The organism is Thermomonas sp., from assembly GCF_029945965.1.
Taxonomy (GTDB): Bacteria; Pseudomonadota; Gammaproteobacteria; order Xanthomonadales; family Xanthomonadaceae; genus Thermomonas.
Window position 1 is genome coordinate 170,427 of record NZ_JAQSDO010000006.1, and the last position, 229,181, is coordinate 399,607.

206 protein-coding genes, 4 tRNA genes, 3 pseudogenes and 1 riboswitch are annotated in these 229,181 nt (G+C 63.2%); of the genes and pseudogenes, 107 read left to right on the plus strand and 106 right to left on the minus strand.

The features are described 5' to 3' along the window. Positions 1–13 precede the first annotated feature (13 nt). The gene (locus PSV05_RS02080) at positions 14–1,042 is read right to left on the minus strand and encodes a polyprenyl synthetase family protein (RefSeq protein ID WP_300060729.1); all 1,029 of its coding nucleotides are present in this window, start codon (positions 1,040–1,042) and stop codon (positions 14–16) included. Positions 1,043–1,206: 164 nt separating this feature from the next. Between PSV05_RS02080 and ssb the strand changes: the two genes are divergently transcribed. The 5 genes from ssb to rfbD all read left to right on the plus strand — a co-directional run bounded on the left by ssb (position 1,207) and on the right by rfbD (position 5,269). Beyond that, entirely contained in the window at positions 1,207–1,710 is a 504-nt protein-coding gene (ssb, locus tag PSV05_RS02085; protein WP_300060732.1) for a single-stranded DNA-binding protein, read from the plus strand. A 26-nt stretch (positions 1,711–1,736) separates the two neighbouring features. Further along, positions 1,737–2,798 carry a dTDP-glucose 4,6-dehydratase gene (gene rfbB / locus PSV05_RS02090; RefSeq protein WP_300060735.1) on the plus strand — a complete coding sequence of 354 codons (1,062 nt, stop codon included), beginning with the start codon at positions 1,737–1,739 and terminating at the stop codon, positions 2,796–2,798. A 121-nt stretch (positions 2,799–2,919) separates the two neighbouring features. After that, positions 2,920–3,804 (plus strand): glucose-1-phosphate thymidylyltransferase RfbA, encoded by an 885-nt coding sequence (rfbA, locus tag PSV05_RS02095; RefSeq protein WP_300060738.1) that lies wholly within the window; start codon positions 2,920–2,922, stop codon positions 3,802–3,804. After that, on the plus strand, positions 3,801–4,361 hold the full coding sequence (gene rfbC / locus PSV05_RS02100; protein WP_300060740.1) for a dTDP-4-dehydrorhamnose 3,5-epimerase: 561 nt from the start codon (positions 3,801–3,803) through the stop codon (positions 4,359–4,361). Before rfbA ends, rfbC begins: the two co-directional genes overlap by 4 nt. Next, complete coding sequence (gene rfbD, locus PSV05_RS02105; RefSeq protein WP_300060743.1) at positions 4,358–5,269, plus strand: dTDP-4-dehydrorhamnose reductase; 912 nt, start codon at positions 4,358–4,360, stop codon at positions 5,267–5,269. The genes rfbC and rfbD overlap by 4 nt, the downstream gene beginning before the upstream one ends. A gap of 50 nt (positions 5,270–5,319) precedes the next feature. Here the strand turns inward: rfbD and PSV05_RS02110 are convergent, their stop codons facing one another. The 8 genes from PSV05_RS02110 to PSV05_RS02145 form a co-directional block, all read right to left on the minus strand. Continuing rightward, entirely contained in the window at positions 5,320–6,420 is a 1,101-nt protein-coding gene (locus PSV05_RS02110) for an acyltransferase (RefSeq protein ID WP_300060746.1), read from the minus strand. Continuing rightward, entirely contained in the window at positions 6,417–7,235 is an 819-nt protein-coding gene (locus tag PSV05_RS02115) for a M15 family metallopeptidase (RefSeq protein ID WP_300060748.1), read from the minus strand. Before PSV05_RS02115 ends, PSV05_RS02110 begins: the two co-directional genes overlap by 4 nt. A 29-nt stretch (positions 7,236–7,264) precedes the next feature. Further along, positions 7,265–7,840 carry a hypothetical protein gene (locus tag PSV05_RS02120; RefSeq protein WP_300060750.1) on the minus strand — a complete coding sequence of 192 codons (576 nt, stop codon included), beginning with the start codon at positions 7,838–7,840 and terminating at the stop codon, positions 7,265–7,267. A gap of 24 nt (positions 7,841–7,864) precedes the next feature. Next, a complete protein-coding gene (locus tag PSV05_RS02125) occupies positions 7,865–9,280 on the minus strand; it encodes an alpha/beta fold hydrolase (RefSeq protein WP_300060752.1) in 1,416 nt (471 codons plus the stop codon). A 23-nt stretch (positions 9,281–9,303) separates the two neighbouring features. Beyond that, positions 9,304–9,474, minus strand: a complete 171-nt coding sequence (locus tag PSV05_RS02130; protein ID WP_300060755.1) for a DUF4177 domain-containing protein — start codon at positions 9,472–9,474, stop codon at positions 9,304–9,306. Then, positions 9,471–9,653 (minus strand): Arc family DNA binding domain-containing protein, encoded by a 183-nt coding sequence (locus tag PSV05_RS02135; RefSeq protein ID WP_300060758.1) that lies wholly within the window; start codon positions 9,651–9,653, stop codon positions 9,471–9,473. Before PSV05_RS02135 ends, PSV05_RS02130 begins: the two co-directional genes overlap by 4 nt. Positions 9,654–9,746: 93 nt before the next feature. Next, complete coding sequence (locus PSV05_RS02140; RefSeq protein ID WP_300060760.1) at positions 9,747–10,610, minus strand: SPFH domain-containing protein; 864 nt, start codon at positions 10,608–10,610, stop codon at positions 9,747–9,749. Positions 10,611–10,778: 168 nt separating this feature from the next. Beyond that, positions 10,779–11,690, minus strand: coding sequence for a hypothetical protein (locus PSV05_RS02145; protein ID WP_300060762.1), 912 nt, complete (start codon positions 11,688–11,690; stop codon positions 10,779–10,781). A 155-nt stretch (positions 11,691–11,845) separates the two neighbouring features. Between PSV05_RS02145 and PSV05_RS02150 the strand changes: the two genes are divergently transcribed. Beyond that, positions 11,846–12,259 (plus strand): hypothetical protein, encoded by a 414-nt coding sequence (locus tag PSV05_RS02150; RefSeq protein WP_300060765.1) that lies wholly within the window; start codon positions 11,846–11,848, stop codon positions 12,257–12,259. 82 nt (positions 12,260–12,341) lie between these two features. Here PSV05_RS02150 and PSV05_RS02155 read toward each other — a convergent pair whose 3' ends face one another. Beyond that, positions 12,342–13,061: an arginyltransferase gene (locus PSV05_RS02155; RefSeq protein WP_300060768.1), complete on the minus strand. Its 720-nt coding sequence runs from the start codon at positions 13,059–13,061 to the stop codon at positions 12,342–12,344. A gap of 117 nt (positions 13,062–13,178) precedes the next feature. Between PSV05_RS02155 and PSV05_RS02160 the strand changes: the two genes are divergently transcribed. Further along, complete coding sequence (locus tag PSV05_RS02160; RefSeq protein WP_300060771.1) at positions 13,179–13,784, plus strand: hypothetical protein; 606 nt, start codon at positions 13,179–13,181, stop codon at positions 13,782–13,784. 91 nt (positions 13,785–13,875) lie between these two features. Here PSV05_RS02160 and PSV05_RS02165 read toward each other — a convergent pair whose 3' ends face one another. From PSV05_RS02165 to PSV05_RS02175, 3 genes are read right to left on the minus strand one after another with little or no spacing between them, the layout of a single operon-like run. Next, positions 13,876–14,706, minus strand: a complete 831-nt coding sequence (locus tag PSV05_RS02165; protein ID WP_300060774.1) for a hypothetical protein — start codon at positions 14,704–14,706, stop codon at positions 13,876–13,878. A gap of 2 nt (positions 14,707–14,708) precedes the next feature. Continuing rightward, complete coding sequence (gene tesB / locus PSV05_RS02170; RefSeq protein ID WP_300060777.1) at positions 14,709–15,629, minus strand: acyl-CoA thioesterase II; 921 nt, start codon at positions 15,627–15,629, stop codon at positions 14,709–14,711. Between the two features lie 7 nt (positions 15,630–15,636). Beyond that, positions 15,637–16,224, minus strand: coding sequence for an N-acetylmuramoyl-L-alanine amidase (locus tag PSV05_RS02175; RefSeq protein ID WP_300060780.1), 588 nt, complete (start codon positions 16,222–16,224; stop codon positions 15,637–15,639). A gap of 73 nt (positions 16,225–16,297) precedes the next feature. Here PSV05_RS02175 and PSV05_RS02180 point away from each other — a divergent pair, with 73 nt between their 5' ends. The 3 genes from PSV05_RS02180 to PSV05_RS02190 are packed head-to-tail and all read left to right on the plus strand — an operon-like array spanning position 16,298 to position 19,610. Further along, entirely contained in the window at positions 16,298–16,828 is a 531-nt protein-coding gene (locus PSV05_RS02180; protein WP_300061343.1) for a hypothetical protein, read from the plus strand. Continuing rightward, positions 16,825–18,960: a bifunctional 23S rRNA (guanine(2069)-N(7))-methyltransferase RlmK/23S rRNA (guanine(2445)-N(2))-methyltransferase RlmL gene (gene rlmKL / locus PSV05_RS02185; RefSeq protein ID WP_300060783.1), complete on the plus strand. Its 2,136-nt coding sequence runs from the start codon at positions 16,825–16,827 to the stop codon at positions 18,958–18,960. The genes PSV05_RS02180 and rlmKL overlap by 4 nt, the downstream gene beginning before the upstream one ends. A 29-nt stretch (positions 18,961–18,989) precedes the next feature. Then, a complete protein-coding gene (locus PSV05_RS02190; RefSeq protein WP_300060786.1) occupies positions 18,990–19,610 on the plus strand; it encodes a methyltransferase domain-containing protein in 621 nt (206 codons plus the stop codon). 69 nt (positions 19,611–19,679) lie between these two features. Here the strand turns inward: PSV05_RS02190 and PSV05_RS02195 are convergent, their stop codons facing one another. From PSV05_RS02195 to PSV05_RS02230, 8 genes are all read right to left on the minus strand, one after another. Then, positions 19,680–20,753 (minus strand): hypothetical protein, encoded by a 1,074-nt coding sequence (locus PSV05_RS02195; RefSeq protein WP_300060789.1) that lies wholly within the window; start codon positions 20,751–20,753, stop codon positions 19,680–19,682. A gap of 94 nt (positions 20,754–20,847) precedes the next feature. Further along, a complete protein-coding gene (locus PSV05_RS02200; RefSeq protein WP_300061345.1) occupies positions 20,848–21,462 on the minus strand; it encodes an HNH endonuclease in 615 nt (204 codons plus the stop codon). Between the two features lie 123 nt (positions 21,463–21,585). Next, positions 21,586–23,376, minus strand: a complete 1,791-nt coding sequence (locus PSV05_RS02205; RefSeq protein WP_300060792.1) for an acyl-CoA dehydrogenase C-terminal domain-containing protein — start codon at positions 23,374–23,376, stop codon at positions 21,586–21,588. A gap of 101 nt (positions 23,377–23,477) precedes the next feature. Further along, on the minus strand, positions 23,478–23,960 hold the full coding sequence (locus tag PSV05_RS02210) for a hypothetical protein (RefSeq protein ID WP_300060795.1): 483 nt from the start codon (positions 23,958–23,960) through the stop codon (positions 23,478–23,480). Between the two features lie 64 nt (positions 23,961–24,024). Beyond that, on the minus strand, positions 24,025–24,213 hold the full coding sequence (locus PSV05_RS02215; protein WP_300060798.1) for a hypothetical protein: 189 nt from the start codon (positions 24,211–24,213) through the stop codon (positions 24,025–24,027). 79 nt (positions 24,214–24,292) lie between these two features. Beyond that, a complete protein-coding gene (locus tag PSV05_RS02220) occupies positions 24,293–25,534 on the minus strand; it encodes an EAL domain-containing response regulator (protein WP_300060801.1) in 1,242 nt (413 codons plus the stop codon). Beyond that, entirely contained in the window at positions 25,512–28,148 is a 2,637-nt protein-coding gene (locus PSV05_RS02225) for a PAS domain-containing hybrid sensor histidine kinase/response regulator (RefSeq protein WP_300060804.1), read from the minus strand. Before PSV05_RS02225 ends, PSV05_RS02220 begins: the two co-directional genes overlap by 23 nt. A gap of 302 nt (positions 28,149–28,450) precedes the next feature. Continuing rightward, a tRNA-Phe gene (locus PSV05_RS02230) sits at positions 28,451–28,526 on the minus strand. A 117-nt stretch (positions 28,527–28,643) separates the two neighbouring features. On the opposite strand from PSV05_RS02230, the gene PSV05_RS02235 reads away from it, so the two are divergent. Beyond that, the gene (locus tag PSV05_RS02235; protein WP_300060808.1) at positions 28,644–29,093 is read left to right on the plus strand and encodes a DUF6491 family protein; all 450 of its coding nucleotides are present in this window, start codon (positions 28,644–28,646) and stop codon (positions 29,091–29,093) included. Here PSV05_RS02235 and PSV05_RS02240 read toward each other — a convergent pair. From PSV05_RS02240 to ftsY, 4 genes are read right to left on the minus strand one after another with little or no spacing between them, the layout of a single operon-like run. Beyond that, the gene (locus PSV05_RS02240) at positions 29,072–29,344 is read right to left on the minus strand and encodes an oxidative damage protection protein (RefSeq protein ID WP_300060811.1); all 273 of its coding nucleotides are present in this window, start codon (positions 29,342–29,344) and stop codon (positions 29,072–29,074) included. The two genes, PSV05_RS02235 and PSV05_RS02240, sit on opposite strands and share 22 nt — an antisense overlap. 5 nt (positions 29,345–29,349) lie before the next feature. Continuing rightward, a complete protein-coding gene (mutY, locus tag PSV05_RS02245; protein WP_300060813.1) occupies positions 29,350–30,420 on the minus strand; it encodes an A/G-specific adenine glycosylase in 1,071 nt (356 codons plus the stop codon). Next, complete coding sequence (locus tag PSV05_RS02250; RefSeq protein ID WP_300060816.1) at positions 30,417–31,718, minus strand: hypothetical protein; 1,302 nt, start codon at positions 31,716–31,718, stop codon at positions 30,417–30,419. Before PSV05_RS02250 ends, mutY begins: the two co-directional genes overlap by 4 nt. Next, on the minus strand, positions 31,715–32,935 hold the full coding sequence (ftsY, locus tag PSV05_RS02255) for a signal recognition particle-docking protein FtsY (RefSeq protein ID WP_300060819.1): 1,221 nt from the start codon (positions 32,933–32,935) through the stop codon (positions 31,715–31,717). The genes PSV05_RS02250 and ftsY overlap by 4 nt, the downstream gene beginning before the upstream one ends. Positions 32,936–33,075: 140 nt before the next feature. Here ftsY and rsmD point away from each other — a divergent pair, with 140 nt between their 5' ends. From rsmD to PSV05_RS02290, 7 genes are all read left to right on the plus strand, one after another. Continuing rightward, on the plus strand, positions 33,076–33,633 hold the full coding sequence (gene rsmD / locus PSV05_RS02260) for a 16S rRNA (guanine(966)-N(2))-methyltransferase RsmD (protein WP_300061348.1): 558 nt from the start codon (positions 33,076–33,078) through the stop codon (positions 33,631–33,633). Positions 33,634–33,680: 47 nt separating this feature from the next. Next, on the plus strand, positions 33,681–34,181 hold the full coding sequence (gene coaD / locus PSV05_RS02265; RefSeq protein ID WP_300060822.1) for a pantetheine-phosphate adenylyltransferase: 501 nt from the start codon (positions 33,681–33,683) through the stop codon (positions 34,179–34,181). A gap of 56 nt (positions 34,182–34,237) precedes the next feature. Then, positions 34,238–34,729 carry a hypothetical protein gene (locus tag PSV05_RS02270; RefSeq protein WP_300060825.1) on the plus strand — a complete coding sequence of 164 codons (492 nt, stop codon included), beginning with the start codon at positions 34,238–34,240 and terminating at the stop codon, positions 34,727–34,729. Positions 34,730–34,777: 48 nt separating this feature from the next. After that, positions 34,778–35,029 (plus strand): YfhL family 4Fe-4S dicluster ferredoxin, encoded by a 252-nt coding sequence (locus PSV05_RS02275; RefSeq protein ID WP_300060828.1) that lies wholly within the window; start codon positions 34,778–34,780, stop codon positions 35,027–35,029. 50 nt (positions 35,030–35,079) lie between these two features. Further along, entirely contained in the window at positions 35,080–36,774 is a 1,695-nt protein-coding gene (gene ggt / locus PSV05_RS02280; protein ID WP_300061351.1) for a gamma-glutamyltransferase, read from the plus strand. A gap of 24 nt (positions 36,775–36,798) precedes the next feature. Beyond that, positions 36,799–37,689 carry an MBL fold metallo-hydrolase gene (locus PSV05_RS02285; protein ID WP_300060831.1) on the plus strand — a complete coding sequence of 297 codons (891 nt, stop codon included), beginning with the start codon at positions 36,799–36,801 and terminating at the stop codon, positions 37,687–37,689. Between the two features lie 133 nt (positions 37,690–37,822). Then, entirely contained in the window at positions 37,823–38,209 is a 387-nt protein-coding gene (locus tag PSV05_RS02290) for an MAPEG family protein (protein WP_300060834.1), read from the plus strand. A gap of 15 nt (positions 38,210–38,224) precedes the next feature. On the opposite strand, the gene upp is transcribed toward PSV05_RS02290, so the two are convergent. Next, positions 38,225–38,857 carry a uracil phosphoribosyltransferase gene (gene upp, locus PSV05_RS02295; protein ID WP_300060837.1) on the minus strand — a complete coding sequence of 211 codons (633 nt, stop codon included), beginning with the start codon at positions 38,855–38,857 and terminating at the stop codon, positions 38,225–38,227. An 85-nt stretch (positions 38,858–38,942) separates the two neighbouring features. Then, positions 38,943–40,436, minus strand: a complete 1,494-nt coding sequence (locus tag PSV05_RS02300) for an aminotransferase class III-fold pyridoxal phosphate-dependent enzyme (protein ID WP_300060839.1) — start codon at positions 40,434–40,436, stop codon at positions 38,943–38,945. 169 nt (positions 40,437–40,605) lie between these two features. On the opposite strand from PSV05_RS02300, the gene PSV05_RS02305 reads away from it, so the two are divergent. From PSV05_RS02305 to secF, 6 genes are all read left to right on the plus strand, one after another. Then, a complete protein-coding gene (locus PSV05_RS02305) occupies positions 40,606–41,037 on the plus strand; it encodes an Lrp/AsnC family transcriptional regulator (RefSeq protein ID WP_300060843.1) in 432 nt (143 codons plus the stop codon). An 84-nt stretch (positions 41,038–41,121) separates the two neighbouring features. Further along, on the plus strand, positions 41,122–42,192 hold the full coding sequence (gene queA / locus PSV05_RS02310) for a tRNA preQ1(34) S-adenosylmethionine ribosyltransferase-isomerase QueA (RefSeq protein WP_300060846.1): 1,071 nt from the start codon (positions 41,122–41,124) through the stop codon (positions 42,190–42,192). Then, positions 42,189–43,322: a tRNA guanosine(34) transglycosylase Tgt gene (gene tgt, locus PSV05_RS02315; protein WP_300060848.1), complete on the plus strand. Its 1,134-nt coding sequence runs from the start codon at positions 42,189–42,191 to the stop codon at positions 43,320–43,322. The genes queA and tgt overlap by 4 nt, the downstream gene beginning before the upstream one ends. 69 nt (positions 43,323–43,391) lie before the next feature. Further along, positions 43,392–43,745 (plus strand): preprotein translocase subunit YajC, encoded by a 354-nt coding sequence (gene yajC, locus PSV05_RS02320; RefSeq protein WP_300060851.1) that lies wholly within the window; start codon positions 43,392–43,394, stop codon positions 43,743–43,745. A gap of 55 nt (positions 43,746–43,800) precedes the next feature. Next, positions 43,801–45,669, plus strand: a complete 1,869-nt coding sequence (gene secD, locus PSV05_RS02325) for a protein translocase subunit SecD (RefSeq protein ID WP_300060853.1) — start codon at positions 43,801–43,803, stop codon at positions 45,667–45,669. Between the two features lie 15 nt (positions 45,670–45,684). Continuing rightward, on the plus strand, positions 45,685–46,641 hold the full coding sequence (secF, locus tag PSV05_RS02330; RefSeq protein WP_300060857.1) for a protein translocase subunit SecF: 957 nt from the start codon (positions 45,685–45,687) through the stop codon (positions 46,639–46,641). A gap of 208 nt (positions 46,642–46,849) precedes the next feature. Here secF and PSV05_RS02335 read toward each other — a convergent pair whose 3' ends face one another. Next, entirely contained in the window at positions 46,850–47,668 is an 819-nt protein-coding gene (locus PSV05_RS02335) for an inositol monophosphatase family protein (protein WP_300060860.1), read from the minus strand. 96 nt (positions 47,669–47,764) lie between these two features. Here PSV05_RS02335 and PSV05_RS02340 point away from each other — a divergent pair, with 96 nt between their 5' ends. From PSV05_RS02340 to PSV05_RS02350, 3 genes are all read left to right on the plus strand, one after another. Beyond that, positions 47,765–48,556, plus strand: coding sequence for an RNA methyltransferase (locus tag PSV05_RS02340; RefSeq protein ID WP_300060864.1), 792 nt, complete (start codon positions 47,765–47,767; stop codon positions 48,554–48,556). 131 nt (positions 48,557–48,687) lie between these two features. Continuing rightward, positions 48,688–49,629, plus strand: a complete 942-nt coding sequence (locus PSV05_RS02345; protein ID WP_300060866.1) for a phosphate/phosphite/phosphonate ABC transporter substrate-binding protein — start codon at positions 48,688–48,690, stop codon at positions 49,627–49,629. Then, positions 49,626–51,764 carry an EAL domain-containing protein gene (locus PSV05_RS02350; RefSeq protein WP_300060870.1) on the plus strand — a complete coding sequence of 713 codons (2,139 nt, stop codon included), beginning with the start codon at positions 49,626–49,628 and terminating at the stop codon, positions 51,762–51,764. Before PSV05_RS02345 ends, PSV05_RS02350 begins: the two co-directional genes overlap by 4 nt. A 49-nt stretch (positions 51,765–51,813) precedes the next feature. On the opposite strand, the gene PSV05_RS02355 is transcribed toward PSV05_RS02350, so the two are convergent. Further along, positions 51,814–52,422 (minus strand): exopolysaccharide biosynthesis protein, encoded by a 609-nt coding sequence (locus PSV05_RS02355; RefSeq protein WP_300060873.1) that lies wholly within the window; start codon positions 52,420–52,422, stop codon positions 51,814–51,816. A 25-nt stretch (positions 52,423–52,447) separates the two neighbouring features. Further along, entirely contained in the window at positions 52,448–53,758 is a 1,311-nt protein-coding gene (locus PSV05_RS02360) for a hemolysin family protein (RefSeq protein ID WP_300060876.1), read from the minus strand. Positions 53,759–53,978: 220 nt separating this feature from the next. On the opposite strand from PSV05_RS02360, the gene PSV05_RS02365 reads away from it, so the two are divergent. Both PSV05_RS02365 and PSV05_RS02370 read left to right on the plus strand, forming a co-directional pair. Further along, a complete protein-coding gene (locus tag PSV05_RS02365; protein WP_300060880.1) occupies positions 53,979–54,605 on the plus strand; it encodes a DUF47 family protein in 627 nt (208 codons plus the stop codon). 12 nt (positions 54,606–54,617) lie between these two features. Continuing rightward, on the plus strand, positions 54,618–55,739 hold the full coding sequence (locus tag PSV05_RS02370; RefSeq protein WP_300060883.1) for an inorganic phosphate transporter: 1,122 nt from the start codon (positions 54,618–54,620) through the stop codon (positions 55,737–55,739). Positions 55,740–55,782: 43 nt separating this feature from the next. Here the strand turns inward: PSV05_RS02370 and PSV05_RS02375 are convergent, their stop codons facing one another. After that, positions 55,783–56,193, minus strand: coding sequence for a hypothetical protein (locus tag PSV05_RS02375; RefSeq protein WP_300060886.1), 411 nt, complete (start codon positions 56,191–56,193; stop codon positions 55,783–55,785). 46 nt (positions 56,194–56,239) lie between these two features. Here PSV05_RS02375 and PSV05_RS02380 point away from each other — a divergent pair, with 46 nt between their 5' ends. Together PSV05_RS02380 and PSV05_RS02385 are read left to right on the plus strand one after the other, a co-directional pair. Then, entirely contained in the window at positions 56,240–56,587 is a 348-nt protein-coding gene (locus PSV05_RS02380; RefSeq protein ID WP_300060889.1) for an MGMT family protein, read from the plus strand. Between the two features lie 60 nt (positions 56,588–56,647). Further along, complete coding sequence (locus PSV05_RS02385; RefSeq protein ID WP_300060892.1) at positions 56,648–57,310, plus strand: rhomboid family intramembrane serine protease; 663 nt, start codon at positions 56,648–56,650, stop codon at positions 57,308–57,310. Between the two features lie 148 nt (positions 57,311–57,458). Here the strand turns inward: PSV05_RS02385 and PSV05_RS02390 are convergent, their stop codons facing one another. After that, positions 57,459–59,471, minus strand: a complete 2,013-nt coding sequence (locus PSV05_RS02390) for a M13 family metallopeptidase (RefSeq protein WP_300060895.1) — start codon at positions 59,469–59,471, stop codon at positions 57,459–57,461. 100 nt (positions 59,472–59,571) lie between these two features. Continuing rightward, complete coding sequence (locus PSV05_RS02395) at positions 59,572–61,350, minus strand: oligopeptide:H+ symporter (RefSeq protein ID WP_300060898.1); 1,779 nt, start codon at positions 61,348–61,350, stop codon at positions 59,572–59,574. Positions 61,351–61,474: 124 nt separating this feature from the next. On the opposite strand from PSV05_RS02395, the gene PSV05_RS02400 reads away from it, so the two are divergent. From PSV05_RS02400 to PSV05_RS02410, 3 genes are all read left to right on the plus strand, one after another. Beyond that, positions 61,475–63,463, plus strand: coding sequence for an oligopeptide transporter, OPT family (locus PSV05_RS02400; protein WP_300060901.1), 1,989 nt, complete (start codon positions 61,475–61,477; stop codon positions 63,461–63,463). Between the two features lie 55 nt (positions 63,464–63,518). After that, positions 63,519–65,612: a S9 family peptidase gene (locus PSV05_RS02405; RefSeq protein WP_300060904.1), complete on the plus strand. Its 2,094-nt coding sequence runs from the start codon at positions 63,519–63,521 to the stop codon at positions 65,610–65,612. A 156-nt stretch (positions 65,613–65,768) separates the two neighbouring features. Then, the gene (locus PSV05_RS02410) at positions 65,769–67,016 is read left to right on the plus strand and encodes a DUF819 family protein (protein ID WP_300060907.1); all 1,248 of its coding nucleotides are present in this window, start codon (positions 65,769–65,771) and stop codon (positions 67,014–67,016) included. A 16-nt stretch (positions 67,017–67,032) separates the two neighbouring features. Here the strand turns inward: PSV05_RS02410 and corA are convergent, their stop codons facing one another. The 3 genes from corA to PSV05_RS02425 form a co-directional block, all read right to left on the minus strand. Then, positions 67,033–68,031 carry a magnesium/cobalt transporter CorA gene (gene corA, locus PSV05_RS02415; RefSeq protein WP_300060910.1) on the minus strand — a complete coding sequence of 333 codons (999 nt, stop codon included), beginning with the start codon at positions 68,029–68,031 and terminating at the stop codon, positions 67,033–67,035. A gap of 69 nt (positions 68,032–68,100) precedes the next feature. Further along, complete coding sequence (locus tag PSV05_RS02420) at positions 68,101–69,312, minus strand: DUF4105 domain-containing protein (protein ID WP_300060913.1); 1,212 nt, start codon at positions 69,310–69,312, stop codon at positions 68,101–68,103. Beyond that, the gene (locus PSV05_RS02425; RefSeq protein ID WP_300060916.1) at positions 69,299–70,180 is read right to left on the minus strand and encodes a transporter associated domain-containing protein; all 882 of its coding nucleotides are present in this window, start codon (positions 70,178–70,180) and stop codon (positions 69,299–69,301) included. Before PSV05_RS02425 ends, PSV05_RS02420 begins: the two co-directional genes overlap by 14 nt. Before the next feature lie 204 nt (positions 70,181–70,384). Between PSV05_RS02425 and PSV05_RS02430 the strand changes: the two genes are divergently transcribed. Further along, positions 70,385–72,076: a tetratricopeptide repeat protein gene (locus tag PSV05_RS02430; protein WP_300060918.1), complete on the plus strand. Its 1,692-nt coding sequence runs from the start codon at positions 70,385–70,387 to the stop codon at positions 72,074–72,076. A 17-nt stretch (positions 72,077–72,093) separates the two neighbouring features. Here the strand turns inward: PSV05_RS02430 and ybeY are convergent, their stop codons facing one another. The 4 genes from ybeY to miaB form a co-directional block, all read right to left on the minus strand. Next, complete coding sequence (gene ybeY, locus PSV05_RS02435) at positions 72,094–72,582, minus strand: rRNA maturation RNase YbeY (protein ID WP_300060921.1); 489 nt, start codon at positions 72,580–72,582, stop codon at positions 72,094–72,096. A gap of 9 nt (positions 72,583–72,591) precedes the next feature. Then, positions 72,592–73,578 (minus strand): PhoH family protein, encoded by a 987-nt coding sequence (locus PSV05_RS02440; RefSeq protein ID WP_300060924.1) that lies wholly within the window; start codon positions 73,576–73,578, stop codon positions 72,592–72,594. Positions 73,579–73,739: 161 nt separating this feature from the next. Continuing rightward, positions 73,740–74,312 carry a tyrosine-protein phosphatase gene (locus PSV05_RS02445; RefSeq protein ID WP_300060926.1) on the minus strand — a complete coding sequence of 191 codons (573 nt, stop codon included), beginning with the start codon at positions 74,310–74,312 and terminating at the stop codon, positions 73,740–73,742. Between the two features lies 1 nt (position 74,313). After that, entirely contained in the window at positions 74,314–75,726 is a 1,413-nt protein-coding gene (gene miaB, locus PSV05_RS02450; RefSeq protein ID WP_300060929.1) for a tRNA (N6-isopentenyl adenosine(37)-C2)-methylthiotransferase MiaB, read from the minus strand. 203 nt (positions 75,727–75,929) lie between these two features. On the opposite strand from miaB, the gene PSV05_RS02455 reads away from it, so the two are divergent. The 6 genes from PSV05_RS02455 to PSV05_RS02480 all read left to right on the plus strand — a co-directional run bounded on the left by PSV05_RS02455 (position 75,930) and on the right by PSV05_RS02480 (position 80,872). Then, on the plus strand, positions 75,930–76,859 hold the full coding sequence (locus PSV05_RS02455) for a lytic transglycosylase domain-containing protein (RefSeq protein ID WP_300060932.1): 930 nt from the start codon (positions 75,930–75,932) through the stop codon (positions 76,857–76,859). Positions 76,860–76,992: 133 nt separating this feature from the next. Beyond that, the gene (gene petA / locus PSV05_RS02460; protein WP_300060934.1) at positions 76,993–77,607 is read left to right on the plus strand and encodes a ubiquinol-cytochrome c reductase iron-sulfur subunit; all 615 of its coding nucleotides are present in this window, start codon (positions 76,993–76,995) and stop codon (positions 77,605–77,607) included. 3 nt (positions 77,608–77,610) lie between these two features. Beyond that, on the plus strand, positions 77,611–78,894 hold the full coding sequence (locus PSV05_RS02465; protein WP_300060936.1) for a cytochrome bc complex cytochrome b subunit: 1,284 nt from the start codon (positions 77,611–77,613) through the stop codon (positions 78,892–78,894). Beyond that, entirely contained in the window at positions 78,887–79,630 is a 744-nt protein-coding gene (locus PSV05_RS02470; RefSeq protein WP_300060938.1) for a cytochrome c1, read from the plus strand. The genes PSV05_RS02465 and PSV05_RS02470 overlap by 8 nt, the downstream gene beginning before the upstream one ends. Positions 79,631–79,738: 108 nt before the next feature. Beyond that, a complete protein-coding gene (locus PSV05_RS02475) occupies positions 79,739–80,374 on the plus strand; it encodes a glutathione S-transferase N-terminal domain-containing protein (protein ID WP_300060940.1) in 636 nt (211 codons plus the stop codon). Between the two features lie 12 nt (positions 80,375–80,386). After that, on the plus strand, positions 80,387–80,872 hold the full coding sequence (locus PSV05_RS02480; protein ID WP_300060942.1) for a ClpXP protease specificity-enhancing factor: 486 nt from the start codon (positions 80,387–80,389) through the stop codon (positions 80,870–80,872). Between the two features lie 95 nt (positions 80,873–80,967). On the opposite strand, the gene PSV05_RS02485 is transcribed toward PSV05_RS02480, so the two are convergent. Genes PSV05_RS02485 through PSV05_RS02495 form a run of 3 tightly spaced genes read right to left on the minus strand, consistent with a single transcriptional unit; the run spans position 80,968 to position 82,488 of the window. Continuing rightward, positions 80,968–81,306 (minus strand): DUF3301 domain-containing protein, encoded by a 339-nt coding sequence (locus PSV05_RS02485; RefSeq protein ID WP_300060944.1) that lies wholly within the window; start codon positions 81,304–81,306, stop codon positions 80,968–80,970. A gap of 43 nt (positions 81,307–81,349) precedes the next feature. Beyond that, positions 81,350–82,222, minus strand: coding sequence for a carboxylating nicotinate-nucleotide diphosphorylase (nadC, locus tag PSV05_RS02490; protein ID WP_300060946.1), 873 nt, complete (start codon positions 82,220–82,222; stop codon positions 81,350–81,352). Next, complete coding sequence (locus PSV05_RS02495) at positions 82,219–82,488, minus strand: Trm112 family protein (RefSeq protein ID WP_300060948.1); 270 nt, start codon at positions 82,486–82,488, stop codon at positions 82,219–82,221. The genes nadC and PSV05_RS02495 overlap by 4 nt, the downstream gene beginning before the upstream one ends. Positions 82,489–82,577: 89 nt before the next feature. On the opposite strand from PSV05_RS02495, the gene purE reads away from it, so the two are divergent. Both purE and PSV05_RS02505 read left to right on the plus strand, forming a co-directional pair. After that, positions 82,578–83,069, plus strand: a complete 492-nt coding sequence (gene purE / locus PSV05_RS02500; protein WP_300061354.1) for a 5-(carboxyamino)imidazole ribonucleotide mutase — start codon at positions 82,578–82,580, stop codon at positions 83,067–83,069. A gap of 12 nt (positions 83,070–83,081) precedes the next feature. Further along, positions 83,082–84,221, plus strand: a complete 1,140-nt coding sequence (locus tag PSV05_RS02505; RefSeq protein ID WP_300060950.1) for a 5-(carboxyamino)imidazole ribonucleotide synthase — start codon at positions 83,082–83,084, stop codon at positions 84,219–84,221. Between the two features lie 174 nt (positions 84,222–84,395). Here the strand turns inward: PSV05_RS02505 and sodB are convergent, their stop codons facing one another. Next, on the minus strand, positions 84,396–84,974 hold the full coding sequence (gene sodB / locus PSV05_RS02510; RefSeq protein WP_300060951.1) for a superoxide dismutase [Fe]: 579 nt from the start codon (positions 84,972–84,974) through the stop codon (positions 84,396–84,398). A gap of 159 nt (positions 84,975–85,133) precedes the next feature. Between sodB and grxD the strand changes: the two genes are divergently transcribed. The 5 genes from grxD (at position 85,134) to ppnN (ending at position 91,774) form a co-directional block, all read left to right on the plus strand. Continuing rightward, positions 85,134–85,451, plus strand: a complete 318-nt coding sequence (grxD, locus tag PSV05_RS02515) for a Grx4 family monothiol glutaredoxin (protein WP_300060953.1) — start codon at positions 85,134–85,136, stop codon at positions 85,449–85,451. Beyond that, the gene (locus tag PSV05_RS02520) at positions 85,448–86,209 is read left to right on the plus strand and encodes an SDR family NAD(P)-dependent oxidoreductase (RefSeq protein ID WP_300060955.1); all 762 of its coding nucleotides are present in this window, start codon (positions 85,448–85,450) and stop codon (positions 86,207–86,209) included. Before grxD ends, PSV05_RS02520 begins: the two co-directional genes overlap by 4 nt. Further along, positions 86,206–86,799, plus strand: a complete 594-nt coding sequence (locus PSV05_RS02525; RefSeq protein WP_300060957.1) for a MarC family protein — start codon at positions 86,206–86,208, stop codon at positions 86,797–86,799. Before PSV05_RS02520 ends, PSV05_RS02525 begins: the two co-directional genes overlap by 4 nt. Before the next feature lie 235 nt (positions 86,800–87,034). Further along, positions 87,035–90,256, plus strand: a complete 3,222-nt coding sequence (locus PSV05_RS02530) for a TonB-dependent receptor (RefSeq protein ID WP_300060959.1) — start codon at positions 87,035–87,037, stop codon at positions 90,254–90,256. Positions 90,257–90,367: 111 nt separating this feature from the next. Next, complete coding sequence (ppnN, locus tag PSV05_RS02535; protein WP_300060961.1) at positions 90,368–91,774, plus strand: nucleotide 5'-monophosphate nucleosidase PpnN; 1,407 nt, start codon at positions 90,368–90,370, stop codon at positions 91,772–91,774. Between the two features lie 3 nt (positions 91,775–91,777). On the opposite strand, the gene PSV05_RS02540 is transcribed toward ppnN, so the two are convergent. Beyond that, positions 91,778–92,818 carry a histidine kinase gene (locus PSV05_RS02540; protein ID WP_300060963.1) on the minus strand — a complete coding sequence of 347 codons (1,041 nt, stop codon included), beginning with the start codon at positions 92,816–92,818 and terminating at the stop codon, positions 91,778–91,780. Here PSV05_RS02540 and PSV05_RS02545 point away from each other — a divergent pair. The 6 genes from PSV05_RS02545 to PSV05_RS02570 are packed head-to-tail and all read left to right on the plus strand — an operon-like array spanning position 92,799 to position 99,609. After that, positions 92,799–93,509 carry a GspH/FimT family pseudopilin gene (locus tag PSV05_RS02545; protein WP_300060965.1) on the plus strand — a complete coding sequence of 237 codons (711 nt, stop codon included), beginning with the start codon at positions 92,799–92,801 and terminating at the stop codon, positions 93,507–93,509. The two genes, PSV05_RS02540 and PSV05_RS02545, sit on opposite strands and share 20 nt — an antisense overlap. Then, positions 93,506–93,985, plus strand: coding sequence for a type IV pilus modification protein PilV (gene pilV, locus PSV05_RS02550; protein ID WP_300060968.1), 480 nt, complete (start codon positions 93,506–93,508; stop codon positions 93,983–93,985). Before PSV05_RS02545 ends, pilV begins: the two co-directional genes overlap by 4 nt. A gap of 26 nt (positions 93,986–94,011) precedes the next feature. Next, complete coding sequence (locus PSV05_RS02555; protein ID WP_300060970.1) at positions 94,012–94,848, plus strand: prepilin-type N-terminal cleavage/methylation domain-containing protein; 837 nt, start codon at positions 94,012–94,014, stop codon at positions 94,846–94,848. Beyond that, positions 94,845–95,417 carry a PilX N-terminal domain-containing pilus assembly protein gene (locus tag PSV05_RS02560; RefSeq protein WP_300060973.1) on the plus strand — a complete coding sequence of 191 codons (573 nt, stop codon included), beginning with the start codon at positions 94,845–94,847 and terminating at the stop codon, positions 95,415–95,417. The genes PSV05_RS02555 and PSV05_RS02560 overlap by 4 nt, the downstream gene beginning before the upstream one ends. A 7-nt stretch (positions 95,418–95,424) precedes the next feature. Continuing rightward, the gene (locus PSV05_RS02565) at positions 95,425–99,162 is read left to right on the plus strand and encodes a PilC/PilY family type IV pilus protein (protein ID WP_300060977.1); all 3,738 of its coding nucleotides are present in this window, start codon (positions 95,425–95,427) and stop codon (positions 99,160–99,162) included. Between the two features lie 3 nt (positions 99,163–99,165). Then, positions 99,166–99,609 carry a type IV pilin protein gene (locus PSV05_RS02570; RefSeq protein WP_300060980.1) on the plus strand — a complete coding sequence of 148 codons (444 nt, stop codon included), beginning with the start codon at positions 99,166–99,168 and terminating at the stop codon, positions 99,607–99,609. 55 nt (positions 99,610–99,664) lie between these two features. Here PSV05_RS02570 and PSV05_RS02575 read toward each other — a convergent pair. Together PSV05_RS02575 and PSV05_RS02580 are read right to left on the minus strand one after the other, a co-directional pair. Next, positions 99,665–99,741 (minus strand) — tRNA-Asn (locus PSV05_RS02575). 66 nt (positions 99,742–99,807) lie between these two features. Continuing rightward, positions 99,808–100,335 carry a GspH/FimT family pseudopilin gene (locus tag PSV05_RS02580; protein WP_300060983.1) on the minus strand — a complete coding sequence of 176 codons (528 nt, stop codon included), beginning with the start codon at positions 100,333–100,335 and terminating at the stop codon, positions 99,808–99,810. Between the two features lie 184 nt (positions 100,336–100,519). On the opposite strand from PSV05_RS02580, the gene uvrB reads away from it, so the two are divergent. The 4 genes and pseudogenes from uvrB to PSV05_RS02595 all read left to right on the plus strand — a co-directional run bounded on the left by uvrB (position 100,520) and on the right by PSV05_RS02595 (position 103,429). Continuing rightward, positions 100,520–102,562: an excinuclease ABC subunit UvrB gene (uvrB, locus tag PSV05_RS02585; protein WP_300060986.1), complete on the plus strand. Its 2,043-nt coding sequence runs from the start codon at positions 100,520–100,522 to the stop codon at positions 102,560–102,562. Positions 102,563–102,645: 83 nt separating this feature from the next. Then, positions 102,646–102,879: pseudogene (locus PSV05_RS15060) on the plus strand (BON domain-containing protein); the annotation flags it as partial. Beyond that, the gene (locus PSV05_RS15065; protein WP_345782230.1) at positions 102,880–103,164 is read left to right on the plus strand and encodes a LysM peptidoglycan-binding domain-containing protein; all 285 of its coding nucleotides are present in this window, start codon (positions 102,880–102,882) and stop codon (positions 103,162–103,164) included. It begins immediately after the preceding pseudogene. A gap of 190 nt (positions 103,165–103,354) precedes the next feature. Beyond that, positions 103,355–103,429 (plus strand) — tRNA-Val (locus PSV05_RS02595). A 133-nt stretch (positions 103,430–103,562) separates the two neighbouring features. On the opposite strand, the pseudogene PSV05_RS02600 reads toward PSV05_RS02595, so the two are convergent. Then, a pseudogene (locus PSV05_RS02600) lies at positions 103,563–104,294 on the minus strand (hypothetical protein). Continuing rightward, positions 104,291–105,226: an aminotransferase class IV gene (locus PSV05_RS02605; RefSeq protein WP_300060992.1), complete on the minus strand. Its 936-nt coding sequence runs from the start codon at positions 105,224–105,226 to the stop codon at positions 104,291–104,293. The pseudogene PSV05_RS02600 and the gene PSV05_RS02605 overlap by 4 nt, the downstream one beginning before the upstream one ends. Before the next feature lie 250 nt (positions 105,227–105,476). On the opposite strand from PSV05_RS02605, the gene thrS reads away from it, so the two are divergent. From thrS to PSV05_RS02655, 10 genes are all read left to right on the plus strand, one after another. Beyond that, positions 105,477–107,384 (plus strand): threonine--tRNA ligase, encoded by a 1,908-nt coding sequence (thrS, locus tag PSV05_RS02610; RefSeq protein WP_300060995.1) that lies wholly within the window; start codon positions 105,477–105,479, stop codon positions 107,382–107,384. Between the two features lie 123 nt (positions 107,385–107,507). Continuing rightward, complete coding sequence (infC, locus tag PSV05_RS02615; protein ID WP_300061356.1) at positions 107,508–108,032, plus strand: translation initiation factor IF-3; 525 nt, start codon at positions 107,508–107,510, stop codon at positions 108,030–108,032. Positions 108,033–108,376: 344 nt separating this feature from the next. Next, a complete protein-coding gene (rpmI, locus tag PSV05_RS02620; protein ID WP_300060998.1) occupies positions 108,377–108,574 on the plus strand; it encodes a 50S ribosomal protein L35 in 198 nt (65 codons plus the stop codon). Between the two features lie 11 nt (positions 108,575–108,585). After that, positions 108,586–108,945, plus strand: coding sequence for a 50S ribosomal protein L20 (gene rplT / locus PSV05_RS02625; protein ID WP_300061001.1), 360 nt, complete (start codon positions 108,586–108,588; stop codon positions 108,943–108,945). A gap of 129 nt (positions 108,946–109,074) precedes the next feature. Next, complete coding sequence (gene pheS, locus PSV05_RS02630) at positions 109,075–110,085, plus strand: phenylalanine--tRNA ligase subunit alpha (RefSeq protein ID WP_300061004.1); 1,011 nt, start codon at positions 109,075–109,077, stop codon at positions 110,083–110,085. Positions 110,086–110,095: 10 nt separating this feature from the next. Then, the gene (pheT, locus tag PSV05_RS02635) at positions 110,096–112,513 is read left to right on the plus strand and encodes a phenylalanine--tRNA ligase subunit beta (RefSeq protein WP_300061007.1); all 2,418 of its coding nucleotides are present in this window, start codon (positions 110,096–110,098) and stop codon (positions 112,511–112,513) included. Positions 112,514–112,524: 11 nt separating this feature from the next. Beyond that, positions 112,525–112,827 carry an integration host factor subunit alpha gene (locus PSV05_RS02640; protein WP_300061010.1) on the plus strand — a complete coding sequence of 101 codons (303 nt, stop codon included), beginning with the start codon at positions 112,525–112,527 and terminating at the stop codon, positions 112,825–112,827. After that, positions 112,820–113,176: a MerR family transcriptional regulator gene (locus PSV05_RS02645; protein WP_300061012.1), complete on the plus strand. Its 357-nt coding sequence runs from the start codon at positions 112,820–112,822 to the stop codon at positions 113,174–113,176. The genes PSV05_RS02640 and PSV05_RS02645 overlap by 8 nt, the downstream gene beginning before the upstream one ends. Before the next feature lie 34 nt (positions 113,177–113,210). After that, positions 113,211–113,287: transfer RNA gene (locus PSV05_RS02650), tRNA-Pro, on the plus strand. 135 nt (positions 113,288–113,422) lie between these two features. Next, positions 113,423–114,469, plus strand: coding sequence for a TraB/GumN family protein (locus tag PSV05_RS02655; protein WP_300061015.1), 1,047 nt, complete (start codon positions 113,423–113,425; stop codon positions 114,467–114,469). 9 nt (positions 114,470–114,478) lie between these two features. On the opposite strand, the gene dxs is transcribed toward PSV05_RS02655, so the two are convergent. The 5 genes from dxs to PSV05_RS02680 all read right to left on the minus strand — a co-directional run bounded on the left by dxs (position 114,479) and on the right by PSV05_RS02680 (position 123,790). Further along, the gene (gene dxs, locus PSV05_RS02660) at positions 114,479–116,389 is read right to left on the minus strand and encodes a 1-deoxy-D-xylulose-5-phosphate synthase (RefSeq protein ID WP_300061018.1); all 1,911 of its coding nucleotides are present in this window, start codon (positions 116,387–116,389) and stop codon (positions 114,479–114,481) included. A gap of 158 nt (positions 116,390–116,547) precedes the next feature. Continuing rightward, positions 116,548–118,626 (minus strand): M13-type metalloendopeptidase, encoded by a 2,079-nt coding sequence (locus PSV05_RS02665; RefSeq protein ID WP_300061020.1) that lies wholly within the window; start codon positions 118,624–118,626, stop codon positions 116,548–116,550. Positions 118,627–118,834: 208 nt separating this feature from the next. Further along, positions 118,835–120,931 (minus strand): M13-type metalloendopeptidase, encoded by a 2,097-nt coding sequence (locus tag PSV05_RS02670; RefSeq protein ID WP_300061023.1) that lies wholly within the window; start codon positions 120,929–120,931, stop codon positions 118,835–118,837. A 37-nt stretch (positions 120,932–120,968) separates the two neighbouring features. After that, positions 120,969–122,381, minus strand: coding sequence for a pitrilysin family protein (locus PSV05_RS02675; RefSeq protein ID WP_300061026.1), 1,413 nt, complete (start codon positions 122,379–122,381; stop codon positions 120,969–120,971). After that, on the minus strand, positions 122,381–123,790 hold the full coding sequence (locus tag PSV05_RS02680) for a pitrilysin family protein (RefSeq protein WP_300061029.1): 1,410 nt from the start codon (positions 123,788–123,790) through the stop codon (positions 122,381–122,383). The genes PSV05_RS02675 and PSV05_RS02680 overlap by 1 nt, the downstream gene beginning before the upstream one ends. A 114-nt stretch (positions 123,791–123,904) precedes the next feature. On the opposite strand from PSV05_RS02680, the gene PSV05_RS02685 reads away from it, so the two are divergent. Continuing rightward, on the plus strand, positions 123,905–125,293 hold the full coding sequence (locus tag PSV05_RS02685) for an MBL fold metallo-hydrolase (protein ID WP_300061034.1): 1,389 nt from the start codon (positions 123,905–123,907) through the stop codon (positions 125,291–125,293). A 47-nt stretch (positions 125,294–125,340) separates the two neighbouring features. Here PSV05_RS02685 and PSV05_RS02690 read toward each other — a convergent pair whose 3' ends face one another. Further along, positions 125,341–125,691 (minus strand): hypothetical protein, encoded by a 351-nt coding sequence (locus tag PSV05_RS02690; RefSeq protein WP_300061037.1) that lies wholly within the window; start codon positions 125,689–125,691, stop codon positions 125,341–125,343. 316 nt (positions 125,692–126,007) lie between these two features. Between PSV05_RS02690 and PSV05_RS02695 the strand changes: the two genes are divergently transcribed. Continuing rightward, positions 126,008–127,330 (plus strand): DEAD/DEAH box helicase, encoded by a 1,323-nt coding sequence (locus tag PSV05_RS02695; RefSeq protein WP_300061040.1) that lies wholly within the window; start codon positions 126,008–126,010, stop codon positions 127,328–127,330. A 90-nt stretch (positions 127,331–127,420) separates the two neighbouring features. Here the strand turns inward: PSV05_RS02695 and PSV05_RS02700 are convergent, their stop codons facing one another. The 6 genes from PSV05_RS02700 to PSV05_RS02725 all read right to left on the minus strand — a co-directional run bounded on the left by PSV05_RS02700 (position 127,421) and on the right by PSV05_RS02725 (position 136,180). Then, positions 127,421–131,002 carry a M1 family aminopeptidase gene (locus tag PSV05_RS02700; RefSeq protein ID WP_300061043.1) on the minus strand — a complete coding sequence of 1,194 codons (3,582 nt, stop codon included), beginning with the start codon at positions 131,000–131,002 and terminating at the stop codon, positions 127,421–127,423. A 3-nt stretch (positions 131,003–131,005) separates the two neighbouring features. Then, positions 131,006–131,902, minus strand: coding sequence for an ABC transporter ATP-binding protein (locus PSV05_RS02705; protein WP_300061046.1), 897 nt, complete (start codon positions 131,900–131,902; stop codon positions 131,006–131,008). A gap of 118 nt (positions 131,903–132,020) precedes the next feature. After that, the gene (locus PSV05_RS02710; protein WP_300061049.1) at positions 132,021–132,749 is read right to left on the minus strand and encodes a DUF502 domain-containing protein; all 729 of its coding nucleotides are present in this window, start codon (positions 132,747–132,749) and stop codon (positions 132,021–132,023) included. Positions 132,750–132,791: 42 nt separating this feature from the next. Further along, a complete protein-coding gene (locus tag PSV05_RS02715) occupies positions 132,792–134,789 on the minus strand; it encodes a bifunctional serine/threonine-protein kinase/formylglycine-generating enzyme family protein (RefSeq protein WP_300061052.1) in 1,998 nt (665 codons plus the stop codon). A 59-nt stretch (positions 134,790–134,848) separates the two neighbouring features. Then, on the minus strand, positions 134,849–135,298 hold the full coding sequence (locus PSV05_RS02720; protein ID WP_300061055.1) for a DUF4442 domain-containing protein: 450 nt from the start codon (positions 135,296–135,298) through the stop codon (positions 134,849–134,851). 6 nt (positions 135,299–135,304) lie between these two features. Further along, a complete protein-coding gene (locus tag PSV05_RS02725; RefSeq protein WP_300061058.1) occupies positions 135,305–136,180 on the minus strand; it encodes a tetratricopeptide repeat protein in 876 nt (291 codons plus the stop codon). A gap of 192 nt (positions 136,181–136,372) precedes the next feature. Between PSV05_RS02725 and PSV05_RS02730 the strand changes: the two genes are divergently transcribed. From PSV05_RS02730 to PSV05_RS02740, 3 genes are read left to right on the plus strand one after another with little or no spacing between them, the layout of a single operon-like run. Beyond that, the gene (locus PSV05_RS02730; protein WP_300061060.1) at positions 136,373–136,840 is read left to right on the plus strand and encodes a hypothetical protein; all 468 of its coding nucleotides are present in this window, start codon (positions 136,373–136,375) and stop codon (positions 136,838–136,840) included. Further along, positions 136,837–137,055: a helix-turn-helix transcriptional regulator gene (locus tag PSV05_RS02735; protein WP_300061062.1), complete on the plus strand. Its 219-nt coding sequence runs from the start codon at positions 136,837–136,839 to the stop codon at positions 137,053–137,055. Before PSV05_RS02730 ends, PSV05_RS02735 begins: the two co-directional genes overlap by 4 nt. Further along, complete coding sequence (locus PSV05_RS02740; RefSeq protein WP_300061064.1) at positions 137,052–137,702, plus strand: DUF998 domain-containing protein; 651 nt, start codon at positions 137,052–137,054, stop codon at positions 137,700–137,702. The genes PSV05_RS02735 and PSV05_RS02740 overlap by 4 nt, the downstream gene beginning before the upstream one ends. On the opposite strand, the gene PSV05_RS02745 is transcribed toward PSV05_RS02740, so the two are convergent. Together PSV05_RS02745 and PSV05_RS02750 are read right to left on the minus strand one after the other, a co-directional pair. Next, positions 137,650–137,901 carry a SemiSWEET transporter gene (locus PSV05_RS02745; protein WP_300061067.1) on the minus strand — a complete coding sequence of 84 codons (252 nt, stop codon included), beginning with the start codon at positions 137,899–137,901 and terminating at the stop codon, positions 137,650–137,652. The two genes, PSV05_RS02740 and PSV05_RS02745, sit on opposite strands and share 53 nt — an antisense overlap. Then, positions 137,898–139,229 (minus strand): amidohydrolase family protein, encoded by a 1,332-nt coding sequence (locus tag PSV05_RS02750; RefSeq protein WP_300061070.1) that lies wholly within the window; start codon positions 139,227–139,229, stop codon positions 137,898–137,900. Before PSV05_RS02750 ends, PSV05_RS02745 begins: the two co-directional genes overlap by 4 nt. Before the next feature lie 112 nt (positions 139,230–139,341). Here PSV05_RS02750 and leuS point away from each other — a divergent pair, with 112 nt between their 5' ends. The 8 genes from leuS (at position 139,342) to PSV05_RS02790 (ending at position 149,751) form a co-directional block, all read left to right on the plus strand. Beyond that, the gene (gene leuS, locus PSV05_RS02755) at positions 139,342–142,080 is read left to right on the plus strand and encodes a leucine--tRNA ligase (protein ID WP_300061072.1); all 2,739 of its coding nucleotides are present in this window, start codon (positions 139,342–139,344) and stop codon (positions 142,078–142,080) included. A gap of 79 nt (positions 142,081–142,159) precedes the next feature. Then, positions 142,160–142,675, plus strand: a complete 516-nt coding sequence (gene lptE, locus PSV05_RS02760) for an LPS assembly lipoprotein LptE (protein ID WP_300061074.1) — start codon at positions 142,160–142,162, stop codon at positions 142,673–142,675. Positions 142,676–142,754: 79 nt separating this feature from the next. Next, positions 142,755–143,798: a DNA polymerase III subunit delta gene (gene holA, locus PSV05_RS02765; RefSeq protein ID WP_300061077.1), complete on the plus strand. Its 1,044-nt coding sequence runs from the start codon at positions 142,755–142,757 to the stop codon at positions 143,796–143,798. A 24-nt stretch (positions 143,799–143,822) separates the two neighbouring features. Next, positions 143,823–144,527, plus strand: a complete 705-nt coding sequence (gene nadD / locus PSV05_RS02770; RefSeq protein WP_300061080.1) for a nicotinate-nucleotide adenylyltransferase — start codon at positions 143,823–143,825, stop codon at positions 144,525–144,527. Beyond that, positions 144,524–144,919: a ribosome silencing factor gene (rsfS, locus tag PSV05_RS02775; protein WP_300061083.1), complete on the plus strand. Its 396-nt coding sequence runs from the start codon at positions 144,524–144,526 to the stop codon at positions 144,917–144,919. Before nadD ends, rsfS begins: the two co-directional genes overlap by 4 nt. Positions 144,920–145,069: 150 nt before the next feature. Continuing rightward, positions 145,070–145,540, plus strand: a complete 471-nt coding sequence (rlmH, locus tag PSV05_RS02780) for a 23S rRNA (pseudouridine(1915)-N(3))-methyltransferase RlmH (RefSeq protein ID WP_300061085.1) — start codon at positions 145,070–145,072, stop codon at positions 145,538–145,540. Between the two features lie 201 nt (positions 145,541–145,741). After that, complete coding sequence (locus PSV05_RS02785; RefSeq protein ID WP_300061088.1) at positions 145,742–149,377, plus strand: chemotaxis protein CheB; 3,636 nt, start codon at positions 145,742–145,744, stop codon at positions 149,375–149,377. Further along, positions 149,374–149,751, plus strand: a complete 378-nt coding sequence (locus tag PSV05_RS02790; protein ID WP_300061091.1) for a response regulator — start codon at positions 149,374–149,376, stop codon at positions 149,749–149,751. Before PSV05_RS02785 ends, PSV05_RS02790 begins: the two co-directional genes overlap by 4 nt. A 142-nt stretch (positions 149,752–149,893) precedes the next feature. Here the strand turns inward: PSV05_RS02790 and PSV05_RS02795 are convergent, their stop codons facing one another. Together PSV05_RS02795 and PSV05_RS02800 are read right to left on the minus strand one after the other, a co-directional pair. Beyond that, entirely contained in the window at positions 149,894–150,637 is a 744-nt protein-coding gene (locus PSV05_RS02795) for an energy transducer TonB (RefSeq protein WP_300061094.1), read from the minus strand. A gap of 242 nt (positions 150,638–150,879) precedes the next feature. After that, on the minus strand, positions 150,880–151,626 hold the full coding sequence (locus PSV05_RS02800) for an SIMPL domain-containing protein (RefSeq protein ID WP_300061097.1): 747 nt from the start codon (positions 151,624–151,626) through the stop codon (positions 150,880–150,882). A 170-nt stretch (positions 151,627–151,796) separates the two neighbouring features. Here PSV05_RS02800 and PSV05_RS02805 point away from each other — a divergent pair, with 170 nt between their 5' ends. From PSV05_RS02805 to tldD, 4 genes are all read left to right on the plus strand, one after another. Next, positions 151,797–152,366, plus strand: a complete 570-nt coding sequence (locus PSV05_RS02805; RefSeq protein WP_300061101.1) for a Maf family protein — start codon at positions 151,797–151,799, stop codon at positions 152,364–152,366. A 10-nt stretch (positions 152,367–152,376) separates the two neighbouring features. Beyond that, entirely contained in the window at positions 152,377–153,885 is a 1,509-nt protein-coding gene (gene rng, locus PSV05_RS02810; RefSeq protein ID WP_300061104.1) for a ribonuclease G, read from the plus strand. Between the two features lie 99 nt (positions 153,886–153,984). Beyond that, positions 153,985–157,845 carry a YhdP family protein gene (locus PSV05_RS02815; protein WP_300061107.1) on the plus strand — a complete coding sequence of 1,287 codons (3,861 nt, stop codon included), beginning with the start codon at positions 153,985–153,987 and terminating at the stop codon, positions 157,843–157,845. A gap of 52 nt (positions 157,846–157,897) precedes the next feature. Further along, complete coding sequence (gene tldD, locus PSV05_RS02820; protein WP_300061110.1) at positions 157,898–159,337, plus strand: metalloprotease TldD; 1,440 nt, start codon at positions 157,898–157,900, stop codon at positions 159,335–159,337. Positions 159,338–159,411: 74 nt separating this feature from the next. On the opposite strand, the gene yjgA is transcribed toward tldD, so the two are convergent. After that, complete coding sequence (gene yjgA, locus PSV05_RS02825; protein WP_300061113.1) at positions 159,412–159,957, minus strand: ribosome biogenesis factor YjgA; 546 nt, start codon at positions 159,955–159,957, stop codon at positions 159,412–159,414. A 23-nt stretch (positions 159,958–159,980) separates the two neighbouring features. Between yjgA and pmbA the strand changes: the two genes are divergently transcribed. The 5 genes from pmbA (at position 159,981) to PSV05_RS02850 (ending at position 165,121) form a co-directional block, all read left to right on the plus strand. Further along, positions 159,981–161,357 carry a metalloprotease PmbA gene (gene pmbA / locus PSV05_RS02830; protein ID WP_300061359.1) on the plus strand — a complete coding sequence of 459 codons (1,377 nt, stop codon included), beginning with the start codon at positions 159,981–159,983 and terminating at the stop codon, positions 161,355–161,357. Between the two features lie 75 nt (positions 161,358–161,432). Then, positions 161,433–162,872 (plus strand): DUF1800 domain-containing protein, encoded by a 1,440-nt coding sequence (locus tag PSV05_RS02835; RefSeq protein ID WP_300061115.1) that lies wholly within the window; start codon positions 161,433–161,435, stop codon positions 162,870–162,872. Positions 162,873–162,874: 2 nt separating this feature from the next. After that, positions 162,875–164,056, plus strand: a complete 1,182-nt coding sequence (locus tag PSV05_RS02840) for a DUF1501 domain-containing protein (RefSeq protein ID WP_300061118.1) — start codon at positions 162,875–162,877, stop codon at positions 164,054–164,056. A gap of 89 nt (positions 164,057–164,145) precedes the next feature. After that, a complete protein-coding gene (locus PSV05_RS02845) occupies positions 164,146–164,520 on the plus strand; it encodes a DUF4870 domain-containing protein (RefSeq protein WP_300061121.1) in 375 nt (124 codons plus the stop codon). Between the two features lie 136 nt (positions 164,521–164,656). Beyond that, the gene (locus tag PSV05_RS02850) at positions 164,657–165,121 is read left to right on the plus strand and encodes a DUF4870 domain-containing protein (protein ID WP_300061124.1); all 465 of its coding nucleotides are present in this window, start codon (positions 164,657–164,659) and stop codon (positions 165,119–165,121) included. Between the two features lie 132 nt (positions 165,122–165,253). On the opposite strand, the gene PSV05_RS02855 is transcribed toward PSV05_RS02850, so the two are convergent. From PSV05_RS02855 to lpxD, 12 genes are all read right to left on the minus strand, one after another. Continuing rightward, positions 165,254–166,657, minus strand: a complete 1,404-nt coding sequence (locus tag PSV05_RS02855; RefSeq protein ID WP_300061127.1) for a M48 family metalloprotease — start codon at positions 166,655–166,657, stop codon at positions 165,254–165,256. Position 166,658: 1 nt separating this feature from the next. Further along, a complete protein-coding gene (locus PSV05_RS02860; RefSeq protein WP_300061130.1) occupies positions 166,659–168,506 on the minus strand; it encodes a CHASE2 domain-containing protein in 1,848 nt (615 codons plus the stop codon). Between the two features lie 76 nt (positions 168,507–168,582). Continuing rightward, the gene (locus tag PSV05_RS02865) at positions 168,583–169,542 is read right to left on the minus strand and encodes a polyprenyl synthetase family protein (RefSeq protein WP_300061133.1); all 960 of its coding nucleotides are present in this window, start codon (positions 169,540–169,542) and stop codon (positions 168,583–168,585) included. Continuing rightward, positions 169,535–169,798, minus strand: a complete 264-nt coding sequence (locus PSV05_RS02870; RefSeq protein ID WP_300061136.1) for an exodeoxyribonuclease VII small subunit — start codon at positions 169,796–169,798, stop codon at positions 169,535–169,537. Before PSV05_RS02870 ends, PSV05_RS02865 begins: the two co-directional genes overlap by 8 nt. 9 nt (positions 169,799–169,807) lie before the next feature. Beyond that, complete coding sequence (gene tilS, locus PSV05_RS02875; protein ID WP_300061139.1) at positions 169,808–171,076, minus strand: tRNA lysidine(34) synthetase TilS; 1,269 nt, start codon at positions 171,074–171,076, stop codon at positions 169,808–169,810. A 5-nt stretch (positions 171,077–171,081) separates the two neighbouring features. Next, complete coding sequence (locus PSV05_RS02880; RefSeq protein WP_300061141.1) at positions 171,082–172,041, minus strand: acetyl-CoA carboxylase carboxyltransferase subunit alpha; 960 nt, start codon at positions 172,039–172,041, stop codon at positions 171,082–171,084. A gap of 75 nt (positions 172,042–172,116) precedes the next feature. After that, positions 172,117–175,698 (minus strand): DNA polymerase III subunit alpha, encoded by a 3,582-nt coding sequence (dnaE, locus tag PSV05_RS02885; protein ID WP_300061144.1) that lies wholly within the window; start codon positions 175,696–175,698, stop codon positions 172,117–172,119. Positions 175,699–175,816: 118 nt separating this feature from the next. After that, positions 175,817–176,392: a ribonuclease HII gene (gene rnhB / locus PSV05_RS02890; protein ID WP_300061147.1), complete on the minus strand. Its 576-nt coding sequence runs from the start codon at positions 176,390–176,392 to the stop codon at positions 175,817–175,819. Then, complete coding sequence (gene lpxB / locus PSV05_RS02895) at positions 176,389–177,531, minus strand: lipid-A-disaccharide synthase (RefSeq protein ID WP_300061150.1); 1,143 nt, start codon at positions 177,529–177,531, stop codon at positions 176,389–176,391. The genes rnhB and lpxB overlap by 4 nt, the downstream gene beginning before the upstream one ends. Further along, on the minus strand, positions 177,528–178,313 hold the full coding sequence (lpxA, locus tag PSV05_RS02900; protein WP_300061153.1) for an acyl-ACP--UDP-N-acetylglucosamine O-acyltransferase: 786 nt from the start codon (positions 178,311–178,313) through the stop codon (positions 177,528–177,530). Before lpxA ends, lpxB begins: the two co-directional genes overlap by 4 nt. Before the next feature lie 20 nt (positions 178,314–178,333). Then, positions 178,334–178,795, minus strand: coding sequence for a 3-hydroxyacyl-ACP dehydratase FabZ (gene fabZ, locus PSV05_RS02905; protein WP_300061155.1), 462 nt, complete (start codon positions 178,793–178,795; stop codon positions 178,334–178,336). Between the two features lie 5 nt (positions 178,796–178,800). Further along, positions 178,801–179,811 (minus strand): UDP-3-O-(3-hydroxymyristoyl)glucosamine N-acyltransferase, encoded by a 1,011-nt coding sequence (gene lpxD / locus PSV05_RS02910; RefSeq protein ID WP_300061158.1) that lies wholly within the window; start codon positions 179,809–179,811, stop codon positions 178,801–178,803. 402 nt (positions 179,812–180,213) lie between these two features. Here lpxD and PSV05_RS02915 point away from each other — a divergent pair, with 402 nt between their 5' ends. After that, positions 180,214–180,612, plus strand: coding sequence for a glutaredoxin family protein (locus PSV05_RS02915; RefSeq protein ID WP_300061161.1), 399 nt, complete (start codon positions 180,214–180,216; stop codon positions 180,610–180,612). 18 nt (positions 180,613–180,630) lie between these two features. Here PSV05_RS02915 and bamA read toward each other — a convergent pair whose 3' ends face one another. From bamA to rpsB, 13 genes are all read right to left on the minus strand, one after another. Then, entirely contained in the window at positions 180,631–183,099 is a 2,469-nt protein-coding gene (gene bamA, locus PSV05_RS02920; RefSeq protein ID WP_300061164.1) for an outer membrane protein assembly factor BamA, read from the minus strand. 82 nt (positions 183,100–183,181) lie between these two features. After that, positions 183,182–184,537 (minus strand): RIP metalloprotease RseP, encoded by a 1,356-nt coding sequence (gene rseP, locus PSV05_RS02925; protein ID WP_300061167.1) that lies wholly within the window; start codon positions 184,535–184,537, stop codon positions 183,182–183,184. Next, complete coding sequence (locus PSV05_RS02930) at positions 184,534–185,781, minus strand: 1-deoxy-D-xylulose-5-phosphate reductoisomerase (protein ID WP_300061170.1); 1,248 nt, start codon at positions 185,779–185,781, stop codon at positions 184,534–184,536. The genes rseP and PSV05_RS02930 overlap by 4 nt, the downstream gene beginning before the upstream one ends. Positions 185,782–185,784: 3 nt before the next feature. Next, positions 185,785–186,636 (minus strand): phosphatidate cytidylyltransferase, encoded by an 852-nt coding sequence (locus PSV05_RS02935; protein ID WP_300061173.1) that lies wholly within the window; start codon positions 186,634–186,636, stop codon positions 185,785–185,787. Continuing rightward, positions 186,633–187,394 (minus strand): polyprenyl diphosphate synthase, encoded by a 762-nt coding sequence (gene uppS, locus PSV05_RS02940; RefSeq protein ID WP_300061176.1) that lies wholly within the window; start codon positions 187,392–187,394, stop codon positions 186,633–186,635. Before uppS ends, PSV05_RS02935 begins: the two co-directional genes overlap by 4 nt. Before the next feature lie 40 nt (positions 187,395–187,434). Beyond that, on the minus strand, positions 187,435–187,992 hold the full coding sequence (gene frr, locus PSV05_RS02945) for a ribosome recycling factor (RefSeq protein WP_300061179.1): 558 nt from the start codon (positions 187,990–187,992) through the stop codon (positions 187,435–187,437). Positions 187,993–188,102: 110 nt separating this feature from the next. Further along, a complete protein-coding gene (locus PSV05_RS02950) occupies positions 188,103–189,041 on the minus strand; it encodes a cation diffusion facilitator family transporter (protein WP_300061181.1) in 939 nt (312 codons plus the stop codon). A 144-nt stretch (positions 189,042–189,185) separates the two neighbouring features. Beyond that, complete coding sequence (gene pyrH / locus PSV05_RS02955; protein ID WP_300061185.1) at positions 189,186–189,908, minus strand: UMP kinase; 723 nt, start codon at positions 189,906–189,908, stop codon at positions 189,186–189,188. A 72-nt stretch (positions 189,909–189,980) separates the two neighbouring features. Then, on the minus strand, positions 189,981–193,061 hold the full coding sequence (locus PSV05_RS02960) for an efflux RND transporter permease subunit (RefSeq protein ID WP_300061188.1): 3,081 nt from the start codon (positions 193,059–193,061) through the stop codon (positions 189,981–189,983). Between the two features lie 31 nt (positions 193,062–193,092). Further along, on the minus strand, positions 193,093–194,157 hold the full coding sequence (locus PSV05_RS02965) for an efflux RND transporter periplasmic adaptor subunit (RefSeq protein ID WP_300061191.1): 1,065 nt from the start codon (positions 194,155–194,157) through the stop codon (positions 193,093–193,095). Further along, entirely contained in the window at positions 194,154–195,605 is a 1,452-nt protein-coding gene (locus tag PSV05_RS02970; protein WP_300061194.1) for a TolC family protein, read from the minus strand. Before PSV05_RS02970 ends, PSV05_RS02965 begins: the two co-directional genes overlap by 4 nt. 124 nt (positions 195,606–195,729) lie before the next feature. Next, complete coding sequence (gene tsf, locus PSV05_RS02975) at positions 195,730–196,608, minus strand: translation elongation factor Ts (RefSeq protein ID WP_300061197.1); 879 nt, start codon at positions 196,606–196,608, stop codon at positions 195,730–195,732. A gap of 154 nt (positions 196,609–196,762) precedes the next feature. Further along, a complete protein-coding gene (gene rpsB / locus PSV05_RS02980) occupies positions 196,763–197,668 on the minus strand; it encodes a 30S ribosomal protein S2 (protein WP_300061199.1) in 906 nt (301 codons plus the stop codon). Between the two features lie 328 nt (positions 197,669–197,996). On the opposite strand from rpsB, the gene map reads away from it, so the two are divergent. The 5 genes from map to dapE all read left to right on the plus strand — a co-directional run bounded on the left by map (position 197,997) and on the right by dapE (position 203,969). Further along, positions 197,997–198,791, plus strand: a complete 795-nt coding sequence (map, locus tag PSV05_RS02985) for a type I methionyl aminopeptidase (RefSeq protein ID WP_300061202.1) — start codon at positions 197,997–197,999, stop codon at positions 198,789–198,791. Beyond that, a complete protein-coding gene (glnD, locus tag PSV05_RS02990; protein ID WP_300061205.1) occupies positions 198,788–201,406 on the plus strand; it encodes a [protein-PII] uridylyltransferase in 2,619 nt (872 codons plus the stop codon). The genes map and glnD overlap by 4 nt, the downstream gene beginning before the upstream one ends. Continuing rightward, complete coding sequence (dapD, locus tag PSV05_RS02995; protein ID WP_300061208.1) at positions 201,403–202,335, plus strand: 2,3,4,5-tetrahydropyridine-2,6-dicarboxylate N-succinyltransferase; 933 nt, start codon at positions 201,403–201,405, stop codon at positions 202,333–202,335. Before glnD ends, dapD begins: the two co-directional genes overlap by 4 nt. 144 nt (positions 202,336–202,479) lie before the next feature. Then, complete coding sequence (locus PSV05_RS03000; protein ID WP_300061211.1) at positions 202,480–202,842, plus strand: Spx/MgsR family RNA polymerase-binding regulatory protein; 363 nt, start codon at positions 202,480–202,482, stop codon at positions 202,840–202,842. After that, positions 202,839–203,969 (plus strand): succinyl-diaminopimelate desuccinylase, encoded by a 1,131-nt coding sequence (dapE, locus tag PSV05_RS03005; RefSeq protein WP_300061214.1) that lies wholly within the window; start codon positions 202,839–202,841, stop codon positions 203,967–203,969. Before PSV05_RS03000 ends, dapE begins: the two co-directional genes overlap by 4 nt. A 24-nt stretch (positions 203,970–203,993) precedes the next feature. Here dapE and PSV05_RS03010 read toward each other — a convergent pair whose 3' ends face one another. After that, positions 203,994–204,869, minus strand: a complete 876-nt coding sequence (locus PSV05_RS03010; RefSeq protein ID WP_300061217.1) for a universal stress protein — start codon at positions 204,867–204,869, stop codon at positions 203,994–203,996. A 21-nt stretch (positions 204,870–204,890) separates the two neighbouring features. Next, entirely contained in the window at positions 204,891–206,369 is a 1,479-nt protein-coding gene (locus PSV05_RS03015; RefSeq protein ID WP_300061219.1) for a SulP family inorganic anion transporter, read from the minus strand. 438 nt (positions 206,370–206,807) lie between these two features. Between PSV05_RS03015 and asnB the strand changes: the two genes are divergently transcribed. Then, a complete protein-coding gene (asnB, locus tag PSV05_RS03020; RefSeq protein WP_300061222.1) occupies positions 206,808–208,484 on the plus strand; it encodes an asparagine synthase B in 1,677 nt (558 codons plus the stop codon). 108 nt (positions 208,485–208,592) lie between these two features. On the opposite strand, the gene PSV05_RS03025 is transcribed toward asnB, so the two are convergent. Genes PSV05_RS03025 through ccoN form a run of 10 tightly spaced genes read right to left on the minus strand, consistent with a single transcriptional unit; the run spans position 208,593 to position 217,485 of the window. Next, positions 208,593–209,318, minus strand: coding sequence for a sulfite exporter TauE/SafE family protein (locus PSV05_RS03025; protein WP_300061225.1), 726 nt, complete (start codon positions 209,316–209,318; stop codon positions 208,593–208,595). Continuing rightward, positions 209,308–209,502, minus strand: coding sequence for a cbb3-type cytochrome oxidase assembly protein CcoS (gene ccoS / locus PSV05_RS03030; RefSeq protein ID WP_300061228.1), 195 nt, complete (start codon positions 209,500–209,502; stop codon positions 209,308–209,310). The genes PSV05_RS03025 and ccoS overlap by 11 nt, the downstream gene beginning before the upstream one ends. Beyond that, a complete protein-coding gene (locus tag PSV05_RS03035) occupies positions 209,502–211,946 on the minus strand; it encodes a heavy metal translocating P-type ATPase (RefSeq protein ID WP_300061231.1) in 2,445 nt (814 codons plus the stop codon). The genes ccoS and PSV05_RS03035 overlap by 1 nt, the downstream gene beginning before the upstream one ends. Then, entirely contained in the window at positions 211,943–212,455 is a 513-nt protein-coding gene (locus tag PSV05_RS03040) for a FixH family protein (protein ID WP_300061234.1), read from the minus strand. Before PSV05_RS03040 ends, PSV05_RS03035 begins: the two co-directional genes overlap by 4 nt. Beyond that, complete coding sequence (locus tag PSV05_RS03045) at positions 212,452–213,996, minus strand: 4Fe-4S dicluster domain-containing protein (protein WP_345782229.1); 1,545 nt, start codon at positions 213,994–213,996, stop codon at positions 212,452–212,454. The genes PSV05_RS03040 and PSV05_RS03045 overlap by 4 nt, the downstream gene beginning before the upstream one ends. Before the next feature lie 3 nt (positions 213,997–213,999). Next, positions 214,000–214,296, minus strand: a complete 297-nt coding sequence (locus tag PSV05_RS03050; protein ID WP_300061240.1) for a hypothetical protein — start codon at positions 214,294–214,296, stop codon at positions 214,000–214,002. Between the two features lie 10 nt (positions 214,297–214,306). Continuing rightward, entirely contained in the window at positions 214,307–215,248 is a 942-nt protein-coding gene (gene ccoP, locus PSV05_RS03055; RefSeq protein ID WP_300061243.1) for a cytochrome-c oxidase, cbb3-type subunit III, read from the minus strand. After that, entirely contained in the window at positions 215,245–215,409 is a 165-nt protein-coding gene (locus PSV05_RS03060; protein WP_300061246.1) for a cbb3-type cytochrome c oxidase subunit 3, read from the minus strand. Before PSV05_RS03060 ends, ccoP begins: the two co-directional genes overlap by 4 nt. A 1-nt stretch (position 215,410) precedes the next feature. Beyond that, a complete protein-coding gene (gene ccoO / locus PSV05_RS03065) occupies positions 215,411–216,037 on the minus strand; it encodes a cytochrome-c oxidase, cbb3-type subunit II (protein ID WP_300061249.1) in 627 nt (208 codons plus the stop codon). An 8-nt stretch (positions 216,038–216,045) separates the two neighbouring features. Further along, on the minus strand, positions 216,046–217,485 hold the full coding sequence (ccoN, locus tag PSV05_RS03070; protein WP_300061252.1) for a cytochrome-c oxidase, cbb3-type subunit I: 1,440 nt from the start codon (positions 217,483–217,485) through the stop codon (positions 216,046–216,048). A gap of 161 nt (positions 217,486–217,646) precedes the next feature. On the opposite strand from ccoN, the gene PSV05_RS03075 reads away from it, so the two are divergent. Continuing rightward, entirely contained in the window at positions 217,647–218,432 is a 786-nt protein-coding gene (locus PSV05_RS03075) for a helix-turn-helix domain-containing protein (RefSeq protein WP_300061255.1), read from the plus strand. A 7-nt stretch (positions 218,433–218,439) separates the two neighbouring features. Here the strand turns inward: PSV05_RS03075 and PSV05_RS03080 are convergent, their stop codons facing one another. Genes PSV05_RS03080 through nirK form a run of 3 tightly spaced genes read right to left on the minus strand, consistent with a single transcriptional unit; the run spans position 218,440 to position 221,366 of the window. Next, positions 218,440–219,054 (minus strand): SCO family protein, encoded by a 615-nt coding sequence (locus PSV05_RS03080; protein ID WP_300061257.1) that lies wholly within the window; start codon positions 219,052–219,054, stop codon positions 218,440–218,442. Next, complete coding sequence (locus tag PSV05_RS03085; protein WP_300061260.1) at positions 219,051–219,830, minus strand: formylglycine-generating enzyme family protein; 780 nt, start codon at positions 219,828–219,830, stop codon at positions 219,051–219,053. Before PSV05_RS03085 ends, PSV05_RS03080 begins: the two co-directional genes overlap by 4 nt. A 3-nt stretch (positions 219,831–219,833) precedes the next feature. Continuing rightward, positions 219,834–221,366: a copper-containing nitrite reductase gene (gene nirK / locus PSV05_RS03090; RefSeq protein ID WP_300061263.1), complete on the minus strand. Its 1,533-nt coding sequence runs from the start codon at positions 221,364–221,366 to the stop codon at positions 219,834–219,836. A 222-nt stretch (positions 221,367–221,588) separates the two neighbouring features. After that, a riboswitch (molybdenum cofactor riboswitch) is annotated at positions 221,589–221,743 on the plus strand. Here nirK and moaA point away from each other — a divergent pair. From moaA to PSV05_RS03135, 9 genes and pseudogenes are all read left to right on the plus strand, one after another. Further along, positions 221,735–222,715, plus strand: a complete 981-nt coding sequence (moaA, locus tag PSV05_RS03095; protein ID WP_300061266.1) for a GTP 3',8-cyclase MoaA — start codon at positions 221,735–221,737, stop codon at positions 222,713–222,715. Its footprint overlaps the riboswitch before it by 9 nt. A 48-nt stretch (positions 222,716–222,763) precedes the next feature. Then, complete coding sequence (locus tag PSV05_RS03100) at positions 222,764–223,855, plus strand: cysteine synthase family protein (protein WP_300061268.1); 1,092 nt, start codon at positions 222,764–222,766, stop codon at positions 223,853–223,855. A 20-nt stretch (positions 223,856–223,875) separates the two neighbouring features. Then, entirely contained in the window at positions 223,876–224,523 is a 648-nt protein-coding gene (locus PSV05_RS03105; protein WP_300061271.1) for an FmdE family protein, read from the plus strand. A 54-nt stretch (positions 224,524–224,577) separates the two neighbouring features. Further along, the gene (gene glp, locus PSV05_RS03110; protein ID WP_300061274.1) at positions 224,578–225,849 is read left to right on the plus strand and encodes a gephyrin-like molybdotransferase Glp; all 1,272 of its coding nucleotides are present in this window, start codon (positions 224,578–224,580) and stop codon (positions 225,847–225,849) included. Beyond that, positions 225,833–226,090, plus strand: a complete 258-nt coding sequence (locus tag PSV05_RS03115) for a MoaD/ThiS family protein (protein ID WP_300061277.1) — start codon at positions 225,833–225,835, stop codon at positions 226,088–226,090. Before glp ends, PSV05_RS03115 begins: the two co-directional genes overlap by 17 nt. A gap of 3 nt (positions 226,091–226,093) precedes the next feature. Then, positions 226,094–226,627 (plus strand): molybdenum cofactor biosynthesis protein MoaE, encoded by a 534-nt coding sequence (locus PSV05_RS03120; RefSeq protein ID WP_300061280.1) that lies wholly within the window; start codon positions 226,094–226,096, stop codon positions 226,625–226,627. Then, a complete protein-coding gene (locus PSV05_RS03125; protein WP_300061283.1) occupies positions 226,624–226,998 on the plus strand; it encodes a hypothetical protein in 375 nt (124 codons plus the stop codon). Before PSV05_RS03120 ends, PSV05_RS03125 begins: the two co-directional genes overlap by 4 nt. A gap of 179 nt (positions 226,999–227,177) precedes the next feature. Then, positions 227,178–228,587, plus strand: a complete 1,410-nt coding sequence (locus PSV05_RS03130; protein WP_300061286.1) for a NarK family nitrate/nitrite MFS transporter — start codon at positions 227,178–227,180, stop codon at positions 228,585–228,587. 78 nt (positions 228,588–228,665) lie between these two features. Then, positions 228,666–229,181: pseudogene (locus PSV05_RS03135) on the plus strand (molybdopterin-dependent oxidoreductase); the annotation flags it as partial.

The window sequence follows — 229,181 nt, forward strand, 5'->3', positions numbered from 1 at the left end:
GCTAACAGGTTACTCAGTGGTCGCGGCTGACTGCGTAACCCGCCAAGCCGCGCAAGGCGGCGACATGCTCGTTGTCGGGCAGTCCCGACAACGCGAATTCTGCATCGCTTGCGTGTTGCCGGGCGCAGGCGCGGCTGTAGTCCAGGCTGCCGCAAGACTCGATCGCGGCAAGTACCTGCGGCATCGCATCGGTATCGCCATGTTCGATGGCATTACGCAGCACGGCTTTCACTTCAGCATCGCTGTGCTGCATCGCATGGATCAGCGGCAAGGTGGCCTTGCCCTCGGCAAGGTCGTCACCGAGGTTCTTGCCCAGCGTCGCCGCATCGGAGGCGTAATCGAGCACATCGTCGGCGATCTGGAAGGCATAGCCCAGGTGCAGGCCATAGGTGTGCATGGCGTCGCAGGTGGTGGCATCGGCGCCGGCCAGTAGCGCGCCGAGCCGGGTCGCGGCGGCAAACAGCACCGCGGTCTTGCGTTCGATCACGCGCAGGTAGGCGGCTTCGTCGGTGTCCGGGTTGCGCACATGCAGCAATTGCAGGACTTCGCCCTCTGCAATCGTGTTGGTGGTATCGGCCAGGATCCGCATCACATCGAGCTGGTCCAGCTCCACCATCAGCTGGAAGCTGCGCGAGTACAGAAAGTCGCCAACCAGCACCGATGCGGCATTGCCCCACACCGCATTGGCGGTGCTGCGGCCGCGGCGCAGGTCGGATTCGTCGACCACGTCGTCGTGCAGCAGGGTCGCGGTATGGATGAACTCGACCACTGCCGCCAACTGGTGCGCATCCGGGCCGCGATGGCCAAGTGCACCGGCAGCGAGCAACAACAGCATTGGCCGCAGGCGCTTGCCACCCGCGCCAATGATGTACTCGGCGACCTGGTTGATCAGGACCACGTCCGAGGCCAGGCGCTGGCGGATCAGGGCGTCCATTGCGGCCATCTCGGGCGCGGTCAGGGCCTGGATCGCCGGCAAGTCCAATTGCCTGCCAAGTGACGGCCGGGGCTGGGGCCTGGGATGAGGAGCAGGGGTATCGGGCATGGGCAAGAGCTTTGAGGGACGCGGAATTATAGGCTGTGCACCATGTTCGACCGACATGCGGCAATTTCCCACCCAATCTCGGAGCGGATCCCGATGGTCGTGGCGCGGCAGCTATAATTCAATGCTGATCGTCCGCTCCGGACGGCAACAAGGCGAGGAATGACATGGCCCGCGGCGTGAACAAGGTGATCCTGGTCGGCAATCTGGGTAACGACCCGGAAGTGAAATACACCCAAGGCGGCATGGCGATCACCAAGGTCAGCCTGGCTACCACCTCGGTTCGCAAGGACAAGGAGGGCAACCAGCAGGAACAGACGCAATGGCACCGCGTCACCTTCTTCGGCAAGCTCGGCGAGATCGCCGGCGAGTACCTCAAGAAGGGCTCGCAGGTGTACGTCGAGGGTGAAATCCGCTACGACAAATTCACCGGCCAGGATGGCGTGGAGAAGTTCTTCACTGAGATCGTGGCCAACGAGATGCAGATGCTCGGTGGCCGTGCCGAAGGTGGTGGTGGCGGTGGTGGTGGGCAGCGCAGCGGTGGCGATTACCAGCGCGACAGTGGCGGCGATCGCCCGGCGCGCCCGGCACCCGCGCAGCGTCGCGATCCGGCGCCGCCCAAGCCGGCAAGCTTCGACGATGTGCCGTTCGACGACGACATTCCGTTCTGAACAGCACGCAGCAAGGAAGCAATCGCATGACGACTTGGCTGGTTACCGGCGGCGCCGGTTTTATCGGTGGCAACTTCGTGCTCGATGCGGTGCGCGGCGGCATCCGGGTGGTGAACCTGGATGCGCTGACCTATGCCGGCAACCGGGATACGCTGGCGGAGTTGGATGGTGATGCCAAGCATGTGTTCGTGCATGGCGACATCGGTGACGGCGATCTGGTCGCGCAGTTATTGGCCGAGCACCGCCCGGATGCGGTGGTGAACTTCGCCGCCGAGAGCCACGTTGATCGGTCCATCGACGGCCCGGCGGCATTCGTGCAGACCAATGTGGTTGGCACGCTTGCTTTGCTGGAAGCGGTGCGCGACCACTGGAAGTCGCTCGAAGGCAATGCCAGGCAGGCGTTCCGTTTCCTGCATGTGTCCACCGACGAGGTCTACGGCTCGCTGGGCGAGACCGGCAAGTTCCGCGAGGACACGCCATACGCGCCGAATTCGCCGTACTCGGCATCAAAGGCAGCCTCCGACCACCTGGTGCGTGCGTTCCACCACACCTACGGCTTGCCGGTGGTGACCACCAACTGCAGCAACAATTACGGTCCGTACCAGTTTCCGGAAAAACTCGTCCCATTGATCATCGCCCGCGCGCTGGCCGGCGAGCCACTGCCGATCTATGGCGATGGCAAGAACGTGCGTGACTGGTTGTATGTAGGCGACCACGTCGCGGCGATCCGCGCCGTGCTGGAACACGGTCGCGTCGGCGAGACCTACAACGTAGGCGGCGATGCAGAGATGCAAAATATCCAGGTCGTGCATGCGATCTGCGCGCTGCTCGACGCACGCCGTCCGCGTGATGACGGCCAGTCGCGCGCATCGCAGATCACCTATGTTGCCGATCGCCCGGGCCATGACCGCCGTTACGCGATCAACGCAAGCAAGCTGAAGTCCGAACTGGGCTGGGCGCCGGCACACAACTTCGAGCAGGGTATCGCCGACACCGTCGACTGGTACCTGGACAACCAGGATTGGGTCGGGCGCGTGCTGGATGGCAGTTACCGATTGGAACGCATTGGGCAAGGTGGCGCGTGCTAGCGGACGCCATCAAGGCGTCTGCTGCGCCGCCGAGCGCCCGGCCATGGAAGGCCGGGCAGGACAATCCACGTTCCATGTTGTCGCGCCAAGGATGGCTACGAATTATTGAGGAGTGGGGTCGATGAAACGTAAAGGCATTGTCCTCGCCGGCGGCTCCGGCACCCGGCTATATCCGATCACCAAGGCGATCAGCAAGCAGCTGCTGCCGGTGTACGACAAGCCAATGATCTATTACCCGCTCAGCGTGCTGATGCTGGCGGGGATCCGCGAGGTGTTGATCATCAACACACCGCACGAGCAGGCACTGTTCCAGCATCTGCTTGGCGATGGTTCGCAATGGGGGATGCAGATCGAGTACGCCGTGCAACCCAGCCCGGATGGACTGGCACAGGCGTTCATCATCGGTCGCGAGTTCCTGGCCGGTGGGCCGAGTTGCCTGGTACTGGGCGACAACATCTTCTATGGCCATGGACTGACCGAACTGTTGCAGCGCGCCGACGCGCGCGAAGACGGCGCCACGGTGTTCGGTTACTGGGTGCGTGACCCGGATCGCTACGGCGTGGCCGAGTTCGATGCGGTCGGCAAGGTCATCGGACTGGAAGAAAAGCCGGAAAAACCAAAGTCGAACTACGCGGTCACCGGCCTGTATTTCTACGATGGCCGCGCCTGCGATTTCGCTGCCTCGTTAGAGCCGTCACCGCGTGGCGAACTGGAAATCACCGACCTCAACCGCTGCTATCTGCAAGACGGTTCGATGCAGCTGGAAAAGATGGGTCGCGGCTATGCCTGGCTGGATACCGGCACCCATGAGTCGCTGGTCGAGGCCTCGACGTATATCGAGACCATCGAGAAGCGCCAGGGCCTGCGCGTGTGCTGCCCGGAAGAAATCGCCTGGTACAACGACTGGATCGACGCCGACCAGTTGCGCTCGCTTGCTCAGCCGCTGTCCAAGAGCGGCTACGGTCAGTACCTGCTGGGACTGCTCGAGCACGGTCGCGTCGGATGAAGGTCATTGCGACCAAACTGCCGGGCTGCGTGGTGATCGAGCCGGCGGTATTCGGCGACGAGCGCGGCTATTTCTATGAAAGCTGGAACGCGGTGCGTTTCGCCGAGCATGGCCTGCCCACCAGTTTCGTCCAGCACAACGTGTCGCGATCCCAACGCGGCGTATTGCGCGGCCTGCATTACCAATGGCCGGGCAATGCGCAAGGCAAGCTGGTCAGTGTGCTGGAAGGCGAGGTTTATGACGTGGCGGTGGATATCCGCCGCGATTCACCGACGTTCGGACAACATGCAGCAGCGATCCTGAGCGCTGACAACAAGCGGCATTTCTGGGTTCCGGAAGGCTTCGCCCACGGCTTCCTGACCCTGAGCGAGACTGCGTTGTTTACCTATCTGTGCACCGCGCCCTTCGACCGCGACAGTGACAACTCGCTGCGCTGGGACGATCCACAATTGGCTATCAATTGGCCGTTGGCTGAAGTGTCGTTGTCGGGCAAGGATGCGGTAGCGCCATTGTTGGCCGACGTGCCTGCCGAGTGCCTGCCAACTTACATCGCATGAGGGTCTTGCTGCTTGGCGGCAATGGCCAGGTCGGGCGCGAACTGCGGCGCAGCCTGCCTGCACTGGGTGAAGTGATCGTCGCCACGCGTGATGGTGAAGATGCCGATGTAGTTGCGGATTTCAACCGGCCGGAATCGCTCGCTGCGCTGATCGAAGCCATCGTGCCGGATGTTGTAGTCAATGCCGCGGCTTATACCGCTGTGGACAAGGCCGAAACCGACTCCGACGTTGCATTCCGCATCAATGCAGAAGCGCCAACGGCGATTGCGCAGGCGTGCAAAGCAGCGGATGCGCTGCTGGTGCATTTCTCGACCGACTATGTGTTCGATGGGCAGGCTTCGCGTGCGTACCTCGAAGATGATGTGACTGCGCCATTGGGTGTTTACGGTGCAAGCAAATTGGCAGGCGAACAGGCGATCCGCGACAGCGGCGCGCGCCACGCGATCCTGCGTACGGCTTGGGTATACGCGGCGCACGGCAAGAACTTCCTGCTGACCATGCTGCGACTGGCAGGCGAGCGTGATGAACTGCGCGTGGTCGCCGACCAGTTAGGCGCGCCTACGCCGGCCGCATGGATCGCCGATGCGACAAAGGATCTGTTGCGACGGGGCGTGGTGGAATCCGGCACCTGGCATCTGACTACGTGTGGCGAGACCAACTGGCACGCATTCGCCAGCGCGATCATCGACGATGCATATGAACTCGGGTTGCTGCAGCGCAAGCCAGTCGTGTTGCCGATCACCACCGCCGACTATCCGACGCCTGCGTGCCGGCCGGCATATTCGGTGCTGGATTCCGCGCGCCTGCAACGGGACTTCGGCATCGTGCCGCCGGGCTGGCGCGATGGGCTGAAGCAGACGCTTGCGGAGCTCGTGGAGCAAAGAGCAGCACAAAAGGGGTCAGAGTGAATTTCCTGCTGGCCAGAATCGGTTTCCGCGATTTTCCTGGTCAGGAAACTTCACTCTGACCCCTTTTGTGCGGCAGCGGCACGTTGAGCGACGTCAGCCTGCGCCGCAACCGGCGATGCCTGAGGGCCACGTGCGACCCAGCGTTTCTTCAGGCGCAATGCCGGGCGTTCGATCAGGAACCATGACAGCGCGGCGCAGGCAATCGCGATGGTGGTGGCGATGATGATGTTTCCGGCAACCGACTTGCCCCACGGCAGCATCCACGCCAGTTGCTGCGCGGGCCAGCCGTATAAATACAGCCCGTAGGAGAGGTCGGTGTGGCGGATCATCGGCAGCCTGACCTGTAGTGCGAGGTACAAGCTGCCGTAAGTCAGCAAGCCGAAGTAGGGCAGGTGCACCCATGGACCACCGCGCAGGACCGCGAATGCAGCGAGCAACGCCAGCACGATCCAGCCCGACAGGCGAATGCGGTCGCGGTTCACCCATAGCAGGCTGCCGGTGACGAAGAAGGCGGTGCATTCGGCGTATTTCTGGATGTGATCGGGCAGTGGTGCGTAGTGCCAGGCCAGCGTATAGCCGACCAACAGGGCGAGCGCACAGAGCACGGTGTAACGCTTCGGCGCGAGCAGCCCAAGCAGCCACGCGACCATCAACAGCAGGTAGAGCTTGGCTTCGATCGGCAGCGTCCACAGCGAACCGTTGACCACATCCAGTGGATGCGTGGCGAACACGCCAGGCAACTGAAAGCGGCTGACCAGCAGCGACGCATTGACCAGGAAATAATTCCACGTCGTGGCTTGTGACCAATAGCCGGTGGCAGTGGTCAGCAGTGGGCCAAGCATGAACGTGGTCAGCCCCACGCACGCGATCAGTGCCGGCAGGATTCGCAATCCGCGAGATATCAAATATCCACGCACGCTGTTGCGTTGCAGGCTGGCCGCAATCAGGAAGCCGCTGACCACGAAGAACATGTCCACGGCAATCGCGCCGGCGAAGCGGAACCCGGTCAGTCGGGCCAGCAGGTCCTGGCCGCTACTGCCGGTGATCGCCCAGGCATGTCCGTAAATCACCAGCCATGCCGCGACCAGACGCATCAGGTTGAAGTTGTTGCGTTGCGCGGCCCAGGCTTCGGCAATCGTGGGCGAACTCATGCGGGTTGGTAGCACCAGTGCCACGGCTCGTAAACGATGCCGTGCAGGTTGTCGCGCGGATAGCTCATGGCGAAGCCGTGGTCGCCGGCATTGGTCTGCAGCCATGCAAACGCGGCGGTCTGTTCGAAGCTTTCCTCCGCAGGAGGTTCATCTGGTGCGCCGATATCCAGTGCCAGGCCGCCATGGTGTTCGGAAAAACCGGGTGCGGCGTTGACCGCGAGAATCTCATCGATGTCCAGTCCACGTGCCAGCTTTCGTTCGAAGATGCCTAATTGGTAGTCGTGACTTCGATAGCCGGAAATTGCTTCCAGCACCACATCGTCGCGCAATGCCGCATCGCGAAGGTGCAGCCACGCGCGCGCTGCATCGAAGCGCAGCCACAGCGCACGCCGATAGCGGTCGAAGCCGGCAAACGCCAACCAATCCGGTTCTTCGACGATTCCAAGCCCGCTACGTCGTGCATATGCGGCCTCATCCAGGCCAAGCGCGTCCAGCCGCTCGTGCAGGCCATGCAGTTCCAGTGTGCCGATGTGCTCAAGGCCGAAGCGCGCGTGGTCGGGCAGCGCATCCAGTGCATCGAGCGCGGCGTCCAGTCCGGCTTCGCGTTGCAGGTTCGGGATCAACGGCAACAGGCCGATGTCGAGTTCGGCCGCGAGATAGGTTCCGTCACGCTTGCGGCGCAAGACGTGCCGCGCGCGCGATAACGCCCGGGCGTCGAGGTTGCTGCGCGCGCGCAGCAGAGTCGCCGGCCAGACTTCGATCTCGGCGGTGTTGACCAGCACGGTCTTCAGCGGCAGTGGTGGCAGTCGCGACATGTGGCCAGCTTAACGCAGCGCCGAATGGCTTATGCGCGTCCGGCGCGGCCATCCATTGCGGCGCGCAGCGCATCCAGCAGCGCCTGTGGCCGTTCCACGCTCAACAGCAGTTGATCCGTGCCGTTGTGCAGTGGCAGCCACAGCACGCGCTGGCGATCCGTGATCAGACAAAAGGCCTTGACCAGCTTGCCGCGCAGGCGGAAGTGGCCAGCGTGGAAACCGGGCAGCGACATGCCCATGGTCTTGACTGCGGGTCGCAGGTCCATGCGCTCGGCAAGGTCGACCAGTCGTGCGTGGTCGAGGTCGATGTCGGCAATTGGCGTGCGCTCGCGGAACAGCGCGGCGCGCACGTCCAGCACGTGCCCGACCAATGTCACCGAGCGCCGTTTCATTGCAAAAAACAGCAGCGCCAGTACGACCGGAATAATCCCCAGTGCCGGTGAAACCTGCGTCAACCTATCCAGTGGCGGATTGCCAGACCAGAGCATGAAGCCAAGAGCAGCCAGCGGGACTACACCGCCGATCAGCACCAGGAATGCGATGGCATAGGTGGGCGGGGGAGTCACGGTGAAATTGCGCGTTGCCGGGCTGCGGTTGGCTTGCATGTTGGTCCTTTCAGAGACTGTCGCTTAGTGCGCCTTGACCCACGTTGCGACATCGTCGATCAGTTGCGCGTCGACATGGCCGGGATTGGCATATTCGGCGATGCTGCCTTCGCCCTCGCCAGCGATGCCGAGGTGGTTGAGCTTGTCATACAGCTTGAATTCGACCTTGGGGTTGTCGTGGAAGCCGCCGCGCCAGCGCTGCCAGTCGGCATCGACCACCTGGATATCGCGCGCGCCCTGCAGCAGCAGCATCGGCAGGTCGACCGACTTGGCTTCGGCGACCGGATCGACCGTGTCGATGCTGCGCCAATAGCCGGCCGGCATGCCCATCACGGTTTTGGTGGTCGTATCCGTCGCGACGTCACGAGTAGTGGCAACTTGCTGGAGGAGGGCGTTGATCGCATCGCGCTCGGTGTCGCTGGTCTTGCCATCATCGAGTACGGCCAGGCGGCGGTTCTGTTCGATCAGGATGTCCAACAATGGCCGCGCCGGCGCGGCCATCAGCACCAGGCCGGCGACATGGCCTGACACCGCGGCGATGCGTGGCGCCATCAAGCCGCCCTGGCTATGTCCAAGCACGAATACCCGTGCCGGGTCGATGCCCTCAACCTTGCGCAGTGCATCCACGGCGAGCACCGCGTCATTGGTGGTTTCCTCGTCGACGCCGAACACGCCACTGGCGAAATCCTGCGGCCGCGCCTTGGTGCGCTTCTCGTAGCGCAGTACCGCAACGCCCTGCGCAGCGAGCCCACGCGCGATGTCCATGAACGGCTTGTTGGGGCCGATGCTCTCGTCGCGGTCGTGCGGGCCAGAACCATGCACCAGCACCACGGCCGGGACGAGCTTGTTGGAAGCTTGAGCAACTCCCTTCGGCATAGTCAACGTGCCGGGCAGGGCGCGCTCACCCTCACCGACGCTGAGGTCGGTCTCGGTGTAGGGCGCGTCCTCGGTCACTGCAGCGGCTGGTGGCGCTTCCTCGGGCTGGATCAGGAAGCCCGAGATCTTGGCTTCCGCATCGATCGCGATTTTCGCCACCAGCGCGGCCTTGGCGTAATGCAGCGGGATTTTCACCAGGGTCATTTCGCCCTGTTTCACGCTCGTTGCTTCCCCGCGACCTTGCGCTTCACCGGCCTGTGTCGGCAACGATTCCCACACCGCCTTCAGCTTCTCGGCCGGCACGGCTTGCGCCATCGTTGCGTTGAACATGGCCTCGGCCTGGGCATATTCGCCAGCATCCAGATGGTCGAGCAACTGGATCGCCAGCGTGCTTGCATCGGCAGCAGGCAATGGTGCTTCCTGCGCGCGGGTGGTGCCGGACAGCAACAGGCCTGCGCCGAGCAGCAACACGGCGAACGACGCCAGCAGCAGGCGGGTGAGGATGCGCGCCATGCCCGAGCCTTGCCCATGGCGACGTTCGATCAGATGGACGATATGCAACATGTTGGTTCTCCGCGAATGCCGTTTCAGGCATCTTTCTTGAGGTAGAGGTAGGCGTTCATGCCGACCTGGGTCACTGTCACCAGTTCCCAGCCCATTGCGCCCAACGGTCCAAGTATCTCTTCGATCTGCTTGGGCTTCAGGCCCAGCCAGTACGGCTTGATCTGAACCACTTTGTAGTTCCAGCGACTGCTCATTTCGATTCCTTGTGCGTGTCTTCAGCCTTGCCCTGCAGGCGCCCCGACTTGCGCAGGGCGTCGCGCAACACATACTCGATCTGTGCGTTGATGCTGCGAAGTTCATCGTCGGCCCAGCGCTGCGTCGCCGCCAGGACGTCGGCATTGATGCGCAGCGGATAGGCTTTCTTCTCAGCCATGTGGATTCACTTGCGCCGACGCCGGTGGGCGGCGATGGCGATGATGATGAATACGACAGCGACGGCGCCGAAAGTAGTCGTCATGGCCGCGGCTCAGTACAACGTGCCGGCATTGACGATCGGCTGGGTAGCACGATCGCTGCACAGGACCACCAGCAGGTTGCTGACCATGGCGGCCTTGCGCTCTTCGTCCAGTTGCACGACGCCGTTTTTCTTCAGTTCGTCCAGGGCCATTTCAACCATGCCAACCGCGCCGGCCACGATCCGCGTGCGTGCCGCAATAATTGCGTCGGCCTGCTGGCGCTGCAGCATCGCACCGGCGATTTCGGGGGCGTAAGCCAGGTGGCTGATGCGCGCATCGATCACCCGCACGCCGGCATCGGCCAGGCGCTCGCCCAGTTCATCGCGCAGGTGCTGCGAAACTTCCGCGGCATGGCTGCGCAGCGCGATCTGGCCGTCAACGTGTTGATCGTACGGATAGCTGGTGGCCATCGTGCGCAGCGCCGATTCCGACTGGATGTGCACGAAGCTCTCGTAGTCGTCGACGTTGTAGACGGCTTCGGCCGAATCCACGACCTGCCAGACGATCACCGCGGCGATCTCGATCGGGCTGCCTCCAAGTTCATTGACCTTGAGCTTTCCGCTTTCGAAGTTGCGCACGCGCTGGCTGATTTTCTTCTTGGCATAGAAGGGGTTGTTCCAGCGCAGGCCGTTGTCGTGCACGGTGCCGACGTACTTGCCGAACAGGGACAGCACCGCCGACTGGTTGGGTTCGACCATATACAGGCCGACCAGGCAGAAGCCGGAAGCCAGCGCCAGCAGTGCGCCGAACAGCACGAACAGGACGTCCTGGGCCTGCACGCCGATGATGATCAGGTAGACACCCACCAACATGCCGGCGAACAGGGCCAGCAGCATCGGGATGCCGGGAAGGGAGCGGATCGGGGTCTCTTTCATGATCGTTCTCGCGTCAGGGCCCAAACAGTGGGTGCGCGATAGTGATATCAAAATGATATCAATCTTTCAAGGGAATCCCGACGAACGGTTGTCCCGTTGGCGCAAATCGCGGCGAGGCACGACAGTTCGGTATCCACCGGAACTATTGCAATCCGCAATGACGCAGGCTCAACGCTCGGGGGTCAGGTAGAAGATCGGCGCGGGGTTGAACTCGCCGCTGGCGTACAGGCCGCCACCGCCCGCGCTCCAGGCCAGCGCTTCGGCCTGCGGGATCAAGGGCACGTCATGCGCTTCCGGATCGCGAGCGACGGCAGCGGCCCAGCCTTCACCAGCCTCGCGCCGGTAGAACAGCACGCTGCCATAGGTCAGTACCGCCAGCGTCTTGCCGTCGGGCGACACATCGGCTGCCGTGACCTGGCTGAACAGCTTGGCCATGCTCGGATCGCTGCGCTGCAGCTCCGGATCGGCAGCTGGAACCCCGCTCAGGCGACCAATCCGGCGCGGCTCGCGCCATTCGGTTCCGGGATTGGCCAGCGGCAGCATGAAAAGTTCAGGTGGTTTGCGCTTCTTGGATATCAGCAGGATCTTGCCAGCCGCAGCATCCACTGCCACGGCCTCGCAGTCACGCGGTCCGTCCGGCCAGCGCGCGTGGATCGTCCAGGCTGGACGCAGCGTGCCGTTGGCCAGGCTGGTCGGTTCCTCGAATACATACAGGGTGATGCTCTTGCGCATGCCGCCGTTGTCGCCGGTGTCGGCGACCAGCAGATAGTGCTTGCCGTCGAGGTTGAAGCTGGCCAGGTCTTCCCAGTCGATGTTCTTCGCGCCCTCGACGTCGAAATGCGCAAGCTCCTGGCCGCGCAGGGATATGGCATACAGCCGCGCGGGATTGCCGCTGTCGTTGATTGTCCACAGCACGTCCTCGTGTGCATGCGATGCGGCAAAGCCGCTGACTTCGTCCAGCTCCTTGCTGGTGATCAATCCGGCCAGGCGCGCGAAGGGCAGTGGCGCCGGCGCACACGCCGCCACGCACAGTGCCAGTGCGGCAAGGATCGACAGCCTCAGGGCGGGGCGGATCGGCATCCTTGAAGGATGGCATGGACGCACGACGCGGCACAGCCCCACGCAGATCGATCATCGGGCTCGGCTACACTCGAAACCAACAAGAAACCAGTGCCCTCGATGACGGTCGGAACATGTCGACGGTGGCCCTGCAACCAGGATGAAAAACCGAGCCCATGAACGATTTCGCCGGATACGCCGTGTTCTTTTTCCCGCCCGCACTCGAGGCGCTGGGTGAAGCGATCAAACCCTATTTGCAGGACGGCCCGGCCGGCATGCACGTGCCATGCCGCGAAATCGACACCGGCGGTGCGTTCATCGAGATGACACTGCAGGGCCACACCAGCGACGGTCACGAAATAGCGCTGGAACTGATGGTGCCCGGCGCGATGGTGCGGATGATCGTGTCCGCGCGCAGCGACGCCGAGTTCGGGTTCTACGACCGCAGCCGGGCAGCGCATGTGCTGGTAGAGCCGGGGCTTGTGCCTGCAGATGTTCCTGCGGAAGTGGCGACCCTACAGCCAGCTACATCGGAGCCCGCGGTCAAAACACCAGATGCAGCAGCGGCCGCAGAAAAGGGGCCAGAGTGAAGTTTCCTGACCAAGATCTGGAATGATCGAAGAAGACCAGCAGGAAATTTACTCTGGCCCCTTTTCTGGAACCACGTACTGGTCACGCCTGCAATCGCCGCCAGCTGCGGCCGTCGAAACCCTCCAGCGGCTGGAAGCGGCGCTTGTAGTCCATCTTGGCGTGGCCGGCGATCCAGTAGCCCAGGTACAGGTGGCTGCGGTGATCGCGCGCGGCCCATTCGAGTTGCTTGAGTACGCCCAGCGTGCCCAGTCCCCGGATTGATTCATCGGGGTCGTAGAAGGTGTAGACCGCCGAGAGCGCGCCTTCGACCAGGTCGGTGACCGCGACTGCCAGTAACCGGTGGCTGCCGTGTTCACGCAGTTCCAGGAAGCGGCCATCGTTCCAGGAGCCAATCAGGAATTGTTCGAATTCCGGTGCGCCATGGTCGTCCATGCCGCCGCCGGCGTGGCGTGCGGCCAGGTATTTGCGATACATCGCCAGGTGCTCGTCGGTGCGTATTGGCGCCACGATCCTGGCATCGACATCGGCATTGCGCGCCAGGCAGCGGCGCTGGCCGCGATCGGGTTTGAAGCTGGCGACCGGCACGCGCACCGCCACGCAGGCTTGGCAACCGGCGCAGGCAGGGCGGTAGATGATGTCGCCGGAGCGGCGGAAGCCCCAGTCCAATGCCATCGGGTACAGCGTTGGCAGGCGCGGGTCGCGCGGATCCAGCACCAGGTCGCGGGCCTCGCGATCACTCCAGTATCCGCAGGGATGGGTGCCGGTGCGGAACATGCGCAGGTTGTCGGCATCGGTGCCCATGTCATGAGGATAACGCCCTCGCCGTTCAGCCGCGCGATAGCCAGTGTGTCAACCGTCGTCGTGGTGCCGCGTTTTCAATGACATTCCGGTCGATGCCGGTTCGTGAGAGGAATACTGATGAACAGCTCCATGAAGAACAAGTCCATGAAGAAGATGCAGCTTCTGTCGGTGGCGGTCGCACTGGCACTGACCTCGGCGGCGGTCTATGCACAGGTCCAGCAGGCTGCCCCTGATCGCGCCAAGCCACACGTGCAACTGGACGCCAACAAAGATGGCGTGATCGATCGTGCCGAGGCTGCCAAGGCGCCGAAGCTGGCCGAGCGCTTCGACCAACTGGACACCAACAAGGATGGCAAGCTGAGCGCCGATGAGCGTCCGCAGATGGGTGGCAAGAAGCATCCCCATGGCGCGATGGGCGGCGGCCATGGGCGGATGATGGCGCTGGACACCGACAAGGATGGCCGCATCAGTCGCGCCGAGGCCGAAGCAGGCAAGGGCAAGCTGGCTGGGCGTTTCGACCAGATGGACGTCAACAAGGACGGTTACCTGGATCGTGCCGACATGCAGGCCAGGATGACCCAGCAGCGCGCCGAGTTCTTCAAGGGCGCCGATGCCAACCACGATGGCGCGCTGACCCGTGCCGAATTCGATGCGTTCAAGCCCGATGGCCGCGGGATGCGGCACGGTATGGATGATGCGAAGGTACCTGCTGCCAGGCCTTGATCCGCTTAAGTCACTGCAAGGCACAACGCCCGGAGAAATCCGGGCGTTGTCGTTTGGTGGCGTTCGCGCCGCTGTCAGTACTGCGAGACGTTCAACGTTTCGAAAGAATTTTCCAGCGGATGCCGTTGCGCTCGGCTTCGACTGTGCGTGGCTTGCCGCCACCGGATTCCACTTGCACATGGCCGCGGCCCAAGCCATCGGTCATGTAGTCATGCACCGCGACATTCCACGCTGCATCCTGCGGACAATCGCTGCTGGAAAAGGCTTCCGTCGCGTCGCCAAGTGCCAGCGATTCGATGAATTGCGGCGTGGGGTCGGCGCCATCGATCGCGATGCAGGCTTGGGCGGGTTTGGCCTTGGTGATTTCGTTTTCGATCAGCAACTTCGCCAGCGCGGTGGGAATGTCGGCGCGATAGACTTCCAGGTCTTCGGCCAGTTGCGGAATGATTGCGGGCGCGGCGTGTTTTGGTGCCGACGGCACCGCTGCCACTGCGCGTTTGCTGGCCGGTGTAGTGGCAGTAGGGGCTTCGAGCCGCGAGTACCAGATCAACGCGCTCACCACCACGATCAACACCAGCAAACCGATCCGCATGCGTGTCCGCGTGTTCGCCTTGCGCTTGGTCGAATCCCTGGCTTCGTGCATCGTCGACAAGGACAGGTAGCTGCTCTCACCGGCGCGTGTGCTCTCGAGCAGCCCGGCATCGCGCAAGAGCTGGCGTCCGCGCGGCTGGTCCTCGGCATTGAGGATCCAAACCGCCGGCAGCGGGCCGGACTGCCCGGCTTCGGAATAGCTGAAATTGCTGCGGCGGTTGCCGCGGTAGGAGCGGCCATCGGAGATCCGCACCTCGATGCCTTCGGCTCGCAGCAACTCGGCAACTGCCTCCACGTTCTCGAGTCTTGCGCTGCTGAATACCTGGCGCATGCTCAGCCCTTCGGATGCAGTGGGATGTCGGCCTTGTCGGCACCGACCACGCGGATCAGGCCTTCCTGTACGGTGCTGGCGACCAGCCGGCCATTGCGGTCGAAAATCTGTCCGCGCGCAAGCCCACGCCCACCCTGCGCACTGGGGCTGTCGATGGAATACAGCAACCATTCGTCGGCGCGGAATGCGCGGTGGAACCATAGTGCGTGGTCGAGCGAGGCCATCTGCACATCCGGCTGGTAATAGCTGATCCCGTGCGGGAAGGTCGCGGTGCCGAGCAGGTGGAAGTCGCTGGCATAAGCCAGCAACGCACGGTGTAGCTCGGCTGCATCGCCGACGCGCTCGGACAGGCGGAACCAGACTTGCTGGAACGGCGGACGCTTGGGCGGGTTCAGTTCATCGCGCGGATATACATGGCGGAATTCGAACGGTCCCTGCCGCGACAGCCAGCGCTGGACCTTGCTCGGCAGCTTCGCCATCTGTTCCGGCGACAGCGTCGGCGACGGTTCCAGGTCTTCGGGTTTCGGGACATCCGGCATCGACACCTGGTGCTCGGCGCCTTGCTCATGTTGCTGGAACGACGCGGCCAGGAAAAAGATCGGCTTGCCGTGCTGGATCGCTGTGACCCGGCGCACCGAGAAGCTGCCGCCATCGCGGGTGCGGTCGACGCTATAGACGATCGGTGCATCGATGTCGCCGGCGCGCAGGAAATAGCCATGCAGTGAATGCGCGTCGCGCGGCCCGCTGGCTGCGTCCATGGTCGCCTGCGCCGCCGACAATGCCTGCCCCAGTACTTGCCCACCGAACACGTACTTGGTGCCGATGTCGCGGCTCTGGCCGCGGAACAGGTTGTCTTCCAGGCGCTCCAGCGAGAGCAGTTCGACAAGCTCATTGAAAAACGATTCGGAGACGGGGGAATTCATCCGCCGATTATAGGTGCTGCGCTGCCGCAAGCCGCTGCAAAGTGGACTCGGCCAGTACCTGTGCCCACGGGAATCGGGGTCCCGGATCGCGCTTGCGGCGGACCTTCACTCGCGGGTCGTCGCTGGCTTCGACCTCGTCCAGATCAAGATCCTCGTGCCCGGCGATCAGGCTCAGGCTCGGAATCCGCGTGCACAGGTCACGCAGCAGGTTGATCAACGCATCGATCTGCGCGTCGGAGTAGGCCTCGTCCATGGCTTGATGGCGTGAATCCAGCCAATCCGGGTAACGGCCGGTGTTGACCAGTTCGATACCGACCGAACGCGGGTTGAAGCCGCGGGTGTGGTGGGCGACATGGCCGGGATCGACGTATTCGACGATGCCGCCATCGCGGTCGATGTAGTAGTGACCACTGTTGCCGGTGCCGCTGTCTGCGTACAGCACCCGCTCGCCGAACTCGCGTGCCATCGTCAGGTCAGGCAGCTCGGTGCAGTGGATGATGACCAGGTCGATGTCGCCCAGCGGACGTGCCGCAAGCGAGGCTGCATAGGGCAGGGGATCGATACGGACATCACTGCAATTTGGGGGCGGCGGCATGCGCCGATGCTAGCATTCACGCATGTCGACACTGCCTACCGGATTGCCACCTGCCCATTGCACTCGCGGCGCGATGAAGGGACATTGCATCCTCTCGCACGGCTTCGAAAGCGGGCCCGATGCGACCAAGGTCACCGCGCTCGCCGATGTGGCCGAGCGCCTGGGCTGGACCCACGAGCGCCCCGATTACAGCGACCTCGATGCGATGCACGAGGTGAGTGATCTCGGCGACGTGCCCACGCGCCTGCAACGATTGCTGCAAATCGCGCGGGATGCCGCTGCTCGTGGCCCACTCATACTGGCCGGGTCGAGCTTGGGCGCCTGGATATCAGCGCGGGTCTCGCTGCAGGTGCCGGTACGCGGTCTGTTCTTGATGGCGCCACCAGTCAGCATGGGCCCTGCACCAGGACTGGATGCAGGCAACGTGCCGACCTCGATCATCCATGGCTGGCATGACGAACTGATTCCGGCAGCGCAGGTCGTCGCTTGGGCTGCGGCGCGTGATGCGCAGCTGCTGCTGGTGAACGATTCGCATCGCCTGTCCGAGCATGTGCAGGCAAGTGCCGGCGCATTCGAACAACTACTAGTCTCGCTTTCAGCATGAAATTCTTCGCCAGTTGCGGCAAGGGCCTGGAATACCTGTTGGCCGATGAACTCGTGGCGCTCGGCTGTACGCGCGCGACCGCGACCATGGCCGGCGCGAATGCCGAAGGCGAGTTGATCGACGCCCAGCGCGCGGTGATGTGGTCGCGCCTGGCCAGTCGCGTGTTGTGGCCGCTTTGCGAATTCGAGTGTGCCGACGAACACGCCCTGTTCGCCGGCGCGATGCAGGTCGACTGGACGCAGCATGTCGGGCCAGGCCACACCATCGCAGTCGATTCGCATGTGTCCGGCGATGCGATCACCCACGCGCGCTACGCCGCGCAGCGGGTCAAGGATGCGGTGGTCGACACCTTGCGCGCGCAGACCGGCGCGCGCCCCGATGTCGATGTCGAGTCGCCGGACGTGCGCATCAACCTGGTAGTGCGCAAGGGCCGCGGCATTCTGTCGATCGACCTTGGCGGCGGGCCGCTGCATCGGCGTGGCTGGCGGCGTGCACAAGGCGAAGCACCGCTGAAGGAAAACCTGGCGGCGGCAGTGCTCCTGCGTGGTGGCTGGCCACAGTCCTATGCCGCAGGCGGCGACCTGCTGGATCCGATGTGCGGCAGCGGCACCTTGCTGATCGAAGGCGCATTGATGGCGGCCGACGTCGCGCCCGGCCTGCTGCGCAACGGCGAAAAACTGCCAACGCGCTGGCCCGGTTTCGACGTGGATGCCTGGAAAACCCTGCAGGTGGAGGCGATCGAGCGCGAAGCCCGCGGACGCGCCAGATTGCGCGCCTGCATCCACGGCAGCGACAGCGATCCGCATGCGATACGCGCCTCACGCGAGAACGCGCAGATTGCGGGCGTCGCCGATGCGATCCGGCTCGACGTGCGCGATATCGCCAGCCTGACAGTGCAGGAGAATTCCAAAGGCGTGGTCGTCTGCAATCCGCCATATGATGCGCGCCTGGCAGCCGATCCGGCGCTGTATCGCGCGCTGGGCGAATCCTTGAAACGTGCCACGCCGGGATGGACGGCAAGCCTGCTGTGCGGCGATTTTGAACTGGCGAGAGCGACTGGCATACGTGCGCAGAAGCGCTACCAGATGTTCAATGGGCCGATCGAATGCAGTCTGATCGTATGTGATCCCATTGCGGTGCCCGAACGTGGCGATGGTGGGCCGCGCGCATTGAGCGACGGCGCGCAGATGGTCGCCAACCGGCTGCGCAAGAACCTCAAGGGTTTGCGCGCCTGGCGCGAGCGCGAGGGCGTGACTTGTTTCCGCGCCTACGATTCTGATATCCCCGAATACGCCTGCGCGGTCGATGTCTACACGACAGAACCGGATGAGACCGTTTGGCTGCATGTGCAGGAATATGCGGCACCTGCGGACATTCCCGAGGTGACCACCCGCAAGCGTTTGAACGAATTGCTGGCGGCGGTACGCGAGGTGTTCGAGGTGCCGCGCGAGCGAGTCGCGCTGAAGACCCGCAGCACCGGCAAGGGTGGCAGCAAGTACGGCCAGTTCGTCCAGCGCGGCGAGTTGATCACTGTCCGCGAAGGCAGTGCGCAGCTGCAGGTCAACCTGTTCGACTACCTCGATACCGGCCTGTTCCTCGACCATCGCCCGCTGCGCGCGCGGATGGCGCTGGAAGCGCGCGGACGACGGTTCCTGAACCTGTTCTGCTACACCGGCGTCGCCAGTGTGCAGGCCGCGGTCAATGGCGCGCTGGAAACCACCAGTGTTGACCTGTCTGCGACCTACCTGGAATGGCTGGCCGACAACCTGCGCAGCAACGGGGTTGGCGGCACCCGCCACCGCATCAGCCAGTCAGATGCGGTGCGCTGGACGGAAGCTGATCGCGGCGAATACGACGTGGTGTTCTGCGACCCGCCGACCTTCTCCAATTCCAAGCGTGCCGATGACTTCGACGTGCAGCGCGACCATGTGCGCCTGCTACGCGCCGCGGTCGAGCGATTGGCTGGCGATGGCGTGCTGTATTTCTCCAACAATTTCCGCCGCTTCCGCCTGGACATCGAGGCACTTTCGGAGTTCGCCACGGTCGAAGACATCAGCGCCTCGACCATCCCGCCGGATTTTGCGCGCAACCCGCGCATCCATCGTGCGTGGCGGTTGACCCGGCGTCGTTAGCCGCGGGCTATTAAAACCAAAGGACACGCATGCGCAATCGCTCATCGGAAAGGTTGCGCTTCATCGGGCAATGGCTGAAAAACCCGCGGCAGACCGCGTCGGTCACGCCATCCAGCCCGGAACTGGCAGCAGCCATGCTGGTCGAATTGCCGGCCAATACGACGCGGGTGATCGAACTTGGCGGCGGTACCGGCGCGATCACCCATGCGCTGGTCGACCATGGCATCGCAGGCAAGCAATTGCTGGTGCTGGAATTGAACCAGGAATTGCATGCGCACCTGCACAAGAAATTTCCGCAAGAGGTGCTGGTGCTTGGCGATGCCGCGGAATTGCCGCGGCTGGCCACGGATGCCGGGTTCCTCGAAGAAGGCCTGGCGGATGCAGTGATATCAGGACTTGGCCTGCTAGCGATGGATCGCCGCTTGGTCGCACAGATCCTGGAAAGCGCGTTTGCGTGCCTACGCCCGGACGGGCGCTTCATTCAGTTCACATATGGGCCGAGGTCGCCGGTGCCCGAAAGCGTGTTGGGGGCATTGGGCTTGCACATGCGCCGCGGGGGATTCGTGCTTCGTAACGTGCCGCCGGCCACGGTCTGGGTGTGCCAACGCAGTCAGAGCAAGGCGATCATTCCCCGCAGGGTCAACCGCTGAACGGGCTTTGCGCTTCAGCAGGTTGTTGGAGCGAATCTGCAGGACCAGATCCCGGCGTGTTCTCGCTACTTAACGGCCGCGCATGCGTCCGAACAGGCCGCCGCTCGGCTTGGCAGGTGATTCCGGTTCGGGTGCAACCGGAATCACCAGCTCGGCATAGCCGGTGGCGAGGTTGGCATTGACGAAGTCGGCGATTTCCGCGCGATCCACCCCGCTTGCCGCGGCGATTTCATCCAAGGTGGAGGGGCCTTTCATCATCGCGGTCGCGATGCGGAAATGCTTGGGGAACTCGCGCTCGGTTTGCGGCCACTTGGTCAGGCGGTATTGGCCGTCCGGATCATTGCCCGGCAGCAGCTTGCCACCACCAACCAGCAAGCCACCCAGCCATTGCAGCCGCGCCAGCGGTTGTGCCTCGCCGAGTTTTGCGGCTTCGGCTTCCCATTTGGCGGCATCCGGCGTTTCAAAATCCTCGATCAGCAGAGTGCCTTCGAAACTGGCCGCCAATGGCTTCAACGTTGCCGGGCCGTGATAGATCTTGCTGCGTGGATCGATCAAGAGTACGGGTCCATCGTCACGTTGCAGCCGAACCCGGCGTTCCAGGCCATTGCCGCCTAGCCAGCTGGACAGGGGCCGATCCGGGGGCACCGGCATGCTCGGTGCAGGCGCAGGCGTATGTGTGAGTTCCGCGGCGGCCGCAGGCATCGAGACCATGCTGGGCGAATCGACCGGGCTGGCTTCGGTCTCGTCTTCCGGCAATGAGCGCGCGTCCGGCAGATGATCGCTTGGCGCCGGTGCAGGCGTGGAGGTGGCCGGCGCGGTGGTGGTCTGGGCTGGCGGCGCATCGCGAGCGATCTCGCTGAGCAGCACGGTGAAGTCGCTCGCATTGATCGGGCGCATCAATCGGTAGTCGGTCTGGCTCCTCTCCACCGAGGTCAGGCCGATGACCTTGCGGCCCGCGGCATGCAGCCGCAGCCAGCTCATCGGTCCGTACATGCTGTCCATGTCGACCACGACATAGTCGGCGTTGTCGTCCGCAACCAGGGTCCAATGGCTGCCAAGTTCCGCATTCGCAGCCTTGAATGCGGTCGTCACGTCGGCCTGGGTACTGCTGTCCATGCCGGTGGTACCAAGGGTCAAGGCCATGGTGGTGGTCCACTGCGGAAAGATTGCAGTGTTCCCAAGCCAGGCCGCTACGTCAACGCGCAATGCACGTCACTTCAGGACGTACCGGGCCAGATCAGGCCATGCGCGGACGCTTCTTCGGCAGTTGCGCCTTCAGGAAGGCCATCTGGTCGGCGAGGATGTTGCGGTTGGACAGGATCAGGTGCTCGACCCAGCTGGGCCGGTATGGCACCGCCAGCAGCGGCATCGAAGCCTGTTGCGGGGTACGGTTGCCCTTGCGCGAATTGCAGTGCAGGCAAGCAGAGACCACGTTTTCCCAGATGTCGCGGCCGCCTTTGGATACCGGCTGCACATGGTCGCGGGTTAGCGCGGCACGCTGGAAATCGCGACCGCAGTAAAGGCACAGCGACTGGTCGCGGGCGAACAGCGCCTGGTTGGTCAGCGTGGGCGTGGGGTCCAGTGCATGCGGACGCGCGTGTCCGCGGGCGGCGATGATCGGATGCAGTTGCATCATGCTGCGCGCGCCACTGAGCCGGTTGATGCCGCCATGGATCTCAAGGCAAGGGTCGCCCAGCGTCCAGGCGACCGCGCCGCGGGCGTACAGGCACGTTGCGTCCTGCCAGCTCATCCAGTTCAGCGCGCGGCCGTGCGCATCCAGCCCAAGCAGGCGCAGGCCGGGGAAATTGGCGGTTGAGCCGCTGGGGTGAAGGGTATCGACGGCGGGCAGCATGCCGTCCGCGTCAGTTGCTGCGGTTCGGGTGCCGGCATGGGCCGGGCGAATCGTCGCTCTGTCGGTCTCCATCGGGATCGAGCTTATACCCCACGGTGACGTTTTGGGTATAGCCGGCCTGCCTCAGTCGCCGAATGCCCCTGCATCCAGTGTCATCAGCGATGCTGCGCCGGCCTCGATTGCCGCCTTGTGCGCGAGCGTCCGCGGGAGCATGCGCGCGAAGTAGAAGCGCGCGGTGTCGCGCTTGGCATCCTTGAACGCCTGCGAACGACCCGAGGCATTGGCGGCGGCGACGCTGCGTGCCCACCAGTAGGCCAGCACCACGTAGCCGGAATAGAACATGTAGTCGGTGCTGGCCGCACCAAGCTCTTCGGGATTGCTGGCTGCGCGTTGCAGCGTCTCGATGGTGAGCTTGCCCCATTCGGTGCATTTGGCGCGCAGCGGTGCGATGAATTCGGCCAGCGCGCTATCGCCTTCATGCTGCTTGGCGAATGCCTCCACTTCGGCGATGAAAAGCTTCAGACCGGCACCCTGGGTGGCCGCGGTCTTGCGGCCGATCAGGTCCAGCGACTGGATCCCGGTGGTGCCTTCATAGAGCGTGGTGATACGCGCATCGCGCGCCAGCTGTTCGATCCCATGTTCGGTGATGTAGCCGTGCCCGCCGAAGCATTGCACCGCGTTATAGGTGTTCTCGATGCCCCATTCGGTCAGGCAGCCCTTGGAGATCGGGGTCAGGAAGCCGAGAAGTGTGTTGGCACGCTCGCGTTCGGCGGGATCCTGCGAGCGCTCGGCGATGTCGAGCTGCGAATAGGCGTGCAGGCTGAGCAGGCGGCCGCCTTCGATCAGCGCCTTCTGCGCCAGCAGCATCCGCCGCACGTCCGGCTGCACGATGATCGGATCGGCCGGTTTGTCGGGGTACTTGGGGCCGGACAGCGAACGCGACTGCAAGCGCTCGCGCGAATACTGCAGTGCGTTCTGGTAGGCGCGTTCGGACAGGCCGAGGCCCTGCACGCCGACGCCCAGGCGCGCCGAGTTCATCATCACGAACATCGCCTGCAGGCCCTTGTGTGGCTGGCCGACCAGATAGCCTTCTGCACCGTCGAAATTCATGACGCAGGTGGCGGACCCATGGATACCCATCTTGTGTTCGATCGCCCCGCAACGCACCAGGTTGCGCTCGCCGACCGTTCCGTCGCGGGCCACCTTGAACTTGGGCACCACGAACAGGGAAATGCCTTTTGCCCCAGGCGGTGCGTCCGGCAGCTTGGCCAGGACCAGATGGATGATGTTGGGCACCAGGTCGTGTTCGCCGGCGGTGATGAAGATCTTGGTGCCAGTGACCGAATAGCTGCCATCAGCCTGCGGTTCGGCGCGGGTCTTGAGCAGGCCCAGGTCGGTGCCGCAATGCGGCTCGGTCAGGCACATGGTGCCGGTCCAGGTGCCGGCCACCAGCGGTTTGAGGAACACGTCCTTCTGCCAGTCCTCGCCGTACTCCTCCAGCGCCACGACCGCGCCGTGCGACAGCATGGGAAAGTTGCCCCAAGCCAGGTTGGCAGCATCGACCAGTTCGGTCAGCACGCCGCCCAAGACAGTGGGCATGCCTTGGCCGCCATGTTCGGGCGCATTGGTCAGCCCGATCCAGCCGCCTTCCACGAACTGCTCGAACGCCTGCTTGAATCCGGGGGGAGCGGTGACATCGCCACTCGCCTTGTCGTACGTGCACCCGATCTGGTCGCCGATGGCATTGAGCGGGGCGAGGACGGTTTCGGAGAAGCGCGCGGCCTCGTCCAGCACTGCATCGACCAGTTCGCGGTTGACGTCGGCGAAACCCAGCCGGGCGAACAGGGGTTCGGCGTCCAGCACGTCGAACAATGCGAAGCGGATGTCTTCCAGCGGGGCCTTGTAGCTGCTCATGCGTGCTTCCGGTTGCGTGCGAGCCGCCTATCGGCCCGAGGAAGCGCTAGCATACTACGGCGTATGGTATTTGGCTGGGGTTGACTCGGGAGGGCGCAGCTTTAGCGCAGCACGCCAGGCAGGCCGGGCACCGGCATCAACGCGCTGTTGCGTTCGATCTTGTAGGTGTGCGACTTGCCGCCTTCGGGCGCTGAATCGACGGTGCCGCCCAAGGTGTAGTTGAGGCTGCGGCCATCAGCCAATGCGGTGGCGATGCGTGCGCGGCCATCTGCCGTGGGGATAATGGTCGTTGTGACCACGTCGGCCGATTCCGGCCCGATGCTGATCTGCGGCTGTGCCTGCACGCTGCCTGCGGCGCCGTTGTCGAAGGCGATCTGGATATTGGTCGCGTTGAAACGCATCGCCACGCTACTGAAGTTGTCCAGCCGCAGTTGCACGTCCCAGCGACCATCGGCGCGTACGGTCAATTGCTGGATGCTTGCTGCCGGTTCCGACACCCGGCGCACCGGGCCACTACCGCAACCGGAAAGCAAGAGGGCGACTGTGGCGATCCAGGCGGCAGTCCAGGAAACATGTCGACTCATGGCTGAATCCTCAAGCAGGGATGCCGAGCATAGCCCGCACGCCGGCGGTTTGCAGGAGCGTGAATCAATAGCCAGCCTCGACCTCGCTGACCGGCAGCTCGCGAATATGGGCATCCTTGGCGATGAAGAATGCCTCCGCACAACGGTAGGCTTCGCGCCCCATCGCAATGCGGGTTTCGTCGGTCGCGGTGGTGGGATCCTGGCGGCTGAGCAGCGCGGTATAAAGGGTCAGGGCGATGTCGTGGATGTCCATGGCGTATCCGGGTGTTTGGCAATGCGGGAGCGCGACGATACACCGGACCAACCCGCAACATAACCTGCTGTCCAAGCCCTCAGGCCCAAGCGCGCACCCATTCAGGGAATTCCACGGATTTCATCGGTTTGGCAACGAAGAAGCCCTGCGCGATATCGCAACCGCATTCGCGCAACAGGTTCCAGTCCTCGGCTGTTTCGGCACCCTCCGCCACAGAGGAAATGCCGAGTTTTCGCGCCATTTCCAAACTCGATTCGAGGATCTTGCGACTGGACGCCTGGCGTGTGGCGTGCTTGACGAACGATTGATCGATTTTCAGCTCGGTGAAGGGGATGCGGGTCAACTGCTGCATCGATGAATAACCGGTGCCGTAATCGTCGATCGACAGGCCGAAGCCCTTGATGCGCAAGCGGATCAGGTTTTCCAGCACCTGGCCGACACCGTTCATCGCTGCTGATTCGGTGATCTCCAGGATCATGTGCTTGGGGTCCAGGCCTTGGTGGGTCACTTGCCAGGTGATGGCATCTGCGATGGCAGGATCTTCCAGCATTTTCACGGACAGGTTGACTGACACATTCAGATCAAAGCCAGCGTCTCGCCAGCTGCGGCAGTCCCGCGCGCTTTTGGCCAGGATGATCCACGTCAGTTCGCTGATCTGGTTGGCGTCTTCAAGCAATGATATGAAGGCGTAGGGCAGGACGATCCCGAAGTGGGGATGACGCCAGCGAGCCAAGGCCTCCGCGCCCTTGACGCGATTCGTCATCAAATCGATCTTGGGCTGGTAGAAGGGCTCGAATTGATCCGCGTGCAACCCGGCCATGACCTCGTCAATGCTGAAGGTGGATGGGCCCTGCCCGGATTTATCCGCATTGGGCTTGGTCCGCCAATGCAGGCCAATCAACTGGGCAAAGCGTGCCGGGGTCGGTGGCTTCTCCACTGTTCCGAGCAAGTGCATGCCGTACGCTCCACACATCGTCTCCACTGTCTCCAGGAGGGATGTGTCCAGACCGCTGGTGATAATCAGCGAGGCGCGCACCTTGGCCTCGCCAAGCCGGCGGATGAAGGCCATGCCATCCATCCCGGGCATGTCGATGTCAGTGATGATCACGTCGAAGGCCTGATCGAGCTCGCGGAGCACCTCCAGTGCGGAGAACCCGTCGGCGGCTTCATAAATCAACCGCGCGCCCAGATTCTCAAGCATCTCCACTATCATGCTGCGCTGGAACTCGTGGTCTTCCACTACCAGGAAGCACAGGTCTTTGCCGGGGAGCGCGGCGCTCGCGTTCGGCGAGCGATTGTCATCCCAAGTCGAGGTTGGCATTCAATTGCTCCAGTTCCATGTGAAACGCATCCATAAGCCATGTGACCCTGGGGCCATCCTCTTCGCGGCCAGCTTGTTCGATCATGGCACATACCGATGCCAGCCCCTGCGCACCGATGAAACCACACGCCCCCTTGATTCGATGGGCCTTGTGCGTGACCGTTCCCATGTCGCCGCGTTCGATAGCTTCCAGCAAGTGCATTACATCTACATCGTTGACCTGCCGGAAGTGGGCACGCGCTCGTTGCGTGACGGGCAGCTCGTTCTTGACGTCCGGGTCCATTGTTTCGCGTGCGGGCTCCGTCGGGCGGCAGGTGTCCTCGATACCCTCGGGTGCCGGCTGCGGAGGTGAGCTGGCTTCGATTCCCGGACCGGACGACGGCAACCACCGGGTCAATTTCTCGGACATTACTATCAAACTGGTGGGCTTGGAGATGTAGTCATCCATGCCGGCATCCAGGCATTCCTGCATCACGCCAGGGATGATGTTGGCACTGCAGGCGATGATTGGAGTCCTCGGACCGGCGAGCCCGGCTTCGGCTTCCCGTATCCGGCGACTGAGGTCATAGCCGCTCATGGCGGGCATGTTGAGATCGGTCAACACGAGCGAGAACTTGCCGGTCCGCCATTGTTCAAGCGCCTCGGCACCACTTCCCACCTCTTGGGCCGCATGGCCCATGGCTTTGATCTGGCTGCGCATCACAATGCGGTTGATTGGATGGTCGTCTACCACCAGGATGAGCATGCCAGAGTCCGTGGTCTCAGCCTCGGCGGGAAGCGAAGCCCCCTTGGGAAGGGAAGCCTCTTCGGGAAGGGAAGCCTTTTCGGGCAACTGCTCCGGGGCGCCTCGCTGGTTTTCGCTGTTGTGTGGCACAAACGCGGGATTTGCGATGAAGGCCACGATATGCAGGGTCATGGTCGTGCCTACGCCGAGTTCGCTGGACATGCCGACCTGCCCGCCCATCAATTCGGCCAGCCGCCGGGAAATGGAAAGGCCCAGCCCGGTCCCACCATAACGGTTGGCTATGCTGTGCGCTTGTGCGAACTCTTGGAACAACATTCGCTGTTCGTCCTTGGAGATTCCGATGCCGCTGTCCACCACCTCGAAACGGAGGCATTCGAGCTCGCTATCGCGCCCTTCCGACAGCACACGCAGCTCGACGCCGCCCTTGGGAGTGAACTTGATTGCATTGCTGACGAAATTGCCGAGGATCTGCCGCAGCCGCAACGCGTCCAGTAGCAAAACAGGGCTGATATCCGGATCCACGTGCAGCCGGAAATCCAGGCCCAAATTTCTTGCGCTACCAGCATAGACCCGGCGCACGCTGTCCACGACATCCACCAGGCGTGTGGGTTCGGGGCGTATCTCGAGCTTGCCGGCCTCGACCTTCGAGAAGTCAAGAATGTCGTCAATGATCCGTTGCAGGGATTGACCCGACTCCCGCACAGCCTCGAGTTCCGTGCGGATTTCAGGATTGACCGGGGTCAGGCTGATCAGTTCGAGGAGCCCCAGCATGCCGTTAAGCGGTGTCCGTATCTCGTGACTCATGGTGGCAAGGAACGCGCTCTTGGCCAGGTTGGTCGCGTCTGCCGCTTCTTTCGCCAATGTGAGCTGCTGCTCGAGCGCCTTGCGGGCGGTGATGTCCTGGATCGTGCCGCGCATGCCGATCACGTTGCCAGAGCCATCGGTAACCGAGACCACGATCACGTGCAGCGCCACCACGCTGCCGTCGGGGAGGTGCGCTGTGGACTCGTACGTTTGGGGCTGTCCCGTTGCTTGAGCCAATTCGAAGGCATTGGCAATCAGTACGTCGCCCTCCGACACCATGTCAACTGTCTCGGTAAACATCGGAGCTCCAAGCCTCGGGTCGCGCCCAAGCAGCTGGTAGACCTGCGGTGACCAGGTCACCACACCAGTGGCCAGGTCGCACGTCCAGTCCCCCAGCTTAGCCACGCTTTGCGCGTCTTCCAGGCGCTGGGTCGCGTCCCGCAGCGCCTGTTCGGTGGACCTGATTTCGGTAATGTCGAACAGGTGCCCATTCCAGACCACGTCCTTGTTGGACCCGCGCACAGGTACCGCCAGCGTACGGACCCAGCGGACCTCGCCGTCCGGCTTGCGAATACGGAAATCCGCTTTCAGAGGCGATAGCGCCGTTCGCGAATGCGCAATGGCGGCATTCAGCTTCTTGCGGTCTTCAGGGACCACCAAGCGATGCGCCAAGTTTGCATCCTGCACCAACTGCTCGCGGGAGACGCCAAGGACATTCCCCACGTCGAAGGTCAGGAATTCATAGGTGCCGTTTCCGTCCTCTGGAAGCCTGAACACGTAGAAAGCGCCGGGCAGGCGATGTGCCATCGACTGCAACTGGTTCTCAGCGCGATGGCGGGCGCGGGTGTTGTGAACCACGACCCAGAGCAAGGCGGACAATACGCCACAGACGATAAAGCCAACGAGGATCAACAGTTGGTACCATCGGCCGGCAGCCATCGCTTCAGGATGGCCCATCAGCTCCAGCGCCTGAGTGACCTGCCAGCCAAGCAGTAACAGCGCCAGCGCCGCCAGCGCCACACTCGCCGCAATCACCATGTCAGCTTTTTTAGGGCGTATCGGCATACTTGATCGCCTCCAGCAATCACACCGTGCCAGCTGAAAATCTCCTTAGAGGGCGTTCCAAGCCCAAGGCCCAAGGCAAAGTCCGGCACAGATTGCCGAATCTACTGCATACAAGTGATCAGGAGGTGTTTAGCGGGGTCGCGCGCAATGGCTTCCGATACCGAAGGCCGGGATGGCTAACCGCAATGCTTGGCCGGATGCTTTAACTAGCGCGCGCCTGGCGAAACCTACCCGCCTCCACAAACGAAAAACCCCGCAAAGGCCGAAACCGTTGCAGGGCTTACGTTTACTCGCCAAACCAATGGTGGCCGGGGACGGAATCGAACCGCCGACACGGGGATTTTCAATCCCCTGCTCTACCAACTGAGCTACCCGGCCATCGGTTCAGTTAGCCGCGCATGATACGGGGCGAACGTGGGCACGGCAAGCAAGGCTAGCCGGACATGGGCTGAACGCCGTTCGCGTCGGTTGCCTCAAATTAAACAACAGGCGTGCATGATCGTTGCATCGCCCACGAAGGAGGCCGACATGAAATCCCTCATTCCCTTGCTTGCCGCCCTTTCACTGGCTGCATGCGCAACTACTGCGCCGTCGGAGAGTGCTCGCCTGGCCTTGTACCAGAGCCACGCAGGCGAGCCGGTCAAGCAGATCCGCTATCTCAATGCGATGGGCTGGGAGCGCGTCGACGGTGAGCATGTGGTGCTCAATTTGCTACCCAGGGAATCCTGGTTGCTCAAGCTCTCCGGTCCATGCCTCGACTGGGGCAGCGGCTCGCCCTTCCTCGCGTTTTCATCGCAAACTGGCTGGCTGATCAGCAAGTTCGACAGCATCAAGGTTTCCGGCTCACCCGTCACATGCAGGATCGACGAAATCCGTCCGATCGACATGCATGCGGTGCATGCGGCCGAAAAACAAATGCGTGATCAACCCGCTTCCGGCACGTAACCCGAGGGTTTTTCCGCGCCGCCGCCGAACAGGAACTTGAGCATCTCGGCTTCAAGGAAGCGGCGGTGTTCGGGGTTCAGCGGCGACAACCGGTTCTCGTTGATCAACATGGTCTGGTGCACAAGCCAGCGCTGCCAGGCTGGCTTGCCGACGTGTGCGAAGACCCGCTTGCCGGCCTCGCCGGGCCATGGGGCGAAGTCCAGGCCTTCGGCCTCGATTTGGTCGACTTCGCAAAACACCATCCTTGCCATCGTGCTTACTCCTTCAGCAATCGCCGGACCGGCGCGGGCAGGCCGATGCCGGCCAGTTCAGCGCGCGATGCCCAGCGCAGGTCGTCATTGTCGCCGATTGCATCACGTGCACGAACTCCGGCGATGCGATGCGGCAGGATCTGCAGCCGGTAGTGGCTGAACCCGTGCATGACCGGGTCCTCGGCTTGCATACGTTCGAAGTTGCCGTCGACGTGGCGCTCGAACCATTGCCGGGCATCAGCCAGATCGGCGAATTCGGGCAGCGACCACAGGCAAGCCCAGACTCCGGTTGGTGGACGGCGGTGCAGCAATACGCGACCTGCATCGTCCTGCATGATGAGCATGTGCGCAGTACGTTGTGGCAATGGCTTGCCGGGTTTCGGCGAAGGTAGTTCGGCGGTACGCCCTTCGCGTAATGCGATGCAGTCGTGCTGGATCGGGCACTGCAGGCAAGCCGGGTCCGAACGTGTACAAAGCGTCGCGCCAAAATCCATCTGCGCCTGTGTGTAGTCGGCCAAGCGCGTGCCGGGCAATACCGACTCGGCGATTACCCATAGCTTCTTTTCGATGGCAGGCGTGCCTGGCCAGCCTTCGATGCCATGCACCCGGCACAACACGCGCTTGACGTTGCCATCCAGGATCGCGGCACGCTCGCCCCAAGCCTGTGCCAGGATCGCACCAGCAGTGCTGCGGCCGATGCCGGGTAGCGCGCGCAATGCATCACCATCGCGTGGCAGATCGCCGGCATGGATCTCGATGCAAACTTTTGCGGCCGCATGCAGGTTGCGCGCCCGTGCGTAGTAGCCAAGGCCAGACCATAGCGCGAGCACTTCGTCCTGGGATGCCGCGGCAAGCGCAGGCAGGTCCGGCAACGCGGTGACGAAGCGTTCGAAGTAAGGCGCTACCACTCCGACTTGCGTCTGTTGCAACATGATTTCCGACAGCCATACCCGATACGGCGTGCGCGGATGCTGCCAAGGCAGGTCGTGGCGGCCGTGCTGGTCGAACCAGTCCAGCAGTCGCGCGCTAAAATCAGCCACTCCAGCCACTCCAGCCACTCCGGCCGCTTGACTCATGGTTTGGCGGGCGCAGGCGTGGCAGTTCTGGGTAAAGCCGGGTCGTCTTTGAACTCGACTTCCACACTCTCAAGCGTCGCGCCGGCGATCTCGATGCGTGGCGTCTGCAGGTGGCCGGTCAATGGCGGTAGCGGCGATCCGGACATGCCCGAGTCGATCCAGTCCAGGATCGCCGGCAGCTTGAAGCGTGCATCGAACGTGGTGGCGTCGCGACGCAGCGTCAGCGAAGCGGCTTCGCTGAAATCCACGTGCCCCACATAGTCCAGCGAGAATGGCATCGGCGATGTCGATACCGACAACGGTGGCGGCAATGCCGGCCAGACGTCCGGCCATGCCGCAATATCGCCCTGCAGGCGCAGCACCAGCCGAGGGCCGAGCGCGAGCGCACCCTTGGCCTTGGTGTCGGGGATTACATCGCCACCATGCAGGATCATCGCGGCCGGATCCAATGCCCAGACAGCTTTGTCGAAACGCAGCGGACCGGCGGCACCCAACACGAAGGGCAGGTTCGAATTCGCGGATATGTAGCGTGCCGATAGCCCGAATTTGGCAGGTGAAATGCTGATGCCGTTGTCGCCCAAATGCAGTGGCCCGACCAGATAGACCTGGGCTGGCAGTTTCCAGCCATCACCTTCCAGCGTGGCCTTGCCGATAACGGCCATTCCGGCGTTGTTTGCGGGCTGGGTCAGGGCGACATCCAGATCGAACGGAAGTGTGGTCGGCGGATACAGGTAACGGCCCTGCAGGCGCGTGTGCAGCGGTTTGCCGGGGGCGAGCGAGGGCAGGTCGACGCCAATGCCATCGATGGCCCAGTCGCCGTTGTCGATGCGGCCGCGGCGGATGCGCAGGCCGTTGGTCAGGGTCGGAATCCGGGTTTCGCTGGGTGGCTGCGTCGCCAGCCAGCGTTGCAGTGCCGGCACGTCGAGGATCGGCGCATCCAGTTCGATGCGCTGCACGGTCAGGTCGGCGCCGCGCGCACGGATTGTGCTCCACGGCACCGCGACGAACACGCGTTCGGCGCGAAGCAGTGCGCTGGCATCACCCGGGCGTTGCACGACCACATCGTGCAACACCAGTTGCGGCGTGCCACGCAGGCGGTAACTGGCCTGGCCGGATGCGGTGATGCGCAGGCCGAGTGCGCTACCGACGCGATCCAGCAGGAGCGCGCTTGCACGCTGCGGTTGTAGCAGATAGCCAACGATCAGGCCCAGCACCACCAGCAGGATGGCAATGATTATCGCGAAGCGGGCCAGCCGGCCACCGCGAGTGCGCTCCGGTACAGGCGCGGCAGTTTTCACCCGGTCAACGATTCGGGCAGCAACGCATCGACGAAGGCCTCGGCATCGAACACCCGCAGATCCTCCGGTCCTTCGCCGATGCCGGCATAGCGGATCGGGATGCCGAACTCGCGGGCAAGCGCGAACACCACGCCGCCCTTGGCGGTGCCATCGAGCTTGGTGACCACCAGTCCGGTGACATTGACCGCAGCATTGAACTGGCGGACCTGGCTGATAGCGTTCTGGCCGGTGGTGCCGTCGATCACCATCAGCACTTCATGTGGCGCGCTGGCATCCAGCTTGCCGATGACGCGGCGGATCTTGCCGAGTTCGGCCATCAGGCCGTGCTGGGTGTGCAGGCGCCCGGCGGTGTCGGCAATCAGTACTTCCACGCCGCGCGAGGTCGCGGCCTGCATTGCATCGAACGCGACCGAGGCCGGATCCGCGTCCTGCCCTTGGGCGATCACGGCCACGCCGTTGCGTTGGCCCCAGGCCTGCAATTGGGCGACCGCGGCGGCGCGGAAGGTGTCGCCGGCAGCCAGCATCAGGCTGCGGCCCTCGTGCTTGTAGCGGTGCGCCAATTTGCCAATCGTGGTGGTCTTGCCGACGCCATTGACGCCCACAGTCAGAATCACGAACGGGCGCTTGCCGCGATCGATTTCGAGTGGCTTTGCCACGGGTGCAAGCATGGCGATGAGATCGGCGCGCAGTGCGCGCAGCAAGGCATGGGCATCGGCGAATTCGCGCGCCTTCATCTGCTTGCGCAGGGATTCAACCAGTTGCGTGCTGGCGGTGACCCCGACATCGGCGGTGAGCAGCGCGGTTTCGATTTCGTCCAGCAGCTCGTCATCGAGCTTGGGGTTGCGCGAGAACAGGCCGCCCAGGCTGCGCGCGAACCCGCTGCTGCGCAGGCGCTCGCGCCAGCCTGAGACAGGTGCGGGTGCACTGGGCGGGGCTGCAGGCTCGACGGGGATCTCGTCGACATGCGCTGTTTCGGGAGTCGGCTCGGAAATGGTCTCGACGGGTTCAACAACCTGCGTTTCTTCCATCACCACTGCGGCGGTGACAGCAGGAGTTTCGACCACCTGAGTGGGCGCGATCGGCTCCGCAGGCGCTTCGACCGCCGGCTCAACGGGAACGGCCGCGGGCGCATTCGGGAATGCGGCGGCAAGCTCTTCGATGCTGATGCGAAGTTTGGGTTCGGCGTCGGGCTTGTTGCGGCGGAACCAGCTGGCCATGGTGTGCGGTCGTCGGCGCCGTTCGCGAAGGTGTCGGCGGTATAGGCGAGAATGGCGCGCATGGTAACACCCGCCTCCCATTCGCCCTGATGAACGCGGGCCGCAAATCACCACCCCGCGCGCCATCGCGCCCGGCATTACTGACCGGCAGGCCGGGCAGTGTGCGCATCATCGGCGGAAGCTGGCGCGGAACCCGCTTGCCGGTTCCGGATCGCCCGGGCCTGCGGCCAACCTCCGACCGCGTCCGTGAAACCCTGTTCAACTGGTTGCAGCCGCAGTTGCCCGGCGCGCGGGTGCTCGACCTGTTCGCTGGCAGCGGCGCGTTGGGGCTGGAAGCGCTGTCGCGTGGGGCGGCGTCGGCACAATTGGTCGAAGCCGACGCCCAATTGGCTTTGGGCCTGAAGGAGCTGGGTGGGCGTCTGGATGCCAGTGAGCGGCTCGATGTGCATGCTGGCGATGCCCTGGCCTGGCTGCGCGGGGCGCAGGAAAGCGTGTTCGATATCGCCTTCGTCGATCCACCCTTCGATGCCGGCTTGTGGGATGCGGTATTGGGCTTGCTGCCGGCGCGGATGGCCGCGTCAGCGTGGATTTACCTCGAGTCCCCGACCGCACTTACCCCGACTTTACGCATGGATTGGACCCTGCATCGGGAAAACCATACCCAGGATGTGCGCTATGCCCTGTATCGGCGTGGGTGACGGAGTACACTGAACCCCATTCATATCAGCGGCAACCCAGCGACGACATGAGCGTGGCTACGCGCATCGCGGTTTACCCGGGTACCTTCGACCCGATCACCAATGGCCATGTGGACCTCGTCGACCGCGCATCGCCGTTGTTCGAGAAACTGATCGTCGGCGTCGCCGCCAGTCCCGGCAAGAGCCCGGCCTTGCCGATGGAACTGCGGGTGGAGTTGGCGCGCGAGGCACTGTCCGCCTATGCCAATGTCGAAGTCCATGGCTTCGACTGCCTGCTGGCCAATTACGTGCGTGAACTGGGCGCTGGGGTGCTGCTGCGCGGCCTGCGCGCGGTATCCGATTTCGAATACGAATTCCAGCTGGCCAGCATGAACCGCCACCTGATTCCGGAGGTCGAGACCCTGTTCCTGACCCCGGCCGAGCAATACGGCTTCATTTCGTCATCGCTGGTGCGCGAGATCTCGCGCCTTGGCGGTGATGTTTCAGGCTTCGTCCCGCCCGCCGTGGCCACGGCGCTGCAAGCGCAGTGGCGCAAATGCGGCGGATGAAGCAGCTCCATGCAACCGTGCCACCCATGTCATACCGTTAGAAACAAGGGGAACCCATGAATACGATGCTCCGAATGCTAATGATCGCCTGCCTGATCCTGCCGTTCGCCGCGTGCAAGAAGGAAGCAGCGCCAAAGGTCGAGGCCGTTGCCGCGCCATTGACCGCGCCAACCAACGAGGACATGCCGGCCTGGCGTGCCTATGTCACCGACGTGGCCAAGCGCAACATGGATGGCATCACCAACAGTCCTTATGTGTACTTCTTGCCGGGCGAGGGTAGCGAAGGCTTCGGCGGCCAGTACGAGCGCCAGTTGGAGAAGCTTGAAGGCGACATGTCGCGCGGCATCATCGCCGGCAACATGCTGGTATTCGCCTCGCCTTCGTCCGGCAAACTCGCAGAGATGGCCACAGTGGCCTTCCAGCAGGTCGGTCCGGGCACGATGAAGGGCGTGAAAGTCCTGTTCATCGGCAAGGCCGAGGACAGCGAGAAGGTCAAGGTCGCAGCCGAGCCGGCCGGCGTGAACTACGTTTTCGTCGAAGCGAAGTAAGGACGCCCGTATCCCAGCCCTCTCCAGTAGTGGCGAGGGCTCAATGCCATGTCGCTGAAGATCAACGAAATTTGCGTCAACTGCGACGTCTGCGAACCCGTCTGCCCGAACAAGGCGATCACCCAGGGCGAGACGATCTATGAGATCGATCCCGCCCTGTGCACCGAATGTGTGGGTCATCACGACGAGCCGCAATGCGTGGTGGTCTGCCCGGTCGAATGCATCGATCCGGATCCGGAGTTTCCGGAAAGCCATGACCAGTTGCTTGCCAAGTTGATGCGGCTGCAAACGGTCCAATAGAGGATAGGAGCATGACCCGCATGAAGCAGTTGCGTTGGTTCGTATTGTCGATGTTGCTGGCCTCGTTGCCAGCTATTGCGCAAGTACCGGCGCAACTTCCCCAGCATCCGCCGGGTGCGGTGATTGCATCGGCGCATGCCTTGGCCACCGATGCCGGCATCGACATCATCCGGCAGGGCGGCAATGCCTTCGATGCCGCGGTGGCGGTGTCATCGGTGTTGTCAGTGGTCGAACCGATCAGCTCGGGCCTGGGCGGTGGTGGCTTCTTCCTGCTGCACGATGGCAAGACCGGCAAGGACGTGTTCGTGGATGCGCGCGAAGCCGCGCCGGCCGCGGCAACGCCCGAGGCCTACCTGGACAAGAACGGCGAGCTGGACCGTGATCGCGCGACCAGCGGGCCATGGTCGGCGGGCATTCCCGGGTTGCCGGCGGGATTGGTGCACGTGGCCGAGCGCTATGGCCGACTGCCACTAAAGACTTCTCTGGCACCGGCGATCCGCATTGCCCGCGAAGGCTTTCCGGTCTACGCGCGCTTCGCCGGGGGCTATGCCGAAAAAAGCCAGGTCATGGAGCGTTACCCCGGCACCCGCGAGGTGTTCCTGGCCAATGGTCGTGCGCCGCGCGAGGGCGACATCTTCCGCCAGCCGCAACTGGCCGCAACGCTCGAACGGCTCGCCGCCGGCGGGCATGACGGGTTCTATCGCGGCGTGACCGCGCAGCGCCTGCTGGCTGGCGTGAAAGCCGAGGGTGGCGAGTGGACCGCGCAGGAGCTGGCGGCTTATCAGGTCAGGGAGCGCGCGCCGATCCAGTTCGATTACGACGGTTGGAAGATCACCACCGCACCGCCACCGTCCTCGGGCGGGATTGCCCTGGCCGAAATGCTGCAGATACTCTCGCCGTGGGATCTGGCGAAACTGCCGCAGGCCGAACGCGTCCACTTGATTGTTGAAGCGATGCGTCGCGCCTATCGCGACCGCACCTTTTACCTGGGCGATCCGGACTTCGTGCATATCCCGGTGAAGACGCTGACCGATCCGGACTACGCCGCCGGCCTGCGCGCGACCATCCATCCGGACAAGGCCACCCCCAGTGACCTGCTGTCGGGTGCGCCAACGCCGCTGGAGGATGAGGAAACCACGCATTTCTCGATCATTGATGCGGATGGCAATCGGGTGGCCGCTACCCAGACGGTCAACCTGCTGTTCGGCTCGGGGCTGATCCCGCCGGGTACCGGCGTGCTGCTCAACGACGAGATGGACGATTTCGCGCTGAAGCCGGGCACGCCCAATGCATTCGGGGTGATGGGCTATGCGGCCAACGCGCCCAAGCCGGGCAAGCGCATGCTCAGTTCGATGACGCCGACCTTCATGGCCAACAACGACAAGGTCGCAGTGCTCGGCACCCCGGGCGGCAGCCGGATCATCACCATGGTCCTGCTGGGCATACTGGGTTATGCAGACGGCCTGGACGCGCAGCAGGTCGCGGCGTTGCCGCGTTACCACCACCAGTGGCTGCCGGATGTGGTCGAAGTCGAACGCGGCGCATTGCCGGCCGACGTCATCGCCAAGCTGCGGGCCATGGGCCACGACGTGCTGGTGCCCGGCGAAGACAACCAGGGCCGCCGCTCCAGCGACAGCTGGGGCAACATGAACACGGTGATGTGGGATCGTCGTAGCAATGTCCTGAGCGGCGGCACCGATCCACGCAGTCCGGTCGGCAAGACCGAAGTGCTGCTGCAGCCGTAACGCCGGGCATCGTAGACTCGGGCAATGAAACTCTGGTCGATCCTCGGCAATTCCCAGAAGCTTGATGGCGGCGCCATGTTCGGCAATGCGCCAAAGGCGATGTGGGAACGCTGGTCCAATGTCGATGCCGACAATCGCATTGACCTGGCCTGTCGCGCCTTGCTGGCCTCGCCGCTGAACGGCAAGACAGTGCTGTTCGAAACCGGCATCGGCGCATTCTTCGAACCGAAGCTGCGTGAGCGATACGGCGTGCAGGAACCGCATCACGTCTTGCTGGATTCATTGCAGGCGGCAGGCTTCAGCCATGAAGACATCGACGTGGTGGTGCTGTCGCACCTGCACTTCGACCATGCCGGCGGCTTGCTCGCCGCGTGGGAAGAGGGCGAGCAGCCACGCCTTCTGTTTCCGAATGCGACCTTCTTGATCAGCGCGGCCTGCTGGGATCGCGCGCGTGTGCCGCACCAGCGCGACCGCGCCAGTTTCATCAGCGAATTGCCCGACCTGCTAGAGGCCAGTGGTCGGCTTGAAATCGTCGATGGCGAATATTCACTCGCGCTGGGCCGCAGCGTGCGCTTCCACTACAGCGACGGGCATACACCCGGGCTGATGCTTGCAGAAATCGTCGGCCCCGAACACGTGGCTGGCGAGGATCACGGTGGCGTGGTGTTCTGCGCTGACCTGATCCCCGGGCGGCCATGGGTGCACGTGCCGATCACCATGGGCTACGACCGCAACGCGGAATTGCTGATCGACGAAAAGCGCGAGTTCCTCGAAGACAAGCTGGCGCGCAATGTGCATCTGTTCTTCACCCATGATCCGGGATGCGCGCTGGCGCAGGTCACCCGCGATGCCAAGGGAAAGTTCGGTACCGTGCACGACACCGCGGAATTGCACGCACGCGCCTTGGCGGGCTGAACCTCGGCTCGCAAAACGCAAAACGCAAACGCAAAAGGTGTCAGGGACAATTTCGCGCCTTCTAGCGAAATTATCCCTGACACCTTTTTGACACCTTTAACAATGTTGACATCCAGTCCCTAGGAATCACCTGATGCCCAAGATCACCCTGCTGTTCGCGGCGCTGAACGTATTGCTGATGCTGGTGTTGCTCGTCCCGATTCCGCGTTACCGGAGGTCGCGCAAGATCGGCCTGGGTGATGGCGGTGACGCGGTGCTGGCCCGCATGATCCGCGCCCATGGCAATTTCGTCGAGCATGCGCCCTTTGCGCTGCTGCTATTGGCATTGCTGGAACTGTGCGGCTTGCCGGCGATCTGGCTATGGGGTTTCGGCAGCGCACTTTTGCTGGGCCGGATCCTGCATGCGGCTGGCTTGTCGCGCAGCGGCGGATACTCGTTCGGTCGCTTCACCGGCACGGCACTGACCTGGCTGGTTTTCGTCCTGATGGCGTTGGCCGGGATTTGGCTCGCGTTGACCTGACTCTCGAAGATCGCGTCAGCTGCTGGGCGTGCCGAAAATGCGGTCGCCTGCATCGCCCAAGCCGGGGTGGATATAGGCGTTCTCGTCCAGGCGCTCGTCAATCGATGCCAGGTAGACCTCGACATCCGGATGCCTTGCTTCCAGCGCGCGCAGTCCTTCCGGTGCGGCGATCAGGAAAATACAGCGGATGCTTCGGCAGCCGGCGGCCTTGAGCAGGTTGATCGCCGCGATCGCGCTGCCGCCGGTGGCCAACATCGGGTCGATCAGCAGGGCCATCCGCTGGTCCATGCGGTCGGCCAGGCGTTCGTAGTAGCCGCAAGGCTGGTGGGTGGCTTCGTCGCGGGCGATGCCGATGACACTCACTGGCGCGGCAGGCAGCAGGCCTTGCACACCGGGCAGGAAACCCAGGCCCGCACGCAGGATCGGCACCAGGGTCAGGTCCTCGCCGCGCACCCTTGGCACATCCAGTGGTCCGGCCCAGGTCTGCACAGTCACAGCGTGCGTGGGCAGGTCGCGAGTGGCCTCGTAGGCAAGCAGTCCCGCGATCTCCCCGGCCAGTTGGCGGAACTGCACGCAGTCGGTGGCGATGTCGCGAAGCTTGCCGAGCTTGTGTTGCACCAAGGGGTGGCGGACTTCGATGGTTTTCATGCGTGCAGGCTAACAAGCAAAAAGGTGCCAGGGACAATTTCGCAAAGCGAAATTGTCCCTGGCACCTTTTTGCCTCACCGGTTGCTTAGGCAGCCGCAGCCTGCTGCTGGCGTGGGCCTTCCAGCAAGGCGCGTTTGATCACCGACACTACCAGCGTCAATTCGTCTTCAGTCACGGCGAACTGCGGGGTGAAGCGCAGTGAGTTCTCGCCGCCATGGATCACGCCGATGCCGTGTTCGCGCATCCACTCTTCGGTGGAGCCGGTGCCGTAGCCCTTGTAGCCGGCGGCCAGCTCACAGGAGAACAGCAGGCCAGTGCCCTGTACCTTGGTAATGCGGCCTTCGCTTTCGGCCTTGAGCGCTTCGAGCATGGCCAGTGCCTGCTTGCCGCGCTGCTGGATATTGGCGCGAAGCTCAGGCGTCAGCTGGCCCAACACGGCGCAGGCCACGTCCAGCGCGCGCGGATTGGCGGTCATGGTGTTGCCGTACAGGCCGCGCTTGTAGATCGCCGCGGTCGATTCGGTGACGGCCAGCACCGACAGCGGATATTGCCCGGCATTCAGCGCCTTGGAATAGGTTTCCATGTCCGGTGCGTCGGATTTCTCGAAGCCGGGGTAGTCGACGACCGACAGGTAGCCGGTGGCGCGCAGGCCAGCCTGGATCGAATCCACCAGCAGCAGGCTGCCGTGGCTGCGGGTCAGTTCGCGCGCCAGTTCGTAGAACGGCACCGGCACGCTGCGGCCCGGGTCGCCTTCGCCCATGACCGGCTCAAGGAACATCGCCTCGATGAACCAGCCGTTGGCATCGGCATCAGCAAACACCTTGCGCAGCGCGTCGGCATCGTACGGTGGCACGGTAATGACGGAGTTTTCATCGCGGTAGCTGGCCAGGTTCGCGATGTAGGACTTGCGGCTGGAATCCGAATACAGCGCCGGCTTGTCGGTGCGGCCGTGGAAGCTGCCCTTGACCACCACGCGCTTGATTGTCTTGCCGGCGTGGCGGGCACCAGGGTCGGTCATGGTCTTGGCGTTGGTATCCACAATCCGCGCCGCCAGCCCGACCGACTCGGAACCGGAGTTCAGGCACAGGAACGCGCTGTATGGGCAACCGCCGCGCGTCTGACCGATCTCCGCACGCATCGCATTGGTGAAGCGCAGCTGCGAAACATTCGGAGTCATGATGTTGGCCATCGCTTGCGGCGCGGTCATCGCCGCGATCACTGCCTCCGGCGTGTGGCCCAGGCCGAGCATGCCGTAGCCGCCGGTGTCATACACCACTGCGCCCTTCAGGGTGACGATCCACGCGCCACGCGCGACAAGCGCCACGTACGGATTGGCCGCATCGTGCGAATAGAAATTGATGAAGCCGGACTGGATTTCGATGGTCTGCGCATCCTCGTCCAGCGCCAGCAGCGCGGGGAATTCGGTGCGCACGCGCTCGAACTCGACGGCTGCGGCATCGATCGCTTCGCCCAGTTGCGGATGGCGGCTGGCGAAGTCGAGGATCACGTCATCAGTCAAGCCGGTTGTGCGGGCTTTGCCGAATGAACGCAGTGGTGCGAGGGTGTCGAGCAGGGTCATGGGCTTCATCCTTTGCGTCGGGCGCCTGCTGGGAATCGCACATCGTTCGAGCGATGGTGATGCGGTGCAGGACGTAATCATCAATTATCGTCGGATTAAATCCATTCGAAAGGGAGGATCCGACCAAATCGCCGCGCATTTGGTCAAAACGACGGTATTATTCGGCGATATGCGTATTTCAAAGCCAGATGAGCTGCTGTTGTCGCTGCTGCGCGAGAACGCGCGTGCCTCCACCGCGGAGATTGCGCGCCGGTTGGGGCTGTCGCGCACCACCGTGCAGAACCGCATTGAGCGCCTCGAACGCCAGGGCGTGATCAGTGGCTACACGGTGCGCGTGAATGACGAATATGAGCGCAACCAGATCCGCGCGCACATCATGGTCACCCTGCATCCCAAGCAGATGCCGGCGGTGGTGCGCACGCTGGAGGCGATGCCCGAAGTGCGCGAACTGCATTCGGTCAGCGGCGAGCATGACCTGATCGCGCTGGCGGTGGCGGCCACGATTGGCGATGTCGATGTACTGACCGATGCCATTGGTGCGATTGATGGGGTAGAGCGCACCACGACCTCGGTGATTCTTTCGACCAAGTTCGAACGCTGACGGCCCGCCTGCCGCACAGCGCACCAGCGGCAGAGCGCGGCCCGCTACAATGCGCGCCCGCAAGCTGCTGATACACCGCAAGCCTTGAAGACCTCGGATTTCAATTACGAACTGCCGGATGCGCTGATCGCGCAGGCACCGCTGTCGGAACGTTCCGCCAGTCGCCTGTTGCTGGTGCCGACGGCGCTGGCCGCGTTCGGCGATCTTGGCATCCGCGACCTGCCTTTGTTGCTGCAGCCCGGCGATCTACTGGTGTTCAACGACACCCGGGTGATTCCGGCGCGGCTGTTCGGTCACAAGGCGACCGGCGGGCGGGTGGAAATCATGATCGAGCGGCTACAGGGTGAGGGTCGGGCGCTTGCGCAGCTGGGCGTCAGCAAGCCGCCGCAGATCGGATCGAAGATCGCGCTGGATGCTGGCGGGCAAGCCGAAGTGCTGGAACGCGTCGGTGACGGTTTCTGGACGTTGCACTTCGATGTCGCAGAGCCGCTGGAGGACTGGCTGCAACATGCCGGGCAACTCCCATTGCCGCCCTACATCCAGCGCCCGCCCGGCGCGGATGATGCAGAGCGCTACCAGACCGTGTTTGCACGCGAGATCGGCGCAGTCGCAGCACCGACCGCAGGCCTGCATTTCGATGAGACCCTGCTGGAGTCGCTGCGCGCGCGTGGTATCGACTTTGGTTACGTCACCCTGCATGTCGGCGCCGGCACCTTCCAGCCGGTGCGCGTGGATGATGTACTGCAACACCGGATGCACAGCGAATGGCTGAGCGTCGGCGCCGGGCTGGTCGAGCAGGTGCAGCGCACGCGCGCGGCAGGCGGACGTGTGATCGCGGTCGGTACCACCGTGGTGCGTGCGCTTGAGAGCGCCACACGCTTGAATGAAGCCGGCGATGGCGAACTGCAGCCCTTCGAAGGCGACACCCGCATCTTCATCTATCCCGGCTACCGGATCCGCAGTGTGGATCTGCTACTGACCAACTTTCATTTGCCGGAGAGCACATTACTGATGCTGGTCTCCGCGTTCGCCGGCAAGACCCGCGTGTTCGCCGCATACGAACATGCCGTGCGCGAGCGCTATCGCTTCTTCAGCTATGGCGATGCGATGTTGCTGTTCCCGCAGGAACATGTTCAGCAGGAGCCGGACGCATGAGCCGCATGTCCTTCCAGCTTCTCGGCACTGACGGTGCCGCGCGCCGCGGCCGCATCGAGTTCCCGCGTGGTGTCATCGAAACGCCGGCCTTCATGCCGGTCGGCACCTATGGCACGGTCAAGGCTGTGCTGCCGCAACAGGTCAAGGACCTGGGCGCGCAAATCATCCTGGGCAATACCTTTCACCTGTTCCTGCGCCCCGGACTGGAGGTGATCGAGGCCCACGGTGGCCTGCACGGGTTCACTGGCTGGGACGGCCCGATCCTCACTGACTCCGGCGGTTTCCAGGTGTTCTCGCTGGCCCACCGCCGCAAGATCACTGAGGCCGGCGTGACGTTCTCCGCGCCCACCAACGGCAGCAAGGTGTTCCTCGGCCCCGAGGAATCCATGCACATCCAGAAGGTGCTGGGCAGCGATATCGTGATGATCCTCGACGAATGCCCACCGGTGAATGTCGATGGCGTACCAGTGGGTACGCAAATCATCGAGCGCTCGATGGAACTGTCCCTGCGCTGGGCGGAGCGCTCCAAGCGGGCACATGAGGGCAACGATGCCGCCTTGTTCGGCATCGTCCAGGGCGGTGTGCACAATGAGCTGCGCACGCGCTCGCTGCAGGGCCTGCAGCAGATCGGTTTTGACGGCTATGCGATCGGCGGCCTAGCGGTCGGCGAGACCGAGGCCGAGCGCAACGCGATGCTCGAACACACCTGCCCGCAACTGCCAGACGACCATCCGCGCTACCTGATGGGCGTGGGACGACCGGAAGACCTGGTGGAATCGGTCGCACGTGGGGTGGACATGTTCGATTGCGTGCTGCCAACCCGCAACGCGCGCAATGGTCATTACTTCACCAGTCTGGGGACGGTGCGCGTTCGCAATGCCAAGTACGAACGCGACCTGCGGCCGATCGAAGAGGGCTGCGACTGCGTGGCCTGCGCGGGCGGCTTCAGTCGCGCCTACCTGCGCCACCTGGACCGCTGCAATGAAATGCTGGCGCCGATGCTGGGCACCCTGCACAACCTGCGCTATTACCAGCGATTGATGGCGCAGATGCGGCAGGCCATCGAAACGGGAACCTTTGCCGCATTCCGTGGGTCTTTCTATGCTTCACGCCAGGCCGGGGAAGCCTGAAAACGCCGGAAATCCGGCGGCATGGCATAATTCCCGGCTGTTTTTGCCCTTTCTGACTTCGGATTGCTGATGAACCCGCTTGATTTCCTGATTGCCCCTGCCTACGCGCAGGCTGCTGGCCAAGCCGCCCCGGGTGGCATGTTTGGTGGTGGCTTCGGTAGCCTGCTGTTTCCGATCATCCTGGTCGGCATCATGTATTTCCTGATGATCCGTCCGCAGATGAAGCGGCAGAAGGAACATCGCGCCATGCTGGAAAAACTCGGCAAGGGCGATGAAGTGATCACAAATGGCGGCATCGTCGGCCAGGTGACCAATATCGGCGAAAACTTCATCACGGTCGAAGTGGCCGCCGGTGTGCAGCTGCGCGTGCAGAAGGGCGCGATCACCAGCGTATTGCCGCGTGGCACGCTGAAGGCAGCCTGATCCATCCATTGATAGACAAGGCGCAGGCCGCAACAGCCGTGCGCGGGGTTCCGTGATGCTCGAATACTCCCGTTTCAAATACGCCATCATCCTGATCGTGCTTGCGTTCGGCCTGTTGTATTCGGTGCCCAACGTATTCCCGCAGGTTCCAGCCGTGCAGGTCACCGCAAACCGCGGCTCCAAGGTCGACGACGCCTTGCAGAAGCAGGTCGAGGCCATCCTCAAGAAGGCTTCGGTGCCGTTCGAGTCCAGCGCAATCGGCAAGGACGGCAATCTGCTGGTTCGCGTGGGCAATTCCGACATGCAGGCCAAGGCGGCCGATACGATCCATGAAGAGCTTGGTAGCGGCTTCGTGGTGGCGTTGAACGAGGCTTCGACGGTTCCGCATTGGCTGCAGGTGATTGGCGCCAAGCCGATGTTCCTGGGATTGGACCTGCGTGGCGGCGTGCACTTCCTGATGCAGGTTGACAGGCAGGCGGCGTTGCAGAAGCGCTTCGATTCCACCGCCGAAGACATTCGCGTGCTGCTGCGTGAAAACCATATCCGCTACACCTCGGTCGAGCCGGATGCCAATGGCGTGGTGATCGCCAAGCTCGGTGCAGGAGCTGACGTTGCCAAGGCCCAGCAGTTGATCGTGCGCGACATGGCGACTTACAACGTTGACGTGCAGGGCGAGCAGGTCTCGGTGCGCATCCCGCAGGGCGAACTGGACAAGATGCTCACCGAGGCGGTGCAGCAGAACATCGGTACCATCAACAACCGCATCAATGAACTAGGCGTGGCCGAACCGATCATCCAGCGCCAGGGCACCGACCGGGTGATGGTGCAATTGCCGGGCGTGCAGGACACCGCGCAGGCCAAGCGCATCCTGGGTGCCACCGCGACGCTGGAATATCGTGGCGTGGTCGAAGGCAATGCCTATGACGCGCGCGACAATGGGATTGTGCCGCCGGAAGCGCGCGTGTACGAGCGCAAGGAGATCGGTGCGGATGGCAAACCCCAGCCGGTGCTTCTCAACAAGCGCGTCATCGCTTCGGGCGAACAGCTGCAGAGCGCGTCATCGTTCTTCGATTCGCAGACTGGTACCGCGGCAGTGCGGGTGCGCCTGACCAGTGTCGGCGGCCAGCGCATGTTCGACTACTCCAGCGAGCATGTCGGCAAGGGCATGGCGGTGGTCTACATCGAGCGCATCCCGGAAGTGAAGATGGTCGACGGCAAGGAGGTCCACAGCACCCGCACCAGTGAGCAGGTGATCTCGGTCGCGACCATCCAGAGCAGCCTGGGCCGGGAGTTCCAGACCACCGGCCTTGAAAGCATGAAGGAAGGTGCGGACCTCGCCCTGTTGCTGCGCGCTGGTGCGCTGGCGGCGCCGATGGACTTTGTCGACGAACGCACCGTTGGCCCGAGCCTGGGCAAGGAGAACATCGACCGTGGCCTGACCGCAGTCGCTTATTCCTTCATCTTTGCGCTGGTGTTCTTCCTGTTCTATTACCGGATGTTCGGCGTCATCACCTGCGTGGCACTGGTGATCAACCTGCTGATGGTGATCGCGTTGATGTCGCTGCTGGGCTTCACCCTGACCTTGCCCGGCCTGGCCGGTATCGCGTTGACGGTGGGCATGTCGGTGGATGCCAACGTGCTGATCAACGAGCGAATACGCGAAGAGCTGCGCGATGGAATGCCACCGCAGTCGGCGATCGCCGCCGGCTACGAAAAGGCCTCGGGCACGATTGCCGACGCCAACCTTACCGCGATGCTGGCGGGCGTGGCGTTGTTCGCGTTCGGCACCGGCCCGCTCAAGGGCTTCGCGGTGGCGCTGATCCTGGGCATCGTGACGTCGATGTACACCGCGGTCTCCGCCTCGCGCGGCATTGCAACCCTGATCTACGGCGGCAAGCGCAAGCTGAAGTCGATCGCGATCTAAGCAGGCAGACACAGAATGAAACCTTTCAATTTGTTCCCGTACGACAGCAACATCAACTTCATGCGCCTGCGCTGGATTTCGCTGGCTACAGCCGGCCTGTTGTTACTCGTGGCGGTCGGCGGAATGGTGACCAAGGGCTTCAACTTCGCCCTGGACTTCACCGGCGGCGTTGGCGTCGAGCTTCGTTACGACAAGGTTCCAGACGTGGATGACGTGCGCCACAAGCTGGACGCATCCGGCTATGGTGGCGCCCAAGTGCAGGCGTTTGGCAGTGGCAAGGACCTGTTGGTGCGCCTGCAGGCCGATGGCAAGCAAGCGGGTGGCGCCGACCAGACCAGCAGTATTGGTGACGCGGTGGCCAAGGCGGCTTCGCTGGCTGGCAACCCGGCCGAGAAGCGCAGCAGCGCGGTGATCAGCGCTCAGGTCGGCGAGGAATTGGCCTGGAACGGTTTCTACGCGTTGCTGTTCGTGCTGCTTGGCTTCCTGATCTATATCTCGGCGCGCTTCGAATGGAAGTTCGCGGTCGCCGCAATCATCGCCACGTTGCATGACGTGATCATATGCGCCGGCTGGTTCGCGCTAAGCGGCCACGAGTTCGACTTGACCGTGCTGGCCGGCATCCTGTCGGTGATGGGATACTCGATCAACGACACCATCGTGGTGTTCGACCGCGTGCGCGAAAACTTCAAGTCGATGCGCATCCCGCCGCGCGAGCTGCTCAACAAGTCGGTCAACCAGACCCTGTCGCGCACGATCATCACCTCGTTCGTGGCGTTCCTGACCGTGTTCGCGCTGTACCTGTATGGCGGTGGATCACTGCGCGGGATGGCCGAGTCGCAGATGATCGGCATCATCATCGGAACCCTGTCGTCGATCTTCATCGCCTGCCCATTGCTGCTGTGGCTGAATGTCACCAAGCAGGACCTGATGCCGAAGGCGAAGGATGAGGCAGCGCTGGCGCGCCGCCCGTAGGAAACAGTTTCAAGCCTACTGCGCTCGCCGCATGGGGCGCGTGCGGTGCTCGCAATCCTCATGTACGAATGTACATTGCAGTTGCTGCGCTCCGTACGCACCCCATGCGCCATCGCTCGCTACGGCTTGAATTCTGCTTCCAGATTTCTTCTCGCAAACGAAAAGGCCGCGCAATGCGCGGCCTTTTCGTTTGCGTCGCGGGCTTGGTCTATTTAAACGCGGCGGCGTAGCCGGACTGCACGATCACCTTCTGCAGTACATCAGTGATCTTGAGGTTGCCTGCGATCAACGGTCGCGTCGCGATCCCGCGGGCATCCAGCGGGCCGGTGCCGCCGCCACGGAAGTCGCAGACCCGGCCGCCAGCCTCGCGCACCAGCAGCAGGCCAGCGGCGATGTCCCAGGGCTTCACCCCGGCTTCGAAATAGGCATCGGTGCGGGCGCAGGCCACGTAGGCCAGGTCAAGTGCGGCCGAGCCGGTGCGACGGATGTCTTCGGCGTCGCGCAGCACTTCGCGGAGGCACTCCAGTTGCGCCGGCGTGCGTTCGCGTTCGCGCGGCGCAAAGCCAGTGCTCAGCATCGCACCCGCAAGTTCCTTGCGCTCGGACACGCGTATGCGGCGGTCGTTGAGCACCGCGCCGCTACCGCGGCTGGCGGTAAACAGTTCATTGCGCAGCGGATCGAAGATCACGCCATGCTGCGCTTCGCCACCCTCGACCAAGGCAATCGACACGCACCAGTGCGGAAAGCCGCGCAGGTAGTTGCTGGTGCCATCCAGTGGATCGATCACGAATACCGAGCGGCTGCTGCCCTGAGCGCCGCCTTCCTCGCCGAGGATGGCGTAGTCAGGATAGGCGCGGCGCAGTTCCTTGATGATGATCTTCTCGGCCGCTTCGTCCACGTCGCTGGCGAAATCAAGGCGATCCTTTTCGATCACGTTGATCGCGTCCAGCTTGTGCATGCTGCGCAAGAGCACGTTGCCGGCTGCGCGGGCCGCCTTGACCATGACATTGACGACGGGTTTCTGCATGGCGTACATCGCCTCGGTGAAAGAGGTGGAAGGGGGACTGCGGCGGAAAAGAGCAAGCCGGCGCCAGGGCCGGGCCGCGGAGTTTACCATTGCCGCATGAGTGAACCAGCAAACACGGTCCCGGCAGCGGCCGAAAACCTGCGCATCGTCCTGGTCGGCACCCAGCATCCGGGCAACATCGGCGCCGCAGCGCGAGCGATGAAGACCATGGGCTTGACCAAGCTGGTGCTGGTGGCGCCGGTAAAGGTGCCCGACGGGAATACCCATGCGATGGCAGCCGGCGCCGACGACCTGATCGAAGCCGCGCCGGTGCATGCATCCCTGCAAGATGCAGTGGCAGATTGCCGCTGGGTATTGGGCTGTACCGCCCGCAGCCGACGCGTGCAGTTGGAAGAATTGCATCCGCGCGATGCCGCGCAGCGGGCGGTGCTGGCGACTGCCAGCGGCCCGGTCGCTATCGTGTTCGGGCGCGAACGCACCGGCTTGGAAAACGAGGAACTGCAGCTCTGCCACGCCGCTGTGCACATTCCATCCGACCCTGCGTTCAGTTCGTTGAACCTGGCCGCGGCGGTGCAGGTGGTGAGCTACGAATTGCGTTGCGCATTGCTGGGCGATGCGGTGGCCCGTCCGGAGGGCATGCGCACTGCGCCGCCGGGTTCGCAGGCGGCGACTCATGCCGAGCTCGAGGGCCTGTTCGGGCAACTGGCCGAAGCGCTTGAGCAGATCGACTTCCACAAGGGGCGCGCGCCGGAATCGGCCATGCGCAAGCTGCGCCGGCTGTACCTGCGTGCAAACCTGGACCATGCCGACATCCGCCTGTTGCGCGGCGTATTGGCCGATACCCAACGGATGGCGCGGCTGGCATTAGATGCGGGCCAGCATGAGTAGGAATCAGCACGGCTCCGCCAGATAGTGTCGAGAAATCGGCCAGGCTCCGCCGGAATCAGTTAGGCTCCGCGCTGGCTTCCGAAGCAGCCATCGCCTTGCTCCAGTCGTTCCGCGCCAGGTCCCCAACGCTCGTGTCGCTCTGCTGCGGCTTGCTGCTGGTGGCGCTGACTGTGCTGCTCCCTGCGCGTGCGCAGCAAGCACAAGCAAGCACAGTGCCACCGCCTGACGACGATGCCAGTGTGTTGGTGCTGGGCCGGATCAGCGATGATCCAAAATCGCATTACGAGCAACTCAAGCCCCTGCTGGAATACGTGGTGCCGAGGATGGCCAGCGTCGGCATCCGCAGCGGCCGCATCCTGATGGCGCGCGACTTCCAGCAGATGGCCAGCTACATGCGCCGCGGCCGGGTCGATTGGGTCACCGAGACCTCGGGCAATGCGGTGTTGCTGGAGCAGCGCGCCGGTGCACGCTCGATGCTGATTACCGAGCGCGATGGCGCCAGCCGCTATCACAGCGTGTTCTTCGTGCGCAGGGACAGCACGATCCGGACGCTCAAAGACCTGGCTGGGCACAGCGTGGCGTTCCAGAGTCCGTATTCGACCAGTGCCTATTACCTGCCGGCGAGCATGCTGCTGGAATCGGGCCAGCGCATGGAACTGCTGCTGTCGCCAATGGACCGGCCGCCGGCGGACTCGGTGGGTTACCTGTTCGCGCGCACCGAGCTCAACATCACGACCTGGGTGCACAAGCGGCTGGTCGATGCCGGCGTACTCAGCAACCTGGACTGGGCCAGCCCGCAACGGCTGCCGCCGGCATTCGCGGGGGATTTCCGGATCATCGCCGAGAGCCAGGACGTACCGCGCGCTCTGGTGCTCACTCGCGCCGGGATGGATCCGAAGGTTGAAGCGCGTCTGCGCGACGTGTTGATGGAGGCCTCAAGCGATCCGGATGCCGGCGAGGCCATGCGGCTGTTCCTTGGGACATCGCGGTTCCTGCCGATCAGCGCCGAAGATCGCAAGGCGCTGGACAATCTCGGCGCTGGCGTGGCCCGCGTACGCAGGGAGGTCGAGTGAAGCAGTCGCGGATCGGGCTGCAGACGCGGTTCCTTGCCGCGATCCTGATCATGTTCGTGGTGGTCGTGCTGGTGATGCTGCAATTGTGGAACCGCCAGCAGGCGACCCAGCATGACGTCAGCGAAGTCACCCGCGCCGCCATGCACGAGCTGATCTACGAGCAGGTCCGCATCGACGGCGAGGCGGAAGTCCGCCAGTTGGCGGATGCCCTGGCCAATCCGCTGTACTACTTCGACCTGGATGCCATCGGTGCGCTGGCACGCGCCGCACTGCGCGAGTCCGATGTTGAATACGTGCTGGTCTACGACCCGGCCGGGCGCATCCTGCATGACGGCTCCGGCGACATCGCCGCCTATGGCCAGCCGATGGGCGATCCGCTGGCAGCCGAGGTAGTGGCTGCCAATGGCCCGCATACGCGCGCATCCGGGCAGGTGCTGGACATCTCCAGCCCGATCATGATCGGCGACCAGCGCCTGGGTGGCGTACGCATCGGTTATTCGCTAGTGGGCGTGGCCCGCGCGGAAGACCAATCGATGGCTGGCTTGCGCAACCGCATCGACGAGGTCGGCCGCCGCAACCTGGCGTGGCTGCTGCTGCTGTGCGCCGCGCTCGGGGTGATCGGGCTTGCCGCGGTCGCGCTGGTGCACCGCATCCTGGTGCAGCCGATCCGGATATTGGGTGATGCCGCGCGCGAAATTGAAGCGGGAAATTTTTCGCTACCGGTGCCTGACAGCGACCGCGAGGACGAGCTGGGCGACCTGATCCGCAGCTTTGGCCGCATGCGCGAAAGCGTGGCTCGGCATGACCGCGACATCCGCCGGGTCGCCTATAGCGATGCCCTTACCGGCCTGTCCAACCGGCTGGCATTCCGGGAGGCGCTCGACACCCGCCTGCGCGCCCTGCAGGGCGCGGGCCGGCAATTGGCACTGCTGTTCGCCGACATCGACGATTTCAAGCGAATCAACGACACCCTGGGCCATGAAGCGGGCGACGAAGTGCTGCTGCAGGTCGCGGGGATCATCGACCGGGTGGTCAAGGTGATCCCCGGAGTGGATGCGATGGTTGCGCGCTTCGGCGGCGATGAATTCGTGACCCTGTTGCAGGCCAGCGACAACGAGCCGGAGGGCGAGGTGCGCACGCTGGCCACGAGATTGGCTGATTCGCTGGTGCATGAACTCGGCCAGCCGCTGCTCCTGCACGGACGCCAGGTGTTCCTGGGTTGCTCGATCGGTGTGGCGCTGTTCCCGGACGATGCCGACACCGCCTCGGGGCTGATGAAAAATGGCGACATCGCCATGTACCAGGCCAAGGTGGCCGGCAAGAACTGCCATCGCTTCTACAGCCGGACCATGGACCAGGCAGTGGAACGGCGGATGCGCATGGAGCACGACCTGCGCGGGGCTTGGGGACGCGGCGAACTCAGCCTTGCCTATCAGCCGATCTATCGCACCCGTGATCGCGTACTGGTCGGCGCCGAGGCGCTGCTGCGCTGGAATCATCCCGAAGACGGCGCGATCGCGCCGGCCGTGTTCATAGATGTTGCCGAGCAGAGCGGCCTGATCGAATCGATTGGCCCTGAAGTCATGCGCGCGGCATGCCACGAGGCCACCCAGTGGCGCCCTGCGCCAGGTGCGGGCGAAGCTCCATTCGTAGCGGTCAATGTGTCGCCGCGCCAGCTGCGCAGTGGCGACCTGGTCCAGCAGATCACCGCGGCCTTGCACGAGACCTCGCTGCCGCCGGCGCGCCTGCACGTGGAGTTGACTGAAACCGCGGTGATCAGCGACGAGATCAATGCCAGCGCACTGCTGGCCCGCTTGCGCCAGACCGGTGTGCGGGTATGGCTGGACGACTTCGGTACCGGCTATTCCAGCCTCAGCCACCTGCGCCGGGTGCAGGTCGATGGCCTGAAGATCGACCGTAGTTTCATCACCGACCTGCTGCGCGATCCAGACGACCTGGCGTTGACCTCGGCGATTATTGCGATGGCCCATTCGATGGGCATTACCGTGGTTGCCGAAGGCGTGGAAAAGCAGGGCCAATACGACTTGCTGCGCGAGCGCGACTGCGACCTGGTGCAGGGCTTCTGGCTGGGCCATCCGTGCACGCCGGCCGAATTCGCCAAGCTGCTCGACTGAATCCGTTGTCTGACCGTGATTCCCGCGTTCGCGGGAATCACCGCAAGCGCTAGAAAATCCTGTCGATCATCGGTTGCATGGCCGTGACCAAGCTATCCGAAAGGGCGCCGGTGGTGGCCACGGTGGCGATGCCAACAGCCCAGGCCACCAGCATCATCGCCCCGTCGCGTTCCAGCAGTGCCAACGCGAATAGCAGGATCAGCCCGCCCAGCAGGTAGTTGGTGAACGGGATCGGCAGTGACAGCAGCACACCCAGCAGCAACAGCAGCAAGCCGGTGAATATGCTGGCCAGGCGGTGATCGAGCACGCCGGCCAAACGCGGGCGTACGAGGCGTTCCAGACGCGTCAGCCACGGCGCGACGATCCGTTCGAAGCGTGCCAGCGTGTGCCGCTTTGGCCCGCGCCGGGCGATGAAGCCGGGCAGCCAAGGCCTGCGCAGGCCGATCAGCAATTGCGCGGCGAGCAACACCACCAGCGGCCCGCTCAATGCGCCGCCGATCGGGATCGGGATGAAGGCGGGCAGGGTAGCCAGGAGCAGCAACATACCGAACGCACGTCGGCCCAGGCCACGCATCAGGTCATCGAAATCAAGTGTCTGTTGCTCGTCGCCGTCGAGCATGGCGTCAAGCAGGGCGCGGGTGCCGGTCTTCTCGCGCATCAGGCGGATGCGCGGGGGCTTAGGTTCAGGCGTCGCCATCGGCGGGTACGACCGGTTCTGACATCCGCTGCAGCAGCAGCTTGTCCACCCGCGGTCCGTCCAGGTCCACCACCTCGATACGCCATTGGCCCAGCGTGAAATATTCGCCGACGTGCGGAATGCGCCCGTAATGGGCGATCACCATGCCGGCGGCGGTGTAGTAGTCGTGTTCTTCGGCGTCGGCCAGTCGCTCGCCGGTGAGTTCACGGAATTCGTCGATGCGCAGCCCACCATCGACCAGCAGCGAGCCGTCCTCGCGGGTGAACACCAGCGGGTCCGAATCGGCGCCTTCGCCTGCCAGCAGGCGGCCAAGCACCGAGCCCATTACATCGCTGATCGTGACCAGACCCTCGATATCGCCGTATTCGTCGACCACCAGCGCCAGCGATTGCTGCTCTTCGCGCAGGATCCCCAGCAGCTTGAGCGCGTGGGTGGATTCGGACACGAACAGCGGCTCGCGCAGGTTGCGAAACAAGTCGGGTTCACGCAATTCGAGCTGGTCCAGCAGGTTCTTGACCTCCAGAATGCCCAGCACTTCACTGTCGCCGCCGCGGTAGACCGGATAACGTGAGAACGGCGTCTCGCGCATGCTGGCCAGGTTGTCGTCGAAGTTGGCGGAAGCATTCAGCCAGGTGATGCGTGTGCGCGGAGTCATCAGCCCGGCGGCAGTCTGATCGCCCAAGCGCATCACCCGGTTCATCATGTTGCGCTCGTCCAGGTCGATCACGCCCTGCTCGTGGCCTTCGCTGACCAGCATCTGGATTTCTTCCTCGGTTACCGCGTGCGCACTGGCGCTGGACAGGCCCAGCATGCGCAGTACCAGCCGCGTGCAGGCCGACAGCAGGACGACGAAGGGCTTGGCCGCCTTGGCGAAGAAGTCCATCGGATACGCCACCAGGCTGGCGATCCGTTCCGGCTGCAGGGTGCCGATGCGCTTGGGTACGAGCTCACCAATCAGGCCGAACACGAACAGCATCACCAAGAAGCCGGCGATGAAACCGATGCGGCCTGCATAAGGCGCAAGTGCCGGCACCTGCGCAAAGGGAACAGCGAGCTTGGGTCCGATCGATTCACCGCCGAAATGCCCGATCATCAGGCTCAGCAGGCTGATCCATAGCTGCACTGCGGACAGGAAACTATCCGGGTGATTTGCCAGCTCCAGCGCCTTGCGGGCACTGCGGTTGGTCTGCGCCTGCTGCATCAGCCGGCTCTTGCGCGAGGTCATCACCGCCATTTCCGACATCGCGAAAAAGCCGTTGAACAGCACCAGCAGCGCCACGATCAGCAGGTCGATCATGCGGACGCACCTGCTTGGCCGCAGGCCGCTGGATCATTTGCCCATGACGCAACTACCTTGGTCAGGGCAGGCGAGGCAAGTGGCGATGTTCGTAAGGGTTCGTCCATGGGATGCGCCGCGGCGCGCCGGCATCATATCAGCCAGCTTGCGATGCAGCCGAGCATTCAGGTCATCGAACGGTCATAATTCCGTCCTGTCGCCTCACGACCGGACGCCGCCAATGTTTTCGTTGCAGACCATCTTCGGTTCCGGCAAGCAGTTCTATAACTTGCTGGACGATGCCGCTGCCGCCGCCTATGACAGCACCAAAGCGCTCCACGCGATGATGAAGGAAGCCGATCGCCAGCCGGCGCTGGATGCCTTCAAGCTTGCACGCGTGCGTGAGCGCGCGGCGTCGGACAAGATCAGCCAGGCACTGGTGGACAGCTTCATCACCCCGATCGAGCGCGAGGACATCGAGTCGCTGGGATCGGCGCTGTACAAGATTCCGAAGCAGGTCGAGAAGTTCGCCGACCGCTACGCGCTGGCCACCCAACACCTTGAGAACATCGATTTCGCGCCGCGCGCGGCGATGCTGGAACAGGCCGCGAGCGTGGTGGTGGAAATGGTGCATGACCTGGAAAAACTCAATATCGATCGCATGACCGTCCTCAACGACAAGCTGCGCTCACTTGAGAACGAGGCCGACCGGCTGATGCTGGAGCTCTACCGGGAGATCTATTCGGGCAAGCTCGACACCCTGCAGATGTTCCTGCTCAAGGAGTTCTTCGAAATCCTCGAGAAGGCCATCGACCGTTGTCGCGAGGCGGGCGTGGTGGCCTACCAGATCGTGCTCAAGAATTCGTAAGGGCGCATCGCCATGCTGATCCTGCTGCTGCTGGTGATCTTCACCGCGCTGGTGTTCGAGTTCATCAACGGCTTCCACGATACCGCCAACTCGATCGCGACCGTGGTCGCGACCAAGGTGCTGACGCCCGGCCAGGCGATCATGCTGGCGGCCACGACCAACCTGATTGGTGCGTTCATGGGCACTGCGGTCGCCAAGACGATTGCCTCTGGCCTGGTCGACACCGACGTGGTCAACGTGACCCCGCAGGTACTGATCAGCGCGCTGACCGGCGCGATCATCTGGAACCTGATCACCTGGTGGCGCGGCCTGCCGTCGTCGTCGTCGCATGCGTTGATCGGAGGCCTGTGCGGCGCTGCGCTTGCGGCCTCACACAATAAATGGGCGGCGCTGATCTGGACCAAGGCCGGTGATGGCGATTGGAGCACCAACAAGGGCCTGCTGTGGAAAGTCGTGGTGCCGATGATCAGCTCCCCGATAGCCGGTTTCACCCTCGGCGTGCTGATCATCAGCGTGCTGTACCTGCTGATTTCCTCGGCGATGCGTGCCGGCGGGCCGCTGGCAAGGCTGGCGCGCCCACGAATCGTCAATGCGTTCTTTGGCAAGGCGCAGTTCGTCTCCGCGGCTTACATGGGGTTCGCCCATGGGCGCCAGGATGCGCAGAAGACGATGGGTATTATCGCCTTGGCGGTTTTCGGTGCCCAGGCCACGGGTGCACTGGACTCCTTGCCGTCCTGGCTGCACTTCCTGCATCCCGATGGCGGCAAGGACGATATCGACAGCTGGGTGATCATCACCTGTGCGCTGGTCATGGCAGCGGGAACTGCGGTCGGTGGCTGGCGAATCATCAAGACGCTTGGCCACAAGATGGTGAAGCTGCAAACCATCGACGGCTTCGCCGCTGAAACCGCATCGGCGACGATCCTGGTCACTGCCGCGCATTTCGGCATGCCGGTGTCGACCACCCACAGCATTTCGACCGCGATCATGGGCGTGGGCTTCGCCAAGAATCCGCGCAAGCTCAAGATTGGCGTGATCGAACGAATCGTGTGGGCGTGGATCCTGACGATCCCGGCCGCTGGCGGTGTGGCTTACGGCCTGTTCCGGCTGGTCGAGGCGCTCGGCTGGTCGTAAGGCGAGTGTAGGGCGGGCTCAAGCCCGACGGATTGGCGTGCGCTTACAACAAATCCCCGCCTGCCGACATACGCAGTTCCATCTCGTCGCCACTGCCGCCGATTTCCAGCACCAGGCGGTCAATATCGGCCGCGTCAAGGCAGTGGTAGGGCCGGTTCTCGCATAGCTGCAGGTATGGCACGCCGTCCAGTTCGCCGATGGCGAGGTAACCGACTCGGCTGGCCCAGTTGAAGGCCAGTGCACGGCGCGCGTCGATGCCGGTGGTGGGCGCGAGCGCAGTGCTGACTCGCAGGAATTCGTTGCCGTCGTCGTCCTGCAGTTCCGACAGGAAGATAGCCTGGTGGCGCTTGCCCTGCGCCAGCGACAACTCGACGCACAAGACGAATGGTTCCTGCAGGGTCAGCTTGTAGCCGGCGGCAACCAGGTGGCTGCGGATCTGTTCGAAATTCTGCATTGACTGGAGTGCCGGGGGAATTTGCGTTGCGGCTATGCTAACCCGGATGCCAAACCAGCCCGCACCCGAGCTGTCCGCCGCCGACCGAATCCTTGCCGCGATCCGCGCGGTGCCGCGCGGCCAGGTGGCGGGTTACGGCGTAATCGCGCGCCGCGCCGGCCTGCCAGGGCGTGCGCGGTTGGTGGCGCGCCTGCTGGCCGAACACAGTGGCACCGGCCTGCCATGGCATCGCATCCTGCGTTCGGACGGGCGCATCGCGTTTCCACCCGGTTCCGAGGGCTTCCTGGAGCAGACCCAACGTCTGGGTGCTGAGGGCGTGGACCTGCGTAATGGACGGGTGCAGATACCGCGTGTCGAGGACTCGCTGGATACCGAGATCTGGCGGCCAGACTGATGCCTGGGCTCGGCGCACTGCGTATGATGCAGTGCAACGAAACCAGATTGCCGCACGCGGATGCCGTTCAACCTCCCACGCATTACCAAGATCCTGCTGATCGCCAATCTGGTCGGATTCGGCCTGCAATGGTTGCTGGGCGATGCTCGCATGATCGACCTGATGCTGTGGCCGCTCGGCAACGACATCTACAGCCCGGCCGGCGTCGCACCCTCGTTCATGCCATGGCAGTTGCTCAGCTACGGGTTCCTGCATGGCAGCTTCATGCACATCGCATTCAACATGCTGGCGCTGGTGATGTTCGGCGCGCCACTGGAACACACCTGGGGTGAGCGTCGTTATCTCACCTATTACTTGGTTTGCGTGATCGGTGCCGGCCTGATCCAACTGCTGGTCGGCTCGTATGCAGTTTCGCAGGGCGCCGATCCGTATCCCACGATCGGTGCATCCGGTGGCGTGTTCGGCCTTTTGCTGGCCTACGGCATGCTGTTCCCGAACCAGCGGGTGATGCTGCTGATCCCGCCCATTCCGATGAAGGCGCGGACCCTGGTCATCGTCTATGGCCTGTTCGAACTCGGGGTCGGGATCACTGGCCTGCAGCCGGGCGTGGCCCACTTCGCCCATCTCGGCGGAATGCTGTTTGGTTGGCTGTTGATTCGCTACTGGCGCGGCCAGCCGCCATTCGTGAAGCGACAACCGCCGCGCCCGCGGATCGTGCGGTAGGAAACAGGGGGCAGAGTGAATTTCCTGCCGATATTCTTCGGCCATTCCTGATCCTGAATTTCGCGCCGGTTTAGCCAGATCGTTCGAGATCGGCATCGCGAAACTTCACTCTGACCCCTTTTCTTATCCTCTTTGGTCGCGCTCGACCTCAGTGGAAAACGCTGATCCGATCTTCCGGCTTCGGCTGCATCGGGGTTCCGACCTTGCATCCATAAGCAGTACCGAATGCAGCTTGCTGCATGATCGGGCCGTTCGCACGCCACTGTCCCGGCGCACGCACGTCCTGCAGGGTGCGCCGCTGCGCCTCGTCCTTGGTGACCTGTTGCGCCCAGACCTGGGCCCAGCCGCGATAGAAGGCCTTGTCCGCTTCAACACCACCGCCAGGTAGCGCGGCCGTCATTGCGGAGCGTGCCAATTCAAGTCCGGCCAGGTCGGCCATGTCCTCGTCGCGGCTCAGCCGGCCATTGACCTTGACCCCGGTGAGTTGCGGGTAGGGGAAACTGTCGTACAGGACGATCACGCGTTGTGCGGTCGCATCCCAGGCCGATGCCTCGGCGCCGCCCCACCAGTCGCGGACTTCGGCACTGGCATCGACCAGCCGGCCGCGTGCATCGATTGCATGGCTGAGCTCGTGGCCAACCAAGGCGGCATAGGCACCGTACTGCGCGGCCAGCGGCATGCCCGCATCGAGCACCGGCGACTGCAGCATCGCTGCAGTCACGATCAGCCGGTTCTGGCCCAGGTCATAGGCCAGTGCCGGTTGCTGCGGCAGCACGTCCCAGCGGCGGTCGGCATTGCCGCGGCCGATCCGCTTCATTTCCTGGCGATGCTGCCAAGTAGCGGCGATCAGCATATTGCCGCCAAAACTGCCGCGGCCCATCGGCTGCACCGTATAGTCCAGGTCGCGGCGCGGCGTGCCTACCTCAATGCGCAGCTTGCCCAGCTTCTTGCGTGCCTCGGCCTTGGCCGCATCGCCCAGCCAGGTGCTGGTATCGATGTTGCGAATCAGTGCGTCACGGATTTGCCCGGCGATGTTGTCGGCCTGCTTCTTGGTGGCGGCCGGCAGATAACGTGCCGCGTATTCGCGGCCCAGCATGGGTCCGGCGGCGAGGTTGATCGCATCCAGGGCCTGCTTCCAGCGTGGTGCCTGTTGGGTGTCGCCGCGCAGGACCTTGCCGCGAAAGTCGAAGGAGGCATCGCGCCAGGGCTTGGCCAGGTACGGCGCCATCGCATCACCAACGCGCCAGCGCAGGTAGGTTTTCCACTGCCCTGGCTTGAGGCCGCCAACGAACTGGTCCAACTGCGCAAACAACGCGGGATTGGCCAGCGAAACGGTGTCGTCGCTGATGCCCTGGGCCTTGAGGAAGGCGTCCAGTTGCAGGTTGCGATATTGCTTACCCAAGCTCGAGGCTGCCACCGGCGCGAAATTGCCGCGCGCATCGCGCAGGTCGACCAGTGGTTTGGACGCGGTTGCGATGCGGGTTTCGAGTTCAATTACCGATGCGGCTTCGGCAGCAGCATCCTTCTGCGGAACCCCGGTCAGGACCAGGATCTTCTGCACGTACTCGTTGTAGCGCGACAACAGCGCGCGCGCATCGGCATCGCTACGGGTGTAATAGGCGGGGTCGGGCAGGCCGAGACCGCCCTGCGAGAAATAGCCGAGATGGCGGTCAAGGTCGCGCAGGTCGATGTCCGCGCTGAAATTGAATACCACCGGAATGCCAACCTGGTGCAGCGCGGCGATCGAAGGCGCGATGTCGCGCGCCTTCTTGATGCCGTCGATGCGCTGCAGCAGCGGGGCGATCGGATTGGCGCCGTCGCGTTCGACCGCAGCTTCGTCCAGGCCACTGGCCCAGAAATCGCCGAGGAGTTTTTGCACATTTCCCTGCGGCGAGGCCATTGCCGCGTCCAGCAAGTCGCGTTGCTGCTGCAGGGCCAGTGCGGTTAGTTGGCCAAGCGAGGAAATCGCGCCGCTGGCGGGCATCGGGTTGGCCTTCAGCCAATCGGCATTGGCATCGGCGTAGAAATCCGTGCACGCCAGCGCGACCGCGGGGGCCTTCTTGGCGGCCGGCTTCTTCTTCGCGGCGTGGCTATCGGGTGCGGCAAGGCCAGAGGCAAGCGCAAGGATCAGGGCGAAGGCGAGCGGGCGTGGCGTCGGCATGCGGAATGCGTTCCGGAAGTGGCAGCGGGCGAGTGTAGCAGCGGCCGGCAAGTGTCGATTCGGGCGAAATTCAGCAAGGATGCTGGTGCGATTTAGCTAGTCACTTCACCCCATGCATCATCCGCCGCAGCAGCGGCGCGGCGATGAAGGCGAGTACCGCGCAACCCAGTCCGATCCACATCATCAGCCAGAACAGGTGTTCGTACTTGGCAGCGGCCATGGCGATGTCCATGGTCTCGCCCTCGGGCACCTCGATCGCGGCGAGTTTGCCGAACAGCGCTGCCAGCGCTTCCGAGAACGCGGTGGCCAAAAACCAGGTGCCCATCATCAGGCTGACTACGCGCGGCACCGCCAGTTGGGTGACCGCCGACAGGCCGACCGGCGACAGGCACATCTCGCCGATCTCCAGCACCAGGTAAGCCAGTACCAGCCACCACACGCTGGCCATCGCGCCGGTGGCGCCGACCTGCTGCGCAGCGAACGCCATCGGGATGAACGACAGGCCCGCGAACACCAGGCCGATCGCCGACTTCACCGGCTTCGACGGATCCGCGCCGCGTTTGTCCAGCCATGCCCATAGCGCGGCGAAGATCGGTGCCAGCAGGACCAGGAACAATGCACCCAGATACGTCAGCGAACCCGCGGTCTGTGGCAGCACCACGCAGTCGCGCACCAGCAATACCAGCATGATCGCGACCACCGCGATGAACAACGCGCGCGGCGCGCCGGAGTCCGGGTTGCGGTCGGACAACGTCGCCGCGGCCACGAACGACAGCGGCGCCAGCAGCAAGGACAGGATCGACCACGGCAACGGCGTGCCGGTGCGTACCACCAGCGACGGCACGATGTCTTTGGTCAACATGCGGTCGGTAAAGGTCACCCAGGAACCATAGGTCTGCTCGTAGAGGGTGAAGAACACCAGCGCCATGAAGATCATCGCCATCATCGCCAGCATCTGCTGGCGTTGTACCGGCGTGCACTGGGTGCCGGTGAACCAGCCGAACCAGACCAGCACCACGCCCAGCACCAGGATCATCAGCATCAGCGCCAGCGAGATTTCGCCACCAAGGGCGAACGCGCCGTTGGCGGCGGCCCACATCAGCCATGCGACCGGCACCACGCCAAGCACCGATGCGCCATAGATCAGCCATTCGCGAGATATGCCGAGCACGCGTTCACGCAGCGTTTCCGGCGCGGAGGGTTCTGCATGGCCATGTAAATATTTTTGCCCCCACAGGAACATGCCCAGTCCCACCAGCATGCCGATTCCGGCCGCGCCGAAGCCGTATTTCCAGCCGTAGACCTCCCCGATATACCCGCACACCAAGGATGCGAACAGCGCCCCGAGGTTGATGCCGGCATAAAACAGCGAGAACCCGGAATCGCGGCGCGGATCGTTGTCCGCATAGAGTTTCCCGACAATGGTCGAGATGTTGGGCTTGAGGAAGCCCACGCCCATGATGATCAGCGCCAGCGACAGGTAGGTGACACGCAGCGAACCTTCATCCCGCGTCACCACGCCGGCCACCGACGTCGCCGCCTGCCCCTCGAACGCCATGCCGATGTGGCCCAGCACCAGCAATACGCCGCCGAACACAACGGCCTTGCGCATGCCCAGCCAGCGGTCTGCAAGCACGCCGCCGATCACCGGAATTGCGTACACCAACCCGCCATACGCACCAAGCAGGTCCAGCCCGGCGCGGTCGCCGAACAGGTGGTATTTGGTCAGGTACAGCAACAACAGCGCCTTCATTCCGTAGAACGAGAAGCGCTCCCACATCTCGGTGAAGAAACAGACGTAGACGCCCTTGGGATGGCCGAGGAAATTCTCGCGCGCAGGAAGGCCGCGGGCGTCGTCGCTGATGGCGGTCGCATTCATGCGCAAGGCTCAGGCGGAATCGGACGAGTATAGCCAGCCCCCGCGCCTGCAATGGCCCCGCACTGGACTTGCCCGGCGGCAGCGCTTAGGTTGTGGCGATTGCATTGCCCTGGGAGGGGTGACGATGTCGAATCCTGGTACGGCTACCCCGCAGCTGACAGTGCGCGCGGTCATTCTTGCGATCATCCTGGCGATGATCCTGTCGGCAGCGAACGCCTATCTCGGCCTGTTCGCCGGCTTGACTATTGCTACCGCGATCCCGGCGGCGGTGGTATCGATGGGCGTGTTGCGCCTGCTTGGCGGCGGCACGATCCTTGAAAACAACATCGTGCAAACGGGTGCCTCTGCCGGTTCCTCGATCGCGGCGGGCGTGATCTTCACCATCCCGGCGCTGATTATTCTTGGTTACTGGCAGGACTTCCGGTATTCGTGGGTGCTGGCAATCGCCGGCCTCGGCGGCCTGCTGGGCGTGTTGTTCTCGGTGCCGCTGCGGCGCAGCATGATCGTCGAGGAACCGCTGCCGTTCCCCGAAGGCAAGGCCGCTGCCGAAGTGCTCAAGGCCGGCGAGAATCCCGGCCCTGGACTGAAGATCCTCGCGTTCTCGGCCACGCTCGGCGCCGTGATCAAGGCCGCTGCCGCCAGCGGCATGCGGATGATCCCGGACACCGCTGCCGGCGCCGGATTCTTCGGCAAGTACCTGGGCTACATCGGCACCAACCTGTCGCCGGCGCTGCTGGGCGTCGGTTATATCGTCGGCCTGAACATCGGCATTGTGGTGGTCAGCGGCAGCATTCTTTCGTGGCACATCGCGATCCCGATTTACCACGCGTTTTTCCTCGATACGGATCCAGCACTGGCCGCGAAGATCGCCGGTGCCGGCGCGGAAGACATCGCCGGTGCGATCTGGTCGGCGAAGATCCGTTACCTCGGTGTTGGCGCGATGCTGATCGGCGGCGTGTGGACCTTGTTCTCGCTGCGCAATTCGCTGCTGTCAGGCGTGCGTAGCGGCATTGCCGCCGCCCGCAAGGGTGCCGATGCCAACATCGCCGAAACCGATAAAGATCTGCCGATGAAGTGGATGCTGATCGCGCTAGTGGTCTTCGTATTGCCGCTGGCACTGCTGTACCACGCGATTGTCGCCGCAGATCCCTCGGTCTCCCACCCGTGGGCAATCGGCATATTGATGACGATCATCATGATTATTGCTGGGTTTCTATTCGTATCGGTGTCGGCGTATCTCGCTGGCCTGGTTGGTTCGTCCAACAATCCGGTATCCGGCATCACCATTGCCACGATCCTGTTCGCCTCGGTGGTGTTGATGTTGCTGCTCGGTCGCGAATCGCCAATCGGTGCGGTCGCCGCCATCATGATTGGCGCGGTGGTCTGTTGCGCGGCTGCGGTCGGTGGCGACAACCTGCAGGATCTGAAAGCCGGGTATATCGTCGGCGCGACGCCGTGGAAGCAGCAGCTGATGCTGGGTATCGGCGCGTTCTCGTGTGCATTGATCATGGCGCCCGTGTTGAACCTGCTGGCCCAGGCCTATGGCATCGGTCCGCCCACTGCCGAGCACCCCAACCCGTTGTCCGCACCGCAGGCAACCCTGATGGCGTCGGTGGCCAAGGGCATGTTCGGTGGCGAACTGCCATGGAACATGATCGCGATTGGTGTCGGCGTTGGCGCCGCGATCATTGCCTTCGACGAATGGTTGAAGGCGCGCAAGTCGAGCTTCCGGGTGCCAGTGCTGGCTGCGGCAATCGGTATCTACCTGCCGCTGGAATTGATGGTGCCGATCTTCATCGGTGGCCTGCTGGCCCATCTGGTCGAGCGTCGCCATGGCATGGTCGGCACCAAGGACGAACCTGCGCGTGACCGCCTGCATCGCCCCGGCACGCTGTTCGCTGCAGGCCTGATCACCGGTGAAGCGCTGATGGGCATCCTGATCGCGGTGCCAATCGTGTTGTCCGGTCGCGCCGACGTCATCGCGGTGCCGGAATTCCTGCAGTTCGGCAAATACGTGGGACTGGCGGTACTCATCGTGGTTGCATGGCTGCTTTATCGCACCGGTGCCAACGCCAAGCCGACGCTGGGCGATGTCGAACCCGGCCCGATGTGACCCACGCCTGCGTCGATCTGAAAATTCTGTCATCCATACACCTTACGGAAACGCCATGACTCTTCGCCACGCCATCCTTCCGCTCGCCCTTGCGTTGTCGCTGCCGTCGATTGCCGCCACTCCGGCCAAACCGGCCGCGCGCGGCTTCAGCGTGCAGGACATGGCCTACATGGATCGCTATTCCTCGCCGGTGGTGTCGCCGGATGGACGCAATGTCGTGTTCGCAAAGCGCGTTGTCGACAAGTCGACCAACAAGTCCAGCACCTCGCTGTGGATCGAGGACCTGTTGGCGCGCGATGCCGCGCCAGCCGCACGCTTCACTCCGGAAGGCTGGAACGTCAATTCGCCGAGCTTCTCGCCGGACGGCAAGACCGTGTACTTCCTCAGCGGCAAGGGTGGCAGTTCGCAGCTGTACGCGATGCCGACCTTCGATGGCGGTCAGCCCAAACAGGTCACTGATCTGGTGCTGGACGTCGACGGCTATACGCTGTCGCCGGACGGCAGTCATGTCGCACTGGCATTGGCGACTTTCGACGACTGCAAGGCCGACCTGAATTGCACAAAAAAGAGACTTGATGCGGTCGAAGCCGAAAAAACCACCGGCAAGATCTTCGACCAGTTGTTCATCCGCCACTGGGACACCTGGAACGATGGCCGGCTCAATCGCGTATTTTCGGCGACGCTGGGCAGCGATGCAGCGGTGAAGTCGGCGACCTTGCTCAGCGGCGACATCCACGGCGACATCCCATCGAAACCCTTTGGCGACCTGTCCGATTTTGCATGGTCGGCTGATGGCAAGCAGGTGGCGATGAGCGTGCGTAGCTCTGATCGCAGCGAGCCATGGTCGACCAACTTCGACATCTGGCTGGTCAAGGCCGATGGCAGCGACGCGCGCAATGTCACCGCCGCGAACAAGGCTTGGGATGCCGGTCCGGTGTTCTCCGCCGATGGCAAGACGTTGTACTACCGCGCGATGAAGCGCCCCGGTTTCGAGGCCGATCGCTTCGCGCTGATGGCGATGGACTTGGCCAGCGGCAAGACGCGAGAGATCGCGCCGCAGTGGGACCGCAGTGCCGATGGGATTACCCTGTCCATGACTGGCAAGAACATCTTCACCACCACATCCGACATGGGCGAGCATCCGCTGTTCGCCGTTGATATTGCCAGCGGCGAAGTAACGAAGATCGTTGGCGCAGGGAATGTTTCCGCGATTGACGTCCGCAACGGACGCATGGCGTTCTCTCGCAATACGCTGAATTCGGGTGATCAGATTTACGTTGCCAACGCCGATGGAAAATCATGGATTCCGATCACGCCAAGCGCCGGCGAGATGCTTCCGGGTGTGGCGTTCGGCAAATACGAGCAATTCAACTTCATCGGCTGGAACGGCGAGACCGTGCATGGCTACGTGGTCAAGCCGTGGAATTACCAGGAAGGCAAGAAGTATCCGGTCGCATTCCTGATCCACGGCGGTCCGCAGGGCAGCTTCGGCGATGGCTGGAGTTATCGCTGGAACCCGCAGACGTATGCCGGCCAGGGCTATGCAGTGGTGATGATCGACTTCCACGGGTCCACTGGCTACGGCCAGGCCTTCACCGACGCGATCAGCCAGCATTGGGGCGACCGTCCGCTGGAGGACCTGCAGAAAGGTTGGGCCGCAGCGCAGCAGAAATACGGCTTCCTCAACGGTGACATGGCCTGCGCATTGGGCGCCAGCTATGGCGGCTTCATGGTCAACTGGATCGAAGGCAACTGGTACGACAAGAACGGCAAGTCGCCATGGAAATGCCTGGTCAGCCACGACGGCGTGTTCGACCAGCGTGCGATGGGCTATGCGACTGAGGAGCTCTGGTTCAACGAATGGGAAAACGGCGGCACCGTGTTCGACCATCCGGAAAATTACGAGAAGTTCAATCCGGTCGCCCACGTCGGCAACTTCAAGGTGCCGATGCTGGTGGTCCATGGGCAGAAGGATTACCGGATCCCGGTCGAGCAGGGCATAGCATTGTTCACTGCGCTGCAGCGCAAGGGCGTGGAATCGAAGTTCCTGTATTTCCCGGACGAGAATCACTGGGTGCTGAAGCCGCAGAACAGCGTGCTCTGGCACGACACCGTCAATGACTGGCTGAAGCAGCACATCGGACAGTAACTACGTGATCGACAGCGCCTACCGCCGGGGTGAGCGGGGAGTTCGAGCGGCATTGCCGCGAGCCCGCGAACCCCAGCCGGCTGGCAGGGCTCCGCGGCTCGAAATGCCGCTACGCGAGCCACCCGACGGTCTCGCCGTCAATCCCCGGACAAACGAATGACGAACCCCGCGCATGCGCTGATTAACAACGATGCCGTCGTCCTAGGCCTGCTTGCGGCGATCCTGGGCTTCGTGTTCTGGGGCGCCTCGCGCGAGCAGGGGTTCTGGAAGAAATTCTATGCGGTGATCCCGGCAATCCTGCCCTGCTACCTGCTGCCGGCGATTGCCAACAGCATCGGCGTGATCGACGGCGCCAGCTCGGGCCTGTATCCGATGGCGCGCGATTATCTGTTGCCGGCGTCACTGGTGCTGTTCTGCCTGGCGATGGATATCGGCGCGATCATCCGGCTTGGCCCGAAAGCGCTGGTGATGTTCTTCACCGGGACAGTCGGGGTGATGTTGGGCGCATGGGTGGCGTTCGCGGCGATGGGTGTGATTCATCCCGAAACCGTGGCCGGCGAAACCTGGCGCGGGATGACCACGATTGCCGGTAGCTGGATCGGTGGCGGCGCCAACCAGGCGGCGATGAAGGAAGTGTTCGCGGTGCCGTCGACCCTGTTCGGCCAGTTCGCCGCGGTCGACGTGATCGTGGCCTACCTGTGGATGGCAACGCTGCTGTTCATGGCATCCAGGGCGGAGGCCATTGATCGTTGGCTGGGGGCCGACAACCGCGCGGTCGAAGACCTCAAGCAGCGCATGGCCAGCTTTCACGCGCAACACACGCGCATCGCCTCGACCACCGACGTGATGCTGATCTTTGCCATTGGCATTGGCGTAACCGGCCTGTCGCATTTCCTCGCTGAACCACTGGTCGCCTGGATCAAGTCGCTGCCGGCCACATGGCGCTTGCAGGATTACAGCCTCGACTCCCGATTCTTCTGGATCGTGATCTTCGCCACCACTTTCGGTGTGCTGCTCAGCCTGACCCGTGCGCGCAAGCTTGAAGGCGCGGGCGCCTCGAAGATCGGTACGGTATTCCTGTATGTGCTGATCGCCACCATCGGCATGCAAATGGACCTGGCGCAGTTGGCGGACAAACCCCTCCTGCTCCTGCTCGGCCTGATCTGGATCAGCGTGCATGCTGGCCTGATGTTGCTGGTGGCCAAGCTGATCCGCGCACCGCTGTTCTTCATGGCGGTCGGTTCACAGGCCAATATCGGTGGCGCCGCATCGGCGCCGGTGGTGGCGAGCGCGTTCCATCCCGCGCTGGCCCCGGTTGGCGTGTTGCTGTCGGTGCTGGGCTATGCGCTTGGTACCTATGGCGCCTACCTGACCGGAATCGTGCTGCGGGCAATGGCTACCTGACCCGGACCAGCGCGAACTAGAGCCAGCGCACCTTGCGCAGGTAGCGGTAGAGCAGCATCGATGCCACGACCACGACTCCGATCAGGATGGCGTAGCTATGGCGGCCATGCAGTTCCGGCATGGATTGGAAATTCATTCCGTACCAACTGGCGATCAGCGTAGGCACAGCCAGCAGACCGGCCCAGCCCGCGAGTTTCTTGACGATCTCGCCCTGGCCAACGGTTACCAGCGACAGATAGACGCTCATCGCGGCAGAGACCATTTCGCGCTGCGTATCGATGATGTCGCCGACCCGTGCCACATGGTCGAGCACGTCACGGAAGTAAGGCTTGACCACGTCGGGAATGCCCAGCGTCGGCGTGCGGATCAGCTGCGACAGGATGTCCTGCATCGGCGTCACCGCCATCCGCATCTGGGTCAGTTCCTTGCGCAACTGGTATAGCCGCGCGATCGTGTCGCGACTGTAGGTTTCCGCGAACACATCCTGCTCAAGCGCATCGAGCTCTGCCTCGAACTCCGAGACGATCGGCTGGTAGTTGTCGACGATGTAATCCAGTACCGCATGCAGGCCGACACTGGGGCCATTGGCCAGCATCTCCGGATCGCGTTCCAAGCGCTGGCGCACGGGGGTGTAGGTGAGGGAGGCGCCGTGGCGCACGGTGACCAGGAAGCGCGGGCCGACGAAGACATGGGTTTCGCCGAAGCGTACGTGGTCATCCACGTGCTGCGCGGTATGCACCGCGATGAAGAACGTACTGCCGAAGGCCTCGATCTTGGGCCGCTGGTGTGCGTGCTGGGCGTCTTCGATGGCAAGGTCATGCAAGTTGAATTCTTCCTGCAGCTTGTCGAGCAGGGATTCCTCGGGTTCATACAGGCCAACCCAGACGAAGCTGCCGTCATCGACCGCCAGCACGTCGCTGATCGCATCCAGGGTAATGTCGCGTCGCTTGCCGGCGGTGTCATAGGCGGCGCAATTGACGACGCAGGCGGGGACGGCGGGTGCGGGCTCGTTCATCGCGCCATCCTGCATCCGCTGCGCACCGCCATCAAGCGGTTTTGATCAGATACTGATCAGACACGTTGATCAGGCGTGCGTTCGCCGCGCATTTGCCCAAGCCCACGCGAAGGCGGCATGGATCGGCAACAGCAGGGCGATCCATGTGCCGTTGCGTTGCGACAAGCCCTGCAACCATAGCGGTGCGCAGGCCAGTGCGGCGACTGCCATGACGACCTTGAGCAGCATGCCGAAACGCTGCGTCGGCACACGGCCACGTAGCAGCGTGAACGCGCCTGGCAGCAGCAACAGGCACAATGGGTTGAACAGCAACAGGTTGCGGTTGGCCCACAACGTGCGGTGGTCGGTGAACGCCCAGCTAAATGCCAGTACCAGACCAATGCAGCCGCACAACAGCCAGAACAGCGAGGCGAATGCCGCCAGCGAGCGGGGTGCGCGGCGTGCGAACGCGACGATCGTGATGGCGAGCGCCAGGCCCGTCAGCAGCCACGGCATGACTTTGCGCGCCTGCGGTTCGGGCTCTGCGGCTTGCCGTTGCGGCAGCAATTCCTGTTCGGAGGCGACCAGGGGACGGCCGTCGAAGTTCGTCGCTTCGCGCAGGTCCTCGGCCAGCCGACGCGGCAGGAACGCCTGCTCCCAACGGCTCAGCGGGCGGTCGGCGTAGGGACCCAGGGCGATATCGAATCCCAACCACATCCAAAGCGCCGGTGAAGCCAGGCGCACCGATTCGCCGCGGTAGGTGTCGCCACTGGAACGGCCATCCAGTTCCCGCTGCAGCCGGCCACCAAGCACGCGATTGATGGCGTCGCGCACACGGGTGGCGCAGTTGTCGGTGTAGTAGTCGTAGCGGTAGCGCGCGTTCTCGGGTTTCGCGTTCTCTGCCAGATCGGCAGCCAGTTGCCGCGCCTGCACGGGATCCAGCTGTAGCCACTGGATGCCGGCGCCGCGGCCGACCTCGCGGTAGTACTGCATGTCCTGCGCGAGCGGCAAGGCCACCAGCATGTATTCCATCCGGCCCTGCACGAAGCGTCCGATGAAGCCAGGCTCCTCCATGTCGAAGAAGCCGAAGTTGTAGGAGATCCGCTCGCCCAACGCTGGGTCATCGACCACGATCGCGTCATGCCCGAAGCGCTCCCAGAAGATCTCGCCGGGGCCCATCGTGACCACGCCGATGCGGGGCGCGTCCGGGATGGCTGCCACAGGCGCTTGTGCGTGTGCAAAACCGGCCAGGCAGGCCAGCAGCAGGCAGAGCAGGACGCGCAACGCGTCAGCCTTCCGCATGCACGCCCACGTGCAGTGCATGCAGGCGACGCGCGTCGGCACGGGCGATGCGGAACACGAAACGGCCCAGGGTCAGTTCCTCGCCGGCTTCCGGCAAGTGGCCGATCGCATCAGTGATCAACCCGCCGATGGTGTCGTATTCGTCGTCGTCGAAATCGGCGCTGAAGCGTTCGTTGAAATCGGAGATCGGGGTCAGCGCATCGACCACGAACTGGCCGTCGGCCTGCGCGGAGATCAACCGCGAGCCGTCCTCGGCCTCGTCGTGCTCATCGTCGATCTCGCCCACTATTTGCTCCAGCACGTCCTCGATCGTGAGCAGGCCGGCAACGCCGCCGTATTCGTCGATGACAATCGCCATGTGGTTACGCGACTGGCGGAACTCGCGCAACAGCACATTGAGCTTCTTCGATTCGGGGATCAGTACCGCAGGGCGCAGCAGCTCGCGGATGCCGGCTACGTCTTCGTTGGTCATTGCCCGGCGCAACAGATCCTTGGCCAGCAGTACACCGAGGATCTCGTCCTTGTCCTCGCCATGCACCGGGAAGCGCGAGTGCCCTGACTCGACCACGGCGTCCATGATCTCGGTGAAGGGTGCGTCCACCGACAGCACGACCATCTGCGCGCGCGGCACCATCACGTCGTTGACGGTCATGCCGGACACCGCGATCGCACCTTCCATCATGCGCAGGGTGTCCGCGCCGATCACGCCATCGGCCTGCACGTCGCGCAGCAGCTCGATCAGGTCTTCCTGGGTGGTCGGCTCGCCGGACAGCGCGGCGCTGATGCGGTCCAGCCATGAGCGGCGCGGTTTTTCGGCCTGACTTCCGGTGGAGTCGGGGCTGTCGCTTCTACTGTCGTCCTCGGACATGGTGCTCAGGGTGCCGTATGGGTCTGTCGGGTCAGTCTAGCGAATCCGGGCGGTGGCGCGGTGAAGTGGACGATGAACTGGCGTCGAGGGTCGAAGCAGGGATCGGCATGCGGCATAGGCTTCCCGCCCGGTTGCATGGCCAACGGGCATTGTCGACACTGTGCGGGGAGCCGGCAAGGCGCTGGCGCAGCAAAGAGGTAGGGTTTGATAACGGACGATGGCCTTCTGATCAAGCCGGAGCCGCGCAAGCCGCGTGCGCTTGTCATTGCCCTGGCGGCATTGGCCGTCGCGGCGTTGCTGGCCGGGGGCTATTTCGCCTATGCCAGGTTCGGCGCAAGTGGATCGAAGCAGGCACAGGTATCGCCGGCGCCACCAGCTGCCACTGCAGGCGCGGCTGCCGGGCAACTGCCGTCCACGATCATCGCGGTATTGCCGCTGGCTGGCGAAAGGCCGTCCGAGAACGCGAAGCCATTTGTCGAGGATTCCTCCGAGCGCCTGGTGGAGGCACTGAAGGCCAGGCGCGACGATGCCGGTTATTTCAATGATGGTCTTTCAAATCAATTGATCGCTGGGCTGTCGCAGTTTGCCGGGGTGGCGGTGACCAGCCCGGAGTCGTCCTTCCAGTTCCGTGATTCCAGGGAGCTGGGTCGCGCCATCGGCAAAAAACTCGGCGCCACCCATGTGTTGCAGGGCAGTGTGCAGCGCAAAGGTGACGACGTGCTGATCGATGCCTCGCTGGTGCGGGTGTCCGATGGCAGCACGCTGTGGTTCGACCACTACCAACGGCCTTATAAGAACCTGTTCAAGCTGCAGGACGAGATCCTGGTGGCGATCGGCTCCGCATTGAAGACCAAGCGCCTGCCTGCGCCGCAAGGAAGCCAGGACGAGCGGCCACCGGGCGGGAATCTCGCCGCCTATGACGCGGTGCTTCGTGGCAATGCACTGTACGACCGCCACGACGGCGATGGCTCGCGCCAGGCGATTGCTGCGTTCGAGCGTGCGGTGGCGCTGGATCCGAATTATGCCGAGGCCTATGCACGCCTGGCACTGGCGCGGATCCAGTTGGCCACGCGGTTCCCGTCCGAGGCCGGCGATGTCCGCGAGGAAGGCGAAAAAGCGCGACGCGAGGCGGCCCTGGCTTTGCGTATGGCACCAAACAGAGCCGAGGTGCACGCGGCCAATGCGGCGTGGATGTCCGGGATTGCGTTGGACCAGGCGGGCGCGATGCACGAGACCCTGCGTGCGCTCGAACTTAGCCCACAGGATCCGGGCCTGCTGCATTCGCTGGCGATCCAGCAGACCGCTTTTGGCCAACTCGAAGAGGCCGCCGGCAACCTGCGCCGCGTGCTTGCGCTGAATCCGTTGTCATCGAGCGTGCTGTACAACCTGGGCGGCGTGTACCTGGGCAAGAACGATTTTTCCGAGGCCGAGTACATCCTCGGGCAGGCGCTGGCCTTGCGTCCGGATACCTCCGTGGTGCGCGCCTTCCAGGCGATTGCCGTGTTCCAGCAGAATCGCGCCGACGAGGCGATCAAGCTCGCGGAATCCGAGCCGGACCCGTTGTGGCGCACCTATGCACTTGCCATGGCGTATTGGGCCAAGGGTGACCGAGGGCGTTCCGATGTCGAGCTGCAGTCGCTGATCCGCGACAACGCCAACAACGCCGCGACCCAGATCGCCGGCATCTATGCGCAGCGCGACGACGAAACCTCGATGTTCCACTGGCTGGACGTGGCGCGGACCAGTGGCGATCCGGGCATCGTGGAGATCCGCTACATGCCGTTCGTATCGCGCTATTCGAGTGATCCGCGCTTCATTGCGCTGGCGCGTGAGCTCGACCTGATGCCCGAGGAAGAAACGCGTCCGTCGCGGACAGCAACACCCACCAAGCCCTGACGCAGCCGCGGCTGCATTCAGCGTTCCTGGTATGGATCCGGCAGGCCCAGACCGGCCAGGATTTCACGCTCCAGCTGCTCCATGCATTCTGCTTCGCGAGTGTCTTCGTGGTCCCAGCCCAGCAGGTGCAACGCGCCATGCACGGTCAGGTGCGCGTAATGTGCAGCCAGCGGTTTCTTCTGTTCCTTGGCCTCGCGCGCGATCACCGGGGCACATAGCACCAGGTCGCCGAGCAGCGGCATCTTTACGCCCTTGGGCAGCTTCACGCCCTCGGCGATCTCGGCCGGGAAACTGAGTACATTGGTTGCGTAATCCTTGCCGCGGTAATGCCGGTTCAGCGCGCGGCCTTCCTTGTTGCCGACCAGGCGCACTGCCAAGTCTGCATCACGGATGCGGCCGTCGAGCGCGGCAGCCACCCATTTGCGGAAGCTGACCGCCGCCGGCAAGCCCGCGCGCGGCAGGGCATAACTGACGCCGACATCGAGATGGATCGGGCCCTTGGTCATCGTCGCAGTTTACGCCGAAGCAGGTGGCGCATCACGGGCGTCGCGCGCCTCGTAGGCGTTGACGATGCGCGCCACCAAAGGATGCCGGACCACGTCGCGGGATTCGAAGAAGGTGAAGTGCACGCCGTCCACGCCGCGCAGCACCTCGACCGCATCCTTGAGTCCGGACTTCTGGTGCTTGGGCAGATCCACCTGGGTCATGTCGCCGGTGACCACCGCGGTGCTGCCGAAGCCGAGCCGGGTCAGGAACATCTTCATCTGTTCGATGCTGGTGTTCTGGGCCTCGTCGAGGATCACGAACGCATCGTTGAGGGTGCGGCCGCGCATGTAGGCGAGCGGTGCGATTTCGATGACGTTCTTTTCCAGCAGTCGCGCGACTTTGTCCACGCCGAGCATTTCGTACAGCGCGTCGTACAGTGGGCGCAAGTACGGGTCGACTTTCTGGCTCAGGTCGCCGGGCAGGAAGCCGAGCTTCTCGCCGGCTTCCACTGCCGGACGCACCAGGATCAGGCGTTGCACGCGTGCCTGGTTGAGCGCCTCGACCGCCATCGCCACGGCCAGGAAGGTCTTGCCGGTGCCGGCCGGACCCACGCCGAAATTGATGTCGTGTGTGGCGATCGCATGCAGGTACTTCTGCTGGTTGTCACCGCGTCCGCGCACGGTGCCACGCTTGACCCGCACAGCTATCTCCTGCGGCACGTAATCCATCGCGGATGACGAGTCGGCAGCGTCGAGCTGAGCACCCAGGTGCAGGTGGATCGCGTGCTCGTCGAGGGTTTCGTCAGCGGCATCGGCATACAGCTGGTGCAGCACGCGCTCAGTGCGCGCGACCGCGTCGGCATCGCGCCCACTTATGCGGAACACGGTGCCACGATTGGCGATCTCCACGCCCATCCGCAGTTCGATCATGCGCAGGTGTGCATCGAACGGGCCTGACATATTCGCCAAGCGTTCGATGTCGTCGGGTTCCAGGGTGAAATCACGTTGGGTCTGCATCTGCACAGAGTAGCGTTCTGGCCACGGCGTGGCCATCCGAGCCCGGTCCCGCTGAACTGTTACTGGGGCGACAAGAATCAGTTGCAGCATGCAGTGGCGCGCAATCCTGCGTTTCCGAAAACGATTTGACTGAGGCGCCTGGACTGACGCGCCTTGCCTGATCAGGCTGCGGGAGGCAGTCCGAGTTCGCGCCGCATCCTCGCCACATCCAGCCGCCTCAGCACGCGCGGCAGGTTGATCCAGACCAGGTGGTAGCCGTAACCACCGCGAATCATTTCGCGCTCGGCATCGGCCTCGCTCCAGCCCTGTACGACCATGCGATAGGCCGCGACCATCAGGCCAGTGCGGTCGGCGCCGTGGGTGCAGTGAATCAGCACGGGTCGCTGCGCCGGGTCGATCGTGATGCGCAGTACCTGCAACACCTGTGCCTCATCAATATCCCAGGTGTCGATGCCGATTTGCCGGGTGGCGATATCGGCGCCGGCGAACCACGGTGGATCGGACTGCGGGCGCAGGTTGACCACGGTATGGATGCCGAGCGCGTGCAGTGTCGAGGCGTCGGGATGACGGGGCAGGGCGGAACGCCAGAGGCCGTCGTCGACCCGCTGCAGGTTGGGCAGCTGCGCCTGCACCACCGGTTGCGCCCAGTCGACGGGCCGGGTCGCGGCGGGACGAGCAGTGACGCAGCCGGTTAGCGCCAGGGCCAATGCCAGTGGCAGCAAGGTGTTTCGCACGTCAGTCCGCCGCCAGCACGCGCCCGCGCAACGAGTTGCTCATTGCCTCGGTAATCAGCACGTCGATGAACTGGCCAATCAGGCGCGGTGCATCTTGATGTGGAGCCGCGGCGAAATTCACCGGGCGCATGTTCTCGGTCTTGCCGGTCAGTTCGTTCGGATCTTTCTTCGACGGACCCTCGACCAGCACCGACTGCACGCTGCCGACCATCGCCTGCGAGATACCGGCGGCATGCGCATTGATGTGCGCCTGCAGCCGCGACAGCCGCGCGTGCTTGTCGGTGCCCGAAGTGTCGTCTTCCAGGTCCGCCGCCGGCGTGCCAGGGCGACGCGAGTAGATGAAGGAAAAACTCTGGTCGAAGCCCACGTCCTCGATCAGCTTCATGGTCTTGTCGAAGTCGGCCTCGGTCTCGCCGGGGAAGCCGACGATGAAGTCCGAAGAGATCGAAATCCCCGGCCGCACCGCACGCAGCTTGCGCAACTTCTGCTTGAACTCCAGCGCGGTGTAGCCACGCTTCATCGCTGCCAGTACGCGGTCGCTGCCGGACTGCACCGGTAAATGCAGGTAATTGGCCAGCTTGGGCACATCGCGATAGGCATCGACCAGTGAGTCGCTGAACTCCAGTGGGTGTGACGTCGTGAAACGGATTCGGCCGATGCCGTCGATCTCGGCAATCGTGCGGATCAGCAGACCCAGATCGGCAACTTCGCCCTCGCCATACGGCCCGCGATAGGCGTTGACGTTCTGGCCCAGCAGGTTGACCTCACGCACACCCTGCGCGGCCAGTTGGGCGACTTCGACTAATACGGACTCGAACGGCCGGCTGATTTCCTCGCCGCGGGTGTAGGGCACCACGCAGAAACTGCAGTACTTGCTGCAGCCTTCCATGATCGAGACGAACGCACTGGGGCCGTCCGCGCGCGGTTCAGGCAGGCGGTCGAACTTCTCGATCTCCGGGAAGCTGATGTCGACCTGCGGAAGCCCGCTTTCACGGCGCTCGCGGATCAGCTCCGGCAGCCGGTGCAGGGTCTGCGGTCCGAACACCAGGTCCACGTAAGGCGCGCGTTTGACGATGGCGGCGCCTTCCTGGCTCGCCACGCAACCGCCCACGCCGATCAGCACCTTCTCGCCGTTTTTTCTCAGCGACTTCCAGCGGCCGATCCGGCTGAAGACTTTGTCTTGGGCTTTTTCGCGGATCGAGCAGGTATTGACCAGGATCACATCAGCTTCTTCGGCGATCGTGGTCAGTTCCATGCCATCGGACGCTGCCAGCACATCGGCCATCTTGGCCGAGTCGTACTCATTCATCTGGCAGCCGTGGGTCTCGATGAAGAGCTTCTTCGGTGCGTTGGCGGCTTTGGTGAGGCGCGGGGTCGATGCCGCGGGCGCGGAATCCAGTGTTTCGATGGTCATGCGGGTCTCCGGGGGCGCGGTGGTGAATCCGGGCCGGGTCTAAGGTGCGCGCGAGCTTAGCAGACGCCGCGGCGGCATTTGGGGCGGCTGCTCTGGCTACCCAACGCTCTGCAAGCGCGGCGCTACGGGCGCGACTGCATTGTGAATACGTGCCGCAAAATCAAGAACTTGTAATGATGGTGTGAAGGCGCGAGACTGCGTCCATGAAGCGGGTCGCCACATTCCTGTTGTTGGGCTGCGCGCTGTTGGCAATGCCGGCAGCGAACGCCATTGCCGGCAATGTCTACCGCTGCGATACCGGCGACGGCAGCACCACCTACTCCAACAAGCGGATCAGTGGCGCCAGCTGCAAGCTGGTCGGCAGCTACAAGTCACAGCGCACCAAGCCCCGGGCACGCGTGGCGACGGTGTACCCGCCGAAAGCTGCGGCCATGGGCAATGCAACGCCGCCGGCGACAATTGCGGGATCGCCGGTCACCGCCAGCATTCCGGTCACGCGATCCACGGCCGTCGCGGCCACTCCTGCGCAAGTTGCATCGAGCGCTGGTCCGCGCCTGATCCGCGGGCAGGTGTATTCCTACGTCAAGGGTGGAATCCGCAACTACACGAGCGCCCGTCCCAAGGGCGCCGCCGGCATCAGCGGACTGCGCACGATCCAGTACAGCTACATGGAAACCTGCTACGCCTGCGGTGCCAAGCCGGGCGTGAGTTTCGCCAGCGTGCGCCTGAATACCGCGGCCTACCAGGCAGAAATAGCCACTGCGGCGCGCGAATACGGGGTCGACGAGGCCATCGTCCGCGCGATCATCCATGCCGAATCCGCGTTCAACCCCAACGCGCTGTCGCGGGTGGGCGCGCAAGGCCTGATGCAACTTATGCCGGCCACCGCGCGCCGGTTCGGGGTCAGCGATGCGTTTGATGCCTCCCAGAACATCAGCGGCGGCGTGAAGTACCTGTCCTGGCTGCTCAAGCGATTCAACGGCAACCTGACCTTGGCCGCGGCGGGTTACAACGCGGGTGAGGGCGCGGTCGACAAGTACAGCGGCGTACCCCCGTACAGTGAGACCCAGCGCTATGTGCAGCGGGTTGGGTTGCTGGCGGAGCGCTATCGCGGGACCTTGGCCGCGCGCTGATCCGGGTGTTCCGCGTGAATGCGGATTGTCGGTTCGTTAAGGCTTCCGTTACACTTCCCCGTCTTTGCGGCATGTCCCCGTGCGTGAGCGCGGTGCGGCAGTCCGTAGCCTTGATTTCATTTCGGAGTGCGGGATGACCAACGAAGAGGTCAACACCGGCCGGCGCAGGTTCCTGACCGCGACCACGGCAGTGGTGGGTGCGGTCGGAGCCGGGTTCGTCGCGGTGCCTTTCATCAAGTCGTGGAGTCCAAGTGCGCGGGCGCGCTTCGCCGGTGCGCCGGTGACCGTGGACATCAGTGCGCTGCCGGAAGGCGCGCAACTGGTGCTTAACTGGCGTGGCCAGCCGATCTACATAGCACGCCGTACCCCGGCCATGCTCGATGTGATGAAAACTCTCGACAGCACACTGGCCGATCCGAATTCGTCCAATGTCGACCAGCAACCGGCCTACGCGCAGAACCCGACCCGTTCGATCAAGCCGGAGATCGCGGTGCTGGTCGGGGTCTGCACCCATCTGGGGTGCGCCCCTGAGTTCCTGCCGGAAGTTAAGCCGGAACCGTTCGACCCAAACTGGAAGGGCGGTTATTTCTGCCCCTGCCACAAGTCGCGTTACGACCTCGCCGGTCGCGTGTTGAAGGGGCAGCCAGCCCCTGCCAACCTGCCCGTGCCGCCGTACCACTTCCAGGACGACAACACCGTGGTCATCGGCGTTGATCCCGCTTCCACCCGTAGCGCGGGAGCCGCATAAGCCATGGCAAACAAGATCACCCGTACAGCAACCGGCGCCGCAACTACTGTGGCGGACTGGGTCAATGCGCGCGCACCGGCGCTGATGCCGATGTACCGCAAGCACATGACCGAGTACTACGCGCCGAAGAACTTCAACATCTGGTACATCTTCGGCGTCCTCGCCACGGTTGCGATTGCCAACCAGATCATCACCGGCATCTTCCTGACCATGCACTTCAAGCCGAGCGTGGCGGAAGCGTTTGGCTCGATCGAATACATCATGCGCGACGTGGAGTGGGGCTGGCTGATCCGCTACATGCACAGCACCGGCGCATCATTGCTCTTCGTGGTGATTTACCTGCACATGTTCCGCGGGCTGATGTATGGCAGCTACCAGAAGCCACGCGAACTGGTCTGGCTGTTGGGCATGGTGATCTACCTGGTGCTGATGGCTGAAGCCTTCATGGGCTACGTGCTGCCGTGGGGCCAGATGTCCTACTGGGGCGCCAAGGTGATCATTTCGCTGTTCGGTGCGATCCCGGTAATTGGTACCGGCCTGACCGAATGGATCATGGGCGACTTCAATCCGGGTGACGCCACCCTCAACCGGTTCTTCGCGCTGCACGTCATCGCAATGCCGTTGGTGCTGTTGCTGTTGATCGTCCTGCACCTGGGTGCACTGCACGAAGTCGGGTCCAACAACCCCGATGGCGTCGAAATCAAGAAGGGCCCCAAGGGCAACCGCTGGTCGCCAAGTGCGCCCGCGGACGGCGTGCCATTCCACCCGTACTATACGGTCAAGGACACGTTCTACGTCGGCATCTTCCTGATCATCGCCGCCTTCATCATCTTCTTCGCGCCGACCTTCGGCGGCTGGTTCCTGGAGCATGACAACTTCACCGTCGCCAACCCGCTGGTGACCCCGGCGCACATCAAGCCGGTGTGGTACTTCACCCCGTACTACGCGATGTTGCGGGTGATCCCCTCGTTCTTCGGGATCAAGCTGTGGGGCGTGATTGTGATGTTCGGCGCCATCGTGATGCTGTTCCTGGTGCCGTGGCTGGACAAGTCGCCGGTCAAGTCCTACCGCTATCGCGGAATGCTGAGCTGGGCGATGCTGCTGATGTTCGCGACCTGTTTCCTGTGGCTGGCAAAGATTGGTGCCGGCCCGGGCACGGACCCGGTCGAGGCCATCATCGGCCGCGTGCTGACCTTCCTCTATTTCGCCTTCTTCATCACCATGCCGGTATGGACCAAGCTCGACAGGACCAAGCCGGTGCCGGAACGGGTGACGATGCATGACTAAGAATTTCGCCTCCCGCGCCGCGGTGTTCGCCGCTGGCCTGCTGATCTCGCTGACCGCACTGGCCAGTGAAACCGCAGGCCTGCAGCAATCGGGTGCCGACCTCGACGACCAGGCCTCACTGCAGCGTGGTGCCCAGCTGTACATGAACTACTGCAGCGGCTGCCATTCGCTGCAATACCTGCGCTATGCCCGCATCGGCGAGGACCTCGGCCTGACCGAGGACCAGGTGCAGGCCAACTTGAATCTCAACGGCGGCAAGATCGGCGACCACGTGATTTCGCCGATGACCGAGGCGATGGGCGTGGCCGCGTTCGGCAAGGCGCCGCCGGATCTGAGCGTGATCGCGCGGGTGCGCGGCAGCGACTGGATCTACACCTACCTCAAGTCGTTCTACCTGGACGAAAGCCGCCCGGTAGGCTGGAACAACAAGCTGTTCGCCAACGCCTCGATGCCAAATCCGTTGTGGGAGCTGCAAGGCCTGCAACAGCCGGTGCATGGTGAGAAGAACGCATTCGGCGAAACGCCGGTCGAAGGCTTCACGCTGTCGCAGCCGGGCAGCCAGGATGCCGCCCAGTTCGACCAGACCGTGCGCGACATCACCGCATTCCTGGAATACGCAGGTGAGCCCGCGGCGCTGAAGCGCCAGAGCATCGGCGTCTGGGTCATCCTGTTCCTGGCGTTGTTCACTTTCATCGCTTGGTTGTTGAAGACGGAATACTGGCGGGACGTTCACTGACGCAGCGGGGCTTCACGCAGCAACGGGAACGACGCTTGGCGGCCTCCTGCATCGTGCAGGTGGCGCAAGTGCGGCTGGCGGGGGCTGGCTGCAGGAGTTGTTCTGATGATGGCTGTGAGTCCACGCATGCGTAACGCCCTGACCCTGTTTTCCTCGGTCGATGACGTCCTCTGCCACCGCGTCCGCCTGGTGCTGGCCGCCAAGGGCGTGACCTACGACATGATTGCGGTCGATCCGCAGAATCCGCCGGAAGACCTGATCGACCTCAATCCGTACCACTCGGTGCCGACCCTGGTCGAGCGCGATCTGGTGCTGTACGCGGCGTCGGTGGTCAGCGAGTACCTCGACGAACGCTATCCGCATCCTCCGCTGATGCCGGTCGATCCACTCTCGCGCGCACGCTTGCGACTGGCGATGCTGCGCATCGAGCACGACTGGGTGCCGCAGGTACAGGCCATCCAGCTGGGCAACAAGCAGCAGGCTGATGCCGGGCGCAAGCGCCTGAAGGAACTGCTGACCGCCTCGGTGCCGCTGTTCAAGGCATTCAAGTTTTTCCTCAACACCGAAATGAGCCTGGCCGATTGTGCGATGGCACCGATCATTTGGCGCCTGCGTTCGCTGGGCGTGCCATTGCCGAAGGATGGCAAGGCGATCGAGGACTACGGCAACCGCATCTTCCGCAATCCCGGGTTCATCCGCAGCCTGACCGAGCAGGAAAAGACCCTGCACGACATGCCCGTTTGATGGTCGTCTGAGATGGGCGAAGACACCCTGCAGATGAGCAGCCAGCGCCCGTACCTGTTGCGGGCACTGTACGAATGGATCGCCGATAACGGCATGACCCCGCATGTGCTGGTCAATGCCGCCATGTCCGGCGTGCGGGTGCCGATGCATGCAGTGAAGGACGGCCGCATCGTGCTCAATATCGCCGAGCGTGCGGTCGCCAAGCTTGAGCTGGGTAATGATGTGTTGCGCTTCACCGCCCGCTTTGCTGGCGTGAGCCAGGTCGTCAGCGTGCCATTGGAGGCGGTGATCGCCATCTATGCGCGGGAAACCGGGCAGGGCATGGCGTTGCCGGAAGAGGCGCATGCCGATACCACCTCTTCGGCAGCATCCGCGCCTGTTGCAGTCGAATCGGATGCGGGTGATCCGCAACTGGTGGAAGACGGCAACGACGATAATGGCTCCGACCGCCCGAGCGAGCCACCCAAGCGCGGCAGCCACCTGCGGATCGTGAAGTAGTAGCGCCCTTCAGGGCGCGATTCGTGGCTCTATCGCGCCGTAAACGGTGCTCCTACAGGACCGGGTGGGCTTCGGTCGCGCCGTAAACCGCGCTCCTACTGCAGCGGAAACGCCTGCACCACTGCCTGCGCGGCCCGGCTGGGCCCGCTGAAACCGACCAGTCGCTGGCCCTGCAACACTACCCGGCCGATACGGCGGTTCTGGCCATCGTCGGAATATTCGAAGCGGAAACTGCGCTCGATCCCGAGCCAGCCATCGTCGTTCCGGCGCAGGCGCATGCCGATTGCGTGTACCGACTCGTCCAGCCACTGCACGCCCGCCGCATGGCAGGCGTCACGGCCGATTTCAGCGGCGCGTTCAGCGGCGCCGCGCGCGCTGCTGAAGAAAAAGAACGCAGCAGCGCCGACGATCATCAGGATCAGCAAGGTAGGCATCGGCTTACTGTGGTGGCGAGTTCGCGTAAGCGCAAGAGCCGGGTCACTCGCCCGGCGGCAGGCCAAGCTTCAGCGAAAAATCGATGGCATGGATATGCTTGGTCAGCGCGCCGATCGAGATGCAGTCCACGCCGTCCCCGGCAATTGCACGCACCGTGTCCAAATCCACCCCGCCGGACACTTCCAGCGGGATCGCTCCATTGAACGGAGCAGCATGGGCGATGCGCACCGCTTCGCGACGCGTATCGGCATCGAAATCGTCGATCAGCACGCGTGTACAACCCGTTCGCAGGGCTTCGCGCAACTGAGCCAGCGTCTCCACTTCCACGATCAGCGGTAGTTCCGGATGCAGCGCGCGCGCGCGCTTGATGGCTGCGGACACTGATCCGAACGCACGGATGTGGTTTTCCTTGAGCATCATCGCGTCGAACAGGCCGATCCGGTGGTTCATGCCACCTCCGACGCGCACCGCGTATTTCTGAGCAAAACGAAGACCGGGTATGGTCTTGCGGGTATCGAGGATCCGCGTGCCGGTGCCACGTACCGCGTCGACATAGGCTGCAGTCACGGTTGCAGTGCCGCTCAGCGTCTGCAGGAAATTCAGCGATGCGCGCTCGGCGGTGACCAGGCTGCGATTCCGGCCGACGAGTGTCGCTGCCACCGTGCCCTTTGCAAGCCGGTCGCCTTCCTCGCAATGCCAGTCGATGCGCACATCCGAATCCAGCGCGCGGTGACAGGCGTCGAACCACGGCCGCCCGGCGACTACGCAATTTTCCTTGCACAGCAGATAGGCATGGTCCGGTGCATCGTCCAGCAGACTGGCCGTGGCATCGCCGCTGCCAATGTCCTCGGCCAGCGCGGTGGCTACATCAGCCTCGATCAATTCATTCGGTGGTGGCGCAACGCCTGCGCTCATGTTTTCGGGAAGCCCTCGACCTGCGCGGTTGCGATGCCTTCCTCGACCAACAGCACCGGAATGCCATCGTCGATCCGATACACGGTCTTGCGGTCGCGGGTGAGCAGCGCTTCGCGCAGGGGCTCGGACTGCGCGGTGTCATCCGCGCGGCGGATGTTGCCGGCCGCAATCGCGTGGTTCAACGCGTCCATGCCGGCCGCATCCAGCATGGCAAGTGGCTGCCGCGAAGCGGGGCAGGCCAGGATGTCCAGGAGTTTGCGATCCATGTCGATTCCGCTCGGCTATGCCGATAAGGGATGGGGATCGGTAGAATAGCGTTTTAGCGCCGGACACAGCCATGCCAGTCACGCCAGCAATGGACACGCCCCTGATCGGCATCGTGATGGGCTCGCGCTCCGATTGGGAGACAATGCAGCACGCCGCCGAAAAACTTGAGTCGCTGGGCGTGCCGCACGAAGTGCGTGTAGTGTCCGCGCATCGCACGCCGGATGTGTTGTTTGAATACGCCGCAAGCGCGCAGTTGCGTGGCCTGCGCGCGATCATCGCCGGTGCCGGCGGGGCCGCGCATTTGCCGGGCATGCTGGCGGCCAAGACCGTGGTGCCGGTGCTCGGCGTGCCGGTGCAGAGCAAAGTGTTGAACGGGATGGACTCGCTGCTGTCGATCGTGCAGATGCCGGCCGGGATCCCGGTTGCGACCTTCGCCATCGGCAATGCAGGCGCCGCCAATGCGGCGCTGTTCGCAGCGGCATTGCTGGCGCATGACCATGCCGATATCGCACAAGCACTGGCGGAGTTTCGCAAGCGCCAGACCGACGATGTCGCCCGCAACGACGACCCCCGTAAATAAGACGACGTGTCGATGACAACCGTAGGCATTCTTGGTGGTGGCCAACTGGCCCGGATGATGGCGCTTGCCGGTGCGCCGCTGGGCCTGCGTTTTCTGGTTCTCGATAGCGCGGCTGATGCCTGCGCTGGCCAGTTCGCGCCGATGGTCGTCGGCGATTACACCGACCAGGCTGCACTGGCCGAATTCGCGTCGCGGGTCGATGTGGCCACGTTCGATTTCGAGAACGTGCCCGCCGAATCCGCGAGCTGGCTCACCGAGCGCGTGCCGGTATTCCCGATCCCGCGCGCGCTCGCAGTGGCGCAGGACCGGCTGGCGGAAAAGACCCTGTTCCGCGAACTCGACATACCGGTGCCGCCGTTTGCGGCGATTGCCAGCCGTGAACAGCTTGACGCCGCGGTCGCTGAAATCGGTTTGCCCTGCATCGTCAAGACGCGCCGATTGGGTTACGACGGCAAGGGCCAGTTCCGGATCAAGTCGGTAGCCGACATCGACGCCGCATGGCAGGCGCTGGGCACACAGGCCGAAAGCGTCGGCCTGATCGTGGAAGCGTTCGTGGCCTTTGAACGCGAGCTCAGCGTGGTCGCCGTGCGTGGTCGCGACGGCGAATTCCGCGCATGGCCGCTGACCGAGAACTGGCATGTCGATGGCGTGCTGTCGGCCAGCTTGGCGCCCGCAACAGTTGATGCTGCCTTGAACGAGACGGCATTGGCTTACGCACGTCGACTGGGCGAAGCGCTGGATTACGTGGGTGTGCTCGCGCTGGAATTGTTCTGCAAGGATGGCCAATTGTTGGCGAATGAACTCGCCCCGCGCGTGCACAACTCCGGTCACTGGACGATCGAAGGCAGCGAGACCTCGCAGTTCCAGAACCACCTGCGCGCCGTGCTCGGCATTCCACTGGGCAGCACGCGCATGCTCGGCCATGCCTGCATGCTCAACTGGATCGGCGCGATGCCGGATGCAGGTCCGGTGCTGATTGAGCCCGGTGGCCACTGGCACGACTACGGCAAGCAGCCGCGCGACGGTCGCAAGGTTGGGCACGCGACCTTGCGTTCAGATACCACGCATGAACTGGCTGCCACGCTCGGCCGAGTCGGTGTGGCGCTTGAACGTCAGGCGCAGGTCGCGCCGGTGATTCAGGCGCTGCGCTGAGGCCTCCTGCTCCCTCCCCCGCTTGCGGGGGAGGGCTGGGGTGGGGGCAAGCCTACCGCGCTATCGGACAGCCCCATCCGCCTTCGGCACCTTCCCCCGCAGGCGGGGGAAGGAAGCACAAACAAAAACGACCGAATCGCTCCGGCCGTTTTCATATCAGCGGATGCAGTCCGCTTACTTCAGGTTGCTGGCGACGAAATCCCAGTTCACCAGGTTCCAGAACGCCTCGACGTACTTCGGTCGCGCGTTGCGATAGTCGATGTAATAGGCGTGTTCCCAAACGTCGCAGGTCAGCAGTGGGGTGTCCTCGCCGGTCAGCGGGGTGGCCGCGTTCGGCGTGCTGGCCAGGGCCAGTGAACCGTCGGCGCGTTGCACCAGCCAGCCCCAGCCTGAGCCGAAGGTCTTGACCGCGGTGTCGCTGAACTGTTCCTTGAACTTGGTGAAGTCGCCGAATGTGGTGTTGATCGCATCGGCCAGCTTGCCGGTGGGCTCGCCGCCGCCATTGGGTGACAGGCAGTTCCAATAGAACGTGTGGTTCCAGACCTGTGCGGCATTGTTGAACATGCCGCCCTGCGACTTGCGGATGATGTCCTCCAGCGACATGTCGGCGAACTCGGTGCCTTCGATCATCTTGTTGAGGTTGGTCACGTAGGCCTGGTGATGCTTGCCGTAGTGGAAGTCGATGGTCTCACCGGAAATATGCGGTTCAAGCGCGGTGCGGTCGTAGGGCAGGGCGGGCAATTCGATGGCCATGACGAGACTCCTGGAGAAAGTGGGAAGGGACGTGCGGAATGCATGTGGCGAGATACGGCCTCAGCCGCGCAAACACTTACAATGGGGGATTCTAATCCCAGGCCCGTTGTCGCCGAGTCAAGGCCGGCGGCGGGCCGCTCGCTCCAGGAGCTAAACCCGATGTCCGTTGAAGACCGTATCCGGGCCGAAATAGAAGGCCATTCCGTCGTCCTGTTCATGAAGGGCACCCCGCAATTCCCGATGTGCGGCTTCTCCAGCCGCGCGGTGCAGGTGCTGAAGGCCGCAGGCGCGCAACTGCATACGGTCAACGTACTGGAAGAAGCCGAAGTCCGTGCCAACCTGCCGCGTTATTCCGACTGGCCGACGTTCCCGCAGCTGTTCATCGGCGGCGAATTGATCGGTGGTTGCGACATCACCGTCGAGCTTTCCGAATCCGGCGAGCTCGCTCGTCTGGTTGCGGATGCGCAGAAGGCGTGAGCGACGCCGCGTCCTGGCAGGGTCGATCCTTGCAAGATCGCGTGATCCTGGTCACCGGTGCTGCCGGGGGACTGGGCTCGGCCTCGGCGATTGCCTGTGCGCAGGCCGGCGCGACCGTGGTCCTGCTTGGACGCAAGGTCGCAACCCTTAACCGGGTGTACGACGCGATCAAAGTGGTCGGTGCCGAGCCATTGCTGTATCCGCTGGATCTGGAAGGCGCTTCGCCCGACGACCATGCCGAGCTCGCTCAGCGCATCGAAGCCGAACTTGGCCGCCTCGATGGCCTGCTGCACTGCGCGGCCGAGTTCAAGGGCCTGACCCCGCTGCTACATACCGATCCAGCCGACTTCGCGCGCGCGATCCATGTCGGCCTGACCGCCCGCTGGTGGTTGACCCAGGCCTGCCTGCCGTTGCTGGCGAAGGCCGATGCCGGGGCGGTCGTGTTTGCCCTGGATGATCCGGAGCGTACGAGCGGTGCTTTCTGGGGTGGGTATGGTCTTGCCCAGCAGGTGCAGGCGACATTGGTGGCGATGCTGCAGGCCGAACTCGGCGAGCACGGCCCGCGGATCTCGGGGCTGCAACCCGGGCCGATGCGCACGCCATTGCGCGCGCGCGCGTTCCAGCCGAATACCGACATGAAGGCGCGGCCCGCCAGCAATTACGCGGCGGCCTGCGTCGAGTTGCTGTCTGCTGCCGGCGCCGGCCGGCGTGGCCATATTGTGGATGCCATGGAATCGGCTGTGGTGTCGGCACGATGACCGTCACTTCCGCCGCCATCCTGCTGTTCCTGATCCTGGATCCGCTGGGCAATATCCCGGTGTTCCTGGGCCTGCTGAAGGGACTGCCTGCCGCGCGCCAGCGCATCGTGATCGTGCGCGAGCTATTGATCGCGCTGGCCGTGCTGCTGATGTTCCTGTGGGGTGGCCGTTACGCGCTGGAGTTGATGCACCTGCGTCAGGAATCGCTGTCGATCGCCGGCGGCATCATCCTGTTCATCATCGGGCTGCGGATGATCTTCCCGTCCCCACATGGACTGATGGGCGACCTCCCTGACGGCGAGCCTTTCATCGTGCCAATGGCCATACCGATGATCGCCGGCCCTTCCGGCATGGCCGCGGTCATGCTGCTGGGCAGCCAGGATTCGGGGCGGATGTGGGATTGGACGCTGGCGTTGGTCGTGGCTTGGGCCATCACCGCGACGATTCTGTTCTCCGCCACTTATCTGGAACGCTGGTTGGGTACGCGCGTGTTGATCGCGATCGAGCGGCTGATGGGCATGGTGATCGTGGCCATCTCGGTGCAGATGCTGATGGATGGCGTGGTCAGCTTCCTGCGTGTAGTCAGCTGATAGCCAACCTGACACTCCTCCGGAGCTGTCGAATGGTCATCTGTGATCGGCTTCGTGTTGCTGTCATGACACAGTCACTTCCGGTTTCTAAAGTGTTAAACTTTGGTGAACCCATCCGGAATCGCATGGGTCGGGGTTTCCAAAAGATTTGCCGACTCCCGTCGCGAGGCGGACGTGTGGGCCTATGCCGTACACACGTCCGTCGTTAATTCATCTGATTACTGAGGTTACGAACATGACTCATCCGAACCGCGTCCGGCTGTCGAAGCTGTCGCTGGGATTGATGGTCGCGCTTGCCGCGGCTCCCGTTTTTGCACAGAACACCACCGCCGGTGTTGGCGGCCAGGTCATGGGTGTGGATAACCAGCCCGTTGCAGGCGCCGAGGTCACCATCACCCACGTTGATTCCGGCACCGTCAGCCGCATCACCACCGACGCCAATGGTCGCTACAGCGCCCGTGGCTTGCGCGTTGGCGGCCCGTACACGATCACCATCAACAAGGCCGGTGCTGGTAGCGATACCGAAGAGAACGTGTTCCTGACCCTGGCCCAGAACAACACGGTTGATGCCAAGCTCAACAATGACGTCACCACCCTGGGCACCGTGCAGGCCGTGGCCAGCGCCGGCACCAGCGTGTTCAGCGCCAGCAAGATGGGCTCGGGCACCAGCGTTGACCGCCTGACCATCGAAGCGCTGCCGTCGGCAAACGACAATATCCAGGATTACATCCGCCTCGATCCGCGCGTGAGCTTCGTCGACCGCGCTTCGGGCACGATCACCGCCGGCGGCCAGAACCCGCGCTACAACAACATCCGCATCGATGGCGTGTCCGCCAGCGACACCTTTGGCCTGGAAGGCAACAACCTGCCGACCAAGCGCCAGCCGGTCTCGATGGAAGCCATCGAAGCGCTGAACATCGACCTGGCCAACTACGACGTTGCCATTTCCGGTGCAACCGGTGCGGTGGTCGACGCGGTCACGAAGTCGGGCACCAACAACTTCCACGGATCGCTGTTCGGCAAGTACCGCGATGGCAACTGGTTCGGCAAGGATCCAAACGGCAAGGCGTTCAACGGCTTCACCAAGGAAACCGACTACGGCTTTACCTTGGGCGGACCGATCATGAAAGACAAGCTGTTCTTCTTTGTCAACTACGACAAGTACGTGCAGTCCGCCCCCGGCGCCGACCTGGCTGGCAGCCCGTTCGGCAAGTCGCCGCAGACCATCACCCAGGCCAATGTTGATCGTGCGGTCTCGATCGCCAACGGCTACGGCTTCGATGCGGGTAACTTCGACTCCACCGGCGACCTTGAGCTTGAGGAATACGCACTCAAGCTCGACTGGAACATCACTGACGCGCATCGCGCGAGCTTCCGCTACAGCCACTTGGACCAGACCAAGCTGCGCATCAACGGCCTCAACAGCAGCCAGCTCAGCCTGAACTCCTATTGGTACCAGCACGACAAGGCGATCGACAGCTATGTCGGCCAGTTGTTCAGCGACTGGAGTGATAATTTCTCGACCGAGTTCAAGGTGTCCTACCGCGACTACTCCGCGATCCGCACCACCCCGGGCACCGCGCCGAGCGTACGCATCTATTTCGGCGGTACGCCGACTGCGCCGTCGGGGGACTCGCTGTTCCTCGGCACCGAAACCAACTCACAGGCCAATGAGCTCTATACCAAGACATGGAATGCCTTCGGTGCCGGCACCTGGACCAGTGGCAGCCATGACGTGAAGTTCGGCTTTGACTGGTCGAGCAACGAGATCTACAACATCTACGCCCCGTCCACCCTGGGTGTATACGAGTTCGCCAACCTCGACAAGTTCGCGCTCGGTGAGTGGTACCGCTACAACATCCGCACCCCGCAGCTTGGCCTGGGCATCGATTCGCTGGCTGCCGACTACACCTACAAGAATCTTGGCCTGTTCGTGCAGGACCAGTGGTACGTCAACAGCAACCTGACCCTGACCTTCGGCTTGCGCGGTGACAAGGCTTCGACCAACCGCGATCCCGCCTACAACGCGCTGGCGCAGCAGGTGTTCGGCTATGACAACAGCAATTTAGGCATTGGCAGTTGGTTGCTGCAGCCGCGCTTTGGCTTCAACTACACCTTCGACAGCGAACGCCAGATGCAGTTGCGTGGTGGTATCGGCCTGTTCATGGGTGACTCGCCGCAGGTCTGGCTGAGCAATGCCTACAACACCACAGGCTTCAACTACATCAACTACAACCCGTCCACCTATACCCCGGACCTGAAGTTCCGTGGTGACGGCCACAACCAGCCGATCCCATCGGCGGCCGGTTCGCAGACCCAGAACGTCAATTTCGTCTCGGACAAGTTCGAGCAGCCGTCGGTGTGGAAGGCCAACCTTGCATTTGATACCGAGACCGGCTTCATGAACACCGTCTTCTCGGCCGAAGTGCTGCTGACCGAAGTCAACAAGGCGCTGTACTACAAGCAGCTGAGCTTGGGCACGCCGACCGCGATTGGTCCTGACGGGCGCGAGCTGTATTACAACCCGGCACTATTCGGCAAGGCGTGGAGCACCAGCTCCAGCAATGTCCGTTTCAACCGTGACAAGCGCTTCGATACCGTCTATCTGCTGGATTCGAGTAGCCTCGGCGGCAGCCAGCAGTTGACCGTGTCGCTGAGCAAGCCTTGGACCAACGACAGCGACTGGTCGTGGGTCATGGGCTACACCTACACCCACGCCACCGAAGCCAGCGGCCTGACCAGCTCGACCGCCAATTCGGGGTACAACTACACGCTGCGGTTCCAGGGCAACGAAGAAGTCGAATCGCGCTCGCGTTATGAAATCAAGGACCGCGTGACCGGACAGCTGACCTGGAAGCACAACTTCTTCGGCAACTACCGCACGCAAGTGGGCATGGTGTACGAAGGTCGCAGCGGCCGTCCGTTCAGCTACACCTACTTCAATGATTTCAACGGCGACGGTCGTTCGGCCAATGACCTGTTCTATGTGCCTGCCGGCCCGGGCGATGTGCTGTTTGGTACGCTTAGCAGCGCCGGCGTGTTCACGCCTGATGCCAACATGGAAACCAGCTTCAACCAGTGGCTGGGCGACCAAGAGGTCCTCCAGCAGTTCAAGGGCAAGTACGCTCCGGCCAACATCGGGCGCGCTGCATGGGTCAACACCGTTGACCTGCGCATCAGCCAGGAACTGCCGGGCTTCTTCAAGGGCCACAAGTCCGAGCTTTATCTCGATATCCAGAACTTCGGCAACCTGCTGAACAAGAACTGGGGCGAGATCCAGGACTACGGCTTCTTCGCCACGCAGCGCGTGTTGTCTTCGCAGGGCATCTACAACGGCAAGTATGTGTACAACTACCGCGGCGCGGACACCCCGAACGTTGCCAACGGCGACTCGGATAGCTTCAACACCGGTGTGTCGCAGTGGTCGGTGCAGGTGGGCTTCAAATACAAGTTCTGATCGAAAGACCAGGATGTGATCCAGCAAACGGCCGGGGCAACCCGGCCGTTTGCTTTTCAGGTGTGAGTGGCGTTCCTGCGACAGGGCGCGCAGGCGTAAACTGCGCGGTCTATGAATAACGACAACACTTCGCCGCAAGCTGCGGCCATTCCCGCACCCATCCTTCCCACCGTCGACGCCCACATCTACCCGAAGGGTGGACTGGACGTCCTTTCCCGTGAGGAAGTCGCACGTCTGCGCGATGTCTCCGGCGGCATGCACGACCTGCTGCGCCGTTGCGCGCTTGCGGTGCTGACCAGCGGTAGCGCCTCCGACGACCCGCGTGCCGCGCAGGAGCTCTACCCCAATTTCGACATCGAGGTCCTGCAACAGGACCGCGGCATGCGCATCGAACTGCGCGGCGCGCCGGCGATGGCCTTCGTCGATGGACGGATCATCCGCGGCGTCGCCGAACTGTTGTTCGCGGTCGTGCGTGACCTGGCCTATACCGCAATCGAACGGCGCGCGGAATGCGGCGCGGAACCGCAGACCACGGCTGGCATCACCGATGCCGTGTTCCGCTTGTTGCGCAACGCACGCGTGTTGCAGCCGGGCGACCCCAACCTGGTGGTGTGCTGGGGCGGGCATTCGATTGGCCGCGAGGAATACGTCTATACCAAGCAGGTCGGCTACGAGCTCGGCCTGCGCGGCATCGACATCGTCACCGGTTGCGGCCCGGGCGCGATGAAGGGGCCAATGAAGGGCGCCACGATTGCCCACGTCAAGCAGCGCCGGCGCAACAGTCGTTATATCGGCATCACCGAGCCGGGGATCATTGCGGCGGAGTCGCCGAACCCGATCGTCAATCACCTGGTAATCATGCCGGACATCGAGAAGCGCCTGGAGGCCTTCGTGCGCCTGGGTCATGGGATCATCGTGTTCCCGGGCGGCGTCGGCACCGCCGAGGAAATCCTGTACCTGCTCGGCATCCTGCTGCGCGAGGAAAACGTCGGTCGATATTTCCCGGTGATCCTGACCGGGCCCGCAGGCTCGGCACCGTACTTCGAGCAGATCGACCGCTTCATCCGCCTGACCCTGGGTGAGGCCGCGGCCAGCCTGTACGAAATCGTCGTGGCCGATCCGGTCAAGGTCGCGCGCCACATGCATGCCGGCATACACAAGGTGCGCGAGCAGCGCATCGCGCAGAAGGATTCGTTCTTCTTCAGCTGGGCGATGCATATCCCGCTGGACCTGCAGTCGCCGTTCGTGCCGACCCACGAGGCGATGGCCGCGCTCGACTTGCATCATGGACGCAAGCCATTCGAACTGGCAGCCGATCTGCGCCGGGCATTTTCCGGAATCGTGGCCGGCAACGTCAAGGAAGACGGAATGCGCCGGATCGAACAGTTCGGCCCGTTCGAGATCCACGGCGACGCTGACATCATGCAGGCACTGGACGCGCTGCTGCTCGCCTTCGTCGAACAGCGCCGGATGAAGATCAGCGGTGAGTACCGCCCGTGCTACCGGGTGGTGCAGTAACGGTCAGCTGTTTGGAGTGGCGGCGGCTGGCTCCAATGGCAGCACCATTCGGGCCACATAGCGACCGTCCTCGATACGGGATTCGACACGACCTCGGCCCTCGGTGAGGGCATCCACCCGCTCGCGCGCGGATGCCAGGCCGACCGCATGCCCGCCACTGCCGCCCGCCAGTGCCGGCAGATCGTTGCCCACGGTCACGACCACATCGCCAGCGGCGACGTGCACGCTGACATCCACCCGTCCGCCTTGCGGCAGCCGTTCGATGCCATGACGGATCGCGTTTTCGGCCAATGGCTGGATCGACAGCGACGGCACCATGACCTCGGGCAAGGCTTCCGAAATGTTCCACTCGAGCCGCAGGCGTTCGCCGAAGCGCAGCGATTCGATGTCCAGGTAGCGGCGGGTCAGTGACAGTTCGTCGGCAAGCGGGATCAGTTGCGGCCCCCGCAACGCGCAGCGGAACAGGTCTGCCAGGTCCAGCAACAGCCGTTCGGCCTCGTCCGGGTGGGCGTGGACCAACGCGGCGCCGGTATTCAGGGTATTGAACAGGAAGTGCGGGCGGATCCGTGCTTGCAATGCCTCCAGCTCCAGTTGCTTGGCCCGAACCAGCAACTGCCGAGAGCGCGCGTAGTTCTGGAAGGCCACCAGTGCCAGCAGCCCCACCACCAGTGCCATCGCCAGTAGTCGCAGCACGAAGTTCAAGCGGCTGGTGACCGGATCCATTGCCAGTTGCAGGACCTCCCATGCCGCGGTGGCGACCAGTGCCGTCATCGCCAGCAACAGGCCCAGGCAAGCCCAGGCCAGTGCAGCGGCTGGCAATTTCGCAAGCCATCGACGCAATAGATAGAGCACCGACAGCGTACCCAGTGCAATCCACTGAATTCCCATCGACGCCAGCCCGAACCTCACTAAACGGTCGTCGCTGCCTGCTGGAGCCAAGGCCAGTACCAAGGCCAGCGCCTCGCCGGCCAGCAGCACCGTGATCAGTGCGGTGGGACGCCAAAGGGTTTCCAGTGGATCTTGAATGGGCGAAGGCGACTTCAAGGATGCTTCCGGTTGTGTGTGCCTGGCCATGGTTTTTGTGTGTTGGATCACACACTTACCGCCGATGCAGGGGAACTGGCCGCCCATCGGGGATGCGTGGTCATTCCCCGCGACTGCCGCTACCTTAGTCGAACAAGAGTATGGGGGCAGTATGTTGATTGAGCGCCAAAATCTAACAGGACGACAGAGCCACGGTGGTTTCACCTTGGTGGAGCTGATGGTGGTGGTTGCGGTAATCGCCATCTTGGCCATCGTGGCCGCCCCCAGCATGTCGGAACTGGTGAGCGCCAATCGCCTGAATGGTGCGGCCGGTGAGCTGACTTCGGCAATCCAGGTTGCCCGCTCCGAAGCCATTCGGCGCAATGCGCGGGTCACCATCTGCCCCAGTACCAATGGAACCACCTGTGCCAATAGTGGTACCTGGACGCGGTGGATCGTCCATGGTTTTGACAACGGCGCTACTCCTCCGGCCGACGAAGTCATCCGGGACGATACCCCGACCGGCAATGTTCAGATCAGCGGCCCGGCTGCAGGGATCGTGTTTCGGCCCTCCGGCATCATCGATACGCAAACCACGGTGACTGCCTGCTTGCCGGTCACTAGGCCTGCGAAAAACAAGCAGGTCGTCACCGTGATGATCAGCGGCATCGTCTCTTCAGAAGCCCAGCCCGGTGGTGGAGCCTGCCCATGACGCCTATCCAGCAATCTGTTCCCGTTATTCGCCAGCATCGCAATGGCACGAAGATGCCAGCTAAGCGCATGCGTGGCCTCAGCCTGATTGAGGTCTTGGTGTCCGTTCTGATATTGGGCGTTGGCCTGCTTGGCATCGCTGCCATGCAGGCCATGGCCCTGCGTGGTGGCCAGAGCTCTTTGGAGAGCACCCAGGCGGTGATGCAAACCACGGGCATCATCGAGTCGATGCGGGCTAATCCCGCTGCTAACTACAACATCGGCAAGACCTGTACGGCGCCCGCTGCAAGCACGCTGGTGACCAATGACCAGAACAACTGGATTACGGCGCTGCAAACCAATCTGGGGTCGGCGGCCTGTGGCGAAATCTCCGGGTGTCCAGGTGCCTGTGTGATCACGATCTACTGGGATGACTCACGTGCGGGTACTGCCCAGGGCGGTACGTCACGCAACATGGTCACGAGGGCGCAGATATGAATGCCCAGTCAACTGCAGGCTCCGCCATGCGAAAGACTATGGCAGGCTTCAGCCTGATCGAAATGATGATTGCAATGGTGCTGGGCCTGATCGTGCTGGGCGCGGCGATCGCCGTATTCCAGTCCAATCAGCGAACCTATTCGGCCAACCAAGGGTTGAACCGTATCCAGGAAAATGCCCGCGTCGCTTACGAGATGCTGTCGCGCGATATCCGGTCTGTCGGCAGTTCGGCCTGCTCCAACGAAGGTCTGGTCCTGGGTACCGATGCCACCAGCCTCAAGTTCAGGGCCCCGATCACCGGCACCGCCAGTGAATTGACCGTGACTTCCGCAGATGATCTTTCCTATCGGGTGAAAACCGCTACCGCAAGTTCGGTCACGCTGACGGAAACTACTCCCGCTGCTTCGGACATCTTCAAGGTCAACGATAGCGTCATGGTCTGCAATGGTTCGATGACTGGCTTCGTGACCGTCGCTTCCATCGCGGGGCAGGTGGTCAACTTCACCTCTGCTTTGGAGTTCGATCCGACCGATACCACCAATGCGGCGCTGGGCAGCATTTCGATCGCCCGGGCGCGTAGCACCCGCTGGTACGTAGCGAGCAATCTCAGGGGCGGCAATTCCCTCTGGGTCTCACGATTCGGCGCGGCGGGCGAAGAAGTGGCTGATGGCGTGGAGAGCATGGCGCTGACCTACCACCAGTATTCCGGTGGCAATTCCGCGATCTACGTGGCCAGCCCCAGTGATTTCAACTACGTCGATGCGGTGCGCATGGTCCTGCAACTGAAGGGTAAGGACGTCGACAATCGTGCCCTCACGCGGACCGCTTCTACGACGATCAAGATCAGGAGCCGCCCCCAATGAGATCTCTCCATCGCAACGCCAACATGCAGCCGCTTCGCAAGCGGGAGGCCGGCATCTCGCTGCTGGTGGTCCTTATCCTGCTGGTGGTGACCTCCATCCTCGGCATCGCGGTGTTGCGCAGTTCCGCGATGCAGGAACGCATGAGCGCCAACATGTATGACCGCAGCCTGGCCATGCAGGCAGCGGAGTCGGCACTTATCAGTGCAAGAGCTGCGTTGGGCGCGCAAACGAAATGGCGGACCACCGACCCGGTGGCTGCGGACTGCACCGCCAGCACGGGCCTGCGTGTGTGCCCGACATTTACCACAACGCCAGCCGATACCAGTACCAGTTGGAATACCGGACCTACACTGGGGGGCGGGTCGACAGGCGTCCCCAGTACCTCAACGCAGTACTGGATCGAATATTTGGGTCAGAACCAGACCGTCATGGAGTCGGGTGGCGTGCTTCCTGCACAGGAAACCAACACCCTGGGCCCGATGTACCGCATCACCGCACGCAGCCAGTCAGCTGGCCGGGCGTCCGTGACCCTGCAAACCGACGTTATCTACCGCTTCCCGCGGCTGTGAGTTAATCATGAAGACCCTATTCCCGAAAAACCGCCGCCAGCAGATGTCACGCCCATGGTGGACTGTGCCGGCCGCATTTGTCGCCACCATGCTGGCCCTGCCGGTAAATGCCGGCATCAGCATTCCGGACTATCCGCTGGACACCGGCATCCGCGTGGCACCGAATATCTTGTTCATCCTGGACGATTCGGGATCGATGGCTTGGCGCAACATGAATAACCAGGACATCGACACAATTACCGGCTCAGGCGGTTTCAGCGATGGGCCAGATGCAGATGGCATTTTCAATGGAACCAACAAAACTAGCGAAAGTACTGGTGATTCTGCGACTTATGAGCAGAACTACGTCACCAACACGCTCTACTACAACCCTGGGGTGCCTTATCAGCCCTGGATGGACGCTTCCGGCAACCGCCTGACCGGCGGGACCAGCTTTACCTCGGCGTATAGCGACAACAATTACGTGAACTATACGGGGGTAGAAGGAAATACGAGCAGTAGCACCAGGGATCTGTCGAACTATACCCAGACCTTCTATGTGCCGATCAATACAAGTAGTAGCGATAACACGTATCTCTCCAAGATCGACAACTACAACCGTTACCAGATGTTGACCAGTGGCAAAGTGCAGAAAGCGGAGTACGGCACGATCGTCACCACCACGCAGATGGTGAAAATCGACGGCGCGAACAGTGTTAGCGGGACATTGAACGATGGAAATACCGTCAGCCACACAGTGGCAAGCGTCTCGGCTGGCCTCACGTTGAATATCCTCATCGACAATACTTCGTCAGGCGGCCGTTCTAGGGACCTGGACTACCAAGTCTACAATCCTGGTGGCGGCCGGGAGTGCGATGACACGGTCAGCAAGGGTAATAACAGAACGTGTACCATTTCTCCCACGGTTTCGGGGCAGTACAAGATCTACCTGCAAAGGGCAGACAGCAGGACGACTGACTATACGGTTTCAGCCACAATCTCCCAGACCAACAGCTGCGATGGCGTAGCCTCCGGCTACGGCTGGATCAACTGCACGTTTACGACGCCGACTGGCCGCACCGACGCGAATGAGCAAATCAACTTCGCGACCTGGTATTCCTACTATCGCACCCGCATCAAGACCGCCAAGGGTGGTGCCGCCGAAGCGTTCAGGCCGCTGGGCAACAAGGTGCGCGTGGGCTTCAGGACTCTTCATGAAAACGGTAGCGCAAATTTCGACATCCCCGTCCAGGATGGCAATGATGGTCGTTTCGTCAATGGCAGTCTGGCCAACGGGGACGCAGCGGCCACGACGTCGCGCTCGATTTGGTACAACCGCCTGTTCAAGGCTTCGGCCAACCAAGGCACGCCTTTGCAGGCTGTTTTGAACTCGGCCGGCCAGTATTTCAGCAACAGCAACGCTAGCGGGCCTTACGGGCCGGAATCAGGGGCTGCCCAGTACTCCTGCCGGCAGAACTTCAGCATCCTCACCACCGACGGTTACTGGAACAGCGGTACGGCAGGCACCGGCGACGTGGACAGCACGAATCAGTCAACCATCACCGGTGCGCCGAAGAACAAGGGTGAACCCAACCGGACCTATACCTACACGGCGCAAAGCCCGTACAAGGATGGTACGTCAACTTGGAGTAGTACCTTGGCCGACGTGGCCATGAAGTATTGGGTGACGGACCTGCGTACTGACATTGATTCGATGGGCAAGCCGGGCCAGCCTGCCGGCAACAACGTGCCGACCAGCGATGATGACCCGGCGTTCTGGCAGCACATGGTCACCTTCGGCATTTCCATCGGCCTGAAGACCACCTTGGGCTGGAGCAACGTGGCGGACGTTGGGGCCAATCCCAACTGGCCACAGCCTGGTAGTGACAAAGCCGCAAACGTTGACGACCTGCTGCACGCGGCAGTCAATAGCCGCGGCAAGTTCGTGGCAGCCATCAGCCCGGCGGTGTTCGCGGATGGCTTGAGAAAAGCCTTGGCCACCATTGCCCAGCGCACCAGTTCGTTCTCGAACGTCGCCACCAATGCGGCCTCCGTGCGCACGGGCGGCAAGGTGTTCAATGCCAGCTACGTGTCCGGTATCTGGACCGGCGCGGTGAGGGCGTATACGTTGGATGCGAACAATGTCCCGTCCACATTGGCCTGGACATCCTCCATTCCTGCATTCGGTACGCGCAAGAGCAAGGTGTTCACTTTCAATGGAACCGGGGGAACCACATTCCCGACCGGGAACCAGACGACTGCGATGGATCGCAGCACGGTTGGCCCGGTGGACTACCCGGTGACGGGTGCCAAAAACGCCGATTACATCATGGGCGACCAGTCGGGGGAGGGTACCGCGAGCGGCAAGCTGCGCGTCCGCGATAGCCTTTTGGGCGACATCATTGATTCTTCACCCGCTTATGTCGATGACACGAAGACGCTCTATGTAGGCGCGAACGATGGCATGTTGCATGCCTTCGATTCGGACACCGGCGTCGAACGGTTCGCCTATGTGCCTAACATCATTAATTTCGGTGCTCTCGCCCAGCTGAGCCGCGGCGACTATGACCACAAGTGGTTCGTGGATGGACCTGTGGTGGTGACGGATCGTAGGTTGACTACCGGCGAGAACTGGCTGGTGGGTGCGCTGGGTCGCGGTGGCAAGGGCTTGTTCGGGTTGGATGTCTCCTCCCCGGCTTCGTTCGGCACCAGCAACGTCAAATGGGAACTGGCTGACACCGCCAACGGCAACATGGGTCTGGTGACCGGGCGGCCGGTGTTGGCCAAGGTCAAGACCGGGGCCGTGGCTGCCATCCTGGGCAATGGCGTCAACAGCACCAACAACAAGGCAGTGCTGCTGGTAGTCAATGCCAAGACCGGTGCGGTTATTGCCGAAGTGAACACCAATACCGGCGATTCGACCAACCCGAATGGCCTGTCTGCGCCCACCGGGATTGTGGGGCCGGATGGCAAGACCATTGCCTATGCCTACGCGGGCGACCGGCTCGGCAATGTGTGGAAGTTCGATCTCACTAGCGCCACAGCGTCGAATTGGACAGCAACCAAGCTGTTCACCGCCAAAGCAGGCGGTGGGTCTGGTGCCGTGCAGCCGATCACCGGCGGCGTGACGGTGGCCACTGACCCGAGAACCTACAAGCGTTGGGTGTTCTTCGGGACCGGAAGCTATATGACCAATTCGGAGGCCAGCGACAAGACCCAGAACGCGCAGGGCATGTACGGCATCATCGACCAAGGTGCCGCTGTGGCCTACAGCGATCTGGTTGCACGTGGTATCGCCAATACCGGTGCCACCCAAGACGGTTTCGACGTGCGCACCTTCGATGCGAAGGCAGATTTGCCAGCCGGCAAGCTGGGCTGGTATGTCAGCTTGCCCGGGAAGGGCGAAAGGATCGTGGTTGACGCACAGGTCGTGTCCAATATCCTGGTGACAGCCAGCATGATTCCGGATGGGAATGGCTGCGAAGGTGGGGGCACGGGTTACATCAATGCCCTTGATGCGTTCACAGGCACCAGTACCGGCAAGTCGCTCTTCGACCTGAATAACGATGGCTCCACCACGGACACTGTTATAGGCGGGGTGCCCATTGGCTCAGTGAACTTTGGCGTTGGCATGCCGACCTTGCCGATCATGCTGGACGGTAAACTGATCGTGGGTGGTACCAATGCCGGGGAATCTCCAGGCTCGGGTGGCATCACCAACAAGACTTGGGCCCGCGTCTCCTGGCGCGAAATTAGAGGGGACTGACCAATGACCAATTATCGTGATGGCCGCTGTATCCACAGCAGCCGTTCCAGAAGCGCCGGATTTTCCCTGATCGAGGTCATGGTTGTGGTAGCGATCATCGGCATTCTGGCGTCGATCGCATTGCCGGCATACACCGACCACGCACGAAAGGCCCGGCGTGCGGCGGGTACGGCGTGTGTGGGTGCGGTGGCGCAGGGAATAGAACGCTATTACACCGCCAAGCTGACCTACAACGACACTACTGACCCGCTGCCCGCGATAGGTGTTCTGACCGGCATTTGCGAACCCGCCACGCTGGCATTTTATAACTTTAGTACCTCGAATCTCACAGGCAAGACGTACACAGTCAGTGCTGCCCCCACCGGCAAGCAGTCAGGTGATTCGTGTGGGAATCTGAGCATCAACCAAGCCGGCACGAAGACACCATCGACAGTAGGGTGCTGGTAATAAGCCTAGCCAGTCTGGAAACGAAAAACCCGCCGTCCGGCGGGTTTTTCATATCTGGCGCCCGAAGTTGGACTCGAACCAACGACCCCCTGATTAACAGTCAAGTGCTCTAACCAGCTGAGCTATTCAGGCGAGGAGCGCATTGTAGTCGGCCCGCGCGGGCCGGGCAAGCCGCCAGGTCGACTCCAGCAAGCTGATTCAGGCCGGGCACGGCGTCGCAGCCTTTGGGGTCTCGGTTCGGGGACGCCCGCCATTGTTGACGATGACCTTTCCAAGCAGATCGCCCTTTGTATTGCAGACCGATATGGTCAGGTTGCTTCCCGCACTGCGGCCATCAGGCAGGTAGCGCAGCTGCGGCCTGCCGGCGGTTCCCGGCAGGCGAAGATGGCGACTCGTCGGGGTGAGGTCGGCGCGCAGGATTTCGTCAGTGACGTCGAACTGGTGGTTGCCGTCCTGGTCAAGAAACAACATCCAGCCGCCGCTCCAGTCGCTGCCTGCATCACAGGATGTGCCCGTGGTCGAGGGACAAAGCACCGCTGGCCTGCGATAGGTGATTGCGGCCATGCGCGCCTGCGCCATGTGGGTGGTCAGCGAACTCATGGCGGCAGATGCATGCTGATGCTCGATCAGCTCGAGGAAGGAAGGGGCAGCCACCCCGGCGAGGATGCCGAGCACAGAAACAGAAATCATGGTTTCAATCAGCGTAAATCCGGCGTTGTGGCGCATGGCAAGCTCCCGTTGGCATGAGCAAGCAGGCTAGGTACTTGGCTGCTCGGGCGGGATCGGCGAACCAGCGGATCTGGCGTAGGGGAAACCCCCTGAAGCCGCCGCATGAACTCGCTGAACGGCATCCCAAGTCGTAATCGCCGCGGGGGTTAAACTCAGCGGTTGCCCGCATCAAAGCCCAACCATGACCGAACCGTCCGACCTCGACCTGTCCACCACCTCCGATCGCTTCCAACTGGTGTCGCCGTATTCGCCGGCCGGCGATCAGCCGCAGGCGATTGAAAAACTGATCGCCGGCTTCGAGAACGGCGTTGCAAAACAGGTCCTGCTGGGCGTGACCGGCTCCGGCAAGACCTACACGATCGCCAACCTGATCCAGGCGGTGCAGAAGCCGACCCTGGTGATGGCGCCGAACAAGACCCTGGCTGCGCAGCTGTATGGCGAGTTCCGTGCGTTCTTTCCGCGCAATTCGGTCGAGTACTTCGTCAGCTATTACGACTATTACCAGCCCGAGGCCTACGTGCCGTCGTCGGACACGTACATCGAGAAAGACAGCTCGATCAACGACCACATCGAGCAGATGCGGCTGGCCGCAACCAAGGCACTGTTGTCGCGACGTGACACGATCGTGGTTGCCTCGGTGTCGGCGATCTATGGTTTGGGTGCGCCGGAAGATTACCTGGCGATGCGCCTGATCCTGTCTCGCGGCGAGCGTATCGACCAGCGCGAACTGCTGCGTCACCTGACCACGCTGCAATACAGCCGCAACGAACACGAATTGCAGCGCGGCACCTTCCGCGTGCGTGGTGAGACGATCGATGTGTTCCCGGCCGAATCCGATCTTGAAGCGCTCCGCATCGAGCTGTTCGATGGCGAGGTCGAGCAGTTATCGATGTTCGATCCGCTGACTGGCGAAGTATTCCGCAGGATGCCGCGTTACACGATATATCCGAAGACCCATTACGCGACGCCGCGCGCACGCACGCTGTCGGCAGTAGACACGATCAAACTCGAACTGCGCGAGCGGCTGGAATACCTGTACGCCAACAACAAGCTGGTCGAGGCGCAGCGTCTGCAGCAGCGCACCCAGTTCGACCTGGAGATGATGGCCGAGGTCGGCTTCTGTAACGGCATTGAAAACTATTCGCGGCACTTGACTGGCCTTGCGCCGGGCCAGCCGCCACCAACCTTGTTCGACTACTTGCCGGCGGATGCCTTGCTGGTGGTCGACGAATCGCATGTGACCATTCCGCAGATCGGCGCGATGTACAAGGGCGACCGTTCGCGCAAGCAGACCCTGGTTGACTTCGGGTTCCGGCTGCCATCCGCGCTCGACAACCGACCGCTCAAGTTCGAGGAATGGGAACAGCGCGCGCCGCGCAGCGTGTTCGTCTCGGCCACGCCAGGCCCATATGAGCTTCGTGAAGGTGGCGACGATATCACCGAGCTGGTGGTGCGGCCAACCGGCCTCATCGATCCGCCGGTCGAGATCCGGCCGGTCGCGACCCAGGTTGACGACGTGCTGTCGGAAATTGGCGAACGTGTGAGTTGGGGCGACCGCGTGCTGATCACCACGCTGACCAAGCGCATGGCCGAGAACCTTACCGAATACTTGTCGGAACACGGCGTACGCGTGCGCTACCTGCATTCGGATGTGGATACGGTCGAGCGCGTCGAAATCATCCGCGACCTGCGCCTGGGCGTGTTCGATGTGCTGGTCGGCATCAACCTGCTGCGCGAGGGCCTGGACATGCCGGAGGTGTCGCTGGTGGCGATCCTGGATGCCGACAAGGAAGGGTTCCTGCGTTCGACCGGTTCGTTGATCCAAACCATTGGCCGCGCTGCGCGCAACCTGCGCGGCAAGGCGATCCTGTACGCGGATCGTGTCACCAACTCGATGCAAAGGGCGCTGGACGAGACCGATCGTCGTCGTGCCAGGCAGGTCGAATACAACCTGGAACACGGCATCACCCCGGCCTCGGTGCAGCGCGCGGTGATGGATGTGATGGAAGGGGCGAGGTACGAGCCCGGCGAACTGAAAGGCCGTGGCAAGGCCAAGCGCGTGGCGGAGCCGATCCAGGAGTACAAGCGGCTCAGTCCGGCACAGCAGGCGGCCAAGCTCAAGGCGCTGGAGCAGCAAATGCACCAGCACGCACGCGACCTGGAATTCGAGGACGCTGCGCGCGTGCGCGACCAGATCCGCATCCTGCGCGAAGCGAGTCTGTGACGACGCGCTTTAATCTGTTCATCACGCATGCCGTGACACCCTGACGCACGAATTCCTCCCCCAATCAGGAGTGCGACATGGGAATGTTCGATTTCATCAAGGATGCCGGCGAGAAGATCTTCAAGCCGGGCGAAGCGCGCAAGGAAGCGGCGATCAAGGAGCACCTTGGCAGTTATGGCGGCGATTACAGCGGCGTGCATGTCGAAGTCGACGGCGGCACCGTGACCCTGACCGGGCAAGTGGCAAGCACTCCGGTGCATGAGAAGGCCGTGCTGATTGCCGGCAATGTCGATGGCATCGACAAGGTCGATGACCGCTTGGTAGTGAACACCGCCTCCGTCACGCCGACCGCCACTGTCGTGGCCAAGCCGGATTTCTCCAATGTCACTGGCGGCGTGAACAGCACCGAGGCACCGGTCGACGCGGGTTGGGCATCGAAGACCTATACCGTGCAAAAGGGCGACAACCTGTCGAAGATTGCAAAGGAGTTCTACGGCAACGCCAACAAGTACCCGCAGATTTTCGAGGCCAACAAGCCAATGCTGAAGGACCCGGACAAGATCTATCCGGGTCAGGTGCTGCGGATTCCGCCGGAGACGTAAGCGGGGTAAGCGAGTGATTGCGAGCGGCAGCTGTTTGGCAGCGGCTACCGTCGGGGAATTCGCTACGCGGCTCTAAATGCCGCTAGGCGAACACCTCGACGGTCTCGCTGCCTGCAGGTTCGCCGGCTTCGCGAATCAGTTGTCTGCAGCCACCGCGCAGGCTAGAATGCGCCTCCCTGCGAGGGGATTGGGGCGGTTAGCTCAGTGGTAGAGCATTACCTTGACATGGTAGGGGTCGGGGGTTCGAAACCCTCACCGCCCACCAAATGCATCACGTACTTGGCTTCATGTCAGCCTCCGGCGAGGCGGCCAGTACGGAAAGACAGTACATAAAGAGGGAAAACCGCCTTGTAACAGGGGCGGTTTTTTCGTTCCCGGGCTTGGCCGGGATCGCGTATTCAAACCACCAATCGCACGCCATGCAGGCGTTCGTAATGTGGCAGGCAGGCGTCGGCCACTGCTTCGTACACGGGTGCGAGTTGTTGCGCTTGCTCGCGGGGCGCCTCGAATCCAGTCGATGCCCACACCCGCGCATACCAGTGCGGAGCCCAGATGCCGTCGCTGGCCCGTGGCCCGGCTGGCCACGAAAGCATTCGCGGGCTGAATTCGATGTCCAGCCAATCGCACATCGCACGCAGGTGCGCTTCCGGCGCACGCAGGAAGTCGCCGGCATCGATCACTGGCGGTGCGTTGCCTGTCTCGCACAAGTGGTCATATAGCCGCGCCTGCTGCGGCAGGCCGATGTCGTCCGGCGTCACGTCTGCGCGCGATTTCACGTAGGACGCCACCACCTGGCGCGGATCGCGGATCAGCAGCACGTTGTGCAGGCGCTCGATCCAGTCCAGCGCCATTCCGGGCAACAGATGGTGCGACATGTGCTTCTAGTACCAGACCGGCTGGTTGTCTGGTGCCGGGCCTTTGGTGAGGGCATCAACCACGCGTCGCCAGTCGGTATCGCCGCTGGCAATCACCTCATCGCTACCCGGGTGGTCCAGACCGGTGGCAAGCAGATAGTGCGCGTACAACGGCTCGTCGCTGACTGCGCAATCCTGCCGGTTCTCCCAGGCTCGCATCATCGCCGTGGAGATATTGCGCGGCCCGCTCCACATCGCGACGCGCAAGGGATTCATGCGAGCCGAACTCCATCGCGGAAGCGGACATCACGTTCGACCAGCTCCCGGTACAGGCCTTGCAGGCGAGTCACCATCGGGCCCGGCACGCCATCACCAATGCTCCTGCCGTCCACGCTGCGGACCGGCACCACGCCGGCGAAGGTGCCGGTGCAGAACGCCTCGTCGGCGCCATAGACCTGGCTCAAGCTGAAATTCTTCTCGAACGCGGGGATATCGGCTTCGCGACACGCCTGCAGCACGTTTGCGCGGGTGATGCCGCCCAGGCAGTAGTCGCCGCTGGAGGTCCAGACCTCACCTTTGCGCACGATGAAGAAATGGGTCGAATTGCAGGTGGCGACGAAACCGTGCGGATCCAGCATCAGCGCTTCGTCGGCGCCGGCCTCGATCGCCTGGATGCAGGCGGTGATGCAGTTGAGCTTGCTGTGGCTGTTGAGCTTCGGGTCCTGCACGTCCGGAAAGCCGCGCCGCACGTGCACGGTGAACAGCTTCAGGCCAGCCGACAGGGTCTCGGGCTTGGGCAGCTTGAACTCGGGAATGATGACCACGGTGGCGCCGCCGGCCGCAGCGCGTGGGTCCTGATAAGGCGTGCGCTTCGGCCCGCGGGTCACCATCAGGCGCAGGTGCACGCCGTCATGCATGTCGTTGGCGGCAAGGGTGGCGTACAGCGCATCGGTCAGTGCGCGTCGATCCAGGCCGATGTCGAGCGCGAGTGCTTTCGCACCTTCGTACAGGCGGTCAAGGTGCTGGTCGAGGAAGAGCGGGTGGCCGCCGGCAACGCGCAGGCCTTCCCATACGCCATCGCCCAGCACGAAGCCACTGTCGAATACCGACACCGTGGCCTCGGCGCGTGGTTTCAAAGTGCCATTGATCCAAATGCGGATGTCGGCATTGCGTGGGTCGTCGTGGAAATCATGGATGCTCTGCGACACGGGCGGGGCCTTGGATTCGGACGATCTTCGAGTCTAGTGCAAAGCCCGTCTTGATTGACTTTTGGCCTGCCGGCCGCTACTTTTCATGGCCTCGAAACAAGATCAAGGTGGCCCCGGGAAACTGCGGCCGAGCGTGCGACATGAGCACTACCAACGCCCACTGCTGAACTTCGCCGACGCATTCGAGCCCGCATTTCGTGGGCAATCAAAAGGCGCCTTGGCGCCTTTTTCGTTTCCAGAGCCTGACCCCATGATCGCGATTACCCTCCCCGACGGCAGCCGCCGTGAGTTCGACAACCCCGTCACTGTGTCCGATGTCGCTGCCTCGATAGGTCCCGGGCTGGCCAAGGCCGCACTGGCCGGCAAGGTCGACGGCCAACTGGTCGACACCAGCTTCCGCATCGACCGCGACGCCGAACTGGCCATCGTCACCGACAAGTCGCCGGAGGCGCTCGACGTGCTGCGCCACTCCACAGCGCACCTGTTGGCGCAAGCCGTGCAGCGCCTGTTTCCCGGCGCGCAGGTGACCATCGGCCCGGTCATCGACAACGGGTTCTTCTACGACTTCGCCTACGAGCGCGCGTTCACGCCGGAAGACCTGCCGGTGATCGAGGCGGAGATGGCCAAAATCGTCAAGGAAGCGTTGCCGGTGTCGCGCAGCGTGAAGTCGCGCGATGACGCGGTGGCCCACTTCAAGGGCATCGGCGAGGACTTCAAGGCAGAGATCATCGAAGGCATTCCGGCCGACCAGGAGCTGTCGCTGTATTCGCAGGGCGAGTTCACCGACCTGTGCCGTGGCCCGCACGTGCCCGGCACCGACAAGCTGCGCGCATTCAAGCTGATGAAAGTCGCCGGAGCCTACTGGCGTGGTGACCACAACAACCAGATGCTCAGCCGCATCTACGGCACCGCGTGGTTGAACGACAAGGACCTCAAGGCCTACCTGCACCAGTTGGAGGAAGCCGAGAAGCGCGACCACCGCAAGATCGCCAAGCAGCAGGACCTGTTCCACCTGCAGGAAGAGGCGCCCGGCCTGATCTTCTGGCATCCGAAGGGCTGGTCGATCTGGCAGGTGGTCGAACAACACATGCGCAAGGTCTATCGCGATTCCGGCTACCAGGAAGTGCGTTGCCCGCAAATCCTCGACGTCGAGCTGTGGAAAAAGTCCGGCCACTGGGACAACTACAAGGAAAACATGTTCTTCACCGAGTCGGAGAAGCGCACCTATGCGCTCAAGCCGATGAACTGCCCGGGCCATGTGCAGGTGTACAACTCGGGCCTGCACAGCTACCGAGACCTGCCGATTCGTTACGGCGAGTTCGGCGCCTGCCACCGCAATGAACCGTCCGGCGCGCTGCACGGCATCCTGCGCGTGCGCGGCTTTACCCAGGACGATGGCCACATCTTCTGCACCGAGGACCAGATCGAGGCCGAAGTCACCGCCTTCCACCAACAGGCGATGGAGGTCTACAAGACCTTCGGCTTCACGGACGTGCAGCTGAAGATCGCGCTGCGCCCGGAACCGCGCCTGGGTGATGACGCGACCTGGGACAAGGCCGAACACGCATTGCGCGCCGCGTTGCGTGCCGCCGGGGTGGAATGGGAGGAATTGCCGGGCGAGGGTGCGTTCTATGGTCCGAAGATCGAATACCACCTGAAAGACGCGATCGGGCGCACCTGGCAGCTGGGCACGATGCAGGTCGACTTCATGATGCCGGGGCGTCTTGGCGCCGAATACATCGACGAACATAGCCAGCGCAAGCATCCGGTGATGTTGCATCGCGCGATCGTGGGCTCGATGGAGCGTTTCATCGGCATCCTGATCGAACACCATGCCGGCTATTTCCCGGCCTGGCTGGCGCCGGTGCAGGCGGTGATCATGAATATCACTGATGCGCAGGCGGATTATGTCGACGAGGCTGCGAAAACCCTTGCAAATCAAGGCTTCCGTGTGATTTCGGATTTGCGCAACGAGAAGATCGGCTATAAGATCCGCGAGCACACGCTACAGCGGTTGCCGTACCTTTTGGTGGCCGGGGACCGCGAGAAGGAAAATGGCCTGTTGTCGCTGCGCTCGCGGGGTGGAGAAGACCTCGGTACCATGTCCGTTGCCGACTTCGCCGCGCGTTTGCGTGAGGAGCAGGCGATCCAGGGTTGAGCCAGCGTTCGCGCTGGACGACTGTGCAGTAAAGGCAATGCGGGCCCGCGATTCCGGAATCGTGGGCCATTCCGGCTTCAGAGAAGCCCGGCTTTTTAATAAAGCCATATTGGAGAGTGCGACATCAGTACCACTGACTCGAAGCAGAACCGCAGGAACCAGGAAATCCGCGTCCCGCGCGTACGCGTGATCGGCAGCGATGGCGAAATGATCGGCGTGCTGTCGCGCGACGAGGCGCTGACATTGGCCGAGGCCGAAGCGCTCGATCTGGTCGAGATCCAGCCGAACGCGGATCCGCCTGTCTGCAAGATCATGGACTTCGGCAAGTTCAAGTTCGAACTGCAGAAGAAGAACAACGAGGCCAAGAAGAAGACCAAGCAGGTCGAGATCAAGGAAGTGAAGTTCCGTCCGGTCACGGACGAGGGCGACTACCAGATCAAGTTGCGCAAGATGCGTGAATTCCTCGAGGTCGGCGACAAGATCAAGGTCAACATCCGCTTCCGTGGCCGCGAGATGAGCCATCAGGAACTGGGCCGCGAGATGGCCGCGCGGATCGAGACCGATCTCGGCGAGGACATCGTCATTGAATCGCGCCCGCGCCTGGAAGGCCGGCAGATGGTGATGATGATTGCGCCGAAGAAGAAATAACGCTGCCTTTCCGTAGATGCGGGGCTTGCCCCGCATGTGACGGGGATGTGCCGGGCAAGCCCGGCACCTACAAGTCGGGTCTACCTGCATTGAGCTTTCCGAGCGGATCCGCCATAATAGTCGGCCCGGTTCGCCGGGTTTGTTGTAGTGCGGCACCCAGGACCCGCCTTGATCCGGCGTTTTAACGCTTAAGGATCAATGGCTTACCACCGGCACAGGCAGGACGGAAAGCCCGGATTTTTGGGCTTCGCGACGAGGAGCGACGGCCGCAAGGCCTGGCGACGAAGCGCAAAGTACAAAAAGATGGCGCCTCGGCCAGTATGTTGATTTCGCAAGGATCCCCAATGCCCAAGATCAAGACCAATCGCGGGGCTGCAAAGCGCTTCCGGAAGACCGCTTCCGGCAAGTACAAATGCGGCCACGCAAATCGAAGCCACATCCTCACCAAGAAAGCGACCAAGCGGAAGCGCAACCTCCGGCAGACGAACCATGTTCGTCCCGAGGACGCTGGCCGTCTGGATCGCATGCTTCCGTATTTGTGAGGAGATAGAAAATGGCACGAGTCAAACGTGGTGTAACGGCGCGCGCGCGCCACAAGAAAATCCTGAAGCAGGCCAAGGGCTACTACAACGCACGCCGCAAGGTGTTCCGCGTTGCCAAGCAGGCCGTTACCAAGGCCCTGCAATACGCCTACATCGGCCGCAAGCAGAAGAAGCGTCTTTTCCGCAACCTGTGGATCGCGCGCATCAATGCTGCGTCGCGGGCCAATGGCATCAACTACAGCCGTTTCATGAACGGCCTGTTGAAGGCGGGTATCACCCTGGACCGCAAGGTGCTGGCGGACATCGCCGTGCACGACGCGGCGGGCTTTACCGCCCTGACCGAGAAGGCCAAGGGCGCTTTGGCGGCGTAAGCCGTCACTCCACACCAGTTGTAGCGGCGGCTTAGGTCGCCATCACGTGGGGAAGGGCGCAAGTCCTTCCCCATGTTTGTTTTTGGACCAAGCGTTTTTGGGGTTGATGTTCATGGGGCTGGAATCCAGATGAGCGAAATCGAATCGTTGTCCACGCAGGCACTGGCCGACATCGCCGCGGCGCAGTCGCCCGATGCGCTGGAAGCCCTGCGTGTCAGCTTGCTCGGCAAAGCCGGCAGCATCACCGCGCAATTGAAGGCACTGGGCAGCTTGCCCGGCGACCAGCGCAAGGCCGCTGGCGAAGCCATCAACCGCGTCCGCGATGCAATCGGCGAAGCCTTGTCGGCACGCAAGCATGCGCTTGACGATGCCGCACTCGACGCACGCCTGGCTGGCGAGACCATCGATGTCACCCTGCCGGGTCGCAATGCGACACGCGGTGGCGTGCATCCGGTCAGTCGCACGTTGGAGCGGATCACCGAGATCTTCGGTCGGCTCGGCTATGAGTTGTCCGACGGCCCGGAGATCGAGGACGACTGGCACAATTTCGAGGCACTGAATTTTCCGCCGCATCATCCGGCGCGAGCGATGCATGACACCTTCTACTTTGGCGACGGTCACCTGCTGCGCACGCATACCTCCGGTGTGCAGGTGCGTTACATGCAGGACCTGCTGCAGGCGGGTGGACAGCCGGCGCTGCGGATGATCGCGGCCGGCAAGGTGTATCGCAGCGACAGCGACCAGACCCACACGCCGATGTTCCATCAGGTCGAAGGCCTGTTGGTCGACGAGCACGCCAGCTTCGCTGACCTCAAAGGGACGCTCACTGAATTCGTGCGTGCATTCTTCGAGCGCGATTTCGAGATGCGCTTCCGCCCGAGCTATTTTCCGTTCACCGAGCCATCCGCCGAAGTCGACATCGCCTGGCAACAGGCCGATGGCAGCACGCGCTGGCTGGAAGTGCTGGGCTGCGGCATGGTGCATCCGAACGTGCTGCGCAATGTCGGCATTGATCCCGAGAAATACACCGGCTTCGCGTTCGGGCTGGGTGTGGAACGCTTCGCGATGCTGCGCTACGGCGTGGATGACCTGCGTAGTTTTTTTGAAAACGATGTGCGCTTCCTGAGGCAGTTCGCATGAGGCACGTTGCATGAAGTTCCCTGAAAACTGGCTGCGCCAACACGTCAAGACATCCGCCACGCGCGATGAGCTCGCGGCGACGCTGACTGCCATTGGCTTGGAGGTCGAAGAGATGACCGTGCTCGGCGCGGCGCTGGACGGCGTCGTGGTCGCGCGCATCGTCGGATGTGCCAAGCACCCGCAGGCTGACAAGCTGCAGGTCTGCCAGGTCGATGCGGGGAGCGACAAGTTGCTGCAGGTCGTCTGCGGCGCACCGAACGCGCGTCCGGGCCTGGTTGCGCCGCTCGCGACCATCGGCACCCGGGTCGGCGAGTTGACGATCAAGGCGGCGACGCTGCGTGGCATCGACTCCAATGGCATGTTGTGTTCGACAAAGGAACTCGGCATCGATGCCGATGCATCCGGCCTGCTGGAACTGCCAGCGGATGCGCCAGTGGGCACGCCGTTGGCGGAGTATCTCGGGTTGCCGGATACAAGCTTCGAACTGAAACTGACCCCGAATCGCGCCGACTGTTTCAGCGTGCGCGGGATCGCGTTCGATGTTGCCGCTGCTACCGGTTGCGAAGTCGAGGCGCTGGACAGCGTGCCGATGCCGGCTTTACACCAGGCGACGCTGCCGGTCGAACTGAACGCAGGCAGCGATGCACCTCGCTATATCGGGCGGATCATCGAAGGGCTCGATGCCACGCTGAAGACGCCGCTATGGATGGCCGAACGCCTGCGCCGCAGCGGCGTGCGTCCGATCAGCCTGCTGGTCGATGTCACCCAGTACGTGATGCTGGAACTCGGGCAGCCGTTGCATGCCTTCGACCGCGACCTGCTCACGGGTCCGGTCGGCGTGCGTCGCGGACGCGCAGGCGAATCGTTGAAGTTGCTCGATGGTCGCGATGTCGTGGTTGATCCCGAATTCCTGCTGATCACCGACGCCGACCGTCCGGTCGCGCTTGCGGGCGTGATGGGCGGCTTCGATACGCGCGTCACCGACACGACCCGGAATGTGTTCCTCGAGGCCGCACACTTTGCGCCGTCGGCGATCATTGGCCGCAGTCGCAAACTGGGCATGCACACCGATGCGGCGCATCGGTTCGAGCGTGGCGTGGATCCGGAGTTGCCACGTATTGCGATCGAACATGCCTCGCGCCTGATAGTCGAGATCGCCGGCGGTGCGCCTGGTCCGGTGATCGAGGCTGTCCTGCCCGAATACCTGCCACAGCCGAGTCCGATCCAGTTGCGCCGCACACGGTTGGCCCGCGTGCTGGGGACGCAGGTTGCTGATGGCGAAGTAACGCGCATCCTCACCGCACTCGGATTGGATGTGGTCGTGCAGGCCGATGGCTGGATGGTCACGCCACCGGCACGTCGTTTTGATCTGGCGATCGAGGAAGACCTGATCGAGGAAGTCGCTCGCATCCATGGTTATGACGCGATCCCGGTGACGCTGCCAGGCGGTGGCACGCGCTTGGTGGCACCCAGCGTCGCTTCTGACGGACGAATGTCCGTTCAAACCCGGAGCAGCGAACACGACGCACGCCGGCAACTGGTCGCACGCGATTATCTGGAGGCGATCAATTACGCCTTCGTCGATGCCGCGCAGCTGGGCGAATGGACACTTGGCGGGCAGGGCGTGACGCTGGCCAATCCACTCAGTGCCGAACTCGGCGTAATGCGGCCTTCGTTGTTGCCGGGGCTGGTGGCAGCACTGGCTCGCAACGTCGCGCGCCAGCAATCGCGCGTGCGCCTGTTCGAAATCGGCAAGACCTTCGCCATGGCCGAAGTCGGTCAGGCGCCTCGCGAAACCTGCCGGATTGCCGCCGTGGCCTGTGGCAATACCACAGCCGAGCAATGGGGCGTGCCAGTGCACGCGCTGGATTTCCACGACATCAAGGGCGACCTCGACAGCCTGGCTGCGCTGTCTGGTGCGGTGCTCGACTATCGCGCATCCAGTGAAGCGTTCGCGCATCCCGGACGTTCCGCCGATGTTTATCGCCTGGACGAAGCCGGCGGCGACGTGCGCATCGGTTGGATCGGTCAGGTGCATCCGCGCCTGCAGCGGGCACTCGGGATCGATGTCGATGTGCTTGCCTTCGAACTCGATCTTGACCTGTTGCTCGCCCGCGACCTGCCACGCGCAGGTGCGATGTCGAAGTATCCGTCCGTCCGCCGGGACCTCGCGTTCGTCGTCGCGGAATCGGTGTCCTGGGAGGCCATGCAGACGACTGTCAGGCAGGCTGCGGGGCACTCACTGCGCGAGTTGCGGCTGTTCGACCGCTATGCCGGGAAGGGCGTGGAAAACGGATTCAAGAGTCTCGCTATGGGCTTGATTTTGCAGGATGAAACGCGCACCCTGATAGACCGCGATGTGGAGGCGGTGGTGGCCGAAGTGGTCGCCGCGCTGGAACAGGAACACGGAGCGGCCATCCGGCGCTGAAGGGGACAGCAATGGCGTTGACCAAGGCGGAAATGGCGGAACGTCTGTACGAGGACGTTGGCCTGAACAAGCGTGAGGCGAAGGAATTCGTCGACGCATTCTTCAATGCATTGCGCGAGGCGCTGGAGCATGGACGGCAGGTCAAGCTGTCAGGCTTCGGCAACTTCGACCTGCGCCGCAAGAACCAGCGGCCTGGCCGCAACCCGAAGACCGGTCAGGAAATCCCGATTTCCGCACGCACCGTGGTGACCTTCCGACCCGGTCAGAAATTGAAGGAACGCGTGGAAGCTTTCGGCGGAGTCCACCATGCTTGATCCGGGCAGTAACCGCGAACTTCCGCCGATCCCGGCCAAGCGCTATTTCACCATCGGTGAAGTGAGCGAGCTCTGCGACGTCAAGCCACACGTGCTGCGTTACTGGGAAACCGAGTTCCCGAGCCTGGAGCCGGCCAAGCGTCGCGGCAATCGGCGCTACTACCAGCGCCATGACGTGCTGATGGTGCGGCAGATCCGCAGCCTGCTGTACGAACAGGGCTACACGATTGGTGGTGCGCGCCTGCGCCTTGAAGGCGACGGAGCAAAGCAGGAATCGGCATTGAGCAACCAGATCGCCAAGCAGGTGCGGATGGAGCTGGAAGAAGTCCTGCAACTGCTGCGTCGCTGAGTTGCCGGGCAGGCTATAATTCCCCGCCTGTCATCGGGGTATAGCGCAGCCTGGTAGCGCACTTGTCTGGGGGACAAGTGGTCGTCGGTTCAAATCCGGCTACCCCGACCAAATCAGAAACAACAACGCCCGGCAAGCCGGGCGTTGTTGTTTCTGGAAATCGGTACGCGGTTCAGTGTGCGGTCGAACTTCATTGCGTGCGTGCAGTCACACTGCGGCACTTGTCTCTGCCCATTGGGAATTCGGATGCGACGCATGTTGATGCTGGGATTGTGTTTGGCATTGGTGTCACCTGTTCATGCACAGCAAGTGCAGTCGCCGCCGGTCGACGCCAATCCGGCGATACCCGTTGCAACGGGTGTGGGAGCCGATGGCATCCGAACCGAAGAAACCGTCATCGTCATCGGCGAGCAGCCTGGCCCGGGTCTGTGGCTGGTGCGCAAGGGTGGTCACGACCTGTGGATCCTGGGGACGCTGAATCCGTTGCCGGCGAAGATGCAGTGGCAGTCGAAGCAGGTCGAAGACGTCATCGCCAACGCACAGGAGGTGATTCGCCCGCCGTCGGTGCAGTTAGGGGTCAAGGTCGGCTTCTTCAAGTCGCTGACGCTGCTGCCTTCATTGCTGGGTGTACGCAAGAACCCGGACGACAAGACACTTGAACAGGTAGTGTCGCCGCAGTCCTATGCGCGCTGGAAGGCACTGAAAACGCGCTACATCGGTAGTGATCGCGGTATCGAAAAGTGGCGGCCGATGTTCGCGGCACTAGAGCTCTACAACGATGCGATGAAGAAGTCCGGCTTGGAGAACGGAAAATCCGTCTGGCCGACGATTAACAGGGCGATCGAAGCCCACCACCCCAGCGTCACGATGGTGAAGGAGGAGATCGTGGTCACCGATCCGAAACCTCTCGTCAAAGAGTTCAAGCGGACCACGCTGGACGACCTTGCCTGCTTCGACAACACAATGACCCAGATTGAAACCGATCTCGATGCCATGCGGTTGCGCGCGAACGCATGGGCGACCGGCGACATGGCCGCCTTGCAGGCGCTGCCACCGCCCTACCAGTGGGAAGCGTGCAGCAGTGCGATTACCGAGGCCGGCATCGGCAAGCGACTGGGTTTCGGCGACGCGCAAAAGAAGGTGGGGGCGAAGTGGATGGCTGCCGCAGAGGCTGCCCTGGACAAGAATGCGGTGACGTTCGCTACCCTCGACATGAAGGACATGCTTGGCCCGAATGGCTACCTGGCCAAGCTCAAGGCCAAGGGCTACATGGTGCTGGCGCCTGACGAATAAGCAGTGAGATCAACGCGCCGCTGTGCGAGCCTGTTCTGCAGCATGCGCCTGCGGCCAGCGCGCAAGAACCGCGGCGCGAATACCGTCGACATCCAGCCCCGCCTCGGCCAGCAGGTCCTCGCGGCTGGCGTGATGCTGGAATGCATCCGGCAGGCCCAGGTGCAGGATCGGCAAGGTAATCCCGGCATCGCTGAGCAGTTCGGCGATGCCTGATCCGGCGCCACCGGCCACGACGTTGTCTTCCAGCGTAACGAAGGCCGCGTGCGATTGCGCAAGTTCCAGCAATAGCGCGCGATCCAGCGGCTTCACGAAGCGCATGTTGACAATGCTCAGGCCAAGTTCGGCGGCAACGGTTTCAGCCGCCGGCACCAGTGCGCCGAAGGCGAGCAGGGCGATGCGTGAACCCTTGCGGCGTAGCTCGGCTTTGCCAATCGGCAGCGTATCTAGCGATGTCTCGATAGCCACGCCAGGACCGGTGCCACGGGGATAGCGCACCGCAGCTGGGCCGACGTGCTTGAAGCCAGTGGTCAGAAGCTTGCGGCATTCGTTCTCGTCGGCGGGCGCCATCACCACCATGTTCGGCACGCAGCGCAGGTAACTGAGATCCAGGTTGCCGGCATGGGTTGCGCCATCCGGGCCAACCACGCCGCCGCGGTCGATCGCGAACAACACGTCGAGCTTCTGGATCGCGACGTCATGCACCAGCTGGTCGTAGCCGCGTTGCAGGAAGGTCGAATAGATCGCGACCACGGGTTTGGCACCTTCGCAGGCCATGCCCGCCGCAAGCGTCACCGCATGTTGCTCGGCGATGGCGACATCGAAATAGCGTTGAGGGTATTCCTTGCTGAAGCGGACCAGGCCCGAGCCTTCGCGCATCGCCGGGGTAATCACGAGCAACTTGTCGTCGGCTGCGGCCATGTCACACAGCCAGTCGCCGAACACGTCGGTATAGGTCGGCTTCTTCGCGCCGGGCTTGCTGACCAGGCCTTTTGCGGGATCAAACGGCGACACCGCGTGGTAGCCGATCTGGTCGCCTTCGGCGAGTTCGTAGCCCTTGCCCTTGGTGGTGATGACATGCAGTAGTTGCGGACCCTTCATGCCTTTCAGCGTGGTCAGTACGTTGAGCAGCGCTTCGGTGTCGTGGCCATCGATCGGGCCGGTGTAGTGGAAGCCCATTTCCTCGAACAGGGTGGATGGCACGAACATGCCTTTCCAGTGTTCCTCCCAGCGCCGCACGAAGCGCGCTGTGCCGCTGCTGCGCTTGTCACCGAGGATTTTCTTGCCGCCTTCGCGCAACGCATTCAGCGTCTTGCTGCCGGTCATCCGGCCAAGCATGCGGGTGAGTCCACCGACCGCTTCGCTGATCGACATCCGGTTGTCGTTGAGGATCACCAACAGGTTGGGTTCCTCGTCCATGCCGCCGGCGTGGTTGAGCGCCTCGTAGACCATGCCTGCGGTCATCGCGCCATCGCCAATCACCGCCACGACCTTGCGCTCGTTGCCGGCGCGGGCATTGGCAATGGCCATGCCGAGCGCGGCCGAGACTGAGGTCGAGGAATGGCCGACGCCGAAGGTATCGAATTCACTTTCCTCGCGCTTCGGGAACGGCGCGACGCCGTCCTTCTGCTTGACCGTATGGATGCGGTCGCGTCGGCCGGTGAGGATCTTGTGCGGGTAACACTGGTGGCCGACATCCCAGACGATGCGGTCGTCCGGAGTGTTGTACAGGTAGTGCAGCACCGTGGTCAGCTCGACCACCCCGAGGCCGGCACCGAAGTGTCCGCCCGACTTGCCGACCGATTCGATCAGGTAGGCGCGCAGTTCGTCGGCGATCACGCGTAGTTCGCTCGCATCGAAGCCACGCAGGTCGGCGGGGCTGTCGATCTTCGATAGCCGGGGGTAACGGGTTGCATCGATCATCCCGCTATTGTCGCGCCGGGGGCCGATGTGGGCAATGAAGACGGCGAGCTGTTGAAAACAAAGGCCAGGACATGCCGGGCAGCGAGTTGTTCAAAAGAAAGGCCCGGACAATCCGGGCCTCTGTTGCAACCACGCGGGGGAGGTGCGCTGGTGCTGAATTACCAGATCACCACGCGGCTGTCGTCCGGGCGGACCATCGCGTCGCCAGCCTTGCAGCTGAATGCGGCGGCGAAGGCGGGCAGGTTGGACGGGGTACCGATCGCGCGGAAATTCGCCGGGGCGTGCGGATCGGTGTTCAGGCGCACCTTGAGCTCGTCCGGGGTGAAGTTGCGGCGCCACACGGTGGCCCAATTCAAGAAGAAGCGTTGGTTCTCGGTGTAGCCGTCGACCTTGTCGTCGCCTGACTTGCCGGCATCGGCCAATGCTTTCTGCAGTGCGTCGTAGGACACGGTCAGGCCGCCAAGGTCGGCGATGTTCTCGCCCAAGGTCAACTCGCCCTTTACATGGATGCCGTCAATCGCCTCGTAGCCGTCGAACTGCTTGACCAGTTTGGCGGTGCGCTCCTTGAAGCCCTTGGTGTCGCTGTCCGTCCACCAGTTGTTGAAGTTGCCCTTGGCGTCGAACTGGCTGCCCTGGTCGTCGTAGCCATGCATCATCTCGTGGCCAATCACCGCGCCGATGCCGCCATAGTTCAGCGCCGGATCGGCCTTCGGATCGAAGAACGGCGGCTGCAGGATCGCGGCCGGGAACACGATCTCGTTCATCAGTGGGTTGTAATAGGCATTCACCGTCTGCGGGGTCATGCCCCATTCGGTGCGATCAACCGGCTTGCCGATCTTGCCCATTTCGAAGGCATGGTTGAACTTGGATGCGGCCAGCACGTTCTGCACGTAGCCATCGCGGCTGGTGGCCAGGCCGTCCCAGCTGCGCCACTTGTCCGGATAGCCGATCTTGGGCTTGAAGCTGGCCCACTTCTCCATTGCCTTGGCCTTGGTCTCCGGGCTCATCCAGTCGAGCTTCTCCAGCCGCACCTTGAGGGCGTCGCGCAGATTGCCGACCAGCTTCTCCATGGCCGCCTTGGATTCAGCCGGAAAATATTCCTTCACGTACAGCTGGCCCAGTGCTTCGCCGCTGCTGCCTTCCACGGTGTCCAGTACGCGCTTCCAGCGAGCCTTCTGTTCCTTCTGGCCGCGCAGTGTTTTCGAGTAGAAATCAAAGCGCTCGTCGTTGAACTTCGACGGCAGGTACGGCGCCATGCCGTCGATCGCGCTGATCCGCAGGTAGGCTTGCCACTGCGCCACCGGCACGTCGGTCAGCATCTTGTTGAACTCGACGAAGAACTGCGGCTGCGACTGCGAGAAGTTCTCGATCTTCAGGCTGTTGGCCGCGAAGAATTGCGACCAGCTGAAGTTCGGCGAAGCCTTGTCGGCATCGGCCACGCTGACCAGGTGGTACTGCCGCTTCGGGTCGCGCAGTTCGATCCGCGAGAACGAAGCTTTGGCCAGGCGGGTCTCGAACGCCAACACGTCCTTGGCTTGCTGCTGGGCGGCATCGGCGACGACGCCGGCGTTCTCAAGCTGCTTGGCGATGTGGGTGACGAAGGCTTCGCGGATGGTCTTGTACTTGCCGTCCGGGCCATCTTCCAGGTAGTAGGCCTTCTCCGGCAGCGAAAGCCCGCTCTGGTCGGTATAGGCGATCACCATGTCGGAGTTCTTGAAGTCGGCCTGGGGGTAGAAGTTGAAAACCTCGCCACGCCCGGCGGCGAATTCATCGCGCAGGTAGCCGCCGATATCGGCCGGGGTCTTCAGTGCGTCGATGCGATCCAGCATGGGCTTGAGCGGGGTGATGCCAGCGGCTTCGATCGCGGCATCGTCCATGCCGGTGGCGTAGATGTCGCCTACGAGTTTCTCGAGCCCGCCGGCCTCTTTCTTCGCTGCAGCGGTTTCGACCAGCGCCTTGCTGGCGGCCTCGGAACGTTCGTCCAGCATCTCGAAACTGCCCCAGGCGGTCTTGTCGCCCGGCACCGGATTGGCGGCCAGCCATTTGCTGTTCACGAAATCGCCAAGGTTGGTGCAGGCGTTCTTGCTGGTGTCCAGATCGCTGATCTTGAAGCCGGCGAGCGGTGGCAGTTCGGCCTTCGGCGCAGGCGCATCGGCGGCTGGCGCCTTGTTGCCGGTGCAGGCGGACAGGGCGGTGGCGATGGCAAGCGACAACAGCAGGGTGTTGGGTGTCTTCACGGAATACGGCTCCAGTGACGGGAAAGGATGAAAAACGTGCGGCGCTCGGATGCGCGGCAACAGAACACTGTAGCCGCTCGGTGTGGTTTTGGCGGGTGCCGGAGGTCACCGCTGGCAGGCGTACCTGCCTTGGCCATGAACAAACAAGGCCCGGTTCAACCGGGCCTTGTCGTTTCAGGTGGGGCCACGGGGCCGGGCGCCAAATGGTTTACCAGATCACGACCTGCTGATCGCCACCACGCATCATCGCGTCACCGGCTTTGCACTGGAACGCGGCGGCGAAGGCGGGCAGGTTGGCTGGTGCACCAACCGCCCGGAACTGCGGTGGCGCATGTTCGTTCGACGCCACAATCAGCTTGGTCACGTCCGGCGTCATCTGTGAACGCCAGCTGGTGCCGAAGTTGAGGAAGAAGCGCTGATCGCGGCTCAAGCCGTCGGTCTTCGGATCGGGCGTGCCTGCAGTCGCCAGGTTCATCGCATCGTAGGCCGTCGCCAGGCCGCCAAGGTCGGCGATGTTCTCGCCCAAGGTGTGCTTGCCGTTGACGTGCAGGCCCGGCATCGCCTCGTAGGCGTCGAACTGCTTGACCAGCTTGTCGGTGCGCGAGGCGAAGCCCTTTGCGTCGGCGGGCGTCCACCAGTTCTCGAAATTGCCAGTGGGTCCGAAGCGGCTGCCCTGGTCATCGAAGCCGTGAGTCATTTCGTGGCCGATCACCGCACCGATCGAGCCGTAGTTCATCGACGCATCGGCGTTCGGATCAAAGAACGGCGGCTGCAGGATTGCGGCGGGGAAGGTGATCTGGTTTGCCAGCGGGTTGTAGTAGGCGTTGACCGTCTGCGGCGTCATGCCCCACTCGGTCTTGTCCACCGGCTTGCCGATCTTGCCCAGCGCCCACTTGTAGTTGAACGCAGATGCGGCCAGTGCGTTGCCGATGTAGCTGTCGCGCGAGGTCTGCAGGCCGGTGAAGTCGCGCCATTTATCCGGATAGCCGACGCGTGGCTCGAACGTGGCCAGCTTTTCCAATGCCTTCTTCTTGGTTTCGTCACTCATCCAGGCCAGGTTCTCGATGCGTGATTTCAGCGCGACGCCGAGATTCTTGACCAGTGACTCCATCTTGGCCTTGGACTCCGCCGGGAATGCGACCTTGACGTACAACTGGCCCATGGCCTCGCCGGCGTTTTCCTCGATCGCACCCAACACGCGCTTCCAACGGGCCTTCTGTTCCTTCTGGCCGGCCATCGCCTGGTTGTGGAATGCGTAGTGCTCTTGCACGAAGGGCTCGCTCAGGTACGGTGAGGCGCCATCGACGGTGTGGTAGCGCAGGAACGCCTTCCAGGTGTCGGCTGGAACGTCCGCAATCATCTTGCTGGCCTCCGCATGGAAGTCGGGCATCGCCAGCGAGAACATCTTGGGTGTCTCGACGCCCTGCGCCTTGAAGAATTCTTCCCACGAGAAGTTCGGCGTCAACTTGTCGGCATCAGCCGGTGACACGGGGTTGTAGTACAGCGACACGTCGCGCGACATTTCCTCGCTGGATTTCGAGGCCTTGGCGAGACGAGTTTCGAATGCAATCACGGCGTCGGCCTGCTTGGCTGCGTCCTCGGCTTTCGCCCCGGACAGCTCCAGCACCTTGGCGATGTGGGCCTTGTAGGCATCCAGCTTGTCCTTCTTGTCGGCGTCGAAGTAGTAGCCCTTGTCGGGTAGTCCGAGCCCGCCCTGGGTTGCGTAGGCGATGCTCATCGACGAATTCTTGAAGTCGGCTTCGGGGCCAAATCCGAACAGGTCGTTCTCGCCGTCTGCCGCACTCGTGCGTAGGTAATTTGCGATGCTGGCAGCGTCAGTCACAGCGTCGATTTTCGCCAGCCGGTCGTTCAGCGGCGATATGCCTTGCGCATCGATCTTCTGCTGGTCCATGCCGGTTGCCCAGAAATCGCCGACGATCTTGTCGATGCCGGTGGCCTTGGCGTCCGCCGCGGATTGCTCGGCCAGTTGGTGCTGGATCGCGAGCGAACGCTCGGCCAGTACCGCGCCCGGACCCCAGCTGCTGCGGTCGGACGGGATCGGGTTGGCGGCGATCCACTTGTCGTTGACGTAACCGCCAAAGTCATTGCAGGCGTCCTTGCTCTTGTCCAGGTCGTCAGGCGAAAAATGGATCACCGACGGCAGTTTGGATTCGTCCAATGTGTATGCAGTGGGCGACGTGGCTTTTGCATCACCGGCCGCAGCAGGCGCGTCGGCGGGCTTGTTGCAGGCAGTCAGTGCTGCCGTGATGGCGAGCGACAGCAGCAGGGTCTTGGGCGTCTTCATCGATGGGACTCCGATTGATGTGGAAAAGGGATTCGGCTCAGCGTGCGGGGCTGAAGTGCGGATCGGTGATCTTCATTTCGGTCATCGGGCCGTAGGTTTTGATGACATCGCGGATCTTGGCGGCATCGCCGATCACCACCAGCACCTGGTCCTGGCTGGGCGCGAACACGCTGCGCGCATCGGCGATCTGTTCTGGCGTTGCCGCCGAGACCTTGCCCAGGTAGTCGTCGATGGTGTCGCGACGGTCGCCGTAAAGGCTCAGCTCGACCAGGCTACCGGCAAGCTGCGGAGCAGTTTCGAAATCAGGTGCGAACTGGCCGGCGATGTAGTGCTTGGCGGAGTCGATGGTAGCGGCATCCAGCCCCGCCGTGTGCAGGCCATCAAGCGTGGCCAGTGCAAGATCGATCGCCGCCTTGGTCGATTCGGTCTTGGTATAGCTGCTGATGCTCGATGCGCCCGGCGCGCGCGGTCGGTCGATTCGTGAATTGGCGCCGTAGCTCAGGCCCGACTTGATTCGAAGTTCGGTATTGATCATCGAGGTGAAGCGCCCGCCGAATGCGGTCTGCACCAGGTCTTGCGCAGCTTCTGCCGGGTCACCGTGTTGGCTGCCGATGTTGGCAAAGGTGAAGTAGGTCTGGGTCGCGCCGGGCTTGTCGACCAGCAGCACGCGGCGGCCGGTTTCCCGAGTCTTTGCGGCGATCTTTGGCAGGCTGCCGCTGGCCTTGGCCCAGCTGCCGAACGCCTGCTTGACCTGCGCGGTGACGGCCTTTGCGTCGAAATCACCGGCAATCGCAATGAGCAGCCGGTCGCCGCCCATCTGCTGCTGGCGGAAGGCTTGCAAGTCAGCCATCGAGATCGTGGCCAGGCTGGTTTCATCACCGCCAGTCGAACGCCCGTAGGGATGCTCGCGGAACAACCAGCCGCTTGTGTAGATGCCGATGAGCTGGCGCGGGTCGGAATCCTTGGCATTGGCGATGCCGTCGATCGCGCGCTTGCGCAGCTTGCCGAACTCGGCAGCGTCCATCTTGGGGCGCACCAATGCATCTGCCAGTAATGACAGCATCAGTCCGGCGTCCTTGGACAGGAACTCCGCATTGGCAGTGATCGCCTCGCGTGAACTCCCGAAGTCCAGACTGCCGCCAGCCCCGTCGACCGCTTGCGCGAATTCCAGTGCATTGCGGGTGCCAGCGCCCTTGGACAGCAACTCGCCGAGCAGGTCGGCGGTGCCTTCCTTGCCGGCGGCATCGGCCAGCGCGCCACCACGCACCGCAACCGAGGCAGCGACCAGTGGCACGTCCTTGCGTGGCATCAACAACACGGTAGCGCCGTTGTCCAGGGTCACGGTCTGAAAGTCGGGCAGGCGGATGTCGCCTGCGTTAGCGATACCGCTGAAGCCAAGCAACGCGACGACTGCGAAGGTGGCCGTACGAATCAATGCGTGGCGGCTCATTACTTGCCCTCCTTGGTTGCGACGGGCCGGGTAGCAGGTGGAGCCGTGACTGGTTTCAGTAGACCAGTCGTACGGTTCTGCACACGCAGGATCTGCTTCGCCAACGCCTGGACATCGGCGGCGGTGACTGCTTCGTATGCGGCGGGCGCATCGAACAATTGGCGGTAGTCGCCGTTGAACACTTCGTATGTGCCCAGCTCGCGCGCCTTGCCGTTGATCGTGGCCATGCCGCGCCAGAAAGCCGATGTCTTCAGGTTGCGCGCCTTGTCGAGTTCCGCGGCAGTGACGCCATCGCGGACGATCTTGCCGAGCTCGTCATCCAGCAACGCTTCGACCTTGGTCGTGTCCCGCGAAATGTCAGAGCTGGGCGGCAGCATCGCGTAAACCCATAGCAGGCCGGGGTCGAAGCCGCCGTCGGCGAACGCACCGGCTTGCACCGCGGCTTGTTCGCGTTCGACCAGGCGCTGGTTGAGCCGCGAGGACTCTCCCTCGGCCAGGATCGTGGTCAGTAGTTCAAGCGCCGGATAGCGCTTGTCGCCGGCGCCCATGCCGCTGTGGAACGCGTAGGCAACGATCGGCGACTGTGCATCGGCGCGTTCGACCACCAACCGACGTTCGCCCTGTTGCTCAGGTTCGATGGTGGTGATCGGCGTCGGCGTCGGTTGCATGGACAGCGGTGCCAGGTATTTATCCGCCATCGCGAACACCTGCGCCGGCTCGACATCGCCGGCAATTACCAGTACGGCGTTGTTCGGTGCGTAATAGGTCTTGAAGAACTGCTTGAGGTCATCAAGTTTCCAGCGCTCGATGTCGGACGGCCAGCCGATGGTCGGGATCTGGTACGGATGCGCAGTGAAAGCGGCCGCCTGCATCTGCTCCATCAGGGTGCCGAAGTTGTCGTTGTCCACGCTGGATCGGCGCTCGCTGTAGACCACGCCGCGTTCGGTTTCGATCACCTTCGGGTCGAACGCCAGATGCGCCATGCGGTCGCCTTCCAGGTCGAAGATCGTCTCCATCGCACTGGACGGGAACCAGTCGGTGTAGACGGTTAGGTCGCTGCTGGTACTGGCGTTGTTGCTGCCGCCGGCGGCCTCCATGGTGCGGTCGAATTCACCCGGCTTGCGGGTGCTGGTGCCGTTGAACATCATGTGTTCGAAGAAGTGCGCCAGGCCAGTAATGCCGGCGTGTTCATTGCGGCTGCCGACCTTGTAGAAGGTGTAGTAATTCGCGCTGGGGATGTCGTGGTCGGGCCACACCACGATCTTCAGCCCGTTGGCTAGCGTCTTGCTGACGATCGCATCGGCGCCCGGCACCTGGGTGGCGGTGGCCTTGGCAGGCGGCGTGGCAGCGTGGGCGATGACTGAGGTGCTACCCAGCGCTAGCGCGCAGGCAAGTGACAGCAGGCGCATGTGTATTTCCCTTAGACGTATCCGCGCCACCTTGCACGAAGCGCAGGTCGGCGTCACATGCCTAAAGTCGTGGCGCTGCTACGCTCGGCGCTTTCCCGCAGTTGGAGCAAAGACATGCGCTTGCATTTTCATGGTGCCGCAGGTGAGGTCACTGGTTCCATGCATCTGGTCGAAGCCGCTGGCAAGCCAGGCTCCAGCAAGAAAATTCTGCTCGACTGCGGAATGCGTCAGGGCAGCCGCGAGATGGAAGCCGGCAACGCCGATCCGTTTCCGTTCGACGTGGCATCGGTCGATGCCGTCGTGCTCAGCCACGCGCACATCGACCACATCGGCCGGGTACCGCTGCTGGTCAAGCGTGGTTACCGCGGGCCGATCTTTACCCAGCAGGCCTCGGCCGACCTGCTGCCGATCATGCTGATGGACGCCGCCTCGATCGCCGAGGGCGATGCCGAACGCTTCAACCGCAAACGGCGTGCCGGCGAGCGGGAGTTGGTGCCGCTGTATACCCGCGATGACGTGAAGTCGGTACTGGAGCAGGTGCAGCCGCTGGCCTACGAGACACGGACCACGATCCTGGAGGGAGTCGAGCTCAACCTTCTGGATGCCGGGCACATCCTTGGTTCCGCCATCGTGGAGTTGTGGGCCGATGGCAAGAAGCTGGTGTTTTCGGGTGACCTCGGCCCGAATGGCACGCCAATCCTGCGCGATCCAACTCCCGTGAGCGAGGCCGACCTGGTGCTGATGGAATCAACGTATGGCGATCGTAATCACAAGGATCGCGCCGAGACCATCGTCGAACTGGGCGGCATCCTGGATGCCGCCTGGCGCGATGGCGGCAATGTGTTGATCCCGGCGTTCGCGGTCGGTCGCACGCAAGAACTCATGTACTGGTTCGCACGCCATTGGGACGATTGGCAACTGTCGCGCTGGAAAATCTTCCTGGACAGTCCGATGGCGGGCAAGGTGGTCGAGGTCTATGACCGCCACCATGACCTGTTCGATGCCGAGGCGCAGGAAATATGGCGTGGTACCCCGAACCCATTCCGCCTGCCAAACCTGCATACGACCGCGAGTACCGAGGAGTCGATGGCGATCAACCGCATCGAACATGGCGCGATCATCATCGCCGGTAGTGGCATGGCCAGTGGCGGACGCATCCTGCACCACCTCATCCAGAACCTCGGCCGGCGTGCAGCCCATGTCGTGTTCGTCGGCTACCAGGGCAACGGGACGCTTGGTCGGCGCTTGGTCGATGGGGCCCGCTGGGTGCGGATCCACCAGCGCGATATCCGGGTGAATGCGCAGGTCCATACCGTTGGCGGCTTGTCCGCACATGCTGACCAAAACGGTTTGATGGAATGGTTCGGTAATTTCCAACCGAAGCCCGCGCTGGTGCTGGTGCATGGCGAAGACAAGGCCCGCGAAGCATTGGCGGGTGAGATCGGAGAGCGCGATGGGGTTGATGTCACACTGGCGCGGCCAGGCATGACACTCGACGTCTGATGGGTTTGTCGCGCCGCACCGCGACCCGGGAGAGTCGCGGCGATCCCTCAGCGCCGCCTACCACCTGTCGCCATCGATGACAGCAACAGCAAGCCACCGACGAAACCGACGTTCTTCATGAAATGCAGCAGCTGGGCGGCCTGCTCGGCGCCGCCGAATTTCCAGAACGGGTGCGACATCACTGCATCGACCACCAGCAATGCAGCGGCGAGCAGGGCGACCATGCGCAGTCTCCAGCCGGAGGCCAAGGCCAGGCCGATCACGAATTCGATCGCGCTGAACACCATGGTGCCGTTTGCAATCGGCGCGCCATGCATGGCCTGCCACAGGCGATAGCCACCCATTACCAGGAACACGCTGGCCATCAATAGTTGGGCGATGCGGGCTTCGGGCTTCATGTGGTCATCCTGTTCGAACTGGTGCCTAGGGTGGCATGGTCATGGGTGTCAAAAAAGAGTCATGCGTCCCAGAGGTCGCCCAAAGATGCGCATTCAGCTTGATTCGCGTATGATGCCGCTCATTCTGCGCACGGCTGATCGTTTTCCCGGTCACGCCTGCCGCCCCGGCGGCCAGCTTCTCCCACACGCCTTTCGTCGCGCAGACACGGCACCGGAACTCCGGCGTCGTGCCATCGTCGACTCGCAGCGCGGTTACAGGGAAACGCTCGGGTTCGTCCACGCCTTTCGCGTGGGAATTACACCGGAGTCATCTTCAATGTCGTTTGAAACCCTCGGGCTTGCGCCCGCGTTGCTGCGCGCGCTTGCCGAAAACAATTACATCACCCCCACCCCGATCCAGGCCGAAGCGATTCCGCTGGTACTGGCCGGGCATGACGTGCTGGGCGGCGCCCAGACCGGTACCGGCAAGACCGCGGCGTTCGCGCTGCCGGTCCTGACCCGCCTGTCCAAGACCACCCCGCCGGCCGGCCCGCGCAAGCCGCGCGCGCTGGTGCTGGTGCCGACCCGCGAGCTGGCGGTGCAGGTCGCCGAAAGCTTCAAGACTTACGGTCGCCACTTGAAACTCAATGTGACCACGCTGTTTGGCGGCGTCGGCATGCAGCCGCAGATCGACCAGCTGCGTCGCGGCGTGGACGTGCTGGTGGCCTGCCCGGGCCGTTTGATTGATCACCTGGATCGCGGCAGCGTCAAGCTCGACGGCGTTGAAGTGCTGATCCTGGACGAAGCCGACCGCATGCTCGACATGGGCTTCCTGCCGGCGATCAAGCGCCTGCTCAACCGCCTGCCCAAGCAGCGCCAGACCCTGCTGTTCTCGGCCACGTTCGAAGCGCAGATCAAGCAGCTCGCACTTGAGTTCATGAACAACCCGCAGCAGGTGCAGGTCGCGACGCAAAACATGATCGCGCAGACCATCACCCACACCGCGCATCCGGTCGATGGCTCGCGCAAGCGTGACCTGCTGATCAAGATCCTGTCGGATCGCCACACAGACCGGGTGCTGGTGTTCGGCAAGACCAAGCATGGTTGCAATCGCCTGGCCGAACAGCTGGAAGAAGCCGGCCTGCCGGCAGTTGCGATCCACGGCAACAAGAGCCAGGCCGCACGCCAGAAAGCCCTGCGTGACTTCAAGTCGGGCAAGGCACGGATCATGGTTGCCACCGACGTCGCCGCGCGCGGCCTGGACATCCCGGACCTGCCGCTCGTCATCAACCACGACCTGCCGATGGTCGCCGAGGATTACGTGCACCGCATCGGCCGTACCGGACGCAACGGCGTGCAGGGCGAAGCACTGACCCTGGTGTCGCCGGAAGAGGGTGGCTTGTTGCGGCAAATCCAGCGCCTGCTGAAGGTCGAGCTGGTGATGGACGTGGTGCCGGGCTTCGCGCCCAGCAAGCCGATCCGCCTGGACACCCCTATCCCGAAGAACGGCGGTGGCGGTGGCCAGCGTTCGCCAGGACGTCCGGGTGCTGCCCCGCGTCCGCATGCACGCCCGGCCGCTCGCCCCGGCCATGCCGGTCCGAAGCAACATCGCCCCACCGGCCAAGGTGCCTACGCCGGCAAGCGCGGTTCGCGCGCCTGATTGCAAGCGTCATCCGATAGACGAAAGGGCCGGCATTGCCGGCCCTTTTTTTGTCTGCGAAAAGGTTTGCAGATCGCGTGCGACACCCTGCTATTCCACCGTCACCTTCTTGCGATTGTCCCCGGAATCACGATCCACCAGCTTGTTGTAAGGGTCGATGCCGGCCTCGTAAGGCGCCTGGTCGAGCACCAGTTCGATGGTGGTATCAGGCGTAGTGATATGGCGCTTCTGCAGGTACAGCACCTTCTCGTCCTCTTCGTCACCACCCGGCGGGCGCGCAAACACGCCGATATCGACCAGCTCGTCGATCTTCTCGTCATGCTCCTTGCCCTTGCCATCGGCGACGAGCTTGGCCGAATGCAGCTTGAGCGTCAGCACGTATTTGCCGTCCGCACGTTTTTTCGCCGTTGCAGCAACCGCGCGGTTGTCCCAGAACACGATGCGTTCAAACAGATCCTTGATGAAAGGATGGAACTTCGGATCGGTCCCGGCGTACAGGTCAGCCATGAAATCGCGCGTGGTCGGGTAGGGCGGACCCTTGAACGCCCACTTCTTCAGGAAGCCAGCAAGCACCTGGTTCAGCGTGTCTTCGCCAATCGCGTCCTTGAGTGCATAGAACACCACCGAGCCCTTGCGGTAATGGATGTACTGCTGGTTCTCATTGAGTGCCAGCGGCATTTCCTCGCGACGCTCCGTTGCACGGCTGCTCAGGTACCTGTCGAGCTCGTACTTGAGGAACTTGCGCATCTTGTGGGCGCCGTATTCGTGTTCCATCACCATGAGCGCCGAGTATTGCGACAACGACTCCGACAGCATCGTGGCGCCCTGCACGTTGGCGCCCGTCACCTGGTGCGCCCACCACTGGTGCGCGACTTCGTGGGCGGTGACGTAGAACACGTAGTCGATGTTCTTCTTGTCGCGCAGGTCGGCGATGAAGCCGATCGACTCGGAGTACGGAATGGTGTTCGCGAAGGATTGCGCGAAGGATTCGTAGCCGGGGAACTCCAGGATGCGCAGCTGCTTGAACTGGTAGGGCGAGAAATTACTCGTGTAGTAGTCCAGGGACTTCTTCGCGGAGTCGATCATCCGCTCGACGTTGTAGTAGTGCTGGGGATCGTAATAGACCTCCAATGCCACGTCCTGCCAGCGGTCACGCTTGACCTTCCAGTCCGCAGACAGCCAGGAGAAGAAAGGCATCAGTTTGGTTTCGGACTTGTAGTGGAAATAGTGGCGACCGTCCTTGGTCCATTGTTTCTGCAGGTAGCCCGGCGCCAATCCGATTTGCCCGCTGCTGGTCGACACGGTGGTCTCGAACGTCACCCAATCGGCGTCGTTCGAAATATAGGTGTTGTTCCACTGTGAGCGGTCGTCGATCGGTGCCATGCGGGGCAGGTCTGGCAGGCCGTACTTGCGTCGGTCGTTGCGATCCTGCAGCTGTGCGCCGGCGTTGTAGCCCAGCTGCGGCAACGATGCCATGTTGTTGAAGAAGCTGCCGTTGTAGACCACCGCGGTATCGCCACCATTGAGCGGAAAGCCATGCGGCTCAAAGCGCAACGTGTAGTCGAGGTCCATCGACGCGCCCGCGGCAAGTGGGGTCTGCAGTTGATAGATGGTGTAACCGGAAACCTCATCGCGGCTGACCAGTGTGTGTGCGGGGAACTCAAGCCGCTCGACCTTGGTTTGTGGATCAATCGTGAGGTGCAGCTGCGTGATCGGCTGGCTGGTCTTGTTCTGCATCGCGTAATGGCCGCGAATGGTCACCGTGCGGGTTTCCGGGAAGATGTCGACATCGGCGCGGATGTCGGTGATCCGCGGCTGCGGCAGGTCCAGGTATTTGCGGAAGGCCTTCTCGTAGTCGGCCGCCTGTTGCTTGGCCAGATCGCCCGGGACGTGGCGATTGAGGACGTTGTTGTTGTAGTAGATCCAGCTTCCCAATCCAACGAAAGCCAACACTGCAACTGCCAGCGTGGCACGCAGCGGCATGCTGCGCAGGCGCTGTTTCGCCGTCTTGCGCCGGTCGTGCCAGGACAGCGAAGTGCCGCGTGGCCAGAACGCCACTGCGAGCCCAAGTAGGATGACTGCGAACACGCCCCAATACGCGCGGTCCCAAAGCCACGGGCCGATGAAGTGGCCGTAGCCATTCATGTCCGAATACGGCGTCGGCGACGATTTGCCGTAGTTGTAAAGGATCTGGTCAAGGTCCCAGAAGCCCATCGCCATGCGACTGATCAAGTAGCCAATCATCAGCACGTAGCCGATGAACTTGTTGCCGCTCAGCACCTGCAGGAATACCGCCAACACCGCCATGAAGACGAACGGCACCAGCTGCAACAGCAAGCCTTTGGCATAGAGCACAGGTTCGATATTGCTGTAGCCGTTGACCAGCTGATATCCCATGGTGAATAGCGCACATGCCAACAGCACCACGGCAATGACGCCGATCAGTGCAGTCAGCTTGGCGGCAAGCGGTACCCAGTTCGGCGCGGCATAGGCATCGGTGGCCTCGGCGACGCGCAGCGAGCGTTCGCGCCAGATCATCTCCCCTGCGTAGAAGGTGACGATGATGATCAGGAACAGGCTCATGCCGCCTGTGATGATCGTCAGCATCTGCGCAGTCACCGGATAAGTTGCGGTGCCGTATATCTCGCCACTGGATTTGAGCGCTGCCAGCATCAACAGCAAGCCCAGCACCAGCATCACGATGAAAGGGGCGCCGCTCAATGTGTCACGCAGGTCGAACCAGGACTGGTGCAAGTACTGCCGGAATTGCGCACGTCCGTCGCTGCGCAACGCCACTTGCGGAATCTGAACTGGCGAGGTTTGTTTGATGGGTGCATCGGCACGAATGGCCTTGCGCTTGCGCAGCACCAGGCCTTCGCGATCGACGCGGAAAAGATGGAACGCCAGCCACAGCAACACCCCGGCAAGCCCGAGCCAGAGTGCGCGGTTGCCCAGCAGCTCTCCATTGAGTCGCGGCAGTTGCGTGTTCATCTGCGCGCTTGACCAGTAGCGAATCTGCTCGCCAATGGCGGTAGTGCCGGACGGGTCGATCAAGCTGCCGATCCAGCGCGAATCCAGGTCACGCGTGAAGTAGCCAGCCATCGTCCACAGCACGAAAAACGCGATTACGCCCAGGTAGGTATAGAGCATGGAACGGGTGAGCGTTGCCAGCAGGAACATCAGGGCCGACACGAACAGCAAGTTGGGAATGACCAGCACCGTGAACGTCCAGGCATAGGCAGCCCATGGCGTCGGGCCGAGCCGACTGGCGTCCAGCCACGGCATCAGCGAGCCCAGCAGCAATCCCAGGGCCATTGCCAGCATGATCGCGACCGCGGCCATCATTCCACCGCCAAAGCGACCGAGCAGGTAGTCGCGACGCTTCATTGGCGTGGCAAAGAACAACTCCGCCGTGCGCAGCTCGAAATCGCGCAGCGCGATCCCTGCGACGAAGATGGTGGCCAGCAACACGCTGAACACGCTGAAGGTGCCCAACACCATGAGCACCACGGTCGGCGCATTGCGCATGACGTTGCCGACGCCGCCACCGAAACTGACGTTGTCCGACGCCATCGCACCGAAGCCGATCAGCGCGAACACGACGAGCGCGATCCAGAACACGCCATTGCGCAGCAGCTGTTGCCGCTCGAACGCAAGCAGGTGACCGAGCACGGCTCAGACCGCCTGCGCGCGTGAGGAGTCGGCTGCGGCGTGTCGCAACTCGCCGAAGTAAACGTCCTCCAGGTCCGGTGCCACGGCGCTGAAGCCGTCACCTGGATTGGCGTCATCCAGCACGTGGATTACCGAACGTCCACCGACCAGGCGCGTGGACAGCACCGTATGCGCGGCGATGTGTTTGGGCAGCGATTCTTTGGACACGGTCTTCTGCCAGACCCGGCCTTCGAGAGAACGAATCGTTTCGATCGGCTCGCCGCTTAGCCGCAGCTGGCCTTGGGCAATGATGGCCATCCGCGGGCACAGGTCGGTCACGTCCTCGACGATGTGGGTGGACAGGATCACCACCACCTGCTCGCCGACTTCGGCCAGCAAGTTGAGGAAACGGTTGCGCTCTTCAGGATCAAGACCGGCGGTGGGTTCATCGACGATCAGCAGGTCCGGCTGCCCGATCAACGCCTGCGCGATGCCGAAACGCTGGCGCATGCCGCCGGAAAACGTGCCCAGCTTGCGGTTGCGAACCTGCCACAGGTTGACCTGGTTGAGCAGCGCTTCGACCAGTGCCTTGCGCGGCTTGCGCTCGACCACGCCCTTGAGGATCGCGAAATGGTCGAGCATTGCTTCGGCCGTGACCTTCGGATAGACACCAAACTCTTGCGGCAGATAACCCAGCCGCCGCCGTGCTTCGACCTTGTCCGTCAGCACGTCGAGATCCCCGAGATGCACGCTGCCGCCGTCGGCATCCTGCAGCGTGGCAAGGGTCCGCATCAGCGTGGACTTGCCGGCGCCGTTGGGGCCGAGCAGGCCGAACATGCCGGTCGGGATATCCAGCGTGATGCCCTTGAGCGCCTGCACGCCGTTGGCATAGGTCTTGGACAGGTCGCGGATCTTGAGCATGGATGATTCCCCGGAAGCAAGTAGGCATCCTAAACGCTGCCGTGCGTCCGCGATCCCGCCACAAGTCATGCCGTGGCCATGTTCGATGGCATCGCCGGCCTTTCGTTTGCTTGCGTTATCAATCAGCCGTCGCTGGCGGGGTCGTTGCCTGGGTCGGAGTCGAGCGTGGTGTTGGCGGGCTGAAGGGGATCGTGCTGGGCGCCACCGCGCCGCCGCTGATGATGAAGCTCATCGCCTGATCCACCGTCCAGTCGGTCGGCGTCATTTTCTCGACCGGCACGATTTCGAGATAGCCCGAGGTCGGGTTGGGCGTGGTCGGCACGTAGACCGCGGCGAGCTCCCGACCGGTACCGATCTCGCGCATCACCCGGGTGACGAAACCAAGCGTCTTCATCTCTGGATGCGGGAAATCGATCAGCACCACGCGCTGGGCGCCATCAGGTTTCGTCTGCAGGATGTCGAGCAGCTTGCGCGCGCTGCCATAGATCGTGCTGGCCAGTGGAATCCGGGCGACCATTGCCTCGAACCAGCGCAGCAGGCGCTGGCCCACCACGTGTCGGGTCAGCCAGCCGACCAGCAGGATGGACAACACCGTGGCGATCATTGCAATCGCACCCAACACCCACGAATCGTCCAACCATTCCAGCGCCGCAGGATTCAAGGCGGCCATACCTTGCAATACCGGTTCGACCACAGGCCGGCTGAGGTCGCTCAGCATCACGAACAGGAACTTCACCACCACCCAGGTCAGCCACAGTGGCAGCAGGGTCAGCAGGCCAGTGATGAACAGTCGTTGCAGGCGCGAGGACAGCGGGTCGGGGGCGGGGGATGAGGCGGGTGTGGACATTGGCGCATTGTAGGGCGGATGCGCCTCGATCAGAATCCTGGATCAGCCTTCGCGGACCAACCGAATGCCGACATCGTTGTAACCGCGGTCGGCATCCAGGGGTTTGGGCTTGCCGCTGACCACGCGCTTGCTGCAGTTGTTGTCAGCGCACAAGGTCAGCCAGCCGGACACTGGCGACGTTGCCTGCGACCTGGCTTCGCCGACACTGGGCAGGCGGTAGCGTCGTTTCTCGTGGGCACTCAGCCAGCGGGCATAGGCATTTGCATCGTCCGCTGAGACGCAGACCACTGGCGCGCTGTCGGCCTGCTTGTCACCCGGTACTTTCCAACTGCGACGTGTGGTGCCCAAGAAGCCAGTGCGGCCGCAATCCGCGGCTGCACGCGCGGTCTCGTTGGCGAAGCGGGAATATTCCGTGCGACTGACGGTGAGTATTTCAACTGGAGGCGGGGGTGCGGAAGTGCCGTTTGCTGCGGAAGTGCCGGTTGTTGCATTCACGGGCAGGCGCGCCAATCTGGCCTGCAGCGCCTGGCTGCGCGCCGGGTCCAGGCCAACCCATCGTGCATTGGCCAGCAATGCTTCGGCGCTACTTCGATCAGGCTTCGCGATGAGCACAGCCAGCCGTGACGTCAACGCGACCTCCAGCCGCTTGCGCAGCAAGACGATGGCGCTGCCGTCGCCGCCACGGCGGGCGTCCAGTTCGCGTGCGCGGTCGAACGCTTGGCGTGCGCCGGAAGCATCGCCATTGCTCAACGCCTGTTCACTGGCATTGCCCAGGGCATCGAACAGGTGCGCGCTCAGCATCAGCATCTGCAGGTCGGTCGGATTCACCCGGCGCGCGGCATCCAGGCTATCCCAGGCATTGCCATTGGTCGGTGCCAACAACTGGCCATCACGCAATTGCTGCTCGGCATTGGCGAGATAGGCGCTCATGCCGGCGGTCGTGGTCGGGTTGATCCCGCCCAGCACGCCTTCGCCTGCCTTGGCGCTCGGCACGGGCAAGCCGCCCGACGTGCTTGCATCGATGCCCGTGGTTTCAGGTTGCCCAGGCAGGGCGTCGCTGCCTTGGCTCAGTAGACGCGGCAGGCCGAATGCCAACACAACGACGCCAACCAGTACGGCCGTGGCCAATGCAACAGGTTTCCAGCCGATGCCGCGACGCATGCTGTTGCCGCCATCGGTCGCGGGTTGTGGAACTTCGACGATGCCGAAATGCTTGCCGGCGCGCACCTTGATCTGCTCAAGCGCTTCCAGCATGTCCTGTGCGCTGGCGTAGCGGTCATCAGGGTTCTTCGCCATGCTCTTGTCGATCAGTCCCTGCCAATGCTTCAGCGATGCCGGCAGGCGCGGGACGGGATTTTGCACGTGCATCATCGCCATCGACAGCGCATCGCCGGCGTTATAGGGCAGGCTGCCAGTGAGCATTTCCCAGGTCAGTACGCCCAGGCTGTAGAGGTCAGCGCGGCGATCAACAGTGGCGCCGCGCGCCTGTTCCGGTGGCATGTAGGCGGTACTGCCCACGGCAAGCCCCGTTGAGGTCAGGCGCGGGTTGCTGCCGCGCCGCAGGGCGATGCCGAAGTCCGCCAGTTGCGGGCGCTCGTTGTCGTCGAACAGCACGTTCTCGGCCTTGACGTCACGATGCACCACACCTCGCACGTGTGCGTAGTCCAGCGCCTGCAACAACACGCGCAGGATCTCGGCGACGCGTGGCTGGTCGCCGCGCAGGTCGCGCTGCGCCAGGTGGCCGTGCGACAGGTAGGGCATCGAATAGAAGGGCAGGCCTTCGCTGGTGCGACCGACTTCATGGATGCCGACGATGTTCGGATGCTGCATTCGGGCAATCGTGCCGGCTTCGTTTTCGAAACGGCCACGGCTGACTTCATCGGCCAATGCTTCCGGCAACATGACCTTGAGCGCGACCTTGCGCCCCAGCGATGTCTGGTCGGCCAGGTACACGGTGGACATGCCGCCATGGCCGATGACCTTGACGATACGGTAGCCATCGACCTGCGGCCGATCGGTGTCGAGAGTGCGATTGGACACGAATACCCCGGTTCATCTGCTGCCCCGAGCATAGTCCGGAGTTAAGCGTGATGGAACGATCAGCGTCCCGGTTTTCGCCTCACGTACAGCTGCTTGCGGGTGCGCGCCACTACCTCGCCCTGCGCATCGAGCACATCGGCATCGAACCAGCGCAGGATTTTCTCGCCACCTGCGGTCGCTGCACGCAATTCATCCAGCACCACGTTGTCCAGGTCGAAACACGCGTGAACGGTGCCGCGCCCGGGCTTCACGAATTCGATCTCGCCCGCCTTGTCCCATACGATGTAATCCGGCCCCAGGCAGTGCAGGATCGGGATCATCCGGAACGGATCGGTCATCGCGAACAGACTGCCGCCGAAGTGGGTGCCGACGTAATTCCCGTTCCAAGGGCGCTTGCGCAGCTCGACGCGGACATGGCGCCAGTCGTTGCTGATGTGGGTGATATGGATGCCGCTGAACAGGAACGGTGGCCACAGGTTCATGCCGTGGCGAATGGTGTTGGCCCTCACCAGCGGTCAAGCCAGCAGCAGCGACGACATCTTGCGCCGGTAGCGGCTGATCAGGTCCTCGTCTTCAAGCACGCGGAAGGCATCGATCAGGGTCTTGCGGGCCAGTCCATTTGCATAAGCACGGTCGCGCTGCAGCATCTCGATGAACTGGATCAGCCCGGCCTCGGCATCGCCTGACACCAACCGGCGAACACCCAGCAAGTGGCGCGCACGCAGGTCGGTCGGATCAGCGTTGATCGCGGCTTCCAGCACTTCCGCGGGCGGCGCGTCCTTCAGCAATGCAGCAAACCCGAGCCGCGCGTGCGCCTTGATCGTGCGGTCGTCCGTGGCCAGGTTGGCGGGCAGGCCGTCAAGCAACTGTTCGGCCTCGCCGGTGGCGCCGGTCTGCAGCAGTACCAGCGCCAGGTCGAGCTTGAGTTCGGCTGTGTCCGGTTGGGCTTCGATCGCCTTGCGCAGGCGCATCACCTCGGTGTGTGGATCGACGGGCGGTGCTTCGACTTCGACGATCTCTTCCTCGACCATCGGCGGTGCGGGTTCGATGCCGTGATGGGTGAGGAATTCCTTCAACTGGCCTTCCGGCAATGCACCCGGGAAGCCATCGACCAGTTGCCCGCCCTTGACCAGAATGACCGTGGGCACGGACTGGATCTGGAATGCCGAGGCCAACTCCTGCTCCTGCGCCACGTCGACCTTGGCTAAAAGGAAGGCGCCGTTGTAGTCGGCAGCCAGCCTTTCCAGCAGCGGGCCAAGGGTCTCGCACTGCTCGAACCCGGCTGCCCAGAAATTGATCAGGATCGGGGTTTCCAGCGAGGTGCTGATTACCGTGTCCTCGAAGGTCGCGGCGGTGGCGTGGAAGACGTGGGGCGTGGGGGCGTCGGTCATGGGCAGCTGCATGTATGGGATGTCTTGGAAATGGCGATGGCCGTGACGATAACAAGGCAATGTAAAAAATACTTGACATAGCAAAATTCAAATGTAAATTAAACATTACATTTAGTCCGCCAGAGGTTACATGGCAAGAGCTTTGCCCTCACGCGCTCTTTGATGGCCTCACTTTTCCCTAGGACAACGATGATGCATCCAGAAGACATCCGGAAGACTGGAATGGAGCCGCCAGTTGCAGGCTTTGGGGAACGTTTCGCATCGAGTATGGCAATCGCATTTTCCGGAATGGCACTGATGCTATGCGTAGGCTCACTTGTGAGGCCGAGCCCGTGGTCGTTTTATGCGGTAGCGTTTTCGCTTGTGCTCTCGTACTGGTTTCGCAGGCGTTTAGCGTCAGACGAGCAGCGCCACAACGAAGTGATGGAAGACGAGCGCGACGCTGCAATCCTGGCGCGTTCGGAACGCGTTTTCCGGCGCTTCGCTTCCTGCTGGTTCGTGGCGCTGGCTTTGATCTTGAGCATGGATGCGACTCGGAGCGTTATCCCGGCGCACGCTTACGCATTGCCATCCTTGGTCTTGCTGGGCGTCGTAGGTGCCAACATCGCCGGCCACTTTGCGGCCGCCATGGCATATCGTCGGGATCGATTGGCGCAATGAGCGGCACGCCCGTCACCAACCAGATCCGGCGCCTGCGCTTCGAACGCGGCGAGATGACCCAACAGGTGTTGGCTGATGCCTGCAGCGTGACCCGACAGACCATCATCGCGCTGGAAGCCGGCAAGTACGCACCATCGCTGGAACTGGCATTCCGCATCGCCGACGCGCTCGGCGTGCGCATCGAAGACGTCTTCCAGTGGAGCAGCCCCCAATGAACACGCCTTCCGAATTGATCCGGGGCAAGGAAAACGCGCTAACCATGCTGCCGTGGCTTGCAGTTGCCTCGTTCGTAGTCGGGCTGTTGCTGGCGAACATTGGCCTGCCCGAGTATTCGCATCTGATGCATCCGGTCGGTCTGCGCGGTGCGACCGGCTTGCCTTACGCGATGGCGTTCAACCTGCTGCTGTTCGTGGTGCCGGGTGTGTTGCTGGCAGTGGCGGGGCAGGGGCTGCGTCGCGGACTGCCGGATGCCGGGTGGCTGGCCAGGATCGGCATCGTGCTGGTGCAATTGTCGGCATTCGCGTTCGCAATGCAGGGCGTGATGTCGCTGGACCCGGCCGACATGGACGCGACCATGAGTCGATTGCATGCGCTGGCGTGGATGCTGTGGTGGATCGCCTTCGTGCCCGGTGCGCTGCTGCTGGCGCTGGGTGCGCGGCGTGGCGCGACATTCGCCCTGGTTTCTCTTGCGGCCGCAGTACTCGTACCGATCATCGCAGTATTCGCACCGGTCGAGCTGTGGGTGGGCGTTGCACAGCGGTTGGCGTATGCCTTGTGGTTTGGCTGGTGGGTGTTTGCTGCGAGCAGGCTCAGCCGTGTTTCACCTTCAGTCCAAGGATCGTCGCCGACAACAGGAAGGTGATCGCATTCGACACGATCATCGGCCATGAGTGCAGGTAGAGCCCATAGCCGAACCAGAAGCCGATGCCGATGGTGAAAACCAGGTACATCCACAACGAGATGCCGCTGGTGTCGCGGGTCTGGATGGTCTTTACCGCCTGCGGCACGAACGAGAGCGTGGTGCAGGTCGCGGCCACCACGCCCAGCCACTCCAGGTTCATTCACCCACCGCGTGGCCGTCCTGGCGGTAGACCGTGCCGGCCTTCATCACGAAGCCGACCTTCTGCATGATCGTGATGTCGGCCAGCGGATCGCCGTTGACTGCGATGATGTCGGCGTACTTGCCCGCATCAATGCTGCCCAGGTCCTTCGACTTTTTCAGCAACTCGGCTGCATGCGTCGTAGCGGCTTGCAGGGCATATGCGGGTGGCATGCCGGCATCGACCATGTACTTGAATTCGCGTGCGTTCTCGCCATGCGGGTACACCGCCGCGTCCGTGCCAAAAGCGATCTTCACCCCTGCCCGATAGGCCCTGCCGGCGGTGCCCTGGATGATCGGCCCCACCTTCAGTGCCTTCGCGGCGATCTGCGACGGGTAATAGCCCGGGATTTTCGCTTTTTCTTCGACATACTTGCCGGCAATGATCGTCGGCACGTACCAGGTGCCGCGCGCCTTCATCAACTGCATGTCGGCATCGTCCATGAAGGTGCCGTGCTCGATCGAATCCACACCGCCTTCCACCGCGCGACGGATGCCCTCGGCGCCATGTGCGTGCGCGGCCACGGTGAAGCCGTAATCGTGCGCGGCGGCGACCACCGCCTTGATTTCTTCAAGCGTCATTTGCGGGTTGTCAGCGCTGGCGCTTTCATCCAGCACGCCGCCCGACGGCATGATCTTGATCGCGTCGGCGCCGTCTTTGTAATGCTGGCGAACCGCCTTCCAGGCGTCTTCCGGCCCGTTGATGATGCCTTGCTTCGGGCCGGGGTCGCCCTGCAGGTCCTTGCGGTAGCCATCGCTGCCGTCGGCATGGCCACCGGTAGAACCAATGGCGGTGCCGGCTGTGAAGATGCGCGGACCGGAAATAACGCCGACATTGATCGCGTTGCGCAGCGAGATCGATTCGCCATCGCCGTCACCGAGGTTGCGCACGGTGGTGAAGCCAGCCTGCAGGGTGCGGCTGGCATACACAGTGGAACGGATCGCGTAGTCGGCCACGTTCCAGCGGAACTGGTCGGAAAAACCCGTGGGGCTGGTTTCGAAGGTCAGGTGGGTATGGCTGTCGATCAGGCCGGGCAGGCAAGTGGCGCTGCCAAGCTCGATGCCGGTTGCCCCGGCAGGCAGCGCGATTGAGCCTGGCTGCACCGATTCGATGCGCTCGCCACGCACGATAATGCTGGTTTCGCCCAGCATGCGTCCGCTGCCGGCATCGAACAGATGGCCGCAATGCACCACGCGCAGCGCTGGCGCGGAATTGGCCGTGGCGTTGTCGGCAGCTTGGGATGAGGTGCAGGCAAGCGCCAGTAATACGGCGGTGCTGAGTCGGTTCATCGAAAATTTCCCCCTGAGAGTGGGGGCATCATAACGGCCTCGATGGCGGCTGATGTTGCGCTGCGGTAGGCTGTCCGGCCTTGCCTTGACGGGGCGCCTAGCGCCGTTTGCCGTGTCCACCGAAGCCGCCGCCTACGATCCACGCACCGTCGAATCCGCCGCTCAGTCGTTCTGGTCCACCACCCGTGCGTTCGAGGTGACCGAGGACAGCAGCAAACCCAAGTTCTATTGCCTGTCGATGCTGCCGTATCCGAGCGGTGCGCTGCACGTGGGCCATGTGCGCAATTACACGATTGGCGACGTGATCAGCCGGTACAAGCGGATGACCGGCCACAACGTGCTGCAGCCGATGGGCTGGGACGCCTTCGGCCTGCCCGCCGAGAACGCCGCGATCAAGAACCGCACGGCGCCGGCGACCTGGACCTACGCCAACATCGAACACATGCGTGTCCAACTGAAGACCATGGGCTACGCGATTGACTGGAGCCGCGAATTCGCGACCTGCCGGCCGGATTACTATGTCAATGAGCAGCGCATGTTCGTGCGCTTGCTGAAGAAAGGCGTGGCGTATCGCAAGAACAGCGTGGTGAACTGGGATCCGGTCGACCAGACCGTGCTTGCCAACGAGCAGGTGATCGACGGCCGCGGCTGGCGCACCGGCGCGCTGGTCGAGAAGCGCGAGATCCCGCAGTGGTTCCTGCGCATTACGGGCTACGCGCAACAATTGCTGGACGACCTGGACACGCTGCCCGGCTGGCCGGATTCGGTCAAGACCATGCAGCGCAACTGGATCGGGCGCAGCGAAGGCCTGGACATCCAGTTCAAGGTCGATGGCCAGGATGCACCACTGAGTGTGTTCACCACCCGCCCGGATACGTTGATGGGTGTCACCTTCATCAGCATTGCGGGTGAACATCCGCTGGCGCTGAAGGCGGCCGAAGGCAATCCCGAGCTGGCCGCGTTCCTGATCGACCTCAAGCGCGGCGGCGTGTCCGAAGCCGAACTCGAGACCCAGGAAAAGCGCGGCATGGCGACCGGGCTGTGGGCGATCCACCCGATCACCGGCGATGACGTGCCGATCTACGTCGCCAACTTCGTGCTGATGGGCTACGGCACAGGAGCAGTGATGGCGGTGCCCGCGCACGACCAGCGCGATTGGGAATTCGCCAAAACCTATGGCCTGCCGGTGCATCCGGTGATCGTGGACGCCACTACCCGCGATGCTCTGGAGGAAATCAATTCGCATGTTGCTGAGCACGACGACCCGATGGCGGTCGCGCTCGGCGAGCATGGGCCGATCGATGTCGTCGAAATCGACGCTGCGGTCGCGGTGGTACGCGAATACCTCGGCCGCATCGAGCAAGAGGGTGCGCAGACCGAGCGCGGCTGGCTGATCAATTCCGGCGACTGCAACGGCATGGACTTCGATCAGGCGTTCGAAGCAATTGCATCGAAGCTGGAAGCCGAAGGCGCCGGCCAGCGCCGGGTCAATTTCCGCCTGCGCGACTGGGGCGTGAGCCGCCAGCGCTATTGGGGTTGCCCGATCCCGGTGATCCATTGCGACGACTGCGGTGCGGTGCCGGTGCCGGAAGACCAGTTGCCGGTGATATTGCCCGAAGACGTGGCCGATGCGTTCGCCAGTGGCGACGTGCATTCGCCGATCAAGGCCGATCCCGAATGGCGCAAGACGACGTGCCCTTCTTGCGGCAAGCCGGCCGAACGCGAGACCGACACTTTCGACACCTTCATGGAGTCGAGCTGGTACTACGCGCGCTACACCAGCCCGGGCGCAACGGACATGGTCGATGACCGCGCCAATTACTGGCTGCCGGTGGACCAGTACATCGGCGGCATCGAACACGCGATCCTGCACCTGATGTATTTCCGCTTTTATCACAAGCTCCTGCGCGACGCGGGGCTGGTGCGCAGCGACGAGCCAGCCACGCGCCTGCTCACGCAAGGCATGGTGATTGCCGACACCTTCTTTCGCGAAGACGCAAACGGCGCCAAGGAATGGATCAACCCGGCCGATGTCGAACTCGAACACGACGAGCGCATGCGCACCATCGGCGCACTCTCGCTGATTGATGGCAAACCGGTGCAGATCGGCGGCACCGAGAAGATGTCGAAATCGAAGAACAACGGCGTCGATCCACAAGCCATGGTCGACAAGTATGGCGCCGACACCGTGCGCCTGTTCTCGATGTTCGCCGCACCGCCGGAACAGTCGCTGGAATGGAACGAAGCTGGCGTCGAGGGCATGTCGCGCTTCTTGCGCCGTTTGTGGCGTGATATCCATGCGCACGCCGCGCAGCCGGATCATCCAGAAGTCGATCCGTCGGCACTGGATGCCACGCAAAAGACAATGCGCCGGCATACCCACGAGGCGATCCGCAAGGTCGGCGACGACTACGGCCGCCGTCACAGCTTCAACACCGCCATCGCAGCGTTGATGGAACTGCTGAACCACCTCGGCAAATTCAGCGACATGAGCGAGCAGGGCCGCGCGGTGCGCCACGAGGCGTTCGAGGCCATCGTGCTGCTGCTCAACCCGATCACCCCGCATGTCAGTCATGCGCTGTGGCAGGTGCTCGGCCATGCGGAGGCGTTGCTGGAAGATGTCCCGTTCCCGCAGGCCGACCTGTCCGCGCTGGAACGCGATGCGGTGACCCTGGCGGTACAGGTCAATGGCAAGCTGCGCGCCACGATTGAAATGGCGCCTGACGCCAGCCGCGAGGCCGCCGAAGCAGCGGCGCTGGCGGAGCCTGCGATCCAGCGGATGCTGGAGGGTCTGACGGTGCGCAAGGTGATCGTGGTGCCGGGCAAGATCGTCAATATCGTGGCGGCTTGAGCTGGTTTCGCGTGGGCATTCGTGAGAACACGGATTCGCGAAACTTCACTCCGGCCGCGTTTCCGGTCAGACTTCGGGCATGAAGTCACGACTCCTGACCGCTATCCTCGCCACCGCCCTGTTGTCCGGCTGCGGTTTCCACTTGCGCAATGCACTCAGCCTGCCTGCCAATCTCGGACCGGTACGGGTGCTGGCGAGCGAGCAATACAGCGCACTCGCCGAAAATCTGGCCGATGGCCTGCAGCGCGCCGGTGCCCAGGCTGCGCCTGCGGATGCGACCACTGGTGTGGCGACCTTGCAGGTGATTTCAGAGCAATGGGCGGACACCCCAATCAGCCAGGACCAGTTCGGTCGCGCGCAGGAATTCTCGTTGCGCTACGCGGTGGTATTCACCCTGCGCCGTGGCGACGACAGCGTGGTGGTGCCCCAGCAGGCGGTCGAACTGTCGCGCGACTACCTGGCGCCGGCACTGGACTCCATCGGCAAGACCAGCGAGCGCGAACTGCTGGTGCGTGAACTGCGCCGCGACATGGCCACCGCAATCCTGCGTCGCGTGGATGCCGCCACCAAGCATGCGGCACCCGTGTCCGAGTGAGCATGGCCCGTGCGAAAAGTGGGGTCAGAGTCGAGTTTCGTCCGAAACTCGACTCTGACCCCACTTTTGTGGTGACCCCATGGAACTGACACCGGACCGGCTTGCAAGGCAGCTTGCAGCCGAGCCATTGCGGCCGGCATGGCTGGTCGCAGGAACCGAAAACCTGTTGGTCCTTGAGGCCGCGGATGAGATCCGCAAGGCAGCACGCGCACAAGGCATTGACGAGCGCGAAGTGCACGACATGGAAGGTCGCGATCCCGATTGGGACGGGCTCTCGGCTTCGATCCATGCACCGAGCCTGTTCGCCAACCGACGCCTGGTCGAAGTGCGCCTGCCGACCGGCAAGCCGGGCGTTGCTGGCAGCAAGATGATCTGCGAAATCTGCGCGGAGCTGCCGGCGGACGTGGTGCTACTGGTGATCGCCAACGACTGGTCGCGCTCGCATTCCGGCAAATGGAGCGAGGCGATTGGCCGCGTCGGCCACAGCTGCATCGCCTGGCCGATCAAGCCGCACGAACTCAATGGATGGGTCGAGCGCCGCCTGCGCAGTCGTGCGCTCAAAGCCACGCCGGATGCAGTGGCACGGTTGGCGCAGCGAGTGGAGGGCAACCTGCTCGCCGCCGCGCAGGAAATCGACAAGCTGGCATTGTTGGCCGCGTCGGGTGGCGAGCAGACGCTGGACGTGCAGGCAATGGACGCATTGGTGTCCGATTCGGCCCGTTTCGATGTGTTCCGTCTGGTCGATGCCGCGTTGAACGGACACCCCGTGCAGGTATCGCGGATGCTCGCCGGCCTGCGCGCCGAAGGCGAAGCCGTGCCGGCGCTGCTGGGCATGGTCGCGAAGGAATTGATGACCCTCGCCGCGCTGTCGCGTGCGCGCAACCTGGCGGCGGAGTTCAAGGCGCAGCGGGTGTGGGACTCCAAGCAGGCGATGTACATGCGCGCGCTGAAGCGGCATTCGCCGGAACGCTGGCAGCAGTTCGTGGCCGATGTCGGTGCGGTGGACCGCATCGCCAAGGGCCGCGTGCGGCTCGGCGAGGAATCCGCGGATGCGTGGCTGCAGCTGGAACGCGTACTGCTCGCCGTCGCCGACAAGAGTGCGCTGGCTTTGCTGGCATCGTGAGCGCGCTTTCATGAGCGCGTTGTCATGACAGATTCGACGATGCGGGTTTGTTACGGCGGCACGTTTGACCCGGTGCATAACGGCCATCTAGCGGTTGCGCGCACGGTGCGCGACGCGCTGTCGGCGCAGTTCGCCTTGCTGCCAGCGCACGATCCGCCGCACAAGGGCCCGACCCGTGCAGATGCCCTGCAACGTGCCGAAATGCTGGATCTCGCCGTCAACGGTGAACCTGGCTTGTGCGTGGATCGCCGCGAACTTGGCCGTGAAGGTCCGTCCTGGACCGTAGACACACTGGCCGAACTGCGGAATGAGCACGGCAACGATGTGCCCATCGCCTGGCTGATCGGCGCCGACTCGTTGTTGCAGCTGGCCAGCTGGCATCGCTGGCGCGAACTGTTTGAACTGGCGCATATCCTGGTCGTGGATCGCCCTGGTGCTGCCGTCGATGCCGATGCGCTGAGGTTGCAAGCACCCGAGGTGTTTGCCGAGATCGCGCCGCGCTGGCGCGATCCAGGGCAATTGGCCGATGCGCCGCACGGCGGTTTCGCGTGCGTACCGATGCCGGCACTGCGGCCGGAATCCTCGACCGAACTGCGCCGCCGAATCCGCGATGGCGAGCCCTGGCAGGACTGGGTCCCGCCCGCGGTGGCGGCCTATATCGTACATCACGGGCTGTATCAGCCAGCCGCCGGTATAATATCCGCATCCTCCACGAGCGACCGCCCTTGACCACCACCGCGCACGTCATCAAGACCAGCCTGCCCAATCCACCGCCATCAGTGGAAACGCTGCTCAAGACCGTCCATGCCGCGGTAGAGGAATTGAAGGGAAAGGACATCACTGAAATCGATGTGCGCCGCAAGAGCAGCGTCTGCGATTACATGGTGGTGGTCTCCGGCACATCCAGCCGGCACGTCAAGTCGATCGCCGATGAAGTAGTCCGCTTCGCCAAGAGGCTCGATGTCATGCCGCTGGGCGTGGAAGGCGAGCGCGAGGCCGAATGGGTGCTGGTCGACCTTGGCGACGTGATTGTCCATGTGATGCTGCCGCGTGTGCGCGAGTTCTATGCGCTGGAGCGACTGTGGACGGTTGGCGACCAGCCGCCCGAATACGGCGAATAACCTGCTGCGCTCGGCATTTTGCCGCCGTCCGCTGCTCGGAATCCTCATGTGCCTATATGTACATTCCGGCTCCTGCGCTGCGGGCGACGACAAACTGCCATCGCTCGCGACGATTATTGAACAGGTTCAATTAGATTTTCTGCGCGGCCAATGAAGGCGCGCCTGATCGCGGTGGGTGAACGCGCGCCGGCTTGGGTGGCTGAGGGCTTCGCCGAATACCAGAAACGCCTGTCGCACTGGCTGCCATTGGAATTGGTTGAAGTTGAACCGGGCCTGCGTGGCAAGGGTCGCGATACCGTGCGTGCGACCAGCGACGAAGGTGAACGGGTGCTGGCCGCGTTGCCGAAGAACGCGTATGTGGTCGCGCTGGATGGGCGCGGCAAACCCTATGATTCCGAACATCTGTCGCGCCGTCTCGAGCATTGGCGGCAACAGGGTCGCGACCTGGCGTTCCTGATTGGCGGACCGGAAGGGCATGCGCCCGAGGTCATCCAGCGTGCGGACGAAACCTGGTCACTGGGTCCGCTGACGTTGCCACACATGCTGGTGCGCTTGGTGCTGGCCGAACAGGTGTATCGGGCCGCTGCACTACTGGCCAAGCATCCCTATCACCGCGGGTAACGGCGGCGCGGCACTTCCCCGTGCACGGCACGCAAGACCATCTTGCGCTCGTGCACCTGCGTGAAGGCCACGTTTGACTTCGCCTATACACTCGTCTGGCATGCATCTTCGCGGGCTGGATGCGATTGACGCAGACGCCCGTGGTGTTTGCGTGATCGTCAAGCCGACATGGAGCAGCGCGGCGATGCATTCGGGGGAAACATGAGCACGGAAAAATCCAGGCAGGCGCCGGTTGTTCCCGCGCCGAAATCCACGGCAACGACAGCTGCCGTGTCGACCTCCGCTGCATCCACTGCTTCAGCACCGCACGCTTCGAAATCGCAATCATCGTCGCCGCCACGGCTGATCGTCGGCATCGGCGCGTCCGCCGGCGGGCTGGAGGCGTTCAAGACCTTCTTCAGCCATATGCCCGTCGACAGCGAGATGGCCTTTGTGCTGGTCCAGCACCTGGCGCCGGAGCACACCAGCCTGCTGGGCGAACTGATCGGGCGCAGCACCACGATGCCGGTGGTCGACGCCACCGACGGCGTGCAGGTCGAGCCGGGGCACGTGTACGTGATCCCGCCCAACGCCACCCTGACCATCGCCGACGGCGTGCTGCAGGTGAGCAAGCCGGCGCCGCCCAGGCAGCATCGATTTCCGATCGACACGTTTTTCACATCGCTGGCCGAGGACCAGGGCGATTGCGCGGTCTGCGTGGTGCTCTCGGGCAGTGGCAGCGATGGCGCCCGTGGCCTGCGCGCGATCAAGGAGCACGGTGGCCTGACCCTGGCCCAGGCCGGCTCCGACCATGTCGCCATGGCCGGCATGCCGGCCAGCGCGGCGGCCACCGGCCTGGTCGACGAAGTGCTGCCGGTCGAGGACATGCCCGCGCGCCTGCTGGCCCACTACCGGCATCTGCTGGCCGCGCAGGACAACAAGGGCCCGGATGGCACCCGCCAGGATGTGACCGGACACCTGCGCACGATCACCGGCCTGCTGCTGGCCGAGGTCGGCCACGACTTCAGCCAGTACAAGGAAAAGACCCTGGTGCGCCGCATCCAGCGCCGGATGCAGGTGTTGCAGACCGCCACCGTCGCCGAGTACATCGAGCACTTGCGACAGGAGCCGCGCGAGGCCGAGCATCTGTTCCACGAATTGCTGATCAGCGTTACCGAGTTCTTCCGCGACCCACAGGCCTTCGAGACGCTGCAGAACGAGGTGATCCCGAAAATGCTCGCCGGCAAGGGCGCCGCCGACACCATCCGCGTCTGGGTGCCGGCCTGCGCCACCGGCGAGGAGGCGTACTCGATCGCGATCCTGCTGCGCGAGGCACTGGAAAGCCAGCGTGCACCGCCCAAGGTGCAGATCTTCGCCACCGACATCGACCAGCGGGCGATGGGCGCTGCCCGCGCCGGCCGCTATCGCACACCGCAGCCGGGCCTGTCGCAAGAGCGGCAGGAACGCTGGTTCACCCAGAACGGCGACGAGCTGTGCGTGATCAAACCGCTGCGCGACATGATCGTGTTTTCGCCGCACAGCGTGGCCAAGGATCCGCCGTTCTCTCGGCTGGACCTCGTGTCGTGCCGCAACCTGCTGATCTACATGAATCCGGAACTGCAGGACCGGCTGGTGCGGACCTTCCGGTACGCGTTGAAGCCCGGCGGTTTCCTGCTGCTGGGGCCGTCCGAAGGCTTGGCGCGCAATGCTGAACTGTTCCACGTCGTGGACAAGAAGCACCGGCTGTATGCGCGACGCGACGATGCCTCCGGCGCCGCACCGGTGCTGCCGCCGCAGCGCAGCGGCAGCACCGCTACCTGGCGCGCCCAGGCGCCGCCGGCGCGTACCGGCGGCGAGGACCCGATTACCCGCAGCGCCCGCCAGGCGCTGGAAAAATACGCGCCGGCCTACGTGGTGATCGACCGCAACCACGACATCGTGCGCTTTGCCGGCGACACCGGTCGCTATCTGGGACCGGCGTCGGGTGCCGCCACCCTCAACCTGTTCGGCATGCTGCACAAGGACCTGCGTGCGGCCGCGCGAGTCGCGGTGCAGGAAGCGTTTGCCAGCGGCAAGACGGTCGTGCGCGCTGGCCTGAGGGTGGATATCAACGGCAAGCCGCAGACGCTGCGCCTGATCGCCGAGCCGCTGCCGGATGCGCAGACGTTCGACGACGACGGGACCAGTCGCCTGTGCGCGCTCGCCTTCGACGACATCGACCGGCGGCCCAGGTCCGCAAATGCCGCCGGAGCGTCCGATGCCGCCGCCGCGGATGCCGACAACGAGCGCATCCAGACCCTGGAGCAGGAGCTGTCGACCACCCGCGAGCAGCTGCACGCCGCGATCGACCAGCTCGAATCCCTCAACGAGGAGACGAAGTCCGCCAACGAGGAGTACCAGTCGGTCAATGAGGAGCTGCAGTCCTCCAACGAGGAACTTGAAACCTCCAAGGAAGAGATGCAGTCGATCAACGAGGAGTTGCAGACCGTCAACGCCGAGGTGCACAACAAGAACGAGGCATTGCGGCACGCCAACGACGATCTGCACAACCTGATGGACAGCACCCAGATCGCGACCCTGTTCCTGGACACCGGGCTGCGCGTCAACAGCTTCACCCCGCCTACGACCGATTTGTTCCACCTGCGCGAGAGCGACCGTGGCCGGCCGATCACCGAGATCAAGGCACGCCTGTCGTATCCGGACCTGGCGCAGGACGTGAAACAGGTGCTGCGCACATTGGCCGTGTGTGAACGCGAACTCGACAGCCCGGAAACCGGCAAGAGTTATGTGTTGCGGATGACCCCCTACCGCACCGTCGACAACCGCATAGACGGCGTGGTGCTGACCTTCGTCGACGTCACCGAGCGCAGGCAGCATGAGCTCGCGCGCGGCCGGCTCGCCGCGATCATCGACTCATCCAGGGACGCGATCATCGGCCACGACCTGGACGGCAGCATCCACAGCTGGAATGCCGGCGCCGAGCGGCTGCTGGGCTATTCCGCAGAACAGGTCCTGGGCCGATCCCTGTCCGGGTTGTCCGTCGAAGGCGACGGCGATGGCGCAGTGCGGGCGTTGCTCGAGACCGCGCGCGACCAGGGGCGCCCGGTGGAAACGGAACTGGACTGGCAGCGCCAGGACGGCGCCACGGTGCCGGTTGCGCTGACCTGCTCGCCGGTCCGGGATGCGGCCGGCCGCGTGGTTGCCGGCTCGACCATTGCCCGCGACGTCACCGAGTCCAAACGCGCCGCCGTTCACATGGAACTGATGCTCCGGGAGCTCAACCACCGGGTCAAGAACAGCCTGGCCAATGTGCAGGCGATCGCGCTGCAGACCCTGTCCAGCGCGCAGACCCTGGACGATTTCAAATTGGCGTTCATGTCGCGGCTGATGGCGCTGTCCAACACCCACAATCTGCTGGCCGTGGATCAATGGCACGGCGTCGGCCTGCGCGAAATCGTCGCCAGCGAGCTGGCGCCTTATGACCATGACGGCCATAGCCGTGCTGACATCGCCGGCGATGACCTGCAACTCGAGCCCAATACCGCGTTGGCGCTGGCGATGGCGGTGCATGAGTTGGCTACCAATGCCGGCAAGTACGGCGCGCTGTCGGTGTCCGCGGGCCGCGTCGCCGTGGATTGGGGCACGCAACCGACCGACGATGGCCTGCGACTGCACCTGCGCTGGCGCGAATACGACGGCCCGCCGGTGGTCCCCCCCAAGCACACCGGCTTCGGCTCGCGCCTGATCACCGACGGCCTGACCATGGAACTTGATGGCTACGCCACGCTGGCATTCGAACCCGGAGGCGTGGTGTGTCGTATCGACGTACCGCTGTCCACAAAGCAGGACGCGACATGATCACGATCCTGATGGTCGAGGATGAAATGAACCTGGCGATGATGCTGGAGGACATCCTCGATGACGCCGGCTATCGCGTGCTGAAAGCCGCGCGCCTGCCCAACGCGCTGGAAATCGTGGTGCAATCCGATTTGGATGGGAAAGGCAGGATCGATGCTGCGATCCTGGACATCAACCTGGCTGGGGTGCAGGTGTTTCCGCTGGCCGATGTGTTGCGTGAGCGCGGCGTACCGTTTGTGTTCACGTCCGGTTATGGCCGCGATGGCATCCCCGACGCATACGGTGACAGTGTCATCCTGCAGAAGCCCTACGGCGTGGAAAGCATTCTCAGCACGTTGCAGGTGATGCTTGCGGATAGGCCCGCTGCGGATTGATCCAGGCTGGCACCGGCCTGTTGCCCCGCCACAAGCGCTTGGCCCCAGCTAGCGAGGCCAGCGCGACCATCATGATTCTCTCGCTCCTGTGTCGTGCCTTCTGGCACGACACGACACGGGCATTGCCTTCGAGCGCGTTGCTTCAACGCCTCAGGTTGAAGGCGACCGGTACCAGGCCGATTGCCTGCACCGCCTGACCGTTCTTCATCGCAGGCCGGAAACTCCAGCGCTTGAGGATCTGGCTGCGCGCCGCCTCGTCCAGTTCGCGGTTGCCACTGGATCGCGACACGGTCACATCGAGAGGGCGGCCATCGATGCCGACCAGCACCTGCAGCAACACAGTGCCTTCGATCTGCCGCATCAGCGCGCCACGCGGATATTTCGGGGCGGGTGCGGACAGGTATTCCAGCTGAATTGCAGTTGGCGCGGTCGACACCGTCGTGCCCAAGTCAGTGGTTGGGCTGGTGTCTTCGGCGATCCCGGTTTCGAATGCCTGTTCGCTGCCGGTTTCGGAGATCACGGCGACACTGGTAGTGGTGTCACTATGAGGAGGCGCGACACTCTGCTGCTGGGTTTGTGGGGTAGGCGGTGTCGGGATTTTTTGCTTTTCGGCGATTTGCACGAACACCGGTTTTTCTTTCGGAAGTTCCCTGACAATCGGATTGTGGTTTGGTGCATCCACCGGGATTGCCGGCGGCGGCATCGCCAGCGGCATCAGCAGCAGGCCCATGGCGATCAGGTTGATGGCAAGGGTGCCGCTGATGGTCAGGATGCGCGTGGCATCCAGCTCGGACCTGGAGGCAGGCCGCAGCAGGGCGAAGCCGGCGGAGCGGGGCAGTGCTTGGGCGAGTGCGTGCGGGCGTGGTTGTGACGTTGAGCGGGCCATGGTCAACCTCCTGTCAGGGTGCGGTGTTGAAGGACACAATCCATGCAACGGCCGGGCGCAGGTAGTGGGGTTAATCGTGGTGGGGCTGGCCGGAGCGGTGCATGACTCAAACTTGTTCCAGGCGCATGGGTACGGCAAGTCATCGGCGACAGCTGGTCGATAGCAGCTGACGGATGGTGGGGCAGGTGTTCGAAAAAAACGCCCGCAACTGCGGGCGTTTGATCGGCATGGCGATGCGGGGTTCAGCGCCCCAATTCGAACACCACGTCCAGGTTCACCGACAGCGTGGTTTCGCCGGGTGCAACCGAGGTTTCCTTGCTCATCACAGCGTCCGCGGCCATCGCCCGGGCCAACGGCATTGGCCGCGGGAAGCTGGCGCCACCTTCGCTGATGCTCACGATCCTTTTCACCTTCAGGCCCAGCGCATCGGCATAGGTCTGCGCACGCGCCTGTGCCTTCTTCAATGCACCGACGCGTGCCTCGTCGTAGGCCTCGTCTGGCTTGTCGACCTCGAAACTGGGGCCGTTGACCTGGTTTGCGCCCTGGGCGACCAGGGTATCCAACACCTTGCCCAGTTTGGAAAGATCTCGCACCTTGACGTTGACCGTGTTGCTGGCCTGGTAGCCGGTGATCGTGGGCGGCGCGTTTTCGACATATTTGTATTGCGGGTTGAGGTTGATGCCGCTGGTCTGGATATCGCGCTCGGCAATACCAGCAGCGCGAATCGCAGCCATCACCTTGTCCATTTGCACCGCGTTGGCACGCATCGCCGCGTTGGCGTCTAAGGCTTGGGTGACTACGCCGGTGGAGATGTTGGCGACATCCGGGACGCGCTTGGCATCGGCGCTGGCGGATACCGACAGCAACGTGCCGTCGGCCGGCATGGCGTATGCAGGGGAAGACTGCGGGTTGGCGGATGAGATCATGGGCACTCCGAAAGCGAGTGCAGTGGCCAGGATCATGGCCAGGTTCGAATGGCGCAGGGGCATGGGGTAACTCCTTGGGGTGTATAGCAATGCAGAGGATGCTGCATGCAACGTCAGGGCACGATGAAGCATCGCTGCATGGGTGAGTGAATGGGTGAACGCATGGTGAGCCGGAATGGGGTTATAGGCTTGGGCCAGCAGGCTTGTGACTGGCCGCAGGTTAGACTTCCGGCATGTTGCATCTTGCTTCCCGCTCGCCACGGCGCGCTGAATTGCTGGCCCGACTGGGCCTGGATTTCGGCGTGATCGATCTAGACATTCCCGAACAGCAGGGCACTGATGAGCCTGCCGCCGAATACGTGCGCCGGGTTGCCCGTGAAAAGGCCGGCGCCGGCCTGCTGCAGGTGGTCGCGGTGCCGGGTGCAGTGGTGTTGGGTGCCGATACCGAAGTGATCCTGGACGGCGTCGTTTTCGGAAAGCCCACCAATGCCGAGGATGCCGCATCGATGTTGCGCCGTTTGTGCGGGCGCACCCATGAGGTGATCACCGCTGTCTCGGTGGTTTCGGCAGCGCGCGAGGCGCAGGCGGTATCGGTCTCGCAAGTCACTTTCGGCGCAATGTCCGATGTTGACATCGACAGCTACCTTGCATCTGATGAGTGGCAGGGCAAGGCCGGCGGGTATGCGATCCAGGGCCGCGCGCAGGCGCATATTTCGCACCTGTCGGGAAGCTATTCCGGAGTCATGGGCCTGCCGTTGTTCGAAACGGCAGCGTTGCTGCGCCAGTTCGGATTGCTCGCGTGAGCGCATCGTCATGAGTGAAGAGTTACTGGTCAACGTGACCCCGCGCGAAACCCGCGTGGCAGTGGTCGAGAACGGCATGTTGCAGGAACTGCACATCGAGCGCGGCAGCCAGCGCGGCGTGGTCGGCAACATCTACAAGGGCAAGGTGCAGCGGGTGATGCCCGGGATGCAGGCGGCCTTCGTCGACATCGGCCTGGAGCGTGGCGCGTTCCTGCACGCCAACGACATTTTTCGCAGCACGCAGCTTGATGCCGGTGAAAGCGACGATGCGCCGGGTGCGATGCCGTTGCAGGTACAAGTGCCGATCACTGAATTGCTGCGTGATGGTGCCGAGATCGTGGTGCAGGTAGTCAAGGATCCGATCAGCAGCAAGGGCGCGCGGCTGACCACGCAGATCAGCATCCCCTCGCGCTACCTGGTGCTGTTACCGCGCTCGCGGGTGGTCGGGATTTCGGCGCGGATCGAGGATGAGGAAGAGCGTGCCCGCCTGAAGGCGCTGGTAGCCAAACTGGCGCCGGATGGTGCCGTACCCGGTGTCTTGAAATACGGCTACATCGTGCGCACCAATGCCGAGGGCCAGTCCGAGGAAGCGCTGGCCGAGGACATCGCCTATCTCGGGCGCGCATGGGAGCTGGTCGAGAAATCCTCGGCGAGCGCAATGGTCGGCAGTTGCGTGTACGAAGACCTCAGCTTGCCACTGCGCGCGGTGCGCGACCTGATCCGCCGCGACGTGGACAAGGTCAAGGTCGACTCGCGCGAGACCTGCGAGCGCCTGCGCGAGTTCGCCGCGCAATACATGCCGGCGCTGGCCGAGAAGATCGAGCACTACACCGGCGCGCGCCCGGTATTCGACCTGTACGGGGTCGAGGATGAAATCCAGCGTGCGCTGAACAAGGAAGTCCCGCTGAAATCCGGTGGCACCCTGGTGATCGACCAGACCGAGGCGATGACCACGGTCGATGTCAACACGGGTTCATTCCTGGGCCAGCGCAACCTTGAGGAAACCGTCTACCGCACGAATCTAGAAGCCGCGCAGTCGGTGGCGCGCCAGCTGCGTCTGCGCAACCTGGGCGGGATCATCATTATTGATTTTATCGACATGATCGATGCCGAACATCGCCGACAGGTGCTGCGCACGCTGGAAAAATCGCTGGCCAAGGATCACGCCAAGACCACGGTGTACGACTTCTCGCCGCTCGGCCTGGTGGAGATGACCCGCAAGCGCACGGTGGAGTCGCTGGAGCGCCAGCTCAGCGAGACCTGCCATGAATGCAGCGGGCGCGGCACGGTCAAGACCGCGGAAACCGTAACCTATGAAATCTTCCGCGAAATCGTGCGTGCGGTGCGCCAGTTCGATGCACCGCGGCTGCTGGTGATCGCATCGCCGAAACTCGTCACGCGGATCACCGAGGAAGAGTCCAGCGCGGTAGCCGAACTGGAGGAATTCCTGGGCAAGTCGATCCGCTTCCAGGCGGATACGCAATACATGCAGGAGCAGTTCGATGTCGTGCTGCTGTGATCCATACGCGCTACTGCGCGGACGTGATCGCGCGCTGACGCTCACGCGCTACGCGCACAGGTTTTCGTGACCGGCACACCAATTCGGCGGCGACTGCGCATGCTTCGTCGCAGCATCGGTTATGGCGCTGCACTGCTGCTGGTGCTGCTTGCGCTGGTGATTGGGGTGGCAAGCCAGGTGCTGCCACTGGCTGAACGTCATCCAGAAAAAATTGCCGAATGGCTGAGCGCGCGTGCTCATGCTCCGGTCGCGTTTGATGCGGTCGAGACGCAGTGGACCCGGCGTGGCCCGTTGTTGCGCCTGGACAACCTGCGTGTAGGCCAAGGCAAGGAAGTGCTGCGCATCGGCGATGCGGAAATCCTGGTGGCTCAATATACCGGCCTGTTGCCGGGGCGTTCGCTCACCGAACTGCGCGTGCGCGGACTGGACCTGATCTTGCAACGCGACGCGGCCGGTCGCTGGCAGGTGCGCGGATTGCCAGGGCAACAGGACAGTGGCGGTGATCCTTTCGCCACCCTGGAACGACTGGGCGAACTGCAGGTCTCGCATGCGCGATTGCGTGTGCTGGCGCCGGAACTGGGCGTGGACATGCGTTTGCCGAGGATCGACCTGCGCATGCGCGTGGATGGTCCGCGCATCCGTGGTGGTGCCAAGGCCTGGCTGCGCCTGGACGGCACGCCGTTCAGCGCCGCGGTGGACTTCGATCGGATCAATGGCGATGGCGACGTGTATGCAGGCACGAGTGCCGCCGACTTGGCTGAACTTGCCGATGACTTGCACATCGCGGGCATCTCCGCGGTGTCCGGGCGTGGCCGCGTGCAGGCATGGGCCGGACTGAGTGGGCATCGGGTGGTCAGCGTGCATGCCGATGCCGCATTGAAGCAGGTCGCATTGCGCGGGGCTGTGGCGAATGCCGGGGAGCCGCCGCCCACGCAGGTGCTGGGTGCACTCGAGATTGATGCGCGCTGGGCTGGCAGCATTGCCCAGTGGCGCGCAGACGCATCGGCGTTGCGCATCGGCGAAGGCAAGGCCGTGCAGGTGCTCGACGGAATCTCAGTGGCTGGTGGCCAGCGTTACGGCCTGCGCGCAAGCAGGGTCGATGCGGGGCCGTTGCTGGCGTTGGCAGCCTTGAGTGATCGCCTGCCGTCGGGACTGCGCCACTGGTTGCTGGCATCAAAGGCCGGCGTGTCGTTGGAAAGCGTCACGGTCAGCGGCGTGCGTGGTGGTGGGTTGCATGTGGATGCGCGTCTGCGTGGCCTGCATTTCGCAGCGGTCGGCACCACGCCCGGCATGGCTGGCATCGATGCCAGCCTGCAGGGCGATGCCCATGCCTTGCAGCTGCAATTCGATCCCCGGGCCCAGGTGGTCTTCGATTGGCCCGCCGGTTTTGGCGTGCCGCACCCCATGACCCTGGATGGCGACGTGGTGGCATGGCGCGAGGGCGATGCCTGGAACGTGCAGACGCCCGGGCTGGCGATCGACGGCAAGCAGTTCAGCGTGAACGCACGCGGCGGCATGGGCTTCCCGAACGACGGCACGCGGCCGCGGATCGACCTGGCGGTGGACATCGGTGATGTGCAACTGCAGGTGGCGCGCGGGTTCTGGGTGCACCACCTGATGGCGAAGTCGACCGTGGACTGGTTGAATGCGGCGTTGCAGGGGGGAACCTTGCGCGACACCCATGCGGTGTTGGCCGGCGACCTGGACGACTGGCCGTTCAATAGCGAAGACGGACACGCCGGCGCGGGCAAGTTCCGTGTCGATGCGCGGATCGTCGATGGCCAGTTGAAGTTCCATCCGGATTGGCCCGCCGCCGAACATGTCGACGCGGACATCCGGTTCGAGGCCGATGGGTTCACCCTCGACGGGCGCGGGAGCCTCGATGGGGTGAAGATCGAATCGCTCAGCGCCGGTATCCAGCGTTTCAGTCGCGCGGAATTGCGCGTGGATGCGAAGGCGGCAGGCGATGCCGGGCAGTTCCTTTCGATGCTGCGTGCCAGCCCGCTGCACAAGGATCATGGCGAGGTGATGGACAACCTGCAGGTGACGGGTCCTGCGCGTGCCGATTTCCACTTGCTGCTGCCATTCCACGAGGAAGATGCCGCCGCGCAGCAGATGCAGGGCAACGTGATCCTGGCGGACGTAAGCATGCGCGAGAAGCGCTGGAAGCTTGCCTTCGACAAGGTGAACGGGCAGGCGCAATACGACCGCGGTGGCTTCATCGCCGACAAGCTGCAGGTGCTGCATGACGGTGCCGCGGGCGTGCTTTCGCTGCGTTCCGGCCCGCATGTGCAAGATCCGAAGCAGGCATTCGAGGCCGAGCTGCAGGCCAGCGTCGACATCGATCACCTGCTCGACAAGGCTGGCAACCTGGCCTGGTTGAAGCCCTATGTGGATGGGCGCTCGCCATGGACAGTGGCGCTGGCTATTCCGCGCGGCGAAGGCCAGTCGGCGCCAACCAGGCTGCAATTGCGCTCGAACCTGGTCGGCACCGCGATCAATCTGCCCGAACCGGTCCGCAAGCCGGCTGCGGAGCCGCTGCTAGCCACGATCGACATGGCATTGCCATTGGAGCGTGGCGAGGTGAACGTGGCGCTCGGCAACCTGCTGTCGCTGCGCAGTCGCAGCGATGCCAAGCAGACCGGCATCCGTATTCAGTTCGGCGGTATTGCGGAAGCACCGCCGGCACAGGGTTTGGTCGTGGGTGGGCGTGCCGATCGCGTGGATGCGCTGGACTGGATCGGCGTGTTCGCAGGCGGTGGTTCGGGTGGATCGTTGCCGTTCAGGCGCATCGATGTGAATGCGAACCAGCTGCGGCTGCTTGGCGCTGATTTCGCCGATACCCGCCTGTTGATGGTGCCGGCGCCCACCGGCACGGCGGTGCAGGTGCAGGGCGCCGGCATTGCCGGTTCGCTACTGGTGCCACAGCAGGAGGGGGCGCTGGTGGCGGGTCGTTTCGACCGCCTGTACTGGCGCAAGCCGCCGAAGCCACCTGCGACCGGCGCGCGAGTTACAACGGTGGCGGCTGGCAGCACTGCGCTTTCATTCGATCCCGCCAAGATCCCGCCATTGTTGTTCGACGTGACTGACTTCCGGATCGGCGACGCTGCATTGGGCAATGCACGCTTCCGCAGCATGCCGGTCGCGTCCGGCATGCACATGGGTGAGTTCAGCGCGCGCAGTCCGAAACAGCGGATAAGTGCAAGCGGAAGCTGGACCGGGCGCAACGATGCAGCGCGCACCCAACTGAAGCTGGATGTAGACAGCGACGACATCGGCGACTTGCTGGCGGGATTTGGCCTGGCTGGACAGGTTGATGGAGGCAAGGGCAAGCTCGGCGCGCAGGCCAACTGGCGCGGTGGCCCGGAGGCATTCGATCCGAAGTTTATGCAGGCGAGCATCTCGCTGGATGTGCGTGACGGCCGGTTGCTGGAACTGGAACCGGGTGCTGGCCGCGTGCTGGGCCTGCTTGGTATAGCCCAACTGCCGCGTCGACTGACGCTCGATTTCCGCGATTTCTTCGAAAAGGGCTTTGCCTTCGACCACATCACCGGCGACGTGCGCCTGGCCCAGGGCAGCGCTCGCACCGACAACCTGACGATCAAAGGGCCAGCCGCCAACATCCACGTGTACGGTAGCGCCGACTTGCGCACGCAGCGCTTCGACCAGACGGTGGACGTGTTTCCGAAGTCCGGCGGTCTGCTGACCGCAGTCGGTGCGCTTGCCGGCGGGCCGGTCGGTGCCGCGGTGGGTGCGGTGGCCAATGCGGTGCTGAGCAAGCCGCTGCAGGGCCTGGGCGCGAAGACGTATCGGGTGACCGGGCCGTGGGCATCGCCGACGGTTGAGGTGACCGCGCGAGGCGCCACGCCAAAACCAGCGCCGGCGCCAGCCAAATCAGCACCAGCAGCACCAGCCAAGCCGGCGCCAGCAGGACCTGTAGCCGTCGACCCGACGGGTTGATCGCTGCGGCATCGGCACCATCTCTTCCCCTGACTCAACGGCCATCGACACCATGACCCAACTCGCCATTGCCCAATCGCGCCTGCTGGCGCCCACCGGGCTCGACCTGGATGCGCTGCAACGCGCGTTCGGCAGCCTGCTCGGACCGGGTATCGATTTCGGCGACCTGTATTTCCAGCATGCCCGGCGCGAGGGCTGGAGCATGGAAGACGGCATCGTCAAGGACGGCACCCATTCGATCGAGCAGGGCGTGGGCGTACGCGCGATCAGCGGCGAAAAAACCGGCTTTGCCTATTCCGATGACCTCGATGCAAATGCGCTGATCGCTGCGGCCCACTCGGCGAAGGCGATTGCCCGCGACGGCAAGGCGCATGCGCCGCATGCGCTGGTGGCCAATGATGCACGCGTGTTGTATCCGGCGCTTGATCCGATCGATGCGATGGGCAACGAGGCCAAGGTCGCTGCCCTGCGCCGCGTGGACGGATTGCTGCGTTCGCTGGATCCACGTGTGCAGCAGGTGATGGTGGGCCTGACCGGCGGCGTGGATACAGTGTTGGTGGCGCGTAGCGATGGCGTGCTGGCGGCGGATGTGCGGCCGCTGGTGCGGATGAACGTACAGGTGATCGTGGAGCAGGGTGGTCGCCGCGAATCCGGTTATGCCGGCTTCGGCGGGCGTTATTCGTATGAAGAATTGCTGGCCGATGGCAAACCGGAAAAATTCGCGCGCGAGGCGCTGCGCCAGGCGTTGGTGAACCTGGATGCCATCGATGCACCTGCGGGCGTGATGCCGGTGGTGCTTGGCAATGGCTGGCCGGGCGTGCTGCTGCACGAAGCGGTGGGACACGGCTTGGAAGGCGACTTCAACCGCAAGGGCACATCGACCTTCGCCGGACGAATGGGCCAACAGGTCGCATCCAAGGGCGTGACCATTGTCGATGACGGCACCCTGGAAGGCCGTCGCGGCTCGCTCAACATCGATGATGAGGGCGAGGCCACGCGCTGCACCACGCTGATCGAGGACGGCATCCTGGTCGGCTACATGCAGGACAGCCTCAACGCGCGGCTGATGGGCATGGCGCCGACCGGCAATGGTCGCCGCGAATCGTTCGCGCACCTGGTGATGCCGCGCATGACCAATACCTACATGCGCGCCGGCAGCCACGACCCCGAGGAAATGATCCGTTCGGTCAAGCGCGGGCTGTACGCGGTGAATTTCGGTGGTGGCCAGGTCGACATCACCAGCGGTAAATATGTGTTTTCGGCCACCGAGGCCTACCTGATCGAAGACGGCAAGATCACCGCGCCGGTCAAGGGCGCGACCTTGATCGGCAACGGTCCGGAAACCATGCAGAAGGTCGTGATGATCGGCCATGACCTGGCGCTGGACGACGGCGTCGGGGTTTGCGGCAAGGACGGGCAGTCGGTGCCGGTCGGCGTGGGTCAGCCATCGCTGCTGATTTCAGAGATGACCGTCGGTGGCACGGCGGCGTGAGAAAGCAGTTTCCCGTAGGTGCGGGGCTTGCCCCGCACGTGTCGGGTGCATGTGGGGCAAGCCCCGCATCTACATCATTCGTGGGATGTAACGTCGCCCGCCTGTGCCAGCAACTCACGCAGCTCTCGGAACAGCTCGCGGAACGCATGCGGCGGTTTGTTGCGCCGGCGCTCGTCCAGCGTATTGCGGACCAATTGCCGCAGGTGCTGGCGGTCGGCGTTGGGTTGTTCGGCAAGCAGCGCCGTCATCGCATTGTCGCCGTCGTGCCCGAGCAGTTCGTCGCGCAAAACCTCCACGCGTTGCAACAACGCGGTCTCGCGTCGCCCGGCATCGCCGTCCTTGCTCATGGCGTCGCGGATCGCATCAAGCGCCTCCTGGTCTTGCCGGCGCATGTGCTTGGCCAGGAACGCCAGCTGGCGTTTGCGCGCGCCGTGCGAGGTCATGCGCTGGGTGTCGCGGATGTGCGGCAGCACCTCCTCCGGGATCGGCAGCCGCGCCAGTTGGGCCTCGCTCAGTGCCACCAAGGCCTCGCCCAACGCCAATGTGTCCAGCGCCTCGCGCCGGTTGGCGCTGCGGCTGGGGGCCAGGAATTCACCGGTTTCGTCGTCACGTCCACGCATCGCAATAGGGTAACGCATTGAACATCCAGGCTATCAGCACATCTTCCGTTCCAGGCCAGCAAGCCGACGACAGCCAGGCCCGGCTCGAGCGGCTGTCCGGCATCGCCCAGCGCCTGCTCGATGGCTGCGCCGCACGCGGTGCCACCCAAGCGGAAGTCAGCTGCAACGAGGACAGTGGGCTCGCGGTCAACGTGCGCATGGGTGAGGTCGAGACGGTGGAGGCGACGCGTGATCGCGGCATTGCCGTGACCGTGTATTTCGGCCATCGCAAAGGCAGCGCCAGCACCGCCGACATGCGCGATGACAGCCTCGAAGCCACCGTCGCCCAAGCCTGTGCGATCGCCACGTTCACCGAGGCGGATCCTGACGCGGGCCTGGCCGATGCCGAGCTGATGGCCAGCACCCAGCGCGAGTTCGACAGTTGGCATCCGTGGGAGCTGGACGCCGCGCGCGCCGTCGACATTGCACTGGCCTGCGAACAGGCTGGCCGCGATGTGGATGCGCGTATCGCCAACTCCGATGGCGCCTCGGTCAACAGCAATGCCTCGATCAGCGTCTACGCCAATTCACATGGCTTCCTCGGCCGCGAACGCGGCACCTACCACAGCATCAGTTGTGCCTTGATCGCAGGCGAGGGCGATGGCATGCAGCGCGACAGCTGGTATGACCTGGCACTGGCCGCGTCGGACCTGGACTCGGCGCAGGCTATCGGGCGCCATGCCGCGCAACGGACGTTGGCGCGGATGCAGCCGCGGCAGTTGCCGACCGGCCGCGTACCGGTGCTGTTCGCCGCGGAGATGGCGCGCTCGCTGATCGGCAGTTATATCGGCGCAGTGTCGGGTGGCGCGCTGTATCGCAAGGCCAGCTTCCTGCTCGACAGCGTCGGCACGCGCGTGTTCCCGGAATGGTTCGGGATGGATGAACTACCGTTCCTGCCGCGCGGACTGCGTTCGGCCTGCTTCGATGGCGAGGGCGTGGCGACACGCGAATCGCCATTGGTACGCGACGGCGTGGTGCAGCATTACGTACTCGGCAGTTACTCGGCACGCAAACTTGGTCTTGTCACCACCGCCAATGCGGGTGGCGTGCACAACCTGCAGGTCAGCGCGAATGCCGGCGATCTGGATGCGCTGCTGCACAGCATGGGCCGCGGGCTGCTGGTCACCGAATTGATGGGGCATGGTGTCAATCCGATCACCGGCGACTACTCGCGTGGTGCCGCCGGATTCTGGGTCGAGGACGGCCACATCGCCTATCCAGTCGATGGCATCACCATTGCCGGCAACCTGAAGCAGATGTTCACCGCGATCGAAGCGGTCGGCAGCGACATCGACCTTCGTTCGCACATCCGTACCGGCTCGATCCTGGTTGGCCACATGACGGTGGCCGGAACCGGCTGAGGCAGGTCAACTGTTTGCGTCAACCAAACGGGATAGTCCTGCGTTAGCGGCAGGGTTAGATCACGGAGATGGCGCATGACCACAGTCACGGCCGCCGCCGCGGCCAACCGGTTTGGCCTGGGCGCAGACGCGGATGAATTGACCCGCATCGGTGGCGATCCACGCGGCTGGCTGCGCACGCAGCTGAAGCCGGGCGCCATCGACGCATTCGCGGGATTGCCCGGTAGCGCCGATTACCTGTCGGACTACTACGCGATCCGGCAAATGCGCCGCGAAACCAAAGGCAAGGCGGGCAACGCGCAAGCGGCCGCGGCTGCCGACGATTCCACCCCCAAACGCGTTGCGATGCCAGAACAACGTGCGTTCCGGCGCAAGCTGATGCAGGAGTCGATCCTCCGCCAGCAAGTCGCGTTGCGCAGCCAGCAACCCTTCGCCGAACGCATCGTGCGGTTCTGGTCGAACCATTTCGCGATCTCGGTCGACAAGCGCATCGCCGCCCCGTTCGCTGCGCCGATGGAGCGCGAGGCGATTCGCCCGCATGCCTTCGGTAACTTCGCCGACCTGTTGCTGGCGGTTGAACGCCACCCCGGCATGCTGCTCTACCTCGACAATGCCCAGTCGGTCGGGGGCGACTCGCGCCTGGCCGAGCGCAGCGGCCGGCGCCAGCAAGCCAATCCGCAACAACGCAAGCGCGGCCTCAACGAGAATCTGGCCCGGGAAACCCTCGAGCTGCACACGCTGGGTGTTGATGGCGGTTACTCGCAGGCCGATGTGATCGAGCTGGCGCGTGCGATCACCGGCTGGAGCGTGGCCTCGCCGCGCGACAGCAGCGGGATGCGCGGTGACGATGCCTTCGTGTTCCGCGCGAACGCGCATGAGCCTGGTGCCCGCCACGTACTTGGCAAGACCTGCGCGGACGATGGTGAAGCGCAGGGGCGGCACATCCTGCACAACCTCGCATTGCATCCGGCGACCGCGCGCCACCTATCGTTCAAGCTGGCCCGACATTTCGTGGCGGACGTGCCGCCGCCTGCACTGGTTGATCGGATGGCGCGCGCTTATCTTGCCAGTGGCGGCGAACTCACGGCGATGTATCGCCCGCTGATCGATGACGATGCGGCATGGTCGACCGATGCCCGCAAGTTCAAGACGCCCGACGATTTCACCCTGTCGGCGCTGCGCGCGTGCGGGCTGTATCGCCCAGGCGATGTCGTGGTTTCGCTCGACCTGCTCGCGCGCATGGGCCAGCCGCTGTTCCAGCCACGCTCGCCGGCCGGGTTTGCCGATACCGCGGCCGACTGGAGCGGCCCGGATGCGCTGTTCAAGCGCGTGCAGGCGGCGCAGGCACTGGCAGAACGCGTTCCAGTGACTGCTGCAGTGCCGCTGCAGATGGGCATGGCCGCGCTGGGGCCAGCCCTGGATCCCGAAACCGCGACCGCGCTGCGTCGCGCCGAATCCGTCCAGCAGGGGATCGCCCTGTTGTTGGCGAGTCCTGCATTCCAATGGAGGTGCTGAACATGAGCATGCTGGACAAGGGCATCGATCGTCGCCAATTCCTGTCGCTGGGGGCCGGCGCAACCGCGATCGCCCTGTTGCCGCGCTTCGCGGTGGCGGCGTCATCCCGGTCCGACACCCGATTCCTGCTGGTGTTCCTGCGCGGCGGCCTGGATGGCCTGCATGCCTTGCAACCGATCGGCGATCCTGCATTCGGCGGTTTGCGCGGTAGCTTCCTGGAAACAGGCAGGCAGCTGGCCTCGCATCGGCTCGACAGCACGTTCGCCCTGCATGGCGCGCTGGGTTTCATGGCCGGATTGCATGCGCGCAAACAGTTGTTGCCAGTTGCGGCGGTAGCACCGCCGTATCGGCAGCGCTCGCATTTCGAGGCCCAGGACTGCGTGGAAAATGGAACCTCCGGCAGTGGAGGCAGCACCGGCTGGATGAACCGGTGCGTGGCCGCGATGCCGGGCGCCAAGGGTTTGGCAGTCGCGGCGGTGATGCCGCTGGCGATGCGCGGCAGCGCCGAGACCACGACCTGGTCGCCGCCATTGCCCGAGCAGGTCGATCCGATTTTGTGGCAAAGACTACAACTACTGTACGCAGCCGATTCGGCACTTTCGCGCAGCTTTGCCGAACTCGGTGCGGGCGATGCGTCCGCTGATGCCATGCAGGGCGGCAAGCAGGCGCGAGTCGCGCGACTGGTGCCATCGATGAGCGCCGCGGCGAAGTTCATGTCAGCGCCGCAAGGGCCGCGGATCGGCTTCGTCGAGGACACTGGCTGGGACACGCATGGCAACGAGATTGGTGTGCTGGACCGCAAGCTGTCTGAACTCGATGCAGGCTTGCAGGCGTTCCATGACGGTGCTCAACCGATCTGGCGCAATACCGTGGTCGCGATCGTGACCGAGTTCGGCCGGACTGCGGCGATCAACGGCACCGGTGGCACCGACCATGGCACAGGCGGCACCGCGTTCCTGGCCGGTGGCGCGGTCAATGGCGGACGGGTTGCCGGTGACTGGCCAGGCGTGGCCAGGGCCCAACTCAACGACGCTCGCGACCTGCGTGCGACCACCGACATGCGCAGCCTGTTCAAGGGTGTGCTGCGCGATCACCTGGGCATTGGCGATGCGACGCTGTCGCGTGGGGTGTTTCCGGACAGCGGCACAATCTTGCCAATGCGTGACCTGTTGCTCACTGTCTGATATTGGCGTCGGTTTAATGGCCGGTTGCGACCGGGGGCAGCGTTTGACACGATATCTGCGGCCATATGCCGCCATTCCGGGGAAACCAGATGGATATCAACGAAGCAACTGCCGCACCGCCGCCGCCTTCGGGCGCCCCAATTCAGGAAGACAAGACGCTTGCCCTGCTGACCCACCTGTCCGGCATCATCCTTAGTTTTATCGTGCCGCTGATCATCTGGCTGACCAACAAGGACAAGGCCGACAAGGGCTGGCTGAACGACCAAGCCAAGGAAGCCCTGAACTTTCAGATCACGATCGCCATGGCGTACGTGATCTGTACCGTGCTTGTGGTCATCCTGATTGGCGGTTTGCTGGCCCCGATCGTGTGGTTGATCAACGTGATCTTCTGCATCATCGCTGGCATGAAGGCCAATGAAGGTGTGGCGTATCGCTATCCGTTCGCGATTCGCCTGATCAAGTAGGTCTTCGTCGCCGCTGGCGGGTGTTTGGTCGCCCGCCGGCGGGCTTCGTCGGAACAGGCCGTTGGTTGGCTTGTAGTGTCCATGAGCACCCCCCATCTTCACTACTGAACCGGAGTATTTCCGGCAGGAGCCGACGATGGAAGCCACGATGCAAAGCACGCCGCAATCCGCGCTGCAAACCTTAATCCCCAGCCTGAGCGACCGCCAGTGGGCGGCATCGGCGCATTTCCTGGCCTTGCTGCTGGCGCTGATGACGGCTTGGATGGTCGGGGTTGCCGGTATTGTCGGCGCTGGAATCATCTACCTCATCAAGCGCGACCAGTCCGCCTTCGTGGCCGAGCACGCGCGTGAGGCGATCAACTTCAACCTGAGCATGCTGCTGTATTCGGCGGCAGCCGTCGCACTGGGTATCGTGCTGGCTGGCGCCACCGTGCTGACCCTGGGTATCGGCCTGATCGTCACTGCACCAGCCGGCCTGTTGCTGCTGGCCACGGTAGCTGCGATCGCGGTGATGTGGCTGGTCTGCAGCGTGGTCGCTGGGTTCAAGGCATGGAACGGTGAGCACTATCGCTATCCGCTGACCCTGCGCCTGATCGGTTGATCAGATTCCGGCGAACCAGTTAGGCAGCTGCAAACTCACGGCCCGCACCGTTTCTGGTGCGGGCCGTGTCGTTTGCGCATCGCGAATTTCGCGCAAAAGGTGACGCATAACAGACGGCGGTATTGGACCCGATCAATTACGGCTGGTGTATTGCTCCAGGCCCTTGTAACCACTGCGGTCGATGCGATCCATCCGATCGTCCAGCGCCGGATGGGTCTTGAACAACTGCGTCAGCTGCGCCGACTGGGCGCCCAATGCGGTCATCTTCTGCAGCACCGCATACAGCGCAAGCGGATTAAAGCCGGCGCGAGCCAGGTAGATCGCGGAAGCTTCATCCGAACGGTATTCGGCGCTCTTGTCCAGGCTGGCCATCATCACGAGTGCACCGTTCTTTTCCAGATAGTTGCGGGCCATGCTGCTGGCCAGGCTGCCGCCACCGCCGACCTGGCTCATCGCGATGTCCTTGCCAGCGCCCAGCATCTCCTGTTTGTGGATGACTTCGTAGTGGTCGCGTTGCACGACATGGCATATCTCGTGACCGAGCACGGCGGCGACTTCGGCATCGTCGCTGAGCAATTGGTACAGCCCGCGCGTCACCAGGATGTAGCCGCCCGGCGCGGCGAAGGCATTGATCTCGCTGCTATCGATGATGCCAAACGTCCACGGTAAGGTAGGTCGGCTGGTTTGCGAGGCCTCCCAGCGCCCGATCAGGTTGACCCGACGTTGTGCTGCGTCATCCTTCCACAGCGGTGCCGCTCCGAGGATGCGCCCGGCAATGCCAGGGCCGAGCGCCAGTTCTTCCTCGGTGATCTCCTGCTCTGACTTGGGAATTGCCTTTGCCGCTGCACCAAGGAGTGTGCCGCCGACGCCACCCATCGATGACAGCAAGCCGCGTGCGGCGCCGAACATGCCGCGCTTTTCGCCTTGGGTCGACTGTGCTTTGCCATCGATCTGCTTGGGCTTGAATTCGGTGGCGTAGGCCACTTGGGTCGGGCTCCAACCCTTGCTGCGAGCAGCCTGCGCGGCCGCATCCGGCGTGACCCGATATGACTCCAGCTTGGCGAGTTGTGTGGCATCGAACGTGGCCGCCTTGAGGTCGCTCTCGTCCAGTCCGCGCACACCGGCGGTTTCGCTGACCCGGCCCTTGCTGGCCTTGCCGGTGAACAGCGCTTTCATGCCTCCGCCGGTTTCCTTGCTGGCATACGCCAGGCGCACCTCGTTGACGCGGACGAAGCCAGCCTTGCCATCTGGCAACGCGACACGGAACCAGAGGTCCTGCTGGCCGGTGACGGTGATCGCAGCATCGCGTTTGAGGGTGGTGACGGTGGGCGTAGCGAAATCAGGCCCACTGTGTACATCAACGCTGGGCTTGCGGATGACCGCCGGTTGGGCACTGCTTTCAGTCTGCTTGGCGCTGCTTTCGACCGGCTTGTTGATCGGTTCGGCCGGCTTGGGCTTTTTCCCGGTGGCCGCGGCGGTGCCGGCGCCCAGCAGCAGGACGAGCAGGAGTGCGGATGAAAAATGAACTATGCGCATTTCAGGTCTCGATGTGCGGTGGGTGCATCGACTTTAGATACGTGTTCGAAGCGGAAAGCGGCCATTCGTCGTTGGTGTTCAGGTCATGCCCGAGCAGTTCGCGCAGGCGCATCTGCTCACCACGATTGTTGTCGTCGACATTGTCGTCGATCATCGCAGCGACAATCGCCACCCGCACTATGCCCTGATCGTCGATGCGCAGGGTGTGTTCGTTGAGGCGCTGGTACAGCAAGTCGAGCTCGCGTTTTGCATTGGCGTATGCATCGGCTTCATCGGTGCCGGTCCAGACCAGCATCATGAGATCGTCGAGGATGTCATGCAGCCAACTCTTGCGCTCCACGATACCCTCGATCATCACCGCATCGGTGCCTGAATACAGGAAGCGCCGCAGTCGTCGCCTGTATTCCCGCCTGCGCTTGGTTGCCGCGTGTCCTGCGAGGCCGGTGTCCGGCACGTAGCGCAGGCGCGCCATCACCAGCCACGGATATTTACCAGCATCGTATTCGTCGCGGAAGTCATTGTTGCCGATCGCGCGCCCGCGCTGCACTGCCGCGTACATCCGGCACAGGCCGAAACACAGGCTGATGAAACCGACACTGGCGAAGATGTCGATGAACACGCCGAAGAAGGACAGGCCAATCACCGCCGACAGCAGCAGCACGACATTGACGGCGACGAATATGCCGTCGACATCCTCGTGCGGCTCGCCGCGCCAGAACGCGAAGGCGGTCAGCAACACCATGAAACCGGCCAACAGATATTTGACCGACGTTGGCGGCATCCATATCGCGCTGTCGTTGAGCAGTGCCTCGACCGCTTCCGCATGTACTTCGACGCCGGGCATCATCGGGTCGACCGGGGTCGGTTTGGCATCGTTGAGCCCCGCTGCGTTGTAGCCCACCAGCACCACGCTGCCTTTCAGATCAGGCATCGGATCGGTGGCGTCGTGGCAAATGCGTTTGCCCTCGATCAAGTCGGCGGCGCTGACGCTGGGTAGCCGCGTATTCTCGCGCCAGTTGACCCGTACCGATTCCGGGAACGACGACGCGGGTCTGCCAATGGCGAAGGCTGCCAGGCGTAGCGGAAGCGATGGCAACGCCCAATCGCCGAACGTTTTCCGCAAGTGGATGTCCCGGAACACGCCGTCGGCACTTCGATCGACGTCGAGAAGGGCGCTATGGCGCGCCATCGCCGCGCCGGTTGGCAGTAATAGCGCCACCCGCGGTCCGGGTCGGACCGGGTTGGGTGTGAGCGCGAATGCACCAGGTGCATCCGACACCGCAGTCGCACCCTCCTGGTTATCGAAGTCCGAATGCACGCGCGATGCACCGAACAGGAAGCGGCCGTTGCCGGCGTCGGCCATCGCATCCAGCACGGCATCACCATCCGGATCCTTTTGACCGGTATCCATAAACAGCACGTCGTAACCGACCGCACGCACGCCGGCGCGATCCAGCGCGTCCAGCAGGTCGGCATGGCGTTGCCGGCTCCAGGGCCAGCCGCCTCCGTCGTGGTCACGAAAATACTCGATCGAGCAGTCGTCGATCTCCACTACCACCGTGCGTCCCGATGGTTTTGGTTCGACCGGGCGCCACTGGATCACGGTATCGAAGATCGCGTCTTCTGCCGTGTTGAGCGAACGGTCGTGGGTCCAGTCCCAGCTCAACCAACCGACTGCCGCGATCGCAATCAGTGGATAAACCACGAACTTCGCGCGCACCATCAGCTGCGAGAGCGGCCGACGGTAGCCGCGCTCGACCACGGTCCAGGCATCCATGAACACCACCGCCAGGGTGGACATCACGGCCTCGATCAAGGTGATCAGGAATTCTGCGAGTTTGCCCAGCATGCTTCGTCCATGCCTCATTCCAATTGGCGTCGATACCGTTGACGCAAACTACCGCAAGTCCCGCCCGCCTGCCGGATCAGTGTGTGCGCTCGACCGCCAGGCGTCCGAGTGCGGCCAATGCCGTGGTGTCTGCCCCGAGCGCCGCAAGTGCATCGTCCATGCCGGCAGACAGTTGTCCAAGCCGCGAGCGACTGCCTTCGATGCCGATCAATGCCGGGAACGTTGCCTTGTCCTGGGCTGCATCCTTGCCGGCGGTCTTGCCGAGGCTGGCGCTGTCGCCTTCGATGTCGAGCAGGTCGTCGCGGATCTGGAACGCAAGGCCCAATGCATTGGCGTAGCGATCCAGCGTAGCGAGGCTTGTTGCATCGGCACCCGCCGCTAACGCACCCAAGCGCACCGATGCACGCAGCAGTGCGCCGGTTTTCAGCGTGTGCAGGTGTTCGAGGTCGGTGAGCGAAAAAGGGTCAGAGTGAATTTCGCGCCCGTGTTGATCGTTTAAGTGGTCGTCGTGACGCGAAACTTCACTCTGACCCCTTTGCGTGCCGGCAGAACCCGTCGCATCAATATCCAGCGCCTGTCCGCCGCACATGCCGGCCGTGCCGGACGCCCGCGCGAGTTCGGCGAGCATCACCACTCGCCGCCCGGCGTCCAGTGGTGCGGAGGCAAGTACGTCGAATGCGAGCGATTGCAGTGCATCGCCAGTGAGGATTGCGGTGGCTTCATCGAAGGCGACATGCACGGTCGGCTGGCCGCGGCGCAGGCTGTCGTCGTCCATCGCCGGCAGGTCGTCGTGCACCAGCGAATAGCAATGGATCAGTTCGACCGCGACCGCAGCGGCATCGAGGTTTTCGTCGCTGGCGCCCATTGCGATGCCGCTGGCATACACCAGCAGTGGCCGCATGCGCTTGCCGCCATTGAGTACGGCATGGCGCATCGCTGCATGCAGGCGGCGTGGTGCGTGGTCGGGCGAGGGCAGGGCGAGGTCGAGCGCGGCCTCGACGCGCGCGCGCCAGGCCGCGAAGGCACGGTCAGGCATCGTCGCCGGTGTCGAACGGTTTGGCTTGGTCTGGATTCGCCGGATCGCTGAGCAGGCGCACCCGCAACTCGGCTTGTTCCAGTGCCTGCTGGCAGCTGCGGTACAGACCGACGCCGCGTTCGTAGGCGGCGAGTGAGTCCTCCAGCGACATCTCGCCGTCCTCCATCTTGCCGACGAGATCTTCGAGCGCGTTCATCGACGTCTCGAACTCGGCGACGGGTGAGGTTTCAGCGGAAGCGGGTGGTTTACGCGGCATGCGGGGAGTTTACCAAGCTGGGGCACGCCAATGCAGCCGCGCGCCGCGGGCTTGTAACCACGCGTCCAGCGAGCCAGAGAGGATGCTGTCGCCGGCCGCCTGCAATACGCCGCCGACATCCGTCAGTAATGGCATTTCGCTGCGCCGCCACGGTGGAATACCCCGATCCTGCAGCACATGCTTGAGTGCGTGATGGTGCGTACGGCCCGGTAGCAGGATGCGTTCGCCACCTTGCCTGGCATGCACCCGCAGAGGTGTGTCGAAGCGCGCGGCGCCGGTCAGTTCGAATTTGGCGCCGGTGGGAAGCTGCAGGATCTCGCTGCCGTCCCATTCCTGCGTCCAATCGCCTGGCATAGGAACCGGCGCCAACTGCGCATGCAGCTGACCATGCCAATGCTGGATGCATGCGCCTGCCCATTCGAAACGGGCTTCGCCATCGGTGCTGGCGCCGAGCAGATCGCCTTCAATGCTTGCAACGCCATTAGCCGGCAGCGGCGGAAGCCCGCGCTGGGCGACCCAGCGGCGCAACACACGTGCACGCCGTGCTGCGGGCAATGCCTGCAATGCATCAACGGCCAGCGTGCCTCCGTCATTGCTGGCGCTGGCAAGTGCGATGTGATCGCCAGTGTCCAGCAAATCGGACGCCTCGGCGCTCAATGCAGCGCTGCGCGCGAATGCGGCGTCCGCCTGTGGCCAGCGCGTACGCAGTAGTGGCATCAGCTGCATGCGCAGGAAATTGCGATCCAGGCTGGCGTCTTCATTGCCGGGATCTTCGATCCACGACAAATCATGCTCGCCTGCGTACTCGCGCAACGCATCGCGCGATGTTTCCAGTAAAGGCCGCCACAACCAGCCATTGGCATAGACGCGCCATGGCCGCATCGCCGCCAACCCATCCACGCTCGATCCGCGCAACGCACGCAGCAGGAAGGTCTCGGCCTGGTCATCGCGGTGGTGGGCCAGCGCCAGTACCTCGCCGTCGCGCAAAACGTGTGCGAATGCGGCATGCCTTGCCACGCGTGCGGCGGCTTCGCGACCGAGTCCGTTGCCCTCGACTTGCACGCGTTCAACGATGAGTTCGATGCCGAGCGAGTCGCAACTGCGTTGGCAATGCGCTGCCCAGGCGTCGGCATCGGCATGCAGGCCGTGATGGACGTGAATGGCGCGCAGGCGGGCTGGATTGCTGACGACCAGCTTGTGCAGCAGCACAGTGGAGTCCAGGCCGCCGCTGTAGCCAACCAGCAACGTGCGACCTACCAGGTCAGGCAACGCGCTCATGCGCCTCAGGCGGCTTCGTAGGCGCCGTAGCTGCGCAGGCGGCGGTAGCGGCGTTCCAGCAGTTCCTCGACCGGAACGCCCTGCAGCGTGTCCAGCTCATTCAGCAGTACGGCCTTGAGTCGTTTGGCCATCTGCACCGGGTTGCGATGCGCGCCGCCGGTGGGCTCGCGCACCACCTTGTCGATAAGGCCCAGTTCGAACAGGCGCTTGGAGGTGATGCCCATCTGTTCGGCAGCATCCTTGGCCTTGGCCGCATCGCGCCACAGGATCGACGCGCAGCCTTCAGGCGTGATGACCGAATAAGTGCTGTATTCGAGCATGTTGGTGATGTCGCCAACGCCAATTGCGAGTGCGCCGCCGCTGCCGCCTTCGCCAATCACGGTGCAGATGATCGGCACGCGCAGTTCGGACATTTCCAGCAGGTTGCGAGCGATGGCTTCGGACTGGCCGCGCTCCTCGGCATCGATGCCGGGCCACGCGCCCATGGTGTCGATGAAGGTCAGCAGCGGCAGGCCGAAACGCTCGGCCATGTGCATCAGGCGTAGCGCCTTGCGGTAGCCCTCGGGCTTGGGCATGCCGAAATTGCGGCGTACCTTGGATTTGCTGTCGCGGCCTTTTTCGTGGCCGATCACCACCACGCTGCGGCCATCGATGCGGGCCAGGCCGCCGACAATCGCGTTGTCGTCAGCGAAGGCGCGGTCGCCGGCCAGTTCCTGGAACTCGTCGCAGATCACCCGCAGGTAATCCAGCGTGTACGGCCGCGACGGGTGCCGCGACAGCTGCGAAACCTGCCACGGAGTGAGGTCGCGGAAGATGGTCGCGGTGCGCCTGCGCAGCTTGTCCTGCAGCGCGTGCACTTCGGCGTCGATGTTGACCGCCGGGGCGTTGCTGGCATGTCGCAGCTCCTGGATCTTGGTTTCCAGGTCGGCGATGGGCTGTTCGAAGTCGAGGTAGTTCGGATTCATCGGTGACAGTTTAGCCCAGCACCGCTTTCCACAGCGGCCATGCCGAGGCGTAGGGCACTGGCGCGGACGTTACCGTCAGTGCGTCCACGGCTTGCCGAGGTGCAGGTTGACCGCCTGCACACCCGGCAGGCTGCGCAGCAGGCCGGGCAGGGCGGCATTCACAAGAAGGCCACGGCCATCATTGATAGACAGTCGGCCAATGCCGTTGGCGGTGGTGGCTTCGATCAAGAGTGGTGTAGTTCCGGCATGGGTCTTCAGCAGTTGCTCGAACTGCTGCAGTGCGCCCGGCGTGCGCAGGTCCAGGCGGATCGACAGTCGTTGTGCCAGCTGGTTGCACAGTTGGGTGTAGTCCCAGGCGCGCTTGGCCTTCAGCGAGAAGCCGCCACTGAATTCGTCCTCGCGCAACGCGCCTTCGATTACCAGCAGGCGGTCGCGGGTCAGCAGGGCACCGAATTCCTGCCACTGTTCGCCGAAGAAGGCACATTCGATGCGGCCGCGGCCGTCTTCCAGGTGCACGAAGGCCTGGCTGTCACCGCGCTTGCGCATGCCGACCACTTGACCGGCCAGCACCACCGGGAATTCTGGCCGCCATCCAACCCGCGCTTCCTGTGGGCGATTGCCCCAGATCGTATCCAGCTGGCCAAGGTCGTTGCCGACCAGGCGCTGCAATTCCTCACGGTGCGGATCCATCGGATGCCCGCTGAGGTAATGGCCAAGCGTGTCGCGTTCGCCCTGCAGCTTCTGCGCGAGTGGCCAGTCGTCGACCTCGGGCAGGTTGATCTGCAGGGCAGGCGTGTCGGCGGTGGCATTGTCGAATCCGCCGAACAGCGAATTCTGGCCGGCCTCGCGTTCACGCGTGAGTTGCTCGCTGGCCTTCATTGCTTCCGGCAATTGCAGCATCAGCGTGGCGCGATTGCGTGCCAGGGCATCCATCGCGCCGGCAAGCACCAATGCTTCCAGCGCGCGCTTGTTGAGGCCGCCGGCATCCACCCGTTGGCAGAAATCCAGCAGGTCACGGTAGCTTCCACCAGCATCACGAGCATTGGCGATCGCTTCGCAAGCGCCACGGCCGACCCCCTTCACCGCGCCCATGCCGTAGCGAATGGAGCGTGGGTCGGTGGCTTCGAACATATAAGTCGATGAATTGACGTCCGGCGGCAATACCGACAAACCAAGCGTGCGCGCTTCATCGAGGAAACCGACCACCTTGTCGGTATTGTCCATGTCTGAGGACAGCACCGCGGCCATGAACTCGGCGGGGTAATGCACTTTCAGCCACGCGGTCTGGTAGGCGACCAGCGCGTAGGCCGCTGCATGCGACTTGTTGAAGCCGTAGCCGGCGAATTTCTCCAGCAGGTCGAAGATCGGTCCTGCAATTTTTGCGGGAATGTCGTGCTGCTCTTGCGCGCCGGCTTCGAACTTAGCGCGTTCCTGCGCCATCTTGGCGACGTCTTTCTTGCCCATCGCGCGACGCAGCAGATCGGCGCCACCCAACGAGTAACCGGCCAGGACCTGGGCGGTCTGCATCACCTGTTCCTGGTAGACGATCACGCCATACGTCGGCGCCAGCACCGGTGCCAGCAAGGCGTGCGGAAATTCGACCTTGGCGCGCCCATGCTTGCGCTCGATGAAATCCGGAATCAGATCCATCGGGCCTGGCCGATACAGCGACACCAGTGCGATCAGATCGTCGAAGCGGTCAGGTTGCGCGCGCTTGAGCAACTCGCGCATGCCACGTGACTCGAACTGGAATACCGCAACCGTCTCCCCGCTCGCAAACAGTGCGTACGTCGCCGGGTCGTCCAGCGCAAGCGTGGTGATGTCCAGCGCTGTGTCGCTCTCAGCTGCACGTCGGTCGCTCTCGGCATCCTGCCTGTCGCGACACTCGTGGGTCCTTGCACGTCGAATGTTGATCGCCTTGACCGCCCAATCGATGATCGTCAGCGTGCGCAGGCCGAGGAAGTCGAACTTGACCAAGCCGATCGCTTCCACGTCGTCCTTGTCGAACTGGGTGACAGGATTGCGGCCAGCCCCAAGGCCGTCGTGTTCTGCAAATAGTGGGCAGAAGTCTGACAATGGTGTCGGCGCGATCACCACGCCGCCGGCATGCTTGCCGGCGTTGCGGGTCAGGTCTTCGAGTTGCAGCGCGAGGTCGAGCAGGTCGCGCACATCTTCTTCGGCTTCGTAGCGCTCCTTGAACTCGGCGATCGCGCGGCTTGGATCCTTCTGCGCTTTTTCGCTGCGCCCAAGCACGTCCGACAGTGACAGCGGGTCGGCCGGTTGCAGCGGGATGAGCTTGGCCAGCCCGTCGATCATTCCATACGGGTAGCCAAGCACGCGGCCGACATCGCGCAACACCGCCTTCGCCGCCATCGTGCCGTAGGTGATGATCTGGCTGACCCGGTCGCGGCCGTACTTGCGCGCAACGTAGTCGATCACTTCGTCGCGACGGTCCATGCAGAAGTCGATGTCGAAGTCGGGTAACGACACGCGTTCGGGATTGAGGAATCGCTCGAACAGCAAGTCGTATGGCAACGGGTCGAGGTCGGTAATGCCCAGCGCCCATGCCACCAGCGAACCGGCACCGGAGCCACGGCCGGGACCGACCGGGATGCCGTGCTGCTTGGCCCAGTTGATGAAGTCGGCCACGATCAGGAAGTAGCCAGGGAAGCCCATCGACAGTATGACGCCGAGTTCGATATCGAGTCTGGCGTTGTAATCTTCGCGGCTACGGCCGGGCGCCAGTGCGGCGGTTTCCAGCCGCTTGGCCAGGCCTTCGCGGGACTGGCTGCGCAGCCACGATTCGATGGTGTGGTCGTCAGGCACCGGGAATGCGGGCAGATAGTACGTGCCCAGTCGCAGTTCAAGGTTGCAGCGTTTCGCCAGTGCCACCGTATTGTCGAGCGCATCGGGAATATCGGCGAACAGCGCCGCCATCTCGTCTGCCGACTTCAGGTATTGCTCGGCGGTGTAATCGTGCGGGCGCCGTGCATCGTCGAGCACGCGGCCCGTGGCAATGCACACGCGGGCCTCATGCGCTTCGAAACCACCGGTATCGATGAAGCGCGCGTCATTGCTGGCCACCACCGGAATGCCGCGGCGCGCGGCCATGTCAAGCGCGAAGGCATTGAACGCGTCTTCGCCGGGGCGTCCGCAGCGGGTCAGCTCCAGGTGCAGGCATTCGCCGAATGCTGCCTGCAGCTCGACCAGGGATTGTTCGGCCAGTTCATGCCGGCCGGAGTTGAACAATTGACCCGGTTCGGCATTGAGGCCAGCCAACGCGAACAGACCCTTGTTGGCCTTCAGCCACTCCGGGCGCACGACCACGCCGTCGTGGCGTTGACCCTCCATCCAGGCACGGGTCAACAACTGCGACAGGCTCAGGTAGCCGTCCTGGTCGCGACATAACAGCGTGATGCGCGATGCAGCGGCGGTGCCATCGGCGATCAGCACGTCGGCGCCAGCGATGGGTTTGATCCCGGCCTTCTCGGCGGCCTTGTAGAACTTCACCAACGCGAACAGGTTGTTCTGGTCGGTGACAGCCACCGCAGGCAACTGACGGGCCACGCAGGCAGCGACGAGATCCGGAATGCGGATCGTCGAATCAACCAGCGAATACTCGCTGTGCAGGTGCAGGTGGACGAAACGGGCTGACATCGGCGTTCCGCAGGGTCAACCAGCAGGGTAGGCCGGCACCGCCGGCCGAACAAGGCTTGACAGGCTGCGCAAGCCGGCCTTTAGCGCCAGTGTTGGTGTTGCCCTATCGAAGAGGGATTCAGGATCCGGCAAGCGCATTGCGAACCGGGGCGAAACTGCGGCGGTGTTGCGGGCATGGGCCATGCAGCGCAAGCGCCTGCAGGTGTATCTGGCTTGGGTAGCCCTTGTGCCGGTCAAAGCCGTATTGCGGATGCAGGACATGCAATTCACGCATGCGTGCATCGCGCGCGACCTTGGCCAGGATCGAGGCTGCCATGATTGCCGGTTCCAGTCCGTCGCCGCCGACGATTGCAGTCGCAGCGCAGGTCAACCCCGCGGGAATGCGGTTGCCGTCGATCAATGCATGATCCGCGCAAGGCGAGAGGCCGGCGACCGCGCGACGCATGCCGGTCATGGTCGCCTGCAGGATGTTCAGCGTGTCGATCTCGTCGGCTTCGACGAACTCGATCCGCCATGCCAGCGCGCGTTCGATGATCAGCGGATACAGCGCTTCGCGCCTGCGTTCGGTCAGGCGTTTGGAATCGTCCAGGCCATTGATTGGCCGCAATGGATCCAGGATCACCGCCGCCACGCTGACCGGCCCGGCCAGCGGACCGCGGCCTGCTTCATCCACACCAGCAACCAGCAGGCTCATGCCGCTGGTTGCAACAGCGAAGCGACCGCATCCGCCGCGCGCGCCGAGGCATCGCGGCGCAGCGTTTCGTGGATCGCCAGGAAGCGTGGTTGTAACGCCGCGGCCGCATCGGCATCGCGAAACCAATGCAAGAGTGCGGTGTGCAGGTTGTCGGCCGTGCATTCGTCCTGCAGCAGTTCCGGAATGACGCGCTCGCCAGCCAGCACGTTCGGCAAACTCACGAACTCGCTCTTGAGCAAGCCAAAGAGTTTTACGATGAGGTAGGTCAGCGGCGCGATGCGATGACCGACCACGATGGGCCTTTTGCACAACATCGCTTCCAATGCCGCAGTACCCGAGGCCAGCAACACCACGTCGCTGGCGATCATCGCGCGCTGCGCATCGCCATCAAGGATGCGCAGCGCAGGATTGCCTGCAGCGATTCTTTCAATCGCCACGTGGCATTGCACATTCGCGGCCGGAACCAGCACGCGCAATCCGGGAATGTCATTGCCAAGCCGCGAAGCCGCCTCCAGAAACACCGGCAACATGCGTTCGATCTCACTCAACCGGCTGCCCGGCAGCAACGCGAGAATCGGTGCGTCGTCGGATTCGCCAAGCACCGCACGGGCGGCTTGGTGATCGGGCTGCAAGGCGATCGCATCGGCCATCGGATGGCCAATGAACGTTGCATCGACGCCGTGGCGCGCATAGATCGGTGGCTCCATGGGGAACAGGCACAGCACGCGATCCGCGCTGGCGCCGATCCTGGCTGCCCGCGATTCGCGCCAGGCCCATACCGACGGACTGACGTCATGCACGGTGCGCACGCCGCGCTGTTTCAGCCAGCGCTCGACGCCGAGGTTGAAGTCGGGTGCATCAATGCCGATGAACACATCCGGCTTCCAGTCCAGCACGCGCTGGCGGAAGGTCCGGCGCAGGCGCAGCAGGCGCGGTAAATGGGCCAACACTTCGGCCAGCCCCATCACCGCCAGCTCGCTGGCATCAAACCATGCGTCCAAGCCGGCCGAGCGCATGCCGTCGCCGCCAATCCCGGCGAATTCCGCATCCGGGAAGCGCTTGCGCAATTCGGAGATCAGGCCAGCGCCGAGCTGGTCGCCGGAGGTTTCGCCGGCGCACAGGGCGAAGCGGATTGTCACCGCAGCAGCGGCCGCTCGCCGCGTTCGATGAAGTCCAGCATCGCACGCACGTCTTCGCTGTCGCTGGCGATCTCGCCCAGTTCGAGCCTGGCTTCGTCGAGCTTGGCGCCAGACATGTACAGCGCACGGTAGGCACGCTTGATCGCGGCGATGCGGCCGGCATCGAATCCGCGTCGTTTGAGCCCTTCGCTGTTGATCCCGCGCGGTTTGCTGTAACTGTCCTGCGCGACCATCAGGAACGGCGGCACGTCGCCATTGACGAATGCACCCATGCCGATGAACGCATGCGCGCCGATCCGGCAGAATTGATGCACGCCAGTGAAGCCACTCAGGATCACGTGGTCGCCAACGGTCACGTGGCCAGCCAGGGTTGCATTGTTGGAGAACACGCAGTCGTTGCCGATGCTGCAGTCGTGCGCGATGTGGGTGTAGGCGAGGATCCAGTTGCGGTCGCCAATGCGGGTGACGCCGCCGCCATCGCCGGTGCCACGATTGATGGTGACGAATTCGCGGATCGAATTGCCGTCGCCGATCTCAAGCGCCACGCGTTCACCGCGGTATTTCTTGTCTTGCGGTTCGCCACCGATCGCGGACTGGCCGTGGAACACGTTGTCGCGGCCGATTCGGGTCGGGCCATGGATCACGCAATGCGGGCCGATGCGGGTGCCGTCGCCGATCTCGACCTCATCGCCGATGAATACAAACGCGCCGACCTGCACGCCTTCGCCAAGCTTCGCGCCTGGATCGATGAAAGCGGTCGGATGGATCAAGGAGGACGACATCGCTTCACTCGTTGCGTCTTTCAGCGCGCCGCGGCGCAGAGGATTTCGGCGCAGGCGACCTGCTCGCCATCGACACGTGCAATACCGATGTACTGCGCCATGTTGCGGATCTGCCGCTTGAGCACGACCTCGAGGTCGAGTCGGTCGCCCGGCACCACCATCCGGCTGAACCTGGCGTTGTCCACCTTGACCAGGTAGAACGCCTGCTCAGGATCGTCGTTTGAATCCTTGGACAGTTGCGTCAGCAGGCCGCCGGCCTGGGCCATTGCTTCCACAACCAGCACTCCGGGCATCACCGCGCGGCCCGGGAAATGACCCTGGAAGAACGGTTCGTTGGCGGTGATGTGCTTGTAGGCCAGCACCCGCTTGTTGGGCTCCAGCTCGACCACCCGGTCCACCAGCAGGAACGGATAGCGATGCGGGAGCAAGCGCTGGATGTCGCCGATTGTTACGGGAAGCGTGATGGGCAGGGTTACAGACATCTGGTTCATTCCTTGTCGCCGGCATTCAGGCGCCGGGCGAGGGTATCGAGTTGCTTGAAGCGTGCGGCGCTCTTGCGCCAGCTGCGATTGTCCATCAATGGCGTGCCCGATGAATATTCACCTGGCTCGTGGATCGAATGGGTGACCAGGGTCATCGCGGTGATCACCACGCGGTCGCAGACTTCCAGGTGGCCAAGAACCCCCGCACCACCACCGATCAGGCAATGCCGGCCGATGCTGGCGCTGCCAGCCACCGCCGAACATCCGGCCATCGCGGTATGCGCGCCGATACGCACGTTATGGCCGACCTGGATCTGGTTGTCCAGGCGCACGTCCTCTTCCAGCACGGTGTCGCCGAGTGCGCCACGGTCGATAGTGGTATTGGCGCCGATTTCGCAATCGTCGCCGATCCGAACGCCACCCAGCTGCGGCACCTTGATCCAGTGGCCGTGGTCCATTGCGATGCCGAATCCGTCTGCGCCGATCACTGCGCCGGGATGGATCAACACACGTTGGCCCAACCGCACCCGCGCAACCAGGGTGACCCGCGCCACCAGTTCGCAGTCCTCGCCGACCTGGCAGTCTTCGCCGATCACGCAACCCGGCCCGATCATCGTGCCGGCGCCGATGCGGCTACGCGCGCCGATGCTGGCATGCGGGCCGATGCTGGCGGTCGCAGCGACGATCGCATCGTCCGCGACCACCGCGCTAGGGTGAACGCCGGTAGTGCGTGCTGGTTTTACATCGAACAACGCGGCGATGCGTGCGAATGCGGCATGTGGGTTGGAAGCCACGATCGCAAGCCCCTTCACTAAGTGAGCATTGGTCGCATCAATTATGATCGCCCCTGCCTTTGATGCCTCAAGATATTTTCTATATCTATTGCCATAAAAAAAAGAGACTTCCGACTGGCCTGCGAATTCAAGTGCCGCTACACCGCTGACAACAAAGTTTTTGATTGGTGGAACAACGGCTTCTATGCCGACAAGACGAATAACTTCAGCTAATGAGTTCATGTAGTTGACAGCTTCTTTTTTTGCGAAGTAATCTACTTGCGCCTCATCTAGATGAGGCTGTAATTTAGAGGCATTGCAGGCTAATTTTAAATATTAATAAGGAGATCAATATGAAAATCAAGAAGAAGCTGCTAATGGCAGTTACATGCGTGTTCCTATTTGGCGCAGGAATATCTTCGTCGTTCGCCGCCCGTGTTAACTGCGGCAGTTGCTACGAGTATTATATTCGATGCAACCAACATACACCTAATGAAGATTGCCAAGGCAATCTTGACTATTGCTTAAATCACTGCAACTGAGGGGTATTCTGTTTTCCATGTCGATATTAAGTATTCTTGCTTCTGAATAAATTTTCGCGCCAGGATAATATAACTGGCGCTTTTTCTAAGAAAGGAACTGGCCGTGAACAAGTTTACTTCTTTTGTGGCAACTTCCGCATTACTCGCGGGGTCACTTTGGGCAGGTATCGCATTGGGCCCTAGGTTGCCAGGACTTGTCGGGGAGGTTTTCCCGTGGACTTTATACGATAATTTTCAATATAAAAATTCAATGGGATTGCAGGCCGACCAACTATATATATTTACTACCTCGACTTGCCCTTATTGCAAGCGCCTGAGAGGATTTTTGAAAGAGAATCACATTGCATATACGGAATTTACGACCGATAAATCAAAAAGTGCTCTAACGTTATATGAAAAAATCGGAGGAGAAGGTGTTCCTGTTTCAATAATACGGGGGAAAAAATTTGTTGGGTTTAATTCAAGAATAGGTGAGCTTATTAAGAAATCGACCCAAGGTTAGCCCTGTTTTTAAGGCGAGCTACAGCTGGCCGCCGAAGGTGAACTGCAGCCGCTCGATCTGGTCGCCGGTCTGCTTGCGCAAGGGGAACGCATAGCTGATCGACAACGGGCCCATCGGTGATCGCCAAAGCAGGGAGACGCCGGTGGAGACGCGCAATTCGGATGCGCTGAAGTTCTTCCAGCCGTCATAGACGTTGCCGAAGTCGAGGAACGCGGACACGCGCGCGGACGGGCTGTCGATCAGTTTCGGGAAGATCGCCTCGAACGAGCCGGCCAGCAGGAACGAACCACCAAGCGGCTGGCGATAACCGGTGTTGGAGGCATACGACGGGCCCAAGGTGTTATCGGTGAAGCCGCGCACCTTGCCCGCGGCGGCAATGCCGCCCGCGTAGAAATTCTCGAAGAACGGCAATCCGCTGGCCGTCAGGGTCTTTGCGTAGTCCGGTGACGTGGGCAGGCACGGTACGGTCGGAACAGCTCCCGGTACTATGGTGTCGAGGATTCCGTCACCGTTGCTATCCACATACGTATCAGCCGTGAAACAAACGTTGCGGACGAAGTTCTTTCCGTAGGAATCACCATAGCCGAGATTCACGCCAGTACGCAGCACGACTGCCCGATTCAGCAGCCAGTACTTGGAGAAGTCGTACTGCAGTTTGTAGTACTCCACCGTGGAGCCTGGCAGTGCCACTTCCACGGACACGCTCTGGTTGCTGCCGATCACCGGCATGAAATAGTTGTCGCGGGTGTCATGCGACCATCCTGCCTGGGTGCGCAGGGCATGGAAGGTGCGGTTGCCGACGGCATCGATATAGTCGAGCAATGGCGGGGGTGTCGAGCCCGGGAATGCGAGGATCTTGTTGCTGTCGATGCCGAACATCAACGAGACCGAATCCGATTCGCTGAGCGGCAGGCCCATGAAGACCTGTGCGGCACCGTTGGTGGTGGAGTATTGGGCGACGTTGTAATTGGAATAATCGAAAGCGCTCCACGACACGTTGTAGCCGAGCGATACTCCCTCATCGGTGAAGTAGGGATTCATGAACGAGAAGTTGTACTTCTTCTGGTAGACGCTGCGGCTGAGCGCCATTGAAACGCGATTGCCGGAGCCGAGGAAGTTGTTCTCGGATAATTGCAGCGACAGGTTGAGGCCGGATAGCTGGGAAAAGCCCACGCCCGCCGAGATACTGCCAGAGGTGGTTTCCTTGACGGTATAGACCACATCGACCTGATCGTCGCTACCAGCGACGGGCTGGTTCTCGACTTCAACTGTCTCGAAATAGCCCAAACGAGACAGCCGCACCTTGCTGCGATCAATGGCCGACTGCGAATACCAGCTGCCTTCGAACTGGCGCATTTCGCGGCGCAGCACCACGTCGGCGGTACGGGTATTGCCCTTGAACACGATCCGCCGGACGTTGACCCGCGGCCCCGGCTGGACCTGCAGGTCGATGCTCACCGTGCGCTTGTCGCGGTCGATCTGCGGGATCGGGTTGACCTGGGCAAAGGCATATCCGATGTTGCTCAGGCGGGCCGTGATCGTATCGGTGGCGATTTCGACCAGTTGCCGGGAGAACACGTTGCCGGATTGCAGGAAGGCGGTGGCAATCTTCTCGATTTCCTCCTTGGGCAGGATCGTGTTGCCGGAGACGGTGACCCCCGAGATGTTGTAAGCCTCGCCTTCGCTGATGCCGGCGGTCAGGTACATGTCCTTCTTGTCCGGGCTGATCGCGACCTGGGTCGAATCCAGGCTGAAATCAAGGAAACCGCGGTTGAGGTACCAGGCATTCAGCTTTTCGATGTCGCCCGAGAGTTTTTCGCGCGAATACTGGTCGTCTTTCTTGTACCAGCTCAGCCAGGTGCTGGTGTGCGATTCCCAGCCTTCGGTGATGTCCTTGTCGGAATACAGCTTATTGCCGACCAGGTTGATGTGGCGGATCTTCGCGGCCTTGCCTTCCTTGATGTTCAGGGTGACATCGACGCGGTTGCGGTCGAGTGGGGACACGCCCGGGTTGATCTTGACGTTGTATTTGCCGCGGTTGTTGTATGCACGGTTCAGTTCTTGGGTCACGCGGTCGAGGGAGAGACGGTCAAAGGTCTCGCCTTCGGCCAGGCCGATGTCCTTGAGGTTCTTCAACAGGTCTTCCGACTTGAGGTCCTTGTTGCCGACCAGGGTCAGCTTGTTGATCGCCGGGCGCTCGACCACGGTGACCACCAGGATCCCGCCCTGGTGGTCCAGGCGCACGTCCTCGAAGAAGCCGGTCTTGTACATCGCGCGTATCGCCTCGGCGGCGCGTGCCTGGTCGAGGGTGTCGCCACGTTCGACCGGCAGATAGGTGAACACGGTGCCTGCACCGATGCGTTGCAGGCCATCGATGCGAATGTCGCTGACCTTGAAGGGTACGAACGTCGACTGCGCCCAAGCCGGCAGCGACAGCGCCGAGATAAGTGCAATGGTGAGCAGGCGGCGGGACATGGGTCGGGTCATTCTTGACATCCTGATTGCAAAACATGTGGGGTCGAACATGTTGCGTGGTTGCCGGCAATGCCGGCAGTAGGCGTGCGTTTCACTACGACACCAGGTGCAGGATGTCGTTGTAGAAGGCCAATCCCATCAGCCCCGCCAGCAAGGCGAGGCCGAGGTACTGGCCTGCGACCATTGCGCGTTCGCCCAGTGGGCGACCGATGGCCAGCTCGATAAGGTAATACAGCAGGTGACCCCCGTCCAAGACGGGGATCGGCATCAGGTTGATGATCGCAAGGCTGACCGACAACAGGGCCAGAAAGTTCAGGAACCAGGCCGGGCCCATTTGCGCGGATGCATTGGCGTACTGGGCAATGGTGATCGGCCCGGACACATTGCGCACGGATGCGCTGCCGTTGACCATTCGCCACAGCATGCCCAGCGAATCCCGGGCTAGCTGCCAGGTTTCGCCGACAGCAGCCGGGACCGCTGCCAGTGGCCCGTAGCGCAGGACGGCATCGTGAGCTGGAGCCTGGGTGAAGGCGTTGCCGATGCCGAGCCGCCAACTGCTGCTGCCGTCCGGGTTGTTGAGCTTTTGCGGCACGACTTCCAGCGCCAGCCGCTCGTTGTCGCGTTCGACCTCGATCATGCCCGGGCCGCCGCGCTTGCCGAGCGCGTGGATCAGCGGGGCGATGTCCTCGAAGCTGGCCACCGGATGCGCATCGATGGCGGTGATGCGGTCACCCTCGGCCAGCACGCCCCAGGCTGGCGAGCCTTCCTGAATCGAGCCGGCGACCGGTGGCAGCAACCGGTAGCGTGGGATCAGGCCAGTGGCCTCGACCGCGCGTTGCTCGTCGAACCCGGCAGGCAGCCGATCCAGGGCCAGGATCCGGGTCGCTTCGCCACCATCGGCATGGCGAACGGCCAAGGTGGCCGGCTTGCGGTCCATCGCAGCCACCGTGAGCGCCAGTGCGGCCTCGCTCCAGGTCGGGGTGGCGCGGCCATCGATGGACTGGATCGCATCGCCCACCTGCAGGCCGGCCTGCGCGGCAAGTCCATCGGCCTTGCCGACCACGGCAGCATAGTCGGGCCGGCCGATCACCAGCATCGCCCATAGCAGAACGACCGCCAGCAACAGGTTGGCCACGGGACCCGCTGCAACAATCGCAATACGGGCCAGCACCGGCTTGCGGTTGAACGCGCGGTCGAGTTCGGCTTCGGGGACATCGCCCTCGCGCTCGTCCAGCATCTTTACGTAGCCACCGAGTGGCAGTGCGGCGATCACGTATTCGGTGCCGTCCTTGCCGTGGCGCGACCACAAGGCGCGGCCAAACCCAACCGAGAACCGCTGGACCTTCACCCCGCAGCGGCGTGCGACCCAGAAGTGGCCGAATTCATGGAATGTGACCAGCACCCCGAGTGCGACCAGCATCCACCACAACGAGCCAATAATCGTGCTCATGCGTGGAGGTGCCTGCGGGTCATGGCGCGGCTGTCCATCTTGGCGGCGTTGTCGATCAAGTTCCGGGCCTGCGCGCGTGCCTGCGAATCCGCGGCCAGCAGGGTGTCGAGTGAATCGGCAGGCTGCATCGGTACAGCATCCAGGGTGGCGGCAACAGTTTCGGGAATGGACAGGAAACCGATCCGGCCCTGAAGAAACGCTGAAACGGCTTCTTCATTGGCGGCGTTCAACACCGCAGGGGCGGTGCCGCCGGCCTGAAGTGCGCGAAATGCCAGTGCCAGGCAGGGGAATGCATCCTGGTCTGGCGCCTCGAAATCCAGCCGGCCGCCCTGGGTCAACAGGTCCAGTGACCCAACCCCGGATTCAATCCGCTGCGGCCAGCCCAGGCCTACCGCCAGCGCCGTGCGCATGTCCGGCAGGCCCAGTTGCGCCAGTGAACTGCCATCGATGAAGTCGACGATGGAGTGCACCAGCGATTGCGGATGCACCAGCACGCGGATGCTCTCGCCCGGCACGCTGAACAGATGGTGGGCCTCGATGACTTCCAGCCCCTTGTTCATCAACGTGGCCGAATCCACCGAGATCTTCGGGCCCATCGACCACTTGGGATGTGCCACCGCCTGCGCTGGCGTCACTTGCGCCAGTTCGCCGCGGCTGCGGCCACGGAACGGGCCGCCTGATGCGGTCAGGGTGATCCGTGACAGTGCCGACGCATCGGCACAGCTCGACAAACATTGGCCGTCGGCCCGCCCGTGGACGGCCGACAAACATTGGAAGATCGCGTTGTGTTCGCTGTCGATCGGGATGATGGTGGCGCCGCCTTCGCGCGCCGCGGTCATCAGCAGTTCGCCGGCCAGTACCAGCGATTCCTTGTTGGCCAGCAGCAGGTGCTTGCCAGCGTGTGCGGCCGCCAACGTGGACGACAATCCGGCAGCCCCGACAATGGCGGCAACCACGGTGTTGCATGCGTCGCTGGCCGCCAGCGCGTCCAAGGCCTGTATGCCGGCGTGGGCCTGCGTAGCCAGGCCGGCATCACGCAGGCCGTCGCGCAGGCGGGCATACAGCGATTCATCGGCGATCACCGCGTGCGCGGGCCGATGCGCCTGGCACAGCGTGAGCAGGGCATCGACCTGGCGTCCGGCGGCCAGCACGCTGGCGCGCAGCCGTTCCGGGTGGCGCGCGATCACGTCCAGCGCGGATGCGCCGATCGAGCCAGTGGCGCCGAGGATTGCGACCTGCCGCATCGATCAGAACCCCAGCCAGATCTTGCCGAGGGCAAATACCGGCAATGCCGCCAGCACGCTGTCCACGCGATCCAGCACGCCGCCATGTCCGGGGATCAGGTTGCCGGAGTCCTTCACGTCGACATGGCGCTTGAGCAGGCTTTCGAACAGGTCGCCAACCACCGAGAACCCCACGCTGGCCAGCGCGACTAGGGCAATCGCCGGCAATTGGTCGACTGTCGCGCCTGCCAATGGCGCGCCGAGCATGGCGACCACCAGTGCCAGCAACAGGCCGCCAAGTAGTCCCTCAATCGTCTTGTTGGGGCTGATCCGCGGCGCCAGCTTGCGGCCGCCAAACCATTTGCCACCGAACTTGCGACCGGCAAAATATGCTCCGGTATCCGCCGACCAGACCAGGAACAGCGCAAGCAACAACCAGCGGTGTCCGTTTGGCGGGCTGACGTGGATCAGGACCAGTGCACACCAGGCCGGGACTACGGCCAGGGTGCCGGCGGCCAACTTGAACACGCGCGCATGGCTGTCGTGGTCGGAGGCGAAGCGGTAATGCTTCATCCACAGCATCGCCAGCAACCACCAGACCACGCCGATCACCACCACCAGTTGCAGCAGCACGAATGAGCCGCCCCGGGTGGGGCGCGAGGCCCAGACCAGTGCGACCATCAGGGCCAGGTTGAGCAGTATCAGGATGGTGCGGGCCAGCGTGTCGTCGACTTCGGCCAGCTTCAGCCATTCCCACAACGCCGCCAGGAACAGCAGGGCGCTCAGCGCAGCCAGGATTGGCGTGGGCACGAACAGCACGCTGAGAATCGCGATTGGCGCCATGATCAGCGCAGCCAGCAGGCGCGTTTTGGTCATTCGGTTCCCCTGGATGCGGTGGTCGCTATCTGTGCGCCGGTCAGGCCGAAGCGACGCTCGCGCCCGGCATAGTCGTCAATGGCGCGCTGCAGTGTCGCTGCATCCACGTCCGGCCACAACGTATCGGTGAACCACAGTTCGGTGTAGGCCAGCTGCCACAGCAGGAAATTGCTGATGCGGATTTCGCCACCGGTGCGGATGAACAGATCGGGAGCGGGCAGGTCGGCAAGCGCGACACGCGCGTTGATCGCAGTCTCGTCGACCTGCTCAGGGCGCAAGTGGCCATCGGCGACATCCTGCGCCAGGCTGCGTGCGGCATCGGCGATGTCCTGGCGGCCGCCGTAGCTGGCGGCGATGTTCAGATGCAGCCGCGTGTTGCCTGCGGTCAGTGCCTCGGCAGCCTGCATGCGGGCGAGCAGGGCGGCATCGAAGCGCGAACGCTCGCCGATGAAGCGCAGCCGCGCGCCAAGCCGGTGCAATTCGTCGACTTCTCGTTCGAGTGCTCCAAGGAACAGCTTCATCAGCCCGCCGACCTCATCCAGCGGGCGGTTCCAGTTTTCACTGGAGAACGCGAACAGGGTCAGCGCGCCGATGCCGCGGTCCAGGCAAAACTCCACGCAGCTGCGCACCGCGCGCGCACCAGCACGATGGCCGATGATCCGTGGCCGGCGCCGCTGCTGCGCCCAACGGCCATTGCCATCCATGATGATGGCGATGTGGCGTGGGATCACCTTTGCCGTTGATGACTCAGGGGTCATGACGCAAGGCCGCCGCCAGCGCGAGCGCAGCCAGCCAACATCAGACCGCCATCAACTCGGCTTCTTTGACCTTGGCGACCTCATCCACATCCTTGATCGACGCATCCGTCAGCTTCTGGATGTCGGCTTCCGCGCGGCTGGACTCGTCCTCGGTCAGCGTCTTGTCCTTCAGCAGTTCCTTGACCTGGTGGTTGGCGTCGCGGCGGATGTTGCGGATCGCGACCTTGGCGTCCTCGGCCTCGCTGTGCAAGACCTTGGTCAGGTCGCGGCGACGTTCCTCGGTCAGGGCCGGGATGTTGAGGCGGATCACGGTGCCGGCAGTCGTCGGGGTCAGGCCCAGGTCAGAACCCAGGATGGCTTTCTCCACCGGGCCGACCATCTGCTTTTCCCAAGGGGTAATCGTGATCGAGCGCGCATCGGTGATCGCCACGCTGGCCACCTGCGACAGTGGCATGTCTGATCCGTAGTAGTTGACCTTGATGTGGTCGACGATCGCCGTATTGGCGCGACCGGTGCGCAGCTTCACCAGGTTGTGGCGTAGCGCCTCGATGCTCTTGCACATGCGGGCCTGGGCGTCATTCATGATCTCGTTCAGCATCGCGGGCTCCATCGTCTGCGGTTAACCTCGGGATTATATCCGGGATCGCACGCGGCCCGGCTGCTGGCTGGGAATCGATGGGTTCCTGCGGGCTATGCGCGAGGATGGCGCTAGGCGTGGTGCGGGTCGTTCTCACCATGGCCGCCGTGTGGCGCGCGGTCATGGTCGTCGTGTTCGCAGGCGCTGCCGCGCTCGATCTGCACGGTTGGATGGTTGATCCCGAATTCCGCGTCCAGGCCATCGTTCAACATGTCGATGAAGGCATCGTGGTCTGCATCATCGGCACGAACCAGGTGCGCGGTCATCGCGATTTCGCCCGCGCCCAGCGACCAGATGTGCAGGTGGTGCACTGCCGACACACCTTGCTGAGCCAGCAGCCAGTCGAGCACCCGTTGCTGGTCGATACCGCGTGGAACTGCGTCCATCGCTGCGTTGAACGCATCGCGCAGCAGGCCGAACGAGCCTACCGCGACCACCACCGCGATCAGCAGCGCGGTAGCCGGATCCAGCCAGGCCCAACCGAACACCCAGATGCCTGCGCCAGCCAACACCGCTGCCACTGACACCGCCGCGTCAGCGATCAGGTGCAGGTAGGCGCCACGGCGGTTGAGGTCGTGCTCGTGGCCCTCGCGCACCATCCAGGCGGCGCCAAGATTGATCACGATGCCGATCGCCGCGACCACCATCACCGGAATACCGGGGACATCGGGTGGCGCGCTGAAGCGGCGGATCGCCTCCCATCCCAGCGCGCCGGAAAACGTCACCAGCAACAGCGCATTGGCCAATGGCGACAGCAGGGTGGCGCGCCGCCAGCCGTAGGTATGGCGCTCGGTGGGTGCGCGCTTGGCCAACACCGCCGCGCCCCAGGCCAGGCTGAGGCCGAGCACGTCGCCGAAGTTGTGCAGGGCGTCCGACAGCAATGCCAGCGAGTCGGTGGCGAACCCATATCCGGCCTCGAGCACCGTGTACGCCAGGTTGATCAGGGTCACCCAGGCGAAGGCACGGGTGGCGTCATGGCGATGGGCGTGGTGATCGTCGTGGGAATGCATGCGTGCATGTTGCCCGAGAAACAGGCGTGGACACTATTTCATTGTGGGTCGATCGCAGCATTCGCAGGAGCGCCCTTCAGGGTGCGATAGATGCCGCGAATCGCGCCCTGAAGGGCGCTTCTACAGAAGACCCATGCGTCTTTGTCAGCTGCGTCCCTGCACCAGGGTGCCGATTGCCTCGCCGCGCAGCAGGCGCAGCAGTACGCCAGGCTGGCTCATGTCGAAGATGCGCAGTGGCAGGTCGCTGTCCCGGCACAGCGCGAACGCGGCGGTATCCATCACCTGCAGGTTGCGGATGATGACCTCGTCGTAGGTGAGGTTGTCCAGCTTGACTGCGTCTGGGTACTTCTTCGGGTCCTTGTCATATACGCCATCGACCTTGGTGGCCTTGACCAGCAGGTCGGCGCCGATTTCGATCGCGCGTAGCGCGGCGCCGGAGTCGGTGGTGAAGAACGGGTTACCGGTGCCGGCAGCGAAGATCGCGATGCGGCCTTTTTCCAGATGGCGGATCGCGCGGCGGCGGATGTAGTCCTCGCACACGTCGTTGATCTTGATCGCGCTCATCACCCGCGCCTTGGCGCCCAGTTTTTCCAGCGCATCCTGCATCGCCAGCGCGTTGATCACGGTGGCCAACATGCCCATCTGGTCACCGGTCACCCGGTCCATGCCGCCGGCAGCTAGCCCGGCACCGCGGAAGATGTTGCCGCCACCGACGACCAGTGCGATCTCCGCGCCGGCGTCGCGCGCTTCGATTACCTCGTGGGCCAAACGGCTGATCACCTTGGGATCGATGCCGTAATCCTCGTCGCCCATCAAGGCCTCACCGGATAGCTTCAACAGGACACGGCGATAGGCCAGGTTCGACATGCTGCAAACTCCGTTAAGTGCGGGGACGGGCGTGGTGTTGCGCGGAAAGCGGGGAACCAAACCCGAAAGATTCTAGCTGATGCTGGCCGTTCTATCGCCGGGCGTGTCCGCCGAGGATCCTCGACGCACCAGCATCAATTGGAACAGCACTGGCATTACCAGCAGTACCAGCGGCAATTGCACAAGCAGCCCGGACACGATGGCGACTGCAAGCGGTTGCTGCATCGCCGAGCCCTGGCCGATGGCAAACGCCAGCGGAAGCAGGGTCAGGATCGCGGCCAGCGTGGTCATCGCGATTGGCCGCATACGGTTGTTGCCGGCCGCGACCAGGGCTTCGATCGAGTGGCCGTCCTCGGCCACCAGGTCGCGGTATTCGGAAAAATAGAAGATCGCGACCTCGGTGACGATGCCCACGATCATGGTCATGCCCATCATCGCCGAAATGTTGAGTTCCAGCCCCGTCACCCATAGCCCGACGAACACCGCCGAGATCGCCAGCAGCGGCATCGCCATGATCGCCAGCGCTATCCGGAAGCTTTCGTACAGGAACAGCAGCAGCAGGAACACCAGCGCGATTGCCGCAGCGAACACGAGCATGAGCCCGCGGAACGCTATTTGCTGCTGCTGGTAAAGCCCACCCAGTTCGAAACGCATGCCGGCCGGCAGCATGCCCTTGGCGGAGATGCTCTTTTGCACGTCGGCGATCACCGAACCCATGTCGCGACCGCTGATCCGGCCGGTGACCGCGACCATGCGCTTGAGGTTCTCGCGGTCGATCTGCGGTTGTCCGCTGACGGCGTGGATCTCGGCCACGCGCTTGAGCGGGAACAGGTGGCCGTCGCCGGCGCGCAGCTGCAGTTCGCCCAGTTTCTTCTCCGAGGAGCGGATGCCTGCGGGCGTCCAGACCCGCACGCCGATCATCTTGATGTCGCCAAGCACCGAGGTGGTGACGTTGCCGCCGATCGCGGTGTCGAGCAGCCGGGTCACTTCATCGGGGGTGACGCCTTCCAGCGCGGCGCGGGCACGGTCGACGCGGATCTCCATGGCATCGCCCGCGGGCACGATGCCGTCATTGACGTCCACCACGCCGGGGATCGCGCGGATTGCAGCGGCAATCTTCCCGGCCGCGGCATCGAGCTGTTTCGGCTGGTCCGAATACAGCTTGACCTCGATCGGTTGCGGTACTGCTGTGAGATCGCCGATGACATCCTCGAGCAGCTGCAGCAGCTCGATATTGAGTCCGGGGATCTGTGCTTCGATCTTGCCGCGGATGTCGTTCATGACCTGGTCGATGGGCGGCCGCGAACCGTTTTTCAGGCGGATGAAGAAGTCGCCCTCGTTGGCCTCGGTGAGGCCGCCGCCGAGTTGCGCGCCGGTGCGGCGGGAATACGTCGAGACGCTGGGATTGTCGCGGATGATCTTCTCGACCTGGCGCAGCAGGCGGTCGGTCTCGGTCAGCGAGGTGCCGGGTGCCGAACGATAGTCGAGGATGAAGCCGCCTTCGTCCATCACCGGCATGAACCCGGAGCCGACGTTGGCATAGGCCAGCAGGCCCAGCGCCAGCAACGGTACCAGGCCGACCAGCAGCAGCAGGGGACGCACCACCAGCCGCGGCAGCAGCGCGCTGTAACGGGTATGCAGCCAGCGCATCATTCGACCGTCCGGCTTTTCGACCGCATCCTTCTCGCCGAGGAATTTGTCGGCCAGCAGTGGCACCGCCAGCCAGGTGATCAGGAACGACAGGATCAGGCTGGCCGCCATGGTCAGCGACAGCGCCTTGAAGAAGGCACCTGTGACGCCGGTGAGGAAGGCCAGCGGCAGGAAGATGATGATGGTCGAGGCCGACGAGCCGATCAGCGGCTGCGAGAACTCGCGCGCCGCGGCCATCACCCGGCCGTGGTGGTCGCCGCCGCTGCCGTGCAGGCGGCGCACGATGTGCTCGGTCATCACGATCGCGTCGTCGATGATCAGGCCGACCGCGGCCGCCATGCCGCCGAGCGTCATGATGTTGAAACTCATGTTCAGCGCCTGCAGCAGCACCACGGTCGCGGCCAGCGCGGCCGGCACCACCAGGATCGCGATCAGGGTGATCTTGCCGTTGCGCAGGAACAACCACAGCACCAATGCCGCCAGCAGCACGCCGATCAGGATCGCATCGCGCACGCTGGCCGCCGAGGCCACGACCAGTTCGCTCTGGTCGTACCAGCTGGCGAGCTTGACCCCGGCCGGCAACTGGTCCTGCGCCTGCTGCAGGCGCGCATGCACGTCCTTGGCCAGCTGCACGCTGTTGCTGCCGGGCTGCTGGTAGATGTTGACCAGTACCGCGTCGTGGCCATCAGCGGTGACCCGGATCCATTGCGGGGTCACGCCCTTGATCACGCGTGCGACATCTTCCAGCCGGACCAGCTTGCCGTTGTCACCGGTCTTGATCACGGTCTGGCGGATTTCGTCCAGATTCCGGAAACGGGTGTCGGCAACCGCCAGGTAGAGCTTGTAGTGGTCCTCCAGCCGGCCCACGGCCTGGACGACGTTGGACGCCGACAGTGCGTTGGACACGTCGGCCAGGCTGAGGTCGTAGACGGCCAGCTGGGCCGGGTTGACGATCGCCTGGAATTCCTCCTGCGCGCCGCCGACCACGTCCACGCGCGCCACGCCCGGGATGCCCGCAAGCAGTGGTCTCAGTGCGAATTGCGCCAGGTCGTGCAGTTGCGCCGGGCTGGCCTGGTCCGAGGTCAGGCTGTAGGCCATGATCGGGAATACCGTCGGATCCATCCGCCGGGTCTCGATGGTGGTGCCCTGCGGCAGTTGCGGCTGCAGCTGGGTCATCGCCTGCGCGATCTGCAGCGCGGCCTGGGGCATGTCGTGGCCCCAGTCGAAGTTGATCGAGACATCGGCGGTGCCGCGACTCACCTTGGAGCGGATGTTGAGCACCCCGGGGACGCGCTGGATAGCCTCCTCGACCGGGCGCATCACTTCCAGCTCCATCTGCTCGGCCGGCCGGTCGCCGGCGTCGACGCTGACCACCACGCGCGGGAAGTCCACGGACGGGAACAGGCTGACGGGCAGGTTCAGGGCGGCCATGCCGCCACCGATGACCAGCAATGCCAGGAAGAACAGGATCGAACGCCGGTGTGCCTGAAGCCAGTCGCTCATCGCGGTGCCCGCTGGCCGGATGTCAGTGTCATTACTGGCCGGCCTTTGCCGTCACGACGCGGACCGGCATGCCGTCGTTGAGTTCGTAGTTGCCGCTGACCACGACCGGGAGCGCAGGATCCAGCTTGCCGTCGACGCCGATCAGGTCGCCGGATTCGACGCGCACCTGCACGCTGATCCGCCTGGCGTGTCCGTTGGCCACCTGGAACAGGTAGGCGCCGTCGCTGTCGGTCAGTACCGCATCGCGCGGAAGCACGAATACCTCCGGCGAGCGCAGGGCGATATCCCCGCGCACCTTCAGCGCCGGCAGCATGGTCGGCGAGGCGGCATCGACCTGCACCGACACGTCTACCAGCTGGGTCTTGGCATCAATCACGCCGAAGACCTGCGTGATCTTCGCCGCGACCGATGTTCCGCTGAACACGGGAGACAATTGCACCGCCATGCCCGGTGCCAGCCGCTCGATGTCTTCGGGTTCGGCGCCCAGCAACGCATGTTCCGCGCCGGCTTCGGAGACCTGCAGCACCGTCGTCCCGGCCGCCACCCGGTCGCCCTGCTGCGCCGACAGGCTGGACACGATGCCGTCGCGCGAGGCCCGGACCTGCTGGGTGCCGGGCGCCGCGCCGAGTTTGCGCTGCACCTCCAGCGCGGCATCGGCATCGGCCAGCGCCTTGCGTGCAGTGGCCAGTTGCGATTGCGTCGCCAGCCGCTCGTTGGCCAGTTCCTGCGTACGCTTGAGTTCACCGCGTGCCAGTTCGAGCGTGGACTGGGCTTGGACGTAGGCGCCCGAGGCGCTGGGGTCGGTCTCCACATCCAGCAGGGCCTGCCCTTTCCGGACCGGTTCGCCGGCGCGCACCCGCAGCCGGGAGACCAGCACCGGCCGCGCGAAACTGATGTTCTCGACCGCGCCCGGATCCTGTACGACCACCCCGTACAGGGTCAGCGTTTCGTCGAGTATCTGCCTGCGTAGCGGCGTGGTCCGCACCTGGACGCTGCCATTGGCGGCATCGGGGGCCGCGTTGCCGTTGCTTCCGCTACTGCAGGCGGAAACCAGCAGGATCACAGCGCACAGGACCGGCCATTGTTTGTGCGTCATCGTGCTTGCTCCACTTTTGTCGGCGTCGTGGTCATTGGCGCTGCCGTCCCTGGTTCCGGATCGCCCGCTGCGGGCGTGTCTGTCGCATCTGCGGGCAGGGCGCTGCCGAGCAGGCCCTGCAGGCCAATTTCCTGCTCGCGCAGGGCCTGCTCGAGTTTCAGTACTTCCATCTGCGCCGACAGCAGTGCATCGCGCTGGTTGGCGTAGGTCAGGACGTCGATGCCGCCGGCGCTGTAGGCGGCCTGCGAATGCGCGGACAGGTCGTGCAGTCCGGCGACCGACGCCTGCGCTGCAGCCAGCTGTTCGCGCGCCAGTGCACGGTCGTCGAGGATGACCTCGATTTCCGCGGTGGCGGCGGCCAGCCGTGCCTGGTAATCGTCGTACAGGCGCTGGCGGGTGACCTTCTCGATCGCGATGTTGCCGCGGTTGCCGTTGAAGATCGGCAGCGACAGCGACAGCCCGAATCCGGTGGTGTAAATGCCGCTGGTATCGCGGGCGTGGTTGAAGCCGATCGACATCATCGGGAACTGTGCAACTACCGCTGCGCGATATTTCTCGTCCTGACTGCTGTAGCCCGCGGCGAGCGCGCGCAGGTCGGGGCGGATCTCCGGCAGCTGCTGGAGCAATGCGCGCACCCGGGTTGCATCGACGTGCAGCGGTGCGTCGTCACCAACCAGGCGCAGCTGTATGCCTGGATCCAGGCCGAGCAGATTGTTCAGGTCGTGGCGGTTTTTCGCCAGCGTGCGTTGCGTGTCGCGTTTTTTCTGCTCCACGCCCTGTAGCGCCGCATAATCGGTAGCGACGGCATCGACGGTGACGTTGCCGTCATCGAAGGCCCGGCGCAGCCGCGCCTGGCGGTCGACGAACAGGGCGCGTTGGTGTTCGAGCAGCGCCAGCAGGCGTTCGCCTTCGACGCTGCGCACGAACAGCAGCCGCGCCTGCGCGACGACCTGCCACTCCTGCCACAGCAGTTCCTGCTCGCCCCGGGTCTGTGCCGCGCGTGCGGAGGCGTGTTCGGCAGAGCGGCGCAGCAGCGCGTTGATGTCGTAGCTGAGGCCTAGCCCGAACGCATTGGTGTTGCTTCCGGCGATGTTGCCGGACGGATGGTCGGCGCTGAGCGAGAGCTGCGGGTCGGGTAGCAGTCCGGCGGCGAAGGCCTGCGCGCGCGCGATGCCGACGGCGTCGCGCGCGACCCGCAAGTCGGGATTGTTGGCGACCGCGAGCATCGCGGTCTCGGTCATGTCCAGGCCGTCGCCGGGATCGAAGCGATGCGTACGCAGGGCTGGCAGCGGCATCGCCTCGGGGCTGACCTGGATGGCGTCCACGCCGATGCGGTGCGAATGCGTGTCCAGCGGGTGCGGCACGTAGGCCGCACAGGCGGCGAGGCCCAGCGTCAGCAGGAGCGTGGCGGATTTCCGCAGGGAGATGATGCTTGGTGCAGGATGCATGGTCTGCTTGTCTGAGAGTCGCTGCACTCTAGCCGATGGTTTCTACGCCAAGTGTTAGCAAGCTGCGAAAACAAAAAACCCGCGATCGCTCGCGGGTTTTTCGTGGATCGGATGTTGCGGAAAATCAGACCTGCATCGCCTTGGCGACTTCGGCGGCGTAGTCCTCGACCACCTTCTCGATGCCTTCGCCCACCGCAAGGCGGGTGAACGACACCACGTCGGCGCCGGCAGCCTTCATCGCCTGCTCGACGGTCTGGTCGGTGTTCAGCACGTAGGGCTGGCCGTACAGGCTTACTTCGTTGACGATCTTGGCAAGCTTGCCGCCGATGATCTTCTCGAGGATTTCAGCTGGCTTGGCCTTGTCCTTTTCGGACATCTTGGCCAGCTCGATTTCCTTTTCCTTGGCCACGAAGTCGGCCGGCACGTCGGCCGCCTTGTTGTACGGCGGGTTCATCGCCGCCACGTGCATGGCCACGCCACGTGCCAGCTCGGCATCGCCACCGGCCAGGTCGACGACAACGCCGATCTTGCCGCTGTGGACATACGCAGCCACGTTGTTCTTGCTGTTGACGCTCACCATGCGACGCACCTGCACGTTCTCGCCGACCTTGGCGATCACGGCGGCGCGGGCTTCTTCGACGGTTGCGCCGGAGGGCAGGGTGACCGACTTGAGTGCCTCGACGTCGGCGACGCCGGACGCCAGCGCAGCAGCGGCGACGGCATTGGCGAAGTCCAGGAAGTTGTCGTCCTTGGCTACGAAATCGGTTTCGGAATTGACTTCGACCAGCACGGCCTTGCCGCTGTCCTGGGCCATCACGATGAGGCCTTCAGCGGTGACGCGGCTGGCCTTCTTGTCGGCCTTGGCCAGACCGGACTTGCGCAAGGCCTCGGCGGCGGCGTCGATGTCGCCAGCGGTTTCGCTGAGCGCCTTCTTGCACTCCATCATGCCGGCGCCAGTGCGCTCGCGCAGTTCCTTGACCTGGGATGCAGTGATATCTGCCATGGGTAACCTCAATCGGTGGATAGGGCGGGCCTTGGCCCGCCGAAAGGCATGCACGGAATTCCGCGCATGCGGATGTGGGGATGGCGCCGCGCAGCATGGCGCGACCGCATCACACGCCCATTACTCCCCGCTTGCGGGGAGTAAGAGACATTTGTTACTCGGCAGCAGGTGCGTCGGCGGCCGGTGCAGCTGCTTCAGCCTTGGCCGGCGCAGCTTCTTCAGTCTTGGTCGGTGCAGCTTCTTCAGCCTTGGTCGGGGCAGTCACTTCAGCCTTGGCCGGTGCAGCAACCTTCTTGGCCGGTGCGCGGCGGCCCGACTTCTTGTCGTCGCCTTCGGCGCCAGTGAAGTCTTCTTCGCGAACCGAGGCAGCGGACGGCATGGCGGCCTTGCCTTCCAGCACGGAATCGGCGGCGGCACCAGCGTACAGCTGCACGGCGCGGATGGCGTCGTCATTGCCGGGGATCGCGTAGTCGACCAGGTTGGGGTCGTAGTTGGTGTCGACCACCGCGATCACCGGGATGCCGAGCTTCTTGGCTTCCTTGATGGCGATGTCTTCATGGCCGATGTCGATCACGAACAGCGCGTCGGGCAAGCGGTTCATGTCCTTGATGCCGCCCAGGCTTGCTTCCAGCTTGTCGCGCTCGCGGCGCAGGCCCATCACTTCGTGCTTGACCAGCTTCTCGAAGGTACCGTCGGACTCGGCGGCTTCCAGTTCCTTCAGGCGCGACACCGACTTCTTGACGGTGGCGAAGTTGGTCAGCGTGCCGCCCAGCCAGCGCTGGGTCATGTACGGCATGCCGCAACGGGTCGCTTCTTCCTTGACCGCATCGCGTGCGCTGCGCTTGGTGCCGACGAACAGGATGATGCCGCGCTTCTGCGCCACGCCGCTGATGAAGTTCATCGCGTCGTTGAACAGCGGGACGGTCTTTTCGAGGTTGATGATGTGGATCTTGCCGCGGGCGCCGAAGATGTACGGGCCCATCTTGGGATTCCAGTAGCGGGTCTGGTGGCCGAAATGGACGCCGGCTTCCAGCATTTGACGCATCGTGATCTGAGGCATTGCTTGAACTCCAATGGTGGAACCCGCGCCGGGTTGGATGATGGCGCTGCAACTTGTCCGTGAGGCAGGCTGCGGGGTTCCGGGGTTGAGCCTCGTTGTCGTCACTGCGTCCGAACTCCTTGCGGAGCACCCCGGCGCAGGGGTTGTCGACAACTGTGGATTTGCCGATGGAGTGCCTAGGGCACTCCGAAAAAGTCTTTCGCTGCCCGGCATGGCGGCTGTAAAGCCCCGGAATTATGCCGTGAAACCGGGCCAGGGGCAATCAGGGATGGGGTGGCGAAGTGGGGCGGCGCTTTGGTCGGCGGCGCGGATCGGCAATAATGATCCGATGACAATCAATCTCAAGACCCCTGACGACCTCGAGAAGATGCGCGTGGCCGGCCGCCTGGCCGCCGAAGTACTGCAGGTGGTCGCCCCGCATGTGAAGCCGGGCGTCACCACCGAGGAGCTGGACCGCATCTGCTTTGAGCACATCGTGAACGTGCAGCAGGCGATCCCTGCGAATGTCGGCTACGGCGGCGGTCATGGTCGCATCCCGTTCCCGTACACCGTCTGCACCTCGGTCAACAACGTGATCTGCCACGGTATGCCAAGTCCGGGCAAGCTGCTCAAGGACGGCGACATCCTCAACATCGATGTCACCGTGATCAAGGACGGCTGGCACGGCGATACCAGCCGCATGTACTTCGTCGGCACCCCGTCGGTGATGGCCAAACGGCTGGTCGAGGTGACCCGCGAAGCAATGTTCCGCGGCATCCGCGCGGTGAAGCCGGGCGCGACCCTGGGCGATGTCGGCCACGCGATCCAGGAATATGCCGAATCCGAGCGCTTCAGCGTAGTCCGTGAGTACTGCGGCCACGGCATCGGCAAGGTCTATCACGACGAACCGCAGGTCCTGCATTACGGCCGCCCTGGCGATGGCGTACTGCTGCGCGAAGGCATGACCTTCACCATCGAGCCGATGATCAATGAAGGCAGCCGGCATACGCGGCTGTTGCCGGACAACTGGACGGTGGTCACCAAGGACCGCAAGTTGTCGGCGCAGTGGGAACACACCGTCGCGGTGACCGCCGACGGTGTGGAGATCCTGACCCGCCTGCCCGGCGACGACAACGACCCGTGACGCCTCCGTCTGCCGACGCGTTGCCGCTCGACGACAATGCATGGGCGCTGCAGGCGCGTGAGCAATTGACGCAGGCGGACGCGCTGCTCGCGCAGCGCTTCGACCGCAATGAAGATGTCGACACCCTGACCAGCCGCCGCGCGGCTGGCATCGATGCGCTGATCCGCGAAGCCTGGCGGCGCTGCATCCACCCGGATGCACAGATGAGCCTGTTCGCGGTCGGCGGCTACGGTCGCGGCGAGCTGTACCCCGGTTCTGACGTCGACCTGCAAGTGGTGGCCGAGGACGCGGTTGCGACGGCGCATGCCGAGTCGCTGGCGCGCTTGTTCGCGTTGCTGTGGGATGCCGGCCTGCCGCTGGGCCATGGCGTGCGCTCGTTGGCCCAGTGCACTCAATCGGCTGCAGATGACCTGACGGTAATGACCGCGCTGATGGAGGCGCGTGCGCTGGCAGCATCGGAGACGGACCGGGCAGAACTTGCCGATGCCATCGCGCCCGAACGCGTCTGGCCGCCGCGTGAATATTTCGATGCCAAGCGCGAGGAACTGCGCCAGCGCCATGCGCGCTTCGGCGATACCAGTGACAACCTGGAACCCAACCTCAAGGAAGGCCCGGGCGGGCTGCGCGACATCCAGACCCTGCGCTGGATGGCGATGCGCCTGTCCGGCACCCGCGACCTGGAATCGCTGGTCGCGCTGGGTCAATTGGGTGCCGACGAATACGAGACCGTGGTGCGCGCGCGCCGGGAGGTCTCGCGCCTGCGCTGGGGCCTGCACGTGGTGGCGCGCAAGCGTGAGGAGCGGTTGCGCTTCGATTACCAGAAGGCATTGGCCGAACGCCTCGGCTTCGTCGACATCGAGGGCAGCCTTGCGGTCGAGCAGATGATGCAGGGTTTCTACCGCGCCGCCGCGCTGATCTCGCGGATCAGCGAACGCCTGCTGCAGCGCTTCGAGGAAATCCTGGAAGGCGATGCCGAAGCAGTGCCGCTGTCGGAACACTTCGAGCTTCGCCACGGCTACCTCGCAGCCTGCGATGACGAGCGCGGCTGGCCACATGCTGCAATCGGCGAGGTGTTCGCGCTGTTCGCGAAATGGGCGGCCACGCCGCAGACGCGTGGCCTGCATTCGCGTACGGCACGCGCGCTGGCGGAGTCGCTGCCGCGCTTGCCCGCCTTCGACGCGGTTGGCATGCACGAGCGCCGCGCCTTCGTGGCGCTGCTGCGCGGCCCGATGCCGGTCGAGACCCTGAAGCGGTTGGCCCGGCTGGGCGTGCTTGGGCGCTGGATCCCGGCGTTTTCGCAGGTCACCGGGCGCATGCAGTTCGACCTGTTCCACGTCTACACGGTCGACCAGCACACCTTGATGGTGCTGCAAAACATGGGCCACTTCGCCAGCGGGCAGGCCGACGAGCGCTTCGCGATCGCGCATGAAGCGTGGCCACGCCTGCGCAAGCCGGAATTGCTGCTGCTCGCGGGCCTGTTCCACGACATCGCCAAGGGTCGCGGTGGCGATCATTCAAAACTCGGAGCAGTGGATGCGCGCGAATTTTGCGAGGCGCATGGCCTGAGCGAGGGCGAGACCGCCTTGGTTGCATGGCTGGTCGAGGAGCACCTGCTGATGTCGGTGACCGCGCAAAAGCAGGACATCGGCGATCCCGCGGTGATCCATCGTTTTGCAGTGCAGGTCGCTGATCGCGAACGCCTAGACATGCTGTACCTGCTGACTTGCGCGGATATCGCCGGCACCTCGCCGAAGTTGTGGAATGCATGGAAGGACCGCTTGCTGGCCGACCTGTACACAGCAACCCGGCTTGCGTTGCGGCGCGGCCTGGAGCATCCAGTGCGGGCGACGGAACGGATCGCGGAGAATCATGCCGCCACTAGTGCATTGCTGGATCAAGCTGGCCTGGGTCCACTGGAAATCGAGGACCTGTTTGATGAGCTGCCGCCCGAGTGCTTCCTGCGCGGGCGACCCGATGCGCTGGCGTGGCAGGCGCAGCAATTGCGCGAGCTGGCACCTGGCGACCTGCGCATCGCGGTGCGGCCGCTTGGCGCACAGGCCGGCGCGTTGGAAATTTTCGTGCGTTCGCCCGATCGCGATGGTCTGTTCGCGGCGATCGTCGCCACCCTGGACCGGCTCGGTCTTGCGATCCAGCAAGCGCGCCTGCTGGATGGCCCGCACGGAAGCGTGGTCGACAGCTTCGAAGTGATCCCGGCTGAGGGTCAGCGCCCGGTGCAGGCGGAGCAGGTCGATCAACGTCTGCGCAGCGCGCTGGAGACGACTGACCTGGACAGCATCCGTCCCGCACGGCGCACCCAGCCCCGCCACCTGCGTCATTTCCGGATCGTGCCGCAGGTTGAATTCGCTGATGCCGAGAACGGGCGTACCCTGCTCAGCCTTGTGTGCACCGACCGTCCAGGCCTGCTGGCGAATGTCAGCCGCGTGCTGCGCAGCTTGCGATTGCGCGTGCACGATGCGCGCATCGCCACCTTCGGCGCACGCGCCGAAGACATGTTCCAGATCAGCGACGAGCATGACCGCGCGTTGCAGGACGACCACCAACGCCAGGTATTGCGCGACGCGCTGCTGGCCGCACTTGACGGAGAACCAGAATGAGCACTGCCAAGCCCGCGTCCAAGGCCCCTGCCAAGGCTGTAAAGAAGGCGGTTTTGAAACGTCCCTTGTCGAAGCTGGCCGCCGCGTGCCTGGCCGAAGCCAAGGAACTTCGCTTCATCATCGACAGCGCCTGGGAACGGCGCGCGATGCTGACGCTGGAAGAGATCGAGGGTTCGACCCGACCGGCCGTGGATCGCGCGATCGCGGGCCTGGAAAATGGCTGGCTGCGCGTGGCCGAACCCGACGGCAATGGCGGCTGGCAGGTCAACGAATGGCTGAAAAAAGCGGTACTGCTGTACTTCCGCACCTCGGACATGGAATTGGTGGAAGGCTATCCGGCGCCATCCTGGGACAAGGTGCCAGCGCGCTTCGCGGACTTCGACGAAGCCGCGTTCCGCAAGCTCGGCGTGCGCGTGGTGCCGGGCGCGGTCGTGCGCAGTGGCAGCCACGTCGGTAGGGACGTGGTGCTGATGCCGAGCTTCGTTAATATCGGTGCGCATGTCGGCGAGGGCACGATGGTCGACACCTGGGCCACGGTTGGCAGCTGCGCGCAGATCGGCAAGCATTGCCACCTGTCCGGTGGGGCAGGAATCGGCGGCGTGCTTGAACCGTTGCAGGCCAGCCCGACGATTATCGAGGACCATTGCTTCATCGGTGCACGTTCGGAAGTGGTGGAAGGTTTCGTGGTCGGCCACCACAGCGTGATCGGCATGGGCGTGTTTCTCGGCCAGAGCACGCGTGTGTACAACCGCGCGACTGGCGAGGTCAGCTATGGTTCGGTGCCGCCTTACAGCGTGGTGGTGTCCGGGCAATTGCCGGCGAAGGACGGTTCGCATTCGCTGTACTGCGCGGTGATCGTCAAGCAGGTTGATGCGAAGACACGCAGCAAGACGTCGGTGAATGAATTGTTGCGTGGGTTGGCGGACTGACACGCGCAGCGTGGAGCGAGGCTGCCCGGCAGGCAACTTTCGCGACACGCCGTAAATACATCCATGTAGGCTCATCGGCGACATCCATGTCGCCTAAGGTCGCGAAAATCGCCTGCCGGCCATCCTCCTTGAGTTTGTCGCGTCATGACCAAAACAATTTACGGCCTCGCCAATTGCGACACCTGCAGGAAAGCCCGCAAGTGGCTTGACCGCTTTGGTGTTGCACACGTGTTTATCGACTACCGCGACAGCCCGCAATCGCCTGAGGGTTTGGTGAAGTGGAAGGACGCACTCGGTGGTTGGGAGGCGATGGTCAACAAGTCATCGACGACGTGGCGGAATCTTGCGCCGCAGCGCAAGACGCCCGGCAGTGATGCCGAATGGAAATTGCTGTTGCGCGAATATCCACAGCTGATCCGCCGGCCGGTCGTCGTAATGGATGACGTAAGTGTGTTGCAGGGGTTCAGTGACAACGGCTTCAAGAAATTGTTTGGAGTGGGCCAGTGAGCGAAGTGTTCGACCTGACTTGCGACTTGATCGCGCGGCCTTCGGTCACGCCGGAGGACGCCGGCTGCCAGGCTATGATCGCCACGCGGCTGGCGGCTTCAGGCTTCACGAACGAACACCTGCGGCTGGGCGAAGTCGACAATTTTTTTGCGACGCACGGCAGCGGTGATGGCCCGGTGCTGGTCTTGCTTGGGCATACCGATGTGGTGCCGCCGGACCCGTGCGAGGCCTGGGCTAGCGATCCCTTCGCGCCTGAAATTCGCGATGGCGTGCTGTACGGACGTGGGGCCGCCGACATGAAGGGCAGTGTGGCGGCGTTCGTGGTCGCGCTGGAGCGTTTCGTCGCTGGGCATCCGGATCACCCGGGCACGGTTGCATTGCTGCTGACCTCGGACGAGGAGGGCGATGCGATTGATGGCGTGCGCCGTGTCGCGAATATTTTCAAGGAGCGCGGCCAGCGCATCGATTGGTGCATTACTGGCGAGCCGTCATCGAAAGAAACGCTCGGCGACTTGCTGCGGGTCGGTCGACGCGGCTCGCTCTCGGCGACGCTTAACGTCAAGGGCGTGCAGGGCCACGTCGCCTATCCAGACAAGGCGCGTAACCCGATTCATCAGGCGATGCCGGCGTTGAGTGAACTCGCTGCGCGGCAGTGGGATATGGGCTACGAAACCTTTCCGCCGACCAGCTTGCAGATCAGCAACATCCACGCCGGCACCGGCGCCAACAACGTGATTCCAGGCGAGCTGCAGGTGTTGTTCAACTTGCGCTACAACCCGCATTGGGATGCGCCACGGTTGGAAGCCGAATGCGAAGCCGTGTTGCATGCGCATGGCCTTGAATACGATATCCATTGGTATCGCAGCGGTGAGCCGTTCCATACGCCGGAAGGTCCGTTACGTGCTGCGGCGCGCGAGGTGTTGGCTGAGTTCGCGGGTGCCGCGCCGGAAGAGAGCACCGGTGGCGGCACGTCCGATGCGCGTTTCATTGCGCCGCTGGGCACGCAGTGCATCGAGATCGGGCCGGTCAATGCGAGCATCCACAAGGTCGATGAAAACGTCCGCGTTGCTGATCTGGAACGCCTGCCGGATCTTTATCTGGCACTGATAGAGCGATTGATGTCCTGAGTTGCCGACCGTGCGGCGCTTCGGTCAGCGCAGCAGCAATACCGGGATATGGCAGGTCCGCAGCAATTGCGTGGTGGTGCTGCCCAGGATCATCGTGCGGATCCGCGAATGGCCGTAGGCGCCCATCACCAGCAGGTCGGCTTTCAGCTCATCTACGTGCCGGGCAATCGTCGTATCGGCGCTGCCTGGTTGCAGGTGCATGGTCGGCGTGAAGCCTGCGCTGGTGAGTTGCGCCTGCGCCCATGCGAGCGCATCGCGATGGTCGGTCGTGTCATCGCCAACCATCAGTACATGGCATTCGACATCGCGCAACAGCGGGCTGGCGCAGATCATCTCGATGCAGGTACGGGTGGTGGCGCTGCCATCGAAGGCGACCAGGAAGCGACTGATTGGCCGGTACTCGCGCGCGGCGACCAGCACCGGGCGATGCACTGCGCGCACCACGCGTTCCAGGTTGCTGCCGAGGTGGCCCTTGGCGAAATCCGCATGTTCGCCACGCTTGCCAATCACGATCAGCCGCGTGGCCAGCTCGAGATCGAGCAAGGTATCGACCAGCACGCCATGGCGTTGGGTGATCGTGGCAGTCACGCCGGATTTCACAAGCACCTCGGATTGCAGCTGTTGCAGCAATTCGCGGCCATGCGCCTGCGCCATTTTCGCGCGTTGTTCGTCAAGTGCGGCAAGTTCACCGAGCAGGACCTGGGTGGTGTCCATCGACAGGTTGCCGCTGAGATCTGGCGGGGCAATGCTTGGATCGCGCGCGATCACGTGCAGGAGTTCAAAGGGGGCACCCAAGTGGGTCGCGGCCCAGGCAGCAAGACTGGCGACGCTTGCGGCATAAACCGACGGGTCGATCGCAGCCAGCACGCGGCCATCGATATTGATCAGGGATTGGGTCATTGCGCTCCTCCAAATGCTCGCTCAGTGCCCGCCCATCAGGCGTTCGGCACCGGGTTTGTCATGGATCGCGAGCCGATCAATGATCGTCGCGCTCGCGTCATTCATGCCGATGATCTCGATGTTGCTGCCTTCGCGGCGGAATTTCAGCACCACCTTGTCCAGCGCACCGACCGCGCTGAGATCCCAGAAATGCGCATTGCTGACATCGATCACTACGCGTTCCAGTACTTCCCTGAAATCGAAGCGGGCGACGAAATCATTGGCCGATGCGAAGAACACCTGGCCTGTCACCGCATAGGTGCGCTCGCGACCATCGGCGCTTGCGGTCGAATCCACATGCAGTACCTGACCGACCTTGCGCGCAAAGAACAGCGCCGACAACAACACCCCGGTGAGCACGCCCCTGGCCAGGTCGTGGGTCATTACGGTGACGATGACAGTCCCGAGCATGACGATGCTGGAGGATTTTGGATGCGTGTGCAGGTTGCGAATTGACGACCAGCTGAAGGTGCCGATCGACACCATGATCATCACCGCCACCAGCGCCGCCATCGGGATCTGCTTCACCCACGGGCCGGCGAACACCACCATCAGCAGCAGCACGCTGCCGGCTACCAGCGTGGACAGGCGCCCGCGGCCGCCGGATTTCACGTTGATCACCGACTGCCCGATCATCGCGCAGCCGGCCATGCCGCCGATGAATCCGGTGGCGATATTGGCGATGCCTTGTCCCGCGCATTCGCGATTCTTGTTGCTGGGCGTGTCGGTCAGGTCGTCGATGATCTGCGAAGTCAGCATCGACTCCAGCAGACCAACCACTGCCAATGTCGCAGCAACCGGAAGAATGATCCCGAGTGTTTCCAGGTTAAGCGGAACCGATGGCAGCATGAAGATCGGCAGGCTGTCGGGCAGTTCGCCCATGTCGCCGACGGTGTGGATATCGAGCTTGAGCCACATCGCCACCCCGGTCAGGACCACAATTGTGACCAGTGGCGACGGGACCGCCTTGGTGATGCGCGGGAACAGATAGATGATGCCTAGACCGGCCGCAGTCATCGCATAGACGGTCCACGGCACATTGATCAGTTCGGGCAATTGCGCCATGAAGATCAGGATGGCCAATGCATTGACGAAACCGGTGATCACCGAGCGCGACACGAACCGCATCAGGCTGCCCAGCTTGAGCATGCCGGCGATGATCTGCAGCACGCCGGTCAGCACGGTGGTCGCCAGCAGGTATTGCAGGCCATGGTCCTTGACCAGGGTGACCATCACCAGCGCCATCGCGCCGGTGGCGGCAGAAATCATGCCGGGCCGACCACCGGCGAAGGCAATGACGACTGCAATCGAAAATGACGCGTACAAGCCGACCTTGGGGTCGACGCCAGCAATAATCGAAAAGGCAATTGCCTCGGGAATCAGCGCAAGCGCGACCACCAGGCCGGCGAGTACGTCGCCGCGGATATTGCCGAACCATTCCTGGCCAGCACGGGATGTCATCTTCAAAACGATTTTCCTGATACAGCCCACGGATCTCGGTACCGTGTCGATGGTGCGCGGGCAGAAGGTAGGAAGGCGGGGCGGATGCAGACAAAAGTGCTGTCGGCAAGGAGCATGTCTGCAGGGGCGGCCATTGTAAACGAGGCGGGCTGTTCGCCCTCCTGCCGGGATGAACCGGGATGGCGAAGCCACGGCAGTCGCGCCTCGCATGCCTGCTTGCGCGCTGGCCAGCGGCCATGCATAGTCGGCGCCATGAGCTTCCTGCGGACCATCAATAATCGTCTGAACGCCAGCCCCCCGCGGGTCGGCGATTAGCGCGCGCAACGCACGCAAATCGAACCGAGGCCCGCACCGAAACGTGCGGGCCTTTTCTTTTTTGCGGCGTACTTTTTCACCTCCACAAATTCACTTCCACATACTCCACGGCAGGACTTCCCCATGTGTTCGATCCTCGGTGTCTTCGATCTCCGCCCCGGTGCCGACATGCATCCGCTGCGTCCGCTTGCACTCTCGCTGTCGGCGCGCCAGCGCCACCGCGGGCCAGACTGGAGCGGCGTGCATGTCGATGCCAATGCGCTGCTGGTGCATGAGCGGCTGGCCATCGTCGATCCGGCGGGTGGCGCGCAGCCCATTCGTTCGGCTGATGGCCAGTTGGTGCTGGCGGTCAATGGCGAGATCTACAACCACCGCGAACTCGAACGCCGGCTGGCGAAGCAGTATTCCTACCAGACCGGTTCCGATTGCGAAGTCGTCAATGCGCTATATCGCGATGGCGAGGCACCGGCGACGTGGCTGGGTCGGCTCAACGGCATCTTTGCGTTTGCACTGTGGGATGCGGGCGCCAAGCATGCATTGATCGCGCGTGATCACATGGGCATCTGTCCGTTGTACTGGGGCCACGATGCCGAAGGACGGATCTGGGTCGCGTCGGAAATGAAGGCGATCACGCGCATGTGTCCCGATGTCGCTGCGTTCCCGCCGGGCCATGTGTTCGACACCGCCACTGGCGAGCTTACGCATTGGTACAAGCGCGCCTGGCGCGACTACGACGCGGTGCAGGGCGTGGCTGCCGACAAGGCAGAGTTGCGCGAGGCGTTCGAGCGCGCGGTGCATCGGCAGATGATGAGCGACGTGCCGTATGGCGTGCTGTTGTCGGGCGGACTGGATTCATCGCTGGTCGCGGCCTGTGCAGCCAAGTTCGCGCGCAAGCGCGTCGAGGACGACGACAGGGGCGAGGCCTGGTGGCCGCGCCTGCACAGCTTCGCGATCGGCCTGGACGGTTCGCCGGACCTGGCGGCGGCGGAGATCGCGGCCGAAGCGCTGGGCACCGTGCATCACGGCTTCACCTATAGCTTCGAGGAAGGTCTCGACGCGCTGCCGGAAGTGATTCGCCACATCGAGACTTATGACGTGACCACCATTCGCGCATCCACGCCGATGTACCTGTTGGCACGGCGCATCAAGGCGATGGGCGTGAAGATGGTGCTGTCCGGCGAGGGCAGCGATGAACTGTTCGGCGGCTATCTCTACTTCCACAAGGCACCGAATGCACGTGAGTTTCACGAAGAACTCGTGCGCAAACTCGACGCGTTGCACAGCTTTGACTGCTTGCGCGCGAACAAGTCGATGATGGCCTGGGGTGTGGAGCCGCGGGTGCCATTCCTGGATGTGGAATTCATGGACGTGGCGATGCGCATGGATGCCCAGCACAAGATGGCTGGGAACGGAAAAATAGAAAAAGGAATCCTGCGCGAAGCCTTCGAGGGCTATCTGCCGAAAGAGATCCTGTGGCGGCAGAAGGAACAGTTCAGCGATGGCGTGGGCTACGGCTGGATCGATGGATTGAAGGCACACGCCGAGGCCAATGTCAGTGACGTCGCGTTCGCCGAAGCCGCCACGCGCTTCCCGATCAACACACCGACGACCAAGGAAGGCTATTTCTACCGTGACCTGTTCGACCAGGTGTTCCCGGGCGATGCCTGTGCGAACACGGTGCCGGGCGGCAAGTCGATTGCGTGTTCATCGCCCGCCGCGATCGCATGGGATGCCGCATTCGCCAACGCCGCCGATCCATCCGGACGCGCGATTGCAGGGGTACACACGGCGGCGCTGTAACCCACGACGAAGACCAAGCTGTTGGCGACGACGAGACTGTGGGGTGTTCGCGCAGCGGCATTCAGAGCCGCGTAGCGAGCACGCCACAGTAGGCGGCGTCGCCTGCTCTCACGCGATCGGCAAACTGCGACAGCCCAACGCTTCCAGCACGCCATGCAGTGCCGGGAGTTGCATCAACCATGGCGCGGCAATCGTCACCAAGCCGCTACCCAGCACCAGCAGTCCGGCAGCAATGCGAAACCCGCCGCGTTGCAGGCGCTGGCCAAAACGCGCGCCAGCCCAGGTCAGCGGCACCATCATCGGCAAGGTACCCAGACCAAATGCCGCCATCGTCAATGCGCCATGGCTGGCGCTGGCCTGAAGCCATGCAGCTGCCAGCAGGGTGGTGCTCAAGCCACACGGCATCCAGCCCCACAACATGCCCAGCAGCAGTCGCTTGGTGAGAGTGTCGGCCGGAATCAAATGTCGTTGCAATGGCCGCAGCAGTTGCCAGAAGCGCGTGGCGGGGCCGCCGAAGAAACGTGGCAGGTGATTCTTGCGATCCAGCAGGCGCAGGCCGGCGATGACCAGCACGATGCCGACCGCCGCGCGCATCACCACCCCCAACATGGGAATGCGTGCGATGCCGAGCAGACCGCTGCCTATTCCGCCCACAATCGCGCCGGCCAGCACATAACCCAGCACGCGCCCAAGATTCGGCTGCAGCGCCTGCCACCAACCGCGATTACCGTTGCCAATGCTGGTGGCAATGCCGCCGCACATGGCCGCGCAATGCGCGCCACCCAACAGGCCGGTGGTCAATGCGGCGCCGAGTACCAGCAGGTCAACCGGCATCGCTACTCCCGTCATCATCGTCATGGCGTTGTGGCGTTGCTGGCGGCAGATCGTCCTGCAGGATGTCCAGCGCAGCGGTGTCCAGGTCTTCGAACTGGCCGCGGCGCACCGCCCAAACAAATGCCCAGGCCGCCACGCCGAGCAGCATCAAGCTGATGGGGATCAAGACCAACAGGATTGCCATCAATCGGTCCGGGCAATGGGCGCGGCTGCGATCATCGCAGGTGTCGATCGCTGTTGCGGACGGAATGCCGTGACGCGTTGGCGTGGCGAAAGACGCAATGCATTGAGCGTCACCGTCAGCGACGAGACCGCCATGCCCAATGCCGCCAGCCAGGGCGTGACCAGGCCCGCAGCAGCCAACGGCAATGCCAGCAGGTTGTAGCCAAGTGCCCAGGCCAGATTCTGCCGGATGATCGTGCGCGTGCGCCGGGCCAGCGCCACAGATTCAGGGATTCGCATCAGCGATGGATGCGACAGCACCAGGTCGGCGGCGCGCTGCGCGAGTGCCGCGCCATTGGCCAGCGCCAGCGACACGTCGGCGCCGGCGAGGACCGGTGCATCGTTGAGTCCGTCACCGACCATGGCTACACGGCGACCTTCGGACTGCAGGCCGCGCACGAACGCCAGCTTCTGCTCAGGCGTCTGCCGCGCATGCACATCGTCGATGCCCAGCATTTCGCCAAAACGCATCACTGCGGCGTGCGCATCGCCGCTCGACAGATGCAGGCGCAGGCCCTGTGCGCGCAATGCGGCGATGGCGGCGGCGGCTTCGGGCCGCGCACTTTCCTGCACGCCAAAGCGAGCAACGCCGCGCACGCCATCGCTGAGCCACAGGGCGCCATCGTCTACACCGCCGCAGGCAAAGCCGGCCTGGCCAAGCCGCCACTTGACGCCATCGATCATGCCTTCGATGCCGGCTCCCGGCAGCGTGCGCACATTGCTCGCATGCGGCGCGTCGTCGACTTCGGCGAATACGTGCTGCAGCGGATGGCCACTGTCGCGTTCAAGTGCCGCGGCGATGCGCAATGCCTGAGCAGTGTCGAATCCTTCGAAGGTGTCCACCGAGCTGCGTCGCGGCCTGCCATCGCTGAGCGTGCCGGTCTTGTCGAACACCACGTCGGTCACCCCGGCCAGCGTCTCAAGTGCATCCGCGCGCAACGGCAGCACGCCAGCGCGGGCCAATGTGCCGTGGGCGACGGCGAGCGCAGTGGGAATCGACAGGGACAGTGCGCACGGGCAGCTGATCACCAGCAGCGCCAAGGTCACTTCGAATGCACGCGAGGGATCGTGGATGCGCCACGCCAGCCACACCAGTAACGCGGCCAGCAGCAGGGCGAGCACAAACCAGCCGGCGATGCGGTCGGCAAGCCGTGCCAACGGTGGTCGGTGTGCCTGAGCATGATCCACCATCCGCGCGAGTTGCGAGAGGCGGGTATCGGCGCCCACGCGATGCACGCGCAGGCGTGCGGATTGCTCGCGACACACGGTACCGGCATATACTTCGCTGCCCGGCTGCTTGTTCACCGCGGTGGCTTCGCCGGTCAGCAGGGCTTCCTCGAAACTGGCATTGGTATCCAGCAGTGTGCCATCGGCTGGCACCACATCACCTGCGGCGACACGCACGATGTCATCGATGCACAAAGCCGCGACCGGCACCGCTTCACGTGTACCGTCGGCTGACTCGCGCACCGCAATCACCGGGCGCGCCCGCGCCAGCGCATCGACCTGCGCACTTGCGATGTTGCGCGCACGCTGCTCGAGCATGCGCGCCGCGAGCAGCAAGAACACGAACATCACTGCCGCATCAAACCAGACATGCGGTCCGCCGCGGATGGTCTCGACCACACTGGCGCCGTAGGCCAGCAAGGTTGCGCTGGCGATCAGCGTGTCCATGCCAAGCCTGCGGCCGCGCAGTTCACGCAGCATACCGGCGATGAACGGCCAGCCCGACCAGAACACCACCGGCGTGGATACCAGGAAGGTCAGCCAGCGGAAGAAGTCGCGGGTCGCCAGCGGCATTTCATGGTTGGTGTCGAGGTACAGCGCTTCGGCGAACATCATCGCCTGCATCGTGCCAAGGCCTGCCAGGCCAAGTCGGAGCAACCAGCGATTGCGTTCGCTGCGGCGTGCCTGCTCGCGCGCTTGCCCGCTACTGAGGTAACTGCGATAGCCGAGTGCCGCGATTCGTTCAAGCAATTTCGACAGCGCGACGCGGGTCGGATCCCATGCGATGCGGATGCGTCCGGTGACGGCATTGGCGCTGATGTCGAGGACACCGTCTTGCGTACGCAACGCACGGTCGATCAGCCAGGCGCAGGCGGCGCAGTGCATCCCGTCCGACAGCACGGTGATCTCGCGGCCACCGGCGACGGCATGGACGTGATCCTGCAGCAGGTCATCGCGATCCCAGCTGGAAAAGTCGACGATAGCCTCGCCGACCTGGTCTGCGGGTGCGGTGCGCAGCTGGTAATAGTTGGCGAGGCCGGCATCGGCGATCCATTGCGCAGCGCCCGCGCAGCCGGCGCAGCAGAACGCATGCGACTGACCGTCGAGGGTTGCGATCACGGGTGGTGAGGGAAGTGGCTCGCCGCAGTGATGGCAGGCGCGATCAGCCGATGTGTTCACTTCGCGTCCAGCGCGGGCCCCAGGTGCGTGGCCCGTTGACCGCGTGGCAGGCGTCCGCGCAGGCGCCAGTTTCCACCAGCACCTGCATTGCCATCGCTCAATCGCGCGTTCCAGTCATGGCCGCTATCGGCCGTGTACTTGACGTGCCAGCCAAGCTCATCAGGCAGCAGCGTCAGCGACACATCGTCGTCCTGCCGGTTCGGATGCAGGAGTTGCAGGTGCAGGGGCTGGCTGCGCAGGAATTCGCCGCCGGCAGGGAACACGCGCAACATACCATCCTCGGACTGCAGCACCGCTCCCAGCTTCAGCTCCATCGCGCGGGCATCGGGGCCGATGTCAGCCTCCTGGATCTGGCCGGTGTGCTGGACCTTGTCGGCGACCATGTCGTTGTTTCCACTGGAACGCGCCGCCGCGACCAGCAGGGCGATCGAGGCGACCACCGCCAACGCGGGGAGCGCCACCACCAGCCACACCATCGGTTCCTTCCATGCGCGACGTGGTTCGGTCATGGCATGGGTCCAAAGAAGCTGCTGTCCACTGATTTCTCCGTGCCGTCAGCAGCTGTGACAATAATCCGCAGGTCGTGCCGGCCAGATGTTGCATTGCCTGCCACCATCGTCAGTGGCAGTGCCGCCACCGAGCTTGCTTCAACCGAAATATCGGGTGACTCGCGCAGGTGCAGTCCGGACACGTCGGACTGGACTTTGACCGTATACAGCTGTTGCTGGTCGGTCTTGTTCACCAATTTGAGCGTGTAGCTGTTTTCAATACCTTCTGAGGACTCACGGTAGAGGGCGTTGCGATCACGCAACACCTCCACGATCAGCGGGGTGCGGTGCGCAACGCCCCAGGCCCAGGCCAGGATCAACCCGAGCAGGATCAAGCCGTACACCATGATGCGTGGACGCAATACGCGGGTGGCCTTGCCGTCGATCGCATTCTGGGTTGAATAGCGGATCAGGCCATGCGGATAGCCGACCTTGTCCATGACCGCGTCACAGGCATCGATGCAGGCGCCGCAGGCGATGCATTCGTATTGCAGGCCGTTGCGGATGTCGATCCCGGTCGGGCACACCTGCACGCACAGGGTGCAGTCGATGCAGTCACCCAGTGCATCCGGCGCGAATTTTGGAAGCGGTACGGCGACCATGCCAGCGGCGGCCATCGTAATAGTGCCTGCTGCATGCACCTGCGCCGTCGCTGCGCTCGGATGTTGCGCCGAGCGGAACACGTAGTCGGAAGCGGTGGCCTCATCCAGCAGGCCGCGGGCGCGCTCCAGCACGCTGGCCAGGCCGCGCTTGCGCGGGCCGCGCGGTTCCCCGCGCATCGGGTCGTAGGCAATGATCAGCGTATTGCGGTCGAACATCGCGCTCTGGAAGCGCGCGTAGGGGCACATGTACTTGCACACCTGCTCACGCAGGAAGCCGGCATTGCCCCAGGTCGCGAGTGCATAGAAGAACACCCAGAACGTTTCCCAACCGCCCCACTGGAACGGATAGACACGCGCCGTCAGGTCGTGGATCGGCGTGAAGAAACCCACGAAGGTAAAGCCCGTCCACAACGCGAACAGCAGCCACACCATGTGCTTGCTGCCCTTGCGCATCAGCTTCTCGCGGCTCCACGGGGCCGCATCGAGTTTCATGCGCTTGTGGCGGTCGCCTTCTATGGCGCTTTCCATCCACAGGAAGACCTCGGTCCACACGGTCTGCGGGCACGCATATCCGCACCACAACCTGCCGGCGAGCGCGGTGAAGAAGAACAGGGCAAGCGCGGCGATCATCAACAGCATTGCCAGGAACAGGAAGTCCTGCGGCCAGAACGTCATCCCCAACACGTAGAACTTGCGTGCAGGCAAATCGAACAGCACAGCTTGACGACCGTCCCACTTCAGCCACGGCATCAGGTAGTACATGCCGAGCAGCCAGAACACCGCCGCCACCCGCAAGCGGTTGAGCGGTCCGGAGACGTCACGCGGATAGACCTTGCGCTCGCTGACGTAGGCTGAGCCGCCGGTATCGATCACATCCAGTGGAATCTGCTTGTTCGCCATCATTCAGCCTGGCGGCAACGGCCGGTTGAAGCGGCTGGCCGGGCGCAAAAGGATCCAGGTGAACAGGCTCGAGGACGCAGTCGCAAGCCAGAACATGAAGAAGCCGATGCTGTAGCCAAGTCCACGCGTCATTGGTAGCGATGGAAAGGTCATGTCGCGCAGCACCAGTGGATCGACGAAGGCGAAGAACACCATGGTCGCAACACCAGCGGCGAAGAAACTCGGCCACAGGATCGCGCCGACCATCTGCGCCAACGGTAGCGGCGGATGATCTAAACCCGGCGTGGTGAAACTGGTCATGGCATCCCGATCATGGGGCGTTGCCGACGTTGGTGCCGGCGTCGGGGCGATGCGACAACGACCAGACATAGGCTGCAGCCAGGCGCACCCGGGTATCGCCCAGCAGGGCGCCATGCGCAGGCATCACGCCGTGGCGACCGTTGTTGATGGTCTGGCGCATTGCTGCCGTACTTTTGCCGTAAAGCCAGTAGTCGTCGGTCAGGTCAGGGGCGCCAAGCGCCTGGTTGCCCCTGGCGTCCACGCCATGGCAGCTGACACAAAGCCCTTCGTACAGGGTTTTGCCGCGTGCGGCGGCGTAATCAGCCCCGGCCGGCGCGCCATTTCCGCCTAGCTGGCGTACATAAGCGATCACGTAGTCGGTGGCATCCACGCCCCCCATTCCCGACAACACCTTTCCCCATGGCGGCATCACGCCTTCGCGGCCATTGAGCACGGTTTCCAGGATCTGATCCGGCTTGCCGCCCCAATGCCAGATGTTGTCGGACAGGTTGGGATAGCCAGTTGCGCCCTTTGCCGACGAGCCATGGCAGGTCGCGCACGTGTTGCCGAAGATCGAACGACCCAAACGGACCGCGTTCGCATCGCCCGCGAGCACGTTGATCGACTTGCCGTGGTAGGGCGCGAATGTTTTTTCCAGCCGTGCCGTGTCCGACGCAAGGTCGCGCGCGTGTTCGCCCTGCGAGGTCCACTTGCCGAGCCCCTGGTAACCACCCAGTCCGCCATACCAGGCCAGGTAGCCGATGGCGAACACGATCGTCAGGTAGAACAGGTTGATCCACCAGCGCGGCAGGGGCTTGTTGTACTCGGTGATGTCGCCATCCCAGACATGGCTGGTGTCATCCGGCTTGGCATCGCCGGGACGGCTTTTCGCCGACCACCACAGCAGCCAGACGCAGCCACCGATATTGATCACCACCAGCACGATCACATACCAGGACCAAGCGGTGCTCATGGTTTGTTCTCCACGGTACGGGTGCCGTCCGCGGTTTCCGCGTCATCCAGCGGCAGCTGCGCCGCGGCGTCGAAATCGGCGCGGCGGCGTGGGCTCCAGGCCCATGCCCAACCCGCCAGGAACAGGACCAGCAGTATCGAGGTGATGATTCCGGACAACATCTTAACCTCCCTTGGGCGCGTGCTTGCCGAGCTGCTGCAGATAGGCCACGACCGCATCTAGCTCGGTCTTTCCGGCCACTGCCGCAGGAGCATCGGCAAGATCGGCATCGGTGTAGGGATCGCCGAGGCGCTTCAACGCACGCATATGCTGCTGGACCGTAGCGCCATCTAGTGTGTTGGTTGCCAGCCACGTGAAACTGGGCATGTTCGATTCGGGCACCACGTCGCGTGGATTCAACAAATGCGTGCGATGCCAGTCGTCTGAATACCGGCCGCCCACGCGTGCCAGGTCAGGACCTGTGCGCTTGGAACCCCACTGAAACGGACGGTCGTACACTGACTCCCCCGCCATCGAGTAGTGCCCGTAGCGCTCGGTTTCGAAACGCAGCGTGCGGATCATCTGCGAATGGCAGTTGTAGCAGCCTTCGCGGATGTAGATATCACGGCCGGCAAGCTCCAGCGCCGGATAGGGCTTGACCCCGGGCAACGGCTTGATCGCTTCGGCCTGATACATCAGCGGGACGATTTCGGCGAGTCCGCCGAAGGACACTGCGACCGCGATCAGCACGACCAGCAGGCCGACATTCTTCTCGATCTTCTCGTGCGGATTGGGCTTATGGGTACTCATGGCATTCCTCAGGCTCGGGCTTCGGAAGCGTCGGGTGGTAGCACGGCTTGTGGCATGATTTCGCCGGCGTCGCGCCAGGTCATCAAAACGTTCCATGCCATCAGCAGCATGCCGCTCAGCACCAACAGCCCGCCGAACAGGCGCGCCAGGTAGTAGGGATAAGTTGCGTTCAACGCTTCAACGAAGGTGTAGGTCAGGGTGCCGTCGGCATTGGTTGCACGCCACATCAGGCCCTGCATCACGCCTGCAATCCACATCGCGGCGATGTAAAACACCACGCCAAGCGTGTGCAGCCAGAAGTGGGTGTCGATCAGCTTCACTGAATGCATCTTGCCGGTGCCCAGCAGACGCGGCAGCAGCGCGTAGAGCGAGCCGATCGAAATCATCGCGACCCAGCCCAGCGCGCCCGCATGCACATGGCCAATGGTCCAGTCGGTGTAGTGGCTGAGCGAATTGACCGTCTTGATCGACATCATCGGCCCCTCGAAGGTGGCGATCATGTAGAAGCTCAGCGAGACGATCAGAAACTTCAGGATCGGGTCGGTGCGCAATTTGTGCCACACGCCCGACAACGTCATGATCCCGTTGATCGCGCCGCCCCACGAGGGCGCCAGCAGGATCAGCGAGAAGACCATGCCGACCGACTGTGCCCAATCCGGCAACGCGGTGTAGTGCAGGTGGTGCGGCCCGGCCCACATGTAGACCGCGATCAATGCCCAGAAGTGCACGATCGACAAGCGGTATGAATAAATGGGGCGCCCGCACTGCTTGGGCACGAAGTAATACATCATCCCGAGGAAGCCGGCGGTCAGGAAGAAACCCACCGCGTTGTGGCCGTACCACCACTGCACCATCGCATCGACCGCGCCGCTGTAGATCGGATATGACTTCCACAGGCCGGCCGGGATCGCCAGGTTGTTGACGATGTGCAGCAGGGTAATGGTGATGATGTAGGCGCCGTAGAACCAGTTGGCGACGTAGATGTGCTTGACCTTGCGCTTGGCAATGGTGCCGAAGAACAGGATTGCGTAACACACCCAGACCACCGCGATCAGCAGGTCGATCGGCCACTCGAGTTCGGCGTATTCCTTGCCCTGGGTGATGCCCAACGGTAACGTGATCGCCGCGGCCACGATGACCAGCTGCCAGCCCCAGAACACGAACGCCGCCAGCCGGTCGGACAGCAGGCGCACGTGGCAGGTGCGCTGGACCACGTGCAGGGACGTGGCGAACAGCGCGCTGCCGCCGAATGCGAAGATCACTGCATTGGTGTGCAGTGGCCGCAAACGTCCATAGCTCAGCCATGGGATGCTTTCACCCAGGGTTGGCCAGTAGAGCTGGGCGGCAATGAACACGCCCACCAGCATGCCCACGATCCCCCAGACCACGGTGGCGATGGAGAATTGAAGGACTACCTTGTCGTTGTAGGTGTTGCTCAGGGCCTGCATGCGTATCTCCGGATTTCCCTGCAATGGTAGGCAGCGCGGCCTGCAATCGACTTGATCTGAATCAATTCGCTGCTGCAGGTCGCGGTGCATCACGCTGAAGTATGTGCCATTGGTCAATACTAGGTCCTTGCGGCGCGCCAGCGCCGTGGCTGGACCCTTGCATGAACGATCCAATTCCCCTTGACCTGGTGCGACTGCGCCGCAGTTGTGCCGAATGTTCGCTGCAACAGCTATGCCTGCCGGCGGGTATCGAGGGCGACGACCTGCGTCGGCTTGAGGACGTGGTGCAGCGTCGCCGTCCGCTGGAAGCTGGGGATCGCCTGTTCCGGGTCGGCGATGCGTTGCAGTCGGTATTCGTGGCCAGCGAAGGCACCATCAAAACAGTTGGCATCAGTGAAGCGGGCGAGGAACATGTGCTGGGCTTCCATCTGCCCGGTGAATTGTTCGGGCTGGATGCCATCGGAACCGGCTATCACCGCTGCGAAGCCATCGCGCTGGGCAAGGCGCGGGTTTGCGAATTGCCGTTCAATGAGCTGGCCGTTGTGGCCGCACAGTTGCCCAGCTTGCAGAGGCAGTTGCTGCGCGTGATGGGCCAGAGCAGCGACCGCGACCAGGATCATCTCGACGTATTGACGCGCCGCCAGGCCAGCGAGCGCATCGCGCTGTTTTTGCAAGGGTTGAGCCAGCGCTACCGGCGCATTGGCCAACCCGGTGATGAATTCCAGTTGCCGATGAGCCGCGAGGAGATCGCGCGCCATCTCGGCCTGGCAGTCGAAACCGTGAGCCGCAGCTTCAGCCGCCTGCACGAGGAAGGCGTCATCGCAGTGCGTGGTCGGTGGGTGCACATCATCGATGTCGCTGGCTTGAATGCCGCGGCAAGCGGTTGCGAAGTCGAGGCCAAGCGCGTCGAGGTCGTGCGCGCCGAGAAAGCACGCTCGCCGCGCTGACGCCGCCTCAGCGCAGGGCTTTCTTCACTTCCGCCACAAACTCGGGATCCGGCTGGCTGCCCATCTTCTCGGTGCGGGCCAGGATGCGGCCATTGGCATCCAACAGAACCAGTGCGCTGCTGTGGTTGAAGCCGCCATCGGCAAGCTTCCGATAACGGATGTTCAGCACGCCGGCCACTGCACGCACGTCCTTTTCAGGCGGCGATGCCAGTGTCCAGCGCTTGGTATCGAGCTTGCGCTTGTCGACCACGGTCTTCAGCGTGGCCGGATCGTCGTTCTTCGGATCCATGCTGATCAGCAGGATGCCGAGCTTCTTTTGCTGAGTGGCATCCAGCTGTTGTTCGATCGCCTTGCCGGAATCCACGATCAACGGGCAGATGTACTGGCAGGAGGTGTAGAACATCGCGACCAGCTGCGGCTTGCCGCGGCGCGTGCCCCAGTCCGCGGTGTGGCCGTCCTGGTCGGTGAGCGGCAGCGACAGCTGGTACAGCGAATCGGCTGGCAAAGGGGCGGTCTTGCCCGCCGCGGCTGCATCAATAGGAAAAAGCCCAACCGACAACAAGCCACCCGCAAACAGCAGCATGCCGATGGCGAACACGCGGCCTCGGAAAATCTTTGTCATTTCGCACTCCTTGCACAACGGAAACCCATGTTCGCGGTAGCGTCGGCGCCGCTCAGCGACGACAGCATCGCGACCCGCATCAGTACCGCGTAGTTCTCGCGGTCGTTCATCGACAGTGCGCCTGCTCCGCAGAACTTGGCGGTATCGGCGTCACCCTGCTTGCGATTATCACCATCGACCAGCAAGGCGGAATAGTCTTCGGTCCATTCCCATACCAGTCCGTGCATGTCCTGCACGCCGTACATATCTGGTGCCTGCAGGCCCACGCGCGGCAAGGCGCTGCTGGACGGACGTGAGTACCAGGCCAGGATGCGTTCGCGCCAAGCCGGATCGCTGCGCGCGTCGCGACGGGTTTCGTCAGACGCGGCGACGTATTCCCACTCCTGCCAGGTCGGCAGGCGTGCATCGATCGACTCGCAATACGCGCTCGCCGCGAACCAGCTGACCCAGGTCACCGGCTGGTCCGGCCTGGCGGCATCGCCAAGTTCTGTTGGTGAGGCCCAGTGCGACAGGTAGCGCTGTTCTGCGAACACCGGCGACACGCGGCCGCGTAGCCATTGCGGATCGCGCTTCACGAACGCGAGGAACTGCGCATTGCTGACGGGTGTACGCATCAGCGCAAATGGCTTAACCCGCGTGCCCTTGGACTCGTCTTCGTACTTCAGTGCGGAACGGAATGGCCCACCCGCAATCGCCGCGTACCTGATCCCCGTTGCGCCGACGGCGAGGCCGGCGAGGGGGATTGCGATCAACAACGCGAGCAGGGTACGGCGCATCGATCAGTGACCTTCGCCACCGGCATTGGCCGGCGCTGCGGCGCGTGCGGCCTTGGCATCATCGCGGCTGATCTGGCCGCCCGGGTTACCCCAGCTGTTGAGCACATAGGTGCCGATGTTGGCGACTTCGTCATCGGTCAGCTGCGCCATCGGCGGCATCACCGAGTTGTAGTCCTTGCCATTGACGGTGACCGGACCGGTCAGGCCGTGGGTGATGATCGAGGCGATGCGCTTCGGATCCTTGGCCAGTAAGTCGGACTTGGCCAGCGGCGGGAACACGCCTTCCATGCCGGCGCCATCGGGCTGATGGCAGGTCGAGCAGGTACCGGCGAACAACACCTTGCCGGCGGCGATCTGGTCTTCCTTGGTCAGCGTGCCGGCCTTGTAGGCCGCCGCGGCGGTGGTGATTGGCGTGCGGTTGGTGCCCGCGGCCTGGTCACCCAGGTACACCGCATCCACTTCCTTGCCTGAGTAGAGATCCTTGCGCTCAGGCCCCTCGGCCTTGAGGATCGCCAGCGCCCCCTTGTTGAACGCGCGGAAGATGCTGTGGTCGACGAGGATATAACTGCCCGGCACTTCGATGTGGAACTCGGCCATCATCGCGCCGCCGGATGGAATCAGCGTGGTCTGCACGTTCTCCTGGAACTTGGTGCCGCCTTCGTACCAGACCTTGTCGAAGATCTCGCCGATGACATGGAAGCTCGACACCAGGTTCGGACCACCGTTGCCCACGTACAGGCGCACGGTTTCATTGGTCTTGGCGGTCAGCGCCTTGTCGCCGGTCAGCGCACCTTCCATGCCGTTGAACAGTACATAGGTCGGGCGTTCGTCGATCGCCTTTTCCATGTCGAACGGCTGGTGGCCCTTCTCACGATATTTGCCGGTGGTGTAGAAGTCGCCCTGCATCACGTAGAACTCGCGGTCCACCGGCGGCAGGCCTTCCGGCGGCTCGACCAGGATCAGGCCGTACATGCCGTTGGCGATGTGCATGCCGACCGGCGCAGTCGCGCAGTGGTAGACGAACAGGCCGGCATTGAGCGCCTTGAAGGTGAAGCGGCTGACATGGCCGGGTGCGGTGAAGCTGGATGCAGCGCCGCCGCCTGGACCGGTCACGCCGTGCAGATCGATGTTGTGCGGCATCTTGCTGTCCGGCATGTTGCGCAGGTGGAACACCACCGTATCGCCCTGGCGCACACGGATGAAGCTGCCTGGCACGGTGCCGCCGAAGGTCCAGAAGGTGTAGGTGACGCCTTCGGAAATCGGCATCTCCTTTTCGATCACGTCGAGCTCCACGATGACCTTGGCTGGCGCATGCCGGCCGGTAGCCGGTGGCACGTTCGGCGGGCTGGTCAGAATCGCCTTGACCTCCGGACCTTGCGGCGGACCGAAGTCGCCCTTGGCCGAGCCACCGGTATCCGCGGTTGCCGCTGTTGCGATCTTCGTGTCCGCGTCCTGAGTCTTTCCGCTGCAACCGCTGAGCGTCAATGCCGCTGCGCCGAGCAGGCACCAGATCAGGCGCTCCGCAAAATAAGTCATCTTGATTCCCCGTAGGCTTGGTCGTTGTTCGATGGATGTATTTTCAGTGTTCGAAAATTTCTCGCCGTGATCTGAATCAAGTACGGCAGTGACTAGCGTTTTGCAGGCTCCTGCATGATGTGCGTGTGATGCATCGGATCCTCACCAACTTGTAGCAGACTTGATCCAACTCAAGATGATCAGCGTGTTTCGGCGTTAGCATTTCGATGTGGCATGCGCTTGCGCAGGCCACAACTCCGAGTCGCCAAGCCTCTGGTTCCCTTCGGGAATACGGCCAGTCGACCGCAGTCATCACGCCATCATGGCGGGCGGCTGAAGGGTGGTCATGGAAACGCGACTGCCTCCCGTATTTGGAAAGGAGTCACAACATGGCTGTGCTGGCCGACCGATATGGTCGGAATTTCCCGTATTTGCGGCTGTCGTTGCTTGAAGCATGCAACTTCCGTTGCACGTACTGCTTGCCGGACGGCTATCAGGCGAACGGCAAACCACGATGGCTTACGCGCGATGAGATCGGGCGCCTGCTGCACGGCTTTGCCGCAGTGGGGCTGCGCAAGCTGCGCCTGACCGGCGGCGAACCCAGCTTGCGCACCGATCTCACCGACATCATCGCTGCCGCCGCCGCTACGCCTGGCATCGAAACCGTGGCGATGACTACCAACGGCATCCTGTTGCGCCGACACATCGAGCGTTGGCGCGATGCCGGGTTGAACGCGGTCAACGTGAGCCTGGACAGCCTGGATCCCCAGCGTTTCCATGCCATCACCGGGCATGACCGTGGCCTCGACATCCTTGCCGGCATCGACCTGGCGCTGGCCAGTGGCTTGCGCGCGGTCAAGCTCAATGCGGTCCTGCTGCGCGGGTTGAACGACAATGAGATGCCTGCATGGCGCGAGTATCTGCGCGACCGGCGCACGACGCTGCGCTTCATCGAACTGATGCAGACCGGTGACAACCGCGACTATTTCCAGCGCCATCACCTGCGTTCGGATGCGCTTGAGCAATCGCTGCTGGATGATGGTTGGTCGCTTGTTCCACGCGCGGTCGATGCGGGGCCCGCGCGTGAATATGCGCATCCGGATTACCTGGGCCGGATCGGGATTATTGCCCCGTATTCGCGCGACTTCTGCGCGGGCTGCAACCGCCTGCGGGTGACCGCGACCGGCGACCTGCGGCTGTGCCTGTTCGGCGATTTCGGCATCTCCTTGCGGCCGTTGTTGCAGTCCGATGCAGACATCGGCGAACTCACGTCTGTGCTGCATTCCCAGCTTGGATTGAAGAAGGCGGGCCATGGCCTACACGAGGGCAATACGGGTATCACGCCACACTTGGCATCGATTGGCGGATAAGCGGCAATTGTTTCTGCAGTAATCCTTGGTCAACAGGAGGAACGATCAATGTCCAGCGCGAATAACAACACGACTGACACTGCCTGCGTGCAGCGCGGAATGGCAGTTGACCGCGAGCTGGAGCAGAGCTTCCCTGCGAGTGATGCGCCCAGCTGGGCGCTTGGCCGCACGTCACTCCCGGTCATGATGAGTCCGGATCCGGTGCGCTATCGCGGCGTCTCGGCAAGTATTCTCGATGCGGTCGGCGACACACCATTGCTCGAGATCGATGGAATTTTCGCCAAGCTCGAGTTCATGAATCCGTCCGGATCGATCAAGGCCCGCATCGCGCTATACATGGTCGAGCGTGCCGAGCAACGCGGCCTGTTGCAGCCTGGCGACACGATTGTCGAGGCCACCAGCGGCAATACCGGCAATGCGCTGGCGATGGTAGCCGCGGTCAAGGGTTACCGGATGCTGGTGGTGATGCCCGAAGGACTGTCCAGCGAACGCGTCGCGATTTCCCGCGCGTATGGCGCAGAAGTGTTGTTTTGCGGCAACTTCCACGTCAACCAGGCATTGCAGCGCGCGCATGAGCTCGGTGCGCAGCCGGGTTACTTCTGTCCAAGCCAGTTCGAATCGGAAGGCAATATCGAGGAGAACCGCCTGATCCTGGGCCCTGAAATCCTTGCCCAGCTGCCCGCGGGCCGGCTTCCGGATGCGCTGGTGCTCGGCGTTGGCACCGGCGGCACCCTGATCGGCGTGGGCCAGGCATTCCGTGCGGTGAATCCGGCCGTGCGCCTGTTCGCGATGGAGCCATCGGAGTCGCAGACGATCCTCTGCGGTGAGATCGCCGGGCATGCCATCGAGGGGATTTCCGATGGGTTCGTGCCGGGCATTTTCCAACGCAATGCAGGGCTGATCGACGAAGTGACCTCCGTTTCAAGCCAGCAGGCGATCAATGAAATGAAGCGCCTGGCTCGCGAACATGGCCTGCTGTGCGGGCCAAGCTCGGGCGCACATTTGTTGGCGGCCAAACAAGTGCACTTGCGCTATCCCGAGCTGAAAACCATCGTCACGATTTTTTGCGATGAGGGCGAAAAATATCTGTCCGAACACTTTGGCAATCGTTCGACAACCGCCGATGTCGCGTTCCTTTGAAGTTGTTCAAGGAGTCCAAGATGAAACTACCGACCTTCTATGCACAGGCGCCTGTGGTGCAGACGTTCGATCCTTTGGCCCAGCTGTTGGGCGCGGCGACCGATGGCAAGCTTGACTATTCCTATGCGGATGTCGTGCGCCTTGCGGGTCATTCCTGCCCAACCGTGGCTGGTGCATTCCTGATGGGGCGTGCGGCCATGCAGACGTTGTATCCGGACGGGCCGGCCGAGCGGGGCCAGATTGAAGTGTCGATGCCGGCACCCGTGCATCACGGCACGACCGGCGTGGTGGCGCAGGTATTGACTCTGTTGACCGGTGCAGCAGCAGAAAACGGTTTCCAGGGCCTGGGTGGTCGCTATGCACGCGATGGCCTGCTCACCTTCGCTGGCCGGCATGTGTCGGACGCCATTACCTTCCGCCGCCGCGACAATGGCGCGGCAGTTGCGCTGCAACTGGATACATCCCCGGTACCTGGCGATCCGCGCCAGCGCGAATTGCTGACGGCGATCATGCAGGATACGGCCAGTGATGCAGACAAGCAGGCGTTCGCCGAGATCTGGCAGGAGCGCGTGCGGCGCATGCTGGTGGAGTTCGCGGATGATCCACGGGTGGTCAAGCTGACGCGGCTTGATGCGGCGAGTCTGCAGCTTGGCGCTGAAGCTGCATGACACGCTGTTACAAGCAAATCGATTTAATGAAGATATGCCAATGAAGAACTTCCAATGATCAGTTATGCCAGTGCGCTCCAGCACATCCTGCAGGCTTGCCAGCCGCTGCCACCCGTGCAGTTGCCGTTGGCGCAGGCGCTTGGGCGCGTGCTTGCGCAGGATGTGCGGGCGGACGCTGATCTACCGCCGTTCGACAACAGTGCGATGGACGGGTTTGCGCTGGCCAGCGCTGGAACGACGCTGGTGGCGGGGCATGAATTCGCGGTGGCGGGTTCGCAGGCCGCCGGTGATGGCCTGGCTGCCTACTCTGGTGAAGCCTGCGAGATCATGACTGGGGCCAGCCTGCCGGATGGCCTGGATTGCGTTGTGCCCGTCGAGCAGGTCAGTGTGCTGCAACGCGACAAAGATGGCTGCCCGCTTCAGATCCGGCTGGATGCCGAGGTGTCGCCAGGCGCGCATGTCCGCCGTCGTGGCCAGGACGTCGCGGTCGGTGATCCCATCGCATCCGCAGGCATCCGGCTCACGCCGGCATTGCATATGTTGCTGTCGTCGCTGGGCGTGGCCACGCTGATGGTGCGCCCGCAGGTGCCGGCCGCGTTGTTCACCACCGGCCGCGAACTGGTCGATGATCCATCGCAACCACTGTTGCCGGGCCAGATCCGCAACAGCAATGGTCCTTACCTGGCTGATCGGCTGGATGAGGCCGGCGCTCGCGTGGTGCATCGGGAAACCGTGGGCGACGATGCGCAGGCCTTCATCGCCGCGCTCGAACGAGGCCTGGCCGCCGGCGCGCGGGTGGTGCTCAGCACTGGCGCGGTGTCGATGGGGCGTCACGACTTCGTGCCCGACGCGCTGCGATCGCTGCACGCGACGATTTTATTCCACAAGGTGGCGATCCGGCCGGGCAAACCGCTGCTGTTCGCGCGGCTGCCGGGTGGCCAGTTGTATTTCGGCTTGCCGGGCAATCCGGTGTCGTCGGCGGTGGGCATGCGCTTCTTCGTCGAACCCGCATTGCGGGCGCTACTCGGCCAAGCGCCCGAACAACCTTTGCTGCTGCCGCTGGCTGCCGAGTCGAGGAAAAAGCCTGGCCTGCGGTTCTTCCTGAAGGCGTACGTGGCGCTGGGTGATGGCGCAAGGTTGCAAGTCGAGGTGATGTCCGGACAGGAATCCTTCCGGATCAAGCCGCTGCTCGCAGCCAATGCCTGGGTGGTGCTTGATGCCGACGCCGACATGCTGCCGGCAGGCACATTGGTGCCGGTGTTTGGACTGGATGGGCGCGGAATCTTGTTGACGAACGGAGAAGACACAGTTGGACATCGACCTTGAACTGTTTGGCGCCTTGCGTGGCCTGGAAGCAGGTGACCGCTTGACTGTGCAGTTAAATGGCGGGCAAGTGGCGGACCTGCGCGCAGCGCTGCAGGCTTATGCCAGCGCGAATTGGCCAAGCGCCAGTGCCGGCATCCTGGCCAGTTGCGCGTTTGCGACGAGCAGCGAGATCCTGCGTGATGCGCAGCCGTTGCCGGCAGACGGCCGCATGGCGGTGCTGCCGCCGGTCAGCGGGGGCTGAACGATGGATACGCATTTCGTCCACGTCGCTGATCGCGCGCAGGAAGCCATCGATGTGGCCGCCGCACTGGAATTCGTGTCGGATCCGGGCTTCGGCGGCATCACCATGTTCGTGGGCCGCATCCGCGACCTCAACCACGGGCACCGGGTGACCGGCATCAGTTACGACATGTACCGCCCGCTGGCATTGGCACGCTTCGCCGAGATCGCCGCGCAGGCGACGCGCGACGCCGGCCCTGCGCTGAAGCTGTATATCGCCCATGCCGTGGGCAGGCTTGAAGTCGGCGACGTGGCGGTAGTGGTGGCGGCCGGCACCCCGCATCGCGATGAAGCATTCCGTGCCTGCCGGGCCGCCATTGAAGCGGTCAAGCACGCCACGCCGATCTGGAAGCAGGAACATTTCGAGGACGGCGACAGCGCCTGGAGCGAGGGATGTTCGCTGTGCGATGCGCCAGTTGCAGCTTTGCCCAGGAGTGATGTGCCTGCGAGCGATGTGTCCGCACACGAACACGGCGATTGTGGCGGAGCGCACGGATGAAATTGCAGGTGCAAGGGCAACGCGTGCGCCTGCGGGTCGACGAGGCTGAGCTTGCGCGGTTGTTGGCAGGCGAGACGGTGGTCAACCGCACCGTGCTTGGCGCTGCCGTCGAGTTCTCGCAGAGGCTGGTCCTGGGTACAGGCGAGGGCGCAAGCACTACACCATCGCTTGTCGCGCGCGATGGCAGTTGGCATGTCGAACTGCCACGGGATGCCGTCGAGGCCTATGCAGGGCAGCTTCCGTGCCGGCATGCGCTTACATTTGAACTCGACCTCGGCGCTGGCGAGCGGATCGAGTTGAACTTCGAGGTCGATGTCCGCGACAGCATGAAGACACGCAGCCCACGACGGCGCCAGCAGGCGCCTGAATAAGGAAATCATCCGTTCCGACTGTTTCTGACAGGCATTTCGCCCGGCTTGGCTCCGATCCGGCATTGGATTGACACAAGTCAATACAGGGCGAATCGGGCCTGCCTATGCTGCGATCCAGGGCTCGGCAATGCCAATTCGGTAGCGCCTGGCTTCCCCGCGATGTGGGATGGAGACGCAAGATGACCGTTTCGACCGGACAGCAAGCTCCGCACAAGTCCAAAGTCCTGACCGATTGGCGCCCGGAAGATCCCGTGTTCTGGGAGCAGACCGGCAAGCGCATCGCCAACCGCAATCTGGCGATTTCGATCCCGGCCTTGCTGCTGGCGTTTGCGATCTGGATGCTGTTCTCGGCTGTGGCTGTGAGTCTGCCGAAGATCGGTTTCGCGTTCACCACTGATCAGTTGTTCTGGCTGACGGCGTTGCCAGGCCTGTCGGGCGCGACACTGCGCATCTTCTATTCGTTCATGGTGCCGATCTTCGGTGGTCGCCGCTGGACTGCGATTTCGACTGCCTTGCTGTTGCTCCCTGCACTCTGGCTGGGCATCGCGGTGCAGGATCCGTCCACGCCGTTCTGGCAATTCGCCGCGATTGCCTTCCTGTGCGGCCTCGGTGGTGGCAGCTTCGCCTCTTCGATGGCCAATATCTCGTTCTTCTTCCCGAAGGCGCGGCAGGGTTATGCCTTGGGCATGAATGCGGGCCTGGGCAACGTCGGCGTATCGGTGACCCAGTTCGTCGTGCCGCTGGTGATCACTTTGGGCGTGTTCGGCGCATTGGTAGGCAAGCCGCAGGCCACTGCCGATGGTGGAGCGCTGTACCTGCAGAACGCGGGCTTCATCTGGGTGCCATTCCTGGTGGTGTGTTCCATCGCTGCGTGGTTTGGCATGCACGACCTGGTTGCATCGCGATCGAGTTTCGCCGAGCAGTCGGTGATCTTTCGCCGCAAGCACAACTGGCTGATTTGCTGGCTTTACATCGGCACATTCGGAAGCTTCATCGGGTATTCGGCAGGATTTCCGATGCTGATCAAGACCCAATTCCCGGAGGTCAACGCGCTCACGTTCGCCTTCCTGGGCCCGCTGGTTGGCGCATTGGCGCGGCCCGTCGGTGGCGTGCTTGCCGACAAGCTGGGCGGTGCTGTGCTGACCTTCTGGGTGTTCGTGTTGATGATGGCATCGGTCGTCGGCGTCCTGTATTTCCTGCCAAGCGGTGGCTCGGGCGGCAACTTTGCTGGTTTCCTTGCGTTATTCATGCTGTTGTTCGTGTTGACCGGTATCGGCAACGCATCCGTCTTCAGGATGATCCCGGTGATCTTCCGCACGATGCGTGAGCGCGAACTTGGCACCGACCCAACCGATGAGGACAAGGCGATCGCGGCGCGTCGCGCGGGGATCGAATCCGCGGCAGTGATCGGCTTTTCCTCAGCCATCGGCGGCTACGGCGGTTTCTTCATCCCGAAGAGTTATGGTTCATCGATTGCCTTGACCGGTGGTCCGGAAACGGCGCTATACGGTTTCATCGCTTTTTACGCCACTTGCCTGGCGGTGACGTGGTGGTGGTACTACCGACGCGGTGCGGAAGCGCCGTGCTGATTTGGTATTCGTGATGGGTTTCAGTGCCGCACGCACTGCCTTTCCGGCTCAATTTGCTGTTCGAATGAGGATGTGACGATGAGCTATTTTCTGGACCGCCTGCAGTTTTTCAAGCGCGAGCGCGAAACCTCCGCCGATGGCCACGTCACGACCCGCGACGACGACCGCAACTGGGAAGACAGCTATCGTGCGCGCTGGCAGTACGACAAGATCGTGCGTTCCACCCACGGGGTGAACTGCACCGGTTCCTGCTCGTGGAAAATCTACGTCAAGAACGGCCTGATCACCTGGGAAACCCAGCAGACCGACTACCCGCGTACCCGTAACGATCTGCCGAACCATGAGCCCCGTGGCTGTCCGCGTGGTGCCAGTTACAGCTGGTACATCTACAGCGCCAACCGGCTCAAGTACCCGAAAATCCGCAAGCCATTGCTCAAGCTCTGGCGCGATGCGCGGCAGACCATGGCGCCAGTGGAAGCCTGGGCCAGCATCGTCGAGGACAAGGCCAAGGCCGACTCCTATAAAAGCAAGCGTGGCATGGGTGGCTTCATCCGCTCCAACTGGGAGGAAGTCAATGAGATCATTGCCGCGGCC

Bases quoted from the DNA above. Each gene is read 5' to 3' on its own strand.
- corA (WP_300060910.1), bottom strand. From the start codon at position 68,031: ATGAACGAGCCCGCACCCGCCGTCCCCGCCTGCGTCGTCAATTGCGCC.
- mutY (WP_300060813.1), bottom strand. From the start codon at position 30,420: ATGAGTCAAGCGGCCGGAGTGGCTGGAGTGGCTGGAGTGGCTGATTTT.
- PSV05_RS02745 (WP_300061067.1), bottom strand. From the start codon at position 137,901: ATGAACCTGGAGTGGCTGGGCGTGGTGGCCGCGACCTGCACCACGCTC.
- PSV05_RS02855 (WP_300061127.1), bottom strand. From the start codon at position 166,657: ATGCGCATAGTTCATTTTTCATCCGCACTCCTGCTCGTCCTGCTGCTG.
- rfbC (WP_300060740.1), top strand. From the start codon at position 3,801: ATGAAGGTCATTGCGACCAAACTGCCGGGCTGCGTGGTGATCGAGCCG.
- ybeY (WP_300060921.1), bottom strand. From the start codon at position 72,582: ATGACCAAGGGCCCGATCCATCTCGATGTCGGCGTCAGTTATGCCCTG.
- PSV05_RS02145 (WP_300060762.1), bottom strand. From the start codon at position 11,690: ATGCCGATCCGCCCCGCCCTGAGGCTGTCGATCCTTGCCGCACTGGCA.
- PSV05_RS02645 (WP_300061012.1), top strand. From the start codon at position 112,820: ATGCTTGATCCGGGCAGTAACCGCGAACTTCCGCCGATCCCGGCCAAG.
- PSV05_RS02150 (WP_300060765.1), top strand. From the start codon at position 11,846: ATGAACGATTTCGCCGGATACGCCGTGTTCTTTTTCCCGCCCGCACTC.
- asnB (WP_300061222.1), top strand. From the start codon at position 206,808: ATGTGTTCGATCCTCGGTGTCTTCGATCTCCGCCCCGGTGCCGACATG.
- PSV05_RS02210 (WP_300060795.1), bottom strand. From the start codon at position 23,960: ATGAGTCGACATGTTTCCTGGACTGCCGCCTGGATCGCCACAGTCGCC.
- PSV05_RS02130 (WP_300060755.1), bottom strand. From the start codon at position 9,474: ATGAGCAGTCGCTGGAACTACAAAGTGGTTCAGATCAAGCCGTACTGG.
- coaD (WP_300060822.1), top strand. From the start codon at position 33,681: ATGAGCGTGGCTACGCGCATCGCGGTTTACCCGGGTACCTTCGACCCG.
- PSV05_RS02565 (WP_300060977.1), top strand. From the start codon at position 95,425: ATGAAGACCCTATTCCCGAAAAACCGCCGCCAGCAGATGTCACGCCCA.
- PSV05_RS02870 (WP_300061136.1), bottom strand. From the start codon at position 169,798: ATGCCGCGTAAACCACCCGCTTCCGCTGAAACCTCACCCGTCGCCGAG.
- yajC (WP_300060851.1), top strand. From the start codon at position 43,392: ATGAACCCGCTTGATTTCCTGATTGCCCCTGCCTACGCGCAGGCTGCT.
- PSV05_RS02135 (WP_300060758.1), bottom strand. From the start codon at position 9,653: ATGGCTGAGAAGAAAGCCTATCCGCTGCGCATCAATGCCGACGTCCTG.
- PSV05_RS02880 (WP_300061141.1), bottom strand. From the start codon at position 172,041: ATGAATCCGAACTACCTCGACTTCGAACAGCCCATCGCCGACCTGGAA.
- tsf (WP_300061197.1), bottom strand. From the start codon at position 196,608: ATGGCAGATATCACTGCATCCCAGGTCAAGGAACTGCGCGAGCGCACT.
- PSV05_RS02740 (WP_300061064.1), top strand. From the start codon at position 137,052: ATGAACACGCCTTCCGAATTGATCCGGGGCAAGGAAAACGCGCTAACC.
- PSV05_RS02680 (WP_300061029.1), bottom strand. From the start codon at position 123,790: ATGCGCCTGCTGTCACTTGCCTGCGCGCTAGCGCTGGGTAGCACCTCA.
- PSV05_RS03025 (WP_300061225.1), bottom strand. From the start codon at position 209,318: ATGCCGGTTGACCTGCTGGTACTCGGCGCCGCATTGACCACCGGCCTG.
- PSV05_RS02080 (WP_300060729.1), bottom strand. From the start codon at position 1,042: ATGCCCGATACCCCTGCTCCTCATCCCAGGCCCCAGCCCCGGCCGTCA.
- dnaE (WP_300061144.1), bottom strand. From the start codon at position 175,698: ATGTCAGCCCGTTTCGTCCACCTGCACCTGCACAGCGAGTATTCGCTG.
- PSV05_RS03130 (WP_300061286.1), top strand. From the start codon at position 227,178: ATGACCGTTTCGACCGGACAGCAAGCTCCGCACAAGTCCAAAGTCCTG.
- PSV05_RS02365 (WP_300060880.1), top strand. From the start codon at position 53,979: ATGTTTTCGTTGCAGACCATCTTCGGTTCCGGCAAGCAGTTCTATAAC.
- PSV05_RS02195 (WP_300060789.1), bottom strand. From the start codon at position 20,753: ATGGCCTTGACCCTTGGTACCACCGGCATGGACAGCAGTACCCAGGCC.
- PSV05_RS02220 (WP_300060801.1), bottom strand. From the start codon at position 25,534: ATGCCAACCTCGACTTGGGATGACAATCGCTCGCCGAACGCGAGCGCC.
- PSV05_RS02815 (WP_300061107.1), top strand. From the start codon at position 153,985: ATGCTTCGTCGCAGCATCGGTTATGGCGCTGCACTGCTGCTGGTGCTG.
- PSV05_RS02470 (WP_300060938.1), top strand. From the start codon at position 78,887: ATGACTAAGAATTTCGCCTCCCGCGCCGCGGTGTTCGCCGCTGGCCTG.
- pyrH (WP_300061185.1), bottom strand. From the start codon at position 189,908: ATGTCGAACCTGGCCTATCGCCGTGTCCTGTTGAAGCTATCCGGTGAG.
- PSV05_RS02580 (WP_300060983.1), bottom strand. From the start codon at position 100,335: ATGCGCCACAACGCCGGATTTACGCTGATTGAAACCATGATTTCTGTT.
- PSV05_RS02545 (WP_300060965.1), top strand. From the start codon at position 92,799: ATGGGCGAAGGCGACTTCAAGGATGCTTCCGGTTGTGTGTGCCTGGCC.
- PSV05_RS02865 (WP_300061133.1), bottom strand. From the start codon at position 169,542: ATGCCTGACCGTGCCTTCGCGGCCTGGCGCGCGCGCGTCGAGGCCGCG.
- PSV05_RS03125 (WP_300061283.1), top strand. From the start codon at position 226,624: ATGAAATTGCAGGTGCAAGGGCAACGCGTGCGCCTGCGGGTCGACGAG.
- rplT (WP_300061001.1), top strand. From the start codon at position 108,586: ATGGCACGAGTCAAACGTGGTGTAACGGCGCGCGCGCGCCACAAGAAA.
- map (WP_300061202.1), top strand. From the start codon at position 197,997: ATGACAATCAATCTCAAGACCCCTGACGACCTCGAGAAGATGCGCGTG.
- glp (WP_300061274.1), top strand. From the start codon at position 224,578: ATGATCAGTTATGCCAGTGCGCTCCAGCACATCCTGCAGGCTTGCCAG.
- PSV05_RS03120 (WP_300061280.1), top strand. From the start codon at position 226,094: ATGGATACGCATTTCGTCCACGTCGCTGATCGCGCGCAGGAAGCCATC.
- PSV05_RS03105 (WP_300061271.1), top strand. From the start codon at position 223,876: ATGAAACTACCGACCTTCTATGCACAGGCGCCTGTGGTGCAGACGTTC.
- ccoO (WP_300061249.1), bottom strand. From the start codon at position 216,037: ATGAGTACCCATAAGCCCAATCCGCACGAGAAGATCGAGAAGAATGTC.
- PSV05_RS02695 (WP_300061040.1), top strand. From the start codon at position 126,008: ATGTCGTTTGAAACCCTCGGGCTTGCGCCCGCGTTGCTGCGCGCGCTT.
- PSV05_RS02530 (WP_300060959.1), top strand. From the start codon at position 87,035: ATGACTCATCCGAACCGCGTCCGGCTGTCGAAGCTGTCGCTGGGATTG.
- nirK (WP_300061263.1), bottom strand. From the start codon at position 221,366: ATGACTTATTTTGCGGAGCGCCTGATCTGGTGCCTGCTCGGCGCAGCG.
- nadD (WP_300061080.1), top strand. From the start codon at position 143,823: ATGACAGATTCGACGATGCGGGTTTGTTACGGCGGCACGTTTGACCCG.
- PSV05_RS02930 (WP_300061170.1), bottom strand. From the start codon at position 185,781: ATGCGGCAGGTCGCAATCCTCGGCGCCACTGGCTCGATCGGCGCATCC.
- PSV05_RS02385 (WP_300060892.1), top strand. From the start codon at position 56,648: ATGCCGTTCAACCTCCCACGCATTACCAAGATCCTGCTGATCGCCAAT.
- rlmKL (WP_300060783.1), top strand. From the start codon at position 16,825: ATGAAATTCTTCGCCAGTTGCGGCAAGGGCCTGGAATACCTGTTGGCC.
- PSV05_RS02560 (WP_300060973.1), top strand. From the start codon at position 94,845: ATGAGATCTCTCCATCGCAACGCCAACATGCAGCCGCTTCGCAAGCGG.
- PSV05_RS02200 (WP_300061345.1), bottom strand. From the start codon at position 21,462: ATGCTGCCCGCCGTCGATACCCTTCACCCCAGCGGCTCAACCGCCAAT.
- PSV05_RS02335 (WP_300060860.1), bottom strand. From the start codon at position 47,668: ATGCAGAAACCCGTCGTCAATGTCATGGTCAAGGCGGCCCGCGCAGCC.
- PSV05_RS02835 (WP_300061115.1), top strand. From the start codon at position 161,433: ATGACCACAGTCACGGCCGCCGCCGCGGCCAACCGGTTTGGCCTGGGC.
- PSV05_RS02235 (WP_300060808.1), top strand. From the start codon at position 28,644: ATGATCGTTGCATCGCCCACGAAGGAGGCCGACATGAAATCCCTCATT.
- PSV05_RS02735 (WP_300061062.1), top strand. From the start codon at position 136,837: ATGAGCGGCACGCCCGTCACCAACCAGATCCGGCGCCTGCGCTTCGAA.
- PSV05_RS03075 (WP_300061255.1), top strand. From the start codon at position 217,647: ATGAACGATCCAATTCCCCTTGACCTGGTGCGACTGCGCCGCAGTTGT.
- PSV05_RS02640 (WP_300061010.1), top strand. From the start codon at position 112,525: ATGGCGTTGACCAAGGCGGAAATGGCGGAACGTCTGTACGAGGACGTT.
- PSV05_RS02850 (WP_300061124.1), top strand. From the start codon at position 164,657: ATGGAAGCCACGATGCAAAGCACGCCGCAATCCGCGCTGCAAACCTTA.
- PSV05_RS02300 (WP_300060839.1), bottom strand. From the start codon at position 40,436: ATGACCCTGCTCGACACCCTCGCACCACTGCGTTCATTCGGCAAAGCC.
- PSV05_RS02360 (WP_300060876.1), bottom strand. From the start codon at position 53,758: ATGATCGACCTGCTGATCGTGGCGCTGCTGGTGCTGTTCAACGGCTTT.
- PSV05_RS03100 (WP_300061268.1), top strand. From the start codon at position 222,764: ATGTCCAGCGCGAATAACAACACGACTGACACTGCCTGCGTGCAGCGC.
- PSV05_RS02730 (WP_300061060.1), top strand. From the start codon at position 136,373: ATGCATCCAGAAGACATCCGGAAGACTGGAATGGAGCCGCCAGTTGCA.
- ccoP (WP_300061243.1), bottom strand. From the start codon at position 215,248: ATGAGCACCGCTTGGTCCTGGTATGTGATCGTGCTGGTGGTGATCAAT.
- PSV05_RS02190 (WP_300060786.1), top strand. From the start codon at position 18,990: ATGCGCAATCGCTCATCGGAAAGGTTGCGCTTCATCGGGCAATGGCTG.
- PSV05_RS02705 (WP_300061046.1), bottom strand. From the start codon at position 131,902: ATGCTCAAGATCCGCGACCTGTCCAAGACCTATGCCAACGGCGTGCAG.
- miaB (WP_300060929.1), bottom strand. From the start codon at position 75,726: ATGACCATCGAAACACTGGATTCCGCGCCCGCGGCATCGACCCCGCGC.
- PSV05_RS03060 (WP_300061246.1), bottom strand. From the start codon at position 215,409: ATGTTGTCCGGAATCATCACCTCGATACTGCTGGTCCTGTTCCTGGCG.
- secF (WP_300060857.1), top strand. From the start codon at position 45,685: ATGAAACCTTTCAATTTGTTCCCGTACGACAGCAACATCAACTTCATG.
- PSV05_RS02475 (WP_300060940.1), top strand. From the start codon at position 79,739: ATGGCTGTGAGTCCACGCATGCGTAACGCCCTGACCCTGTTTTCCTCG.
- PSV05_RS02390 (WP_300060895.1), bottom strand. From the start codon at position 59,471: ATGCCGACGCCACGCCCGCTCGCCTTCGCCCTGATCCTTGCGCTTGCC.
- PSV05_RS02935 (WP_300061173.1), bottom strand. From the start codon at position 186,636: ATGACCAAAACGCGCCTGCTGGCTGCGCTGATCATGGCGCCAATCGCG.
- PSV05_RS02340 (WP_300060864.1), top strand. From the start codon at position 47,765: ATGAGTGAACCAGCAAACACGGTCCCGGCAGCGGCCGAAAACCTGCGC.
- PSV05_RS02800 (WP_300061097.1), bottom strand. From the start codon at position 151,626: ATGCCCCTGCGCCATTCGAACCTGGCCATGATCCTGGCCACTGCACTC.
- PSV05_RS02960 (WP_300061188.1), bottom strand. From the start codon at position 193,061: ATGAGCGACTGGCTTCAGGCACACCGGCGTTCGATCCTGTTCTTCCTG.
- ccoN (WP_300061252.1), bottom strand. From the start codon at position 217,485: ATGCAGGCCCTGAGCAACACCTACAACGACAAGGTAGTCCTTCAATTC.
- fabZ (WP_300061155.1), bottom strand. From the start codon at position 178,795: ATGTCTGTAACCCTGCCCATCACGCTTCCCGTAACAATCGGCGACATC.
- PSV05_RS02845 (WP_300061121.1), top strand. From the start codon at position 164,146: ATGGATATCAACGAAGCAACTGCCGCACCGCCGCCGCCTTCGGGCGCC.
- lpxD (WP_300061158.1), bottom strand. From the start codon at position 179,811: ATGAACTCATTAGCTGAAGTTATTCGTCTTGTCGGCATAGAAGCCGTT.
- PSV05_RS02225 (WP_300060804.1), bottom strand. From the start codon at position 28,148: ATGCCGATACGCCCTAAAAAAGCTGACATGGTGATTGCGGCGAGTGTG.
- PSV05_RS03050 (WP_300061240.1), bottom strand. From the start codon at position 214,296: ATGACCAGTTTCACCACGCCGGGTTTAGATCATCCGCCGCTACCGTTG.
- PSV05_RS02140 (WP_300060760.1), bottom strand. From the start codon at position 10,610: ATGAAAGAGACCCCGATCCGCTCCCTTCCCGGCATCCCGATGCTGCTG.
- rfbB (WP_300060735.1), top strand. From the start codon at position 1,737: ATGACGACTTGGCTGGTTACCGGCGGCGCCGGTTTTATCGGTGGCAAC.
- PSV05_RS02125 (WP_300060752.1), bottom strand. From the start codon at position 9,280: ATGTTGCATATCGTCCATCTGATCGAACGTCGCCATGGGCAAGGCTCG.
- PSV05_RS02685 (WP_300061034.1), top strand. From the start codon at position 123,905: ATGCGCTTGCATTTTCATGGTGCCGCAGGTGAGGTCACTGGTTCCATG.
- dapD (WP_300061208.1), top strand. From the start codon at position 201,403: ATGAGCACTGCCAAGCCCGCGTCCAAGGCCCCTGCCAAGGCTGTAAAG.
- PSV05_RS02455 (WP_300060932.1), top strand. From the start codon at position 75,930: ATGAAGCGGGTCGCCACATTCCTGTTGTTGGGCTGCGCGCTGTTGGCA.
- PSV05_RS02240 (WP_300060811.1), bottom strand. From the start codon at position 29,344: ATGGCAAGGATGGTGTTTTGCGAAGTCGACCAAATCGAGGCCGAAGGC.
- PSV05_RS02970 (WP_300061194.1), bottom strand. From the start codon at position 195,605: ATGCATCCTGCACCAAGCATCATCTCCCTGCGGAAATCCGCCACGCTC.
- PSV05_RS02120 (WP_300060750.1), bottom strand. From the start codon at position 7,840: ATGCAAGCCAACCGCAGCCCGGCAACGCGCAATTTCACCGTGACTCCC.
- PSV05_RS02290 (WP_300060834.1), top strand. From the start codon at position 37,823: ATGCCCAAGATCACCCTGCTGTTCGCGGCGCTGAACGTATTGCTGATG.
- PSV05_RS02215 (WP_300060798.1), bottom strand. From the start codon at position 24,213: ATGGACATCCACGACATCGCCCTGACCCTTTATACCGCGCTGCTCAGC.
- PSV05_RS02425 (WP_300060916.1), bottom strand. From the start codon at position 70,180: ATGTCCGAGGACGACAGTAGAAGCGACAGCCCCGACTCCACCGGAAGT.
- PSV05_RS03040 (WP_300061234.1), bottom strand. From the start codon at position 212,455: ATGACCGAACCACGTCGCGCATGGAAGGAACCGATGGTGTGGCTGGTG.
- pheS (WP_300061004.1), top strand. From the start codon at position 109,075: ATGAGCGAAATCGAATCGTTGTCCACGCAGGCACTGGCCGACATCGCC.
- PSV05_RS02785 (WP_300061088.1), top strand. From the start codon at position 145,742: ATGAGCACGGAAAAATCCAGGCAGGCGCCGGTTGTTCCCGCGCCGAAA.
- PSV05_RS03085 (WP_300061260.1), bottom strand. From the start codon at position 219,830: ATGCGCCGTACCCTGCTCGCGTTGTTGATCGCAATCCCCCTCGCCGGC.
- PSV05_RS02370 (WP_300060883.1), top strand. From the start codon at position 54,618: ATGCTGATCCTGCTGCTGCTGGTGATCTTCACCGCGCTGGTGTTCGAG.
- ftsY (WP_300060819.1), bottom strand. From the start codon at position 32,935: ATGGCCAGCTGGTTCCGCCGCAACAAGCCCGACGCCGAACCCAAACTT.
- PSV05_RS03000 (WP_300061211.1), top strand. From the start codon at position 202,480: ATGACCAAAACAATTTACGGCCTCGCCAATTGCGACACCTGCAGGAAA.
- PSV05_RS02165 (WP_300060774.1), bottom strand. From the start codon at position 14,706: ATGCGCCAGGTATTCAGCAGCGCAAGACTCGAGAACGTGGAGGCAGTT.
- PSV05_RS02525 (WP_300060957.1), top strand. From the start codon at position 86,206: ATGACCGTCACTTCCGCCGCCATCCTGCTGTTCCTGATCCTGGATCCG.
- rfbA (WP_300060738.1), top strand. From the start codon at position 2,920: ATGAAACGTAAAGGCATTGTCCTCGCCGGCGGCTCCGGCACCCGGCTA.
- petA (WP_300060934.1), top strand. From the start codon at position 76,993: ATGACCAACGAAGAGGTCAACACCGGCCGGCGCAGGTTCCTGACCGCG.
- secD (WP_300060853.1), top strand. From the start codon at position 43,801: ATGCTCGAATACTCCCGTTTCAAATACGCCATCATCCTGATCGTGCTT.
- moaA (WP_300061266.1), top strand. From the start codon at position 221,735: ATGGCTGTGCTGGCCGACCGATATGGTCGGAATTTCCCGTATTTGCGG.
- PSV05_RS03045 (WP_345782229.1), bottom strand. From the start codon at position 213,996: ATGGCGAACAAGCAGATTCCACTGGATGTGATCGATACCGGCGGCTCA.
- PSV05_RS02655 (WP_300061015.1), top strand. From the start codon at position 113,423: ATGCGACGCATGTTGATGCTGGGATTGTGTTTGGCATTGGTGTCACCT.
- PSV05_RS02670 (WP_300061023.1), bottom strand. From the start codon at position 120,931: ATGAAGACGCCCAAGACCCTGCTGCTGTCGCTCGCCATCACGGCAGCA.
- PSV05_RS02395 (WP_300060898.1), bottom strand. From the start codon at position 61,350: ATGAATGCGACCGCCATCAGCGACGACGCCCGCGGCCTTCCTGCGCGC.
- ggt (WP_300061351.1), top strand. From the start codon at position 35,080: ATGTTGCTGGCCTCGTTGCCAGCTATTGCGCAAGTACCGGCGCAACTT.
- rfbD (WP_300060743.1), top strand. From the start codon at position 4,358: ATGAGGGTCTTGCTGCTTGGCGGCAATGGCCAGGTCGGGCGCGAACTG.
- PSV05_RS02690 (WP_300061037.1), bottom strand. From the start codon at position 125,691: ATGAAGCCCGAAGCCCGCATCGCCCAACTATTGATGGCCAGCGTGTTC.
- tldD (WP_300061110.1), top strand. From the start codon at position 157,898: ATGACCCAACTCGCCATTGCCCAATCGCGCCTGCTGGCGCCCACCGGG.
- tesB (WP_300060777.1), bottom strand. From the start codon at position 15,629: ATGAATTCCCCCGTCTCCGAATCGTTTTTCAATGAGCTTGTCGAACTG.
- PSV05_RS02420 (WP_300060913.1), bottom strand. From the start codon at position 69,312: ATGCGGAAGGCTGACGCGTTGCGCGTCCTGCTCTGCCTGCTGCTGGCC.
- PSV05_RS02465 (WP_300060936.1), top strand. From the start codon at position 77,611: ATGGCAAACAAGATCACCCGTACAGCAACCGGCGCCGCAACTACTGTG.
- PSV05_RS03010 (WP_300061217.1), bottom strand. From the start codon at position 204,869: ATGACCCAATCCCTGATCAATATCGATGGCCGCGTGCTGGCTGCGATC.
- PSV05_RS02405 (WP_300060904.1), top strand. From the start codon at position 63,519: ATGACTCTTCGCCACGCCATCCTTCCGCTCGCCCTTGCGTTGTCGCTG.
- tilS (WP_300061139.1), bottom strand. From the start codon at position 171,076: ATGAGCGCGTTGCCTGACCTGGTAGGTCGCACGTTGCTGGTTGGCTAC.
- PSV05_RS02410 (WP_300060907.1), top strand. From the start codon at position 65,769: ATGACGAACCCCGCGCATGCGCTGATTAACAACGATGCCGTCGTCCTA.
- PSV05_RS02555 (WP_300060970.1), top strand. From the start codon at position 94,012: ATGCGAAAGACTATGGCAGGCTTCAGCCTGATCGAAATGATGATTGCA.
- PSV05_RS02305 (WP_300060843.1), top strand. From the start codon at position 40,606: ATGCGTATTTCAAAGCCAGATGAGCTGCTGTTGTCGCTGCTGCGCGAG.
- ssb (WP_300060732.1), top strand. From the start codon at position 1,207: ATGGCCCGCGGCGTGAACAAGGTGATCCTGGTCGGCAATCTGGGTAAC.
- nadC (WP_300060946.1), bottom strand. From the start codon at position 82,222: ATGAGCGCAGGCGTTGCGCCACCACCGAATGAATTGATCGAGGCTGAT.
- PSV05_RS02480 (WP_300060942.1), top strand. From the start codon at position 80,387: ATGGGCGAAGACACCCTGCAGATGAGCAGCCAGCGCCCGTACCTGTTG.
- rng (WP_300061104.1), top strand. From the start codon at position 152,377: ATGAGTGAAGAGTTACTGGTCAACGTGACCCCGCGCGAAACCCGCGTG.
- yjgA (WP_300061113.1), bottom strand. From the start codon at position 159,957: ATGCGTGGACGTGACGACGAAACCGGTGAATTCCTGGCCCCCAGCCGC.
- PSV05_RS02110 (WP_300060746.1), bottom strand. From the start codon at position 6,420: ATGAGTTCGCCCACGATTGCCGAAGCCTGGGCCGCGCAACGCAACAAC.
- PSV05_RS02375 (WP_300060886.1), bottom strand. From the start codon at position 56,193: ATGCAGAATTTCGAACAGATCCGCAGCCACCTGGTTGCCGCCGGCTAC.
- PSV05_RS02725 (WP_300061058.1), bottom strand. From the start codon at position 136,180: ATGACCGACGCCCCCACGCCCCACGTCTTCCACGCCACCGCCGCGACC.
- PSV05_RS02965 (WP_300061191.1), bottom strand. From the start codon at position 194,157: ATGACGCACAAACAATGGCCGGTCCTGTGCGCTGTGATCCTGCTGGTT.
- PSV05_RS03080 (WP_300061257.1), bottom strand. From the start codon at position 219,054: ATGACAAAGATTTTCCGAGGCCGCGTGTTCGCCATCGGCATGCTGCTG.
- dxs (WP_300061018.1), bottom strand. From the start codon at position 116,389: ATGATCGATGCAACCCGTTACCCCCGGCTATCGAAGATCGACAGCCCC.
- holA (WP_300061077.1), top strand. From the start codon at position 142,755: ATGGAACTGACACCGGACCGGCTTGCAAGGCAGCTTGCAGCCGAGCCA.
- PSV05_RS02285 (WP_300060831.1), top strand. From the start codon at position 36,799: ATGAAACTCTGGTCGATCCTCGGCAATTCCCAGAAGCTTGATGGCGGC.
- PSV05_RS02860 (WP_300061130.1), bottom strand. From the start codon at position 168,506: ATGCTGGGCAAACTCGCAGAATTCCTGATCACCTTGATCGAGGCCGTG.
- PSV05_RS02950 (WP_300061181.1), bottom strand. From the start codon at position 189,041: ATGCATTCCCACGACGATCACCACGCCCATCGCCATGACGCCACCCGT.
- pheT (WP_300061007.1), top strand. From the start codon at position 110,096: ATGAAGTTCCCTGAAAACTGGCTGCGCCAACACGTCAAGACATCCGCC.
- rseP (WP_300061167.1), bottom strand. From the start codon at position 184,537: ATGAGCACGATTATTGGCTCGTTGTGGTGGATGCTGGTCGCACTCGGG.
- PSV05_RS02675 (WP_300061026.1), bottom strand. From the start codon at position 122,381: ATGAGCCGCCACGCATTGATTCGTACGGCCACCTTCGCAGTCGTCGCG.
- grxD (WP_300060953.1), top strand. From the start codon at position 85,134: ATGTCCGTTGAAGACCGTATCCGGGCCGAAATAGAAGGCCATTCCGTC.
- rpsB (WP_300061199.1), bottom strand. From the start codon at position 197,668: ATGCCTCAGATCACGATGCGTCAAATGCTGGAAGCCGGCGTCCATTTC.
- tgt (WP_300060848.1), top strand. From the start codon at position 42,189: ATGAGCCGCATGTCCTTCCAGCTTCTCGGCACTGACGGTGCCGCGCGC.
- PSV05_RS02570 (WP_300060980.1), top strand. From the start codon at position 99,166: ATGACCAATTATCGTGATGGCCGCTGTATCCACAGCAGCCGTTCCAGA.
- purE (WP_300061354.1), top strand. From the start codon at position 82,578: ATGGACACGCCCCTGATCGGCATCGTGATGGGCTCGCGCTCCGATTGG.
- PSV05_RS02175 (WP_300060780.1), bottom strand. From the start codon at position 16,224: ATGCCGCCGCCCCCAAATTGCAGTGATGTCCGTATCGATCCCCTGCCC.
- sodB (WP_300060951.1), bottom strand. From the start codon at position 84,974: ATGGCCATCGAATTGCCCGCCCTGCCCTACGACCGCACCGCGCTTGAA.
- pilV (WP_300060968.1), top strand. From the start codon at position 93,506: ATGACGCCTATCCAGCAATCTGTTCCCGTTATTCGCCAGCATCGCAAT.
- upp (WP_300060837.1), bottom strand. From the start codon at position 38,857: ATGAAAACCATCGAAGTCCGCCACCCCTTGGTGCAACACAAGCTCGGC.
- uppS (WP_300061176.1), bottom strand. From the start codon at position 187,394: ATGACCCCTGAGTCATCAACGGCAAAGGTGATCCCACGCCACATCGCC.
- frr (WP_300061179.1), bottom strand. From the start codon at position 187,992: ATGCTGAACGAGATCATGAATGACGCCCAGGCCCGCATGTGCAAGAGC.
- PSV05_RS02495 (WP_300060948.1), bottom strand. From the start codon at position 82,488: ATGGATCGCAAACTCCTGGACATCCTGGCCTGCCCCGCTTCGCGGCAG.
- rnhB (WP_300061147.1), bottom strand. From the start codon at position 176,392: ATGAGCCTGCTGGTTGCTGGTGTGGATGAAGCAGGCCGCGGTCCGCTG.
- PSV05_RS02155 (WP_300060768.1), bottom strand. From the start codon at position 13,061: ATGGGCACCGATGCCGACAACCTGCGCATGTTCCGCACCGGCACCCAT.
- rpmI (WP_300060998.1), top strand. From the start codon at position 108,377: ATGCCCAAGATCAAGACCAATCGCGGGGCTGCAAAGCGCTTCCGGAAG.
- PSV05_RS02275 (WP_300060828.1), top strand. From the start codon at position 34,778: ATGTCGCTGAAGATCAACGAAATTTGCGTCAACTGCGACGTCTGCGAA.
- PSV05_RS02400 (WP_300060901.1), top strand. From the start codon at position 61,475: ATGTCGAATCCTGGTACGGCTACCCCGCAGCTGACAGTGCGCGCGGTC.
- PSV05_RS02205 (WP_300060792.1), bottom strand. From the start codon at position 23,376: ATGAGCAGCTACAAGGCCCCGCTGGAAGACATCCGCTTCGCATTGTTC.
- PSV05_RS02795 (WP_300061094.1), bottom strand. From the start codon at position 150,637: ATGGCCCGCTCAACGTCACAACCACGCCCGCACGCACTCGCCCAAGCA.
- PSV05_RS02710 (WP_300061049.1), bottom strand. From the start codon at position 132,749: ATGTCCACACCCGCCTCATCCCCCGCCCCCGACCCGCTGTCCTCGCGC.
- PSV05_RS02750 (WP_300061070.1), bottom strand. From the start codon at position 139,229: ATGAACCGACTCAGCACCGCCGTATTACTGGCGCTTGCCTGCACCTCA.
- lpxA (WP_300061153.1), bottom strand. From the start codon at position 178,313: ATGTCGTCCTCCTTGATCCATCCGACCGCTTTCATCGATCCAGGCGCG.
- PSV05_RS02115 (WP_300060748.1), bottom strand. From the start codon at position 7,235: ATGTCGCGACTGCCACCACTGCCGCTGAAGACCGTGCTGGTCAACACC.
- PSV05_RS02180 (WP_300061343.1), top strand. From the start codon at position 16,298: ATGAAGGGACATTGCATCCTCTCGCACGGCTTCGAAAGCGGGCCCGAT.
- uvrB (WP_300060986.1), top strand. From the start codon at position 100,520: ATGACCGAACCGTCCGACCTCGACCTGTCCACCACCTCCGATCGCTTC.
- PSV05_RS02355 (WP_300060873.1), bottom strand. From the start codon at position 52,422: ATGCGCGAGAAGACCGGCACCCGCGCCCTGCTTGACGCCATGCTCGAC.
- PSV05_RS02485 (WP_300060944.1), bottom strand. From the start codon at position 81,306: ATGCCTACCTTGCTGATCCTGATGATCGTCGGCGCTGCTGCGTTCTTT.
- rlmH (WP_300061085.1), top strand. From the start codon at position 145,070: ATGAAGGCGCGCCTGATCGCGGTGGGTGAACGCGCGCCGGCTTGGGTG.
- ppnN (WP_300060961.1), top strand. From the start codon at position 90,368: ATGAATAACGACAACACTTCGCCGCAAGCTGCGGCCATTCCCGCACCC.
- PSV05_RS02440 (WP_300060924.1), bottom strand. From the start codon at position 73,578: ATGCAGACCCAACGTGATTTCACCCTGGAACCCGACGACATCGAACGC.
- PSV05_RS02505 (WP_300060950.1), top strand. From the start codon at position 83,082: ATGACAACCGTAGGCATTCTTGGTGGTGGCCAACTGGCCCGGATGATG.
- PSV05_RS02805 (WP_300061101.1), top strand. From the start codon at position 151,797: ATGTTGCATCTTGCTTCCCGCTCGCCACGGCGCGCTGAATTGCTGGCC.
- PSV05_RS02160 (WP_300060771.1), top strand. From the start codon at position 13,179: ATGAACAGCTCCATGAAGAACAAGTCCATGAAGAAGATGCAGCTTCTG.
- ccoS (WP_300061228.1), bottom strand. From the start codon at position 209,502: ATGGCAATCCTGTTGGTCTTGATCCCCATCAGCTTGATGCTGCTCGGC.
- PSV05_RS02790 (WP_300061091.1), top strand. From the start codon at position 149,374: ATGATCACGATCCTGATGGTCGAGGATGAAATGAACCTGGCGATGATG.
- PSV05_RS02380 (WP_300060889.1), top strand. From the start codon at position 56,240: ATGCCAAACCAGCCCGCACCCGAGCTGTCCGCCGCCGACCGAATCCTT.
- lptE (WP_300061074.1), top strand. From the start codon at position 142,160: ATGAAGTCACGACTCCTGACCGCTATCCTCGCCACCGCCCTGTTGTCC.
- thrS (WP_300060995.1), top strand. From the start codon at position 105,477: ATGATCGCGATTACCCTCCCCGACGGCAGCCGCCGTGAGTTCGACAAC.
- PSV05_RS02270 (WP_300060825.1), top strand. From the start codon at position 34,238: ATGAATACGATGCTCCGAATGCTAATGATCGCCTGCCTGATCCTGCCG.
- PSV05_RS02840 (WP_300061118.1), top strand. From the start codon at position 162,875: ATGAGCATGCTGGACAAGGGCATCGATCGTCGCCAATTCCTGTCGCTG.
- bamA (WP_300061164.1), bottom strand. From the start codon at position 183,099: ATGACCCGACCCATGTCCCGCCGCCTGCTCACCATTGCACTTATCTCG.
- PSV05_RS03015 (WP_300061219.1), bottom strand. From the start codon at position 206,369: ATGACATCCCGTGCTGGCCAGGAATGGTTCGGCAATATCCGCGGCGAC.